Below are 230,686 nucleotides of genomic sequence, written 5' to 3'. Positions count from 1 at the left end.
GTTGATTTTCTGGCTGTAAGTCTGATAACCCAGCTGGTCGTAATCACCTAAGTTAACACAAGGGCGCACGCCGCCGGTGACTTCACAGCTGTAAACCGTATCACCGCTGGCAATTTTGTCTTCAAACTGTGTATTGAAGTAAGTCAGGTTGAAGTTATGGCCTGCATCGCTGTTCCAGTAAACAGCAATTTCACTGTTTACACTGGTTTCAGGTTGTAAGTCAGGGTTACCTGCGAACGGTGAGGTACCCTGGCCACCGAAACCGGTGATACCGTCGTAAAGATCTGTGGTGTTCGGCGTTTTATAACCGGTGCTCACACCACCTTTAACGGTCCAGTTATCATTGAAGGTGTAAACCGCATAAATACGCGGAGAAACCTGACTGCCAAAGACGTCATGCTCGTCATAACGGGCACCGGCCGTCAGTGTCAGATAGTCATTCGGGCTCCAGTTGTCTTCTGCAAACAACGACCACATCTTTTGTTCCTGAACACCACCGGCATTGCTGTCTTCCAGGCCGAATACGCCGTCCAGCAGTTCCCCGTCGATTACCTGACCGCCAAGCACGATATTGTGGTCGCCCATAACATCTGTCACAGGAATATCGACGCGCACATCAAGCGTATACTGGCTGCTTTCCAGCGGACGCTCCGGACGCGGCAGGAAAGTGTCTTCTGCCAGAGCTTTACGCTCTTCTTCCGTCATGCCTTCGTAAGCACCTGTACCGTCATACATTTCCTGCAGTAATAAACGTTCTGCTACGCTCAACGGTAACGTACGGCCATCGTTTGTCGTGTCTACGTGAGACAAGGCCACCATTGATGAGAAGCCGTCAAACTGGCCCTGGTGAGTCACCGACCACCACTCACGGTTGAACTCCTGATCCGCAGCGTAACCGGCGCGGGGATTAACCACACCACGGCGGTCTGCCCAGATAGACTCGATGTTATCTTTGGTACCCAGAGGATAAGAAATTTCACCGGTATCGATGTTGTAAGTCGGGGTGTTGTCGTAGGTTTGATTCGAGTTGTCGTAATCAAACTTGAAGCTCTGGTTTTCAAACGGTGTGAAGAAAAGTGTAAAACCAAACTGTTTGCTGTCGCTGTCTACGGTTTTACCGCCGCTGCCGAAGCCCAGTTCACGAATATGGATATCGCCGTTAGGGTCCACATCAGGTGCAAATTCAGGGTTGGATGCCTGACGCTCGTACATGCTGCCCCGTACACCCAGTGTCAGCAAATCTTTGATTAGCGGGCCTTGTGCAAAAAAGTCAGTGGTGATGTCGTCACCGAACTGATCGTCAGTCTGAATGCTGCGACCAAAGTTGATAGAGCCGGTCCAGTCTTCAGAGCGCTTTTTGGTGATGACGTTGATTACGCCGCCCAGTGCATCGGCACCGTAAAGAGTAGAAGCCGGACCACGGATCACTTCAATCCGCTCAATTGCTTCCATTGGTGGTACGTGACCGAACGCGTTACCGCCAAAGTTATTCGGGTAGATGTCACCGTGGTTGTTCATACGAACGCCGTCAATAAGCAGCAGCGTATATTCGCCGGTAAGACCACGCATACTGACTGTGCCCTGGCCAGTTTTGTCGCGGGTCGTACCGATGTCGATACCTTCCTGAAATTGTACGGCATCCAGCAGTGTAATGAACTGACGGGACTGTAAGTCTTCCTGAGAAATAACTGAAATACTGGCCGGTGCTTCTGTCAGTTTTTGTTCGAAGCCGGTCGCTGAAATAACAATGTGTTCGATATCGCTGCCGTCCGGTGTAGCCGGCGCTTCATCCTGTGCAAAAGAAGCTGTATGAAAAAAAGAGGCAATGATGGCAGAGGCGAGCAGGGTGTAACGTGTTTTCACAGTTCCAGGTTTCATTGAGTCATATCCCGATTGGCGGTAAATAAATAATCCGTAATATAAAAATCGGGACGGAGTCTACCAAAGTGATTATCTAAATGCGAAATATTATTATTCGCCTTTAGTCTAGTGCTTTTACGTATCTTTGCGTTTCTTTGCACTAAGGCCAGCTTTTTCGTACAAAACGTACCAGATAAAAGCTTGCTGATACGATCAAAAATATATGTAAATCAAACGGCTAATGTGAAGTGTGGAGAGTGCGAACTTTTGGCGGCGAAAGATCTTTAGTGAAGGCGTTATCCGGCAAAGATTACCGGCAGGAGGTAGTTAAGCGTGGATTAGGGAAGATAGACAGGCGCTCAGGGTATCACCGTAAGCGCCTGTGATAAGGCCAGGTTATTTTTTAGACGCTTCCCGTGCTGCTTTAAAGTCGGACTCACCGGTCCATTCCGGCCAGTCGCCGTTATTCGCCAGTTGCGCCATGATTTGACCAATCAAATCCAAATCCTGCTCTACGCCACCTAAATCCCATTCCGGCAGGTAATCGTCGGCTGCTTTGTGATAGCGCTGTGCAATAAACGACGGATCAGTGTCTCCCAGACTCATAAACAGGTAAGACGGAATGCCCTGTTTTGCCGCGGCAAAGTGATCTGAACGGAAGAACAAACCATTTTGCGGACGGGGATCCGGTTTCACGAAACGGCCCTGCGATTTGGCTACTTTCGCCACATAATCTTCCAGTTCAGACAACCCTTCGCCGTACTGAAGAATATAGTCGGTGGCTTTATTCACGTTCATGCCGTCAATGTTCAGAAAGGCCACAATATTTTCAGCAGGCACCGGCGGATTCAGTGAAAAGTGCTCAGCCCCAATCAGGCCGGTTTCTTCGGCAGTAAACGCGCCGAACATCATGGTTCTGGCATTAGGACGTTTCTCGCTCATTCCTTTCATTACGCGGGCCAGGCTCAATACACCGGCAACACCTGAAGCATTGTCTACGGCACCGTTTAAGATCACTTCCTTGCCATTTTCAGTGCCTTTTCCTAAACCATCCCAGTGTGCGTGCAGAGCAACCCACTCATCCGGTGTAGTGTGTCCGGGCAGGATACCGGCAACATTCTGCGACTCCGCCATTTCGAATGTGCTGTGCAGTTTGAGCGTGGCTTTAGCATTTAAATCTACGGCTTTGAAACCCGGTGCTGAAGCTTTTGCTTTCATTTCCCGGTAGTTAAGTCCCGCTGCTTCAAATACTTTTTCCGCAGCACGCAGATGCATCCAGCCCATCACACCCACTTTTGACTGGTTATTGTTGTCATCAATTAACGAGTATTTGGTGGTGGTGCCGCCAGCCTGCACAACTCCCCAGCCATAACCCGCCGGCATGGTTTCATGCACTATAAATACGGCTTCAGCACCCTGGCGGGCAGCCTCTTCGTACTTGTATGTCCAGCGGCCATAGTAGGTCATGGCATTACCGTTAAAGAAGTCTTTGCGTTGTGAGGCGAAACCGGGGTCATTAACCAGCACGATAACGGTTTTGCCTTTTACATCAACGTCCGCGTAGTCATTCCAGTGGTATTCCGGCGCGTTAATACCGTATCCCACAAACACAACGTCGTCATTCAGCGTGATATCAGCAGATATGCGCTCGGTACGGGCCACAAATTCAGCCCCGTTTTCGAAAGACTGATCGCCGATGGTCAGTGTCATATCCTGGTCAGCACTGATTTTCGCCAGCGGAACCTTCTGAATATAACTGTCGCCGAATGCCGGAGCCAGCCCGATATTCTTAAACTGTGTGACCAGATAGTCGATGGTTTTTTGCTCACCGGCAGAAAGCGGTGCGCGGCCTTCAAAGGCATCGCTGGCCAGAATTTTTACATCTTCACGATATTTATTCAGATTCACCGCTTCACCCACAGGTGAAACCGGTGTGGCGGCAAAAGCGCCGGTGGCAGTGAGAAGTGCACTGCCGAAAAAAAGCTGTTTTAACATGATTCCCGGAAATATTGTCTTTATAAGAGGAGATGAACACTACGCAAATCCCCTGTTTTGTACAAGCAGGAACAGGCTAACGGAGCAATGGTATAGACAAATGTTTATTTATTCCGATAGCACACTCTCTGCTTCTGCCATCATCAGCGTGGCTTTCACCGCTGCCTGCCAGCGGGCTTTACGTTTTACTCTCAAGGCATTGTCCGCCGCAGGCGTAAATGCAGAATCGCAGGGGTTCATACCTGCAAATGCATGTAAATCTGATTGCCACCCGGCTTGCAGGGCGGCCAGAAATGCGGCACCCAGCGCAGTGGTCTCCATGATTTCAGGCCGGTTCACCGGAATGTCCAGCGTGTCGGCAAGAAACTGACAGAACCAGCTGTTTTGTACCATGCCACCATCCACGTTTATTGCCGTCGTGCATATGCCGTCACTGTGTATCGCGTCAACCAGATCCTGTGTCTGGTAAGCCACGGATTCCAGCGTAGCGCGAACAATATGGGCATCGGTGGAACCACGGGTTAAACCGTAAATCGCGCCCCGCGCCATCGGCTCCCAGTAAGGTGCGCCCAGGCCGGTAAACGCCGGTACCACAACAACCTGATGGTCATCTTCTACCTGACTGGCCAGTGCTTCTGAGTCTGCCGCATGCTCAAGAATACAGAGACTGTCCCGAAGCCATTGCACCGCCGCGCCAGCCACAAAGATTGACCCTTCCATGGCATAACAGGCTTTACCGTTAATGGTGTAGGCTACGGTAGTCAGTAAATTCTGGCCAGAAAATACCGGTGAATCGCCTGAATTCACCAGCGCGAAACATCCGGTGCCGAAGGTTGTTTTTGCTTCACCGGCCTGAAAACAACCCTGACCAATCAGCGCAGCCTGCTGATCGCCCGCCACGCCATAAACCGGCACTGCACAGCCGAACATGCTTTCATCAAGACAGCCAAAATCACCGGCGCAATCTTTTACTTCGGGAAGCATAGAAGCGGGCACACCGAATAAATCCAGTAATTCGTTATCCCAGGTCAGAGTATTGATATTAAAAAGGTTTGTGCGACTGGCGTTGGTAGTATCGGTAAGGTGGTGTTTTCCGCCGGTTAAACGCCAGATAAGGAAGCTGTCTATGGTGCCAAAAGCCAGTTCGCCCTTATCTGCTTTTTGCTGTGCACCCTCCACGTTATCCAGAACCCAGCGGATTTTGGTGGCAGAAAAATAAGGGTCACAGCGAAGGCCCGTGCGCTGATGCAGCCATTCTTCTTTGTCTTTCATTTTATTGCATTGGGATGCTGTGCGCCGGTCCTGCCATACAATGGCCGAATATATCGCTTCTCCGGTTTGTCTGTCCCATACCACGGTGGTTTCCCGCTGATTCACCAGGCCAATACCGGCAACGTGATAGCCTTCCTTGTCACTGAACGTCAGTGCTTCTTTCACAGTACTCAGCGTGGTTTGCCAGATATCTTCCGGATTGTGCTCGACCCAGCCCGGTTTCGGATAATGTTGAGGGTATTCTTCCTGCGCCGTGAAGACCGGTGAAAATTGCCCGTCAAACACGATTGTGCGGGTGGATGTGGTGCCCTGATCAATGGTTAAAATGGCGGGGCGTTGCGGATTAACTGCAGGGGCACTCATGCTACTTTCCTCTTGTTATGTCTGACAGGCTTACGCTGAGCCTTTTCTATAACAATAGCTTACGGATGAGAACGGGAAAGCGATTTTTCTTAACATTTGCGCTTCAGAGAAATGTCGGTATGGTGAGAGACCGGCAGTTTGTTTTTTGGTCTGCAGCCAGTGTGCTTTGCCTCATAATGCCAGTGAATAGATATTCGTTTTTTGTGACATAAAATTATGACGATTTTCATAGCACTGACTTGCAAGACGATTATAATGGCGCTCCAAAATATGACGAATAATCCACAACTCGCCTTGTCCAGTATCTGAGACAGGGCGTTTGATTTTTTAAGGTGAAAACAATTGGCTGAGTGGAGCATCGAAGAAGCGGAAAAATTGTACGGCGTCTCACGTTGGGGCGGCGGTTACTTTACCATTGGTGACAACGGTAACGTGCATGTTACTCCTGTCCCCTCTGATCCCAGTATTCGAATTGATTTTAAAGCGGTAATTGACGAAATCCGTGAAGAAGGCGTGCAGTTTCCTGTGGTTGTGCGATTCCACGATGTGCTGCGTTCGCAGGTTGCGAATTTAAACACTATCTTCCGCAATACCATTGCCGAGGCGGAATATAACGGTGAATACCAGGGCGTTTATCCGGTAAAAGTAAACCAGATGCGTGAAGTGGTAGAAGAAATCGTTGATGCCGGCGAACCGTTCAACTATGGCCTTGAAGCCGGCTCTAAAGCTGAGTTGATCACCGTACTGGCACTGAATACTAACGAAGATTCACTGACCGTACTGAACGGCTATAAAGACGAAGAGTTCATGAAGCTTGCACTGCTTGGCCGCAAGCTGGGTCGCCGCGTTGTTGTGGTGATTGAAAAGTATTCAGAGCTCACTTTGCTGGTTAAAACGGCCAAAGAGCTGAATATCGACCCGATAATCGGTATGCGCTCAAAAATGACCGTCAAAGGCCGGGGCAAGTGGGAAAGCTCCGGTGGTGAAAGAGCCAAATTCGGCCTGACCATCGCTGAAATCTTAAAAGCAGCCCGTTTCCTGCGGGATGAAGGTATGGAGGATTGCTTCAAGTTGCTGCATTTCCATATCGGCAGCCAGTTAACAGACATCCGTTCTGTAAAAGAAGCCATGACCGAAGGCGCACGGATTTATGCTGAACTGCACAAGTTAGGATTCCCGCTGGATTATGTTGATGTGGGTGGTGGCTTAGGTATCGACTACGACGGCAGTGCCTCAACCAATGAATCATCCCGTAACTACAACATGCAGGAATACGTTGCAGATGTTGTTTACGGCATGAAGGAAGTGTGCGACCTGGAAGGCGTGCCGCATCCGAATCTGGTGAGCGAAAGTGGCCGGGCGATTACCGCACATCACAGCTGCGTAATTACTGAAATCGTGGGTGAAATCCGCTCGGATATGGCAGAAGTGGATGTGACTCCGGTAGAAGGTGAGCATGTATTTGTCAGCAATATCCGCGAGCTGTCAGAAACCTTCGATGAACAAAAGAACATGCAGGAAGTCTTCAACGATGCTTCCCAGTGGAAAGAGCAGGCAATGGATGCGTTTAAACTGCGCGTACTGACTCTGGACGAACTGGGTAAAATTGAAACCCTGTACTGGCGCATTATGACCCGTCTGAAAGCTCACTATTCTAATGCGGAGTACGTACCGGAGGAAATTCAGGGTCTGGATTACAGCTTGTCTTCCCAGTATCTGGCTAACTTCTCGGTATTTCAGTCAGCGGCGGATACATGGGCGATCGATCAGCTGTTGCCTGTCGTGCCGGTAACACGCATGGACGAGAAGCCGGAGGTTAATTGTTCGCTGGTGGACATTACCTGTGACAGTGACGGTAAGATTGACCAGTTCACGGCAGGTCGTGAAATCACCGATATTCTGCCTATGCACAAGCTGAAGAAAGACGAGCCTTATTACGTTGGTCTGTTCTTAACCGGTGCGTACCAGGACGTAATGGGTGACATGCACAATTTGTTCGGTCGTCTGAACGAAGTGCACATCTTCAGCTACGACGATGATCCACAAGACTTCTACATCGAGGAAGTGGTGAAAGGATCGTCGGTGCAGGATGTACTGGAAATCATGCAGTACAACCCCCGCGCTATGGCGTCTGATGTGAAGCGTATGATTGACCGTCAGATTTCAAGCGGCAACTTAAACCCCCGTGAAGCGGTGAAATGGACTGACTTCTACGAAAATTGTTTAAGTGGTTACACTTACATGAAAACCCGCTCGTAAACAGCGCGGCATTTTAAGTAGATAAAGAAAAGGCAATGTTCCTGTGAACATTGCCTTTTTTGTGCGTATTTCTTTTTTCTGAGTGTTACTGGCCGGCTGCCGGCTTGGTTTCTTCTGTCTGTGCGAGCGCTCTCTTCTCATCAGCCTGCTCAAAGTACCGGTCCCAGAATTCCGCTGTGGTGGAATTAATCATATTGGACTCGGCGTTCATCAGCATTACATAGCCGGCTTTGTATTCCGGAGAGAACGCCACATCAGCGCGGTAGCCTTTTACCCAGCCACTGTGGTAGTTCAGGCGTTTGCCGTCAAAGTCGTAAATTCGCCAGCCTTTTCCGTACCATGCGCTGTTAAGATGCTCCCGCCAGCCGCGACGGTAAACTTCGCGGGTGGTTTTCACCACCGGCGTGGTTATTTCTTCAATCAGCTCCGGCGGCACAACAGTGGGGAATTCCCCCAGCATAGCCTGCAGATAGATGGTCATGTCTTTAATGCTGGCGTTAACACCTGCTGCCGGTGCGAACCGGTAGTAATTGCTTTCAACCATGCCCTCACGCCACTTATCGCGGGCAATGGCAATGTGCGGTCTGGCCCAGCTTTCTGATGCCATGAGTGCAGCTTTGCCGGCACTGGCCGTTTTCATTCCGAGGGGAATAAACACCTGTTCATCCAACTGACGGTGATAAGACGTATTTTGCATACCGAGATAATAGGCAATCGCTCCGAACATGGCGTTCTGGTAGGTATAACAGGCACCCGGAGCACACAACGGGTCGAGAATGGCAAGCTGTTGCAGCACCCGCTCCAGTGAGTAGTCGGCCTCTATTAAATTATCATAGGCGTTGGGCATAAAGCCGCTGGACTGACTGACAATGTGCTGTAGTTGCAGCGTATCCATGCCCTGACCGGTGAACGGAATATCCGGTACCAGTTCGCTTACCGGCATGTCCCAGCGCATCTTCCCCTGCTGTACCAGCTTTGCAGTGAGCAGGGCGGTAAAAGATTTCGACACAGATGCGAGCCGGAATACCGTATCGCCGTCAATCATCTCACCGTTTTTCTTTGTGCGGCCGAACACGTATACCTTGGGCGTTTCCCCTTGCTGATAATACACAAAGGCATAGCCCGGCACGTTGTATTTAATGGCTTCCCGCTTCACATAGCGGGCATAGTCGTCCAGCCAGGCTTCATTTGCAGCCACGGCGACAACACATGAGCACGCCAGCATCAATGCCATGCATGCGCGGATAACCAATTTTGACAGGCCTGTAGACAAGTAAAACTCCGTCGTTTTATATGACAATTTCGTTCCGTGAAACTGCGCTATTATTTGCGCAGTATTATGCTTACGGGCAAAGATTTTATCAACTTTGACAAAATACCCTGCCACAGTTTGCGCGCTTTGACCCCATGGATTATGTTTAAAAGATAACCCATGCCCTGATGCCCGGTGCCGTGTTTATGCAGTTGAAAACCTTCGCGCTTACCTTAGCCGCTTACCTGCCGTTGATTACCTGCGATGTGCAGGCGAAAAACCTGACCATCGTCGACCCGGCTGGCAAGCCGGTGGTCAATGCCGTAGTCAGTGTGACTTCTGACAGCACTCCTTCAGCCGGGACAGCGATCATGGATCAGGTCGACAAACAGTTCGTGCCTCACGTGCTGGCCGTACCTGCCGGTACGTCTGTTACGTTTCCAAACAGCGACAATATCCGCCACCATGTATACAGCTTTTCGCAGGCGAAACCTTTCGAAATTAAGCTGTATAGCGGGTTGTCAGCGGATCCTGTGGAGTTTGATAAACCTGGTATCGTCGCGCTTGGATGCAATATTCATGACCAGATGATTGGGTACGTCTATGTTTATGAAAATGCCCGGGTATTTATCACTGGAAACGATGGCAGTGTTGTGATCCCCGACGGCGTTCAGTCCGTCACGTTATGGCACCCGGAACTGGATATTGTGCAAAGCCGGCAGGAAACGGTCAGTTTGGATGAGTCTGCCGGAAGTGAAAGCATTACCCTGACGCTTAAAGCTGCCATTCCGGCTGAGCCTGTGAAAAAGTCACGCACTTTCGGTAGTAAGAAGTTCGGAAACTGATGATGAGATCGTTGTCTCTGCGGCACAGCCTGTTTCGCATTCTGCTTGGCAGCACCGTGCTGACCGCAGGGTTAATTCTGCTGTCTGTCTGGAATGCCACTGACGACCTGGTTCAGCAGAATCTGGAAAAAGAACTCGCCATCGACACTAACATTTTGCAGCACATTGTTGAGGAACGCACCAAAGCCCTTTACGCATCAACCAAAGCGTTATCCACGGCCTATGAATTCAGAGCCGCATTTGCCAGTTACGATCCGCCCACCATCAACAGCGCCCTGCAGACTATGGATGCCAGACAGGACTTCGATTTTCTGGTGATGCTGAATCTTCAGGATGAAACGATTACTTCCTTTCCGGACGATATTCTGGTGTCAGGTGACCGCTCCTTTGGCGAACGGTACCGCAATATAGATCCGGGTGAAATAACCCGTGATTACGTGTTTATGAATGACACCTTGTACCACGCCGTGGTAGCGCCGGTGGCGGCACCCAGAGTTATCGGATATCTGGGGGCGGCGTTTGCACTGGACGACAATTTCCTCGCCCTGTTAAGCGAAGTGGTGCAGGCCGAAGTGATCATTACGTCCGGTGACAACAGTGCCCGTGTGCTGAACAGCAGCCTTTCCCATGATTTTGCGGCAAGGCTTATTGTGCGCAGCGACCGGGAAATCAACTGGTTCCGGATCATGGCGCAGGATGAAAGCCTGTATGAAGTCAGAGAACTGGAATTGCCGGGAATTGACCATATCCCGGTCAAAATTCGCATCGCGCTGGATGTCAGTGAACAGTACCTGAGTGTGCTGGATCTGCAGACGGTGGTGATTGTGATTGCTCTGGGCATTATTGTGTTGTCGCTGGCTATTTCTATGGTTTTAGCCAAGCGGGTCAGCACGCCGGTAAACCATCTGGTGACTGCTGTTAATGAGATAGCAGAGGGCCATTATCAGGAGCCGGTAAAGTCGGACGACAGAGTGTCAGAAATCGGCGAACTGGCCCGTGCATTTAACACCATGCAAGCCCGTATCCGCTCACGGGAAGATCACATTCTGTTCCAGGCTCAGCACGACATGTTGTCCGGGCTCTATAACCGGCATTTTGTTGAAGAAAAGCTCAATCTGCGCCTGGATGCAGGCGAGACACTGCAAATCCTTGGTATCAATATTATGGGGATCCGTACCATCAACGATTTGTATGGTTATACCACCGGAGACTTCTGCATAAAAACCATGGCGCAGAGAACCCTGTCATGGCCCGGCATGGCGGCCAGACTCGCTGGCGGTGATTTTCTCTTTGTCCCCGATGTGCCGCTGGATGAAACTGCTATCGATGCCTTTCGTCAGCAACTGGAAGCGCCGGTGGAGTTCGACGGTCTGGTGATCCCCATGAAAGTCTTCTTTGCTCATTTAAGTTGCCCGTCAGACGGAGATACCACCGAAGAAGTCTTCAGGAAAATTAATATCCTGTCGGATGAAAGCAAGCAACATGATCACTGGCTCATTGCATTTAAAGAAGAAATGCAAACCAAGTATCTGCGCCGGCTTACTATTATCACCGAACTGAAAAAAGTGCTTACCGGCGACCAGGCAGAGCTGTCCATGGTTTATCAACCCAAAGTCCACTTACAAACTAACCGGGTGTGCAGCGTGGAAGCACTCATCCGCTGGAACAGTGCAAGTTTGGGATTTGTGCCACCGGATGAATTTATCGGCATTGCCGAACAGGCTGGTCTGATCGAGCAGGTGACCACCTGGGTACTGGACCGCACTTTAGACGACCTTGCGGGATTCCGGCAGCAGGGCTATGTTTTTTCTGTGGCGATTAATTTATCCACTCAGGATATTCAGCGCCCTGAGTTGATGCAGAGTCTGGCTGAAAAGATTGCCGCTAAAGGGCTTACTCCTTCTGATGTGGAACTGGAAATTACAGAAAGTGATTTAGTGGAAGATGCGGCGCTGGCAATCAGGAATCTGAATACACTTAAAGCCATGGGCTTTCATTTTGCTATTGATGATTTCGGCACGGGATATTCGTCACTGGCTTATTTAAAAACCTTACCGGTGCAGACCATCAAAATTGATAAGAGCTTCGTGCTCAAACTGGCCAGCGACGACAGCGATCAGCAAATTGTGCGTACCGTGCTGAATCTGGCAGCGGTTTTTCATCTTTGTGTGGTGGCAGAAGGGGTAGAGGATGAACGCTCATGGCAAATTTTAAAAGACGGTGGCTGTGACATTGCACAGGGCTACTTCATCAGCCGGCCACTGACTGTACCCGCTATGTACGAATGGCTGGGTTCCACGCACTACGGTATACGACGAACGGAGACAACATGACATTGCTGCAACGGGTTTGTGTTTTGTTATTGAGTGTGTCACTGCCGGCGCTGGCCGGTTCCGGCAAACTCACCGGTACTGCCGGTCTGAATCAGGTTGAGGGCAGCGGCGGGGGCGGTATTGTGCCCTGGGCCACCTTGTCCGGCTACGACACCGACAGCGAAGTGTCAGTCAATGCCTTTCTCACCCGCGTGAATCTGGACGATTACCGTTTACAGGTTGCCGGCGCCAGTGTGTCACTGTATGACCGCGCTGAGTTATCTGTTGCCAGACAAACCTTCGACCTGACCACCATCGGCGGAGATATTTCGCAGAACATCTACGGCGCAAAAGTCAGGCTGTGGGGTGATGTGGTGTATTCTGATTTACCGCAAATCAGTGCCGGTGTGCAGTTCAAAGAATTGCAGGATGATGCTATTGCCTACGCCCTCGGCAGTGCTGACAACACTGGTACCGACTTTTATGTGTCGGCTACTAAAGTGCACCTTGGCGCAGTGGCAGGTTATAACCTGGTGTGGAATCTCACCGCCAGAATGACAAATGCGAACCAGATGGGGTTGCTGGGCTTCGGTCACACAGCGGATGATGACTATGAAGTGATGATGGAAGGTTCGGTAGGGGTTCTGCTTAACCGCCATGTTGCTGTGGGGGCCGAATACCGGCAGAAACCAGATAACCTGGGATTGGGAGAAGAAGACTGGTGGGACGTATTCGTTACCTATATTCCTTCTGAATCTTTCAATGTCACCCTGGCGTGGGCAGAACTTGGCAGTATCGCCGGCGCACCGGATCAGAATGGCATTTACTTATCTCTCGGAGGCCAGTTATGGTGAAGTTGCTAACCGGTATTTTTACCCTGCTGCTTTTAAACGGGTGCGCCAGTCACAATCAGACACTGTATTCAGAGCTTGGCGGAAAACAGAAAGTTGAGGAGATTGTAAATAACTTCGTGACAGAGATTGAGTATGACCCCGTTATCCTTCCTTATTTTGAAGGCAGTGATATTGACCGCTTCCGCGCCAAACTGGAGGAGCAGATTTGTATGGTCAGCGGCGGTGGTTGCAGTTACACCGGTGACACCATGGAGCAGGTTCATGCCGGTATGAACATTACCGAAACCCATTTCAATCACACCGTCGATTTGCTGATTAACGCCATGGACAAATCCGGCGTCCCTCACCCCCTGCAAAACCGTCTGCTGGCTGAACTGGCAAAGATGCGGGGTCAGATGCTGTACCGCTGAGTTGTAAACCCGGCGCCACACCGTTTATCAGTGAGTGCCGGTTTCGTCGCACCCGGATGATGAAAATACTATACACTGCCTGCTATTGAAGATAATGGCAGGAGCACCGGCTTTGACCGCCACACCGATACAACCCGAAGATACTGAACGTTTCCGTCAGGCCCGCCTGTCACGGGACAGCCGCTTTGACGGCCAGTTTTTCGTTGCGGTGAAATCCACCGGTATTTTCTGCCGTCCGGTATGTCCCGCGCGGCTGCCTAAAGAAGAAAATGTGGATTACTATTACCACGCCGCACAGGCAATGCACGCCGGATTCCGCCCCTGTTTACGCTGCCGCCCCGACAGTGCGCCTTTATCGGGTGCATGGAATGGTGTGAATACGACCGTAAAACGTGCAGAAACCCTGTTGAGTGCCATTCCCCCGCAACCGGTTACGACAATTGCTGAACGGCTGGGTATTTCAGAGCGTTACCTGCGCAAACTCATCAGTTCACGGCTTGGCATGCCACCGGCACAGTGGCAGAAATATCAGCAACTACTGTTCGCTAAACGGCTGTTACAGCAGTCTGATATGTCTGTGGAGTCTGTTGCCGCTGCCGCCGGTTTTGGTTCTGCCAGACGCTTGCAGGCTGCTATGAAGCAAACCTGGTCTATGTCACCCGGCCAGATACGGGGAAGCAAAGCGTCAGGCCGGGATGTCACGCCGGTAATCAAGGTTATGTTGTATTATCGTCCGCCTTACAACTGGGAGCATGTTCAGCATTTTCTTTCCGGCCGTGCTATAGGCGGTACAGAATCGGTGACTGATAATACTTACCGGCGGGTATTCAGCGGCCCTGATGGCAAAGGAACCGTGGTGGCAGAGCATCAGCCGCAACGCTCTGCCTTTGCAGTTACGCTGGTCACTGATTTTCTGCAGGGAGCCAGAGCCGTTCTGGATAACCTCAGCCGGGTGCTGGATTTACATGCCGACCCGCATTTAATCAATCAGGCACTGATTGCGGCAGGGATCCCTTCCTGCGACATTGTTCAGGGGTTACGGCTGCCCGGCGTGTGGAGTGAGTTCGAAGCAGGTTGCCGTGCGGTTTTAGGGCAGCAGGTATCGGTTAAAGCGGCAGTCAACAACGTGGCGCTACTGGTGAACGAGCTTGGAGAGACTGCCGGAGAAGGCATAGCATTTCCTTTACCGCAAGCGGTAGCCAGTAGCGAGCTTGCTTTTTTGCGGATGCCCGGTGCCCGAAAGCAGGCGCTGCGAAACCTGGCCGGCTTTTATGCTCAGGAGGACCGCTTAACCGGCGCTCAGGGTGACAAGGAAAGTACTTTACTGGCATTGAAAGGGATTGGTCCCTGGACCATTGACTATTTGATGATGCGGGGCGTAAGTGATCCCGACCGGTACCTGAGCGGTGATCTGATTGTCCGTAAGGTGGCAGACAAGCTCAATCCCGAACCGCAAAAAGCAGCGCCCTGGTGCAGCTACCTGACGTTACAACTTTGGCACATGGCCGATCAGCTAAAACAGGAAAAACCGGATGTATAATGAAACCCGCATGTATAACGAAACAACAAACAGCCCTTGCGGAGTGGTAGAGGTTACAGCCTGCGAAAAGGGGATAACCGCTATCCGCTTCACAGAGTCTGACGACATCGCAGAAACACCCTCTGCACTGACATCGCAGGCTTGTGCCCAGTTACAGGAATACTTTGCCGGTAAACGGACAACCTTTGATTTACCCCTTGCCGCAGCCGGTACCACTTTTCAGCAACAAGTCTGGCAGGCATTACTCAACATTCCCTATGGCAAAACCTGCAGCTACGGTGATATTGCCAGAGCAATCGGAAATCCCAAAGGTGTGAGAGCTGTGGGACTGGCCAATGGCAAAAACCCGCTGGCCATCGTTGTGCCCTGCCATCGTGTGATAGGTGCTAACGGTAAACTTACCGGCTATGCCGGCGGACTGAACAGAAAACAACAACTATTAGCTTTAGAAGGAGCGCTGTAACGCATGTCAGCCAGAGATACGTTCGCCCTGGTAATACTGGGGGCGATTTGGGGTGGTTCATTTATCTTTATGCGGGTGGCTGCACCTGAGTTCGGTGTATTTGCGCTGGTGGAAGTCAGAACCGTAATGGCAACGCTGATCATGTTACCGTTTTTGCTGGCCGCAGGAGGATGGCGGGATATCCGGGCTCACGGCTGGAAAATTGCTTTTATCGGCTTAACCAATACGGCAATACCCTTCGTGCTGTTCAACTATAGCAGCCTGTATCTGGAAGCCGGAATCAATGCCATTTTGAATGCCACTGCGCCTATGTTCGGTGCTCTGGTGGCACTGCTGTGGCTGGGAGATAAATTGCGCCTGTCTTCTCTGGCCGGACTGCTCACCGGATTTATCGGCGTGGTGGTATTGAGCGCACATAAAACCGGTAGCGGTGACGTAAGTATTGTGCCAATTCTGGCCGCCTGTTCCGCTACTGCCTGCTACGGTGTGGCAGCCTGCGCCATGAAAAAATGGTTAAGCGGTGTGCGTCCCCTGGTCGTTGCCACCGGCAGTCAGATATGGGCATCCCTCTTCCTGCTTCCGTTTTCCCTGGCAACTCTGCCCGAAGCCATGCCATCTGCCATTGCCTGGGTGAATGCGCTGGCGCTGGCAGCAGGCGGTACCGGCATCGCTTACCTGCTGTATTTCCATCTCATCGCCAGTGCCGGTCCGGCCAAAGCCATATCTGTCGGCTATCTGGTCCCTTTATTCGGCATCATCTGGGGAATATTATTCCTCAACGAAACCCTTTCCCTACAAACGATGACAGGTGGTGTGCTTATACTATTCGGGGTTGCGTTGACTACCGGTGTGGCAGGACGGCTGGTCCGGAACGGGAAAAAGCAGACTGCGGCAGAACGCCCCTGAACGGGGCGTTTCTTATTTAACTGATTAACTGCTTACACACACGGTTACTGCCGTCGCGCCGGGCCTGATACAAGGCATCTTCTGCGTTGGCTGTTAATTCGTTCAGCGGCTTACTGGATGCCGAGAAGGACACGCCAAATGAACCGGTCAGCTGAATTTGCGGTTGCATGTCGCTGGTGTCCATACTGGCAATGCCCGAACGTAAGGATTCAGCAATATCCATGGCTTCGTGGGGACCGGTTTCCGGTAGCAGTATTATAAACTCTTCGCTGCTCCAGCGGCCCAGAATATCTTTTGTGCGGATACTGGTCAGCAGATGGCCTGACACTTTGTCCAGCACCTCATCACCGGTATTACGGCCGTAGGTATCGTTGATTGTCGGGAAGTTATCCACGCCCACTATAATGACGCTGACAGACGAGTGATTGTCGAGGAGGGTACGGTACTCCGCCTCCATTTTCTGGCGATCCGGCAGGCGCTGGGTGTTACGAATGACCATATCCGGCTGCATGTCTTTGCGGAAATAATACAGCAGGTGATAAATCATCAAAAACAGTGAGAACACCACAACCAGCAGAGTCACTACGCTGATGACAAACGCTTGTGAAATATCCGCCTGGCGTTTATTCAGCGGGCTCAGCAGGAACACGGTCCAGTTGAACTGGTTGAGTTTTACCTCTGCAATCAGATACTCTTGCTGATTGATTGTCACCAGCCGGTTATTCAATGCACGCTGATCTTTTACATCAACAGGCAGACTGGCGTACCAGGTCAGTTCATTCAGGTTGGTAAAATCGGAATATTCAGCCATCAGGTTGGCATCTGACGACAACATGATATCGCCTTTTTCATCCACAAACAGAAAGTCGTAGCCATACTGCTGTTTGTAGGAATCGAAGATGCTGACGAAGCTCTTCAGGCTTTTCCCTACACCGAAGAAGCCGAGAAATTCTTTCTTCTCGTTATAAATTTTAATATCGATATAAAAATGGGTGTCTTCCCACTTACCGATATCCGCCACACGGTCTTCCGGACGTTCTTTGTATTTGAAATACCAGCTTACTTCACCTTTCACCAGAGGAATGGTGGAGCCGTCTGAGTTGTACTGCATGCGGGCTTTTTCGCTGGCGATAAAGAAGTACAGGCCGAACTCTTCCTCAAGGCGGGAGAGCGCTGTGAAAATGTCTTCTTCGTTCACCTGATCTTTATCCATCAGTTCTACCAGTTCACGTGAATGGCCCAGAGCCTCAGACACATGAAGGGGTTTAAGTAACTGATTAACGATAAGAGAAATTGCGGGCGACAACGATTGCTGTTGCGCACGGCTTTGTTCCGCCACAATTTTATTTACACTGAAGTGAACGAGCGTCACGATGGCTATCACCACCACTGCAAATAACAGTAAAATACTGCGGTGAAGTGTCCTGAACGTTTTCACAGACTACCTGCTCTCCCTGGCCTGTTTCTGTATAGATAGATGACTAAGATATGAGCGCGCAGTATACCTTTTCACCAATGAAACTACTACCCGGATTCGTCGATTCCGAGCTGCCCGATACTAAAGAATAACGCTTCCCCTGCGAAAATAACTGACGATGTCGCTGACTTGTCACCAGCATGTGGTTACACTAGAGCGTCAATTTTTATGTGCAGCATTGTTTTAAGGATAATCCATGGCTTTTTCTGTAGTCGTCCTCGCCGCCGGTAAAGGCACCCGTATGAAGTCCTCATTACCTAAAGTCCTCCATCCTGTCGGTGGGATCCCGATGGTTCAGCGTATAATCAATACCGTCGAGGCGCTTAATGCCAGTGCTGTGCATCTGGTTTACGGACATGGCGGCGATCAGCTTCAGGCAGCGGTAACGGGAAACAATCTGAACTGGTGCCTGCAGGCAGAACAACTGGGCACAGGACATGCGGTTCAGCAGGCTGTGCCTTATATCAAAGACGACGAAGATGTGCTGGTGCTGGTAGGTGATGCGCCATTAATTCAGAAAGCGACGCTGGAGCGGCTGGCTGCGGTGAAAGCAGAATGCGATCTTGCTTTGCTGACCGTTGAACTCGACGATCCTACTGGTATGGGGCGTATTGTTCGCGAGAACAACAACATCACTGCGATAGTTGAGCACAAAGATGCCACTGATGCCCAGCGTGAAATTAAAGAAATCAATACCGGCATGATGATGATGGCTGGCAGTGATTTAAAACGCTGGCTGGGTAATCTGAGCAACAACAATGCTCAGGGCGAATATTATCTTACAGACGTTATTGCCATGGCGGCAGCGGAAGGCAAACTAATTCAGTCAGCCCAACCGGATGCTGTTGAAGAAGTGGAAGGCGTAAATAACCGTGTACAGCTGGCAGCTCTGGAAAGAGCCTTACAGGCCCGTCAGGCACATGCGCTGATGATGGATGGTGTGACGCTGGCGGATCCTGCCCGTGTCGATATTCGCGGCGAAGTGATTACCGGCAATGATGTGGCGGTAGACGTTAACGTAATTTTCGAAGGCAAGGTAACGCTTGGCAGCAACGTAAAAATCGGTGCGAATTGTATTTTACGGAATTGTTCGGTAGCTGACGGTGCGGTAATTGAAGCCAATTCAATCATTGAAGAAGCGGAAGTAGGCGAGCATTGTACTGTAGGGCCTTTCGGCCGTTTACGCCCGGGCGCAGTGATGAAAGCTAACGCCAAAGTAGGTAACTTTGTGGAAATGAAGAAAGCCGTGTTAGGAGAAGGTGCGAAAGCTAATCACCTGACTTACCTTGGCGATGCTGAAGTGGGGGCCGGTGCGAATATCGGTGCAGGTACGATTACCTGTAACTACGACGGGGTAAATAAATCTAAAACGATCATCGGTGAAAATGCTTTTATCGGGTCTAATTCAGCGCTGGTGGCGCCGGTTACGATTGGCGAGGGAGCAACGGTAGGTGCCGGTTCAACCATCACGTCAAACGTAGAAGACAAAGCGCTGGCAATTGCACGCAGCAAGCAACGTGTGATTGCCAACTGGCCCAGACCGGTCAAAAAGTAAGTGCTTACTTTTTAGCCTGTCCTATTCTGTGGCAGGCTAAATCCAGCCCTGCTCAAGGGCTTTCAGGACAGCGCGGGTACGGTCTGGCACGTTGAGCTTGGACAAAATGGACGACATCTGATTCTTTACCGTGCCCAATGATTTAAATGTCACCTCAGCAATTTCCTGATTAGACAATCCCGCAGCAACCAGCCTCAGTACCTCTGTTTCTTTGTCTGATAACGGTTCGGCATCCTGTGAAAGCTCTGAATTCTGTTTGCCAGCCTGCAACTGAGTAAGTAATGTGTGAGATAACGAGGGCTGAAAGAGGTTGCCGCCTGCAGCCAGCCGTTCAATGGCGTCTACCAGTACATCCAGTGACACATCTTTCAGTAAATAGCCTTTAGCACCATTTTTCAGTGCCCGGATCACGGTTTGATGGTCATCGAATGTGGTCAGCATCAGAACCGGTGGCATGTCCGGCAATCCGGCCATTGCTTCCAGGGTACTCACGCCGTCCATTTTTGGCATTCTGATGTCCATTAAAATAACATCCGGCTTTTCCCCCCGGTTGAGGAGCTCAAGTACTTCTTCGCCGTTGGCGGCGTTTGCAATTACCTTAATGTGGTCGGTAAGGCTAAGAAGACTGTTTATTCCCTGACGAACCAGGATCTGATCATCTGCCAGCATGACACGAATCATTTTGCATCTCCCGGCAATGACAGTTTTACCTCGAAGCCGTGTTCAGAACTGTTAAATGCGATGTTTCCGCCGACAGAGACTGCCCGTTCTTTCATTCCTTTCATCCCGTTTCCGGCAACCGGTGCGCTGCTGCCGGTACCATTGTCACATATGGTCAGCTCCAGCCCTGCCTGTTTTCCGGTGTCAGCTGTCACCGTGATATGTGAGGCTCTGCCATGCCTGAGGCTGTTGGTAACGGCCTCCTGCGCAATTCTGAAAACCGGTTCAATCAGAGGTGCAGGTAACGCCGGTGCATGGCCTGTGTTTACTGTTACCGTGTAGCGTTCTGTAGAGGTTGCCAGCAGTGATAAAGCTGCATGGAGGGACAGAAAGGTGTCTGTGCGGATATCTGAAACCGCCTGGCGTACATCACTCAATAATTCCGCGGCGATGGTTCTGCACTGACCAATCACCGGTTTGAGTTCAGGGCAAGATTTATGCTCTGCAACCTGTAAATGAATTGCCAGTGCCGTCAGGTGATGCCCGGCCACATCGTGTAAGTCGCGGGCAATGCGGGTACGCTCTGCTTCCTTCACCGACAAGGCCAGTAATGATTGAGTTGCCTGCAGCTCGCGGTTCAGTGATTCAGCCTCTTCTTTTGCACGCAGTGCCTGCTTTCTCGAATCCGTCATCAGCATGGCAAACAGATTAAATGACCAGAACAGAATAGCGGTCAGCCAGCCCTGAGATTGTTCCCACACGATGGTCAGACTCAGTGCCTGCGGTACCGCCATGAAAGGGGACAGATACAGTGCCGTTCTGATCGGGAGTATCAATACCAGCAGGGAAGACAGCAGCACCAGATAAATCCCTGAAAAACCAAACGGCGAAACGAGACAAATACATACATAAAGCAGGTACAGGCAAGTGAGCAGTAAACCGAAACGACGGCCGTCAGCTGCATCCGGAACGGTTGCCATGAAAAGGATTGCACCGAAAAGCAGTTGCAGCGTGAGCAACGGCCACTGAATGGCAGCATCGCCGGTGAACACATGAACATGGCTGAGCAAGGTTACCAGTGCCCAGGTTGCCAGTGCGAAAGCCTGTAAAGTGGAAAAAGAAAATATGCGGTTCATTACATTACTATTCCCTTTTTCCACTTCCGGCTCAATAGGCCGGAAGTCACTTTTGACAACGTGACTTCCGGCACTACCGGCAAAACCAGAGAGAAGGAACAATGGTTGTGTCTTCATTAAAGGGAAGGAGAACACCATGACTGAGCTGATGCTAACACTCTACCGGACAATCATTATTTGCCATATTGCGGCCGGTGCCGTATCACTAATATTGTTCTGGGTACCTGTAGTCAGTAAAAAAGGAAGCCGCCTGCACATACAGGCGGGAAAAGGCTATGTATGGTTCCTGTACTTTCTTACCGCCACAGGATTCATTTCATCCTTAATGGTTATTACTGATCCGCAACTATTTAAACCGGGTCACTTTGCCCGTACTGACGATGTAGCAGGGATGACAGAGGCCGTCAGACGGTTCTGGTTGTTTCTGATTTATTTGTGCTTACTGGTACTGACTAACGTGCGTCACGCTGTAATGGTGCTGAAAGCAGGTAAAGAGACACGTAAGTTACTGACCAACGGGCACGTAATACTGCCGGTAACACTGACACTGGCCAGTTTCTGGCTGTTTTACAGTGGTATGGTTGCAGATATGATCCTGTTTAAAATTTTTGCCTGCATCGGCGGGTTCAGCGGGATCAGAACCGTACTTTATTGCCTTTCCCACCAGGCTGAGCGCCGTGACTGGATGAAACAGCATATCAGTCACATGCTGGGTTCAGGTATCGGTATTTACACTGCATTCCTGGCTTTTGGTGGACGGGCATTACTGGACGTGCTGGCTCAATGGCAGGTGGTGTTCTGGGTATTACCGTCCGTGGTGGGAACTTTCGGTATAGTTTACGCCGTACGACGGTTCACCGGGAAATCTGCCCGCCGGTCTGTGCAACAATAGCCGGCGCATCATGCACCGGCAGTCAGCCGTAAAGCGGTTCAGCTTATTCCAAAGTAGCCAACGTATTCGACATTTCCTCGTGAATGTCAGTACGCATTTTGGCAAGACGGATAGCGTAATCCCGCAGATAAATATCCCGTTCCGTTTCCGGTTTCCATTCCGGGACGGGAGCCGGCTTTCCGTTTTCATCGACGGCCACCATAATCACAATACAGTGTGTCGTCTTCGCGTTATCCTGCTCTTTGGGATCTCTGGCACTGACATCAATGGAAAGGTGCATTGACGTGGTGCCGGTATAGATAATCTTCGCTGTCACTTCTACCAGGCTGCCTACAAGGATAGGTTTTACAAACCGGATCCCGCCGACATAAGCAGTAATACAGTATTTTCCACTCCAGCCTGCCGCGCAGGCGTAGGCCGCAAGGTCAATCCAGCGCATAACTGCGCCACCGTGTACTTTTCCGCCAAAATTCTGATCACCCGGTTCTGCCAGAAAACGCAAGGTTACTTCTCTGCTGCTTGCCATCTACTTCTCCTCAGGACGGTATCAATCCGTCTGCCTGTTCTTTTCTATTTATTAGCTTTTTACTATTGCCTTGTTTTTCAACGCTTGTCATCATTTTTTGTTACGTAACTACGGTGTTTATCGATGAAACGCTGTTTACTGTTACCGCCAGCGGGCATTGTGCTTTGTGGCTTCGGGCTGATTAAGGTAAGGTGCTTCCACTGACAGATTCACAGGACTTTTCATGATCCGCACTCTTCTGGTGGGCTTCGGTTTTTCCGCCACTACATTTCATCTCCCTTTTTTAAATCAGTTATCTGAATTTACCGTAAGCGGCGTAGTGTCATCCCGACCTGACGACGTCACTGCCGTGTTACCGGGCGTACCGGTGTATGCCTCAATGGGAAAGGCGTTCGCTGATCAGCGCTTTGACCTGGCTGTTATCACTACTCCGAATACCTATCACGAAGTGCAAAGCCGGCAGGCGCTGATGAACGACTGCCATGTGCTGGTGGAAAAGCCCTTTACCTTATCCGGTGATGAGGCAGAAGCACTGGTTGCACTGGCAGCGCAGAAACAGAAAAAACTCTGCGTATTTCATAACCGCCGTTTTGACGGTGACTTTCTTACGCTGAAAAAACTGATCAGCGACGGCAGTGTGGGCGACGTTAAGCGCCTGGTTTCCCGGTTTGACCGGTTCCGCCCGCAACCACGGGACCGCTGGCGGGAAAACGCCGGTCCGGGTGCAGGCATCTTCTGGGACTTAGGTCCGCATCTTATCGACCAGGCGTTGCAACTGTTCGGTGTGCCGGAACAGATCCACGGTGTTGTTCAGATTGCCCGTGAAGGTGGACAAAGTGACGACAGCTTCGACCTCACTCTGTTTTACAACAATCTGACAGTACAACTGGGCAGTTCGCCATTTCAGGCCAACCGTACCTTGCGCTTTGAATTACAGGGTACGGAAGGAAGTTTCCGGAAATTCGGGCTGGATCCTCAGGAAGATCAGTTAAAGCAAGGGCTCACTTTCGATAACGGGCAATGGGCCCGTGAGCCGGAAGAGGCCTTCGGTGAACTGGCTACGGCGCAGGGAGCGAATATTGTTCCTACACTCGCCGGTGAATATGTCACCTTCTACCGCCAGCTGGGTGAAGCTGTCAGTAACGGTGCCGCATTGCCCGCAGACGGGGAGACGGTCATACCGGTGATCAAACTTATCGAACTGGCCATCGAAAGTGCGGAAACGGGCAAAGTCATGCCTGTATACGTAAATATGAAAGGAAATAACTAAAATATCTTGCAAATCGAAACCTTAACTGCTTTATTAGTTTCAAGTCGTAATTTATAAGTTTCGAAATGCAAAAGCGAAATACCCGCCAACGACGCGATGAAATCGTTGAATGGGTGAATCAGGCCGGCCATGTCCATGTGGATGAGATGGCCACCAGATTCAATACCTCACAGGTGACTATCCGTAAAGATCTTGCCGTGCTTGCCGGCGGGAAGCGAGTGCTGCGTGAATTTGGCGGTGCTGCGCCTTTTCCGTCTTCCGGGGCGGATAAAGGATCTGACAGCGAAACCTCAGCCACACCGGCTTCAGCGAAAACAGCCATTGGTCTTAAAGCTGCGTCGCTCGTGACAGACGGCGCGAAAGTGATCCTCGACAGCGGTAACACCACCGCTTCTGTCGTGCCTTTTCTTAACCACAAAAAGCTGGTTGTCATGACCAATTCTTTGCGTGCTGCCAACGCATTAACGATCGCAGATAACGAACCCACCGTACTCATGACCGGCGGAACGTGGGATGCACACTCGCAGGCGTTTCAGGGCAACATGGCGGAGAAAATGATCAGTGCCTACAGCTTTGATTTGGCCTTCATCGGTGCGTCCGGGCTGGATGTCGAAAGAGGCAGTACCACGTTTAACGAACTGACCGGGCTTTCCAAAGCCATGGCCGGTGTTGCGGCAAAAGTCGTGGTACTGGCTGAGTCAGAGAAATTTACCTTCCGCATGCCTAACCTTGAACTGGCGTGGGAAGACATTGATGTACTCATAACTGATGAACACATCAGCGAACCAATTAAACAACAAATTGAACAGCAGGGCGTCACCGTAATGATTGCCCCGGCAAACGGAGAATAACCATGTGTGGAATAGTCGGCGCTGTAGCAGAGCGTAATGTAGTCGAAATCTTACTGGAAGGCTTAAAGCGCCTTGAGTACCGTGGTTATGATTCCGCCGGTGTGGCGTTATTACAATCAGGCGGTGAACTTACCCGCATCCGTCGTACCGGTAAGGTACAGGAACTGGCAGATGCTGTGGCGAACGGTGAAGCGTTGGGTTCTACCGGTATCGCGCATACCCGCTGGGCAACCCATGGCGGCGTAACTGAACGTAACGCGCACCCCCATTGCTCCGGTGAGCGTATCTCCGTTGTACACAACGGCATCATTGAAAACTACGAAGCCTTGCGTGAATCACTGAGAGCTCAAGGTTATACCTTCACCAGTGACACAGACACAGAAACCATTGCACACACGGTACATGCTGAAATGCAAAAAGGCGTGAGCCTGCTTGAAGCAGTACAAAACAGTGTGAAGCAGTTCCACGGTGCTTACGGTACGGTAATTATGGACAGTGAAGACCCGTCACGGGTAGTTGTGGCACGCTCCGGCAGCCCGCTGGTGATTGGTCTTGGCCTGGGCGAGAACTTTATTGCCTCAGACCAGATGGCGCTGCTGCCGGTGACTCGCCGCTTTATCTTCCTTGAGGAAGGTGATGTCGCTGAAATTACCCGTCGGGAAGTTAGCATTTTTGACGTTAACGGCATTCCGGTTGAGCGTGAAGTCATTGAATCTAACATCGAACACGATGCAGGTGATAAAGCGGGTTACCGTCATTACATGCTCAAAGAGATCCATGAGCAGCCAACGGTTGTGCGTAACACGCTGCAACAGCGGGTGGACGAAAAAGGACTGTTACCGGACATTTTCGGCAACGGTGCCGATGAGATTTTCTCAAAGGTTAAACACGTTCAGATCATCGCCTGTGGTACCAGTTACCATGCCGGTATGACTGCCCGCTACTGGCTGGAACAGTACGCGAATGTATCCTGTGGTATCGAAATCGCTTCTGAATTCCGTTATCGCAAATCAGTAGTACATGAAAACAGCCTGCTGGTGACTATTTCCCAGTCCGGTGAAACAGCAGACACGCTGGCTGCTCTGCGTCTGGCTAAAGATCTCGGCTATATGGCCAGCCTGACCATTTGTAACGTACCCGGCTCATCGCTGGTACGGGAATCCGATCTTGCCTTTATGACCCGCGCAGGCGCAGAAATTGGCGTCGCCTCGACCAAGGCTTTCACGACTCAGCTTACTGCTTTTCTCATGCTCACACTGGCACTGGGTAAGCACAACGGCATGTCAGGCAAAGATCATGGCAGCATCGTAAGTGCCCTTCACAGTTTGCCAGCCAAGCTGGAAGAAACCCTGGCGATCACCAAAGGTATTGAAGATTTAGCGGAAGAGTTTGCCGACAAGAACCATTCATTATTCCTGGGACGTGGCGACCAGTATCCAATCGCAATGGAAGGCGCGTTGAAGCTGAAAGAGATTTCCTACATTCACGCCGAAGCCTACGCCTCAGGTGAACTGAAACACGGCCCGCTGGCACTGATTGACGAGGAAATGCCTGTCATCGTGGTAGCGCCTAACAATGAGCTGCTGGAAAAACTGAAATCCAACGTGGAAGAAGTACGTGCGCGCGGCGGCATCATGTATGTATTCGCTGATAAGGATGCACACTTTGCCAGCGACGAAACCATGCGGGTAATCAACGTTCCGCACTGCGAAGCCCCCATTGCACCTATCGTCTACACCCTGCCTTTGCAGCTGCTTTCTTACTATGTAGCACTGATCAAAGGCACCGACGTGGACCAGCCCCGTAACCTGGCGAAGTCGGTGACAGTGGAGTAGAGGATCAGGAAAATGCAAAAATCTCTAATTTAGACAAATATAGAAAATAGTTTTATATCCGGAAGCAGGTCTTGAATTGAAGACCTGCTTTTTTTACGGAAAAACAAAGTGAAATAGCTAGCTGTCCTCTAATACTAGTGAACTTTGCCGGCGTGAGTTTAGTTTTAGCTGTGTTTCATTGCCTTCCACGTATATACAAAGAGCTGATATTTGATCATTTCATTAACAGGATGTAGTCTAAAATTTAATCTATTTTGATTTGATGACAGTTGTTTATGACAAGGACGTTGATATGAACAAAGAACGATTCAGATATGCGACAACTTCTATTGAAAATAATATAAAAGTAAGGCTCAGAGATGAAGTTCTTACGTCAGAAAAGCCGATTGGCGGTTCGGTGCTCGAGCTACACGGGAATCAGGATAAAGAGCTTTATCAATACTTATTTGATGGCCATTCGAGATTTATTTACGAACAGAAGGGAGAGCGTCCTTCAATCATTGTAGGGCGAAAAGGAGCCGGAAAAACAACTTATTTGAATAATTTATCTTTTAAAAGTGGTGTGACAGCTCTACCTATCAGACAGTGGCAAGCTATTGGCGAAGTCCAGCAAATTATATCAAACCTGTTGGATAACGGCATTGATATAAGAGCTGAAAGAGCATCATATATCTGGCAATGGATCTTTCTCTCCGCCGTCATTCTAAAGTGTGGTGAAACCCTATTTTCCGATAAAACTCTTAAAGACTTCTACCAACTACTCCCAGTTAAAGAATTTAAAGACATTGGTATTTCTGCTGTTACTTCTTTTGCAAAGAATAAGCTTTCGAAGCTTGTAACGAATAATTTGGGCGCGGAACACGCAGAATTGTCGTCTGTAGCATGGTTACTGGAAGATAAAACACAGGCAATTGATGATTTAGAAATGAAGCTCTCGAATACTCTGGGAGAGCATAATCTGACAGCTATTATTCTCTTTGATAATGAAGAAGATGTCTTAGATGACATTAATATTGAGAACGCTCCAAACCTGCAGATTGCTAAGGCAATCGCGATTAAGGGTCTTCTAAATTTAGCTGGAAGGATAAATGAAGGCGCGATAAATGTGCAGCTTAGATACTGCATTCCTGCTGAACAGTTCTTCGCGTTTAAGGAGTTGGCAAAGAACCCCGTCAAAGATTTCGGTCGCTTACATTTACTACATTGGACTGTAGGGGAACTACTTTCTTTAGTTGCGCATCGCTTTTTACTTCACTTGCATGTTTGGAAAGACGAGAAGCCAATTCTGGGTGGTCCATACGACGAGTTAATACAGTTTCCAATTTACACCCGGAAGGGGGCTTTGGAATTTTTCGACAAAATTTTACCTACTAAAATAAAGAACGGCAGGGGTCTTGAAGAAAGTACTAAAGCTTATTTCTTAAGACACTTTCAAGTTCTGCCAAGACAAATTGTCGACGTATTTAACGAAATTCTAGCTATGTCGATAAGAAACAATAAATCTATTACTAACCTGGATGCACAGATTGTTCTCGGAGCGGTAAGACGTAAAGAAGCTCTGATGGCCGAAGAAATTATTGTCGCCTACAGTAAAATGTTTCCTGAAGCCTCCTCTATAAGGAAAAAGGTATTGCCTAATATTCCCCTGCTTTTTACGTATAAGGATTTACGAAAATTTTATGACAGCAGGGAGTTTCTAAACACCGGCAAGTCAGTTCTGCAGGGTATGAAAGGAGAAGTCGAAGTATCTCCTGACAGATTTGAGAGATGTTTATTAGAGACCGGAATTATAGGAAGAGTTATAAGTAAACCTTCAGGAAATGATATCGGCTATATAAACGCAGAGTTTGAGTACTCCATGCCCGGTAGTCTGGATTTGTGCGAGAATGATGAATTAGTCATTCATCCGGTATTTTCCGGGCAGAGGAAAGCAACAGCATGGGACGCTATCGGAAAAAACATCATAGGCGTTTATCCCCACGATGCAGATCCTGATTTATCCGCTGATAGAGAATTATTGCGGTGCTTTTTCGTGTAACTGGTTGCCTGATTAGTGCTTCTTACCCAGAGTATACCACCGACCTTTTCTCAGATTCATCAACCTGCAGGCTGAACACATCTGGTCTGGCGTAATGGCCGTTTACGTCGAAGTCGTAGCGGGCGCGTTTTAAATCTTCAAGGTCAATGTCTGCGGTGATGAGACCTTCTTCGTTTTTAAGTGGCCCTGCAAGAATGTCGCCCATGGGGCTGACAATAACACTGCCGCCGGCAATTAACGGGCGTTGTGCGTCCCAGTTTTCTACCTTGATGCCTAATGCGTCCGGAGACGGTTGCACCTGACAGGCACTGACCAGAAACATTCTGCCTTCGTGAGCGATATGGCGCATGGAACATTGCCAGATCTCCCGCTCGTCCACGGTGGGCGCACACCAGATATCGACACCTTTGCCATAAAGTGCCATACGAAGCAGGGGCATGTGATTTTCCCAGCAGATAGCACCGGATATCCGCCCGGCTGAGGTATTGATGGCGGGCAGGGTGGAGCCGTCTCCCTGTCCCCAAATCAGACGTTCAGTGCCGGTGGGCATGAGTTTGCGGTGCTTTGCTGCCAGGCCATCTTCCGGCGTGAAATACAGGGAGGAACAGTAAAGCGTCGAACCCTGCTTTTCGATAACGCCAATGACCAGGTTCGTATTCAGGCGCGCTGCCAAATCTGCCAGTTCACGGGTTTCCGGTCCCGGGACGGCGATGGCTTCATCAAAATACTGCTTAAAGGATTCTCTGCCTTCCGGTAAACGGTAGCCAAGACGGGTTCCGAAGATTTCTCCTTTAGGATAGCCACCCAGCAAAGCCTCGGGCATCACCACTAAATCGGTTTGTGCTTCTTCAATAGCGTTTTCAAAACTGAGGATGGCCTCCAATGTCGCCTGAGTGCCCTGTGGTTTAGTGCCAATTTGCAAAGCCGATATACGCTTTTTCATAGAATTCCTTTACGGTGTTGAACAGAGTTTCTGCCGGTTTGTGTGATATGAATCATAGTACGCCGCTTATCGGGAAGACATACACAGATGCTCAGCGCCATCGTAGATCAGATGAACTGAATGTGAATTTCCGGTTTTGAAAAGCGGCGGATAAGGTATTCTAGGCCTACGCAGGTTTTTCGCCTGTTGCGTGGCTTGTGAAAACGGCCTTGTTTTAACTATAGACACTATCGAAATATCAGCTTTTGAACGGAAAAAATAAAGTCGTCACACTACTTCGTCAACAACCATACTCGCGGGTAGCGCTGGCGCAGGCTACCGGTTTGGGTAAACCGGCGTTGACTAAAGTAACCAGAATGCTGGCTGAAGAGGGTCTTATTCGTGAGAACCCGGGCGCTGACACTGACTCCTCAGATCGTGCAGGCAGGCCGGCAACAGAGTTGGCACTGAATGAGGGACATTACTTCAGTGCTGCTATGTACGTTTCGATCGAAGGTGTAAGTGCTTACTTGCAAGATGTTTCAGGAAAAGTGCACCGTTCTTTGAATCAGCCATGGCAGGTATCATTCAAACAAGGAAACCTGTTTTCCCCGTCCGTATTCTCCGCAAAGCTGCAGGCGCTGGTTGGTTCACTTTGTGCCGGCCATGATATTGAAGTAAATGTACTTAAATCGGTATGTATTGCTACTCAGGGTAAAATAGCGCAGCACACCGGCATTATTTATCAGTCGCAATTGCTTGATGAACAAAACGTGCCGCTGGCATCCATGTTAAAAAATGCGCTGGGTGTGCCTGTACATTTGTATAACATTGCCTGGTGCTCGACATTCTGTTTCAACGTCTTTAATCAGTTTGAAGACAGCTATATAGCATTGCTTCTGGGTTATGGTCTGGGTACCGGTATTTGCATTGATGGCAGACTAATTGCCGGACCGGATGGTCTTGCTCCGGAAGTGAGCCATCTGACTTACGATAAGCATGGCCCTGTGTGCTATTGCGGCGCCCGCGGTTGTGCTGAGCAGTACGTCACCTACAACGCGATTTTCGGGCAGGCTGAACAGGCTGGTATTACGCTGGAAGGCGCAACGCCAGTTGAAAAGCTGCACCATATCAGTGAACTGCTCAATGTAGGCAATCCGGCCATGCTGGCCATCATTAATCAGGCAGGGGATGTCCTCGGGCACATTGCCGTGCAGCTAATGGCCATGCTTGATGTGCGGCACATCTACTTAAACGGTGAAACGGCCATTCTGCACGAGTACCTGGGGGCCGCCATCAAAGAAGCGCTTGAGCGTCATGGCAGTACCCAGGCCATTGCATCCCGCCTTTCAATTACTTACGAGCCGGATACTGACGTTGCCACGCGGGGCTTACTGGAATTGACCAACCGCAGCTTTTTAGTTTAGCTGCGGCCACGTTGCAGAATTATTATTCTCTGGTTTTAATGATGATTCGCCGGTAGCTGGTCAGTGCCGGTGTGCCGTTATCTGTTACTGCGAGAATAACGTGCGCTTCACCGCCGTTATCACAGGGTACCGGCGTATCGTGCCACATCTCTCTGCATGCTTTAGTCACGGTAACTTCGCTTTTGCTGCCGGTATTTTTCAGTGAAAGTGCCGCCAGCGCCGGGGTGCCCGGCATGCCGCTGTAGCCTGCTTCTTCATAATGGAACCAGTGCCAGGACAGTTTATTTCCGTCAGGATCTTCTGTGGCAGAAGCGTCCAGAACCAGCGTCTCCCCCTGTTTAACATCAGCGTAAATCACCTCTGTGCCTGTGTTTCCGTTAACCGAAACGATGGGATGGTGGTTTGCTTCCTCAAAGGGCTTGATAGTCCAGTCCATGCGGGCTGCAAAATCATGCTGAAACTGCTCACGCCAGCGCCAGATGGTCGCATGATCCGAGACTACAGTTTCACCGTCTTTGCCTGTAACCATATCGGCAGACGTGACACGGGGGAACCAGTCACCGCCCTGAGTCCAGATTGAATGTGTTTCTCCGTAGGGTTGACGGTAAACATAGCGTCCTCCCCAGCCGCCCCAGGACGGGCTGCGGAAACTGTTCAGTCCGTTAGCAGTTAATCCCAGAAAGGCCGGGGTGTCACCTTCCATAATGAATGCATATCTCAGGTAATGCTTGCCCAGCGGGCCTTTTTTACGGATATTTTCTTCCAGCCACTCATTCGATACGGTGGTGAAGTCAGCACCCTTGCCGTTTTGATAATATTCATCACCGGCGATGCCTGTCCAGGTGGCGTAAGCATATTCACCGCCGTCGGGAGACGAAGGCTTTACGATATAGCTGACATCAGGAAAGTGCTTGCGGATCCACGGCCCGGCATCATCCTGATCAGAAATAGAGTACACGCGAAGCTTCTTCTCAAATGCTTTAAGTTCAGCCTCTGAGCGGTTTGCCTTCACATCCATCAGTGCCTGCGCCAGCGTATTTGCGCCACCCCACACTGTTACCCAAACCGGTCGGGGATCGCTTTTATCGACGGCGGCTATCAGCGCTTCAGAACCCGGGGACGATTGGCCTTTGCCTGTACTGGCCATGCCGTAGCCCGGCTGACCCACATTCACCAGACTTTGCAGATATGCTGCTTCCGGCCAGCCGTCAGCATGTTTCATCAGGTTGCTGCGTACTTCGCCGTAAGCGGAAATAATACCGGCTATGGTGTCTGTTTCCCGCTTTTCTTTCTGCCAGGTAGAAGTAGTTGCAATCAGGCCTTCAAGGTCCAGTTCATTGGAATAGGTCAGCAGGCGCACCATGGACATCTGATCGTCCGGCTCGTTGCCCATATCAGTGAAAACAAACACTCTGGGCTTGCCGGTAAATTCATCCACCGGCGGCGGTGTGTTACTGAGTGCATGAGAGCTCGCAAAAACCAGCAGCGCCAGACTGCTTTTCGATACAACAGAAGTAAACCGTTTCAACGACAGGATCCTTATTCATCACAACACTGGAAATGTGATAAATAAGTTAATTTACTTAGTGAATTAATTCAATGAATAATATGAGCTAGTCAGTAAGAGTTGTCCTGAATTAGCTAAATATCCGGTCTCATCATATCTTCATCATTTCGTCACGTGGCAGTCACAGTTCCCGGACAGCATGGACTTTTACACTGACAAAGGAGACGGGTAATGGGATTGAATCTTTGGCAGATTTTACTGGTACTGCTCATCGTAGTACTACTGTTCGGTCGTGGCCGTATTCCTGCCTTGATGGGCGATATTGCCTCCGGTATCCGCAGTTTCAAACAGGGGTTGCAGGAGGAAGAACAAAGGCTGGATGTAACAGCACCTGCCGGTCAGACAGAGTCAGAATCCACGCAATCCAAACGTGGATCAGAGCAACCGGTGAAAGCCGGTCAACCCCATGCTTGATCTTAGCTGGACTGAGCTTTTTTTCGTGGGTGTGCTGGCCCTCATTATCATCGGCCCCAAAGATTTACCTGAGCTGTTTCAAATTATCGGACGCTTTACCGCAAAGCTGAAGCGCATGTACGCTGGCATGCAGGGCAGCATGAACCAGCTTACGAAAGAAGTGAATATTGTGAACGGCAAAGCGCAACCGGGTGACGAAAGCTGGAAAGCGTTTTTGCCTGAAGATATAAGAAATCTGCCGGCAGATTTTACTCCGGGCTCAATGTCTGCAGAGCAACATGCTGAGCGCCGGAACAAAATTGACGAGGCGCGCAAGCAGGCTGATGAAGCGCGTAAGGCGAAGGAGCAGCGCAATGAATGACGAACAGATCAATAAGTCCACTGCGCCTTTACTTACTCACCTTATTGAGCTTCGTACCCGCCTGCTTTACTGCCTGGCGTTTTTTATGGTGATGTTCGGCGCCGGCTACTATTTCTCTGCTGACATATACCATTTCCTGCAACAGCCATTGCTTCAGCAATTCGGTGAAGGCAGTGAACGGCGAATGATTTATACCGGCTTGCAGGAGGCATTCTTTACTTACCTGAAGCTGGCATTTTTTACTGCTCTGTTTTTCTCGGTGCCGCTTATTCTGATCCAGGTCTGGCGCTTTCTTGCTCCGGGTATGTATCAGCACGAAAGAAAAAGTTTTTTGCCGCTGTTTATTATGACCCCGGTTTTGTTTATTACCGGCGCTGCGCTTGCGTTTTATGTAGTGATGCCGATGGCATGGCAGTTTTTTATGAGTTTCGAAACCGCAGGCGGCAATGAGGCCATCAGAGTCGAACTGGAAGCAAAAGTCAGTGAATATCTGTCGCTGGTGATTAAGCTCATTCTGGCATTCGGACTGAGTTTTGAGCTACCTGTATTTCTGCTTATCCTGGCTAAAACCGGCATGGTAACGGCTGAAACACTAAGACACTACCGGCGCCACGCTATTGTGCTGATATTCCTTGTCGCTGCTTTTATTACACCACCTGATTTAATTTCCCAGATAGCACTGGGTACGCCCATCGTGTTGCTTTATGAAGTATCTGTTTACCTTGTTGCTATGACAGAGCGGCGGGCACAGGCGGCGCAGGAAGCTGCTGAAATATAAATTAAAAAAATCTGTCACGAACATGTAGCCTGCTCGTCAAGAAAATGGCGTCTGAGTGTCATTTTTGCTCCGTAGATTGGTTCCCGGCAAGACCGGATGTTGTCCCCTTTCAGAGGTCGGGGTTCCTACTTCTAAAACCAATCGAACAGGTGCAATAAAATGTCTAAAGAAACAACCGGGATGATTCTGTCCGAAGCGACGGTTAACCGTCGTGATTTTGTAAAAGGCGGTTCTGTTGTTGCTGCCAGTACAGCACTGGCATCACTGTCTGCCAAGGCTGCGACTCTGCCATTTTCTTCTTCTTACGGCCCACTGAGCATGAAAGCCTGTAAAGCAACAGGTCTGGAGTTGCTGGCTTTACCGGATGGCTTTGAATATACCTCTTACGGCTGGACAGGTCAGATCCAGTCTGACCGTAACCCGACACCAACCGACCATGACGGTATGGCAGTGGTTGCTGCAAAGCAAAATATCGTATGTCTGGTGCGTAACCATGAGTTAAGCGAGGGCGAAGGCCACAAGTGTGACCCTGTGGGCGGCCGTGGTATCTACAATCCGGCGCAATATGGCGGTACTACCAACCTGATGTTTGATGTAGTAAATGGTAAGTTCCTGTCTTCCTACAACAGCCTTGGCGGCACAATCCGTAACTGTGCTGGTGGCTCCACACCATGGGGTTCGTGGTTATCCTGTGAAGAGACCTTCCAGGTTGCTCAGGGCATTTATCACGGCTACATCTTCGAAGTTCCAGGTTTTGGTGTATCAGACGGTCAGCCAATCCGTGAGATGGGTCGCTTTACCCACGAAGCTGTGGCAGTGGACCCTGCAACAAGCTTTGTCTACATGACAGAAGACACGGGCACTTCGGCATTTTATAAATTCGAACCTGCAGGCCAGTGGGGTGATCTGAAATCAGGCGGTACGCTTTACGCAATGGTGCTGGATAACACACCACGTGTTGATCTGCGTGGCGGACTGGTTGAAGGCTCAACCTACAACGTAAGCTGGCAGGAAATCCCTGATCCGGACGCATTCAGTGAGTCCTGTTTCAGTCAGGCCAGTGACGCGGCCATCATTCTCCGCGGTGAAGGTTGCTGGTATGACGACGGTAAAATCTACTTCGTTTCTACTTCAGGTGGCGCAGCCGGTCTGGGACAAATTTTCTGTTTCGACCCCCGTCGTCAGCAACTCACGGTTGTTTTTGAATCTACCAGCACGTCAGAAGTCGATGGTCCTGACAATATTGCTGTCAGTCCCCGTGGCAGCATCCTGATGTGTGAAGACGGTGGCTCTGATCCCAAGCGTCTGGTGGGCTTAACACAAAGCGGCGAAACCTTCACGTTCTGTGAAAACCGCATGGAGCTGGATCAGGGTGATCTTGCTGTTATTGACAACATTTACCCCGGCGTTTCAGCCAACTTTACCGACAGCGTGGGTACCAGCACAGATGGTTCTGCCCGCCGCAGCTTTACCAGTCGTGAGTGGTGTGGTGCATGTTTCTATGGCCGCTGGTTATTCGTGAATATCCAGTCTCCGGGTGTCACGTTCGCGATTACCGGCCCGTGGGAAAACGGCGCACTGTAAACCGGAATAAGCATAAAAGTTTAATAAAACAACACGGGGCACATTGCTGCCCCTTTTCAGACTTTAAGGAATAAACATGAAAGCACTGGTATTTTTAGCATCAATGTTACTCGCTGTTCAGGCGAATGCAGCCATTATGAACCTGAGCATTCCGGGTACGGCAAGCGGCTCTCTGAGTGACGAAAGCGGTTGGTTAAACGGTGATACTTCAGCAATTGATTTTTACACGTTCGAATTATCTGCTGACACTGAACTGAGCTTCTCACTGGATACACTTCTTACATCAATGGGCATGAGCCTGTATTCCGGCGAACTGGCGACAGATCCCGGTTTCCTGTTTGACAATGCAGGTGACTTCTCTGATTTCTGGGGTAGCAGCTTAACGTATATCACTGGTACCGACGCTTTCGTACCTGCGGCAGGGACTAATGACCTCGATGCGGGATTACTTACAAGTGGCTGGTACACGCTGGCTGTAGGTGGGAATGAAGGTTTCAGCTTTGGTTCATTCAGTTACACGCTGAATGCAGACGCAGTGACCACCACTGTTTCAGAGCCGTCCACGTTTGTGGTTGCACTGATGATGCTGGCAGGATTGTGCTGGACACGCCGTCAAGGTCGCAACTAAACGCGGCTTTCAATAAATTCAATGGGGGCGCCCGGCGCCCTTTGTTTAATTAACACCCTGAAACATCAACAATAATTTCAGGTGGCTGGTAAGTGTTAACGAAAGTTTCGTAGGAAACATAGCAGGCCGTGGCAACCACTTCGTTATGCCCTACACCCTGGTTAATTTTACCGCGAACGGTGATGTAAATTTCACGGGTGAGATCGCCGCTGGCAGACTGGCCGTTGAAATTATCGGCCCAGGTAAAATCATCAGCACCAAAACTCATCAGCTCCATGATTTCCGGAATGCCGTCACTGTCACCGAAAGAAAGCGCCAGCGGATAGCCTTTATCAAAATAAACGCCGTCAAAATCAAAACCATTATTAAATCCGCCATTTCTTTTGGCGATGATGGCTTTAGTGTGAGCAATGTTCGCGGTGGATTTCAGTGCGCCGGCAAGGGTATTAATAACAGCAGCATTGGCTTCAGATGACAGGTTCACAAAGCGCGGCAATGCCGTGACCGATAATACGCCAAGCATAATGATGACGATGATCAGTTCAATAAGCGTGAATCCGGATTGTCTGGATACCTGATAACGCATTGGCCTGCCCGATTTCTTACCTGTTCAGTCGATAATTTAAATACACCGTAATACTACTTGTTTATGGTAGAGCAGAATCCGGCGTATAGGGTTATCTGTAAATATACCTATGCACGTTGCCTTTAAGCCGCTGAGACCAGGTTTTTCCAGCTAAGTGCTTCATGCTTATAACGGCATGCGTGCGGGAAATATAAGGATAACTTTATTTTTTGCACCTGGCGAAATCCGGCAATACAAGGTAGCCGGATTGAATCGTAAGTGGTAAGCGTTTACTTACTCAATCGAGAACTCATCAAATAATGTCACTTCAGAATCCAAATCACTAGGGTCAAACACATAGCTTTTCACTGTGCCCGTGCTGGTATCAAGGACAGAGAATACCGACAGCACATTGCTGGCAACAAAAGGCAAATTCGGATAGCTGTCATTTTCCATGCTCATGGGACTGAACTGCGTAGGGAAGCTCATTACACGCCCCTGTGGATCACCGTTAGGCGGATAATTTGTTTCTGACCAGCGCGGATTGGCTGAATAAACATCTTCCCAGAAATCAGCTGTAGCCGGACGCCGGTTTGCCGTGTAAGTGCCGGTGGTATCATCGTAATATGCACCATAGCTGTTACCCACATTAGAGCTTTCCAGGTAGTGCAGATCTTCTACCTGCGCGCGGTTCCACAAATGAGAATGGCCGATGTGCACCAGGTCTACACCGTTTTCAAGGAGCAGGGGTTCAATATCGTTCAGCCACACATCACCGGTAAGCGGATACTGGTAACGAATTTCCGTCGCGCTTTCCAGTGACGGCGCGATGGTGTCAGTCCATGTGGCCGGCTCAATAGGGAAGGTGTATTCAGCGACAGATTCACCTCCACTGCCATTGTCCTGTACAACCTGCAGCACCGGCTGTGCAAGCACCGGAACGGTGTTGTCACCCAGTCCGAAAACGCCCTGGTGCGCCATCACCACCTTGTACTTAGCATTTTGAAATGCTTCAGTCTGCATAACATCCGTCAGCCAGGTGTATTGCTCTGACTCAGCATCGAAACGCTCAAACAAAAATTCACCAAATCCCCACTGTGTCGGGTCGGTGTAGTTTTCTGCGTTTTCAACAAATTTGGTTTTGTTGTTCGGGGTAACACTCCACGAACGCCAGATACGGGAGACATTCATAGAAATCAGGAACACGTCTCCAAAAGATACCGCGAAGTATTCTTCGCCGCGGGGGCCATCATTGGGGAAGGAAAAGATATCCAGAAAGCTCATCTGGTTGTGAGAGTGATCGGCGATCCACTGTGCTTTAACCGTTTCATCGTCAGACGGGTTAACGTCGGCTTTAACCTGTTCATAGGCGACTTCTGCAAACCATGCCGGTTGAGGATCACCAAAGCCGCCGTTCAGAGAGTAGCTTTCTTCATCTGGCGTATAACGGCCCATGACCTCATGGTTGCCAATAGTACCGAACACCGGTGCATGCTGGAGAATTTCACCGCCATTGTAGGGAAAGCCAGGCATGTATTGCTGGTAGTGTCCCTGCAGGGCTGGGAAGAATGCAGGCGCATTGTCTTTGGCCTGATCGAACCATTCTGAAGCGCGGTCGGGTACATTCACAAAATCACCGGCAAAGAATACTGCGTCTGGCGTGCCAACGGTTTCCACTACCTTCTGATAGTTTGCGACAACGTTCTTTTTCGACTGCAAATCAGAAGTCAGCAGAATCATTAACGGCTGGCCCGCAACTGGTGCCGGAGCCAGGGTAAAGGTGTCACTGGTAAATGCAAAGCCGTCTTCGTCAGTACTGGACACCGAGTAATCTACCCGTTCTCCCTGCGTCAGCCCGGTCGCAGTGGCTTCATGGCGGTAAACGTCACGATACGTCACTGTTTCGAAGGTCTGATTGTCGATAGCAGAGCCAGAGTCTTCCATCATACGTTCCAGCTTCGTGGTGGTAACATCCGTGATGGTCTGGTCAGCATAGGTTAATGCATGTTCACTGCCTTCGAAATTGGTGAACCACACTACATTAACGCTGGAAGCAGTGGGTAATTGTAAAAACGGGTCTGTGAGCATTTTATGCTCAGGGTTCACGGGAACAGGCACTTCTACTTCAACGGGAACTTCAATTTCAACCGTTTCATCGTCATCACAAGCGGTAAGAGTAAGCAGGAGCCCGAGGGTGCCCGCGACGCGTAACTTCCACAACATGGATACATTCCTTTTGAACGAATTGAGAGAAAAATAGATGGAGTACTGCGCAAACCAGCGTTACAGGATTGAGTGACGTTAGTGAGATATTTTTATTACAGTGGCGTGATGTGTTTGGAATTTTTTATTCTTTGTGGCGGAAAATCTCTGATAAGCACGGTTTAAGATGATAGCTCCGTATCATGCAAATTCCGCTGCTTCCATTGAGAAGGTGCGCATCCTACTACACGGGTAAATGCCGCAGAAAATTTACTTGGATTGCTGTAACCAACCATACCTGCAACATGCGTCACACAATATCCCTGCAGCAGATACCTTTTGGCTTCCTGCATCTTATTCAGCAGAATATATTTGTATGGCGTTGTGCCGGTGCTTCTTTCGATTGCACGGGAGAATTGCCTGGTTCCCATTCCTAAAAGGCCGGCCAGTTCGTCTGTCTTAATTTCCTGTTCAATCTGCGTTTGAATGTAATCAGACAGACAGCTCAATTGCCGGCGACTTAGTCTTGATACCGGTTGTTGCTGTGTAAGGTTGTCAGAGAGGGCTGCAATACGTCGCAAGATAACGGATATGCCTTCTTGCAAAAATGATGTGCAAGGATCTTGCTGCTCAGCACATTCCCACATCGCCAGCGCTACCGTAAGGATTAATTCATCTTCAAGTACAGTAGATTGGTAGCAGTTATTTGCGGGCTGGCAAACATTACAAAACTTCTCAGTATCAATGGCAATGCCCAGCATATTGACATCAGGCGATGAGAATTCACCGTTTTCGTGAGGAGCAGTGATCAAAATACTCCTTTTCTTCCAACGCCACGATCGATTTCCATATTTGACGATACCACCATCAGACAAGCAAACCCCGATTTTGAGATGTCTTCCCGCAACCATTTTTCCTGCAGTTGCAGGGAAGTGTGAGCGAACGAGTACAGCGCTCTCACAGGCCAGACTCATTATAGCCGGTTGTGCAGTGCTACTTTTCAGGCTGTCGACAATAGGGTTTCCGTTATCCATCTGTTTCACCTGGTAAAAATAATAAAAATACCAAAATGGAGTGGTGGGACATTTTGGAGCGGTATTCATTCAGCGGGTTTTTAAACTACGTCACTTTGCAATCAGTAAGGGAATATCTTCAGTATGTTTGAAAAGAGACGGTTAACAAAAACGCTATATGTATCTTCTGGTCTCGGGCTGGCTTTCATTTCTGTCGCAGCGATGTCCAGCGAGTATGCAATATCTGCCAGTAAAGATGAACCTGAACGTATAGAAAAACAGCATAAAGACGCGGTGGGTTCTGATGGCGGAGATGCTATTGAGAAAATTGTCGTTAAGGGGACGAAGCGGGGGACGGAGCTGTTAAAAGCCGATGTTTCGGTAACGGTTATCAATTCAAAAATGATTGATGAAGCGAGAATACGTGATTTTACCCGGATAGATGAACTTGTTCCCAACGTGCAATTTAACGAGTCCGGGCAGACTGGCAGTATTTACATAACGATTCGCGGCGTTGAGTCCAATCCGTTTGTTGTTAACAGAGCCGCGGTGTACATAGATGGCATTCCTTTTCGTGAGCTAAGTAACTCAGTACTTAGTCAGGTTGACTCCATCGAGGTGCTTCGCGGTCCGCAAGGAACGCTTTACGGTGCAAATTCAGAGTCAGGTCTCATCTTAGTTACCACAAAAACACCTTCGGAAGTCATGGAGCAGAACTACCGGGTATCGGCTTCAAGTTACGCCTCTGGCCAGGGCTACGTGGGAACCGGATTCGCCGGCGGACCACTGAATCAAAACTCACTTAGTGGCTCCCTGGCGTTCAGTACATCGATGGAGGATGCCTACGTAAAGAATGCGGGAACGTCCACGGGCGAAAGCGGTGAAATTAAGGAGAACTTCGTTCAGGGTAAACTCCAATGGACGCCAACAGACGCACTTACCGTTAACGCTACGTCTTATTGGCTTGATGAAGATGCGCCGGGTCTGTTCGTACAGCAATATGTGCCGCTAAATATCAATCTGTACAATCAGTTGTATGCAGATACGATGAACGGCGGGCGCCAGATTGATAAGTGGACGGCGTTAGAAGATGCGCCCAAATATACCAATTCGGAAGAATTTGTTGCCGGTATGAGTGTGACCTACGAAACTGAAGTTGGCACTATTGATCTGGCGGCTTCTTATCGTACTCTGGAAGAAGACTCCAAAGGGCTGGATTTTGATCTTACTGCCACGCCGTATGTGTCCGGGCGTGAAGAGAAAAGTGAAGACTACAAAAACATAGAACTGCGCTACAGTTCGCCTGAAAATAGCGTGTTCGATTATATTGTTGGTGTTTCCTACTATGCGGAAAGCGAAGAAAACACCAAGTCGACATTTATGGGGAGTGGCGATCTTGATAGCTATCTGGCCGCTCCTCTACAGTACAAAGAAGGTGAAGACAAAAGTCTCTTTGGGTCATTGAACTGGTATGTAACTGATAAGCTTAAATTTGGCGCAGGGTTGCGTTACGAGCATGCAGAAAGATCTGCGGTACAAACCGCCGGCGCGCTGGATTTAGGTCTTGGAGCCATTACCTACTATCAGGATGCGGACCTTTCGAACACCTTTGAAAACTGGCTGCCACGCATCAGCGCTTTATACCAATTTAATCGCAACCTGTCTTTTCATGCGTCAGTTTCAAAGGGCTATATTCCGGGCGGATTCAACCTTACTGCCATACAGGACGATGTGGTAGATGACAGCATATTGTTTTATGACAGTGAAACGCTGCTCAGTAGAGAAGTCGGTTTCAAGTGGATGTCCGCAGACAGAAAGTGGCGCTCTTCCGGCGCACTATTTTTTATAGAATCAGATAACTGGCAGGAGATTCAGGTCGCTACCGACGCGAATGGTCGCCCTGTCAGCTCTGATTATATCGGCTCCGCCGCATCAGTAGAAAGCAAAGGCGCTGAACTAGAACTGGTCTGGCGACCTGCAGACTCGCTCTCTATAAATAGCCACTTCGGAATTGTGGACGCTGAATACACCGATCTTCAGATTAGTGAGTCACTGAATGCTGCAGGACTGGCGGTTCAGTTTGTTCCCGACTATGATGCCGGAGTGGCTGTCCGGTATGAATTGGATGAGAACTTTTATGTCAGAGCTGAAGCTAACTTTACCGGGAAGACCGCGCTGCGGGCAAAAGGCGATGCCGTCCAGCGGGCAGTCTCGACGCTGGGACTACAGCTAGGGTACGACGGTGGACAGACTGCTATCAGAGTGTTTGGCGAAAATCTGACAGACGAGCGAATTGCCAGCGGGCTTGCCATAGAAAATATGGCTTTTGGCACCGACGGATTGTTTTACAGTCCGCTTGACGCGCCGCGTATCATCGGTGTTGAAGTGGAAGTTTGGTTGTAGCGTTCTGTGAATTTACGGGAATAAAAAGCCGGGCAATGCCCGGCTAACAGTTTCAGGGAAGAAACACGCAGTAAACTTAGAAGTTACCCCGCAGGCCGAGAGAGACGCGGCGACCGGAGAACTCATACATGGTCGGGAAGGCCGGGTCCATGGTGTAACCTTTGGTGGCTTCGTCGGTAATGTTGATGCCTTCCAGTGTCACTTTAAACGTTTCGTTGATGCGGTAGCCTAAAGACACATCGTACTGGCCGTAGGCATCGCGGTATACCGGATACATGTCACGCTCGATATATTCCACGTACTTGTCTTTGTAGTTGTAAGACACGCGGGCATCAAATACGTCGTCTTCGTAGTAGAACGTCACGTTATAGGTTTCGTCAGCCAGCCCTTCCGGCGGCGTAGGAATACCTAAATCAGAAGCGCCTGTTAATGAGTTATCCTTTGCATTCACACCAAATCCGTCGAGCACGTCATGGAAACGGGCGAAAGGCACCTGAACGATAAATTCCAGACCCACTTCCCACTGATCGGCATAAGTAGGCTTAAGATCCGGGTTACCGTCGCGGTATTTAAACTCATTTAAGCTCACGGTACGTTTGTAAGCGATGTCAGTCAGTGCAGGGCGGATGAAGGTTTCTGACGCAGCAGCACGGAACAATAACTCATCGGTAATATCCAGCGTGAAGTTCACGCTTGGCAGGGTTTCTTTGTAATTACCGGATTTGGAGACTGGCGCAGAGGTATAGCCGGTTGAGCCATCGGCGTTGATGAAGATTGGAGAATCAGGCCGAAGGTTCGTGGTGAGCCTGGGCCTGATGTTTTAAGCGTGTTGTTTCTGATTACCGGCCGTACTGCTTGTCGAGAATACCTGTTAATTCGCGCAGATCGTTAACCACATAATCGGGCTCCTGAGCCAGAGGATACATGGCTTTACCCGGACGGGTTACAAAAGCGGCCTGCATACCTGCAGCTTTTGCTCCGGCAATATCCCAGCCGTGAGCCGCTACCATCAGGGCATCTTCCGGTTTAACACCCAGTTGCTTCAGTGCCCAGGCATAGGCGCGGAGATCAGGCTTGTAAATCTGAATATCTTCAATGCTGTAACGGGCATCAAAAAAGTCTGTCAGGCCGGCGTTTTCAAACTGGGTTTTCACACCGTAGTTGGACGAGTTGGTTAAACTGACAATCTTATAGCCCCGTGCTTTTAAATCTTTCAGCCCTGATTTTACGTCCGGGTGCGGTGGCAAACTGAGCAGTGGCGTCACAATGCTTGTTTTGGCTTCTTCTTCCGTGATGTCTATGCCATTGGTTTCTGCCACCATCATTAATGCTGCCACGCCAATTTTCCCGAAGTCCTGATATTCCCCTGACACGGTTGATACCAGTGAGTGGTGCAACATGGTTGAGAACCACAGGGGAAGCAATGATTGCTGACCATTGAGGGCTTCGCCTACTGATTCACGCATTGCTTCCATATCCAGAAGGGTTTCGTTAACGTCAAAAATGATCACTTTGGGTTGTGATGGCATGGTGTCAGCCTCCGCATTGTTCATAACCGTTACCAGTAAGGTGACGGTAATAAAAAGAATATGTCTCAATGTATGTTGTTCCTACGATGGTGGTGTACATAACGATTTTATTGTTTTAATTTCTTAAAAGAAGCCCTGTAAATCGAAACCTGTGTTTAAGATATTTAAAGTATGTATAGCCTGAATGAACTTGAAACCTTCATCGCCATTGTGGAAAACAAGGGGATTCACGCTGCTGCGTCTGTACAGCAAGTGTCACCTGCCACGGTGAGCCTGCGGTTGAGTAAACTTGAAAAGGCACTGTCCACGGTGCTGGTCTTTCGTGACAGCAGAAAGTTTGCTTTGTCGCCGGCAGGTGAGGTGTTTTACCAACGTGTGGGAGACATTCTGGAAGCATTGCGGGATGCGGAATATCAGATTGGTGCGAGGGGCTCGTCTGTCAGTGGCATTCTGCGGGTTACCATGCCGCCCTGGGTATTTTCAAAATTTGTGATGCCAAAACTTATGGAATTTGAGCAGGCGTATCCGGATCTTAAGCTGGATTTTCTGATCAACGACCAGTTCGTCAATGTGGTTGAAGATAAGCAGGATGTTGCCATCAGGGTAGGCAAACTGGCTGACTCGGGCTTATTAGCGAGGAAACTGGCAAATAATTCCCGTTTGTTGTGCGCTGCACCTGAATATCTGGCCCGGTCCGGCCATCCCCGCAGTATTGATGATTTGGCGGCGCATCGCTGGGTTGTACTTCCCTGGCAGCGCCAGTTGAAAATACAGGAAGGAGAACACAGCCGGACGCTGAATGTGAACGCGCGGTTTACTGTGTCGAACTCCGACAACATGACGCAGGCTGTGCTGGCCGGTCACGGTTTGGGGATAAAATCTTATATTGCGGTTAAAGATGAATTAGCCCGCGGTCAGCTGGTGGAAGTATTACCGGAAGCACTGGCAGATAACGACGCGCCGGTATGGTTTCTCAAGCCGCAGAACAGCTTAACCACACGCAAAACCGAAGCCTTTTATGATTTTATGAAAGGGCTGTTTGCCTGATAGCGCAGCCTTTTCAACAACTTTGGGTATATACTGTTAACGGATATACAAAACAGCGGATTGTCTGATGACAAAACAACAATATGATTATCTGATCGTCGGTGCGGGCCTGTTCGGTGCCGTGTTTGCCAGAGAAGCGCGCCTTGCCGGAAAGTCCGTTCTGATCATTGATAAGCGTGATCACAAAGGCGGTAATATTTATTGTGAAAACGTGGCAGGCATCAACGTGCACAAGTACGGCGCACATATCTTTCACACCAGTAATCAGCGGGTATGGGATTATGTGAATCAGTTTGTCAGCTTCAACCGCTATGTAAATTCTCCTGTCGCCAATTACCGCAACAAGCTTTATAACCTGCCATTTAATATGAATACCTTTTACCAGTTGTGGGGAGTCACTACCCCTGCAGAGGCAAAGGCAAAAATTGAAGAGCAACGTGCCCCTTACCGTCAAACTGAGCCCCAAAATCTGGAAGAGCAGGCGTTATATCTCGGTGGCAAAGATTTGTACGAAACACTCATTAAAGGCTATACGGAAAAGCAATGGGGGCGACCGGCGACGCAGATCCCGTCCTTCATCATTAAACGTTTGCCATTCCGGTTTACTTTCGACAATAACTACTTTGACGACCTTTATCAGGGGATCCCTCATGGTGGCTACAACGCGCTGATTGACGGGCTGCTCGAAGGCATAGAAGTGAGAACCGGTGTGAACTTCTTTGAAAATCGTGAGGATTGGGAAGCGCTGGCCGGTAAAGTGCTCTACACCGGTAAAATTGATGAATTTTTTGATAAGTGCTTAGGGGAGCTGGAATACCGCAGCCTGCATTTTGAAACCGAAGTACTGGACTGCGAGAATTATCAGGGTAACGCGGTAATTAACTACACCGAAGCTGAAGTGCCCTGGACACGCATTATTGAACATAAGCATTTTGAATTCGGTGAACAGGAAAAAACCGTGATAACGCGGGAGTTCCCACATGAATTCAGCAAAGATAACGAACCTTACTACCCCATCAATGATGCCAGAAATAACGCCATGCTGGCAGAATACAAAGCGCTGGCGGCAAAGCCTGAAAATGCAGCTAAGTACCTCTTCGGCGGGCGGCTGGCAGACTACAGATACTACGATATGGATGATACCGTAGAAGCCGCGCTGGCACTGACTGACCAGATGTTCGGCGGGTAGAAAATAGTTGCCGCAAAAGGTGAAACTGCCCCCGGAGCCGGAAACAAAAAAAGCGGGCCCGGGCCCGCAGTAACAGAGGAATGAAACTATTGTTCAATCCGTGATGAATAATGCACTTAATGCTAGTGGAAGAAGTACCACATAATGCTGTGCTCCGAGCCCATGCTCCACAGAGCAACGGCCACTATCATTAATGCTTCCAGCACCAGCACACCCATGCAGAGCGTCGACGTGGAAAGGATGAAGCCCTCTTTATGGCTGATACCCAGGAAGCTTGGTGTACCTGCATAAAGCAGATAAGCCGTGTACACCAGGCCCGCTGCCACTGCTGTTACGCAAAGCCAGAACACAGGGTAAATAGCAAACACGCCGCTCATGAATAACGGGGTTGCTGTGTAGCCGGCAAATACGATGCATTCTGCCCGTGACGGGCGTTCAGGGAATCGTCTTGCCATCCAGTGAATAATACTGCCAACCGCAGCTACGGCTAATAAAATCAATGCATAGAATGCGGCGCCCAGCACCAGTCCGCTGGCGACAGAAACCTGAAAGACTTCCTCACCGCCAAAAGTCCAGCCAAACTGTGTGGTGCCGATGAAGGAACAAACCACGGGGATAAGCGCGTACCAAAGTACATGGTGGGTATATAAATGGCTAACCGTTTCATGTTCTTCATTAATGGAACGCCATTCTTTATCGGGATGATGAATCAGTCCCCATATGTGATTGCTCATAGTCAACACTCCTGCTGGTCAAAGAACGTACACTCTTAGTATTAACATAAAATAAACATATGGCTATAGTTTTTAACATTTTATCGGAGAGGGTTTTTGTTCGCTTTGGTTATAAAGAAGGCTGACGGGCGGCGTTTTCAGAACAAAAGTGATAAAAAAAGCCGTATCACCTTTCGCTGATACGGCCTTATGACGTTTATTTAATGCTAAATAAGGATGTCAGTCCTCTACGAAGCCTTCATTCGCATGCACCGTCAGCGGGTGATAGCCGGGTTTGGCTTCCTCAAATGCCTTTTTCGCAAACGCTTTCCCTTCCTGTGTTTGCGACAGCGCCCGGTAGAGCGGTTTCACCAGCTTATTCCGGCCTATTTCAACCAGGTAATCATGCAAACGGGGCCAGGCCGGCTTGTATTCATTCTGTACGGCAATCATCAGCCAGCTGTGCGCAATTTCGTTATTGTGGCTGTTGGTAAGGTCAAAGGCAGAATCCAGATCTTTTAACTGCGCAGCAGACAGTGAAGAAGGCATATTATTCAGGAAATACAGCCATTCGTGGGTTGTCCAGTTTGCTGTTTTGATGTCTGCAGCAGGCTTATCGCCATTTAACCAGGCAGTGCGCTGACTGTCCACCTTATCGAAGGCATCAGACGCCGGTACAGGTGCACCATCAGGAATGCCCGGCTTAAACACCCATTCTTCGATGCGTTGCTTGTCGAGCTTGTCCGGATATTGTTTCAGCAGGGTGTCTTCCAGATACGCCATGAAGGTGTCAGTGGTGATACTCCGGAAAGCAAAATGCTTGAAATACTGCATCAGGAAAGCGTCGAAGTTTTCACGGCCCACCTTTTGTTCCAGTTCACGGAGAAACAGCGCACCTTTTTCGTAAGGGATATCTGAAAATACATCGTCAGGATTGCGCCCGCGTAAATCTACGGCAAGTATTTCATCATTGGCCGGCAGCGCAGCGATATCTGCTTCAAGGCTCTGATAGCCCAGTACCGCCTCCATGTTAAAGCGGTCTGTACCGTACAACATTTCCATAATGCGGTAAGTCAGATAGGTGGTAAAACCCTCATTCAGCCACAAATCCCGCCAGGTGGCGTTGGTCACAGTATTACCCGACCAGCTGTGCGCCAGCTCATGGGCAATGAGGGAAACCAGACTTTTATCGCCGGCTATAACCGTAGGGGTGATGAATGACAGACGGGGGTTTTCCATACCACCAAAAGGAAAGGAGGGTGGCAGGATAAGAAGGTCATAACGGTCCCAGCTGTAGGGGCCGTAGGTTTTTTCTGTCAGCTCCAGCATGCTTTCCGTGTCTTCAAACTCGGCGGCGGCTGCATCGAGAATTTCAGGCTCGGCGTACACGCCGGTACGTTCACCCATAGGCTTGAACTCAAGATGACCAATGGCCAGGGCAATCAGGTAAGAAGGTACAGGCTGAGGCATGGTAAAGCTGTAATCGCCGTCACGGGGCGTATCAGGGTCATTCGACGCACTCATGACTGCCAGTAGATCTGCCGGAGTATGAATACGGGCGTCGTAAGTGACTCTGACCTGAGGTGAATCCTGCAGCGGAATGAAACTGCGGGCATGAATGGCCTGAGCCTGAGTGAACAGGAACGGGTGTTCTTTGCCCTGAGTCTGTGCCGGAGTAAGCCACTGCACGCCGGATGCTTCCGGTGAAGTCACATAGTCGATGGTGACAGCGCTGGCCGATGTAGGTAAGGCTATCGACAGGGGAGAACCCAGATTTTCGTCCTCTTCACCCAGTGTAAACTCAACGGCTTTACCATTTGCGGTTACCTGTTTGATATCCAGCGCGCGGGTATCAACGATTAACGTGTCTGCATCCGGTTGAATACGGTCGAAATCCAGCGTCACTGAACCGGTAAGCTCACGGTTGTCGAAGTCTGCGGTTAAATCCAGAGCCAAATGTGTTACCCGCACTGCGTCAGGGTTCGAAAATGAATGATAATCCGTACCTGATGCTATCGTGGATTGGTGTCCAGTGTGTTGTGCACTGGCTGGTTTTGATTCTGTCGTTGTGGTGTTGTCTGCCGGCTGGGAGCAAGCAAATAACAGCGGTGCTGATGCCAGCACCCATGAGAGTTTATTCATTGCTTTCCTTTACTCTTCAAATTAGTCTTATGACTGCAAAAAGACGTTGTCTGATGCAGTGTTGTGATCACAATAACAGGCAGTGGTCGTATGGAAAACCTAAACGCCGTAAACCGTGTAAAGCAGTCGTTCAAACACTGATACAGGGAATACGCGCAAATGCCGTGAACAGTGCGGTATTTAATCTCATTTATGCAGGGAGAAGTAATGAAGAAAGTTCTGGTTATTTTATTGCTGGTTATTGTAGTGATTGCCGGCGGTGTGGTTTATCTGGCCAGTGGGGCCAATGACTTTATCCGCGAACAAATTGAAACACAGGGCACAAAATATCTGGCTACGCCGGTTACCGTGTCAGCTGTGGATTTGTCTTTCAGTGACGGGCGTCTGACTATCACTGACATTGATGTAGAAAATCCTGACGGATTCAGTGAAGAAGATGCATTCAGCCTTGATGGTGTGACATTAGATCTCGCCGGGGCTACCGAAGAGCCTTACCGCATCCAGGAAGTGACTGTAGACGGTCCGGAAATCCTGTACGAAGTAGACGCATCCGGACAGGGCAACCTGATGGTCATTAAAAAGAATTTGATGGCTAACCTGCCTCAGGGCGACAGCCAGCCTGCAGAGCCATCTTCCGCTCCGGCGCCAAAACTGATTGTGGATGCGGTAACGGTGAGTAACGCGAAGCTGAAACTGAATTTTGAAAACCTGGAAACCGGTGATTTCAAAATTGATAAGAAAGCGTATGAAGTCACTCTGCCAACGTTCAGTGCCGGTGCCATTGGTCAGCCTGACGGTTTACCGGCTGATCAGGTCGGTGCGGCTATCGTAAACCAGATGCTGGATAACGCCATCAAGCAGGCAAAAGCCGAAGCGAAAAAAGTACTGGCAGAAAAAGCCAAAGAGAAAGTGCAGGAAAAAATCGATGAAGAAAAAGAGAAGTTAATGGAGAAAGGCAAAGACAAGCTGAAAGATCTGTTTAACTAATCATCGCTTAATATCATCGCAAATACCGGCGGTACGACTTTACTTTACGGGTCGTCAGCCGGTATTTTTGTTTTTCTGGCTGTACAAAAAAAGGAAAAACAATCAATGAGTATGGCGGATGTCTCTACCCATACCGCAGCGGAAGATGCGCGTAATGATGATATTCTCATTTATGTGAACGGTGACATTGTTCACCGCGACGAAGCCAAAGTGTCGGTATACGACAGTGGCTTTATGTTAGGTGATGGCATCTGGGAAGGCTTGCGGTTATACGACGGCAAATGGGCTTTTCTGGATGAGCATATGGACCGGCTTTTTGAAGCGGCAAAAGTGGTCGACATGGATTTAGGCATGACCAGGGCGCAGGTTACAGAGGCGTTGGAAGCCACCCGTAAAGCCAATGATATGCACACCGATGTACATGCAAGGCTGATGTTTACCCGTGGCAAAAAGAAAAAGCCGTTTCAGCATCCGGCGCTTTCTGTGCACGGCCCCACGCTGGTTATCATTTGTGAGCACTCCAAAGCGTCCATTGCGCGGCCTATCAAGCTGGCTACTGTGCCGCATATGCGTGGCCTGCCCATGACGCAGGATCCCAAACTCAACTCTCATTCCAAGCTCAATTGCATTCTGGCCTGTATTGCTGCAGAAAAAGCCGGTGCCGATGAAGCGCTGATGCTGGATGTAAACGGGTTTGTAAACACAACCAACGCCTGTAATTTCTTTATTGTACGAAAAGGCGAGGTCTGGACCTCTACCGGCGATTACTGCATGAACGGTATCACCCGGCAGAAAGTGATCGATGTGTGTGAGCGGATTGGCCTGACGGTGCATCAGCGCAATTACTCGCTGGTTGAAACCTATGGTGCTGACGAGGCCTTTCTTACCGGTACGTTTGGCGCACAGACGCCGGTATCCCACATTGATGGCAGAGCAATTGGCGATGTGCACCCGGGACCGGTCACGCAGCAGATAAGAGAGGCGTATTATCAACTGGTTAAGGAGTCACACTGATGCGAATTGCTATGTGGTCCGGCCCCAGAAACTTATCGACAGCGATGATGTATGCGTTTGCCGCCCGCAGTGACTGCGCGGTAGTTGACGAGCCCTTTTACGCGGCGTATCTGAAGGAAAGCGGGGAAGTGCACCCGATGCAGGAAGCGATACTGGCATCGCAACCACAGCGTGCTTCTGAGGTTATTGCGCAATGCCTGGGTCCGGTCCCTGACGGTAAAGATATTTTCTATCAGAAGCACATGTCACATCACATGTTACCCGCATTTCCGCTGGCCTGGACAGACGATGTGATTAACGTGTTTCTGCTACGTCATCCGGCAAGGGTGATTGCCAGTTACAATGAAAAGCGGGAGAAGCCGGTACTGGATGATATCGGCATCCGTCAGCAGGCGGAGTTATTTAACCGCCAGATGACGCTGAACGGCGAACCGCCGGTGGTGATTGACAGTGACGATTTGCTGACCGATCCGGCAACAGGGCTGCAGGCGCTGTGTGAAGCCATCGGTATACCTTACGATGCGGGCATGCTCAGCTGGCCGGCTGGTGGCAACAAAGCTGACGGCGTCTGGGCAGCGCACTGGTACAATGCGGTGTGGGCGAGTACCGGACTTAAATCTACTACCCGTAAGCCTGTACCGGTACTTTCAGAGGCACTACAGGAAGTTTGTGAGCAAGCGCTTCCTTACTATTATCAGCTTGAGAAATACAAGCTGACGTTTTAATTATCCTGATCTGAGAGTTGCGGCTCCGGCGTGTCGGTATCCGGCACACTTATCCCCAATTTTCGCTCTGCCAGACGGATGAGCTTCTCATCCGGTGGCGGGGGCGTGATGTCGGTGCCTCTTCGCAAAGCCTTAACAACCTTCTTTAAAACTTCCACCCGTGCATACCATTTGTGTTCGGCTTGTATCAGATGCCAGGGAGCAAGGCGGGTATCCGTTTCATCAAACATGTCTTCGGTGGCTGATGCGTAATCAGTCCACTTACTGCGGTTGCGGATATCTTCTTCTGTAAGCTTCCAGCGTTTGTAGGGATTATGCAGCCGCTCTTCGAACCGGCGTAGCTGCTCGTCGGGTGAGATGTGTAAAAACAGCTTAATGATGCGGACACCATCATCAGACAGCATCCGTTCAAATTCATTAATTTCCCGGTAGGCCCGTTGCCAGGCATCATCCGGTGTCAGTTGTTCCACTCTTTCTACCAGTACGCGGCCATACCAGGAACGGTCAAAAATGGCGATACGGCCTGGCTTGGGTAACCTTGCCTGAAACCGGTATAAATAGTGCCTTCCCTGTTCTTCAGCGGTGGGGGCTGCAATGGGGTGCACGGCAAACCCTCTGGGATCCAGATGGCCGGTCAGACGCCTGATGGCGCCGCCTTTACCGGATGCATCCCAGCCCTCGAAAACCACAATTGCCCGTTTTTTCTGGTGATAAATGGCCTGCTGAACATGCAGCAGTTTTTTCTGCCATTTTTTCAGTTCTTCCCGGTAGTGCTGCTTTGAGCCAATCAGTGGCGCATCTTCACCGTGGGGTAAACGCAGAGTTCTGTGTCTTAATTCAATCTCAGAGACGGTTTTATTCATAAATGGTATTGGCTTAGTACAGAATGACCATTGCATTAATCCTACCCTGCGTTAGCATGTTGAACAAATTATGGACAGGGAGGCTGTAATGAACGCGCAAACTACACCGGCTAAGTCTGTGAAGGACATATTGTCGGCCTATTCAATCCCGGCTGAGTTGAAAAGCAAAGCCTGGTCAGATGTATATTTCGAAAAAGACGGTGAAAAGTACTATTTCGTCGACCTTGTGATGGAAGGCGGCGGCATGCTCGGGCTTGGTCTCGTGGGTTATACCTACGTGCTTGAACAGTGTAATATCCGTTTTCGTAAAATAGCCGGCACGTCTGCCGGTGCAATCAATGCGATAGGGCTGAGTGCAGCCGGTACGCCTGATCAGCCTAAAACCATGGCGATTGCAGATGTGCTGGATGAAGTTGCATTTTTCAGTTTTGTCGACGGACCTAAAGCCGTCAGGGATGTGGTGCAGAATCCCGGTGGCGGTAATATGTTCAGTAAAGGCTGGCGCTGGACGAAGGGTGTAATTTCCGGTTACAAACGGCTGAAAGCAAAGCGGGGATTAAACCCCGGTCAAACCTTTTACGACTGGATGGAACGTAAAGTATTGGAGCCTTTCGGCACGGCACATCTCACCGGTCTGGTATCAAAATGGATGCTGCCGGCAACGGTTACCCTGAACCATCCGCCACGGTTCGCATATGATAAATCGGCCCCGTTCGGCGGACTGGCAGTAAAAGCCAGTTGTATGGCTGTCGGTGTTGAGGTGACCTTTCCTAAAGACGCCGACTTATTCTACCGCCCGGAAAACGATGCGCCCGTTGCAGATTTTGCCCGTGCCAGCATGTCTATTCCCATCTTTTTTGATCCCTTCACGCTGACAAACATTCCCCCTTACAGCGATGTGAAAGACCGTCTTCAACGGGATTTTTCAGTGACGCTGAAAGACCCTCAGAAGTATGGCGAGTCGGTCTCCTTCGTCGACGGCGGCCTGTTATCAAATTTTCCCTTTGACGAATTTCACGCGAAACCCAGTAAGGTTCCTTCGATGCCCACGTTCGGTGCCAAGCTGGGCTTTGATGTAGACCGTTTCGATAATTCATCACTGCTGAACTTTATCTCCAATGTGGTGGATATTGCCAAAGGCAACACTGATAAAGAATACCGCCATGAGCATTTTGAAGACTACAACCGGGTGGTGAAGGAAATTGATACAACAGACATTGGCTGGCTCGACTTTGATATGTCGCCGGAAGACAAAGAAAAGCTGATTGTAAATGGCTGTGATGCGGCTGTGGCGTTTCTGAAGTCATTTGACTGGGAAGAGTATCGTGCATTCCGACAGAAAAATGCGGCAGACCTTATTGCCAGCATTACGGGACAGCCTCCTGAACCAGAACCTGAAAGCACCGAACCGGCAATTCCGGCATAAGGTGTGAACCGGCAGAGCCGGCCCGGTGGCGAACTGGTTTACGCGCCGGGATTCAGGCGGGCAACCAGATAGTCCAGTAATAACCGGACTTTGGTTGATACATGACGGGTTTGCGGGTATACCGCCCATATCCCGTCATCATCGATTTGTTGTGCAGGCAGTATCACTTTCAGGCGGCCTGATTCGATATCATCAGCGACGTAATAATCAGGCAGTTGAATGATGCCCAGATGCTTGCGTGCTGCATCGCGGATCCCCACGCCACTGTTGCAACGCAGTCGTGCGTTTGGAAGCCGGTAGGTGACGACTCTGCCATTTACATTAAATTGCCAGTGGGCCGATGTGCCGGCAATGCACTGATGCCTGGCAAGGTCGGCCACCGACTGAGGCAGGCCATACTGTTCAAAATATTCCGGTGAGGCGCAGGTGAATAACGTCCGCGAGCCTAACCGGCGGGCAATCAGCGATGAGCTCTCGAGGTGACCAAGCCGGATAGCCAGATCGTAGTTTTCCTGTACTAAGTCCACAACCTGATTTGTCAGATTCAGGCTGACCTCAATGCGGGGATGCAGCGTAAGAAAGTCATTAACGACCGGTGCGATGATCCGTTCGCCGTAAGTTACGGGGGCTGTAAGCATGAGTTTGCCTGAAGGCGTGAGCTGTTGTTCGGAGACGAAACGTTCTGCGTCATCAAGCTGGTCAAGAATGTGACGGCATTGATGATAGAACTGCTGACCAAGCTCTGTCGGCGTCACTACACGGGTGGTGCGGTTTAACAGCCTTGATGACAGGCGGGTTTCCAGTGCGCTGACCTGGCGGCTTACTTTTGCGGTAGAGATACGCAGTTTTTTCGCTGCCAGCGTAAAGCTGCGCTGCTCAACAACCGCCACAAATTCAACAATACCGTCTCTGTTCATAAAGCCCTGCTGGTAAATGGTTCTATTATTGCATTTATGAAAAAGTGATTTTCATATTGCGTGTATTGTTACATAACTGCGACTGTTTAGAATAGTCCGACACACATCGAATAAAGGATAAAACAACATGGCTGACGTAATTACTTGTAAAGCCGCGGTAGCGTGGGAAGCGAAAGCGCCGCTGTCTATTGAAGAAATTCAGGTTGCACCACCTAAAGCGGGTGAAGTGCGGGTAAAAATTCTTGCCACAGGCGTGTGTCACACCGACGCGTTTACCCTGTCGGGTGAGGATCCTGAAGGGGTATTTCCTGCCATCATGGGCCACGAAGGCGGTGGTATTGTTGAGTCAGTTGGCGAAGGGGTAACCTCTCTGAAAGTGGGCGACCATGTTATCCCGCTTTACACCGCCGAGTGCGGAGAATGTAAATTCTGTACATCAGGTAAAACCAATTTATGCAGCGCGGTACGTGAAACTCAGGGTAAAGGTTTGATGCCTGACGGTACAACCCGTTTCAGTTGTAATGGTAAGCCAATTTATCATTATATGGGTTGCTCCACGTTCTCCGAGTACACGGTTCTGCCTGAAATTTCGCTGGCTAAAGTTAATCCTGATGCGCCACTGGAAGAAGTGTGCCTGCTGGGTTGCGGTGTGACCACAGGTATGGGCGCGGTACTCAATACGGCGAAAGTTCAGGAAGGTGACACCGTTGCTATCTTCGGACTTGGCGGCATTGGCTTATCTGCCATTATCGGTGCAACCATGGCGGGAGCAGGCCGCATTATCGGTATCGACTTGAATGAATCCAAGTTTGAACTGGCTAAGAAATTAGGGGCGACTGACTGCATCAACCCTAAAGACTATGACAAGCCGGTTCAGGAAGTGATTGTTGAACTAACCGACGGCGGCGTTGATTATTCTTTTGAATGTATCGGCAACGTGAATGTGATGCGTTCTGCACTGGAATGCTGTCACAAAGGCTGGGGTGAATCAGTGATCATCGGTGTAGCCGGTGCCGGCCAGGAAATTTCAACCCGCCCGTTCCAGTTAGTGACCGGCCGTGTATGGCGTGGTACTGCATTTGGCGGCGTGAAAGGTCGTTCGCAACTGCCCGGTATTGTTGAAGATTATCTGGCGGGTAAATTCGCTCTTAATGACTTCATCACTCACACTATGCCACTGGAAGAAATAAACGAAGCGTTTGATTTGATGCACGAAGGAAAGAGCATCCGGTCTGTGATCCACATGGCACCATAATTCATCGTAACCATACGGTATGGCGTCCCGAAGTTCGGGGCGTCCTTGCCCCTAGTCGGTTGGACTTACTGGTTCATGATACGGGAAACGTTCTCAGTTACGCTTACCGCACCCTGATATATTTCATCCATCACAGCCTGCACACTGCCGATTTGCTCAGCATTCAGGTCAACTTTGGATTTCACTTCGGTCATTTTCTCACTGGCTTGTTGTGCCAGACCTTTGTTTTCACCTACTACCGATTCAATCTCTACCGTTGAGTCACTGGTACGTTTAGCCAGCTGGCGTACTTCGTCTGCTACCACGGCAAAGCCACGACCCTGATCGCCGGCACGGGCTGCCTCGATAGCCGCATTCAGCGCCAGCAGGTTGGTTTGATCAGCAATGCTGCGGATAGTAGAAACGATGGATTCAATGTTGGCTGACTGGGCAGTCAGTTGCTCAATCAGTACGTTTGCCTGATCAACTTCTTTCAAAGTGGCGTTAAATACATCCACGGAATTGGTCAGTGATTCTGTTCCCCGTAATGCAATTTGTGACGTTTCTTCTGAAATCGACACCGCGTGTTCCGATGCACTGGCGATGTTACTTTGTTCAATCACTTTTTGCGTGATGTCTGAGGCAAACTTGATGATTTTATAGACTCTACCGTCAGCAGAGTAAATGGGGTTGTATGTCGCTTCCAGCCACAGCACTTCGCCTGCTGCATTCTTGCGTTTAAACTGGCCGGACTGGAAATTGCCTGCTGCGAGAATGTCCCAGAAATTAGGATTGTCGATGTAGAAATCATCGTAACAGAACATACGGTGATGCTGACCCTGAATCTGGTTCAGGCTGTAGCCCACGGTGGCCAGAAAATTCCCGTTTGCGTTAAGGATTGTGCCGTCCGGGGTAAATTCAATCACTGCCATTGAACGGTCCAGGGCATCAGAAATCGCTTTGTTGGCTTCTGCTGTTTCTTTTTGCTCAGTGATGTCGCAGCAAATTTTTAGTACTGCAGTTACTCTTCCGTTTTCATCCAGAATGGGTTCATAAGAAGCCTCCAGCCACACACCTTCACCACTGCGGTGTTTACGGTGAAACTGACCGGTTTGGGCATGGCCGTCGCGCAAGTCACGCCATAGCGCTGCATAAGCGGTACTCTTTGTTAGCTCACTAAAACACAGTGCACTGTGGTGCTGGCCAATCAAATCACCGCTTTGAAAACCGAAAATAGACGCAAAAATCTGATTGCATTCAATCACGTTGCCATCCGGCGTGAAAATAACGTAGGCATTGTGACGTTTTACTGCGTCAGAAAAGGCTTTATATTCGTTAATTGCCTGTGTTAATCCGGCGATTTCTTTTTCGTATGTAGACTTAAAAGCTAACATCTCATTTCTCGCGCATTGTTATTAGTATTTATATTTATGGTACTTTTATTCGCCAGCTCTGTGAGTTAGTCAAAAGTTTAGTTTTACTTAATCAACTGAAATAAAATGAAATTTATCTATTTCCATGCTTTTAAAGTGGTTATTATAGGTATAAATATGCATTAAATATCAGACTTTAGTAGCGTGTCTGACCGCCCGGTCCGGTTTAACTCAGACCCCAAATTATAAGGATGGGAAAGCCCATGAGTGCAGATTCGAAATTTCAGTTCAGTAAAATCACCGTGTCTCTTCACTGGATAGTGGCGATATTGATGATCGCTTTATTAGCTGTCGGTATTTACATGACAGAGAATCATGACTACAGCCTGTATCCGTTACACAAATCTTTTGGTGTGGTCGTTCTGGTATTTGCTTTTGCCCGTGCCGTATGGCGGGTGAAAAATGGCTGGCCGGTGCCGGCGGGAAACTATAAAGCGTGGGAGCATATGCTGGCCGGTGTGATTCACTGGGTACTGATCCCCGGTACGCTTATCCTGCCAGTGTCCGGCATCATCATGTCATCGATGGGCGGGCATAACGTTCCGTTTTTCGGGTTTGATTTAATTCCCGCTAACCATGACCCCGTTAATCCTCAGGATGTGCTGCCAAGAAACGAAGGCCTTTCAGAGGTGGCAGGTGAAGTGCACGAGATAGTGGGCTATCTGCTCATCGCAGCCATCATTCTTCATGTGGCGGGTGCGCTTAAACACCACATCATAGATAAAGACGGTACGTTGCAGCGTATGCGCGGAAAGAATATCGGCTAAGGGAATAACAAATACTTAGTGCCCTTCACCGGGCACGCTCTTTTTCCTGTCACACTGCTACCCGTAAACCTGTGCTGACGTAAACCCGTGTTGAACATCGTCTATGGCAGGCTTATTTTCCCCATGTTGGTATTGGGAATACCGAACAGATTGCCTTCAAAGCAAGGGCTGCCGGCCAGCGTTTCATTGGCGAGAATGGCAAATAGCAGGGCTTCTTTCGCATCAGCATCTATGCCCAGTTCAGACAAATTTTTAAGACTGATAAAGTCCGGCAGTTCATCCGCGATAGCTGCCATGAGTGCTTTATTTCGCGCGCCGCCCCCGCTCACGTACACCATTATCGCTGATGTGCTGGTGGCAGTCATGATAATGCCGTGGGCAATCGCTTTAGCAGTAAATGCTGTCAGTGTTGCTACAACGTCTTCGTTAGGAATGTACAGGGTTTGACTGCGTAATCGTGCCTGATTCAGATAATCCAGGTTGAATACCTCGGGTCCGGTGGTTTTCGGCACAGGACAGGAAAAGAAATCATGGCGTAGCAATTCATTAAGCAGATTTTCATTCACGTTTCCTGACAATGCGATGGCACCGTCTTTATCGAAGCGCTGCCGTGCATAGTGCCGGGAGACAAAGGCATCAATGATGGTATTGCCCGGGCCGATATCGGTGCTGAATACTTCAGCGGGATGATTACCGGCGGGCAGCCAGGTGAAATTGGCGATGCCGCCGATGTTCAGTAAAACACGGTTTTCCTGTTCGTGGCTGAACACGAGGAAATCTCCGTAAACCGCCAGTGGCGCGCCTTCACCACCTGCGGCGATGTGTTTCTGACGAAAATCAGAAAGTGTAATAATGCCGGTGCCTGTAGCAATCCGGTCACCATCGCCGATTTGTAATGTGCCGTTGCCGTATTCAGGCAAACCGTGCTGTTCCCGCGGGCAGTGATAAATGGTCTGACCGTGACTGGCAATACAGTCGATTTCTTCTTTATCCACTTGCCACTGGTTCAATGCTTTATTGATTAAAGACGCATGATATTCGCCAACCCACGCATTCAGTAACGTGACTTCCTGCAAGTCTACATCACGCTTTGCAAATACACGTTGAATTGCCTGGCGGAATTTGACGTCATAATCGACAGTCATAAACCGCTCGATACGGGCTTCAGTCTCTTTTCCTGAGCCAGTGATGTTACACAACGCGATATCCAGGCCGTCCAGCGATGTACCGCTCATTAGTCCGAGAATTTTTCGCTGTGGTTTGCTACCAATATGGTACAGGCGTTCAATAAATTTATTCATAATCATCTTTTGCCGGTTAGGTATTTGTGCCGGTACAGGGTGCCGGAAACCGTTTCTTACTGCTTATCCGGAAGCAGGTTTCAGGGCAAATGCACCTGACAAACCTAGCATATAAAAATAAAATATTCTTGATCAAAAATGTAACATGAGATAAAAAATCTCTCAGCCAATTCCTGAATTACGATTACTGACTATCGGGGTACAGATATTCTATGCCACTAATCCGCCACTTGAGCAGACGATATTTTCAAATAGCGGTATGCTTAAGCTGCCTTAACCTGACTCCTGCTAATGCTATGACTGCTGACACTGATACGCAAAGTATACGGCGCGATATTGCGCAAAAACTCATGCCTGACTTCCGCTATTTTTGTGCTGGCAACGAAGAAAAATGCCGCGAGCCGGTTACGGTTTTACCGCAGGAGTTAAAAGACTTCGTCGCTGAGTCCGGCGTGGGCGGCGTCATTTTGTTCAGTGAAAACTTATCCTGGCCAGGCCAGATTGCCTCGTTGACCAGCGATTTGCAGCAGGCTGCGACGGGGGAAAGTGACGGAGAGCCGCTGTTTATTGCCGTTGATCAGGAAGGGGGGCGTGTATTCAGAACTCCGCGGGTCTTCACAACTGACTTTGCCGGCAATATGGCGATTGGCGCAACCATCGGAGAACATGGTACCCGCTTTGCCCGTGAAAGCGCTGAAATCATGGCGCAGGAGCTTAAGCTGTTAGGTATTAATACCAACTTCGCTCCCAATGTGGATGTAAACGCCAATCTGGCGAATCCTGTCATTAACGTGCGTTCTTTCGGGCAGGATCCGAAAGTGGTGGCGCAAGCCGGGGAAGCGCAGGTTGAAGCCATGCAGTCGCAGGGAATTCTGGCCACACTGAAGCACTTTCCCGGCCATGGTGATACTCACACAGACAGCCATCTGGCTTTGCCGGTGGTCGATCACAGCCGCGAAATGATTGATGCGGTGGACTTGTACCCGTTTAAAACGATTATCCGTGAGGCGTCGCCGGCCATGGTAATGACGGCGCATATTCAGTATCCGCAATTAGATGACAGTAAACTCAACGACAAGTCCGGTCAGCCACAAATTAAGCCGGCGACATTGTCGAAAAAAATCCTCTCCGGGATCCTGCGTGATGAGCTGGGTTTTAAAGGGCTCATCGTGTCTGATGCCATGAACATGGCCGGCATCGCAAAATTCTTTGACCAGACTGATGCGGTAGCGGCTTCATTTTCTGCCGGTACGGATATCGTCGTGATGCCACTGCCGGTCCACAGTGACAGGGGTATACGCGCCTTCAATGAATTACTCGATGCCCTTACACAAAAGGTATTGCAGGGTGAGCTCGACAGAGAGTTAATTGCAGAATCTGCCGCAAGGATCCGGAAAACAAAAGCTGACTTCAGGCTGGCTGCACACTTTACCCCGTCACCTGAAAAACTGGCGGCTTCTCTGGCAGACAACAAGCGGCGTGCCCAGTTACTTGCCGATGCTGCCATCGCGGTTGTTAAAGGCAAACCTGCTGACTTTGTCATTCCGGAAACCGGCAACGTACTGGTTCTTATGCCGGAAGAAACCGTATGCCGTGCGGTGTCTTATCACATGTCACTGTACCGTCCGCAGCAGCAGGTTACCTGCATGAGCTTGCAGCAACTTAACAGGCCTTCGCTGGACAGTGCCATGGCGCAGGCAGATACCGTAGTGGTTGGCAGCATGACACCGGCGCCCAGTCTGGTAGAACTGGGCGGTATGGAAGACATGGACGTCAATACAAAGCAGATCATGGGGTTTGATGAGGCGCAGGCTTTATTGCCTTCATTACTCGAACAAGTCAAAGAAACAGGAAAACGCAGTATCCTGGTGTATTTGCGGATGCCTTACGACGCCATGCAACTGAATACCTTCAGCGATGCGGTGCTGGCGACTTATAACGCCAATGTGTATGCCCTGTCTGATGAACCTGACGCGCCCTATACTGGCGGCACGATGGACAGCCTGGTAAGAGTACTTACCGGCATGTTAAAGCCGCAGGGCGGGATCCCGGTATCTCTCGACGAGGTAAGCGCGCCCGGGGCTCATGACTAAACCATTCCGGATGTTTCTGAAAGCCGCTGTTATCGGCATGGCGACCAGTGTGTCAGCCCATGCCGCACAGTTGCAGGGGCAACTGGTATTACAGTCTGAAGCAACCTCAACACCTCTTACCGGTGTATTTTCAGTGCCCGGTGACCACGCCAGATTGCGTATTATGCCGGCTGTTGTCAGCGAGGTGCGCATTGAAGTGAATGACAGGGTGGTCTTCGACGGCATATTGGACCCGGCTGAAAATGAACAATATATACTGACCAGTAAAGATGCGGTGAAAACTGGTGAAAATGCACTGTCAGTACAAGTGAAAACCGGCGATGTAGCGGTGTCTGTAGACTATCCGGAACTGGAATTTGCAAGTCCGGAAGAAGGATTAAACGCCGCGCAAAGAAAGGCATTGCAACAAACGTTGCAGCCATTTATTGGCACTGACCCCGATAAACACCTGTTTCCCGGCGTTGCTCTCCTTGTCGCCAGACAGGGTAAGGTGCTGTATTCCGCGGGTCAGGGTATGGCGCAATATCAGTTAATGAACTCCGGCCGTCTGCATTCTCTGGCATCGCCCCGCAAGGTCACGGCAGACACGGTTTTTGATTTAGCGTCCGTGACGAAGGTGGTCTCCACCACAGCAGCAGTGATGCATCTGGTAAGTGAACACCGGTTGTCACTGGACGATACGTTGGGCGACTTGCTGCCCGGCTTCAGTCAAACAGATAAAGCCGGTATCACTGTGCAGCAACTGCTGACCCACCGCAGCGGCTTATGGGAGTGGCAACCACTCTGGCTGCACAAAAGGCAAAGCCGTGACTCTGTCTTCGCCTGGCTGGCGTCGCTGGAACGACGTTACGGGATTGCTGAAAAACGGGCATATTCTGATATTGGTTTTATGTTACTGGGTAAAATCGTTGAACAGATCAGCAAAATGCCGCTTAACGACTACGTATACACGTTCGTTCATCGGCCTCTGGGCATGAACAGAACCCGCTATTTACCACCGGAAAGCTGGCTGGATAATATCGCCGCCACGTCGCAGGGCAATCCCTACGAGCAACACATGGTAAGTTCATCCACACCATACCCTGTAGTAGAAAATCCGCCTTTTGAGCGCAATTTTGATAGCTACCGCGATTACACGTTAACCGGCGAGGTGAACGACGGCAACGCCTGGTATGCACTGGAAGGTGTGGCAGGTCATGCCGGTCTGTTTTCTGCTCTGCCGGATCTGGCAATCTATTGCCAGACGCTGCTCAACGGTGGTGGTTATGGTAACGCCATGCTAACCGGGCCTGAGACGCTGGCAGCGTTTCTGAATACGCCTTACGATACTGGTCAGGCGCTGGGTTTCTGGCGTTACGAAGACGGGGAGGGACGGGAAAGCTTTGGTCATGCCGGCTTTACCGGTACTCAACTGATGTTCCGGCCTGACGATGGCCTGATTGTCATCATGCTGACAAACCGCCAGCACAACGGTTTACGGCAGGACGGTACCTATCCGTCTGTAAAACCTGCCTGGCAGGCAATTCTGAGTGTGGTGGACAGTTTTCACTAATTTACCGCTTCGTGGCATGCTGAAGCCGGAAAGTACGATAAATGTAATAGCCCGTAATTATCGACACTGCCAGCATGGCAGCACTGAAGGCGATCTGCCATCCGGACTGTACCTCCAGACCGTTTCCCATCAACGCAAACAGCACCATTTGAGGAATATAACCTGCTGCTGATCCGCCAATAAACGGAGCCGGTTTTACCGACGTGACTCCGGCAACAAGGTTAATAATGTAGTTGCTTCCAAGTGGCAGAATACGCAGTGTGAATGCTTTTAAGAACACCTGCTCTGCCAGAAACCGGTTAACTTTTTTAACTTTGCCGGCAAAAAGCTTGTTTACGGTATTTTGCGTCAGAAATCGGGCACTGAAGAAACACACTGAACAGCTGATAGTTGCAGCCAGCGTTGAATACACTGCACCCTCCACGACACCAAAAGCGTAACCCGCCATTAATGCGACGACTTGTCTGGGTAAAGCGCAGGTTAGCAGACAAGTGGCGACAAAAATGAAATACAGCGCCGGTGCCTTTCCGGCAGAGCGGAAATGCGTGTCTATCCATTGTTCGTTGAAATCTGACAAAGAGGGAAAGAGCGTAAAAACTACGGTAATGGATGCACAAAGCACTACGAGAAATATCAGCCTGAGAATGGCATGGTTCATTTTGAACAGGGTGACTGCAGAGTGGGCGTTAGCCATGGACTGAATAAGAAGATGCCCGCAGGCGGATGCCGCGGGCATAAATACGAAATGAAGTTACTTCGCTTTACCTTGTTTGGCAACGGCATCCATCATCGCTTTAATCGCTTCAGGGTCGCCCAGGTATTCTTTAGAAATTGGTTTCAGATCGGCATCCAGTTCATATACAAGAGGTACACCGGTAGGAATGTTCAGTTCCAGCACTTCTTCTTCTGACATACCGTCCAGATACTTAACCAGTGCACGTAAGCTGTTACCGTGAGCGGCAATAACAACGCGTTTGCCATCCTGAATGGTAGGACGGATAACGTCGTGCCAGTAAGGCAGTACGCGGTCGATGGTCAGTGCCAGACTCTCTGCACGAGGCAGAATGCTTGGATCAACGTGGCTGTAACGACGGTCATGGCCGGGGAAGTGTTCGCTGCTTTCTTCAACTGCCGGAGGTGGTACGTCGAAGCTGCGACGCCAGATTTTTACCTGGTCTTCACCGTGTTTTGCTGCAGTTTCTGCTTTATCCAGACCTGTCAGGCCACCGTAATGACGTTCGTTCAGGCGCCAGTGGCGTTGTACAGGCAGGTAATGCTGTCCCATTTCTTCCAGCGCGATGTTCAGCGTTTTGATTGCGCGCAGCAGTACAGAGGTATAAGCGATGTCAAACTCAAAGCCTGCATCTTTCATCAGTTTACCCGCGTTCTGTGCTTGCGCAACGCCGGTTTCAGTCAAATCCACATCGTGCCAGCCAGTGAAGCGGTTTTCCAGATTCCACTGACTTTCGCCGTGACGGATAAGTACCAATTTATACATAGAAGTTCCCTAAGTCCTGGTAATAGAAAAATGGTAAAGGCATACACACTGCTATGCCAATTTTACATTCGAAAGTGCCGCTATCATCCTTTATTCGCGGTTAAAAATCCAGTTTGAGGAAAGATGTTATACCAGATGATTTTGCTCAAAGCTTGACCATACGGGCGTTTCGGGAGAATTAGGCATGTGTCAAAAATCAGTCTGGTCTGAAATGTGCCTTATCAACAGTGAGTATGAATTTCCGGATGCGCCAGTCAGCATAAACTGAGCGACAAACCGGCAGTAAGGATTATCATCCCGGGCTATACAATATGCGCGGTTTAACGACCGCGGGCGAATAGCTCAGGCATGTCTAAGTTAGTCAGGAGTGATAACTATGTGTCTTGATACGATCAAAATTCAACGTAAACGTGGAAAAGCCATTAAAACAGGCGAAAGCCGGGCTGAAAATGAAACCCGTACCGGTAAGCAATATCGCTATAAGGCACGGGGCACACGAACTTCACAACTAGTGAACAAAGCGGTATCTCACCCAGTTTACGCCAATTAAAGAGAAAAGGCCGGTTTAACCGGCCTTTTTTCATTTAGAACAAAGCGTTCTATATCAGTGAAAAAGATTCCTGCAAACACTTAACCGCAGCCAGTGTTTTTACTGGTGTTGCATCATGTTTCGGTGCAACCGCGTAGACATCATATTTCGACGCTTTCCATTCAGGCAGAATGTTCACCAGTTTGCCAGTTTCAATGTACTCTCTGACTTCCGGCTCAGGCAGCACGGCGTAACCGAGGCCATCCAGAGTCAGGCGGATTAAAGCTTGTACCGAGTCCACCATCAGGCGGGGCGGATCAGGCAGAGCTTTATCTTTTCCTTCCTGTGATTCCACATAATCCCGCATTCCCGGATGAGAAATATACGCATGGGGTGCTAAATCAGTACTGTTAACGGTATCCAGATCTGCCAGCGGATGATTTGCTGCCACACAGACAATCAGATCCCAGGTGGCCAGATGACGGCAGTGCAGATTGACGTCGCTTACTTCCTGCAATGAAATCGCAAGATCTGCACCGCTGGCAATGACATCAGTAGTCTGGCTGGTTAATTCCAGTGCCACTTTAATTTTGGGAAATTCAGACAGTAATGCCTGCAAAGGTTTACTCAGCAGACCACCACCGAACCCTTCCGGCGCGACAATACGTAAGCGGCCTGAGGGGGTTTCCTGAAGTTGCTCAATCTGGTGCTGAGCCTCTTCTGCCACACGGATAAGTTCCATGCTGGTTTTATAATAAATGTGACCGGCCTCTGTCAGGCTGATGTGTCTGGTGTTACGGTTAAACAGACTGAGTCCGATTTCCTGTTCCAGTTTGCGCAACTGCTGGCTGATGGCAGACACGGTCATGTGAAGTTTTTTGGCTGCGATACTCATGTTGCTGGTATTAGCAACTTCAACGAAAATTTGCAGCGAACGGAGAAGCTTGGTGTTCATATAGCGAATGATTCCTGTGAAATCTCAGAAGAAATGAGTTGAGAATTCATGCGAGTCAGTTTAGTCTAAATGGAAATAATTCTCATTTCTTGGTAATCCTTACTCAGCCAGAATAAGGGTGCGGGCTGAAAGAGTCGATTCCATCACGTTCAATTTGTAGGACAACGGGATAAACAGCTTGTTCCGGCGGGCTTACCAGGAGAAAGGGGAAGATTCCGACCCGGAATATACCGGGAATATGAATGTGCGCTGACATTAAAATTGTTCATTTAAGGAGTGTCTGTTAATGGGATGTACCGTGGTACGCCAATTGTCATCAGCAAAACGCCGTGGGTTAGCTGGTGCCGTTCTGTCTTTATCTCTCGCTGTTTTTCCTGTTGTGTCTCATGCCAGTGAAGTAAAGGTTACCTTGCCCCGTCTGTCTGTCGCTGAATACCATGCACCTTATGTTGCCGTCTGGCTGGCTGATGCTAAGCAGAAGCGGGTAAAAGACGTTGCCGTATGGTATGACGTGGAAATGGAAAACGGTAAAGGCGAGAAATGGCTGAAAGACTTGCGCCTGTGGTGGCGTCGCAGTGGCCGCAGTGCTGATTTACCTATGGACGGAGTAAGCGGTGCCACCCGTCGTCCCGGTGAGCACACCATCGACTTGTCCGGACAGTTCGATGATATTCCTGCCGGAGAATACACCCTGTACGTTGAAGCTGCCCGGGAACTGGGTGGCCGCGAAGTATTAAGCGTGCCTGTCACATTGCCTGTTTCTGCATCGCAACATCAGGTTGCAGAAGGTGAGCAGGAACTGTCTGAAATTGAATTAACTTTGGAGCCATAAATGAAAATTAAACATCTGATCGGTACCGGCGTTGTTGCTTTGTCTTTAATCGCAACACCGGCACTGGCTCACCGTGCATGGATTAAGCCGACAACCACTGTTGTGTCCGGCGATGACGAGTGGATCAGCTTCGATGCTGCAGTGGCAAATGGCATTTTTACCCCTGATCACTTCGCACTGGGCACAGAAGGTATTACGGTAACTTCGCCTTCCGGTAAAGAAGTGGCGAAGCAGCACGAACAGAAACTGCGCTATCGCAGTGTTTTCGACATCAATGTGAAGGAAGAAGGCACGTACCGTGTTGAAACAGCATCCCAGTCGCTGATGGCATTCTGGAAAGACGCAGACGGTAAGCGCCAGATGTGGCCTGGTCGCGGTAAAACCGGCACGCTGGAAGAATTCAACAAAGCAGTACCGAAAAAAGCAGACGGTCTGGAAGTGGTCGAATCATCACGCCGTATTAATGTATTTGCTACTCTGGGTGAACCTTCAGAAGATGCCATCAAACCTTCAGGTAAAGGCCTGGAGCTGGATGGTAAAACGCATCCGAATGACCTGTATACCGGTGAAGAAATCAGCCTTGGTTTTCTGATGGATGGCGGTGCTGCCACCGGCACGAAAGTGACTATTGTAAAAGACGGTGAAAAGTATCGTGATACTGACGATGCGATGAACCTTACAACCGACGCTGACGGCCAGATTGCAGTTACCTTTGAGGAACCGGGCATGTACTGGCTGGAAGCTGAGTTTGAAGATGACAACGCAAAAGCACCGGCGCAGAAACGCCGTGGTATGTTCGTTCTGGTAATGGAAGTATTACCTCTGTAAACCATTTATTTTTTGCTAAATGGCAGCGCAGTTATCGCTCACTGACGAGGTAACTGCGCATTGTGTTTCTCCAGTATTTCCGCTTAAAATCCTTAATTCTTTTTACACATCCGGATTTTATCTATGACCCCTTCCATCACCGGTGCCCGCTCACTGGTTTTTGCATTATTTTCGTTGCTGATGCTGGGTGGCTGTGCAACGCCCTCCGTAGTAGCCCCCGCAGATAACACGCTTTCAACAGAAGCTTTCGGACCAAAGCAGTTTCAACAGGAAGGTTTTACTGCCGTGGTGGTGGCATACGGGCCTGAAATGAAGGGGATTCTGGGCCGTATCGAGGCTGATCCCGGCGCTCAGATCACGGAGGTCGTGAAGTACAAAGGTGTGACTTACCGTATAGGTAAATACCATGATGAACCCATTCTTGTATTTGCGACGGGCATGAGTATCGCCAATGCTGCACTGACCATGCAGATGGCTTTCGATTATTTTCCTGTGAAACAGGTGGTGTACATGGGGATTGCCGGCGCGGTGAATCCGGACTGGCAGCCCGGCGATGTGATTGTGCCTGAGCGCTGGTACTATCATGATGAAAGCGTGTACACCAATCCGGATAAACAAAACCCGGGCAATTACGTGTTGCCGGAATATTACGCCAGATTTTTGCAGGAGCAGCCGGAGCGCAGACAAGTGGATCCGCACCTGCCGGCATACAAGAACTTTCATTTCATCCAGCCTGACGAAGTGCTGATCATTAAAGACGGCCTGGATGAGCCGGTGGATACGGCTTATTTCTCTGCGACTCCCCGTTTGCTGGATGCAGCAAGAAGTGCCATGCTGGCCTTACCGGACCAGATGATTCTGGGCGAACGCAAAGCAAAATTAACGGTAGGCGGTAACGGCGTGACCGGTTCGGTATTTCTGGATAACCGCGAATACCGCCAGTGGACACGTGATGTATTTAAAGCCGAAGTGACAGAAATGGAATCTGCAGCAGTCGGTCAGGTTTGCACGATAAATGATGTAGATTGGGTTATAATTCGTGCAATCAGCGATCTTGCCGGCGGGCAGGAAGGCGTAAATGTAGAACATATCTACGATCAGGAAGTGTCGCGGGTGGGTGCAAACGTATTGTTTGCTGTACTCGACGCATTAGCCAGGGAAGATTAATGGCTGCGAAGGTTATACATCAGTATAACTTTCGTATTTTGTTAACGCATTATTCTTTTTTATTGGTTATGCTGGTATGACAAGTTGTTCAGGTTGTAGTTATGTTTAAAATTCTCGTTGTCGAAGACAGTCAGATAGTCCGTAAAATTTTAAATAAGCTGGTGGAAGATAACCCCCACTTTCACAGTGTGCTGTGTTCGGATTATGCTGAAGCAAAGCAAAAGCTGGACAGCGGCGAAGAATTTCTGGCAGCGATTGTCGACCTGAACCTGCCCGACGCTCCGCGTGGTGAAATCGTAGAACTGATGCTCTCTCATGACGTACCTACGGCCGTACTGACCGGTAATTTTGATGAGACATTACGTTCCTCTCTCATTGACAAAGGCGTACTGGACTACATCACCAAAGAATCCCGTTATTCCTACATGCAGGTTATCAAGCTGATTGACCGCCTGCGTAAAAATCTGACCACCAAAGTACTGGTGGTTGATGATTCCACTACCAGCAACTCTTACCTGTGTGCTTTTCTGCGTAAATTCCGTTTTCAGGTGTTGTCAGCATTTGACGGAGTGGAAGCGTTGCAGGTACTGGCTGAAAATCCGGATATCAAGCTGGTTATCTCTGACTACATGATGCCGAATATGGACGGCTTTGAACTGGTTAAAGCCGTGCGTCAGGATCGTAACTTCCAGGACCTGGTGTTTATTGGTTTATCTGCCAACGGTAACAGTGTGTTATCTGCCAAGTTCATTAAAAGCGGCGCAAATGACTTCCTGAGTAAGCCGTTTTATCACGAAGAGTTTTTTTGCCGGGTGCTTCAAAACCTCGAAGCCCAGGAGATGCTGGTCACCATCCGTGATTCTGCGAATCTGGATGCACTGACAAAAACTTACAACCGGCGCTACCTCTTTGAACAGGGTGAAGCACTGTTCAAAAATGAAGGGCGTCTGGGCGGGCTTACTGTTGCTATGATCGACGTTGATGACTTCAAACCGGTTAATGATACTTACGGTCACAAAACCGGCGACCATCTGCTGCAGGAATTTGCCAGTCTGATGGGAGATTGTTTCGGTAAAGATCTCTATGCCCGCTATGGTGGTGAGGAATTCACTGTAATTTCCACTCGTGATTACGCTGCTTTGCTGGACGACTTGAATATCTTTCTGACAAAAGTCCGCGAGCATGAGTTCACCGAGCATCGTCTCAATCTTACCTGCAGCATAGGCGTGTGTGCGGAAGAGATGCAGAATCTGGAACAGCTGGTAGAGAAAGCTGATGCGCGGTTATACCGTGCTAAATATTCAGGCAAGGATCAGATTGTCGATATGGATTAATGCTGTTCACTGAGCAGCAAAGATAGCGGTGTCTTTGGTCTGGGACTGGCCAGTAAAAGAATTACAATTTGCAAAAGGATATTTGTATGACCCGTCTTTTCCGTCTGCCGGCGATGTGCTGGCTCGCTTTTATTATGCTTTTCCCTGCTCTCAGTGCTGCCGGTGACAGTGTGCCGGCCTCTGTGGATGAACTCGACGCTGCTATTGAAGAAATCTTAGAAGACAGCCACATTCCCTCAATGGCATGGGCCGTCATTCAACCCGGCCAGGCCGCCCATATTAATACCTTCGGGGTAAAAGCGCCCGGCTCATCTCAGGCGGTAACGCCTTCCACAACTTACCGTATTGCTTCCATCAGTAAAATGTTCGTGGGTATCGCTGCTATGCGACTTATCGAACAGGAACGCATCAATCCAGAAGACAATGTCAGGGACGTTTTGCCTGATCTTCAATTTGAAAACCCCTGGCAAGCGACTCATCCGCTGAAGGTTAAGCATTTACTTGAAAGTACCACCGGCTGGGATGACTTGTCGCTGAAGGAACACGTGTATGACAATGCTGATGTCATGCCTCTCAGTGAAGCGTTCGGGATAAATCCTGACAGCAGGGTATCCCGCTGGGCGCCCGGCACCCGTCATGCGTACTCTAATTCCGCGGCAGTGGCCACCGCTATGCTGATAGAGCAGGTAACCGGTCAGCCTTTTACAGACTATATCCGCGATACCCTCTTTATTCCCCTTGGATTTGAAAATACGTTTTACGCAGAGCCTGAGCAAAACAGCGATGCTGCATCCGGCGTCAGCGGTGGTCAGGTTGTGCCTCATCAACACTTGTTGATGTATCCGTCAGGCGGCGTCTCATCCAGTATCAATGATCAGGCTAAGTTGCTGGCATTCTTTACTGGGCGCGGTTCGCCACTGCTCAGCATAGACAGTGTTAACCGCATGGAGGTAAGTGATACCACGAATGTGTATCACTTCGATGGTGGTTACGGCATCTATAATTTTGCCCGCTACTACGGCGGATATGCCTACCGGGGACATGACGGGGCGTTAACCGGCTGGACATCAGAGCTGGCGTATTCTCCAAAGGGTGGATACGGGTTTGTGATTTTGCAGAATAGCGATGATGCCAGTGTACTGTATAAGGTGGGAAGAAAAATCAGTGACTTCCTGGTTTCGCAGACAGATACTCCTTCAGTGATAAGTCAGCCGGTACCGGATGAATGGAAGCAAAAGTCCGGCTACTACCGGTTTATTAATACCCGTATAGAAAAGCAGTATTTTATCGAGCGTCTGGTCGCTCCCGTTATGATTGATGTGGAGGATGACGGAGCTAAGCTGTCCAGCGTGTTTCCGCCGGGTTGGAACCGGGAATTAACCTACGCCGGTGACAATCGCTGGCAAAACGAAAAGGGTGAGATTGTGATGGCAGCGGCCACGGATCCCCTTGCCGGTGAGGTTATTCATTACGGTGATCGCGTACTGGTGAAAGTCTCAGCTTTAAACGCTGTCGCCGATAAAGTCGTGTTATTTGCCTGGTTAATCTTCTTACTTATCGCTTTGTTGTATACACCTGTCTGGCTGATAAATAACGCCAGGGGGAAAATTACCACGGTACACGGAAAACAACTCCGTAAGTGGATGTCACTGTCAGCGGTCAGTGCATTTGTTTTTCTGCTTTCGCTGGGCATTGGCATGAGCAATCCCTTTGCTTATCTGGCGGCCCCGGGGTTAATTTCGGTTGTCTTGTTCATCAGCTCTGTTGTTCTGCCTTTAGTGACAATATGGGCCTGTATTCAAACGGTAGTTTACAGCCGTTCAGATGCATCCCGCTGGCTGAAGGGCTTTGTGCTGATATTCATTGTGCTGCAGCTGATGGTTGCCGCTTATCTTGCGTATTTCAATGCGGCCGGCATCGTTTCCTGGACATAAACAGTAAGGGCTGACAGCGCAATGCTGTCAGCCAGCCCGCACTCTCAGTGCACGTTACGGGTGTATTCGATGGTTTTGGTAGCAAGCCGCACCTCTACCAGAAATACCAGTAAAGCTGATATCAGTGATGCCATTGCCAGAATAAACAGTGTGATGACCAGCGTATCGAGATTGATGCGCCATAATTCACCGGAAAACAAAGTAACAATCACCGAGCACACCAGCAAACCTGCTGTCACACACAGGCCGATCGCCCAGTTAATCACCCCCACTCTTCGCCACAGCATAATAATTTCACGTTTGTTTTTCTGGATCCGCTCAGCATCAGCAAAGGTTTGGATATTCCGTTCAGCTACCCGTACGCGGTCGGAAATACGACCCAGACGGCCAGACATCACGTTCAGAAAGCCGGCGATACCGGCAAGTAAAAATACCGGCGCAACGGCAATTTTAATGAGTTCAGAAAGGGGGGTGATTAAAGTATCCAATGAATAAAACCTGCTAATTCAACAACCGCGCAAGTTTATCCTATGCCCCTTGCAATTTCACCCGCTCCGGTTCTGACATGGCTCATGTTAAACGGCACAATCCCGGCGTTAACCCGGCCTTAACCCTGCCTGATGTAATGTTGCAGCATACGAGTAAACCGGGTGTAGTAATGAAGAGGAAATTGCCGGTGCTCACAGTGAGCATCGCATTAATACTGTCGGGGTGTGCCAGCACCGGAGACACTACTGATAATGCATTAAGTGAACGGGTGACTGAGGAAATGGGGAAGACGGTTTCCTGGTTGCCTCAGTCAGACTCTGCTATGAGAACAGCCAGTCTTGACCAGTTGTTGCCGGTAGAAGCCGTGCGGGCGCTGGTGGATGAAGCGATAGCGCATAACCCAGGTTTGCAGCAAACACTCATTACACTGAAGCAATCAAAAATACGGGAGACATCTGCCAATGCGTCCCGCCTGCCACAGGCATCGGCCAGCTTGTCCGGTAATAACAGTGAAAATACTGACACCTCCTACAGTGCTTCGGTGAATGTCAGCTGGGAGATTGATATCTGGAACCGTATCGGTGACAGTGTGGATGCCGCGGCTTTTACTACCCGAAGTAATGCGGCGGCGTTGCAGTCGGCAAGGGCCACGCTGGCGGCCAGTGTGATGCAGGGCTACCTCGATATCATCAGCCAGCAGAAAATTCTGGATATTGAAAAGAAGAAACTGGCCGCGCTTGAGAACAGCGAGAGCATCATTTTAAACCGTTACCGCACCGGCCTTGGCACACTGGCAGATTTAGATACAGCCCGTACCAGCAGTGCAACGTCACGGGCTAATATTGCTGAATATGAAAATAATCTGGCCAGTTCAAAACGTGCGCTGGCGGTTTTGCTGGGGCGCAGCGATATGTCACTGGCTGATGTTGCCATCAGCGAGTCGTTCCCTGATGTGGTATTGCCGCTGACTGCATTGCCGGAACAGGACCTGGCGCGGCGTCCTGATCTGATGGCGGCGTATTATCAGATTAAAGCTAACGAATCCTCTGAAAAAGTGGCGTACAAGCAATTACTGCCGTCACTGAATATTACCGCAGCCCTGAGTGACTCTGGTACAACACCCGCGCTGTCGTTGTTCAAAGACCCCGTGTGGAGCTTACTGAACAGTATTACGGCACCGCTGTTTCAGGGCGGTGAGCTGCGGGCAAATATCGCGCTGGCAGAGCTGGATACACTGAACAGCTGGTGGAACTATCAGGACACACTGCTTACCGCGGTACAGGAAGTGCAGGCAACACTGGATCTGGAAAACAGCTATCAGCGCCGGCAACAGCATATCAGTCAGGCTTACAGCAATTCACGGCGTAGTCAGGACAACTACACCAGTCAGTATCGTCAGGGGCTGAGTGATATTCTCGATTTATTGTCAGTTACCCAGACTACCTATTCTCTGGAAGCACAACTGGTTCAGCTTCAGCGCAATCAACTTTCAAACCGTATCGATTTAGGGCTGGCACTCGGCCTTGGAGTATCGTCATGAGTCAGCAACGTAAAACCCTTTTCATCACTCTGGGCGCAGTCTGCGTGGTTATTCTCGCTGTTATGTTAATTGGTGGGAATGGTGCACCACCGGGACCGCCTGGCGCGCCGTCTTCTGCTACTGCGGCAAAGCCTGAGACTGCCGGCACAGAAAATGGTAACGAGAAGACACAACAGGCTGCACCGGCAGGCAGGATGCCGGGCGCAGGGCAACAGCAAACCACTACCATTCCTGAAGTGGGTGTGGTCAGTGTGGCTGCAAAGTCTCATAAGGCCAATGTAGAAGGTTACGGTCAGGTAAACCCCCGTTTTAATCTGACGTTATCTGCGCAGGTATCCGGACAGGTACAGTCGCTGAGCAAACGGTTTGAAACCGGCGCACAGTTTAATAAAGGGGATGTACTGGCCACCATCGACAATACCGATTATGAACAGGCTGTAGCGGCAGCACAGGCTACGCTGGAAGACGCAAAAGTAGCGCTGGAAGAAGAGCGCTTACAGGGCCAGCAGGCACTGTCTGAATGGCAACGCTCCGGACTGGAAGGTGAGCCATCATCTTCTCTGGTTCTGCGCGGACCGCAACTCGCTGCGGCAGAAGCTACAGTTGCCCAGGCAGAAAAAGCGCTGGCGCAAGCGCAGCGTGATCTGGCCTTTACTCAAATTACTTCACCGTTTAACAGTGTGGTGGTAACCCGTAGCATTCAGCCCGGCAGCTTTGTGCAGTCGGGCGCTGAAATTGCTGCATTGTATGCCACGAATGTGGCAGAAATCGCCATACCGCTGTCAGCGACACAGTGGAACAATCTGCCGTCACCGGCGACACTGAAACAAGCGCCCTGGCCGGTCACACTGACCGACATGGACGGTTTAACCCGCTGGGAAGGTGTGGTTGAGCGGGTAGAGCAGCATTTGGACACCACATCCCGACAGCGAAGCGCGATCGTGGTGGTCAACGACCCGCTTGCTCAGGCATCTCCGCTGTATTTTGGTACGTATGTGGTGGCAGAAATTGCCGGCCGTGAATGGCAGGATGTGTGGCAAATTCCGTCTTCTGCGATTTCGCAGAAGCAGGAAGTCTGGTACGTCACGCAAAGCAACACGCTGGATAAATTTACCCCGCAGGTGTTGTTTATGGAAAACGGTCATGCCTACATTACGCCGGTTGCCGGTATGGAGACCGCGAAAGTGGTCGTGCGGCCGCTGAACAGTTACCTGGTCAATATGAAAGTAAATCCGGTAGCGGAGGTCGGCAATGGCGGCGAATAACAGCAGTATCATCGGCTGGTTTGCCCGCAACCCGGTGGCGGCAAATCTGTTAATGCTGGGAATGATCATTGTCGGGCTGGCGTCTTTGGGTGATATCCGTAAAGAGGCTTTCCCCAGTATGGATCCCCGCTTTATCAATGTTTCCATGACCTACGACAGCGGTGACGCGGTTCAGGCCGAAGAGGGCATTGCGATTAACATCGAAAATGCGCTGGAAGGTGTGCCCGGGATTAAGCGCATTACCTCTACGTCTACGGCCAGTGGCAGTAACGTACAGATTGAAAAGGAAAGTGATTACGATCTCGATACGTTGCTTACGGACGTGAAAACCAAGGTAGACAGTATCTTCAATTTTCCGTCTGATGCAGAAAAGCCGGTGATCTCCAAAGGACGGCGTCAGGATCACGTGATTTGGGTGCAGCTCTACGGTGATACTGACCACGACACATTGCAACAACTGGGCGATCAGCTGGAGCGGGATTTACTCGCCAAAGACGAAATTCGTGAGGTCAGTACGCCTAATTTTATTGACCCCATGATGTCCATCGAAATTGATGAGGCTAAGTTACAGGCATACGGACTGACCATGTCTGATATCGCCGATACCATTAATCAGGAGTCGGCTACCGCCCTCACAACCAGCCTGCGGAACAAAGAGAAGGTGATCCGGCTTAAAGCCTCTGAGCAGGCCTATTATGCAGAGGACTTTGCCAACATTCCGCTACTGGCCGACGACAGCGGCACATTCCTGACAATCGGTGATGTGGCTGACGTGACCGATATGTTTGCCGATGATACCTACACGCTGGCCCGGTACAATGGTGTGAACGGCTATGGGATCCAAATCGTGATGGATGAAAACGGCGATGTGGTGAACATGGTGGCACAGGCGAAAAGCGTGGTAGAAGAGTGGTATGAGCGGGGTCTGTTACCGGAAGGCGTAGAGCTGGAAACCTGGTATGACCGCAGCACCATGATTACCGACCGTCTCGCCCTGCTGACTAAAAATGCGCTGTCCGGCATCGTGCTTGTATTTATCACGCTGGCAGTGTTTCTGAATCTTCGCGTGGCATTCTGGGTGGCCGCCGGTCTGCCGTTTATCTTCTTTGGTACCCTGTTTTTCATGACTGACAGCTTCGTTGATATGACCATCAACGAAATGACTACCTTCGGGTTTATTATGGCGCTGGGTATCGTGGTGGACGACGCCGTGGTAGTGGGGGAAAGTGTATACGCCACCAGGCAAAAATACGGAGACACACTGCAAAACACCATCAAAGGCACCATGCGGGTTGCCGTACCCACATTATTCGGGGTATTGACGACTGTTGCGACATTCTTTGCATTGTCTAACGTGGAAGGCGGGCTGGGTAAGCTTTATTCCCAGTTCGGCATGATTGTTACCATCTGTCTGCTGCTGTCGGTGGTGGAATCAAAACTCATTTTACCTTCTCACCTGGCCCATTTACCTACGCACAGAAAACCCCGTAAGGGCATTGCTGATCTGTGGGGCAAAGTGCAGCGGGGTGCTGATCGCGGCTTAAGTTTCTTCAACGAACGGATGTATCAGCCGGCACTGCGCAAAGCCATTCAATATCGCTATGCCGCTGTCATGCTGTTTGTCGCCCTGTTTATTCTGGTGATTGGTATGCCAATGAACGGTGTGGTGCGGGTAGGCTTTTTCCCCAGTATGCCCGGTGACACAGTGGAAGCGTCAATGACGTTGCAGAGTGATGCCAGCTTCGGTCAGAACGAGAAAAACCTGACTCGGCTCGAAAACACGCTTAATCAAGCGGATGATTTTCTGATGAACAATCTGGGCCTTGAAGGTTCAGGCATCGCCAATTTGCAGGTGACGGCGTCCGGTGATCAGAGTGGCAGCATCATTGTTTCACTGGCAGAGGGTCAACCTTACTCGCTGGATGAACTGGCGTCGAAATGGCGTGAGCTTGCCGGTGAACCTGAAGGGGTGAAGCAATTAAAAATTCAGTCCCGCCGGGAAATGGTAAACGCCTTCCAGGTAGAGCTGAAGAGCATCAGTGACAGCACGCTGACAGCAGCAGAAGCTGCGTTCCGTGAAGCGCTGGCAAATATAGACGGTGTGCACAGTGTAGAAAGCTCACTGACGCCCGGGGAAGCCATGTTGCGTTTCGAATTGACGCCGCAGGGCCGCGCACTGGGCATGGACACAAAGAGCTTGTCACAGCAGCTGCTGCGGGCATTTGGTGGTGAAATTGTACAGCGCTATCTGCGCGATAAAAACGAAGTAAAAGTGCGGGTACGTTACCCTGAAGCAGACCGGGCAAACCCTGCCGATATCCTGAACGCCAGAGTGCGTTTGAACGACGGCACTGTGGTGCCGCTGGACGTGGTTGCCCGTATTATCCCTGACAGCCAGCAGAAGCAAATCACCCGGATTGATGGTTTGCGGGCGCTTACTGTCTCTGCATCCGTTGTTAGTGATGAAATCACCTCCACTGAGTTGGTGGAAAAACTGAACAGTGAACTGGTGCCGGTACTTACCCGCCAGTATCCGGATTTGTCAGTGCATTTTGCTGGTGAAGCAGAACAGCAGGAAGAAACACAAAGCTCTATGGAAACGGTGTTTATCCTGGCACTGGTGGCCATTTACGCTTTGCTTGCCATTCCGCTTAAATCTTATGTTCAGCCGGTGATCATTATGATGGCAATCCCCTTTGGTGTGGTAGGCGCTATCCTCGGTCACTGGAGCAACGGTTTGATGATGAGTCTGTTGTCTCTGAACGGTATTCTTGCCCTCAGCGGCGTGGTGGTGAACGATTCGTTGCTGCTGGTTTCCCGTTATAACGAGTTACGCCGTTTTGGTGCCGATGTGCAGGACGCCATTATCGAGTCGTGTAGCAGCCGCCTGCGGGCAGTATTACTGACATCCGTGACGACGTTTGCCGGGCTGTATCCTATTCTCGGGGAAACCTCGAAACAGGCACAGTTTCTGATCCCTGCTGCAGCATCGCTGGGCTATGGTATTCTGTTTGCTACTGTCATCACCCTGTTGTTAATTCCTGCACTGGTGTTAATTAATGAAGATGTGCGAAGCCTGATGGTGCGTGGCCGTGAGCATTTAAAAAAACGTTTCGGAGACCGTGATGACCACATTACTGCTGGTTGAAGACGATTTAGATTTAGCCGGGAACATTGTTGATTATCTGGCACTGGAAGATTTCGACTGCGATCATGCCAGTAACGGTGTGGCGGCGCTGAATTTTCTGGCTGAAAACGAATATGCCGTGGTGATCCTGGATATTAATCTGCCGAGACTGGATGGCCTGTCTGTGTGTGAACGGCTACGTGAAAAGGGTGACGATACGCCGGTTATCATGCTCACCGCACGGGATCAGTTAGATGACAAGCTGGCAGGGTTTGCTAAAGGTGCTGATGATTATCTGGTGAAACCCTTCGCCATGGCCGAGCTGGTGGCACGTTTGCAGGCGCTGTCGCTACGACGAAGCGGGCAGGTAAAGCAACTGAGATGTGGTGAACTGTGTGTGGATGTGAACGGAAAAACGGCCACGCTGGCAGGTGAGCCGGTGAAAATGAGTCCTACAGCGTTTATCGTACTCGAACAGCTGGTGCGGGCGTATCCTGCGCCGGTATCCCGTGAAATGCTGTCCCAGGCCGTGTGGGGAGAAAACCGGCCGGACTCCAATAGCCTGAAAGTACATATTCATCATTTGAGAAAGGCACTGGGGAAAGAAAGCGGTTTGGATGTGCAGTCTGCCACCGGTGTCGGTTTCAAATTAGTTTCCGGAGCGCAATAGTATGGTTCGTGGCTTCAGTCTGAGTTTGAGACGCTATATTCTCATTGCCCTGCTGGTAATGGGAACAGTCGTCATCTCAGGTTTTAGTGTGCTCGCAATGATGAATTTTTTTGCCGGCATGGACGGCGTCATGCGTGGCACCATGATATCAGCCGCCAGAGAAGCACAAGTTGAGCCGGGCAAGCCTCAAAAAGTCTTAAGTTTTGTCATTGTCGCCGACTGGAAGGACTTTCCGGACAGCGTGAAATCAAAATTCAACCCGGACAAACTCCGGCCATTTCATTTACATAAAGCCGTTGAGCGATCGTTTATCTTCTTCAGGCCGTCCAGTGCCGTATTTGTGGTAAAAATTGCCGATCGTGATGGCAGATATCCCGACCGGTACGTAGCTCAGGTGTTTGACTCTCTTAAACTCGATGACGAACCTGAATTCATGATTTCCCATGAAGGCTGGTCCATGCTCCTGGGGCTGGGCGTGCTGGTGTTGTTCGCCGGGGTGCTGATGATCCTGCTGCGCAGCGTATCCAGGCCAGTTGAGCGACTGCGGTTATGGGCACAGGGGCTTAATGAACAAACGCTGGAACAACCTGTGCCGGAATTCAAATATCAGGAGCTTAATGAACTGGCGGGTATTGTCCATTCCAGCCTGCAACATGTGCGGGAAGGACTGGTGAGAGAGCGGGAGTTTGTTTCCCACGCCAGCCACGAACTTCGCACGCCTATTGCGGTAATCCGTTCCAGTGTGGAGTTGTTGCATAAACTGGAAGAAAAAGGGCCGTCAAAAGGCGCAAACGCCATCCGTCGCATTGACCATGCTTCCCATACTATGACAGATCTTACTGAAACCCTGCTTTGGCTTAGCCGTCAGGATCACGATGAACTGGCCGTATCTGACATTCAGCCGGGAGGGATGTTGTCTGCGCTGGTGCAGGATTTACAGTATTTGCTGACCGGAAAACAGGTGAACGTGGAACTCGCCACGGACAATGTCGTTTGCTCTATCCCGCCGACAGCCCTTCGCATTGTATGCGGTAACCTTATCCGTAACGCATTTCAGCATACCCAAAGTGGTACAGTTACCATAAGCCAGTCTGGTCATACCCTGACGATCGTCAACCGTGAAGACAATGCAGAACAGTATAATGACCCGGGAGGAAACGACGAATCAGGTTACGGTCTTGGCCTGGAACTGGTAAAAAGGGTCACAGCCAAGCTTGGCTGGACCTATCAGCATCGCTTTACTGCTGATGGCTGTGAAGTGAGTATTGTGCTTTCCTGATTAAAGTTTGCTGTTTGAGTATCATCTCACTGTCATAAATCTGCATTAATGTTGTCATCTCTCATTTCTTCAGCGAAGGCAACATTGAACGAAAGCAACTCTCCGGCTGACTGGCAGAGTATTACTGACCCGGCAGCCGTTCAGTCCCGCAGCGCGTTAAAAGCGTTTATCCGCGGGCTTACCAATGATCCGGTGGTAGCCGAAGACGTGCTGCAGGAAACCCTGCTGCGCACCAGTAAAAGTGTGCGCTTCGCCGAACTGGAAAATCCACTTGCCTACATGATTACTGTGGCGAAGTCGGTGCTGTATGATTTTCAGCGTAAAGCCGTGCCGAATGCCGTGGACTGGCAGAATGAAGAACTGGAAGCCGCCAACGACAGTCCCGAAACCCATTATCACAATGCAAGCAAACTGGCGTTTATTGAAAGCGTATTGGCGCAAATGTCGCCGTTGCGCCGGGAGGTTTTTGTTATGCGGCGGGTAGACGGTATGAGCCGGGATGACATCGCCGCCGCGCTGGATTTGAGCGTCGAAGCGGTGAAAAAGCACCTTACCCGGGCCATGGTAGAGCTTACGCTCAAACTGGAAGAAGCGGGTTGGACAGAATCTGCAGAATAATCATTCTTTTTGTCCCCGAATGCATAAAATCACCATCTATATAATTGAATGTAAGTAACAGAGGCACAGATGACACACGCAGATCATTTAGATCAGGCCGCAGACTGGTTTGATCGCTTTGATGAACTGGACGAACAGGGCAAGGTTGAATTGTCGCTGTGGCTTGCTGTGCCTGAACATCAACAAGCTTTCACGCGCATTGCAGCGGCGATTGGCCAGCCTGAGGTGGCAGCGGCAGCAATACAGCTAGCCAGTCGACAGCGCCACGATAAAACAACCACCATTGTGCCTGACGTCGTCGAAATACGCCGTACAGCGCGCCCGTGGTTTGCCATTGCAGCCAGTATGGCGGTGGCGGCAGTACTGGTTATTTGGCTGGGGTTACAACACAACAATACCGTGCAAACAGAGTCGCCAGTGACTGTGGCTCAGGCTCAGACACTGTCTGTCGAAACACACGCAGGCTCACCTGAATCGGCCGTGTTGCGAGATGGCTCGGTGGTCTATCTGAGCGGCAATACATCATTGCAGGTGAATCACACGCAGGCGTTGCGTGAAGTGAGTCTTACCCGGGGGCAGGCTTATTTCGATATTGCTCACGCTCCGGAGCGCCCCTTCGTCGTTAATGTCGATACCACCAGGGTGCAGGTCGTCGGTACCGCGTTCGATATCGATAAACTGGCGCATCAAACCGTGATCAGAGTGTACGAAGGTGTTGTTCGTGTGTTTGCTGACAAGTCGCTCACGCTGGTGAAAGGTGAGGGAGTAATCCTGGAAGATGGCAACTGGCACCGTACATTCAGAATCGACGACAGCCTGCTGCCTGAATGGCGTAGTGGCTGGCTGGATGTAGATAATCAGCCGCTTGGCATCGTAACCGAGCAATTGTCCCGCTATCTGAATAAGCCGGTGCACGTGGTAGGGAACGGTAACCAACGCATTAGCGGACGGTTTAATCTTAATGAAGCAGCGAAAAGCCTGCGATTGTTGGCGCAGACAGATGGGCTTTCACTGGAGGAAAAGGATGACGCCTACGTCATAACGGTGTCCGACTAGCAGGGCGGGTTGTGAAAGTGTTTAAGCCGTTAACGCTATCTCGCTTCTCGTTCACTGCCATCGCAGTGGCGACAGGTTTGTGCATTGCCTTACCCACCTGCGCAGCGGTTTCTTCATCGTCTCCTGTTCCTGTTTTTATTGCATCCCAACCGCTTAAAGACAGCTTGCGCGCGCTCTCTGAGCGGTTTGGTCAGTCTTTTGTCACTGACGCGGCTGTGGACATGAGCACTAACGCTCCGGCGGTAAATGGCCAGTTTACCTTGCCGCAAGCCTTAGAGGCACTGCTATACCCCGCTGGCTTGCAATACCGCATTACCGCCGATGGCATCGTGATTAGTCCGGCTGATGAACCGCTCCCCCAAGCGCCTATTGAAGAGGTGGCAGTTACCGGATTACGGGCTTCGCTGGATGTCTCCCGTCAGCGTAAGCGTGAGAATCACGTGATTTCCGATGTGATTGCAGCAAACGATATTGCCAGTTATCCAGACCGTAACCTGGCTGAATCGATGCAGCGTATTCCCGGCATGTCGATTACCCGTGAAGCCGGGGAAGGCCGTCAAATCATGCTGCGGGGGCTCAACCCGGATTTCACCCTGGTTACCCTGAACGGCATGATAGTGTTGGCGAACAACGATTCGCCCATGGATAGCAGACTTCAGAAGCAGCGGGACCGTTCTTTCGATCTGAATTTGTTTGCCACTGATTTGTTCAGTGAAATACAAGTGCTGAAAACCTACGATGCTGAATTACCCACAGGGGGAATGGCAGGCATTGTGGCGCTTAAAACCGCGCACCCTTTCGACCACCCCGGTTTACACTGGAACCTGTCTGCCCAAACCGGTGAGAACCAGTTTACCGACGCATTATCGAAGCGGGTATCTGCCATGGTGTCGAATACCCGTGGTCACTGGGGCGCATTGTTCTCTGTGGCCTACGGCACCCGTTCTTATCAGGAAATGGGCGCAAATACCTTTCGGTGGCGCAGTATTCCGCCTGATGGGGCGGATATCTCCGCCTTACCCACAGCGCTTGCCAATGCATGGCAAAATGGCGAGTTAACCATACCTCGGGGGAATCGCTACTCGGTATGGCAGAGTGACATGGACCGCGCCGGAGTGGGAGCCTCCATTGAATATAAAACCGACTTTGCCCACGTTACCCTGGATTGGTTGCACGGACGTTTGGCTGGTGAGCGTTACGAGTATCACTTGTATCCCCGGGGCTTTAATTCGACTCCGGTGATTGAAGGGGAAACCCGTATCGTTGATGCCGCTGTGAACGACCAGAACGAACTGATTTATGCGGCCTATGAACAGGCTCAGGTGGGAACGGAAAGTCGTTATCAACAAGTGGCCACCATTTACAATCAGTGGGTGATGAATGTTGAGCATCGTTGGGCACAGTCGCTAACCGGTAGCGGTGTGATTGGCCGGGAGCACGCCCGTTACGATATGCCCCGCAGCAACAAGGCCTACATGGAAGGGGAAACCGATATCACGGTGGATTATCGCCACGACGCTCGCTTTGCGGACATCACCTATCAGGACGATCTGACACAACCCACTTTCTGGCAAATGAAGGAACTGGACGCCGAAGCCTATTTCGCCGCCACGGATTTTTTCAATGCCCGCTATACATTAGCCTACAAGCCGACGGATAACACGACCTGGAAGACCGGCCTTGAGCTGGTTCATTTTCGCAATCAGACCGATTTCTATGATATTCAGGATCTCCTGTCTGCAGACTGGGCAAGCGGGCAACGAGACAGCACGGTGCCTGAAAGCTACAGCACCCCTCTCACTGCTCATCCAAAGCTGAACTGGCTGACACTCAATACCAACGCGATATTTGGTTATTTCGGATTGCCCTATGAGATAAGTGCACTGAAGGGCACCCATGCTGCCGCTGAAAGTGAGCATAGCACCGAACAAGACGACATCATCGAGCAGCGCCTGGCGCTGTATTCGTCATTCAGCACAGATTGGGGAAACTGGTTGCTGGATGCAGGCTTACGCATTGAAAGCGAGCAAACACGCATCAGTGATTCTGACAGCGAGTTCGCCCGCAACCGCACACTGCGTCACACCCATTGGCTACCTGCGGTGAATCTTCGTTATCGTTTAGCCACAAACAACACATTGCGCCTGAGTTTGAGTAAAACGCTGGGCCGCCCGCAGTTAGATGATCTGGCCGCGACTGTACGCTATGACAGCGAAGAAAATACGCTTTATGGCTACAACGACAGCCTGAAACCGTACAGTGCTTACAACATCGATGTGGCCTGGGAGCGATATCTTTCCGACACCAACCGGTTTGCAGTGAGCGCCTTTACAAAGTATCTGGATGACTACATCGTTTATGTAAGTGATAACTTACTCATCAGTGAGCTTCCGGAATACGAGGGCTTGTTTTCGCTATCTGCAAGCGACAATGTGACACTGGTCACTGCACAGAATGCCCGGCAAACCTGGCTTTATGGTGTAGAGGCCAGTGCTCAGCTTGAGACGCCCTGGCCATGGTCGCCCCAATACCATCTGGGTGTGGTGGGGAGTGTGAGTTATACCCAGGGCAATCTTACTTACCATAATGCCAATACCGGCGAAGCGCTGTCGGTGAAAAGCTTGCCGTTTCTATCCCCCTGGCTGGCGAACATTACTGCTTACTGGGAAAGCTACGATTTAAGTATTCGTCTTTCAGCCACCTATCGCGACGATTATCTCGCAAGGGTCGATAGCCAGACATTGCAGGATGAAGACGAAACCGGCTTCGAAGAAAGTGTGTATGTTGATGCCGTCGTTGCCTGGTATGTGGCGGATAACTGGGAATTGCGCCTGGAAGCCACAAACCTCACCAATCAACGGGAAATTCAGTATTCCGATTCCTCTCACCGCCCTTACAACACTACCTTAAGCGGACGGGATTACTACGTTGGTGTAACGTATCGTTTTTGAATCACCATTAAAGTATGTGTCAGGGCTAGATAGGTAAAAACAAAACAGATATGAACAAAAAAAGGGCCGTGAAACCGGCCCTTTTGGTTGTTCAGTGAGAACTTACATCACGTAAGTCACGCCCAGATATACAGTACGGCCACTTAGTGTGGTGTTGTACAGGCGGTCATCAGAGTCAGAGTACTGCTCTTCACGCTCATCGCTGAGGTTAATGCCTTCCAGGCTCACTTTCAGTTTCTCGTTAATGTTGTAGAACGCTGAGAAGTCATAGTAAGTGGTGCCGTGGAAACCCGCTTCATCCTGATCATCACTGGAAGTTTCTACCTGTGTCAGGTAGTCATCACGATGAGCAGCAGATATGCGTGCACCCCAGGTTTCTGTTTCATAGTAAACCGTTAAGTTATAGGTGTTTTTCGACAGTCCATAGAACGGACGGGATACCTGCACGTTTTCGCCGTCTACCAGCACATTGTGTACCGACTCGCCATCCGCATAGGTGTAGTTGGCAATCGCGCCTAGCTTATCAAACGGAGCTGGCAGGAAGTCGAAATCGCGCTGGAACGCCACTTCCCAACCGCTGAAATCGCTGTCTTCCAGATTCTGCGGCTGCGACACGTTGTATAGCGTGCTGGCAGACTGCGCCACGCCGTTTTCGTCTACCGCGCCTTCAATCAGGGCTGAAGGATAACCGGTCTCACCGTAAGGTGTAGGAATGGTGGTGGTGGCAATAAAGTTGTCGATATCTTTGCGGAAGTAAGACAGGGCTGCGTAGCCTACATCATCAAAATAGTATTCAACGCCGGTTTCCATGTTCAGGGTTTCGAATGGCTGCAGTGACGGGTTACCAGAGCTGATAGACAAACCACTTGAACCGGCCAGCGGATCGGTGTTGATACTACCGCCCACGGCCAGGTTATTCAGTGTTGGGCGAGTAAGGTTTTTACCTGCACTTGCGCGTAAAACCAGATTGTCGGTGGCATACCACGCCAGGTTCATCGCTGGCAGGAAACCGTCGTAGTCACTCTCAATGGTAACGTAATTGGTGTCGTTAACCAGGCCGGTAGACGCAATTTCTGTTTCGTAATAACGCACACCAAAGTTTGCTCGCAGTTCGGTATCGCCTAACAGCATGTTCACATCGTAAAGCGCGTACGCTGCTTTGGTTTCTTCTTCCACCTTGTTTGGCGTACGGCTCATGGTGCCATTGCGGTCGATATTGAAGTCGGCAAGCACAGCGTTCACATCAGTACTCAGCCACGACTGACGCTCGTGCCCGTTGTTCACGTACACAGTGGCAGGGTCAACTATGTCAGACACTTCACCCGACTGCCATTCACTGCGCAGCAGGTTATTGGTCTGCAGGTAGTTGTCCATGTGTTTGAACTTCTTATACGACAACCCGAACTTCACGCTGCTGATATCATTCAGGAACAAATCGGCATCGATTTTAGCCACGTCGAAACTGTTCTCTACTTCGTTTTCAAGCAGGTCAATTTCATGGTAGCGAAATTCATCGATGTTAGTCGGATCGTAATCGTTGATATAGGTGTTCTGGCCATAGAAACGGTCTGGGCGGAAATCCAGTGTCATGTCGGCGAAGGACTCAAGATACACTTTAGCGCTGTTGTCTTCATATTCGCTTTTCATGTGACCAGCAAGTGCAGATAGCGATAAATCAGAGTTCACTGTCCAGTCTGCATTGAATACAAATTGGGTAATTTCTGTTTTCGCTGTTTGATCGCGGCTTTCTGAATGCAGCGCCGTGTTTTGCCATTCTGAGTACACCACTTCATTGTTACTGTTGTATTCAATGTCAGTTAGTTCAGAGCAGTAGTAGCGCGCGCCGTCATCATAGTCCGGCCCGGTGCAGCCTAATGCGGTTGAGCTGGAACCACGGCTTTGCAGGTGGAATTCAGAGCGCTTGTTATCCAGTTTGCCGTACAGCGCATCTAAGCCGAACGAGAGGTCGCTGGTAGGACGGTATTGCAAAGCAACCGTTGCCCCCAGACGGGTTTGATCGCTGTTAAACAAAGAATAGCGACTACCACGGGAGAAGCGCAAATCACCACTGTTTACCGCGTCTTGATCTTCCGCTGATAACGCAGAAATATCAGAACCTTGAGCATCACGAGGACGCCAGCGATAGGTGTTATAGCCCTGTTCGCTGGTATCGCGGTTGCTGTATGCGATGGAGAACAGTGCGCCGAACTTGTCCCAGGTATTCGAAACCAGAGCCGCGATGCGCGGACTGGTGTCCCCGGTATTTGAGTTTTGACCCGCTTGTGCACTGATAGCACCTTTAAAGCCGTCATAATCAAAAGGTTTGGCAGTATGCAGACCAACAGTACCGCCGATACCGCCTTCATCCATGTCTGCAGAGTATGATTTCTTCACGTCGATTTGGTTAAACAGTTCAGACGCAAAAATGTTGAAGTCGAAAGAACGTGAGTTGTTTGTGGTACCGCGGCTGTCCATGGGTGAAGAAGACGTGCCCAGCGCTTCCATGCCGTTTAGTTGTACTTGCGTAAAGTCAGCATTTAGACCACGTAATGAAATCTGACGGCCTTCGCCGGCTTCACGGGTAATGGTGACACCCGGTACACGCTGCAGGGATTCTGCCAGGTTCAGGCTGGGGAAGTCGGCAATGTCTTCGGCCAGAATGGTATCTTGTGTGCCCAGCGCATCTTTTTTCAGATCTTTTGCTTTAATGAGTGAGCTACGAAAGCCTGACACTTCAATTTTTTCAATTTCGTCGGCACTGGCTTGTTCTTGCGCCACGGCAGCAGAAGAAACGGAGCCTAATACGCTGATGACGGAAGCCGCCAATACGTGTTTTTTAAACGTGGTTGTCATAGTGTGTTCCTATTTTTTAATGTCGAGTGATGTGAATTATTGGGAAACCGGGTTATTCCGGCGCAGGGCGCCATCGGCAAAACTGACAACGTGGCCGTCACGTTTTGCCTGAGGGGAACCCGGATAAAAATCGGTGGAAATCATGTGCGCGCCACTGGTAAACGCCGCCATTTTTTGCGCTGTTTTTTCTTCATTGCTGGCACTAAAGTCAGCATCGGCACGGGTGCGAACCAGAAACCCCTCTGCCACACGCTGTTTAATTTCAGTGTGTTGCGTGATCGGGGCGTTGATGATCATGAAAGCGGCGCCATCATCGCTTGCTGGTAACGAGGCAAACATCACGCGACCTTTCAGTCCTGCATGGTTTTCCATGAAGCGCGCGTTTTGTTCAAAGTTGCCATCGAACACGAAGATAAATGTGCCGCGCAGGCTGTCAGCGTCGGGCCAGCCGCGTTCAAGCACAGCTTCGCGCAGAGAGCTGAAATCACCACGGATATCGTCAGGGGTGATAACGCGCTCTTTTAATACTGTGCGGATGACGTCATTCAATTGGTCATAAGTGGCGGTGGTGAACGGCGCAGGCGCAGGGCTATTTATAAAAGAAGGCTGGTTCTCTTTGGTGTTCATCAGTACCACGATAGGGAAGTGGTCAGCATGGGCCTCAGACCAGCGTTTTAACTTGTTCAGGCAAGCGGCAAAACCGGTGCAGTGAGATTGCACATCAACGTGAGGTATGTGCAGTACCTTAAAACCCGGTCGTGCCAGCTCGTGTTGAGCCTCATTACTTAGCCAGGTTTCGCCAAGGCGAGTGGCCAGTTCCGGTTTGTCATATTGATTGCCTGTGGGGTCATTCACCACGTCAATTTCCAACTGTCGGAGACCTGAATCCAGCTGTGCTTCAAGAGTGCCATGGCCGTAATTAATTTGTTTGGCAGCTCGCGGATTGTTTTTGGCCAAAAACTGATAAACCGACGCTGGTAAACCTTGCTTATAACTGTTGTGCGAGCCAATCCATTGATAGTCCGTCAGCGCATCTGCAAACGTGGGTTGCGTGGCCGCAATGGATAAAAGCAGGGTAGTTAAAAGTCGCATTGGTTTTCTCTCACAGGTCATGTGTGAGGAAGATGCGAAAAACAAAATTTCGGGGACAACAAAAACTTGCTAACCGATTAATATTCATAAAATTGTCACATTGCAGATGAAGTTTTTGTGACATTGGGTAATATTTGTCCCCGTTTTCTCAAAGTGTGCGTCTATGTGAATTGGGACGCAGTTTTTATGTGTTTTTAACTTTGGTTTATCAGCTTTCAGGACTAAAAATGGGAAGTGCATTGTTGATGAGATGGCTGGCTGGCACGGTTGCCATGTTGTTACTTTCTGGCTGCGACGTAGATGTGGCAAAAACGGAATCGCCGGAAACTAATTATCAGGAGAAAGAACAGGAAGTACAAATTGCCTTTCTTGCAGACATTCACTTGCATGATTTCTTCGCTGCAGCTAAAGATTTGGATGCATCTGAACTGCCACTGATAGCAAATACCCCGATCTCAGGTGACAGCTCGCAGGGAGCACAAACGCCGGTGTTGATGCGAAGCATGCAGGCACAGCTCAACAGTACCCGGCTGTTTAATGAAAACTACTTTGTTTTTCGCGCAGCACTGGATGAGATTGCTGCCAAAGGCATTAAGCTGGTGGCGTTACCCGGAGATTTTTCTGATGACGGCCAGCCCGCCAATGTGAAGGCGCTGGCTGACATTCTGGCTGAATACTCAGGCAAATACGGCATGCGCTTTTTTGCAATTACCGGCAACCACGACCCCGTGCGCCCCTTCTCCCGTGCCGGAGGAAAGAAAGACTTCCTGCATCGCAGCGGTAAAGAAGTGGCGGTGATGAGTCCTGATCACCCCGACTGCCTGAACAAATCGGCATGGCAATGCAGCAATGCACTGCGGGAATGGGGCTATGCTGACATCATGGAAACCCTCAAATCACAGGGCTTCAGCCCGTCATCGCAGGATGTGTTGTATGAAACACCCTTTGGGACAGCCGATGTCAGTAAGCGCGGCTGGCGCTGGTGCGACCCCAGCAACGGGAGTGAGGACAGCAATACGGGCGAGGCCAGCAACCCGACCGAAGAGAATGGGGAATCTTGTATTTTCATGCCGGATGCCAGCTATCTGGTTGAACCGGTAGAAGGCCTTTGGCTACTGGCTATCGACGCTAATGTATATACACCCAAAGGAAAGATTTCGTCGCTGGAATTTAATGGTTCAGGAAATGCGGGTTACAACGCGCTGGTGGACTACAAACCGGAACTTATTGACTGGATAGCGGGCGTAGTAAAGCGGGCGGAAGAGCAAAACAAGCGACTGATTGCGTTCAGCCATTTTCCTATGGCGGACTTCTACGATAATACACAAAAGCAACTGGCTGAGCTGTTCGGAGACTCCGGCATGCAACTAAAACGTATGCCGTCAGCACCGACAACGCAGATCCTGTCTGATCTCGGATTGCGGTTGCACATGGCAGGGCACATGCACCTGTACGACATTGCACAACCTGAAGACACCGGCGGGCTGGTGAATGTGCAGGTGCCGTCGCTGGCTGCCTATCAGCCCGGCTACAGCGTGGTTACCCTGAACAATGATGGCAGTGCTCAGGTTGATACCATCATTCAGCAGCAAGTCGACCAATTCGATACCTTGTTCCCTGTGTATGCTAAAGAGTGGCAATACCGCAAGAAGGCGGGGCTGATAAACTGGGATAAAACCATTCTGGATGCACCGGACTATCTGCGTTTTACCGACGCGCATTTAAAAGAAGTGGTGCGACAGCGCTATGTGGGTCGTGAATGGCCGCAGCCTCTGGCTACTTTCATTCAAAGTAAAACGGTTGGTGACGCACTGGAAACGCTGGTATGTGCCAATGTCAGTCGCGTTACAGATGAAGGACTGCTTACAATGCCCGCCATCACACTGGCTAATGATTATTACCGTATCAGGAATGCCGGTCAGTTTGCTGACCTTGGTGGACGGGAAGTCGTGTACGAGCGTCTTAGTGATGCCACGTTACATTGCGAGTTGCCAGAAGCCGCCCCTGTGCAATCGCAACAGGTGAGGCGCTTTGTAAAACTGCTCAGCGACGTGACGGTATCACGGGATGTCACGTCAATTACGGTGAAGGGCGTTTAACAGGGCGCTTATGCGCCCTGTTGTCAGCCTGTTATCGTATTGATCGCTTCTGCCAGCTTCTGCATGTGGGCAACCGGCGTGAAAATTTGCGGTGTCACGCGGATATTGCTGCCGCTGGATAAGTCATTTCTGACAACGGTAAAAATACCGAAATCTTCTTCCAGGCGTTTTTGTAACACCTGATTTTCTTCGGGACTGGTTTTGCCTTTTAAACGAAAGCCACCCATACCTGATGCATTATCTGAGCTGGCTGCGCCAAGTATTTCAACTTCAGGGTTTTCCCTCAGCGGTAGCGTCCAGCTTTCCCACAAATACCGCAACCGCGCTTCTTTATTTTTGCCGCCAATTTTGTGGTGAAATGTCAGTGCATCCGGCACGCTTAAGAAACTGGCGAAGTCAGACGTTGCAAGATGTACGCGGTTAGCCACGTCATTGTCGCCCGGGTCTTCGCCCGGAAAGGGCATTACTGGAGCTAAGGTTTGTTCCCGCATATACAGAGCGCCTACACCCACCGGTGAACCAATCCATTTGTGCAAATTGAAAATTGCCCAGTCGACACCAAGTTCATCCGGCGTGAAGTCGAGTAATCCCCAGGACTGAGCGGTATCACAGATAACATAGATGCCATGTTCCCGCGCGAGTTGTGCAATACGCTTAACCGGCATAACAAGGCCATGCTGATTGCTCACATGAGTAAGCAGCATCAGTTTTATACGTGGATTGCGCTCAAATGCTTTGCGATACACATCAATATAATCATCATCTGTACCGGAGGCCGGAAGTGATAACTCGTGACCTTTAACGTTTCTGCTGTCACTTAACCAGACCATCATGTCCTGGTAGGCGGGGTAATCGATATCTGCCCACAAGATTTCATCACCTGCCTTAAAATCATTGAACTGAGTGAGCAAATTCACAAATGATTCAGTGGCGTTGCGGGTCAGCATGATCTCATGAGCTTTAACTTTTAAAGCGTCAGCAACAGACTTCCGCGCGGTAAGAAAATCGGCTTTATATTGCTTACGCACGTACCAGGACATGGCATGATTGACCTTCTTCGTGTGGTCAAAGAAGGCCTGCTGAACAGGATTGGCCATTTTGCCCCAGTAGCCCTGTTCCAGATTGATGATGTCGTTTTGCACATCAAACTGACTGCGTACGGCTTGCCAAAAGTTCTCATCCCTGGCCACGGTTGAAGCTGAACCAACCGGACTTTCAAATTGCTGAGCAGATAAAGATAAAGCGGTAGATGATGCGGCAAATGCCGCTGAATATTTCAAAAACTGTCTTCTGGATGACATGTGTTCCCCGAACCTTGTTATTTTTAGTAATGTTATAGTGTTGCAATACCTACGCTATAACCTAGGAAAATAAAAGTCCTGGTTTTGAGACGGATGTGCTGAAAATTTAGCCGAAGATATGGTTTGCCGAAAATATGGATTGGGGAAAAGGTGAGAGAGAAGGGGCTTGTCAGCCCCTTGCTGGTTCCGGCACGAACATCGGGTAGCCGGTGCTCTGATGTTTAATATCAGCTAGGTGCCAAGCGCAAAGCTTGTTTTCTTTCTGCTGGCAACTAACACCATGAGTAGCCCCAGTAATGCGGTGCCTGCGCCAGCTAAGGCTACCGCTGGTAATCCAAGACCTGCACTTATAACGCCGCCACCTAAAGCTGCGCCAACCGCATTACCAAGATTAAACGCACCAATGTTCATGGCCGATGCCAGATTCGGCGCTTCGCTGGCCTCCTGAACCACCAATGATTGCAGCGGTGGAACCACAGCGAAGCTGGCAATGCCCCAAAGGAAAATCAGTGGCACAACGACAACGGAAGAAGACATGGTAACGGTAAAGATCACCAGCAGCAGAATCACCGCGATTAATGACACGATTAGCGTGCCGTATAAAGTGCGATCGGCATAGCGCCCGCCCAGCACATTCCCCACCGCAAGCCCCACGCCGTAAAGCACCAGCATAGCCGTGACAAAAGTCGTCGAAGCATGAGTTTCTTGCTGCAGAATTGGCACAATGTAAGTAAATACCGTGAACATAGAGCTGGCACCCACCACCGTTAACAGTAATGCTGCCAACACAGACCCTTTGCTTAACACGGCTAGTTCATTTCGAATGTTCGCTTTTTCCTGATTCACCAACGGAGGCAAGCTAAAGCGCAAGGCTATCATTGCCACCAAACCGATAGCCGCAATGCCCAGAAACGCATTTCGCCAGCCCAGCGTTGTGCCCAAAAAACTTGCCAGCGGCACACCGCCAACGGTTGCAATGGTAAGCCCTGAGAACATTGCAGCAACTGCCCCGGCACGTTGATTCGGCGGCACTAATTGGGTTGCGACGACAGCACCAACACCAAAAAATACGCCGTGATTGAACGAGGTGATAATGCGGCTAATCATCAATGCGCTGTAACTGTCGGCCAGCGCGCTCATTAAATTGCCCAGGGTAAAAATGCCCATGGACAAAACCAGCAGGCGACGGCGCGGCATATTGGCAAACAGTAAAGTCATGACCGGCGCACCCACCAATACCCCGAAAGCATATGCACTAATGAGAATACCCGCTGTAGGTATCGAAACGCCTAAGTCATCTGCTATCACAGGCAGCATTCCCATAGGTGAGAATTCCGTTACACCAATTCCAAAAGCACCAATGGCCAGCGCCATCAGTGGAAAGTTAATCTTCATGTTGAACCCAAGTTTATTTATGATGTTAGGGAATATAACGACATAGAGAATCCCCGAGTAGTGGGATGGCAAAGCTAATCTGTTTTGCATTGGATTCACAAATGAAGCAAGTTAAAGCTGATAAAACGACTGAAATGGAAACCTTTTTAACGGTGGCGAAATTCGGCAGTTTGAGTGGTGCAGCCAGAGAACTGGGCCTGACACCGTCGGCAGTAAGCCGGATGATGACCCGGATAGAAAAGCGTTTAGGTGTACGGCTGCTTGTCCGTTCTACCCGCAAACTTTACTTAACCAGTGAAGGGGAGTCTTATGCCCTGGCTGCCCGGCGGATCTTGAAAGATGTCGAAGAGACCGAGCGCGCTATTGCTGATCGCGCCAGTCCAAGCGGTTTAATTAAAGTGAGTACCGCAACGGCTTACAGTCGTCTAACCATGATTCCCTTGTACAGAGAGTTTTTAGAGCGCTATCCCAATATCAAAATAGAAGTCGAGGTGAGCGATAAAATCAGCAATGTGGCCGACGGACACATCGATGTCGCAATACGCTTTGGTCCTTTACCTGACAGCAATTTAACCGCCAGGCGCTTAGGTGAAACCGGCAGAACTGTGGTCGCATCACCCAATTATTTAGCACAGGCTGGCATTCCCGAAACCCCTGCCGACCTAAAACACTTTAACTGTCTGGATTTCAGTTTTCAGCGCATAGAGCCCGGCTGGCCTTTTCGTGAAAATGGTGAAGACTACATTCTGCCCATAGAAGGGAATATGACGTCGAACAATGGTGAAACGCTGGTTGAACTTACCATGGCTGATATTGGCATTACCCGGGTCGGCAACTTTCATATCGAACAGATGCTCGCATCGGGACAACTTGTTCCACTTCTAGAAGACTTCAATCCACAAGACAAAGAAGTCATCCATGCTGTGTTTATCGGCGGGCGACACATGCCCGCCAGAGTGAGGGTGTTTGTGGATTATCTGGTTGAGAAAATGGCTTCTAATTCCTGAGGATCATTTATCGCTTATATCACTCTGTCTGTGTTCACATGAACTGCAAATAAGGTTTTCTTTTGCAACGGACAGAGAGCGTTTTTGTTAGAATGGCAACCTCTATTGTCAGTGTGCGCTACGCAGGTTGCTCCGGGGTTGCTGATGGTTAACGCTATTTAAGTATTTAAGGTCTGTTGTGAAAAAAACCGGTATTTTTGTCGATGTACAAAACGTCTATTACACCACCCGCAGTGCGTTTAAGCGCAACTTCGACTACAACCGTTTCTGGGCTGAGGTGACTCACGACAGGGAAGTGATGACTGCCAATGCGTATGCCATCAATCGTAACGACGAAAAGCAGAAACAGTTTCAGAATATTCTCAGGGCTATTGGCTTTGAGGTGAAGCTTAAGCCGTTTATCCAACGCGCCGACGGCAGTGCCAAAGGCGATTGGGACGTGGGCTTAACGCTGGACATGATGGAAGCAGCGGAACATTGCGACGTACTTGTACTGGTATCCGGCGACGGTGATTTTGATTTGCTGGTTCAGCGTGCGCGGGAAAAGCACCAATGTGAAGTGGAGGTGTACGGTGTTGAAGCGCTGACTGCCGACAGTCTGAAACGTGCGGCTGACCGCTTTGTGCCGGTAATGGATAATCTGCTACTCTAAGCGCCTTTTTTTGTTCCCAGAATAACGACTACAAACCGGATTAGTTCATGCGCTTCAAACTCCCGTCATCAGCCAAAGCTGTGGCTTTATCATTACTCTCTGTTCTCTCCTTTTGTGTAACGTCTTTCCATGCGGTGGCAGAAACCGCAGCCTGGGCTCAGCCTGAAAAGGAACTGATGGTACCGGTAGAAGGCGGCAAAATTTATGTGCGCTTAAATGGCCTTGAACATAAAAACGCCACACCGGTGATATTTATTCACGGTGGTCCGGGTGGTACGCATAATGGCTTCGCCGGTATGACGGAGCTGGCCAACGACCGTATGGTGATCATGTACGATCAACTCGACAGTGGTAAATCAGAGCAGCCAAACGACCCGGCCAACTGGCGGGTAGAACGCTTCGTTAATGCTCTGGAAACTATCCGCAAAACGCTGGGGCTGAGCAAATGGCATGTTGTAGGCCATAGCTGGGGTTCGGCGCTGGCACTGGAATACTCAGCTAAATATCCGCAGCACACGGTGTCTACGGTTTTAGGAGGTACGTTTATTTCGACGCCACATTGGATCATGGATGCAAACCTGCTGGTAAAAGCCGCCCCGCAAGACGTACAAAAGACGCTGAAACAGTGTGAATCCGCGAAGCCGCCAGAAGGGGATGTTTGTCGTGAAGCTTATACCAAACTTTATTCTGCTTATTACACCCGGGGTATTGGCACCGAAGCGGCCAGAGTTTACTACGAGAACGTAGGCGGCAACGGCTTTAATCCGCTTATCTACAACAAGATGTGGGGACCGAGTGAGTTTTCATCTACCGGCGTGCTGAAAAGCTACGATGCCACCCATTTACTGGCAGACATTGACCCGATGAATACTTTGTTCATGATTGGCCAGTACGATTCAGCTCGTATCGATACCGTACAGGATTATCTGGCTCTGACACCGGGGGCAGAACTGGCCGTGGTACCCGGTGGCGCACACGGTTTCTATAACGACCGGCCACGCATTACGTTTGCATTGTTGAAAAGCTGGTTGGACAGAAAAGATCCTCAAGCTGCTAAGCCTGAATAACAACAAGTGCCCTCGCGGAAATCAGACCGGTGTATAAATTTCTACATCGCCTTTGCGCTGTTTTTCATTGCGCCCCGCTTTCTCCTGCCGCTTTGCTTTCTTAAGCGGTGGGCATAAATCATCGTTGTTGTAATAAACAATACACTCCAGACACTGCACGCACTCGTTGTAATTGATATCACCTTTAGGCGTGATGGCTTTGATGTCGCATTTGTGATGGCAGAGCGTACAGGGGTTGCCACAGGCCTTGCGACGGGTGAGCCATTCACCGGCGTGGAAGTAACCGAGCACCGCTAAACCAGCGCCCAACGGGCAGACATAGCGGCAGTAGAATTTATTGATCCAAAGTCCGGCGACCAGCAGGGCAACCGCATACAGCACAAATGGCCAGGTACGCACAAACTGGAGTGTAATAGCGGTTTTGAACGGTTCCACTTCTGAGGCAATTTCAGCTACCCTCACTGAGGCGAAAGAGGTGATTACCAGGCCAATCAGAATGGCGTACTTAACCCACCAGAGTTTACTGTGAGCGTCGAAAGGCACTTTCTTCTGACGGATGCGCAGCTTTTTCGCCACCCAGCCCACCATTTCCTGCAGTGCGCCAAACGGGCACAGCCAACCACAAAAAATACCGCGACCAACAATAAACAGACTGACGAATACGTAGCTCCAGAGGACGAACAAAATGGGGTCCATCAGGTACATATTGATGTCGAAACCATTGATCACACTTTGCAGGACTGGATAAATATTGACGATAGAAAGCTGTCCCTGCCAAAGCCAGCCAATGAAAATCAGTGTGTAGGTCAGGAAGCTCCAGCGAACCCAGCGGAATAGCTTCTCATTCGCCGATAATCGATGCTGAAAGATAAAAATCAACGTGACCAGCACCAGGCTTACCAGCAATACTGAAATATCGACGATGCGGTTTTCCCAGATGCGTACCCAGGGCGCTTTCGGCGCTTCCTCTACCGCGGCTTCGGCAAAATCAAACAGGTTTTCAGGCAGGCTGTAGTCGTCATGCAGGTGCAATTGATTGCGGATGAGGTGGTTGCGGGCAATATCAATGTTCAGATTCAGCGACATGGTATCGCCGGGGTTGAATCCGGACTGGGTGTTTACCACGAATACCTGTACATCGTCGCTCTCAGGCATGCCTGCGCTCAATTGCTGGTCGGCATAACTGTAGAAGTTTAAATCCCGCATGGGGAAGGGCAAATCATTCTGCGTCAGCGAAATGCGGTTGGCTACCGTGCCGGGTTTGAAGTCGTCTTCCAGGTAGCTGAAGAAACCTTCCGACATCACCAGGAATGCCTGCTCATTGGGTTTAAGAATACCCATTAAGCGTTGATACTCGCTGTCACCCAACAAATTACGCCCGATAGTCGGGGCGTTAAGGTAGGCGTAGTACACGTCGAAGTTATCGTAAGAAAGGTCAAAGGTATCGCCGGGGAATGTATCAAGCTCAATGTTAAAGCCATCGGCCATCGTTTGTTGGCTAATACGCCACTGACGTACCAGGCCTTCTTCTAATAACTGCTGCCATTTCTTTTCTTCAAACGTATCTTTTGGCGTGGCCAGCGGGGAGCTGGCGAACCCGGACAACAACTGACGTGCAACTTTAAGCGAAGACAACAAAATGGTGTCGTTAATGATGATCACCGATACCGTGGCTTTGGTTACCCCATCCACATGTACCGTAGAAGGATCATCAGGGTTGTTCTTTGCAGCGGAATCCACAATCACCCGCTGTCCCACATTCAGACCTTCATACTGGTTTATGAAATTAAGCATGGGTTCCGGGCCGAGCCCGTGCAGGAAAATGGGCTCGTGGTGATTAATTATCCGAATGCCTTTTACATTTCCGGCGGTGTCGATGCCAATTAGCAGGTTGATGCGGGTGCCGGAAAAGCCCGGCAGATTCACCAGGTCGTTACTGGCAAATACATAACCCAGCAATTCCTGTAACTGATAAACCGGTTGCACGGGGACACCGGTTTGCTTTTCGCCAATGAGCGTGGCTTTAGGAAAAATGGATTGAATAAGGGAATCATCGATACTGACTTCTTCAGCCAGAACAGCACATGCGCTAAAGCAGAGTGAAATAAAGAAGAAGGTTCTTAAAAAGGCAGTATGGATGAATCCTGTCATGAGGCGGGTCCTTAAAAAAAGAGCCGGCGTCAGGTCCATACCAGCTCTTTGAAGAAAAACTCGTAACAGGGTTGTGGGACCAAAGCCCTGCTACGATGCCCGCGTTACGAGCGAGGCAACTTGAAGGTCCAGACAGTGCCACCCTGGTTGATGTCTTTTACGCGTTTGGCAACTTCACCACCCCAAAGAGGTACTGCGCCGCCCCAGCCAGACAGGATACTCAGGTACTGCTCACCGTCCATTTCCCATGTAACAGGAGAGCCGACGATGCCTGAACCTGTATTGAACCGGTAAACTTCTTCACCTGTTTTGGCATCGAAGCCCATCAGGTAGCCTTCAGGTGTACCGGTAAAGACCAGATTACCCGCAGTGGCCAGAACACCGCCCCACAGAGGTGCGTTGTTTTTATATTCCCAGACGGTGTTACCGGTCTTAGGATCGATGGCTTTCAGTGAACCGATGTGATCTTCGTAAACAGATTTGATAGTGAAACCAGAACCCAGGTAAGCTGCACCTTTTTTATAGCTTACCGGCTCGTTCCAGATGTCCATGCCCCATTCGTTAGACGGAACGTAGAACAGACCGGTGTCCTGGCTATACGCCATAGGCATCCAGTTCTTACCACCCAGGAATGAAGGTACTGAGAATACCGTTTCACCTTTCTCACCGTTCTCGCTTTCAGCAGGGTTACCCGGGCGACCGCCCTCTTTGTAAATTGGCGCACCATCATCATTCAGGCCTTCAGCCCATGTGATACCGCTTACGAACGGGAAGCCACGGAGGAATTCGCCGTTTTCACGGTTTAGTACATAGAAGAAACCATTACGGTCAGCCGTTGCGGCCGCTTTGACGGTTTTACCTTTTTCTTTGTAGTCAAACGCAATCAATTCGTTTACGCCGTCGAAATCCCAGCCGTCATGTGGTGTGGTCTGGAAGTGCCAAACGATTTTTCCTGTGTCAGGATCGATAGCCAGACGTGAAGAAGAGTAAAGGTTGTCGCCGGGACGTAAGTGAGAGTTCCATGGTGCAGGGTTACCTGTACCCATGAAAATCAGATCCTGGTCAGGGTCGTAGGTGCCGCCAAGCCATGTTGCTGCACCACCGGTTTTCCACAGGTCGCCAGTCCAGGTTTTGTTTGCTTCACCACCGGTGATGCCGTTTTCTTCACCGTTCAGGTAACCCATGTGACCTTCAACAGTCGGACGGGTCCATACCAGTTCACCGGTTTTCGCATCGCGGGCTTCAACTTTACCTACGATACCGAATTCACCACCAGAGATACCTGTTACAACCATGCCTTTAACAATCATAGGCGCAGCAGTGAATGAGTAACCTGCTTTATAGTCACCCATTTTCTTACGCCATTTCACTTTACCGGTTTTCTGGTCAAGGGCGACCAGAATCGCATCCAGCGTACCGAAGATAACCAGGTCGTCATACAGTGCTGCACCACGGTTGATAACGTCACAGCAAGGCATGATGCCGTCTGGCAGACGGGCTTCGTATTGCCACAGCTCATCACCGGTTTTAACGTCAATGGCATAAATACGTGAATAAGAACCTGTTACGAACATCACGCCATCGTGTACCAGAGGCTGTGATTCCTGACCGCGCTGCTTCTCACCGCCTAGCGAGAACGCCCACACAGGGTGCATTTTCTTAACGTTTTTTGTATTCAGTGTGTCCAGCGGGCTGAAGCGCTGTCCGCGCGGGCCCATGCCATAACTTAAAACATCGCCGGTGGTTTTAGCGTCGTTAAGTATGTCTTTATCGGTAACGCCTGCCGCCTGAACACCGCCTAAGGTGCTAAGAGACAAGGCCAGACCGACAGCAGAGCTAATCAGGTGACGTGAAACTGTTCGACTTTTCATCAGGTTTCTCCAGTAGTTCAACAGGTGCTTTGGTGGTCTTTCCACCTTTTTACACAAGCGGCTCGTCTGAAAAACAGTTTTATTAGTTGGGAACGTTCTTCTTACGGCCTTGCATTATTGTTAATCCGTCCTCCGGACCCTAAGCATAGAACATCTTCGGACGACGACATGGTCAGTATTAGCTAATGTTTTTTTAACAACCATTAAACCTTGGATTATCATTTTTACTCCCTTGGTAGTAGTACCCTGAAAAACGGGTCAAAAAGGGAGGGTGAGAAGCACAGGTAAATAACCTCAGGTCAATAGAATATGTGGTCTGCATAACAAATCGTGATGATCGCGGAACAGTGTGTTTGGGGATGAATCAGTACTGAAAAAGACGGGGAATATCTAATATAAAAATGGGAAGCGTGTTGATGCCGGGACCACGCTCCCCGTTATCCCGGTTATTCTCCGGCGTATAATCCGGGTACCGTGTAGGTAATTTTGTAGTCGTCAAAAATGGCCTTCATACGACCGTCTTCGATCATAGGGACGGTGATGTCTTCAATAGAATAAGCCAACTGCCGGTAATCCGTTTTCACCGCCATACCAATATCCCAGGCTTTAATGCTCATTGCTGCAAGACCGGTAGCATTGATAGTAAAAGTATCAGTGGCTGGCTGTGCCCACTCCAGCTGAGATTGCATGCCCGCGACTGCGGCGACTTCCCCTTTTTTGAACAGGTCTATGCCATCGAAGGTGGTTGTTGTGTGTACCATGTTCTTGCGCAAACGGCCGCCAATGGTCGAACCTAAAAAGGTGTCGGGAAGTGAGTCGATTTCCACGGCAATTTTCTCGTACTGGAAAATCGCCAGTGTGTCGATGCCATTAGTTTTTTCAGTGTTCTTCAGAAGGGCCCATTTTTCACGGTGATAAGGGCCGAACATCACCACCATTTCATTACGGGGCAGACCGTATCCGTCAATGCCGTAACTGAATTTACGGTCGTAAGGAACACGCAACATCAAATCCGCTTTCTGGCGGGTAATGATATGGCCTTTCCATACTGCCTGTCGTAAATCATCTTCCAGATTTTCATCGGCATTAATCCACATCCAGCGTGGCTCAACACCTAATCCTGCAGCGATGGCTTTTCCTACTTCAATGTCGACACCGGCAGGAGATTCATCGTCCAGAAAAGAATAAGGGGGGAAATTATTGTAGACCGCAATGGTGATATAGCCTGACTCAATAATATCGTCATAGCTTCGGGCCTGAACAGAAAAAGCGCTGCCTGCCATAAAGGCAGCCAGCGCAAGGCCCGTTATCCAGCAACGTAATAAGCGAGCCATAGCTGTTACTCGGGGGTGCCGCGAGTTTCGATGTAAGATTTGATTGCCCACATTGCTTCCTGACTAAGGATGCCTTCGAATGGCGGCATGTAAACACGGCCGTCGATAACTGCACCGTTACGGATACGCATCATGAACCAGTCGTCAGCTTCTTCCGGACTAAAAAATTCGTTTTCGTCATTCAGTTTACGCAGATCCGGAGTGATACCGCCAGAAATAACTTCCAGGCCGTGGCAGCGGGCGCAGTTCTGGTTGTAGGCAGAGTCACCAATTTTAATTGCCAGCTCATTACCAGTGTAAGGGTTTGTGGCTTTCCATTCCTCGCCCAGTTGAGGTAACGCGCTGGTGTCCACTGCCTGTGGTGTAACATCGCCATGAGCAAGGGCCTGCGCTGAAGATACAGCGATAACCGCTGCCAGCGTACTACGCAATATGGTTGAGAAATTTTTCATTTATACATCTCCAAAAGTTGTCAGATAGTGTCAATGCTGGTTAGAGTTGGCGGACAACTTGAGTAGGTTTTGTTGTGTTTGCGACATAACCAGACACGTTTTAAAAGGTAGGTGATATGCCGGATTCGTCCAATTGTACTAAGGTAGTAAACCTTTCATCCTTTGTGCTCATTCATAATGGACGGGTCATCAACTAGTATTTAGTTCACCTTCGCAAAAGGAGTACCGGTATGTTCGCCCCACTAATAACGATAATGGCGACACCAGGCCTGGCAATACCGCTGAAAGCTGCATCAAGTTATGTGATGCGGTTGCTGGCTATGCCGTGTCTGCTAAGCCTGCTGGTGCCCGTCACACAATCCTTTGCTGACGAATTACCGGTAAATATAGCCTATGTAAAACAAACCGGACTGACGTCTTCTGCTTTACTAGCGCTGTTTAAAACTCCTGCGAACAATGGTGTTGCCGGCGCTTTGCTGGGGACGGATGATTCCAATACCACCGGTCGCTTTCTTAAACATCACTACGCGCTGACGGTACTGGAAGATGCCAGCGGGGAAGCCCTTACCGGCAAAGTACAGGCGTGGCTGACAGCCAATAACGGGCCTCTGATCCTGGATGTGCCCGACAGTACCTTGCAGGCAATTCTGGCCCTGCCCGGTGCGGACGCCGGGCTGATGCTTAATGCAACAAACAAATCTGACAATTGGCGGCTAAATCAATGCCGGGCCGGTTTACTGCACACTTCCCCGAGTTACGCCATGCTGGGCGATGCGCTGGGTCAGTTTCTGATGGCAAAACGCTGGCGGGAATGGTTTTTAGTTTCTGGCAGCGGTGAAGGCGATACAGCCATGGCGCAGGCCTTTGAACGGGCATCAAAGCGCTTTGGCACCAAAATTACCGGGCGTAAAACCTGGACCTTCGACACGGATTTACGCCGTACTTCCCAGCAGGAAGTGCCCGCCCTGACGCAGGGGGAAGATTATGACGTGGTGCTGGTGGCAGATACACAAAACCTGTTTGGTTTTTATTTGCCCTATAACACCTGGTTGCCCCGTCCGGTAGCCGGTACCCACGGACTCAAAGCCGCTTCCTGGCATCGCAGTATTGAGCAGTGGGGAGCTATCCAATTGCAAAACCGCTTTTTTGAGGCGAATCAGCGCCCTATGAATGACGACGACTTTAACGCCTGGCTTGCTGTCAGAGCCGTTGCTGAAGCGGTCACCCGAACAAAATCGAATAACTCTGCTACGCTTTATCAATACCTTATGAGCGATAACTTCGAGCTGGCAGCGTTCAAAGGACGCAAACTGACCTTCCGCCAGTGGAACGGACAACTGCGTCAGCCCATCCCGTTAGTGCAGCCGGAATCTCTGGTTTCCCAATCTCCTCAGGAAGGTTTTCTTCATCCCGTGACGGATTTAGATACGCTGGGGTATGACAAGCCGGAAGTTCGTTGTTCCATGGTCAAGGAGTAAGTATGAAGTCGTTGGTTCTCCCCGCAATGATGCTGTTCGCCACCCCTGCTTTGGCGGGAGTTGCTTATGTGTCGAACGAAAAAGATGACACATTGACCCTCATTGATACCGGTTCACTGGAAGTAATTGAAACCATCGAAGTGGGTATGCGGCCAAGGGGGATTATTTTCAGCAATGACTACAAATATCTGTATATCTGCGCCAGCGATTCCGACGCAGTGCAGGTATTGGATGTGAGTACCAACAGGATCATCCATAACCTGCCTTCCGGCGAAGATCCCGAGCAGTTCGCGCTGCATCCTAATAACCATCATCTGTATATCGCCAATGAAGACGATGCCGTAGTCACCGTTGTTGATACGGAAAAACGGGATGTGATTGCACAAATTGACGTGGGTGTAGAGCCTGAAGGCATGGCCGCCAGTCCCGATGGTAAATGGGTTATTAATACTTCTGAAACCACTAATATGCTGCACTGGATTGACGCCTCAAATCAGCAACTGGTAGACAACACACTGGTCGATCAGCGTCCCCGCCACGTGGAGTTTACCAAAGACGGCAAAACTGTCTGGGCTTCTTCAGAAATTGGCGGAACCGTTTCCATTGTTGATGTGGACAGTAAAGCGATTACGCAGGTGATTAATTTCAAAATTCCGGGTGTACACAGGGATAAAATTCAGCCTGTGGGCGTGAAACTGACTGATAACGGTAAATATGCGTTTGTAGCACTGGGTCCGGCGAATCACGTAGCGGTGGTCGATGCGAAAACCTATGAAGTGCTGGATTATCTGCTGGTGGGACGTCGCGTATGGCAACTGGCCTTCGCCAACGATCAGTCTTTGCTGTTTACCACCAATGGTGTGAGTGGCGATGTATCAGTCATCGATACAGATAAATTAAAAGTAATCAAAACCCTGAAAGTGGGACGTTATCCCTGGGGCGTGGCGGTGAAGCCATGAGTTTAGCGTTATCTGTCGCTGGCTTGCAGTTCGGTTATCAGCAAAAGGCAGTACTGCACAATGTGAACCTGAACCTGGAACAGGGCCGTTTCTACGCGTTACTGGGGCCGAATGGCGCGGGTAAAAGTACGCTGTTTAACCTGCTTTGTCAGTTGCTGCAAAGTGCGGAAGGTGACATTTTTGTCGGCGGTTATGATACAGCCAAAGCCCCGCGCAAGGCGTTAGCGGCATTGGGTATCGTGTTTCAGCAAAGCACGCTGGACTTAGATTTAACCGTTTACCAGAACCTGAATTACCACGCTGGCTTGCACGGCATGTCTGCCTCTGCAACGAAAGACGCCATAGCGCGGGAACTGGCCAGATTTGATTTGACCGGGCGGCAGCATGAGAAAGTGCGCTCATTAAACGGTGGCCACCGCCGCAGAGTAGAAATTGCCCGCGCGTTGCTGCATGAACCCGCCATTTTATTGCTCGACGAGGCCAGTGTGGGGTTGGATATGCCCACCAGAGACAGCATAAACCGCCATATTCGCGACCTGTGCTCTGAGAAGGGCATTACGGTGTTGTCATCTACCCATCTGGTGGATGAAGTCTTGCCTGAAGATAATCTTATCCTGTTACATCAGGGGAGCATTTTACTGGATATGCCCTGTCAGACTGCACTCACTGAATATCAGGCCGGTGACGTAAAAGCCCTGTACCGGCAACTGACTACACAGGATGACGCAGCATGAAGTACTGGATGGCATTCAAAGGCATTGTGGTGCGGGAGATGTGGCGTTTCTGGCATCAGAAGGCGCGGCTGGTCAGTGCCCTTGTGAGGCCGTTATTGTGGCTGATTGTTTTTGCCGCCGGTTTCAGAGCTGCACTGGGTATCGCTATTATCCCGCCATATGACACCTACATTACTTATGACGTGTACATTATGCCGGGTCTGGCGGGCATTATTTTGTTGTTCAACGGCATGCAAAGCTCACTGTCCATGGTGTACGACCGTGAAATGGGAAGTATGAAAGTGCTGCTCACCAGCCCGCTTCCCCGCCCGTTTTTACTGATAAGTAAGCTCATTGCCGGCGCTATTATTTCGTTACTGCAGGCCTATGCCTTCTTTTTGCTGGCGTATCTGCTGGGTATCGAAGTACCGGTTATGGGCTACATATACGCAGCACCGGCATTGCTGGTTGGTGCATTAATGCTTGGCGCTTTGGGGCTTTTGCTGTCATCTTTCATCAAACAACTGGAGAACTTCGCCGGTGTAATGAATTTCGTGGTGTTTCCCATGTTTTTTCTTTCATCTGCGCTGTATCCGTTGTGGAAACTGAAAGAGTCGAACGAGTGGTTATACTGGATTTCGCAATATAATCCTTTTACCCATGCAGTAGAACTAATTCGCTTTGCGTTACATGAGAGCTGGAATCCCACCGCAGGTTGGGTCACCTTTGCAACTACCGTCGTATTCTGCGGGATTGCAATTTGGGGCTACGATCCTAAACGTGGAATGCAACAAAAGAAGAAGCCGGGTAAATAACCCGAGCATAGTGCTCGACAGGCCTGTGCGGAATTTACTACTATCAGTCATGAATTAACAAAAGGTTTACAATTATGGTAGAAATCCTGGTTGCAGATGATCATCCACTGTTTCGCTATGCCATTACCGACTTTGTCGAGCGGAATATAGCAGAAACAAAAACCATTACCTGTACAGACCTTGATGCTGCAATTGAAGTGGCTGAAGAGAATCCTGATATTGATTTGGTGCTGTTAGACCTGAACATGCCGGGTATGGACGGCCTGAACGGCATTGTACGGTTTCGTAATCAATTTCCCGAAATCCCTATTGTGATTGTCTCTGCGGAAGAAGATAAAAATGTGGTGCTGCAAGCATTTACATATGGGGCAGTGGGTTTTATCACCAAGTCATCCAGCTGTGAACAGATTGTCGCTGCGTTAGAGCAGGTGCTTTCCGGCCAGGTTTATCTGCCACCGGATATTATCCGTAAAAGTGGTACCGGCAAGCCGAAAGATGAGAACAGCGCGCAGCAAATTGACCCTAAATTAATTGCAGCACTGACTCGCAGACAACTGCTGGTGTTTGAGTGTATTGCGAAAGGCAAATCGAACAAGCAAATCGCCTACGAGCTGAATATTGCGGAGACCACCGTTAAAGCCCATGTGTCGGCCATCTTAAATAAGCTGAATGTACATAACCGGATTCAGGCTGCATTGTGTGCGGCGAGTATCGACTTCAATCACTATCTGATGCGTTGAAAAAACAGAATAGAATTTACCGGAAGTGGCTGGCCTGGTTCAGCCAGCAGGTGTGTTGTATAGCTGCCAGGCGATGGCACACAGTGCTACAGCTATAATACTGTCGAAAATACGCCAGCGAAGCGGGGATTTCAGTAGCTTTTTCAATGCCGGAGAAAACAGCACCAGACTGCCGAACCACAACACTGAACCGGTTGTTGCACCCAAAGCAAATACCAGTGGTTCAGGTTGCAGGGCGCCGATACTGCCCAGCAGGACAACAGTATCCAGATATACGTGGGGGTTGAGTAAGCTGATTGCCAGCGCGGCAAGGCTGGTTTTCCACCATGCTTTGGCAGCTTTTTCTGCATGAAGAGTCAGGCCCGACGACCCTTCGTAAGCCCGTTTGGCCGCACCAAAAGCAAGATAAAGCAGAAATGCGACACCTGCCCAGGTCAGCCAGGGAATGAGTCCCGGGATCCAGGTTTTGATTTCACTGGCGGTAAAAACGCCGAGAAAAATCAGTACGGCATCACAGAGTATGCAGGTCAGGGCAATTGCCAGTCGGTTAGCACCGGCCATGCTTTGACTGAGCACCCAGATATTTTGTGCACCAATAGCAATGATCAGGCTCATACCTAATCCCATTCCGGATAAAAATGATTGCACAACGGGCTCCCGCTCAGTAATTCAACAGTTGATGACAACACACAGGCGCTAGATTAATGGCATTTTTATTATTAATCTAATGACTATATCTATCTATACATTCCTGAAATTCATGATCGATTATCAGTTACTTGATGCGCTGTCCCATGTGATTGCGGAAAAAGGCTTTGAGAGAGCAGCGAAGAAAATGTTTCTGACCCAGTCAGCGGTCAGTAAACGCATTCATCAGTTAGAAGCACTGTTAGGACAGCCGGTACTGGTGCGGACACAGCCACCTTCTGCAACTGCACTGGGCAAAAGACTGCTGAATCATTTGCAGCAAGTCCGGCAACTTGAAGTGGCTCTGAACGTTCAGGGTATTGCCGGTCACGATGTGCAATCCGGTCCGTTAACAGTAAAGCTTGTGGCCAACGTGGATTCACTGGCCACCTGGTTACCGGCGGCACTGGCGATAACGGAAGAAGAAGCAGGATGTCAGTTTCAGTTTGAAATCATTACGGAAGATCAGTCCATTGCCCTGCAGCGCATGAAAGCAGGAGAGGTCATGGTTTGCATATGCTCATCAGCAGAAGCGGTAAACGGGGGCAAAGTGAGTTCACTGGGCGCACTCCGGTATAAAGTGATTGCGAGCCCTGCGTTTATTCGCCGGTACAACATTACCGGTCCTGAACAGCTCAGCGATGCCCCTTGCCTGGTGTTTAATGAACACGACAGGCTTCAGCACGATTTTTTACAGGAAGTAAACGGCACCACACCCTCACTGGTGCATCTCTGTCCGTCCTCTGAAGGGTTTAAGCAAGCTATGCTGGCGGGTATTGGATACGGCTTGTTACCCGTGCTGCAACTGAATAAAGAGCTGGAAAACGGAGAGTTAGTCGACCTGATGCCGGGTTATCATGTGGATACGCCTCTGTACTGGCATTACTGGCAAACAGAAAGTCCGCAACTTCAAACACTGCGGGAGTTTGCCTTGCGCGAATCTGCAAAGCGGTTGGCTTAGTTCACGTCATGGCGCCTGAAGTTATTCCCCGGCCTTCTTCGACATCAGGTTGCTCAATGCCAGTTTCATTTTATGGGGTTTCACCGGTTTATTAAGTAATGAGTAGCCTTTTGCCCGCACAGACTGGCGTAATTCATTGGTGTAATTCGCCGTAATCATAATGACCGGCGTGCCGGTTCCCAGTTCCCGCTCAACGATTTCAAGGGCGTCGAAACCGGTGTCGCCGTCATCAAGGTGGTAGTCAGCCACTATGATGTCGGGGTGTAAGTCTTTCAGCCAGCCTTCTTTACCCAAATCTTCCAGTGTCTGCACGCTGGTCACCTGAATTCCCCAGCCGCCCAGCAACTCTTCCATACCGGCGCAAATGGCTTCATCGTTATCAATAATAAGCAGGTTTGCGCCTTCAAGATGACTGTTGAATCTGTCCTGTACTGCAGATTTACGGGGCAAGTCAGACGTTAATCGTTGTTTGCCGTAGGGCAGGGTTACGGTAAAGCAGGAGCCTTTGCCTTCAACGGACGTCACATGGATTTTATGGTTCATCACGGTGGAAAGTTTATCCACAATAGCCAGACCTAAGCCCAGTCCCTGGTCATGACGCCGTTTCTTCGCTTCGACGCGGTTAAATTCCTGGAAGATATCACTCAGTTTATCTTCGGGAATACCGATCCCTGTATCGCACACCTGAATTTCCAGGCCATGTGCCCGTCTGCGGGCACCTAAAAGGATTGCGCCTTCATTGGTATACCGGATGGCGTTGCTAAGCAGATTGCGAAGAATACGGGCGAGCAGGTAGCCATCCGAGTTCACTACACGTGAAGAGTTGCGGAAACGGAATTTCAGGCCTCTGGCTTCTGCCTGTTGACGGAATTCATTCTCAAGGTTACTCATGAGATCTTCAACAGCAAAGTCGTCCAGCACCGGCTCTATCAAACCGGCCTCAAGCTTGGAGATATCCACAAGTGCCGTGATCAGCGACTCCAGATTCTCCAGCGAATAGCTCAGTGAACTGGTCAGTTTCTGTGCTTCCGGTTGCAGCGTCTGCTCTGCCAGTGCACTGACAAATAAACGGGCTGAGTTCATTGGCTGCAACAGGTCGTGGCTGGTTGCAGCGAGGAATTTACTTTTTGACTCGTTAGCGTGCTCTGCTTCCCGCTTGGCTTCCAGCAAGTGGATTTGCGCCAGCTGACGGTCTTCAATTTCTTTGCGCAGCTGGGCATTTATCTCAGAAATCTTCTTGGTACGCTGGTTTACACGCTGTTCCATGTAATCGTAAGCGTGCTTAAGCGCCTTGGCGGTGCGCCGCTGCTCGGTAACGTCCTGCTCCAGTGCGAAGAAGCCGACTACGTTGCGTTCGTGGTCGAAATGAGGAATGTAGGTCTTGTTGGATATCCGGCTGTTGCCGTTATCCATTGTGGTTTCAACCTCAAAATTGACTGACTGCCCGAGCATTGCCCGTTCAATATATATTTGCAGGTTACTGAACGTTTGTTCACCCAGTACATTTCGCAGATGGTGGCTGATGATTTCTGAACGGGAGCGGTGATACCACTTTTCAAACTCCCGGTTCACGAATTCATAGCACATGTCTTTATTGACGTAAGAAATCAGTGCCGGCATAGCATCGGTAATCAGACGGATGCGTTGCTCACTTTCCTGCAGCGCGCGTTGATGATGACTGCGTTCAGTGATGTCGGTAAAAGTGTTCAGCATGCCGCCGGAAGGAATAAGATGGCTTTTAAACAACAGCACAATACCGCTTTCCAGCACCACTTCTGTTTCACCAAAGCCATCATCATTCAGGCATTCGTCCATGGGCAAGGCGGGTACTTCACGCAAAGCGCTGTTCGCCAGCAGCTGGTTGTACTTCACACCCCGTTTTACGTCGGCTTCTTTCAGGCCGGCGAACTCCAGGAACTGCTGATTCCAGGTTTCCAGTTCGTTGTTTTCGTTGATCAGGGCCACCGCTTCCGTCATGTTTTCCAGCGTCGACTTCAGCAACTGTGCCTGCTCTGCCATGGCCGTCTGATAACGCAACTCTTCTGTTTTTTTGATGTTGGTGATATCGGTATATACCACCACCAGGCCGTTTTCAGCGGTCTTCCGCTCAGACATCTGGATCCATGTGCCATCTTTCAGTTTGAAAATGGTCTGGGTAATGGACTCAGGAAACGCACTGACTTTTCTTTGTACTTTACAGCTGTGATCAACCAGAGGCAGAGAAGCCGCGGTAATTTGCTGAAAGGTGGTAACGCCAATCTCAAAAACAATCCCAAAGCGGGTCCAGAATTCACGGCAGCGGTTGTTCACCAGTACCATTTTGCGGTCGGCATCAAACAGAACAAAGGATTCGGAGATACTTTCTATGGCATCTGTAAGACGCTGGCGGTCCTGATCAGAAGAAATCCGGCTTAATTCAGCGTCATGGCGGGCCTGGTCTAACTGCTGGTTCGATTCTTCCAGACGGTGCAGCGTTTGCTGCAACTTAAATGTCCGTTCTTTGACTTTGTCAGCAAGCAGAGCGGCATCTTCGAAAGACTGATAAGCATCGCTGTGGTTGCCCCATCCCATTTCAACACGGCGCATCAGCACCGCGTTTATTTTGGTCAGCTTTTCATTTTCGTAACGCAGGCGCTCCAGCTCGTCTGAAGCGACGTCGTTATTGACTGCCGGATAAGGGCTATGTGAGGGTAAGGTCTGGGTTGGCCTGGTCACGTGGATATCCTATAGCAACACCGGTAAAGGTATGGTTCAGATGTAACCCGTTGATTTGTTCACCGTAAGTGCTAAAGCCAATGACATTGTGTTCCATGTACAGTTCAGACATATCTTCTTCAAGCTGATACTCGTCGATTTCCGCCCGGCGGTGAATACAGTCAAAACCGATGAGTAACTGAATTTCACCGACTGATTCTTCCAGCAAATTGAAAATCATTGATGTATGCGACAGCAAGCCCGGCGATGTCATCTGGGTAAGCACAACACCGGCATCGATGGCGCAGAAGAAGGTAAGGCTTAAATCATCATTTACCTGTTGAATGCTGCGGATATACAGATGATCACCAATCTGAACTGCCAGCGGATACATGGCAAAGGTGCGGGAATTCAAATCTTCCAGCTTCAGATTGTTAATACGGCAGTACTCCAGCGCAGCGGGTTCGGCATTAAATTCCTGCACTACCCGTAAATCCGGCGAAACCTGAGTCACAACCAGCTTTTCCTGCATAGGAGCAAGGTGATGCTGACTGAACACTTCAAAATTGCAGGCCGTATTCACCAGCATAAACACCGCAGCGTCGCTGTAAAACTTGCCGTTATAAAACACCTGAGTATCAACAAAATGCTGATCGTCACCGGCGGAACCACCGACTAGCGGGATTTCATGCAGGCTCTCGCTCAATGCATTAATCACCAGTTCCTCACGCACAGATAAACCGTCGAGCAGCGACAGTGCAAAACATTGCTTATCAATGGGTGAAGACGTGACAGCCTTTTTTCGCAGGTTATTCAGCATACCGTCAACCAGCGTATCCGCATCGCTTTTGGTAAACGCAGCAAGATTTTCAATCAGCACAGATTCCACAGCAAACAGGGACTGACTCAGCCCGAATGCACTGATGCTGTGTTTTTTGTAGCCCAGCGGGGTAATTTCACCTGCAGAAGTACAGCCGATCACCGTAATGTCCGGAAAATAACGGGATAACTCCCGCGCTAATAATTCCAGCGGATAGCGGGTGCAGCAGTAAAAAACTACACAGGTTGGCTCACAGGGAGCAAGTGCACGGTAAATCTCCGCGGCAGCTCTCACCGGGTCTTGTTGTTCACTCCCGGCGCGGGCTACACCGCTGACGATGTCCTGCGCGACAGCCAGTTGTGCTTGTTGACGACTCATGTGTCCTCCAGAGGTATGGAGGAATAATATCTGTTTCACAATTGCTTAACAACAATGATGTGTTGGTTTACATGGTTTTGCGTTCATCAGCATTCCCGTACAACAGTCCCGGCCAGGCACGATACAAAGGCTCACAAACATCGCTGACGGCTTTGTCATGTAAACACCTGGGGCGGGGCAAAGTGATAAATTCCTGATGCTTCAATGTCATAGGATTCGCGTCTAAAATCAGTACGCGATCGGCAATAGCAACGGCCTCCTTCAAATCGTGGGTAACATAAATAATGCTGAAAGGCGAAGTTGCCTTCAGCGATAGCACGCACTGGCGCAAACTCTCTGCAGCCGGTGCGTCAAGAGACGAAAAGGGTTCATCCATCAAAAGGACACCGGGTTTGAACATCATCGCCCGTGCCAGCGCCAGTCTTTTGCTCATTCCGCCGGAGAGCTGTGACGGATACTTTTCAGCCTGTGACTCAAGGCCGGTGAGTGTAAGTAAAGACAAGGCTTCGCCGGTGGGATCAGGGTGGTCCGGCGGCGCAACCAGAGTGACGTTTTCCAGCACGGTGAGCCAGGGCATCAGACGGGCTTCCTGAAACATGAGTCCGGGCGGACGTTGATCATCAAAAGTGATGTCGCCGCTAAAGTCCTTATCAATACCTGCAATAATGTTTAACAGGGTGCTTTTCCCCGCTCCGGATGGCCCCACCAGGGCAACAATTTCATTTTCGCCGGTATGAATAGTCAGGTCTGAAATCAGTGTTGTTGCTGCAAATGCCTTGTGGCGGATATGAATGTTCATGATTTGCGCCACCCCGACAGCCGGTTTTCCAGCGGGCGCAGGACAAGGGCTTCAATCCCGTACACCACAGTAACGAAGGCAAGGGTGTAGGCCAGAATGGCTGTGATATCGAATAGCTGAAAATAGCTGGATAACTGAAAGCCGACGCCATCACTGCAGCCAATCAGTTCAACCACCAGCACAATTTTCCACACCAGCGCCAGTCCGCCCCGTGCTGCGGCAATCAGATATGGCGTAATTTGAGGCAGATATACTTTTCTGAAAGTGCGCAGCCGCTCCAGACGGTAAACACGGGCAACATCCATGAGTTTCGGGTCGATGGCCCGGGCGCCTTCCCGCAGCGTGACGGCAACATTGGGGGCTTTATTGAGGATGACTGCAATAATGGCGGCTGTTTCGTTCAGACCGAACCAGATAAAACACAGAATAATAGTAACCAGGGCAGGCACGTTCAGCATCAGCGTGAGCAGGCTGTCAGTCCATGCGTCTACTTTCCGGTTGTGGCCCATCGCCAGACCCAGTGCAGTGCCAAGTATCATTGCAGCAGAGAAAGCGATGGCGACTCTGATCAGTGTCTGTGAGAGATGCAGAGGCATGGTTCCCTGCCACTCTTCCGCCAGTCTTATAAATACCTCTGAGGGAGCCGGAAGCAAAGCGGGAGTAAAAACGGCAACGGCGAGTTGCCAGATGATAAGCAAAAGCGCAACGGATGTGAGCCGTTTGAAAAACGGCAGTTGATACCAGCGTACGGTGTCTTCAGGAAGACAATGCACGTCAGTGTCGCTGCCAGAGAATGTCTGCTGGCAATGCGTCGAGGGGACCGGTGACATCATTCTCTTCCTGATTGCGGGAAAGCATTTCGAACACCGCATTCAGCGATGCCTGTGTGTCCGGTGACGTTGTTGTCATCGCACCGGAGCGGAATCCTTCCATCAGCCATGGCTGCGCCGGAGCCGGATATTTTGTGAAGGCCGGCAGTGTCGCCCACAGACTGTCATCGGTTTGCATGCGTTGCCTGATCTCTGCCGACATGGCGAGAAAGTCATTAATTGCCTTGCTGTGCTGTGAGGCCCATGCTGCAGAAAATACCCAGCCCAGTAACGGTACAGGTGCTTTTATACCACTGTTGTTCAGCAGGGTTTGCATGGTGAGCAGAGTATGCATGCCCTGCGCGTTAAGTTGCGCTGCGAAATGCCAGAAGTTAATCACGCCGTCCAGTTCACCTTGCTGAACCAGCGCGTTTAACATGGGGGGCGCTGCAAATTTTACCTGAATATCCTTACCCAGCTCGAGGCCGGCGGCCTGCTGAATGTATGCCTTGTACAGCACCCAGTTCTTGTTGGTTTTGCCACCCGCAATGCCTAAGGTTTTCCCTTTTAAGTCTTTCAGGGTTTGAATATTACGATCGTTACGCACCACCAGTTGCCCGCCGTTAGTTGACCAGGGCGCGAAACGGTAATCGCGGGAGAGGGCTTTTTGTCGGGCGGCCCATAGCCAGTCATTGAGGATAACGTCGACTTTGCCACCCTGAAGGGCAACCAGTAATGCCTGAGTGGATGCCAGAGGAACAGCCTCTACCTGAATATCATAATTGTTCTGCAAACCGGTGTTGCTGATGGCCTGCATTTCCCAGTTCACCGTTCCGTATTGCAGTACCCCCACGCGCACCGTCTCTTTGGCCACAGTGAGGCCGGAAAACAGCAGAAAGCAGGCGGTGATAAGGATTCTGAACAGTGACGTCATAGAATAGGTTACGTGTCGTAAATGCTTGGAATACCTTACAAAGCGTAGACCAGATTTTGAAAAAGGTACCCGCCAGAGCGACGGGTACCGGACTTACGCCTTTTCAGGCAACGCTTTTAGAAAAAGCCCAGCGGGTTAACGTCGTAGCTAACCAGTAAGTTCTTAGTCTGTTGGTAGTGATCCAGCATCATTTTATGATTCTCACGACCTACACCAGATTTTTTGTAGCCACCGAATGCAGCATGTGCAGGATAGTGGTGGTAACAATTGGTCCAGACCCGGCCAGCTTCAATACCACGACCCATGCGATATGCACGGTTCATGTCACGGGTCCACAAACCGGCACCCAGACCAAACTCAGTATCATTGGCAATGGCCAGAGCTTCGGCTTCATCTTTAAAGGTTGTTACACCAACCACAGGGCCGAAGATTTCTTCCTGGAACACACGCATTTTATTATGACCTTTCAACAACGTAGGCTCGATATAGAAGCCTTTGTTGAAGCCTTCAATGCTGGCAGGGCCGCCACCGATAAGCACTTCTGCGCCTTCTTTCTTACCAATTTCCAGGTAACCCAGGATCTTGTCGTACTGCTCAGCAGATGCCTGTGCACCCACCTGAGTTTCAGTATCCAGCGGGTTGCCACGCTTGATTTGTTGGGTACGGGCGATAACCAGAGAGATAAAGTCATCGTACATATCTTCCTGGATAAGGGCACGTGAAGGACAGGTACATACTTCACCCTGGTTGAAGAAGGCGAGGACCATACCTTCCACACACTTGCTCAGGAATTCGTCTTCGTGCTTCATAACATCGCTGAAATAGATGTTAGGCGACTTTCCACCCAGTTCTACGGTTGAAGGAATGATGTTCTCCGCCGCACACTTCAGGATGTGAGAACCAACCGGGGTGGATCCGGTAAAAGCAATTTTTGCGATCCGCTTACTGGTTGCCAGTGCCTGACCCGCTTCAGCACCGTAACCGTTGACCACGTTAAGTACGCCAGGAGGCAGGAGGTCACCGATTACTTCCATCAGTACCAGAATTGAAGCAGGTGTCTGCTCTGCAGGTTTCAGAACGATACAGTTACCTGCAGCCAGTGCCGGTGCAATTTTCCATGCAGCCATCAGCAGCGGGAAGTTCCACGGAATGATTTGACCTACAACGCCCAGAGGTTCATGGAAGTGATAAGCCACAGTATTGTTGTCGATTTCACCGATTGAACCTTCCTGTGCACGTACACAGCCGGCAAAATAACGGAAGTGATCAGCAGAAAGAGGAATATCGGCATTCAGGGTTTCACGTACAGCCTTGCCGTTATCCCAGGTTTCAGCTACTGCCAGCTTTTCCAGATTCGCTTCGATACGGTCTGCAATTTTCAGGAGCAGGTTAGATCGCTCAGTCGTTGAGGTTGAACCCCAGGCAGCTTTTGCTTTATGAGCGGCGTCAAGCGCCAGTTCAATATCTTCAGCGGTAGAACGCGGGATAGAACAGAATACTTCGTTGTTAACCGGTGAAACGTTATCGAAATACTGGCCTTTTAAAGGCGCGACCCAGTCGCCGCCGATGTAGTTGCCATACTGTTCTTTAAACGTTACAACCGAGTCTTGTTGTCCAGGTGCTGCGTAAATCATAGTTATTACTCCGGTTTTCAATTTTAAAAGCGTTGCCAGATACCGGGATTCAGCCTGCAGACAGAGAATACCCTGTCGCGGCTCCGGTCCCGGTGACCGGAAATACGTGTCCTTTGTTTCTCTGGCATTGAAACTAAGGGCTTAGAAATTCACGATACCGCCGATTGCGATAGTGTCGGCTTCTTCATCACCTAAGATGCCGGTAAATTCGCTGGTGGCGTATTCAACGGCAAATGTCACGTTGCTGTTGTAGTTGTAGAACCACGCAACTTGCATCCCCTCATGTCCAATATAGTCGGCATTTTCGATTTCGTTTTCGCCGTAAGACACAACAAAGCGGTGCGCGTCCATTTTGTAAGAGCCCTGAACGAGGTAACCCGAACTGTCCAGCTCATTCATATTCATGTCGTACATGGTCACAGGGCCAAGGCCAAGCGCTGCTTCGGTTGGGCCAAGCAGGATGCCGATGCCTTCCCCTGTGTAACCTGATGCGTGCAGAGTAAAGTCACCCAGACCTACTTTGACGCCGTAAGAAGTACCTGTAGAGTCGATGTCACCCATGGTGTCTGACTCTGAAGTTTGATTCAGGAAGCCCACCCAGGCTGTCACGTTACCGCCGTCAAAGTCTGTGCTGTACGTTGCCTGAGCTTCAATGCGCGGAGCTGATTCCTGACGGTCGTCAGCGGCATTAACCGGTGAAGGATCGATTGCAGCGATGGCGACTTGCAGGCCACCTGCGAAAGTGGGTGAGGTATAGCGAATTTGAGATGCCGGCATCGGATAGGTATAACCGCTGCCGATGTTGCCGAAAGACACGCCCTGTCCGTCAATCAGGCCCAGTGTGTCATTCACGTTGCCGTAACCAAGCAGGATTTCGTCGAGGAAGATGTTGTTACGGTTAAACAATGTAAAATCTTTACCCAGCAACACTTCACCCCAGTCTGAACCTAAAGTGGCGTAGAACTGACGCACATCGATACCGGTAGAGGTAACACCTGTGTTACTGTCGTTGATTGTGACCCAGAAAGATGAGCGGCCACCGATTTTAAGACCGTTAACTTCTTTGCTGAAGTTCATGCCCAGCCAGTTTGGCAGAAAGCCCATTTTGACCCGTGACTGATCACGTGAAGTACCGGCAGCATCGCTTTCAGAGCTGCTGTTCACGTAAAATGTGTTGAAAGACGCGTCTACTGATACGGTGGCGACTTCTTTGTCGTCGTACAAAGTAACGGCAGCGTTTGCGCTTGAGCAAACCAGTGCGGATACGGCTAAGGCAAGAGGCTTGAGGCTTACGTTCTTGTTGTTCATGTGTTTCACCTATCTTCTGATTGTTTAGTTTTCGTATAGGCGGAGCAACAATTCACATCGATCCCGGGTTACTCATGCCCATTGTCCGCTGATTCGTTGCCAGCGAACTTTTTTTGATGTTTCGAGTATTGTTGTCAGGGGCAAAATTGGAAACTCGTCGATAGGGTGGAATCCGTTACACTTTAGTCCGCCAGCTAAATGCATCCGAAGGAGTAGTTCCAAAGTAGTAGTTATGTCAGTGGCTTCCGGGGGGACTGCAAAGTAGCAGGACAAAATGCCATAAAGTGCCCGTGAGACGGGCTTCTCCGGCTGAATTTTTCCACCTACTATGAGACTGATTCATAGTGTCAGAACACCATGTATGAGAGAGTTATGACCGCAAGATATCCCTTCACATCACGGCTAACCGTGCTTGCTCAGGCCGTACTGCTTGCCGCTACGGCCTCGCAGGTAATGGCGGCGGAGAGTGAGTCTTCCATTGAACGCATTACCACCACGGCAACACGCACAGAGACCTCGGCCTTCAGACAGCCTTTTTCCGTCAGTGCGGTGGATGAGAACGCTCTGACACTTCTTTCTGCCACCCATATTGAAGAAGCCCTGAACCAGATTGCCGGTGCGCAACTACAACGGGGTAACGGACAGGAATATCTGCCGGCATTACGTTCACCGGTATTTTCAGGCGCTGGCGCCTGTGGCGGGTTGCTTACCGCTGAAGACGGTATTCCGTTAAGAGCCGCTGGCTTTTGTAACATTAACGAGCTGTTTGAAGCACACAGCGAAATGGCGCAGCGCATCGAAGTACTAAAAGGGCCCGGTTCTGTATTGTACGGCTCTAACGCCGTACATGGCGTGATTAACATGATCACGCCTGATACTACCCGTGGCGGTGGTATGGCGGGTGTTGATTACGGCTCTTACGGATACAGCCGTTATAAATTACGTTCCGGCTATGATGCCGGAAACACCGGGGCGGGCATCAACGCCAGCGTGACCCGTGATACGGGATACCGGGTTAATGAAGGCGTCGATCAGGAAAAAGTAAACTTACGACATCGCTATGACGGTAAGGCTTTTTCGGTCAATTCCGGTCTCACTTATACTAATCTGGAGCAGGACACCGCCGGCTACATCAGCGGTACAGACAGTTATAAAGACAAGACGCTGGCACAGGGTAACGAAAACCCCGAAGCTTACCGCAATGCACAATCATTAAGACTGTGGTCGAAAGTGTCTTTGACGCTGGACAATGGTGACGACATCATTGTGACCCCGTTTGTGAGAGACCAGGACATGGACTTTCTCATGCACTTCCTGCCGGGGCAGCCGGTTGAACAAAATAGCCAGCGCGGCGCCGGAATACAGTCCCTCTGGCGGCACGGGATTGCTGACAATATAACCCTGCGCACCGGTATTGACGGTGAATTCACCGAAGGTGACTTACTGCAATATCAGGACGGCGCTACAACCGGCTCCGCGTTTCTGATAGAAACCATCCCGTCGGGTAAGCACTACGATTACAGCGTTGATGCTACAGTAGTTGCACCTTTCGCTATGGTGAACTGGGAATATGGCCGGTGGGCATGGTCGGCCGGTGCCCGTTACGAGCACATGCGCTACGATTATACCAACAACATGAACAGCGGCAGGGTGCGTGAAGACGGCACAGCATGCGGGATGGGCGGCTGTCGTTATACCCGCCCTGAAAGCCGTGAAGACACGTTCAGCAATTTCTCACCGAAACTTGGTGCAGCCTATTCGATAGATGACAATACGCTGGTTTACACCAATATATCGCGTGGTTACCGTGCCCCCCAGGCGACTGAATTGTATCGCCTTCAGCGCGCTCAAACCGTTGCAGAGTTAAAGCCTGAAGTGGCTGACAATATTGAGGTTGGCCTGAAAGGAAAGGGCGGGTCGCTGCGCTACAATATTGCCGTATATCATATGGATAAAGACAACTTTATCTATCGCGACAGCGATTACTATTACGTCAATAATGGTAAAAGCCGTCACGTGGGTGCAGAGGCAGAACTGGAATGGCAAATGAACCCCGGGTGGGCGCTGATTGTGGCCGGAACCGTGGCAAAGCACACTTATCGCCATTCAGAACTTTCCGGTGATATTGATATTCGCGGCAATGATATGGATACCGCTCCCCGCCACGTCGCGAATACCCAATTGCGGTACACTCCCACAGAAACCATCACGGCGGAACTGGCATGGCAACACATGGGTAGTTACTACACTGACCCCGAAAACGCACATAAATATGACGGCCATGATGTGGTGGATTTACGGACAAGCTGGGACATTAATCCGGCACTGACGGTTTACGGCCGCATTAATAACCTGTTTGATGAAGCGTATGCAGAGCGGGCAGACTATACGTCGTTCAGCGGCGACCGTTATTTTCCCGGTCGTCCGAGAAACTATATGGTTAGTCTCGTTTATCGTTGGGAATAATCTTTCCAGCCGTATGTAGGGTGGTATCTGGCAATCTTGGTGCATCTGGCGCTTCTGGCCGGGGAGGGCGTTGATTCGAAGTACGTTTGGGGCGCGGATGGGGGGAGCGTTGATTTCTCAGAACCGTCAGCCGCAGGGAAGCGGCTGCCGAGGCCCCATGGATGGGTTTACGCCGTGTTCTGAAAATCAACGCTCCCCTCAGCCAGAAGCGCCATAAGTTTCCGCAGCACAGCCACCTGCAGTTTTTCGAGCTATTGGATGACACCGTCCTCAAGACATTCAATAGCTGGAAAAATTGCTTTAAGGAAACATTATGAAAAAGATCGTCGTTGTAGGCGGTGGTGCAGGAGGCCTGGAGCTGGTTACCCGGTTGAGTAAAAAGCTGGGCCGTAAAGGGTTGGCTGAGGTGATTCTGGTCGATCGCAGTAAAACTCACGTGTGGAAGCCATTACTTCACGAAGTCGCTGCGGGCGTTATCGATAAAAACTCAGACGGTGTTGATTACCGTATGCATGCGGTGCGCAACAAGTATCAATTCCAGCTTGGTAATATGCAACGTCTCGACAAAGAGAACAAACGCATTGTGTTAGACCCTCTCTATGACGAAGACGGGCATCAAATTCTGCCGGAGCGTACCATCGAATACGATTACCTCGTACTTTCCATGGGCAGTGTATGTAACGATTTTGGCACGCCGGGTGTGGCAGACCACTGTTATTTCCTCGACTCCCTGTCGCAGGCCGAGCGCTTTCACAAGGCACTGCTCAATCAATTGCTCAGAGTGAATCAATCCTGTACTGACCAGGAAGTTATTCATGTGGCCATTGTTGGTGGCGGTGCCACAGGCACAGAGCTGGCGGCACAACTTCACCACGTAGCCAATCTTGCCCGTGCTTACGGCATGCCGGAGATGTCTGCTGAACGTTTAAAAGTGTCTATTTTAGAAGCCGGCCCCCGTATTTTACCTGCGTTGCCCGAGCGTATCGCCGGGTCAGCGAAAAAAGCGCTGACAGACTTAGGTATCGACGTACTGGAAGGTGCCATGGTGTCTGAAGCCACAGAAAATGGCTTTAAAACTAAAGACGGTAAAGAAATCGATGCCGATTTGCTGGTGTGGTCAGCAGGGGTAAAAGCGCCGGATTTCCTTGTAGAGATGGATATTTTCGAAACTAACCGTGCCAACCAGATTCTGGTCAATGAACATCTGCAAAGCACCGTCGACAACGATATTTTTGTGATTGGCGACTGCTGTGGCTTTAAACAGAAAGATGGTTCCTGGGTGCCGCCACGTGCGCAGTCAGCCCATCAGATGGCCAGTGTGGCGGCGGCCAATATCATAAATATCTTTAAAGGCGCGCCCCTTAAAAACTATGAATATCGTGACTATGGTTCGCTGGTACACCTCAGTAAATACAGTACTGTGGGCAGTTTGATGGGCGCACTGGTTAACTCCAGTATGTTCATTGAAGGACGTCTGGCAAGGTTGGTGTATATCTCTTTGTACAACATGCACCAGTATTCAGTGCACGGGTGGTTTAAAGGCACAATGACCTTACTGGGCCGCAAAGTGAGTAACTTTGTGGGGCCGAAGTTGAAGCTGCATTGATAGTGAGATATGCCGGGTGAACCACCCGGCATTTTTTTATTATGTTTGAAGTCAGAGCATCCACCTCAAACAGGGATGTGCTAATATTGCGCCGTTCAAACCGGATAGAGCAGAAGTATTGAGTAAGCGCGTTATTTTTCATATTGGTCCTCCGAAAACAGGAAGTTCGGCGATCCAACATTTTCTTCATTCCCGTCGCGATACCCTTTCCCGTCTCGGGGTGGATTATCCGAAACACGACATAGACGGGAATGGTATCAGTTCAGGGAATGCCAGAGTTGTCTGTAGGGTTGATGAGCACGGGAAACTGGCGCTCGATGCGCAAAAACTGAAAGCTGTTATCAATAAATTTCACGCTTCGCCTGAGCATCAAATATTACTGTTCAGTTCAGAGTCCTTTTTCAGAATTGCCACAGACATTGTCGATGCGCTTCCCGATGTTGAGATCCTTTGCTTTATTCGTAATCCCATCGAGTATCAGCTCTCAATTTATAATCAGTCGGTGAAAAGACACGGCAATACGAAGCCCTTTAGCGCCGGCAGGAGATTGAATCTCGGGCAGTGGCAGCGATTGCAGAGTCTTCAGAAGCGGGTCAGTCCGTCCTGTTTTCACTGTTTCGCATTTAAGTTGCCTGAAGACAACGGAAGCATCATTCAGGACTTACTCGGTGTGCTGGATATTGATATGCCGGCAGACACAGGCCGGGGCGCGATTAACACTTCATACTCATATCCGGCACTGGAATTAAAACGCTGGTTAAATCAGTTTCCAATCTCTGCTGTTCAGGCTGAACTGGATGCTTATTTGCAGTCAGTCAGTGATGGCAAATCACGTTACCGTCTCATTGATGACAACCTGCTGGCAGACTATAAAAGCCAGTTGTCTTCGACTGCCTCCGGTTTCAGTTCGCTGCTTAGCGAACATGAGTGGGAATGGTTAGCCGGGGCGCATGAAAAAATTGAAGCTTTACCAGTGCGGGATCAGCAGGAGAACGGTTCTGTTGTCAGTGATATGCTGCAACAACTGAAGCAGGACAAGCCCGGTCTTTTCCGGTCTCTTGCATCTGTTATTTCTTCGGCGGAATCTGTTGAAGGAGACGCGCAGCTTAGAGCGCAGTTTCGCCTTAAAGGTATTCATTATGTGCTGGGAAAAGGAAAGATGCTTGCAGCCGGTACGGTTAAGCGCCTGAAAGACGCACTGTCGGGACGCAGTGCACTGGCCGGAATCAAACCGGTTAAAGGGAAGCTGGCCTGCGTGAAACGGGCAGAGATTATCAGACAAGGCCCGGGATCCAACCCGGGTATTGTCAAAGGCGGGATCCGCTCTGCGCAGGAAGTACCTCAATTCGCCGCCCAGTTCCGGTGTTCCAATGCCCGCTCTGAGGATCCTGTTCCTCAAAACGTGACTGACGGGGAGTTTTTAGCTGCTCAGCCTGAAACACACGCGGTTAAGAAGGGAGAGTTCTTCTACGGCGGTCCGGTTTTCAGTAACTTCGGGCATTTTCTGGCAGAGTCGGTTCATCGTCTGGCACCGCTACAGCAGATAAGACAAAGCTACGGCGACATGCCGGTTATCTTCCTGCCACAAAGGTTCAGACAAAAATCATTTATTAGAAAAGCGGTGTTGCCTCCCCGTTTTTACGAAGTTCTCGAATATCTTGGAGTAAGTAAAAAAAATATCGTCTTACCCGGTAAAAATATTCGTACGGAATCACTGTGGGTCTCACCCCAGCAGAGTTTTTTCCGCGCAAGGAACCCGGTTTCAGCGGAATATTTGTCTTTTTTAACTGCACGTGAAAAAGCATCGGGGGTGGTGGCGGATCCTTCTCTTCCAAAGCGTTTATACGTCAGCCGTGAATCGTTCCTCATGAGAGGGGCATTCGCCGGAGAAGGTTATCTTGCTGCGTTCATGGCGCGGCAGGGATTCACCATTTTTAAGCCTGAGAGCGCTGATATCGTGACTCAGCTGAAATACTACAAAAGCGCAGAAGAAATCGTATTTGCTGAAGGGGCAGCTTTGCATGTGCTCGAGCTGATGGGCGAAATCAATGCAAAAATTACTGTTCTGCAACGGCGTAATCAGACTGATGTGCTGTTCCGGCCATTATTAACTGCACGCTGTCAGGATGTCGCCTTTTTTGGTGAACTGGTTGAATTGCAGTCTTTGTATGTGCCGCCAAAGCAAAACAGTGCCGCACACGGCAGTGCGTTGTCATTTCTGGATGCAGATGCGCTGTCAGATTTTCTTGCGGAACGCCTTAAATGCAAAGCCCTTGATGTGCCTGCTTTAAGGCAGGCCACTGCAGAGGATGTGGTGCGTTACTACGGGCAGTATGCCTCTGCGCTGGCCACAAAGCCTGTGACTAAACAATATCTCAACCGCTTTGAGCAGAAGGTTAACGTGATGATAGGTGAGGGTAAGCTGGACCTTCCCGCTAACTGGAAAAACTGAGCTTGTAAACACTGCCAGTGACACTGGACAGGGATGCCCGGCGGTTTTTCGCCGGACATCTGAATCAACACATACAGGCAATCCCTGCGTTGATTAGGGATTGCCTTTCATGTCGTCATAAAAAGCGCTGATATCTTTCGCCAGCTTTTCCATGTCCGGCTTGTGCAGATACATCATATGGCCCGCTTCGTAGTTGTGTTTGATAACGCGACTGTTATCAATACCGTAACGGCCAAAGGTGTAATCGCCGTCAAACAGTGGTGTAGCGTAGTCATAGTAGCCACTGGCCAGCATCACTTTCATAGACGGATTAACCCGCATTCCCTCAGCCAGATCTGCAGAGGTATTGACTGTATGAGGTTCTCTGCCTGAATCGCGGTAGTAAACCCAGTTGCGGCCTACATCACGGTTGCTGACCAGGTAGTCTCTGTCCCAGGTCACTTTTAAATCATTCATCAGATAGTGTCTGAGTGCCGCATTGTAGGCACCGGAAACACCAGTGCTTGAGGCGTCATACTTGGGCGTGATGTCCAGATCGTCAATTTCATCAATGGTGTAGCGGGAGTCACTGCGGCCCAGTGCGATGCCCTGGTCTGCCAGTAACAATTTGCGCTGACGGGTTGCATCCACACGCAGGTTACCCCGCTTGATCAGCGTCTCATTCAATCCGGTAAAATAGGCAAGTTTTGCTGCGATTTTATCGAATTCTGCAGCAGGCAGGACTGAGCCTTTAAACAGAGCCGGCAGGTATTCGTCAGTGGCAAACGCTTTTGCATCTTCCACCAGTTTTTCCAGTGAAATACTGTTCTTGTCTATTTTCCCGTGATACCAGGCGGTCGCTGCCATTGTTGGCAGGTAGGTCACAAATGAAATCATGTTGTCGGCCTCCGGGGTGCTGCCGGCGTAATCCAGTGCCTGGCTGATAAGAATAAGGCCGTTGATGCGCAGGGGACTTTTTCTGTCGTTAAGATACGGCAGCATGGCGGCGGCACGGGTGGTACCGTAACTCTCACCGGCGATAAACTTAGGTGAATTCCAGCGGTTGTTTTTCGCTATCCACTGCTTTACCACTGCACTGACGCTTTCAGCATCGGCAGCAATGCTCCAGAAATCTTTAGCCGTGCCTTCTCCGGCAAGCTGGCTGAAGCCTGTGCCGATGGGATCAATAAACACTAAATCGGTTTTATCCAGCGGGCTTAACGGGTTGTGAAGAATTTTGTAAGGCGCATTGCCTGCATCCTGCGCATCGCTGGGTACTTCCACATATTTAGGGCCGAAAATACCCATGTGCAGCCATACCGAAGATGAGCCCGGACCACCGTTAAAAACAAAGGTAACCGGCCGGTTTTCATCTGATTCTGCCACATAGGACGTTGTCACTGCATCGCCGGTCACGTCACCCTCTTTGTTAGTCAGGTGCATATTACTCACCGTCGCAGTGTATGAGACAGTTTTGCCGTTAAACTTACCTTTATGTTTGGTGACAAAGGACGTCAGTTCAGGGACTTTCGTCTTCGTGTTCTCAGCAGGTTTGTCTGCGGCGAAGACAGGAGAACACAGGCTTGCAGCCAGCATTCCGGCGAGGAAAAGTATTTTCATTGTTATATTCCGGTTGTTGAACCCGTGCCATACCGGCACAAAACAATAAGATAATCACAGCCGGAAACGGGCGTACAGGGGGAATCTTTATCTTTACCTGTGGGTGCGGCTAATTACAGTTGTGCAGCAGAGCAGGGGATCAGAAGTCCACTTTTTTGCGCATCTGTTTACGCTCACTTTGTTGTTTCTTAGAGGTTTCACGGCGCTGTTTAACGCCTTTGCCGATGCGTGTCGGCCTGCGTTTTTTCTGCACTTTTGTCGCCTGAGCAATCCACTCAATCAGACGTGCCTGTGCGTCCTGCCGGTTTTGCTCCTGAGTGCGGAAGTTTTGCGCCTTAATCACAAACACGCCGTCAGACGTCAGCCGGGTGTCGGCCACCGACAACAAACGGGACTTTATATTGTCCGGCAGCGAGGAGGCGTTCACATCAAAACGTAAATGAATAGCACTGCTCACCTTATTGACGTTCTGTCCCCCCGAACCCTGCGCGCGGATAGCCGTCATCTCCAATTCGGCTTCATCAATACGCAGGGACGGTGTGATTTCCAGCATTGCCATCAGTTCACCGTGAGACACAGACCATCTGAACGGCCCGGAAACACGTCCAGCAGGGTTTTATTCAGCTTATCGTAGTCTGCAGCCATTTTATCCGCCTGCGCCTGGGTGAGTACGCTACCGTGACGGGCAATTCTGGCATCTTCAACACTGGTGTAATAAAAAATATCCATGTCTGTGTTGCCGTCTTTCCAGGCGGTATACATGTTGTCGATATTTTTGCGTGAATCGTCAATGAAAATCACGGCATCGAAATGTCTGCCGGTTTTATCCAGGATCCAGTGCAGCATTTTGCCTTTGTCCATGCCGGTGGTCATCATTACGCCCTGACTGTAAGTCAGCTCCCGGTCCATCTGGTGGCGGTATTCCGGCATGACGCCGTTTTCCAGCGTCAGAGCAGACTGACCAAGTTCGATGCCGTTACTTTTGAGTTCCCGTTCGGTCGCTGAGCGGTAGCGGGGATCCCGCGATGTCAGTGCCATCACCGTATTGCCCGCAAGCTGCCAGCTGGCCACAATTTCGGGTACCAGCGGGTCGGTGACTGTCATCGGGTTGAGTTCATATAACATGCCGATGGTATCTTCAAACAAACACGATACTTTCTGGGCCGGTGTGGGTTTTACATCCAGCTTTCCCCGTTGCCACTGATACCAGATATCGCCACCCAGGTCGGAGGCGCTGGTCAGCAGGGTATTATCAATATCCGACACAATCAGTACATTCGCCGCACCGTAGCGGGCATTCAGAGTTTCTACAGCCAGGTTAACTTCAGCGAAATCTGCTGTTTCCGTAATGGTCGCAGAGCCGGATACCGGGGGCGGTGGAGTGGCACTGCAGGCTGATAAGGTTGCCGCCACGATCAGTGGCATTAATGATGAGTAAATCCGTTGCTTCAACATGAAAAATAACAATTTAAAATGGCAAAGCCCATTACTTTATCAGGTTGTCTTCAGGAGTGAAAAGCCCCGGTAAAACAAATTTACCGGGGCTGTCTGTGTATTGCTTAGTGACAGGTGAGGTCAGAACACCCAACTGGCGAAAGCTGAGAACGTACGGGGCTGTCCGACGCCAACGAATTCTGTGGATTCCACATCGTCATAAATGCCTTCAAGCACTTCATCGGCTTCGCCATAGGTCCCGAAGGTTTCAAACTCTTTATCGAACACGTTGTCTACGCGGAGGCCCAGTTCCAGCGCCTCTGACAACTGCCAGGAAGCTGATACATCAACCAGCGTGTATCCGCCCAGCTTACGGTTTTCGTTAGCTTCATCGCCGCGGAAGTATTGTCCGCCGGTGTAGTTAACGGTAGCACTCAGGGTAAGGTTTTCCATTGCCTGCCAGTCTGCATCAAATCCTGTCTGGAAAGCTGGCTGGCCCGGGATACGGTCACCGGCCTGTACCTGACGATTGCCGCCCAGCGGGTTTTGCGGACTGAAAGAAGTAAACTCAGACTCGAAAGTGGCTTTCAGGTAGCTCGCGCTGGCGCCCAGAGAAAGCGTGTCAAAGTGATAGCGGCCTGCAACTTCGGCACCCTGACGACGGGTATTGTCCACATTCACAAAGTAACCCACGGAAGGGCGGTCACCGGCTTGCTGGAAAATAATATCGTCTTCAGAGTCGCTGTGGTAAACCGCACCGGCCAGTTCCAGGTTATCTTCAGCCCATGCCAGGCGCAGCTCCAGAGTATCTGTGACAACCTGTTCCAGTGGTGGATCGGCCACAAAGCCGTTAGGCAGTTTACAGGGATCGTCTTCGTCCGCGCAGGACAGTTCTGCCGGGCTTGGCGTACGTGATGACTGACTGTAGCTGGCTGTTAGTGTGAGGGCATCCCGGTGGTACTGCACGCCAACGGAAGGATTAAACCGGTTAAACGTATGGTCGCCGTTCAGTGAGCCTTCGCCGGTTTCAATTTGATCCATCATCTTTATTTCAGAGCGGTTGAAGCGGCCAGAAACCCACACTTGCCATTCATCAGTCAGGGTAATGGTATCGCTTAACAGCAAATGATAGTGGGTGACATCAGTTCTCAGGAAAACCTCAGAACCGGCATCATAAACACCGATACCTGTTACGCCACGGGTATCTTCAGCGGTGTCGTTGGCCAGAATGGCAAACTCAGTGCGGCTGTTAAAATCAATGTTTGCTCTGTCTAAACCACCACCAAATACCCAGTTGTGAATGTTATCGCCGGCTTTGGTGCCACTCAGCTCAAAACTGGCACCGTAACTGCGATTTTGAGTGAGAGATGTATTGGCTGTGCCGTCCAGTTCATCAGGGTCTATATCGCTGATGTCTTCCAGAGGCACTTCCGGCAGATAGCCAACGAACTGGACCGGCGTATCACCTTCTTCATCGTCGTCATCGTCATCGTCATCGACGGCGGCCTCTTCTGCCTCGTCATCATCATCGTCGTCTTCGTCACCTTCCTCGCAGAGCGTCTCGCCGAATTCGGTTTCACACTCTTCATAATCACTGTCATCACCGTTGTAGGTTTCAATTTCGTTTTCACGGTAATAAACGTTAACGGCAAGCTCAACGGAATCGCTGAGGTCCCATTCGTGATTCAGACTGACAAAGGTCAGGTTAGTCATTGTCTGGTCAGGGCGGGTGTAAATGGCGTCGCGGCCCTCAAAAGGAATGAGGTCTACCGGGATCGCCCCGTTACCAATCAGATCGTTGTCGGCAAGAGACAATGTTAATTGTGTACGGCTGTCTTTGGTCTGACGGCTCAGCGTACCAAATAATTGCTTTACTTCGCTGGGGGAGAAATCCCGCCAGCCATCTTCTTCATAAAAACTGGCATTGACGTAATAGCCCCACTCACCATTATTGCCGCCACTTTCAACGGTAGCGCCTTTCTGGCCGAAATTACCGCCCTGTACGGTGAGTTTGTTGTCTGTAAAGCTGAAGCCGGTTTTACTTCGCAGGGACAATGCGCCCCCCAGTGTGTTCTGGCCGAACAGCGGATTAGCACCGCTCACAATACTCACGCTGTCCAGCGCAGTCATGGGGACCAGATCCCAGTTTACCGTATCACCAAAAGGCTCGTTAAAGCGGGTACCATTCAGATACACCGACAGACCCTGAGGTAGTCCCAGTAAAGGCGAAGCGGTAAAACCACGGTATTGCACATCGGGCTGAAAAGGGTTGTTCGTCACATCATTAATCGACACTGAAAGCAATTCGCTGTCCAGTAACCTTGCCAGTGACCCACCGTTGCCAAGATTAATATCTTTTGACCCCAGGGTGGCATTCACCTGTGAGTTATCGTCGTTGTAAGCAGATAACGGGGTCTGCCCTGTTACCTCAATTAATTCCTGCTCGTCCCAGTGTACCGCTGCGTGTGCTGTCAGTGGCAAAACTGAGCTTACGGTCAGTGCGATAAAGCTTCTTCTAAATGTTTTTTCAGTCATGGTGAGCATCCGGTTTTTTGTGCTTTCTCACAGGTTAGAGTAGACGCTGTTTACAGAAAATTAACTTATAGTGGTAACCGGAATGGTACTTTGGTAGCGAATACCCGACTAAAAATCAGGGTTATTCACCGGCGTTATGTTTTGCCGAAACGCGATGAGTATCCGATTATTGCGCTGAAGTGTAGTTTGAATTTTTGAAAATCATCGTATGTTTATAGTGTGGGCCGGTAATTTTTTGACTCACATCAATGGAGAACACGATGCGTTTCTGGGCTGTTGCACTATGGTTGCTTACTCTGCTACCCGTTTTGGGTGATAGCAGTGATGTTGCTATGGGCGCAAAATCAGCCGCAGTCATGTCAGCCAGTGACGGGCAGGTGCCTGAAGTTACTAAGAATACCGTCGCCGATGCCGAATCAGACAGTGGTAACGGTATTTTAAGTGCTGTTCGTAACGCCATCGTCATACAGCCGTTCAGCGAATATGCAGATATCCGGTTGATCCCTTTGCGGGGCCTCATTCAGGCCTACAGTATCAGAGGGCCACCGGTATTTTCCTGATGTTTATGTTCCCGCTATTGCGGGCCATCCATGATCAAATAAACAAAGGAAATTATCATGCACGTATTACCCTTATTCAAAACCGAAAATGTCGATAAACTCGCCTGGCCAGCAGCGCAAAACCGATTGACCCTGCAATCGCCTGCGAGTGCTGTTTTTACTGATTTCAAAGAGCACGTTCCGCTGGTAATCGATTACGATGCTAAAGCGACGGAACTGGAGCATCTGATGAAACAGTCCCATGTGAAAATGAAAATTGTGCTGGATAAGAACGACCAGTTCGCGGGTATCGTGACACTGGCTGACCTTACCGAGCAGCGTATCATGCAGAAAGTTGCCCTGGGCACGTCCCGCAGCGATCTTATCGCGGCGGACTTTATGCAGCCAAAGTCAGCCTTGCAGTCATTCGATTACGAACAGATCCAGCAGGCGACAGTGGAAGATATTATCGAAACACTGAAAGACAACGGCCAGCAGCATTGTCTGGTGATTGACCGTAAGGAACACGTGATTCGTGGCATTATAAGTGTGAGTGATATTGCCAGAGAGTTACGTCTTCCCCTTGATATACAAGCACAACCGTCATTCTCGGCGCTTTCCAGCGTCATTGCAGCCTGACACGGACCGGATAAACCGGCTGGCACAGATTACTGTGCCACCGGTTTTCTGGTATAATTCCGCCGTTTTCATCACCCTCAGTAAAAATTATGAAGTTTGTTCACGGTGAGTTCGATATAGCATTATCAGGCAATATCATGCTGACTCAGGCATACGGGCCCTGGAATGCTGAATGCGTGGTGGCATTTGGTGAAGCTTACCGGATTGAACGTCAGCTGTTAAAAGCAGACACATGGTCTGATATTGTGATACTGCGTGGCGAAAGCCTGCTTATTCCCGATGCTGAGCGTGTGCTTGGTGTGCGGATAGCTGCGGTTGTGCCCTTAGGTTTGAAAAAAGTGGCTATCGTAACAGCTGAATCCTCAGTGAGCGTTACCGCGCGCATGCAGCTCACCAGAATGTATGACAGCCTTGACGTTGAGTACGATTTTTTCACAACGTATTCTGAAGCAAAGGACTGGCTCGAAGACGCGGGCTTTTCAACGTCTGCGCAATCAGAACAGGTATTCTGTGCTCATCTTCCCGCTTCTGTGCTGTAATCCTCTCTATTTTCTTTTAAAAGCCCCCTTTACAGTAAAAATTCAAAAACTGGAACGTTTCTCGCAAGTCACTGTTTAATATCAGTGAAAAATGAGGAGTGTCGGGTATGCATGCAATGGGAACGTCACCGGCAGTAGTGATGAAAGCCTATGTAATGGCTTATGAATCTATGGGCATGACACGTCTGGAAGCCGCGAATTTACTGGGTATTTCAGAAGTGGCTCTGGATCAGAGTTTGTATGTGGGGTTTGAGGAAACGTCGCAGGAGTGTGAAGTTCAGGTCGCTTTAATACGCCTGTACCATTTACTTTTTGCGTTGTCAGATGGCGACAGCCGGCTGATTTCTGAGTGGCTGAACCGCTTCAACTTTCATTTGAATGCCGTACCGGTAACAGTGTGTCACAACCTGGCGGGGATTTTATATCTCACCGATTATCTTGAGGATATGCGTGCAGGAGATGCAATGCCCTTCGTGGATATCAAAGGGCATATTCATGCGGCTAACGATACAGAGGAAGAACAGTATCATCGTTAGCCTGGAGGTTGGCTAGGCGCCGGCTTCGTATTCTTCCATATCTTTACGCTTATCCACCTTATGCTGGTCTTCAGACCGGCCTTCACGCCAGTAACTGCTGATATACAGCTGGTCGTGGGGGATACGCCTTTCTTTTGCCAGCAACTGGCGCAGCGCCCGCATATCTGAGAACTCACAGGCTACCCATGCTGCCGGTGTACCCGGAAGCCAGCTCAGTGATGCCACTTCATCTGCAAGACTGTTAGCACCGGTTACCCAAATCACGTTTACGCCGGCAGGTTTCTCCAGAGGCTGGATATCATCTGCGGTGGTAACCTTGATGACGGCATAGCCCTGTGTTTGCGGCCCCAGTTTTTCCAGATAGGTAGAAATGGCCGGGAGGGATGTCATATCGCCGGCGAACAATACCCAGTCGAAGCTGTCTGCCAGACCTTTGGAACTGCCCGGCCCGCCCACACAAATTTGATCACCGGGTGCTGCGCTTTTGGCCCAGTGTGAAGCCGGACCACTTGCCACACCTTCACCATGCAGCGCCATGTCGATATCCATGGTGCCGTTGCTGCGATCCAATTGACGGATGGTATACGTGCGAAGCTGCGCATCTTGTAAAGATGCCGGTGGCACTGACAAAGGATTACCATCAAAATCAAAAAGTAACTTAACGTATGCCGTTGTATCGATATCGGGATAAGCTTTCAGGGCATCGCCGGTCACGGTGATACGGCGCATGTGAGGAGTAATTGCAATGTTGTCTTTTACTGTGAGACAGGCGGGTTGTCTTGGCTGTCTTTTTTCCATACTTATTTTCTCTTCTATTAATTCACCACCATTTTAAATGAGAACAATTCTTAAAGACAACGCATTGTTACGAATGGTGGGTATCTGTATAACCGATAAAATAGAATGAAAAAAAAGCCGGAACACAAAGGTTCCGGCAAAAGACATTTAGGAATACACATGGAAACAAAACAATGAAAGCACTCTGTTGTTTTGTGATTTTAAATATAGGACTGACTGCTGCTTTATTCGACATGAAAAACTATATCTGCGTAGTATTCCCGATACCAAAAAAAGCTCCCGCCAAATGGCGGGAGAAAATCAGAGGTTTTGGTTAGGCCGGGAAAGGCCTGGAGGGGAGGTTAACTGTCAACAGACAGTTCACTTTTAACGTCAACAACGTCATCAGTGTTCTTTGCAATGGCTATGATCAAATCGCGCTCTGTGAGCGATTCAACCTTGCCGGTAAGGGTTACAATCCCTCGTAAAGCATGGACATCAATGTCGTCGCCTGACAGTCCGGATTCCAGCAAAAGTTGTGTGCGTATCAACGACACCATTTGCGCATCCCTGACTCCATGGAGCAAGGTGACAAGGTCACCCTCCAGTAATGCAGGCTTTACAACATCCAACTTGTTTTCAACTGATACTACGCCATCCAGTGACGCCGCAACTTCCTGTGCGAGTTCCCTGTTAACTTCACTGTTAACTTTGCCGGTTAAAATAACCTGTCCCTTGCTCACATCCGTGCGAATATCCATCGTATCGAATTGACCACTAAACAAGAGTGCCGCTTCTACCTTGCCTGCAATTGCATCATCCGTCGCAGATTGCGTTGGCGAGGCTGAAATCCCTTCAGCAAGAAGTGACGTTGAGAACACAGTCATGACTGTCATTGTCAAAGCGGGAATTATCCTTTTCATACTCTGTTCTCCTGTTCGTTGTCTGTTGCAAACAATAATGCCAGTGGCGTGCCAGATTATACTTTTGTACTAAATATGATGTTATTGCACTGGTTTTTAAGGTTTTTTTATGGTGTTTAATCCGGTGTGATAAAAAGGAGGAGAATCCGTGTGGGAAAATTTTACCTGCCAGTGTGTCTATATTTTCATACACAAACTTAGATAACTGACTATGGTTAGAGGGGGAAACAAGTTATTACTTTATCCCTTTCCTGTCATTCAGTAAGCTGTGTTAAACAGTTTGCTGCCACGGAACCGGTTGGTGAAAAAATACGGAATAATACTGACACTTGCTTTAGTCATCCTTGCCGGTGTTGTCTTCTTTTTAAAACCTGATAAACCGGCTAATAACACGGCCCGGCTTCCACAAACAATAGTGATAAACACGCCTGCAGAAGAGCCGCAACCTCCGGTCACAGCAGAACAAGATGAAAGCACTGAAAAGCCGGAGCCTGTATTTGATAGTTTTCCTTCCTGTACGCGGTTGAGTCCCGACGACTACACGCTGATTGAAAAGAAAATAGAAGCCTTTTATGCAGAAAACCTCAGTTCAGAGAGTGAGCAATCACGCCTGACTGCACTCATGATGACCAGCTCTGAGGGTGAGGCTGCGATGAATGCCTGGCAATCATTTTTGTCTGAATATCCCCGTAATACAGATGCACTTCGGGAAACATTGCGACTTTGCAGTATGAACGGTTCCCACTCAGTATGTAACCGTACGCTTGTGCGTCAGGCACAAGAGGATGGCCGTGATGATGGTGAAACCTGGCTGAACCTTGTGTTATTTCATATAAAGCAGAATGATCATGAGGCTGTACTGGCATCCCTTGAAAATATGGTGCAGGCCAAAAGCTATTCTAATCATTATGCACGGTTCGTCTCCCTGGCGCTGGATTCCGTGATAGCTGAGCAGGTGGCATCTCTTGAAGGTGCAGTGATTTATGCGATGGGTAAATGGGCCGCCGGTACGTACAAATATAATCTGCTCAAAACATGGTGCGGGAGCAGGGCTGACGAGCCAGCTGTTGCCAGTGCATGCATTGCGGCTGCAAAAGATATGGTGTCAAGAGCGCCACTAGAGTTAGAAAAATTAATTGGTCATGATATAGAGCTCGATATTTATACGAAGCAGGGCAACATGGCGATGGTTGATGCTGTCAGAGAAGAAATGGAAGCTGATGCAACACCGGAGAATCCGCGTCTTGCGGATGCTCTGGATTTGATGATGCATGACCATGCACTGTTTTATACCTGGCTTAATGCATTGCAGCAATCCAGTGAAGAAGACGCTATTTCAGCCCTGATAAAAGAGGCCGCTGATAAATCTGCTGACCCCTCCTATCAACCTTGTCGCACAGAGTCAGGCCCGCCTTCTGCTTCAGAGTAAAATCATCAACAGTGCGCCGAAAATCATGAACAGATTTTCAGACAAGGATACAAAGCCTAAGGGCACGTTGCTGTCACCGCCAACACAAGCGCATTTCAATTCACGCTTGTCCACGTAAACGGCTTTATAAACTGAAACCGCGCCTACCGACCCTATGAAAAGTGAAATGGGGGCAATCAGCCACACTGGCAACATCGCAATCATGCCTATGCCGGCGAAAGCTTCCAGAAAGGGGTAGAGGTAGGCGTAGCGTAAGTGCTTCATCGCCAGTAAATCATAGGTGATAAACGAGTTAGTAAAGCTGAAGAGGTCCCGTAACTTCTGTACTGCCAGTAAGGTCATGGAAAAGGCAATAAACAGCATAAGTGTACGAACACTGAAAAAGTGTGTCATCAGCAGGCTCTGTACGGCGAAAGCCAGTAATAATGCAACAGCAAAAATCACCAGAACCGGTGTGTAGGTTGTACCGGATTGCGGCGTGTCGCCTTTGCCGAAGTATGCCTGCAAATCATCATAGCCGCCAATACGCTGACCATCGATGAAGGTTTGCGGCGTGGTTTTTACATCATGCTTCTGCTTAAATTTATCGGTTTCTTCCCGCGAGGTCAGTTTGTGGTCTTCAATATGAAACCCTTCCCGCTCAAGTAAATCTTTTGAGCGCAGGCCGAAAGGACAAATATGCTTGTCTGTAACCATGCGATAGAGCTGTGCAACTTTTGCCATGTATCCTCCCTTGTTCAATGAGCAGTTTTCAAAAGGCGATCCGGTCGGGATTCAGTACTGCTACGCAGCATCACCGTATTTTGATCCGTAAAGATGCGTGACAGGTCTTGTCAGTCCGGGATTAAACCAGTGAGCAAGTCTTCGGGTATCAACGAGTGATGTATGCAAATGAGGTATGTGTGCCGGAAACTTATATGTTGAGGATAAATTGATGACAAAAAATCACGGTAGCCAGATTAAAGACGACGAACAGTACGAAGCGCTTAGGGATAAAGGCTTCAGCAAAGAAAAGGCTGCAAGAATTTCTAATGCACAGGCCAATGACAGCCTGCATCCGTCTGAGAAAGGTGGCACAAGCAAAAAATATGAAGACCGGACGAAGAAAGACCTGTACGGGCAGGCTAAAAAAATTGGAATCAGTGGCCGCTCCCGGATGAATAAAGCAGAACTTATAGACGCTCTGCGCAAACATTAGTCCAGAAGCACTTGCTCTCCTGTCTCAGCGGACTCAAATATGGCGTTGATGATCTTCACATCACGCAATGCATCCCCGGCCGTAACCAATGCGGGGCCGGTGCCCAGAATTGCCCTGGCATCATTGTCCATTTGCAGTGTTTGTTGCATGGCACTTATCGGAGGTAAGGTTTCACCATTACTGGCCGTACCCGTTACGCCTGAGTAACTTTGCATAGGTTTGAGCTGATACCAGCCCTCCTTGCAGTTTGCTTTGAAATAATTGAAGCCCCGCACAACACTGGCACCACAGTCAGCTTGGGTACCATCGGCAAATTCCATGGTGAAAATGGTGGTTTCGTCCACTTCTTTGAATATGTCAGGATGAGACTTTTCGTGATACCCGCTCACCGCTACAGGTTCTTTGCCGCTGATGAATCGGGTGCCATTAATGGCATACACCCCCATATCGTATAGCGCACCACCACCCATAGCTTTCTGCATTCGCCAGTTGCTTGCTTCACGGCCGGAACCTGCGTAGCCCGCATAACTTTCAAAACCGGTGAAAGCACCAAACGGCTGTCGTAAATGATACTCCGCAAAATGACGGGTATTCGGTTCATGCTGCATGCGATACCCGATAGAAAGCATCACTTTGTTGCGGCTGCAGGCATCAATCACAGCCTGACATTCGGCCTCATCCATAGCAAAAGGCTTTTCACACCACACATGCTTGCCGGTGTTGGCAGCCATAACGGAGAAATCTTTATGCGTACCCGTGGGGGTGACCACATAAATCACGTCGATGTCATCGTTATTGGCAATGTCATTCATTGTCCCGTAGGTATACGTATTCTTATCAGGGATACCATACTTTGACTGCCACTCTGGTATCTTCTCCGGACTGCCGGTAATAATACCCCGTAGTTCACAGTGGCGGGTGGCCTGCAGCGCCGGGGCAAGCAGACGGGTGCTGTAGTTACCCAATCCCAGCAGGGCAACACCCACTTTGTCTTTCGAAGGGCGGGGTAAAGCAAGCGCAGAGGAAACCGGCACTGCTGATGCGATGAGCAAACCGGAACTGGCGAGCTTGACGAACTGGCGACGGTGGAGTGTAGACATGATTGCCCTGTTGTTTGATTTTTGCCCGTTTTTAGCCTAGCTATTATTAAGTGCTTTTTCAATGTCCTGAAACTGACATATAAAAATGGTTAATTTTATAAATCAAGAAATTAGACCACTCTGCCGATAAAGATCACGTAAATTTATATTTACTGCTAATCACGGGATTAAAGACACGTGCGGCAGTCATAAACTCATTAACGACTGGAAATAAATTTTATGTTTAATCGTCACCTCGTCAAAGAAAACGAAGCGCTTCGGGAAGAACTGAACATGCTTAAACAGGTTCGTGAAAGTCTTCGTGATGAGATGATTTTCGTGAGACTGGATCACGCGGGTCGCATTGAAAAAGTGAACCGCCTGTTCGAAGAAGAGTTAGGCTACCGCGGGTCAGAAGTGGAAGGTAAACATTTTCTCGATTTTGTTCCGTCTATTGCGAAAGGCACAGATTATTACAAGAAACTGCATCAGGCGATGGAAAGTAATCATCATTACAGCGGGGCCATTGAGTATACCCGAAAAAATGGTGAGGAAGCCTGGCTTCGCGGCGTGATGCAGCCCATTTTAGATAATAACGGCAGAGTGCATCACTTCTCCGTTAACCTGAACGATCTCACCAGAACGATTACCATGTCAAAAGAGCATGAAGACTTAGTCGAGGCATTACATAAATCCACGGCGGTAATCGAATTTGACTTAACCGGTCACATCTTAGAGGCGAATGCCGCTTTCCTCGGGGCGGTGAAATACGGCCTTAAAGACATTAAAGGTAAGCATCACCGCATGTTTTGTACTGATGAAGAAGCGAATTCAGAAGGTTACAAACAATTCTGGGCTAAGCTGGCCCGCGGTGAGTTCGTGGCCGGACGTTTTCATCGTGTAGATGCTCACGGCAATACATTGTGGCTGGAAGCAACGTATAACCCGATTCACGATACCCACGGCCGTTTGTATAAAGTGGTGAAGTTTGCCACAGAAATAACAGCTCAGGTTCAGCAGGAACAAGCGGTAGCGAATGCCGCTGATATCGCCTATCACACCTCTAACAATACCGATGCTGTTGCCCGCAAAGGTAAAGACGTAATCAATAAAGTGCTGGAAGAAATGTCCACGCTGTCAGAGCAAATGGACAAGGCGAAAGAGGGGATCCACGCACTGGACTCTCAGTCCCAGCAAATCGCAACTATTATCAGCAGTATCAGTGCTATTGCGGATCAAACTAATCTGCTGGCACTGAACGCTGCTATTGAGGCGGCCCGTGCGGGTGATCAGGGACGTGGCTTCGCCGTTGTTGCTGATGAAGTGCGTCAGTTGGCTTCCCGTACGTCTGAAGCCACGGAAGAAATTGTGAACGTAGTGAAACACAACCAGACACTGGCTGCAGATGCCGTAGAACTGGTGAATAAAGGTGATGAACGTGCACAAACAGGACTGGCTTTCGCAGAAGAGGCCGGTGCGGTCATTGATGAAATCCAGGAAGGTGCCCGTGCCGTTGTGGATGCCGTCGGTCAGTTTGCCAATCACCTGACAAAATAACCTCACTCTGTTTGCTTTACTAAGAGCGCAGCCCGCACATTAGCCGGCTGCTTTTTTTTGTCCCTGTATTACCGGCAGCGTTGTAATCCCGCTGCCTCATTCTCCTGTCTTGTCCAATTATATTCCGACCTGTTCCGGACGTCCGGTGGGCCCTCCGGCCAGCTTCCATATCTGAGTGACCACTTTCCGGCGCAAGCAATAGTTGTAATATAAGAAAATATTTATATAATGAAATTATTATGTTTGTTTTGGTGATCCTGTGAAAAAGCTGTCAGCACGTTTTCTTAATTTTTCTGTCAATCATGCTCTGTGGGTTTATGCGCTTGTCGGGCTGATCACATTAGCGGCTGCTGCCATGATCCCGTACCTTCAGGTCGATACCGATCCTGAAAACATGCTGCCTGCCAGTCATCCTCAAAGAGCTTTTCACAATCAGGTAAAGCAAGATTTCGCGATGCATGATGCCATTGTGGTGGGCGTAGTACCGCAAAATGAAGAGAGTATTTACACACCGAAAACACTGGCAGAAATTAAACAGGTTACCGGCGCAATACTGGCTATTGACGGGGTCATTAATGCGGATCTTATGTCCTTATCCACCGTGGATAACATCACTCAGGCCGGCCCCGGAACAATCCGGTTTGAATGGTTGATGGATAAGGCACCTGAAGATACAGCCGGTGCTGAGCGAATTAAAGAGCATATCGAAAGGTTGCCGTTACTTTACGACACGCTGGTGGCTGAAACTGGCAAGGCTGCGGCGATTTACGTACCCATCGCAGATAAAAATGAAAGCTACCGCATCGCAACGGCTATCCGTACTGAAATTGATAAAACGGGGTCGGAGCAGTCATGGTATATCACCGGCTTACCTGTTGCTGAGGACCAGTTCGGTGTCGAAATGTTTGTGCAGATGGGGATTTCTGCGCCGCTGGCCGGCGCCACAATCTTCTTCCTGCTTTTCCTTTTCTTCCGCAACTTGCCACTAATCATTGCGCCAATGATTGTTGCTATGGTCACGGTCATTGTGACCATGGGCGTGATGATTGGTATGGGATTTACTGTTCATATCATGTCGTCAATGATTGCTATTTTTCTCATGCCCATTGCTGTGGTGGATTCTGTTCATATTTTGTCGGAGTTTTCTGACCGCTATAAGCCCGGCGAGGATGCAGGCGATGTCATTAGCCGGGTTGTGTCCCATTTGTTTACCCCGATGCTATATACCTCCATCACCTCATCTGCCGGCTTCTTCTCGCTGATGTTAACACCAATCCCGCCCGTGCAGATTTTTGGCGCGTTTGTGGGAAGCGGTATCCTGCTGGCGTTTCTGCTGACACTTATTTTTATGCCGGCTTACGTGTCACGGATGAGTGAATCATCCTTAGCCAGGCTTCAGCAGGCCCTGCACGGTGATGGTCAGTCTCAGTCCGGAGTCGCCCGGTTTGCTGCAAATATCGGCAGGGCGGCTATGGCATGGCGTCGTGGTTGGATTTTCTTATTTGGTGTCTTGTTCGTTTTTTCTGTTTGGGGCATGACAAACATTCAGATTAACGATAATCCGGTACGCTGGTTTAAAGAAAATCATGAAATTCGTGTGGCAGATCGCGTACTGAACGAACAGTTTGCCGGTACCTACAATGCTTACCTGGTATTGACAGATAACCGTCCGGTACCGGACGCCGAATCCCTGCTGAGTACTCCTGTACCGGTGTCATTGAGCACCTGGCGCGAAGACACGCTGAAAAAGCTCGCTTCTTCTGATAGCGCCGCTGCTCTTGAAGCGCTGGTCTTTGCTATTGATGATGCGTTGTTTGCCGCAGAAGACGATGAGGCCATTGAATGGCTTGAGGGGGCAATGAGTAAAACTGAACTGGCTCTGTCTGCCAGCAAGACGTTTCAGTCTCCTGACTTATTAAATCAAATCAGTGAACTGCAAGGGTACCTGAGTCAAACCGGTTTGACCGGTAAATCAAATTCACTCGCTGATGTGGTGAAAGTGGTTAACCGTGAACTGAGAAGCGGTGAAGACACAGACTACACTCTGCCTGAATCTGAACAGGCTGTGGCGCAAACATTGTTGCAATATCAGTCGTCACACCGGCCCGGTGATCTCTGGCATTTTGTGACCCCTGATTTCAGACAATCCCTGCTCTGGTTGCAACTCACCAGTGGTGATAACCAGGCAATGACTGCAGTAAAAGAGAAAGTTGCAGCCTGGTTTGCAGACAACCCGTTACCTGAGGGTATTGAATACCACTGGGCAGGCAAAGCTTATCTGAATGTGGTCTGGCAGGACAATATGGTAAAAGGCATGACAGAAAGTCTGACCGGTGCGTTTGTCATGGTGTTCATTATGATGGTGGTGTTGTTCCGCTCTCTGGTATTTGGCATGCTTGCCATGCTGCCGCTTACCATCACCATTTCATTGATTTACGGCATGATTGGTTTTATTGGTAAAGACTATGATATGCCAATCGCCGTTTTATCAGCGCTGACACTTGGTTTGTCTGTTGATTTCGCTATTCACTTTCTGGAACGTGCCCGCGCAATTTATAAAGAAACCGGGAACGTTGATATCACTTTGCAGGCAATGTTTGGCGAACCCGCCAGCGCGATCACTCGCAACGCGCTGGTAATTGCACTTGGATTTACACCGCTTCTGTTTGCACCACTCGTGCCCTACATCACAGTAGGTATTTTCCTGGCGGCTATTATGGCAATTTCAGCACTGGTCACTTTACTGGTGCTGCCTTCCGCCATGAGCCTGCTGCGTCGTTTTGTGTTCCCCTGATAACGGAGAGATTTTATGTTTATTGCTCAACAGTATTTTAAAAAAGTCAGGGTGTTATCGTTCGCTCTTATGTTCACCTTGCCGGCTGCTTTTGCCACCGCTGAGTCTGTGGATGTCACCGCCTTAATAACGGCATCGGAAAAAGCAGCCTATTATGCGGGAGATGACGGACGGTCAGACGCCAGAATGATGATTGTGGACGGGCAGGGACGGAAGCAAATGCGTCAGTTCACTATTTTACGAAAAGATGTTGCCGACAATGGCGATCAGAAAATGATGGTGTTTTTCAGTCGCCCGGCAGATGTGAAAGACACGGTTTTTCGTGTTGAGAAACATGCCAGCCTGCAGCAGGAAGATGACCGGTGGTTATATCTGCCGGCACTGGATCTGGTCAAGCGGATTTCCGCCGGAGACAAGCGAACCTCTTTCACTGGTTCCCATTTCTTCTATGAAGATGTATCCGGACGGGCAGTCAGTGAAGATCACTTCACGCTGCAAAGCGAAACCACTGAGCGTTATATCTTAAAGGCAAGTCCGAAAACACCTGATTCTGTGGAATTCAGCTATTACGTCGTTGAAATTGATAAACAAACTACGTTACCGGTGTTGATTAACTTTTATCGTGAAAACGATGAAAATTATCGCCGCGTTGAAGCTGTGTCTGTGGAGACAATACAGGGTAAGCCCACCGTCACCCGCTCTAAGGTAACGGATCTGGCGTCAGGCGGTTACACCCTGATGGAATTCAGAAATGTGAGTTATGACCTGGGGCTGGATGATGATATTTTCAGCGAACGGAGCCTTCGTACACCACCTGTTCAGTGGCTGAAATAGTATGAACAGGCAAGCTACCGTAGCACTGGCACTGGCACTGTGTCTGATGTCCGGGTTAACCACGACGGGTTACGCCCGGCAGTTCGCGGATGAGCAAAGCGGTCAGGATGATCTGTGGGAAGACATGGGGGATTGGGATGAAACGGTATCGCCATTCAACTGGTCCGGCTTTCTCGATGTTGCCGGCGGTACCCGGTTGCAGAGCGATCCTTACCATCCGGACAATACAACGCTGGCTGATGTGAGAATGCAGTTGCAGGGGGCGTACACGTTTTCTGAATCAAAAATCAGCTTTCGCGGCGATGCGTTGTACAACGGTGCGGAAGATAGCTGGCAGTCTCAAATCAGGGAATTGTACTGGCAGGGTAACTTAGGATTTTTGGGAGAAGCCGGCAAATCTGTCGACGTAAAAGCTGGTCAGCAGATCCTTACCTGGGGAACCGGCGACTATTTGTTTCTCAATGATTTGTTCCCGAAAGATTATCAGTCCTTCTTTGCCGGGCGGGACGATGACTATTTGAAGTATCCCTCGCTGTCCATGAAAGTGAGTGGTTACTTCAATGTTTTGAATGTGGATGTGGTGATAACGCCTGAGTTTGAACCTGACAATGGCATCGACGGTGATATTTTTTCTTACTTTAATCCGCAGACGGGTGGAAACACATCAGACAGACTGTCGGTCAGTAATGAAAATACACCTGATAAACCGGAATATGCACTGCGCCTCTACCGGACCCTTGCCGGTACTGAACTTGCGGTATACGGTTACAAAGGTTTCAGTAAATTGCCGCAAGCTGCTGATGTGGATGGCATGCCCCGTTACAGCGAACTGTCAGTGACAGGGTTCAGTGTAGTACGTGCCGTCGGACCTGGGCTGGGTAAACTGGAATACGCTTTTCACGATGGTGAAGATACATCGGGTAATGATCCCCGTTTGCCCAATGATCAAAGCCGCTTTCTGGTGGGGTATGAGCAGGAGCTGATAGCAAATCTGACAGGGGGTGTTCAGTGGTATACAGAGCTGACTCATGATTATGAAGCACTGATGACCAATTCGATGTGGCCACAATATGAACCGTCACAAAGGCGTCATGTGTTCACTACCCAATTGCGCTATCAGGCCTGGCGGCAAACCTTATCGTTGCAGGCTTTCAACTTCTATTCACCCACTGACGGGGATGGCTATCTGCGTCTGAAAGCAACCTGGTCACTGGTGGATACCTGGCAACTGAGCGGCGGGCTGAACCTGTTTTATGGTGACGAACTACACACGTTTTACAGTCAGTTCAGAGATGCCTCTAACGTCTATGCTTCATTTCGCTACTACTTCGGAGAATAATTGTGTCAGCAGAACGTGCTCTTACGGCTTTCGCAGGCTTTATGGTGTTATTAAGTGTTGCACTCACGTACTTCGTCAGCAGTTACTTTGTGTGGTTTACGGCTTTTATCGGTGCAAACCTGTTTCAGCAGAGCTTTACCGGCTTTTGCCCTGCAACCATTGTGTTAAGGAAATTCTTTGGTTTCAAAACGGAGAAAGAGCTGGCTTTTGCTGCCGGTCATAGTAAGTAGCCGGCCCAGGTTTCCCGCACCTTTAAAGCACCATGCCTTTGCATGGTGTTTTTTGAGTTATCCGCCCTCCTGTCTCTGTTAACCCCCTGTCTGACGAAAATTATCCATCGTGATATTGATTAGCATGCTAACTATATGCTTAAATGATTAGCATGCTAACTAATTGGATGTGCAGTGCAGATGGAAAACAATATCGGATGGTTACTGAGTCGTGCGGCGTTTGCCTGGCGGCACGCCGTAGACCACTACATGGCGGATCTTGGCCTGACTCAGTCCCGCTGGATCGCCATGCTACATCTCGACCGCACCGGTGAAGGATGCAGCCAGAGGGAACTGGCCGGTGATATAGGCATTGAACAGCCTTCGTTGCTACGCACGCTGAATTTGTTAGAAGAGGCCGGGCTCATACTCAGAAAGCCTTGTCCCGATGACGCCAGACGAAAAACCCTCTGGTTTACCGAAAAGGGCAGAGAACTCATGCAGGCCGTTGAGGCCAGAGCATTTGAGGGCCGCCAGCAGATGCTGCGTGGCCTGTCTGATGAAGAACGGTCAGTCTTTTACGTTCTGCTGAGTAAAGTCATCGATAACGCAAACCATATTTCTACTCCGGAGAATTCATGACCGCAGATGCACAATTTAACCGATGGATGCGCGGCGCATTAGTGCTGTTCATTGCCATTTGTGCTTACATTTTTATTGCCGATTTCAATATTCCCATGACACCTCATTCCATGGTGCAGCGTCCTGTTGTGACTGTGGCACCCAGAGTGTCGGGTGAAGTGATCAGCGTTGCTGTGCGAAACAATCAGCCGGTCCGTAAAGGGGACGTGCTGTTTAAAATTGACGGTACTGACTACGAACTGGCGGTGGAAAAAGCCCGCCTGGCATTGCGGGAAGCGCAGCAGACTAACGACAATTTGCACGCCCAGCTGGCCGAAGCTCAGGCAAGTATTATCGAATCACAAGTTACCCTTGCTGAAGACAAACGTGAACATAAGCGTTTAGCCTCATTAGCTGCTAAAAATCTGGTCAGTACCCAACTGGTTGATCAAAAAATGGCTGAAGTTGAAGCCGCCGGGGCAAGACTGCAGGCTGCACAGGAGCGTAAAAAAGCGTTACAGGTTGAGCTTGGTGATGAAGGAGAAGATAACCTGCGCCTTCGTATTGCTACAAATACACTTAAACAGGCTGAACTGGATCTGGCGCGAACAACTGTCGTAGCACCTGAAGACGGTGTCATTTCGAATCTGCAACTTTCGCCTGGCATCCAGGCTCAGGCAAATCAATCTTTGCTCTCGCTGGTGGTTACTGGTGAAGAACGTGTCGTTGCCGATTTTCGCGAAAAGAGCCTGAGTAAAATTGGCAATAGCGCAGATGCTTTGGTGGTATTTGATGCCCTTCCCGGGGAAGTGTTTCACGCTTCGGTTGTCAGTAAAGATTTGGGTGTGGCTACAGGACAACTTTTGCCGGACGGGAAGCTGGCCGAACCGGACGTATCCGACCGTTGGGTACGTGATGCCCAGCGTGTCCGTGTGTATGTTGCATTAACCGACCAGGCTCTGCCCGCCGATATGGTGAGCGGCGCACGGGCGACGGTGTTGCTGCAACGTCATGATGACGGCATCTTTAACTGGATAGGCGCAACGCAGATGAAGGTTGTCAGTCTGTTGCACTATATTTACTAAGATGGGTATCAGTAAGTTGTCCGGTTTTATACTGAAAAAGCAGCGTGACCATCGCTTTATTAATTCGGCCGGGGATTATTCTCCGCAGGATCAGCGTCGGGTGTTGCGCATAGCCCTTGGCAGCTGCGCCGGGTTTCTCATCAGTAAATACATGAACTGGCCGTACGGCGTATTTTTTGCTGTCTATCCCATGTTATTGCTGGGCATGTTGCCTAAGTTCGACCGCCTGATTGCCTGGCAGTTTATGGTAGGTGTGGCGGTGAATGTGGTGGAAATCTATCTGCTGAATGTGTTTTTCAAACATCATCCGGCTTTAATGATAATGGGTGTGTTTGCGGTATTTTTTGTTCATTTCAGGTTGATGGCAAAAGGTTCGCACTTTTTGCTCTGGGCCTCCGGGATAGTCACTCTCTCAGTGTTGCTCCATTTTTCAAGCTATCCGGATGCATCACTAACCGATATGACAATGGCGGCATTCCTCGCCACGCTGATATCCGTTATTTCTGCAGCGGTGCTTTACTGGCTGATTCCTGAGACTGATCCTATCGCACCGCCACCACTGCATAACGTGACGTTTGCACAGATTAATCACCGCACGCTGATGGGGGCGATTCTGGCGACGCTGTCATTCGTTGTCTTTCAAATTTTCGATTTGAAAGATTCCCTGTCTGCGCAGGTAGCAACGGTACTCGTGCTCTTTCCCATGACCTTCCGCGGCTCGCTGGAAAACTCCATGAAGCGGGCGAAAGGCGTAGCCTTAGGGTGTGCGCTGGGTATTACTGTGCAATTATTGATGTACGATCTGATCCGCTATCTTCCCCTGGTTGTGATTGCGATGTTTATCACCGTTATGCTCACGGCACGGCTGCATCTGATTGAACGCACCGGTTCAGGTATGGGCTTTGGTGCCTTAACCACCATCGGCATTTTGTTCGGGCAGTATCTTCAGCCCAATTCAGACATGCTGTACAGCAGTATGTACCGCTTTTCCTCTGTCGTTATCGCACTGTCACTTCTTATGAGCCTGGCGTGGCTGCTGGATGGTTTTTTAAATCGCTTCGCGATTACGCGAAATGTATGATGTAGTGATAATTGATTGAAGGAAAGCAGCAACCTTGGAAGTAGCAAGCTTTACAGATTTATTTACCGGAGGCGGGGCAGTATCCGCTGCTGTGGCGCTGGGACTGATTATTCTTGCAGGCCTTACGTCAATGATAACTGCCTCATTCGGTGTCGGGGGCGGTGTCATGCTGCTGGCGACCATGGCAACGGTTGTGCCGGTCGCCGCGTTGATCCCAGTGCACGGACTTGTTCAGTTAGGTTCTAACGGGAGCCGTTCATGGCTGACCCGTTCGCACATCGACTGGGCCATGGTGAAGTGGTTCAGCGGTGGTGCGCTGGCCGGGGCTGTTGCTGCGTCTTTCATTGTGGTGCAACTACCGCTAATCACCATTCAGTTTACTGTAGCGGGTTTTATCTTGTTTTTAGTGTGGGGACCAAAACCGGCGAAAAGGGAGCTGAGCAAAACCGGCCGTTGCATTGCCGGTGCGCTGACGACGGTTGCGACTATGTTTGTGGGCGCGACAGGGCCGCTGGTCGCCGGGTTTGTGCACCGGAATACCGACAACAAGATGACCCTCACCAGTACGTTTGCTACCTGTATGACATTTCAGCATCTGCTTAAAGCCTTTGTTTTCAGCTTTGCCGGATTTGCTTTTTTTCAGTGGTTGCCACTGGTAGTTGCTATGGTAGTCAGCGGCTTTACCGGCACCTGGCTGGGGTTGAAAGTGCTGAAAAAAGTGTCTGACGCGCGCTTTGCCCTACTGTTTAAAGTTATCGTTACCATACTGGCCCTGCGCCTAATCTGGCAGGCAGTGATGTCGCTCTAACGCCTGCTGAGCGTCAGGCCGTATCGCCGGAGTTTTCTGTAAAGTGTTCTGGTGCTTATGCCAAGCACGTCTGCCAGCGCTTCCGGCGTACCGTCGAAGGCAGAGATGATTTCAGACATGTACGCTTCCTCTGCTTCTTCCAGTGTTTTTAATCTGAGCGGGCCGGACTCCTGTTTGCTTTCCGGTACGGTCAGATGTGAAGGTAAGTCCGCCGGCGTGATGTGCTCATCAACCGATAACAGAGCCGCTTGTTCGGTGACGTTGCGCAATTCTCTGATATTGCCGGGAAATGCATAACGGCTGAGTACGGACAGGGCATCTTTGTTAAAGGCCTTCTTCGTGTGCCCGGCTTGCGTAAGGAATTGCCCGCATAGCGCAGGAATGTCTTCCCTGCGCTGGCGCAGAGAAGGCAGGGCGATGGGAAAGCCGGCAATCCGGTAATAGAGATCTTGTCTGAATTCGCCTTTCTCAACCAGCTGTTTAAGGTTTTTGTGCGTGGCGCAGACCAGCCTGAAATCAGAATGCTTCAGCTTCAGGCTGCCGACAGGACGGTAAGTTCCTGACTCCAGCAATCGCAGCAGCTTGATCTGCATACTCATTGGCACATCGCCAATTTCGTCAAAAAACACCGTACCGCCACTGGCCACGTCAATGAGCCCTTTTTTCGACGATGATGCGCCGGTAAATGCCCCTTTCTCGTGGCCGAACAGCTCTGATTCAAATAATGACTCAGTCAGTCCGGTGCATTCAATGACTACAAACGGTTTGTCTTTCCGCGGGCTGCTTTCGTGAATAGCGTGAGCGACAAGTTCTTTCCCTGTGCCTGTTTCTCCCTGCAATAACACGGCAATGTCTGCCGGTGCTGCGCGGCTGATTTGATGCAGCATATTCCTGAAAGACGGTGCACTGCCAATGAGTTTCGCATTACCGGCACGGGGAGAAGCGAAGGTGATTTGCTCCAGCACCTCCAGGTAGCCAAGCACCATGCCATCTTCGTCCTCCACCGGCTTCATTGTGATCTGGCAATGAGAATCGCCTGTGCGGGTTTTGTGATTGTGTACCACTGAGCTTGGTCTTTGTGTACTTTTGCATTCAGCAAGGGGGCAGTCTTCTCCGGCTTGATCACAGGGAACAGCATTGTTGTGAGACACGCTGAAGCAGGTACTTTTACCGGTGATGATGTGCTCTTCATAAGTGTCGCGGTAGAGCTGGTTAACCGCATGCACCACATAATCCGGCGTGATAAAAATCGCCGGCTTATCAATCGCATTGATCATCGACTGAATAATAGAAATGTTCACGTTTATGCCCCCTCAGTGAGTAATGACAATTATGTCACAAGATTTGTCAAAAATGACTTTGTTTTTCCGGTGAGAAAGCTTGCGTTGGATCAAATAGCGGCCTGTTCGAAGGGTGTAAGGTAGCGGCTATGAAATTTGCGATGTATCCGAAGTCGTCCGGTGGCTCAAACATCCCTGTTGTGTTCGTTATTCACGCTTTCTGCGCACAATAATTGCGGTTTTTGATTTATCTCACGCTTCTGTGATTGCCAACGTTACTCTGTGGCACGACTTCTGCTCTGCCAGTGATATTAAATTCGGCTACATCGTCGACATTTCGCCAAATTACTAATTAATCGGGAGATGTTCCTAATGAGCGATACATTACTGGAGTTATCGCGCTGGCAGTTTGCATTGACTGCTATGTTCCACTTTATCTTTGTACCCCTTACCTTAGGTATGACTTTCCTGCTTGCCATCATGGAATCGGTTTACGTGATGACCGGCAAGGAAATCTACAAACAGATGACCAAATTCTGGGGTAAGTTGTTCGGGATAAACTTTGCGATTGGTGTGGCTACCGGCCTCACCATGGAGTTCCAGTTCGGTATGAACTGGTCTTATTATTCACATTACGTGGGTGACATTTTTGGCGCGCCGCTGGCTATTGAAGGCCTGATGGCGTTTTTCCTTGAATCAACTTTCGTCGGACTGTTCTTCTTTGGCTGGGACCGCATGTCAAAAGTGAAGCACCTTATGGCTACCTGGCTGGTGGCTATCGGTTCTAACTTTTCGGCGCTTTGGATCCTTATCGCCAACGGCTGGATGCAAAACCCTGTGGGCGCTGACTTCAATGTTGAATCTATGCGGATGGAAATGACCAGCTTCGCTGACGTTATTTTTAATCCGGTGGCACAAGTGAAGTTTGTACACACTGTTTCTGCAGGCTATACAACAGGCGCAATGTTCGTGCTGGCTATCTCCAGTTATTACTTACTGAAACACAAGCATGTTGCGTTTGCCCGCCGCTCTTTTGCCATCGCTGCAAGCTTTGGTCTGGCGTCTGTGTTGTCAGTGATTATTCTGGGCGATGAAAGTGGATACGAAATCGGTGACGTGCAGAAAGTGAAACTTGCCGCCGTTGAAGCGGAGTACGAAACCCATCCTGCGCCTGCGCCATTCACCATCTTTGGTATTCCCAATGACGAAGAAGAGCGTATGGACTACGCCATTCAAATCCCTTACGCCATGGGCATCATCGCCACCCGAAGCTTTGATGAAGAAGTTACCGGCATTAAAGATTTGAAAGAGCAGCACCGTGTTCGCATTTTGTCCGGTGTGCAGGCATACAAGCACATGGATGCAGTGCGTGACGGTTCAGCTACGCCGGCTGAGCAGGCCCTGTTTGACGCAAATAAAGAAAACCTCGGTTATGCCATGCTGCTGCAACCCTTTACGCAGGATATTACGCGGCCTACACCTGAAGCGCTTGAGCGTGCCGTGGATTACAGTATTCCGCCTGTTGCACCGCTGTTTTATTCCTTCCGCTTAATGGTACTGGCAGGTTTTTTAATGCTGGCTCTTTTCGCGGCAGCGTTCTGGTACAGCACTAAACACCGCATTACTCAGCCCCGCTGGTTACTGAAATCAGCCCTCTACGGTTTACCTCTGCCCTGGATTGCCTGTGAAGCAGGCTGGTTCGTCGCCGAGTTTGGTCGTCAGCCATGGTCTATTGCAGAAGTACTGCCGGTCCACGTGTCTGTTTCCAATCTGAGTGTGGGCGATGTGGTATTCACCATGGTGGGCTACACCTTGTTCTACACCGTGATGTTCATTATCAGCTTCTACCTGATGAAGAAATTCGCCAAAAAAGGACCGGTTCCTCCCGGCGATGAACAGGATGAAGCAAGCGTAATTGGTTTAACTGAAAAAGGAGCAAACGCATGATCGATTATGAAGTGTTGCGGGTGATCTGGTGGGTCCTTGTCGGCGTGTTACTGATTGGCTTTGCCATTACCGACGGCTTTGATTTAGGTGTAGGTTCGCTGCTGACGATTATCGGGCGTACCGACGAAGAGCGCCGGGTGATGATTAATACCATCGGCCCGCACTGGGACGGCAACCAGGTGTGGTTCATTACGGCCGGCGGCGCTATTTTTGCTGCCTGGCCAATGATTTACGCTACTGCGTTCTCCGGCTTTTACATCGCGTTATTTCTTACGCTTGCTGCGTTATGGATGCGCCCCATCGGCTTCGATTACCGCAGTAAACTGCCCGGTGCGAAATGGCGTCAGCGTTGGGACTGGGCGTTGTTTGCCGGCGGATTTGTTCCGGCACTTATCTTTGGTGTTGCATTCGGAAACCTGCTGCAGGGTGTTCCTTATGAATTTGATAATACGTTGAAATCTACCTATACCGGCTCTTTCTTCGGGTTATTGAATCCCTTTGCCATCCTGACCGGTCTGGTATCCGTTGCATTACTGCTTAATCACGGTGCCACCTGGTTGCAAATGAAAACAGACGGTTTTGTTGAAGTGCGTGCCCGTGCTACCTCAGTGATCCTGTCTTTGGTGACTGTGGCGTTATTTATTCTGGCCGGGGTGTTTGTAGCCTTCGGTATCGACGGCTACGTGATGAGCTCTGTGGCAGACACTTATGCCGTCTCAAATCCGTTGCACAAAACCGTTGTCACTGAAACCGGCGCGTGGATGAACAACTATGGTACTTACCCCTGGATGATCATTGCACCTGTACTGGGTATTGCTGGTGGCCTGGCTTGCGCGGCCTTTTCAAAAGCAGGGCGTGCGGGATGGGCATTTGTGTCCAGTTCTGCCATGATAGCCGGCGTTATTTTAACGGCGGGGTTCTCAATGTTCCCGTTCCTGATGCCAAGCAGCACAATGCCGGATGCAAGTCTGACAATGTGGGATGCTACATCCAGTGAAATGACATTACGTGTGATGTTCTTCGTAGCCTGTGTATTTGTACCCATTGTACTGTCTTACACCATCTACGGGTTCTACGTGATGCGTGGAAGAGTTAAACAATCTGATTTAGATAAATCTCACGCGATTTACTAGGAGGCATTATGTGGTATTTCACCTGGATCCTTGGCATTTTACTGGCTTGTTCATTTGGCATTATCAACGCCATGTGGCTGGAGTCTACCGAGAACATGGACCGCCCTGATACTGAAGAATAAGGGATAATTTGAGTCGTTCCCTCTCACTTACCCGCTGGTTTCAGCAATCTGTCGCCACCGGAAACCCTGCTCCCCGCAGGGCTCTGGTGGCGCTTACCGTCCTCCACGTTTTACGTGATGCTGCGCTCATTGCGGCATACTGGGGTTTTGCTGCCATGGTGTCGCAGTGGATCATTGACGGGGTTGCCGCTTCGTCCTCACTGTTATGGTTTACTGCAATTTGCCTTGCCGGCGTGTGGCTGAGTCAGGGGTGCAGCATCTGGTTGAATCATCATGGCAGACTAAAACTGCTCTTTCGCTTACAGCAACAGCTATTGCGCACATTTGGCCGTCAGCAACATGCTTTAGTGCGTCAGCATTCAACCTTTCACTGGCAAACCTTGTGGCAAATGCACATCCCTGCTGTGGTGAACTGGCATTTTGATTACCGTGTTCAGCAACTGGTGGCGGTGGTAGTGCCGCTTTTTGCTCTTGTGGTCATTTTCAGTGTCAGCATAGTTGTGGGCGGGAGTTTGTTGATCACTTTACCCATTGTACCGCTGTTTATGATACTGGTTGGTAAAGGTGCCGCGGCATTGCACCGCAAGCATTTTATTGCTCTTGAGCGGCTGGGGTGGCTGTTTACAGACCAGATATCCGCGTTGCCGCTGTTGGCCATGTTTAACGCCCATGATGCACAGGCCAAACGGATAGATACTGCTGGCAAAAGCTTAAGAGAGCGCACCATGAAAGTGGTGTCGGTGGCGTTTTTGTCTACTACCGTACTGGATTTTTTCTCCACCCTCGCCGTTGCGTTAATTGCTGTGTATATCGGGTTTACATTGCTTGGCGAGTTTAATTTAGGAGAGACAATAAACCTTCAACAAGGTTTGTGGCTCTTATTAACTGCCCCTTTACTGCTATCTGAGATGAAGAAGCTGGGGCAGTTTTATCATCAAAAAGCGCAGGCTGAGTCTGCCATGGAGGCGATTCAGGATTTATTACATGATTCCCCGCCGGACGAAGCGCCCGCAAGCCATGGCGAAGTGCCAGCAACAAGGGACGAAGCTGCACCAATTACACTAACCGGAGAGCTCACCCGGTCACCTGCGTTAAGCACAAGTACGCTTACCGTCAACCCGGGTGACTGGATCCGTTTAAATGGTGCATCCGGTGCAGGAAAAACCGTGCTGATGGAGTTACTGAGCGGTCAGCGCCCGGGATTAGCAAAGCCGGTATCTGATTACGTTCTGCTTACGCAAACGCCAGTTATACTGCCGGGCACGGTAAGAGAGAACCTGTGTCTGGCTATGACCTGTTCTGACACGCAGTTACTTGCGGTATTGGACAGTGTGGAACTGGGGGCCTGGATCACTATGTTACCTGCGGGACTGGATACGCCAATGGGTGAGCATCCGCCTTTATCCGGTGGTCAGGCGCAGCGGCTGGCCATTGCCCGGTTGTTACTCCGGCAAGCACCGGTGTGGTTTCTGGACGAACCCACCGCCCATTTGCCTCAGTCTCAGCATGAAGCGATTTGTCAGATTATCCATCGTAACTGTCAGCAGGCAACTGTCATCTGGGCATCGCACAAGCCATTGCCATCTCACTGGTTCAGCGCGCACTGGCTGATAAAAGATGGCCATGTCTGCGATACCGCAAGCGCAGAATTATCCGGAACAGAGGGTGAGACAACAGGAGCAGACGAATGAAGCAAATCCCCGTAGTCAGCTTATTGCTTGCCATTGCTCACACCAGTGCCGGACTGCTCATTCTTATATTCTCAAGCTGGTTCATTGCGGCATGCGCACTGATGCCGGTTAACTTAAATTATATGCTGCCGGCAGTCATCATCCGCGCCCTGGCGCTGGTACGTATTGGTGCCGGCTACGGACACATGTGGCTGGCGCATCACGATTTACTGGGACGTACCACGGTGCTTCGCAGTGAACTGTTCAGCAAGCTGAAAGACCATGTATTACATGAAAAAGCAGGCGATGTGGAAAAGCTTGCCGCGCAAACTGAACTGTTGTCCTCGGTATGGGTGGGATGGGTTGCCCATCAGGCAAGCGCGGTTGTGCTGGTTATTCTGGCAACGGGCATTGTCACGCAACTGGCGCTGCCCGGCACGTTGGCGATGCGGGTCATGGCGGGCCTCTGGCTTGTACTTACACTGTGGCTTGTAGTGTACGGACTTAATCAGTCAGCGAAACAAACCGCTGAAGAAAAGCGTTTCCGGTTCGGTTCAGAGCATTTCTTTAACAGTAGCAGTTTGTGGCATTTATCTGTTAATCGTCGCAACCCTCATTTTGCCTCTGCTCCCGGGCTGGATAAAGTGTGGCGTCATCAGTTTGCCACGGACGTAGCCGGACAATGGGCATTATGGTTGCTGCATGGCTGTGCTATCCTGGCGCTGGTGGCCTTGTTTGCTTTCAATCAGGATAAGGGATTTGGCGACCCGGCATCACTGATTGTTCCCATGTTGCTACTGAGTATTACCGACTGGCTCGGACGGTCAGTGACGACTGCCGCACACCTTGGGCGCTACCGCCAGGCGAAAAGTGCGTTGGCTCAATCAGGAGCCATAGCCTTGCCGGCCATTCACGACACCCAACCCCGGGGGCAAATTCAACTGGAAAGCTTTCAGGCTGTAAACGTCTTGTCAGGTATCGATGCAACTTTGCCTGTTAAAGGTCTGGTTGTGTTATCCGGGCCCTCCGGCTGCGGTAAGTCATCGTTACTTAAAGCACTGGCCGGTCTGGTACAGGCGAAAGGTGATTTGCGTTTTGATGGTGATATTGTGCCGGCCGGCAGACGCAAGGGTTGGGTGTATGCTGAGCAGTCGCCGGTATTACTGGAGGCCACATTAAGAATGAATCTGGTGCCGGATGAGTCTGTTCAAAGCGACCGGGCACTGAATAATGCGCTTTCTCAATTCGGTCTGGGGCACTTCTCACAACTGGACGAGTGGCTGGGACAGGGAGGCAGAGTACTCTCCGGTGGCGAGGCAAGACGTGTATCGTTAAGCCGGACTTTGCTCGCTTCGCCAAAGGTCTGGCTGGTTGATGAGCCCTTTGAAGGGCTGGATACCGGCAATCAGCAATATGTCGCCGCCGGACTGACTGCGGCTGCAGAAAATGCGCTGGTAATTATCGCTACCCATGTCACACCGGAAGATATCCGGCGTTCTGCAGACCAATGGATTGAAATGTAACAGGTTTGCCAGCAAACTGGGGGCAGCTTTTAATAAAACTGCCGGAGACGCTTTTGCATTCCCACGATCATCATCACGGACACCACCACGGGCATCATCATGTCAGCGACGGGCAGCGCATCGGCTGGGCGTTCTGGCTAAACTTTATCTTCACGATCATCGAATTTATCGGCGGCTGGCTCACTAACTCCGTGGCAATTATGGCTGATGCCGTTCACGACTTAGGGGATTCGCTATCCATAGGCCTGGCCTGGTATCTCAGCAAAGTAGGGCACAAAAAAGCCGACGAACAATACACTTATGGTTACAAGCGCCTGAGTTTGCTGGGCGCGATGATCAATGGGCTGATTTTGATTGTGGGTTCCGTTTGGGTGTTATCGGAAGCCATTCCCCGTTTGTGGGCACCTGAAATGCCCGTGACTGAAGGCATGATTGCGCTGGCGATTTTAGGGATCGTGGTCAATGGCGTAGCCGCTTACAAGCTGTCTGGCGGAAACACGCTTAATGAAAAGGTACTGAACTGGCACTTACTGGAAGATGTACTCGGGTGGGTTGCCGTACTGATCGTGGGGATTGTGCTTCAATTCGTAAACTGGCCGGTGCTTGACCCTCTACTCTCGGTGCTGTTTACCCTGTTTATTTTGTTCAATGTAGGCCGCTACGTTTATCAGACAGTACGCTTATTTTTACAGGGCAGTCCGGATGCTAAACAACAGCAGGAAATTCACTCTGCATTATTATCTGTTGAACACGTCAGCAACCTTCACCATGTTCATTTCTGGTCTCTTGACGGCGAACAGCATGTGCTGACTGCTCACATTGAGCTCGCCTGCGACGTGGATGCCGCCACAGCCCGGGCCCTTAAAAAGCAAATAGACGACAAGCTCTCCGGATTTAATCTGGCACATACCACCATCGAACTTGAAATGCCCGGCGAGGTCTGCCGCGATACTGATGACCATGACCATGACCATGACCATGACCATAAAGGTTGATTTGCGGAAATAAAACAAAGAAAAGGCGCTGATTAGCGCCTTTGTTAGTTCTGTAGTTACATCAGCTTTTCAAGGGTGATGGGCAATTCCCTGACCCGTTTACCTGTTGCATGATAAACCGCGTTGGCTATTGCGGCAGCGAGGCCGGTGATGCCTATTTCTCCAAGACCCTTTGCGCCCACTTCACTGAAGTTATAGTCGGGCTTATCGAGAAATATTACCTCCAGCTCATCAGGCATATCACCGTGAACAGGCATCAGGTACTCCGCGATATTGTTGTTAACGGGGAGGCCGGTCCGCTCGTCATATTCGGTGTGTTCAAACATCGCCATGCCGATACCCATCACAATGGCACCTTCAACCTGGTTAGCTGCTGTTTTGTGGTTAACAATTTTGCCCACGTCAATGGCACTGACCACACGGGATACCCGTAAGTCGGCGATTTCAGGATCCCAGCGAATTTCCACAAAGTGAGCGCCGAATACGCGGCTGGAGTAGCCTTCTTTCATAGCGCCATCGGTACTGCCTTCGCCTTCCGCGCTTCCTGCCTTAATGGCCTTGAGGATGTCGCTGAACGACCGCGCGGTGCCTGATTGCGAAGAAAGTTGCCCGTTTTTAAATGTAAGGTCTTCTTCACTTTCACCGGCAAAAGGAGACTTGTCCATCACCGCATAGGTTTTCAGTTCGGATATGGCATTCTCACAGGCTTGCTTCACTGCAGGAAGCAAACTGGCTGTTGCCCATGAGCCACCGGAAAGCGGGCCGGCCACTAAGTCAGAATCACCGATTTTAACTTCTACTTTTTCCACCGGTATGCCTGTAGCGGCAGATACGGTTTGAGCCATGACATTGTACGTGCCGGTACCAATGTCCTGCACCGCACATGACACACGTACCTTACCATTAGCTAAAAAGGAAACCCTGGCTTTGCTGGATGACTTCATCGCATCCCAGGCACATGCTGCTACACCCCAGCCAAGGATGTCTTTACCATCGCGCATAGAACCCGGTTCCGGATTGCGTTTATCCCAGCCGAATTTAGCCGCGCCTTTGTCGTAGGCTTCTAAGATGTTGATATCAGACCAGGGTAAGTCTTCTACCTGATTACGATCAGTGAAGTTTTTCCGGCGTAAGGTCAGCGGATCCATATTCATCGCCACAGCCAGTTCATCCATGGCTGATTCCAGCGCAAAGATACCCGGCGCGGCACCCGGCGCCCTCATAGCGGCAGGGCTGCCGGTGTTCATCTGAATTACGCTGTTGGCAATATCCACATTGGGGCATTGATAAAAAATCGGCGCGGTACGGCCGGCGGTTTCCACCCGTATATCAATTTCTGATGTGCTGTTAAGCGTATGCTGAGTCATAGACGTCAGATTACCCTCAGCATCGGCACTGATTTTAAAGGTTTGCTCTGTGGCCGAACGGTGCCCTGTGGTGGTAAACATCTGCGCTCTGGGGACCATGAAATGTACCGGCTTACCCACTTCCCGCGAAATCGCCGCCGTGGCAATACAATGGGGCCAGGTGAACAACTTACCACCGAATCCTGAACCTAAAAACGGCGTACGCACCACGACATTCTCAGGAACCAGACCAAATACCCTTGCGAGGGTGTTACGGCTGAATGTCACGCCTTGTGTGGCTTCGTAAACCACCAGCTTGCCGTCTTCCCACTGCGCCGCTGTGGCATGCATTTCCATAGGGTTGTGGGTTTCAAAAGGTGTGGTGTAAACCGCTTCGTGCTGATAAGCCGATTGGGTGAAGGCTGCTTCAGCGTCTCCACGGCTTTTCTCAGAAGGCTTCTGCTCTATGGGTGATACACCTGCCGCTCTGGCCTGTTTTATAGAGGTCACAGATTGTGCTTCTGAATAGGTGACTTTCACCTTCAATGCGGCTTCGCGGGCTTTCGCAAAGCTGTTCGCCACAACATAAGCGACAAGCTGACCGGCATAATAGATGGTGTCATCTTCAAAGGGCAGACGGCTCTCATCAACTTTAAGCCCCTTGGCCATGTTCGCAGGCACATGGTAAAGCTTGTCTGTAAAGTGGTTGTGGTGAAACACATCTACGACTCCCGGCATTTGTCTGGTCGCCGAGGTATCGAGGGATGTGATTTTTCCCTTAGCGATAGTGCTGTACACACCGTAGCCGTAAAGCATTCCGGGCAGATGGTTATCGGCAGAATATTTTGCCCTTCCGGTCAGCTTATCCGGTCCGTCGACGCGGGGAAGGGCGGCGCCCATGATGTCGCTGGCATTTAAGTCAATAGTCATGGTGTCCTCCTACGCGGTGATGGTTTTAAGGCTGCGGACAATCGCTTGTTGTCCCAGTGGAATTTTAAACCCGTTCTGAGACTGGGGCCTGGCTGCCACAAAAGCGATAGCTGCTGCCTTTTCAAATGCCGCCTGAGACGGTGTTTTACCCTTCAACGATTGCTCTGCCTCAAAGGCACGCCAGGGCCTTGTACCTACTCCGCCCATCGCAATGCGGGCGTCGCTGATGGTTGAGCCCGAGAGGGACACAATTACGGCACTGGAAGCCAGCGCAAACTGATAAGACGCTCTGTCTCTCAGTTTCAGGTAGTGTGACCGGTTGTCCGGCAAGGGCTTGTCTAAAATAACGTGGGTGATGAGTTCGCCCGGGGCCAGATCGTGCTCTTTGTCCGGACTGCTGCCCGGCAGCAAATGAAAGTCGGTAAAAGGAATTTCCCTCTCTCCTTCAGGGCCGGATACTAAAATCGTGGCACCAATGGCGGCCATCGCCACACACATGTCTGACGGATGACTGGCAATGCAGTGTTCGCTGGTGCCCAGCACTGCGTGAACAGAACGGTTATTACCTTTTATGGCAGAGCAACCGCTACCCGGTGCCCTTTTGTTACAGGGCGATACGCCGTCGCGGTAGTACGGGCAGCGTACTTTCTGCATAACATTGCCGCCGGTAGTGGCTTTGTTCCGTAAAGAAGTTGAAGCACCGGAGAGCAAGGCTTCTGATAAAACAGCGTAACGGGCCTTCACTTCAGGATGCCAGGCAAGGTCGTTATTGGTGACCAGCGCGCCAATTTTAAGCCGCCCGTCTTTTAATTTTTCAATGTCGTAAAGTGGCAGGCTGTTGATATCCACCAGGGTATCAGGCTGCATTACATCCAGCTTCACCAGATCAATAAGGGTCGAGCCGCCGGCCAGAAATGCATTGGCTTGTGTCGCTTTTGCTTTTACTGCCTGTGCGGTATCTTCTGCTCTTACGTAGGAAAATTGTCGCATGATGCCTCCTTACACGTGTTTGCTGGCTTGCTGCATAGCAGAAAGAATATTCTTGTACGCACCACACCGGCAGATGTTGCCGCTCATAGCTTCCCGCCAGGCTTCAGGACTGGCCGGAATATCATCACTGCGAATCACATAATCTGCGGTCATCATCTGTCCGGCAGTACAGTAGCCGCACTGAAAGGCATCATTTTCGTGAAAGGCTTTTTGCACCGCACTCATCTCACCATTTTCTGATAATCCTTCGATGGTGGTGATGTCATCGCCATCGTGCATCACCGCCAGACTCAAACAGCTGTTAATGACTTTGCCGTTCACATGCAGGTTGCAGGCACCGCACTGACCGTGGTCACAGCCTTTCTTGGTACCGGTCAGTTGCAGGTCGTCACGAAGTACATCAAGTAACACTGCATTAGGTTGGACTTTCATTTTTCTGGCTTCACCATTGATCTTGAGGGTGATGGCTACTTTCGACAGCGCTTCCGGGTCGTTTGCTTCAATGGCTGATTCCGGTGCTGAGGTACTTCTTGCAGCGCAACCACTTGCCGCAACCGCAACGCCGGATACGCCAACGCCCTTAAGAAAGTTCCGGCGTGAGCGGGACGCCGTGCTGTTTTTAAAAACTTCTCCGTTTTTCTGATATGGCTTCAACTTATCTTGTGCCATGGATCACTCCTGTTCGGTCTGTGGTGAGGGTGGTGCATAAATGCCAGTGAAATTCACAAGAAAAACTCAGTGTGGAATGGTGAACTGATGCATAAACTTTCACTGTAACGGTCCACATGCCTACGGGGACGGTGTATGGCTGAGATCAACCTGTGCGGATGGAAAGGACGGGATAGACCTGCTCGCATTATTTTAGTTTATTAAAATCAATTTGTTAGCGATTGATGAAGAGAACTAATAGGCGAAAGTTTAATGATTCATTGATCTTTATCCGCGTGATAAATCCGCAATTTGTGGTGCTTTTCATTTACAGAAACTAACGGTGCTTGTGTCTGCTGTGATGTACAGATACGAATGGTTTACTGATATTAGTTTTCAGTGTGCTCTTTAGCCGGCAGTGACGAACAGGTATGCTGAGTATGTTTCCTCAATACAACGACAGGACGAATAACGATGACAAAAACCGAACCTATGGAAACGACGTTTGACGTGCGCTTTTATGAAACAGACGGGCTTGGTCACGTGGGTAACACCGTGCATGTGGGATGGCTGGAAGCCGCAAGAGATCCTCTATTCCGGCTGTTTGTACCAGACCTGGACTTAACCGCCTGGCCACTGATTCTGGCCAGCTACAAGGTCGACTTTCTGAAGCAAATTTATTACGGAAAATCCGTCACCGTGAAAACATGGGTAGGGCGCCTGGGGAGCAGTTCTTTTGATGTGTATCAGGAGATCTGGCAGGAGGGTGAGCACTGCGCAACGGGAACGACCACTATGGTGCATTTCAATTACAACACGCAAAAAGCCGAACCTGTTCCTGATGCAGTAAGGGAAAAGATGCAGACTTGGTTGAAGGACTAGTCGATGTACGGAAAAGACACAGATTTTATTACGGTAACAGACGACGTCCTGTCACCGGAGCTATGTAAAGATATCATCGCCGCATTTGATGGCAGCGCTAACCTTGCTCCCGGCAAAACCGGCGGAGGGATTGATACTGACAAAAAGCGCAGCACAGATGTTTCCTTCACTCAGGATCCAGTATTCCAACCCTTTCACAAAGAGGTGATGACGAAAACGGGAAATGAACTGTTAAAGTATATTGATGAGTATTTCTTTGCGCTGGTAGGGCCCATTGGCCTGACAGTGAGACATCCGCAAACCGGGCAACCGGTGAAGCTTACCGGCGACAACTATGCGGAAGTGGGGCGCCCGAATCTGGCTAATATGGTGAATTATTTGTTCAGGATCGGAGATATCAATACCCAGCGTTATAAAGCCGCAGAAGGGGGTTACCCGTACTGGCATTCAGAAGTCTATCCGCAACTTCAACACAATGATGCCCTGCACCGCGTTATGCTGTTTATGTTTTACTTAAATGATGTAGAAGAAGGCGGGGAAACGGATTTCTACTATCAGGGAAAAAGTATCGAGCCTAAAGCAGGCAGAATGGTGATTGCCCCCGCTCATTTTACCCATACTCACCGGGGCAATATTCCGGTGAGTAATGATAAATACATCCTCACTTCATGGATGCTGTTTAACCGCGCTGAACAAATTTATACGCAGTAATTTCTGCGTATTATGCTGGAGGATCAGTACGCGGTGACGGAAACACCGGTCATACGGTAGCCCACTGAGGCGATATCACCTTTCCAGCCTTCGGTAGAAAGGGTGCCGGTTACCCAGATGGCGTCGTATAAATCTTCGATGGCGACGCCTTTTTCAAAGGTCACATGCACGATTTGGTTGGATGCCGGTGGTGGAACGTGAATACATGCGCCGAAATAGGGAACCAGTAAAAATTCTGTGGTCAGTTCGTCAGTACCTTCCAGCGGCACCACAAACCCCGGAATTTTAACCAGCTTATCATTGTACTTTTCAACCACTGGCGCATCAGGCTGCAATTGCGCCATGGTACTTTCGTGGCTGGCAACCGGCGGCGGAGCGAGTTCGTTAAAGCCCGGCGGGACCAAATCTTCCCAGTAAACCTCTTCTGGTTCGTTTGCCAGTGCTGGCATTGCCATGACTGAGATGATCAGGGTTAGCATTGCGGTGATTTTGTGTGATAAAGCCATAGTTCACTCTTGTCGTTATTACTCAGTCGCCGGAGGCAGCATTTCAGGATACAGATACTATTATCGCATGGATCCCTGAAGGGGAAAGTGCCGTTCAGCGATGGCTGATGCCTGATAGACGAAAGATACAAAAAAGCGGCGTGTCCTTAACGGATCACGCCGCTTTTCAGAGAAGCTGTTTTTTACAGCATCGGCTTCAGGAACCGGCCGGTATGAGACTGCTTCGCTTTAGCAATGTCTTCCGGTGTACCTTCTGCGATGATCTGACCGCCCCCTGAACCGCCTTCGGGGCCAAGGTCGACCAGCCAGTCAGCGGTTTTGATAACATCCAGATTGTGCTCAATGACCACGACAGTGTTGCCATGATCTCTCAGGCGGTGCAGTACAGCCAGCAACTGTTTAATATCATGGAAATGCAGACCGGTAGTCGGTTCATCCAGAATGTAAAGTGTCTGGCCGGTGTCCCGCTTCGACAGTTCTTTTGCCAGTTTCACCCGTTGCGCTTCACCACCGGACAGCGTTGTTGCTGCCTGGCCTAAACGCACGTATGACAAGCCTACATCAATCAGTGTTTGCAGCTTACGGGCAATGGCAGGAATGGCGTCAAAGAACTCTCTGGCCTCTTCCACCGTCATTTCCAGCACTTCGTGGATGTTCTTTGCTTTGTACTGAATTTCCAGCGTTTCACGGTTGTACCGTTTACCTTTACACACATCACATGGCACATATACGTCTGGCAGGAAGTGCATTTCTACCTTAATGACACCGTCGCCCTGACAGGCTTCACAGCGGCCACCTTTTACGTTAAAGCTGAAGCGGCCCACTTTGTAACCCCGTGAACGGGCTTCCTGTGTTCCGGCAAACAATTCACGGATGGATGTAAAAATGCCTGCGTAAGTGGCCGGATTCGAGCGGGGCGTACGGCCAATCGGGCTCTGATCGATGTCGACCACTTTATCCATCATTTCCAGCCCTTTCATGGTTTTGTACGGAGCCGGCTCAGATGTAGTGGCTTTATTCAGTTCGCGGTGCGCAATTTTAAAGAAGGTATCGTTAATCAGCGTCGATTTGCCTGAGCCCGATACGCCGGTAACACAAGTCATTACGCCAACCGGAATCTTCAGGGTTACATCTTTCAGGTTGTTGCCTGAGGCACCTGTCAGCGTTAGCCATTTATCATCTTTCGCACTGTTGCGCTTTTCCGGTACTTCAATTTTTTCACGACCAGACAGATATTTGCCGGTAAGTGAGTCTTCACTGTCAAGAATATCTTGCATAGTACCGGCAGCAATGACCTGACCACCGTGAACACCGGCACCGGGACCGATATCAACAATGTAATCCGCCTCGCGGATAGCATCTTCATCGTGCTCAACAACCAATACAGTGTTACCTAAATCCCGCAGGTGCGTGAGCGTCTTCAACAGACGTTCATTATCACGTTGGTGCAGACCGATGGAAGGTTCATCGAGTACGTACATAACGCCGACAAGTCCGGCGCCAATCTGGCTGGCCAGTCGGATACGCTGGGCTTCACCGCCTGAAAGGGTGTCGGCACTGCGGGACATAGACAGATAATTCAGACCTACGTTTACCAGAAACCCCAGGCGGTCGAGAATTTCTTTTAAAATCTTCTCGGCAATCTGCGCTTTCTGCCCGCTCAGGCTCAGTGTTTCAAAGAAATCAAAGGCGTCTGCGATAGACATATCTGCGATTTTCGGCAGATTGGTGCCTTCAATAAATACGTTTCGCGCTTCCGTACGCAGTCGTGTTCCGCCGCAGCTGTTACAGGGTTGCTGACTCAGATTTTTAGCCAGTTCTTCCCTGACTGCATTGGACTCAGTTTCGCGGTAGCGACGTTCCATATTCGGAATGATGCCTTCGAACGGATGCTTGCGCTCCATCACATCGCCGCGCTCGTTGATGTACTTGAAGTTCAGAGACTTACCCTTTGAACCATACAGCACCACATCACGGGCCTCATCAGAAAGCTCGTTGAAAGGCGCTGTAAGGCTGAATTTGTAGGCATCGGCGACAGCTTGCAGCATCTGAAAGTAGTAGTAGCTTCGTTTATCCCAGCCACGGATCGCGCCGCCGGATAAACTCAATTCATCATTCGAGACCACCAGAACCGGATCGAAGAACTGTCTTGTTCCCAGTCCGTCACACGTCGGACAGGCACCGGCAGGGTTGTTAAATGAGAACAGCCGTGGCTCCAGTTCACTTAAACTATAACCACAGTGGGGACAGGCAAAATTTGCGGAGAACATGATTTCGTCCGCGTCCGGCTCATCCATGTAAGCGACTTTGGCATTTCCGCCAGCCAGTTCCAATGCTGTCTCAAAGGACTCTGCCAGACGAAGTTGCAAATCGTCCCGCACTTTAAACCGGTCGACCACCACTTCAATGGTGTGCTTCTTGCGCAAATCCAGTTCGGGTGGATCGGATAAATCACACACTTCGCCGTCGATGCGGGCCCGGATAAAGCCTTGCGCAGCAAGATTCTGCAATGTTTTGACGTGCTCACCTTTCCGCTCCTGAATAACCGGTGCCAGCAGCATCAGCTTGGTACCTTCAGGCATAGACAGCACTTTATCTACCATCTGACTGATAGTCTGGGCGTCCAGCGGTACATCGTGGTCAGGACAACGTGGTGTACCGACCCGCGCAAACATTAAACGTAAGTAATCATAAATTTCTGTAATGGTACCAACGGTTGAGCGGGGGTTGTGCGACGTCGACTTTTGTTCAATGGAAATGGCCGGTGACAACCCTTCGATGTGATCCACGTCCGGTTTTTCCATCATTGATAAAAACTGACGGGCATACGCCGACAATGATTCAACATAACGGCGCTGACCTTCAGCGTACAGTGTGTCGAATGCTAATGAGGATTTACCGGAGCCAGACAGACCCGTAATCACAACAAGTTTGTCTCTGGGAAGGGTTAAATCGATGTTTTTGAGGTTGTGGGTGCGGGCACCGCGAATTTCGATTTTATCCATTGAAGCCTGAGAATTGCCAAAAGAGAAAGTATGCCACAACGGGCACGAAAATTAATCATTAACTACGTTTAAGTTATTAGTGGGATCACACCCGGACCATTATCAGACACTGGGCGAATGTTGGTTTTGTGTTACACTTCGCGGCCTGAGAAAGAGAAGCACGGGAACACACTTGAACGCACTTGAAGTTCGCGCCGCATTAGCACTGGCGCTGGTATATGTATTGCGCATGATGGGGCTGTTTATGGTCATGCCCGTGCTGGCCGTGGCGGCGATGGATTACCCTGATTATTCACCTTTGCTGGTGGGTTTAGCGATAGGTGGTTACGGACTGACTCAGGCAGCGCTGCAAATTCCCATGGGCATGATGTCAGACCGTTGGGGCCGCAAACCGGTTATTCTGCTCGGACTGTGTATTTTTGCCGCCGGCTCTTTCATCGCCGCATCAGCCGACAGCATGGTGATGATGATTGCAGGACGTATCCTGCAGGGGGCGGGTGCTATTGCCGGTGCAATTATGGCGCTGGCCACTGATGTGAGCCGGGAAACCCAGCGTGCCAAAGTCATGGCCGTCATTGGTATTGCCATTGGCTTCTCATTCTATCTTGCGGTGCTTGTAGGTCCCTTAATTGCTCAGAACTGGGGACTGTCCGGCGTATTTGGTGTCACCGGTGTGCTTGCTATTTGTTGTATGCCGCTGGTCAAATGGGTGGTGCCTGATGTCAGTATCAGCGCCAGCGGAGATACCCTTCCCCATGTGTCTGAAATCAAGTCTCTGTTTGTTTCACCCCAGCTCTGGCGACTGAATGTCAGCGTGATGGCGCTGCATATGATGATAACTCTGTTGTTTGTTCAGTTGCCCATTACTCTGACTCAGTTTGATATGACACTGGAGAGCCACTGGACGATTTATTTACCGGTATTAGCCGTGTCGATTATCGGTCTGATAGTGCTGATGGGGATCAGCCGGGGACAAACGCCGAAATCCGTGGTGATTACCGCTGCAGCGTTGATGATGACCGCTTTTCTGATGCTTAATATGCAGGACCACCACATGTGGGTCGTGTTTGCTGCGGTCATCCTGTTTTTTACCGGGTTTAACTATCTGGAAGCCAGCCTGCCTGCACTGGTCTCTACTATTGCTCCGGCCGGACAGAAGGGCAGTGCAATGGGCATTTATGCCAGCTTTCAGTTCTTCGGGGCGTTCCTGGGCGGTGTCTTGTCCGGCGTTGTGACCGACATCTGGACACCTAAAACCGCTTACCTCGCAGGCGCCACCGGTGCATGTGTCTGGATGGTCATACTGTTTGGCTTGAAAGAAGTGATGAAGCTAAAGCGGCTTTCCATGCAGGTATCATTCGATAAGGTTGATCCTGCAGTACTGGAAACTGAACTGCATAAACTGGAAGGTGTCCATGAAGTGGTGGCTTCCCGTGAGGAAAGTGCAGTTTATCTGAAAATCACCAAAGCATTTGATACGTCGGCCGCGCGGGCGCTGCTGGCAAAATACGCCTGAGGTTTCAGGTGTTCCGGTATTCATCCTGATTTCCGTTTCTGCCGTATCCTGATTACTATGCGGCGGCAACGGATTACTGTAATGTATCTTGCTGTAATGTCCCTGATTGTTAAATGAGCGTAGAGTTAAGTGTTCAGATTGGTTCGTAATTTTCTTTTGCTGGCATGTGTCTTTCAGCTTTCGGGCTGTGCTATTGATGTCAGTTCCTCCAGTTTCCTGCATCAGGATGCCTCCGCGTCCGGCCTTGATACCACTGCACTGAGTCAGGCTGTGAATAAAGATGAAGCGGCGATGACCATTACCACGGTAGAAATCGTGAATGGTGAAGAGTTGACACTTAAAGGTGTGGCTGTGGCGTATCCGGACCCTATCGTTAACGTTGTGTTGTTTGCCGATAATGGCATGACCATCAGTAAAAATTCAGCGCTGTTGCACGAGTTCGGAAAGCTGCCGGCGAATGTCTTGTGGGTGGATTATCAGGGCACGGGTGCCAGCGATAAGGCCAAAAGAGCAAGAATGTATAATCTCAAACGGGATTCTCTGCTGGTTTACGATTATGCCAAAGAAGTTTTTGCTAATGATTTACCTACGGTGGTACACGGCATTTCCATGGGGACCATTTTCGCCAGCTATGTAGCGGTGAAGCGGGATATCGACGGTCTGGTACTCGACAGCGCGATTAACAAAGTGAATGATGTTGTACAGAACATGGTGCCGGACTGGACCAAAACATTCACCTTTCTGAAGGTGTCTCCGGAACTGGCGATTATCGAAAACGATGATTTTATCCGTCAGTTTGATAAGCCGCTTTTCCTGGTGGTAGGAGACAAAGACCGGACTACGCCGATCACGTTCAGCCGGGAGTTGTATGAAGTGTCACCCAGCACAGATAAGTGGATTTACGTTGTACCGGGCGGTAAGCACAACAAGTCTATGACATATCCCGATGTGAAAGGGCAGTACCGGATGTTTGTGCGCTCGCTGAAATCCGGCAGATAAAGACTACGCGGCGCAGCAGGAAAAAGAGCGGCATGGCCGCTCTTTTTCGTTTCAGGCTATTTTCTGAAGTTGGTTTCTGAGGTTGCAGCCCAGAATGCGAAGGCGCTGAAGATCCCGGTATTTACCTTCAGTGCTTCCGGCTCAACTTTATCCAGCGTGTCGTTCTCAGTGTGGTGGTAGTCGAAATAATCACTGCCGTCCGGAGAGAAGTTAATCGCCGGCTGACCGGCTTCGCCCAGTGCACTCATGTCTGACTGGCCCTTAGCGTCGTTTTTGTCTGACATTCCCACACCGTAAGGTGCAAGGTATTCAGCAAAGTCGCGCACTTCAGACAGTGCCTGTGTGCCCACGCCCGGAGTCAGTTCGTAAATAGCGCCGTTACCAAAATCCCACTCTGCGCCAATGACGTGCTTATCCATGTCGTTCTTATGCTGTACAACATAATCTTTAGCTCCGTAGAGTCCGATTTCTTCAGCAGCAAACAAAATTACCCGTACAGTGCGTGCCGGACGCTGTGGTAATTCAGCAATGTAATGGCCTGTTGCCAGCGTAATGCCGATGCCGATACCGTCATCAATGGCGCCGGTACCCACATCCCAGCTGTCCAGGTGTGCTCCCAGCGTGACAACTTCTTCCGGGTGTTCACTGCCGGTCACATCGCCGATAACATTGGCGATGGTCGCTACGCGGCCCGTAGGTCCGCTGGCGGACGTATTGAGGGAAAACATGACCGGCTCATCACGGGTCAGCATATTATCCAGTAGATCTGCGTCGGGATTTGAAATCGCCACAGCAGGAATGCGTTTAATGTTTTCTTCGTATTGCATCACCCCGGTGTGAGCAAGACGGTTGTCATCGGTGCCTACTGAGCGTAACAGAAATGCTACAGCGCCTTTTTCAGCAGCAATGGATGCACCGGCTACTCTGGCGCCAACAGCTTTACCGTAGCCGTGTCCGTCTTTGTGACGTTCCATACGATAAGCCACATAGGCTATTTTGCCATCAAGAGAACCGGGTTTAGCGGCTTTCAGTGCGTCCAGCGTAGCAAACCGGACAACTTCAGCTTCAAGGGGGTTTCCGTCTGTTCCCACACTGCCGCCAAGTGCCAGCGCTGTGACTTTATGCGGGTAAGGGGCTGAAATCGACGCGGTTAAATCGCCGCGGGTCCACAGCGGAACCTTGCTTTCTTCTATCCATACTTTATCAAAACCCAGGCGCTTCATGGTGTCCTGAGCCCACGCGACAGCCTTTTCAGAACCGGGTGTCCCGGCAAGCCTGGGGCCGACTTCTGTGGTCAGAGATTCGATGATCTGATAAGACAGATTGTCCTGTCTTGCGTTGGTTTGTAATAAATCCAGAATGACTTTCTGATCGTCAGTGACTGCCTGACTTTGCAGAGGAAGCGCGAAACAGGCACCGGTGAGCAGTGCCAGCAGGGTTTTATTTTTCATTGTTGTTCCTGTGTAGCGGAAGCGGGTTGAGAACCCTACTTTAACGCCTGTTGTGTTCGCAATTCACGGCATTTACGACCGTTACGGCAATGCAAAGGATTAAAGCGCTCCCTTACCCTGCCAGGGAAACACCAGGGGGACAAACCAGTATGTAACTGCGAATACTATCAGAAGGAGCGGGGTGCCCAGCTTAATGAAATCGATGAAACGGTAACGGCCCGGCTCAACCACAAGCGTGACCACCGGGGAGGCCACAGGGGTAAGAAATGCTGCAGAGGCAGCAAACAACACAGTCACTGCAAGCGGATAGGGAGATACTCCTGCCTGCTCTGCAGCGGTGATGGCAATCGGGGCCATCAGTACCGCTGATGCGGTATTAGACAGAAAGTTGGTGAGTACTACGGTAATAAAAAACAGCAGCACCAGTAGTACTTGCGGGTCTTTTCCTCCCGCCAGTGTCATCAACATACCGACAATCATTTTCGTTCCGCCGCTGGTATCCAGGGCTGTGGCAAGGGGAAGCATGCCGGCAATCAGTACCAGTGACTGCCAGTGTATCGCTCTGTAAGCCTCTTCAGCAGATAAGCACCGCCCTGTAACCGCCACCGCTACCAGCATCAGAACGGCGATGACCAGTGGCATGACATCGAACAACGAAATCAACACCATCACGGCAACAATTATGAGTGCCAGCGGCATTTTCTTATAAGCCGGTGCAACGTCATCTCCTTCTGAGGCCCGTTCAAGGACAACGAAGTCGTGGTTCTGATCTTCCAGCGCTTTAATGTTTTTCCAGGCGCCGGTCACCAGCAGGCTGTCAGACGGGGCCAGCCGAACATCTTCTGCAGCAGGTATGGCTTGCTGATTGCGGCGAAGGCCAATGACATCCAGATGATAACGGTCGCGGAACCGCACATCCTTAATTGTTTTCCCTGCCAGCCTGGAATTCGGGTGAATAAGCACTGCTGTTGCACCAAGCTCCCAGTTTTCCTGTTGTTTCTGCGTTGCAGACAGTGTTACCGGCTTTAGCTGAAGTGAAGTACAGGCCGTGTGAAGTTGCTCCGGATCGCCTGAAAGATGAAGAATATCTTTTTCCGATAACACAAAACCGGCGTGAGGCGCCGTGAAATACTGATGTTGTCCGTTTTGATGGCGGGCAATGCCGATAATGCGGATGCCGTAACCGGTATAGAGTTCGCTCATCCCGACAGTCACGCCGTTCAGTGAGCTTCGGGCGCTTATCATCACATCAGTGATCTCACGGTCGCTGCGGTAATCTTCCATCAGATGCGCCAGTTTCCGGTGATAGATATCCGGAACCTGCGCGGCATCGTTCTGTGGCAGTAATTTGCGGCCTGCAAAAACGACAAAAATAATGGTGGCAGCAAGAATGAGCAGGCCGGGTAACGAGAAGGAAAAGAACCCTAAAGGCGCGTAGCCGGACTCACTGAGTCTCGCGCTGATCACCAGATTTGGCGGCGTGGCAATCAGTGTGAGCATTCCAGACACCAGTGCGGCGAATGACATGGGAAGCAACAGTGACGACGCAGGCAGCTGATTGCGTTTTGCAATACCGAGAATGACAGGAATGAAAATCGCCACCACCGCAGTGGAGCTCATGATGGCACTCAGAAAGGCGCTGGCAAGCATAATAATGGCCAGCAGGCCGTGTTTGCTCTTCTTGCCGGCAGACTGAATGATGTCGCCGGTGATACTGGCTACGCCGGTTTTATCCAGCATTTCACCGATGACCAGCAGACCGGCAATCAGTACAACCACGCTGTTGCCGAAGCCGGATACCGCCTCGCGGGCAGACATGATGCCGCTGAGGGTGAGGGCTGAAATGACCCCGATGGCAATAAAATCGTAGCGCACTTTATTGCTGAGCATGGCTGCTGCAGCCAGGGCTATCAGTCCGAATACAAACCAGGCATGAAGGGATGCGTCCAGTGCAAACACAGGCTTATTCCGTGTGAGAATGAAAGAATTCTCAGCTTACTCCGCCCGTGCCTGTCTGAACAGACCCTGATATGCGCAGGATCAATTAAACCCTGAGTTCATCCGGTACACGGCATACACGGGTGCCGGCAATATGATCATGAACACAGCGATGGTCTTTCCTGAAGATGAATGCAATGTTGATAAGGCCAAGTATGCCGCCAATAAAAGGTATGTTGGTGACAACCTGAACCGGCAGGAACCGCATCAGCAGAATACGGCCTAAACCGGCCTGACGGTCCTGTAAATCTTCTATCCGGATATTCAAAAAGCGCTTTCCTACCGTTTGACCGAAGTGAAACAACAGGTATCCGTTAATCACGATATAAATCAGAATGCTGTAAACAAGGCCGGTGACCACTAATGTCATATCGGGGTTTTCGAGGGCTTCAAGGCCTGTGTAGAAGAAAAACGGAAGGGATGCGAGTATCGAAATCACTATATCAATGACAGCCGCAGCAAACCTTTCTCCCCGTGATGCCAGACGTTCTTCTGTTACTGCCTGTGTGACTTCCTCAAATTCTGCCATGAATGCTCCTGATGTTTTCCCGCGTGATGCCAGGAGCACATAATGTCAGGGAATCGGAGAAAAAACAAAAGGCCACAAAAAAAGGGCGCATGAAGCGCCCGAGGTATTCTCGCAAAAGAGAGCAGGAAACCATGAAAACGCTGGTAATGGGGTTACAGGGCTTCAGGTTTTCCCTGACAGCCACAATCCGGTGACTGTCGGAGTTATCATTTCACCCTTTTCAGCAGCCTTCGAGCGACTTTACTTATCTTGACTGATCTTTACCTTGAAGGCGGGCGTCCCACTGATTCCCGTTTAACAATAGTCGGGGTGTACTTGTAAGTGTCTTCTGATGTTGTTGTATTCCCGCTGGCATAGCTCAAAGCCAGTTCGGCGGCGCGGGCTGCCATCATTTCTATCGGGTAGCGCAGAGTGGTAAGTTTCGGGCGACAGTATTTTGCCAGCAGAACGTCATCATATCCGATCACAGACACCTGCCCGGGAATCTCCAGGTTGTGATCCTGCAACATAGACATCGCGCCGGAAGCCATGGCGTCGTTGTAGGCCATTATGCCGGTAAACTCGATCCCCCTTGCCAGCAAATTCTGCACAGCCTGCTCGCCCCCTTCCTGATCCGGCGTACCATATTCAATATGACTGTCGGGAACAGAAAGGCCGAATTCTGCCATCGCATTGCGTATTCCCTGTAACCGCATGGCGGGGTCAGCAATTTGATAACGGCTTGAAATTACTGCTAGTTTGCTATGACCCTGTTTTATCATGTGTTCAGCCATGATCTGCCCGCCGGCTTCGTTATCCAGCCAGACGCAGCGGTTGGCGATTTCAGGAATATACCGGTTTATCAGCATGAACCCCGGGATCTGAGACGCAAAGTGAATAATCTCTTCGTCCGGTAACGCTTTGCTGTGCACCACCATGGCTTCAACCCGGTGCTCCAGCAGAGTTTCAATTGCCCTGCGCTCTGTCGCCTGCTCAATAGAACCGGCGCTGAGCAGGATCTGGACTTCCTGTTTACGGGTAACGGTTTCTATACCATGAGCCAGGGTGGCGAAGAAGGGATCATGAAATTCGGGGAGCACAACGCCCAAAGATGCACTGCGCTTTGTTACCAGTGCGCGGGCATTGGCATTCGGCCGGTAGCCCATTTCTTCCATGATTTTTTTCACACGTTCCCGTGTGGCGTCGCCTACTTTGGGGCCGTTATTGATAACCCGTGACACAGTTGCCAGCGACACGCCCGCGGCGGTAGCGATATCTTTTATAGTTGCCATTGTGTAGCCAGTGCGGCCCTTGTACAGGTTTGCTCAGCGGAATTGTTCTACCAAATCACGCTTAGCTCACCGGATTAAGGGTAAATGTTTTCATTTATTTGCCGTCTATCTTATGAATATTTCAACCGATTGCATTAAAAAAATCCTGACGAATGCTTTCACAAAGGCAAAAATCCTTTAACAGAGCCTTTTCAAAAAGAGGGAAAACGTATACCCTATTTGTTGCGTATGTGTTAATGTTTAACGTAAGCGTTGTGTGAATGACCGGATTTCAGGCACAGTAGGGCTTACAGAAACGATTTTCAGAGAATGTGATTTTGCCAAAGATAACTCAAGCCCCGTTCGGACAAGTAAATGACAAACCCGTCAGCTTGTTTACCCTTACAAATGCCAACGGAATGACCGTGAAGATCACCAACTATGGCGGCATTGTCACGGCTATTCTGGCGCCGGACAGAGACGGTAACTTCGCAAATGTTGTCGCCGGTTTTGAAAGCATTGACGACTACGTTAAAGATGGCGCTTTTTTAGGGGCACTCGTCGGGCCTTACGCTAACCGCATTGCAAACGGCCGTTTTGCTATTGGCGACACGGTGTACGAACTGGAGCAGAATTCAGGCACAAATAATTTACACAGCGCCAGCGCCGGTATTAACAAAAAGTGCTGGCAGGCTGCCACTCACAGCAACGATACGGTTGCTACGTTAACCCTGTCGCTGGATTGCGCTGACGGGGAAGGTGGCTTTCCGGGCACGCGGCACATTGAAGCTGTCTATGCGCTGAATAACGACAACGAAGTGCTGCTGACGATGACAGTAAACAGTACGGCGAAATCGCCGTTAAGTCTTACCAGTCACAGCTACTTCAATCTGGCCGGAAGCGGTGATGTGCTTGCCCATAAAGTGATGATTAATGCCGGCAGATTTACCCCGGTGGGACCTGAATTTGTGCCAACCGGCGAATTGCAGGAAGTCAGCGGTACACCTTTTGATTTCAGGAAATTAAAACCCGTTGGTCAGGATATCGGCGCAGATGATGCGCAAATACGCACAGGCAGCGGGTACGACCATAATTTTGTGCTCGATACTTTTCCTGCGGATGAAGATGAGCCTGCAGCGCAGGTTGTCGATGAAGCCAGTGGCCGTGTGATGACGTTATGGACTAACACGCCGGGCATTCAGTTTTACAGCGCTAATGGATTGAGTGGCGCATCCGGTGATACTGCAACATTTACCGATGACGGTGCCTTGTGTCTGGAACCGCAGGCATTTCCTGATACGCCTAATCAGCCGTCGTTTCCGCTTGGCTGGGTTGAGCCGGGGGAAGCCCATGTAACGCGTATAAAATACGGTTTTTCAACGCAATAATTATCCTCTTTCCTGTGATTACACAGGAAAGATTTATTTTAAAAGGTTAAACGTTTACATTATTTGTGCGGGTTTAGGGCACAAAAGGGGAGCAGAGTAATGAGAGAAGCAATGACAACAGCATTTGACCCGACCGACCATCCTCACCGCCGGTTTAATCCGCTGACGGGAGAGTGGGTGTTAGTGTCTCCCCACCGTGCAAAGCGTCCGTGGCAGGGCCAGAATGAACCGCCTTCAAATGAAGAGCGTCCGCAATACGACGAAACCTGCTATCTGTGTCCCGGCAATACCCGCGTGAACGGTGAATTGAACCCGGCCTATACTGGTACTTATGTATTCACGAACGATTTTGCTGCCTTGCAACAGGATACGCCGGATGCATCATCCGATGATCCCCTTTTCACTTTTCAGGCTGAACAGGGCTGCAGCCGGGTTATTTGTTTCTCACCCGACCACAGCAAAACCCTGCCTGAGCTCAGCGACGCAGAGCGTCTTGACGTGGTGAAATGCTGGGTCAAACAAACTGAAGAACTGGGTGCAGATTACACCTGGGTACAGGTGTTTGAAAACAAAGGTGCTCTGATGGGGTGTTCAAACCCTCATCCCCATGGTCAGGTGTGGGCACAGCATCATTTACCTACGTTGGCGGAAAAGAAACAAGCCCGCTTTACGGCGTATACCGAAAAATACGGCACCAGTTTATTGCTTGATTACGTGAAGCGCGAAACAGAGGCTGATGAACGGGTTGTCTGTAAAAATGATGACTGGGCTGTTGTGGTACCGTACTGGGCAGTATGGCCGTTTGAAACACTGCTGTTACCCCGTTTTGAAGCCAGTTCACTGCTTGCTTTAACCGCCGGCCAGCAACAGAGCCTGGCTGAAATCATTGGCAACATTACCACCCGTTACGACAACCTGTTCGAGACTTCTTTTCCTTACTCTATGGGCTGGCACAGTGCGCCATTCGATAATAAAGCCCATGGCGAATGGGGACTGCATGCGCATTTCTTCCCGCCGCTATTGCGTTCTGCATCGGTACGCAAATTCATGGTGGGATATGAAATGATGGCAGAAGCCCAGCGGGATCTGACCCCGGAGCAGGCAGCGCAACGATTAAAAGACTTAGCGGAAGTTCACTATAAGAAGGCACGAAGCCATGACTGATAACGCACAACTTATTTCCGCTTTTGAAGCGGCTTTCGGCAGCAGCCCAGCGGTCACTGTGCAGGCTCCCGGCCGTGTAAACCTGATAGGCGAACATACCGACTACAATGAAGGCTTTGTATTTCCGGCAGCAATTAACTTTGGTACCTGGATCACCGCATCGCCCAGAAATGACCGTGTTATTGATGTGGTAGCGCTGGATTATGACGGTCAGCGTAATACTTTCTCTCTGGATAACATTGAGCATGTCAAAGAGGCGACCTGGTCGAACTATATTCGCGGTGTGTGTAAGGTGCTGCTGACCCGTTACCCTGATTTAAAAGGGGCTGATGTGGTGGTGACAGGCAACGTACCGCAAGGCGCCGGATTAAGTTCGTCGGCGTCATTTGAAGTCGCGATTGTGAAAATGTTCAAGGCACTTTACAACCTCGACGTAAACGGGATCGAAGCTGCGTTACTCGGCCAGAAGGCGGAAAATACCTTTGTCGGTTGCTCATGCGGCATCATGGACCAGTTAATTTCAGCCATGGGCAAGAAAGATTCTGCCATGTTACTTGATTGCCGTTCTCTGGCTATTCAGCATACGCCAATCCCCGACAAGTACAGCATTGTCATCATTAACTCTAATGTGAAACGCGGTCTGGTAGACAGCGAATACAATGTGCGGCGTCAGCAGTGTGAAGCGGCTGCAGAAGCGCTGGGTGTGAAAAGCCTGCGGGAAGCCGATATGGCCATGCTGGACGCCGCGAAAGATAAAATGACAGAAGTGGTATACCGCCGTGCACGGCATATCATCACAGAAAATATCCGAACTCTGGCGATGTTTGATGCGCTCAATGAAGACCGCACCGCTGACGTCAGTGAGTTGATGGCTGCCTCACATGCCTCCATGCGGGATGACTTTGAAATCACGGTAAAACCGATCGATACGCTGGTAGAAATTGTCGGTGACGTTATTGGGCAGCAGGGCGGTGTGCGGATGACCGGCGGCGGCTTCGGTGGTTGCGTCGTGGCACTGGTGCCAAAAAATCTGCTGAGTCAGGTAGAAGAAGCCGTTAATAAACATTATTATGCGCGGACCGGGTATAAACAAAACATTTACATTTGCTCGGCTGAACAGGGGGCGTTTGCCTGACTGTCATAAGACATTCTGATAAAAATAACATTCTGTTGGGAAATAATATGAACATTGAGACGTTGGATATCACAGTCTTTGTGATATATGTCATCGCGCTTATTGGGATCGCATGGTGGGTCTCCCGCGAGGAGAAAGGCCATGAGAAGGATACCAATGATTACTTCCTTGCTGGCTCAAGCCTGCCCTGGTGGGCGATTGGGGCATCATTGATCGCTGCTAACATTTCCGCTGAACAAATCATCGGAATGTCCGGCTCTGGTTATACCATCGGTTTAGCCATCGCTTCTTATGAGTGGATGGCAGCCATAACGTTGCTGATTGTTGGTAAGTTCTTCCTGCCAATCTTCCTGAAGCATAAAATTTACACCATGCCCCAGTTCCTGGAACAGCGCTATGACCACCGTGTGCGTGTCGTTATGGCGGTATTCTGGCTGGCAGTATACGTATTTGTGAACCTCACGGCTGTATTGTGGCTGGGTGCGCTGGCTATTAATACCATCGCCGGCGTAGACATGATGTACGGTATGTTGTTCCTTGGCGTGTTTTCACTGGCCTATTCACTGTACGGCGGCCTGAAGGCTGTGGCCATGACCGATATCATCCAGGTAGTGTTGTTAGTGCTGGGCGGTCTGTTCCTGTCATACACTGCGCTGAACCTGATCAGTGACGGTAACGGTGTGATTCAGGGATTTGTTGATATCACAAACCGTCTGCCGGAAAAATTCGATATGATTCTTTCTGAAGATAATCCGCACTATAAGAGCCTGCCGGGTATCTCTGTGCTGATTGGCGGTATGTGGATCATGAACCTGTCTTACTGGGGCTTTAACCAGTACATCATTCAGCGTACTCTGGCTGCTAAAAGCGTTAAAGAAGCGCAGAAAGGGATCGCGTTTGCGGCATTCCTTAAACTGCTGATGCCTTTGATTGTGGTGTTACCGGGTATTGCTGCGGTCATACTGGTGCCGGATCTGAACCGTGCTGATGAAGCTTACCCGTCTCTGATGACATTAATGCCGGTTGGTCTGAAAGGTTTGATCTTCGCTGCTCTGGTAGCGGCTATCGTGTCTTCACTGGCGTCAATGACCAACAGTGTTTCTACCATCTTCACCATGGATTTCTACAAGCCTAAAAATCCGGATAAACCGCAAAATCACTATGTGAAAGTGGGCCGTATTGTCAGTCTGGTGTCGTTAATCATCGCTATGCTGGTGGCTAAACCGCTACTGGGTAACTTTGATCAGGCATTCCAGTATATTCAGGAATTCACCGGCTTCTTCACGCCGGGCATTGTTGCCCTGTTTGCCTTGGGTATGTTCTGGAAGAAAACCACTGCAAATGGTGGTCTGGTTGCTGCGCTGGGGTCATTCTTCTTCAGCCTTGCGGGCCGTATGTTCTTCCCTGACGTTCCCTTCATTGACCGTGTAGGCATTGTGTTTTTGATGTGTGTGGGTCTGGCCGTGCTGATTTCTCTGTCTGAGAAAAAGGGCAACCACGACAATGCTATTGAACTGGGTGAAGTCAGCTTTGCTACGTCCTCCGGCTTCAATATCGCAGCCATTGCAATCACACTGGTAACTGCAGCGTTCTACATTACCTGGTGGTAATAAATCGCCGGTGAGTATGAATTGAAAACCGCCTCCGGGCGGTTTTTTGTTTATTTTCTGTGCAAGTTTAATGTGTAAATAACTCTTTCCGCTGGTAGCATAGTCACCGGTACTGTTCGTACGTTCTGTTTTCCCCTGACTATTCTTACTTGCGAGGCAATTATGTGTCGTATCCTGACGTTATGTTTTCTGACCGGCTTTGTGCTGAGTGCCCGCGCCGGTGCTGATGAGCCACTGCCTGAACAACTCACAATCACGCCATTAATAGAATCAGCGGGGATTGAACTGCCCGGTCAGTCCGCAGATGTTGACAATACACTTCGTTTCCGTGAAACCGGCACTACGCAGTGGCTGGATGCTAACCCGCTTTACTTTGACCCTGTTAAGGGGTCGTTATCCGGTGCCGTAGTGTACCTGAAGCCGTCTTCACACTATGACATTGAGCTGAGTGTGACAGATGATGCCGGAACCCGTTTGTATACAGATTCCTTCTATACCCGGGCTGACAAGCCGCCGGTGGACCCTCAGAAGATATATCATCTGAAAGATATTTATCAGGGCGGTACGCTGGATGTAGAAGCGCTGGGTATCGAAGGTGCGCCCGGTGCATGGGCCATGATTAAAGGCGATCTTAATACACCCATCGTAGCCCCGGAGGATGCTCTCTCGGCCATCCGCATCGGTGCGCAAAGTTATGTGTATTTCGAAGACATCACCATAGCGCAGGGCGGTCAGCTCGGTTTCTTTGCAGAAGAAGCACACCATATCTGGGTCAACGGATGTGACATTTCTCAGTGGGGAAGACGCCCGGCAGAGTACCGCAAAGGCATCGCTTATGACGACCGGGGCCGGCAGATTAACTACGATTCCGCTTTCTTTATGCGTCGCAGTGGCGTGATCACAGTAGAGAACTGTTACGTACATGACCCGGTGTTTGGCGCAAACCACTGGGGTAACGGCCACCCCAAAGGTACCAATGCTTTCCTCGCTTTTGCCAACCATCCGCAGGAAGTCTTTCAGGGGCAAATCATATTACGCAACAATACCTTCACCGGTACTGATGAGGTGCGCTTTAATGATGTGGTGGAAAGCCGGTTTAACCTCAACAGCGATGGCGGTTTCATCCGGGACTCGGCGATATATAACAACACGTTTGCTTTCGCCAACGATGACATTATCGAACTGGATGGTGGTCAGCACAACGTACTGGTTTACAACAATGATTTTTCCCACGGTTATGGCGGAATAAGTGTTGCGCCGGTGCGTCGCGGACCGTCTTATATTTTTAATAATACCCTTCACAGCATGGGCGACGAGCGTGGTATGATGTGGGCAGCTATCAAGGCCGGCGGCGTGTCATCTAATCCTGAAGGGCAGGTTAATCTGTTCAACAACTACGTTTATTCTTCAGGAAACGGTATCACCGCATCCTATGTCCAGGGTGATGACGGGTTCTGGGTAAATGCGGTGAACAATGTGATTATCACCGGTCCGGCAACAGACGTATCCGGCTTCAGCATTCTTGATAAGCAGTTCGATACCCGCAGTCTCTTCACAGGTAATTACCTGTTTAATCTGGATACCGCCAGTGAGCGGTTTCAGGCTGACATAACTGTGCCTTTTGCCGACTCAACTAAGCTCAACACCGCCTTTGCTCAGTCGCTGGCTGAACAGGCAGCGCCGAAAACCCTGAACATAGCTGATGGTCTCACCGTTGCTAATTTTTCGAAGTTCGCAAGCGGACTGATCACCGGAAAAACCCGCCCGGTGACCGGCGCGGCTCCTTACCTGTCGTTTAGCCATGTGTTACTTGAGGAAATGCTCAATTTTAATAAGTTTGCACCGGCAAGCTACGATGCGAAACAGGATGACACCGTCAATGGCGGAATGACTATTAGCGATGATGGTTCAACATTAACGTTATCCGGTAACGCATGGAAACAAATCGCAGGGCAGTTCATTGTCGACGCTGGCAGCCGGCTGGTAGCGACAGTTAAAATTGAAGGTCCGGCGGAAATTGCCGCGTTAGGCCTGGATACCAATTTAAAGCAGGGACCCGGCGTGATATTAAGCTTCGGTGGTTCGCAATCATACGGTCATCTTGTTGATGATCTGAGCGAACAGGACGGCTGGCAACGGTTGGTTATACCGGTAGGTCAGTATCTCAAAGCCGGTAATTATCAATTTCTGACATTTATTCTCGACAATGACGCCACGCCGCAAGCCGGTAAAATCCACTTCAGACACATAGCGCTGATACAAAGTGTGGATGAAGTATGACCGCGACTGGTCAGGTAATAAACGGACCGTCAGTACAGCTCGACAGCCTCTCTGCGTGTGATAAATTTTGACTCAACATAGAAACAGGTTGGTGCTGCGGGTGTATAAATCCGGAAAAAACCTTGTGCGACAATTAACTGGCTGCCGCAGCTTTTATTTAACGAAAATATTCCCTTAGCCAGAGAAAAAAATCAGGTATACTGGCCCACTATCACAAAATTTACAGCGACTGCACGGGCAGGGAACAACGTTGAGCAGCAACGTTAAATCCGCCAGAAATCCGCAAAAAGTGTGCGGGGCGGGTGGCTGTGAATTCATAAGTCACAGACAAAGACAGAGTTAACAGGAGACATCGATGGCAACGAAAGGCGTCAACAAAGTCATATTGGTCGGTAACCTCGGGAATGATCCTGAAGTTCGTTACATGCCAAATGGAAACGCCGTAGCAAACCTGAGTCTTGCTACCAGTGAAAGCTGGAAGGATCAACAAGGCCAGATGCAGGAACGTACAGAATGGCATCGGTTAACTATGTACCGTCGTCTGGCGGAAATCGCCGGTGAATACCTGAAGAAAGGCTCACAAATTTACGTTGAAGGTAAATTGCAGACCCGTAAATGGCAGGATCAACAAGGTCAGGACCGTTACACAACGGAGATCATTGTTGACCAGATGCAAATGCTTGGCAGCCGCGATGGCGGTGGTCAGGGTGGCGGTGGCTACCAGCAACGTCCTCAAGGTGGAAATCAGGGCGGCAACCAAGGTGGTTACAGCAACAACCAGGGCGGCGGTTATCAGCAACGTCCACAGGGTAACAATCAGGGCGGCTACGGCGGCGGCAATCAGGGTGGAAACCAGCAAGGCGGCGGTAACAAGCCTCCTATGGCCGAGCCTGATTTTGACTTTGATGACGATATTCCGTTCTAGGAAAGTCATCGCTCTGAACAAGAACACAAAAATATTCATACTCACAAACCCTGCTTTTTGCAGGGTTTGTTATTTTTATTCCCCGGAAAATTCCAGTAATAATTATATCTGATAGGTTTAATGGTAAAAGGTGATTGGATTTATATCTGGCAAAACTTGATGATGTAGTACGTCAACTTATGACTGACTATTTCAGGCGTTTTTATGCACGCAATCAAATGGCCACGGCACTAAGCCAATTTTGCCGCTGCCAGTGGATGTGCCCGGTTTTGCCAAGCATCTTGTGTGGCTCGGGCGTACCCACCACAGCCCTGTGCACGGATGGATCCGGCAAGCTTTCAGGTTGTAGCCTGAAAGAGAGTGTTCCGGGAAGGGTTTTTCCTGTTAGTATTGCCGGCTTACCGTGCCGTGAGAAGAAGCCGGCACCGGAACATTACCTTTGAACGGACACCCTGGATTGCTCATTTGAAACTTTGGCTTAGAAGACTACACCTTGTGCTGGCGCTGATTTCAGGACTGTTTATTACCTGTCTGAGTGTGACCGGAGCGCTGCTGGTTTACGCCAAAGATATCCAGATTCTTTCACAACCTGATAAATGGCAGGTGTCATCACAGGATGAAGTACTTCCTCTTTCACGCCTGATGTCCGCCGTTGAAACGGAAACCGGACAACCCTTTGCCATGTTGATGCCGGAAACGGATCCACAGCTTGCCTGGCAGGGAAAGCTGGCGAACGATGAGTATGTCAGTGTCAATCCTTATACCGGTGGCGTTGTGTACCGGTATGACTACTACACCACTATCTACGGCTTCACGATGGCTTTGCACCGCTGGCTATTGTATGAGGACGGAGAGAAGGGCAAGCCGTTACGTAACTGGGTCTCGATAAGCGCACTGGTACTTATCTTCGAGCTTTTACTGGGTTTTTACCTGTGGGTGAAACCGAAAAACAGGTTAAAGCGGCTGGTAATCAAACGCCGCGCAAAGTTACGCATCCTGATGTATCAGCTTCATACGGTGCTGGGTGTCTACTTGCTGGTACCACTTCTCTTAATTGCGTTTACCGGCATGGCCTTCAACTGGAAAAAGCCAACGCAGCAGGTCGTCGAAACCATCACTTTTTCAGAGGTGGAAATCAGGCCCGTACCCGCGAGGCTAACAGCGTCTGAATCGTTATTGCCTGCCGCCATCGATATCGCTTATGACCGGGCAACAACAATATTCCCTGATGCCCGGTTATTCCGCATCTATTTCCCTCTGAAAGCCGGTGAACATATTGGTTTCAGAATGCAAAATCCCGGCGAGTCTCATGCTTACAGCTGGGTATGGGCTCACCCGGTGACGGGGCAGGAAACCGGACGTTACGATGCCTCTTCGGCAAACGTTGCCACGCAGGTCTGGAATTTCAAATATAAGTTCCATACCGGCGATTTTGCCGGCCCTGTGGTTCAGTTCTTATGGTTCTTTGTTGCTCTGTTGCCTGCTTTTTTTACCGGCTCAGGGATCTGGTTCTGGTACAAGCGACACTACAAATAAGTCATACCCTGTAAAGATAATGAGAATGGTTTTCATTATCTTTACATTGCCTCCCTACACCTTTAGTATAGCGGGCCTTTCTTCTTGTTATATTTCTTAAAAGAGTTTTCATGTCTAAATTTTCCCTTTCTCTCGTGGCGTTGGCTGTCAGCACCTCCTCAATGGCTGTCGAGACACAAACAGACGACATTGAACGTATTATTGTTTCCGGAAGCCGTGTTATCGAAAGTATTGATGAAGTGCCGGCGTCCATTACAGTCATCTCTCAGCGCCAGATTGAAGAACATCTTAAGGTTAATCCCGAACTTCAGAGCTTGCTGGCTCAAATGGTGCCGGGACTTGCTCCTGATACCGGCAGTTCAAGCAATACCGGTCAGTCGTTGCGGGGGCGGGCGCCTCTGGTCATGATTGACGGCGTGCCACAGTCAACGCCGCTGAGGAACGGCTCACTAGGGATTAAAACTATCGATCCCAGTGCTCTTGCACGTATCGAGGTGATTAAAGGTGCCACGTCAGTATACGGAAACGGTGCATCAGGCGGCATCATTAACTACATTACGAAGCAGGCAACAACACAGGACAGCCATAAAGGGCAGATCAGTCTGTCATCACGGTTCAGTGCGGTGAAAACGGAAGAGTCCGCCGGCGCCAGGGTATCCGCAGCGGTTAACGGAAAAACCGGTAACTTTGATTACCTGCTGACTGCCAGTTACGAAGAAAACGGCGTGCAGCGGGATGCTGAGGGCGATATTCTTGGCTTGCAGTACGGGCTTTCAGACGCAGAAACGCAGAACTACTTCACTAAACTGGGTTATGAGTTTGATGACGAAAAGCGTCTGCAATTCAGTTACAACTATTTCAGCTCTCAGCAAAAAACAGATTTAGGGGATGTGGCCGGCGACATTAATCAGGGTGAGAAAACCTACGCTATTCACGTTCCGGAAGCCCTCCAGAAACAGGGTAAGCCCCAGGGGCCTGACGGAAATGAAAACATTACTGTTAAATACACCGACAGCACTATTTTCACCAACACCGAAATGACCCTCGATGTGTATTCGCAGGACATAGAAAATGTATTTTTCTTTTCGCCGAACCTTGCAAACCCTGACGAGGGTTACGACGGGGGCCAGTCGATTATCCGTTCAGAGAAACGTGGTGCCAGAGCCACATTCAACACCATTGCCGACTTCGATGGCGTGGAAGCAACGTTTATCTATGGTGTTGATGCCTTGCAGGACACCACTTCACAGCCTCTGGTGGATGGCCGGGTATGGGTACCTGAAATGGACATGGACAGCATTGCCGGCTTCCTGCAAACCAAGTGGGTAATTCAGGATAATATTATTGTGAAAGCGGGCGTCAGAAGAGAAAGCATTGACTTAACTGTCGATGATTACGAAACACTCAAGCTTTGCCGTACCGCAACACAATGCTCTGTGCCGTTACAGGTAAATGGAGATACCATTGATTATGATGCCACGACGTACAACATTGCTATCAAGTACAACTGGAAGGATGTATTCAGTCCGTTTATTAACTATTCACAGGGTTCAGATATCGCCGATATTGGCCGTTTACTCCGCGCAGCAACAGTAGACGATATCGGTCTGATTCAGACAGAAGCGTCTATTATCGATAACTACGAAGCGGGTTTCACCTCCCTGTTTGATAATGTTCGTATTGAAGTGGCTGCTTACCGCAGCACTTCTGAACTGGGCACCACAAACCAGTTTAATGCGGTTACCGGTGTGTATGAGCCGGTGCGTGCACCACAGGAAATCTGGGGATATGAAGGGCTGGTTGACTACCGTGTTTCTGACACCCTGGGTGTCGTTGCAACATACAGTTACGTTGAAGGAAAGAATACCGAAGCCGATATCTATTTAGGCTCGCGTCAAATCAGTCCGCCGAAGGCCACGGTAAATGTAAACTGGCGCCCCCTTGATAGTATGTCATTAACAGTAAGCTATTTGCATGTTGGCGACCGTAAGCGCTTTGCGCCCGATGCTGACGGGGAATATGTGGGTGATCAGGGCCCAGTCTCCAGCTACAACATTTTCAATGTGAGCGGGAAATATCAGTTTGCAGACAACTGGAATGCGTTTATGGGAATCGAAAACCTGTTCAACAGTGATTACTACCCGGCGAGGGCCCAGTCTTACACCTACGGTGGCTACAATATTAAAGGTCTGGGTACGACAGCAACTCTGGGCGTGACCTGGTCATTTTAAAGCGGGTCTTTTCCGGATGGTGGCCGGCGAACCCGCGACAGTGGTGTTCGCCGGTACATCGTCAAACACCACCGCACCGGCACCGACAATGGCCTGATCGTCAATAGTGACGCCAGGTTGAATAACCGCATTAGCACCAATCCACACATTGTCGCCAATTGTCACCGGCGCATTATTCATATTGACGGGGGGATGAACTTCTCCTGTGTCTAACGGCACGGTACTGATGATTGCGCCCGGCCCGACAAATACCCCTTCGCCAAGACGGATATTTTGTTCAGCAATAAATGTCACGTTGTGATTGAGAAAAACGAACCGGCCCAGTTCCACGGAGGCATTACCTGACAAACAAAATACCGGCTCAATCCAGCAGGGACCGCGGCATGTAAAGAGAGCTTTCATTGCCTGTTTTTTGCTTTTAGCCGGCGCGTCTGCTTTGCTAAGTACATCGAGGTAAGGCCCTTTTACATCGCAGCGGAGAAGTGCCGCGCGTAACGAAGGCAGGCTCCGGTCTGAAAACGGTAACGGGGTCAAAGTGCTTTCTCTTTTGTAAGGGTTTGTTTATTATAGGATTCCGGATTTAAATTGCACATATGAGCACAGGTGTGAAGACTGAAATTGTATTGATCCGGCATGGCAGACCCCGCTCAGCAGATAATATCCGTTGTACAGCATCAGGTTACGCGAACTGGATTCGAAAGTATAATGCCGCCGACCTTGACCCCAAAAGCAAACCCGCTAAATTACTGAGTCTTAACAACTACTTTGTCATGAGCAGCGATTTGTACCGGGCCCGTTTAACGGCCCGATATTGCTGCGGCCATAGTGCCTGTGAGTACAGCAGTTTATTCAGAGAGATGGATATCCCTTATTACCGGTTACCGTTCCGGCTCAGAGCGTGGACCTGGGTTTATTTCAGTCGTGCCCTGTGGATGGCCGGGGCGGGTGGCAGGTTTGAAAGCTATAAAGACGCTAAAGCCCGGGCAGAAATGGCCGTTAACTTATTGGAAGTGCGGGCAAAGACCCATAAAAAAATAGTCATGTTTGGCCATGGAATGATGAACAGGGAAATTCGCAAAAGGTTGCAACAGCGGGGCTGGGCAGTTGCAGAGAAGGATAACGGCTATTGGGGCGTTAATCGTCTACACTTATAACGGCTGACAGTACGCTGACACTTTTTTCTGCCGGCGCTGAATAATAACTAAGCGAATTAATCACTATGTACATTGGTTGGACAACTTATCTCAAACAACGTTTTCAATCGAAGCGTGCCGGCATGGCTGTCGGTGTATCGTTGTCTGCCGAAACTGCTACCTTCACGGCTTTGCGTAGTAAAGGCGGTGAATCCTATGTTGTCTCTGAAGTTTCTGTGCTTTATTCCCAGTGGCAGACGCAACTCAGTAAATGGGTAGCAAAGCAAAAGCTGTCCGGTGCAGAGTGTCACGTTGCGCTGGCGCAAAACTGGTATCAATTGCTGCAGATTGACCGGCCCGACGTTAAAGATGACGAAATCAATGATTCTCTGGTTTGGCCGGTGAAAGAGCTGATGGGATTCGACAAGCCCATGGTGCTGGACTACTTCGATCTGCCTGTGCCACTGGCCGGCAATAAAAAGGTCAATGTCGTTGCTATGCCTGAAGACACCATAAAAGAGATTGTCGCCGGTTGTATTGAAGCGAATGTACGGCTGGAAAGTATTTCTGTTGAAGAGCTGGCACACTGCGCGCTGTTGCCGGTTATGCAGGAACCGGTTATCACGCTGACGCAGGAAGCCGGAGAAGAAATTATTCTGAACGTCGTCAAGGACGGTCACTTGTATCTCAGCCGAAGGCTGAAAGGCTTCGAGAACCTGGGGAGTTTTTCCGAAGAAGAACTGAGAATGGGCGTGCTGGATTCATTATGTATTCAAATTCAGCGTTCCATGGACTTTTTCGAAAGCCAGCTGCGTCAGGCACCGGTACGTAAGGTGATGATTCGCATCAATGCAGCACAAACCGCAATTATTTTAGAACAGATATCACAGGCAGTTTCTGCTGAGGTGACTGAGCTGGATCTTAGCGGGGTGGTCAACGACCCGTCGGAAGTTATCTCTAATCTGAGCAGTCTGGGCATGGCGCTGACGCCGGCACGGAATAAAACGCTGTCTGCAAAACCGATGGTGGCTGATGAAAAGTAATATCAACCTCTACCAGTCCCGCTTCGAACCACGCATTGATTATCTGTCATTGTCCAGCGTCAGTCTTGCCATTGGAGTAGTTGCTCTCATCGTACTGATAACAGGCAGTATTTATCATTATCTGACCAGTAGTGCAGAAGCTGAATACGTGAAGCTGCTGGAACGTAACCGGATCCATCAGAGCCAGATTGATGAATTGCAGGCCGAGGTAACAAACTGGAAAGCAGACCCTGCGCTGATCAAAAAGGTAGAAGACATCAAACTGGATCTCAGTAAGCAACGTCGTGTACTGGAAGAACTTGCTGCCCGCGCCCCGCTGCGGTTCAAAGGTTTCAGTATTCTGCTGGACGACCTGGCTGACAAACATGAGTCTGATCTCTGGATCGAGTCTATGGCGGTGTCTGAAACTAACATGACTTTTAACGGGCAGGTGTCTTCACCCCAGGCTTTTCCCCGCTGGTTGCAGCGGTTAAGTGAAACAAGCAGTTTCAGAGGGCGCAGTTTTGCCGCTGCCAGGGTGTATATGGACGAAGATGACGCACTGAAATTCGAGTTATCCACCCGCAGAACGGCATCAGCAACGGCTGCTGCGCCGGCACAGCAAAGTGCGCCGGGTTTAACGCTGCCGGGAGGTGCTCAATGAGTAAGCCTTCATTACACGTTAAATTTGAAGCGTTATCCCGGCGGGAAAAGGTGATGACACTGGTATCCGGTATCGCACTGGTGCTGCTTACAGGCTTCACCTTCTTTATTGAGCCTGCCATGAATGACTTAAGCGGGTACAGAAAAGAACTGGCTGCCGAAGAAATGAAAAAGCAGACGTTACAGGCGCAACAGGCCCTGTTCGTGGAAGCGCTGTCGGTAGACCCGGATGCGGAAAAGCATGCTGAATATGATGATCTGGTGGCTAAGAAGAATGATTTGTCGGTCAGCTTTTCAACACAACTCGACGAGCTGGTGTCGCCTGATGAAATGGTGTTGCTGGTGGAAGAAGTGTTTTCCCATACCCACGCACTGACGTTGACTGAAATGTCGTCGGCGGAGCCCGTCTCAGTTTTTGCTGATAACGAATCTATGCAGGATGTAGAGCTTTATCAGCATGGCGTGACAATGACATTCAGGGGCAATTATTTCGACGTTAAGAATTTCATCGAAGTGCTGGAAACCCGCTCAAGGCAGCTCTACTGGCGGTCAATTGATTACGAGGTGACGGCATGGCCGGCGGCAGATGTCACTGTGGAAGTGTATACCCTCAGTACAGATAAGGCGTTTATCGGTGTTTAACAGATACGGCAAATATTTGGTGTTTACCGGCATTCTGCTCATGATGAGCCAGCAAGTGCATGCCGGCGACCCGACCAGACCGGGACGGGGCTATAAAGGTCAGTCTTCTGCGGTAAAAACGCAGACCGGTTATCAGGTAACAGCGATTTTTAATCATGGCATGCGTCCTCAGGCCATCATTAACGGCAAGCTGGTGGCTGAGGGATATCAGTTCAGTGACGCAACCGTGAAAACAATTTTAAAAGATAAAGTGATTATCAGTCATCAGCGCGACGGCCGCTGGCAACCGGTGACGCTGTCAGTGAATCCGGCATCATCAGATAAGTTTAGTATCCGCACTGCGGACTCATATTAGGATCAGGCAATGCGTAAAGCCACCATCACCTTACTTGCAGCTTTCGTTTTGAGCGCCTGCCAGTCAGCGCCAAAAGAATCTGTTGTTGAGCGCTCGTTGAAGGACGAGTTGCAGGCACAGCTGGATGCTGAAAAGGCGAATAAGGCTACTTCTGAAAAATTGGATGAAGTACCTGATGCCGTGAATTCTGCGCTGATGACCGCGCCCGGACCTGCAGCTACGCCGGCGGCACTGCTTGGCCCTGAAAAATACGATATTAATGCCCAAAGCGTGGATGTGCGGCAGTTTTTGTCCGGGCTGGTTTATGACACGCCATACAGTGTAGCCGTGCACCCGGATGTGACCGGTTCGGTTACCCTCGATTTGAAGCAGGTGTCACTGGACGGGGTCATGTCATTACTCTCTGATTTATACGGATTCGATATCCAGAGACAGGGAAACGTATTTCGCGTGTTACCCGCGGGTATGCGTACCGAAACTTTCGCCGTGAACTACCTGCTGATGAAGCGTAACGGGGCGACCCAAACCAGTATCATTTCCGGCGGGGTATCGCAAAATGCCAATGGCGGAAACGGCAGTCAGTCCGGCAGCGGTAACTTCAGTAATTTTACCGGTAGTGAAATGGGCGGCAACGGTCAGTACAGCAGTATGTCCGGTAACAATAATGGCACAATGATCAGCACCCGCACAGAAACTAACTTCTGGGAAGATTTACAAACCAGCCTGGCGTCTATGCTTGGCACAGAAGGTGGTCGTGCGGTGTTTGTTACGCCTCAGGCCGGTCTGGTTACCGTCCGTGCTTTACCGTCTGAGATCCGTGCCATAAAACGCTTTTTGCAGGTGTCTGAAACCCACCTGCAACGTCAGGTAGTGCTGGAAGCCCGTATTCTTGAAGTGGTGCTGAGTGACGGCTATCAGCAAGGGATCAACTGGAATGAAATTATTGCCAATGTGGGCAGCACGAATTTCTCATTCGCTACCACCGCAGGTACGTTTGGCAACGCACTGACCCCGGATTTGGGCGGCATCACCAGTTTGTCTTTCCTCAATCAGGATTTCTCAGGTGTGTTGAATCTGTTGTCCACACAGGGGAATGTTCAGGTGCTGTCCAGCCCCCGTGTTACTGCAACAAACAATCAGAAGGCGGTGATTAAAGTGGGTGACGATGAGTATTTTGTTACCGACGTATCCAGCCAGAATACGATTACAGCCACATCGACTTCAGTGGTCCCGGATATTGAACTGACGCCGTTCTTCTCGGGTATTGCGCTGGATGTTACTCCCCAGATTGACGATAAAGGCAGTGTGCTGTTGCACGTGCATCCTTCTGTTATTGAAACCGAAGAGCAGACTAAAGTTGTCACCCTCAACGAAGAAGAAATTGTGCTGCCGCTTGCACAAAGCACTATCCGGGAATCTGACACGGTTATCCGCGCGTCTTCGGGAGAAATTGTTGTAATTGGCGGCCTGATGCAAACCACCATTACCGATAATGAAAGTAAAACGCCGTTGCTGGGAGACATTCCTGTGGTGGGGAACCTGTTCAGAAATAAACGTCAGCAGGAAATCAAAAAAGAACTGATCATACTGCTTAAGCCCACTGTGGTTGAGCCCGGCACGTGGAGTAAGCAAATCGAAATGAGCCGTTCGCAGATGGCTGACTGGCTGTACGTGGAATAAGTCATGTATCTGAGTCACTTTGGCCTTCAGGAGCCGCCCTTCACGTTGACGCCGAATACCCAGTTTTACTTCGGGTTGCCCAGCCATAATGAGGCAATGGAAGTACTGAAAACGGCGCTGGACGCAGGTGAAGGCTTTATCAAAGTGACTGGCGAGGTAGGCACTGGCAAAACCCTGTTGTGCCGGAAATTGCTCAACGAGTTGCCGGATAACTTTCCCTCCGCCTATATTCCTACCCCCATGCTGTCACCGGAAGAGTTTCGTCGTGCGGTAGCCGCTGAAATTGGTGTGGTGCTGGATGTGGGAGGCGATCAGCAGCAATTTACCCGTCAGATTGAAGCCAAACTGATTGAAAAAGCTAAAGTAGGGTTGTCGGTGGTGCTGATCGTGGACGAAGCCCAGGCCATGCCTGAGGAAACGCTGGAAGCGCTCAGACTTATGACCAATCTGGAAACGGAATCCAAAAAGTTACTTCAGGTAGTGCTGTTTGGTCAGCCAGAACTGGATCAGAAGCTGGCTACGCCAAGATTGCGGCAGCTAAAGCAACGTATTACCTTCAGTTACCGGTTGGCGCTGATGAATGTGGATCAGGTTGAGCAGTATGTGCATCATCGTTTGCAGGTCGCCGGATACAAAGGCTCTCCTGTGTTCGGGCGCCGCCCCTGCCAGATGATGGTGTCTGCCTGCCGCGGAACCGCAAGGCTGATTAATGTGGTCTCTCATAAGGCTTTAATGCTGGCTTATGGCGAAGGAAAACATGAGGTAACACTGGCGCATATTAAATATGCTGTAAAAGATACTGAAGCCACACAACGGCGGATAGCCGGTATGCCTCTGCAAGCCATTGGTCTCGTAGCGACGGGAGTGGTTATCGCGGTTACTGTCATCGCAGGTATGTGGTTCAGTGGAGGCGCGGTATGAGTGTAATCAATAAAATGCTCCGCGACCTTGAGGGAGAGAATAATCAGGGCGACAACACAAAAAACTATAAACCGCCCTCATCGGGAGACGCTGGCATAAAGAGCCGGCTGATCATTCTGGGTGTGTTGCTGTTTGCCGCAATTGCATGGAGTGCGTTTACTTTTCTGGTGGATGCCAAAGACAACGGGGACAGAACCGCCCCACCGGTCACAGCCAGGACTTCACCGGATAACCAAACCGGACCTGCGCCGGTAACGTTGAATACCTCGTCATCTCCGGTTTCTGATGAATCTGAGCCGGAGCCGCGCCTTACCGCATCAGGAGATAGCAGTCTTACTGCAATTGCACCGCCTGATAATACATCATTTGCTGTTATAAATAGCTCAGAGCCAGCACCGGTAACGCCGGAGAATATACCGCAGGCCGGAGGCCGGACAGCGTCACAAGCCGGTGACAATGGTCCGGTCATTGTTTTTAATCAGGTTCAAACAGAGCCACAATCCCGGCAGGAAGAGGCTGTACAAAAAACGGCTCCGGAATCTGCAGGCAATCGTGTGCCGGTAATAAAACCGGAAAAAGCACATAGTAAAACCGCTGATACAGGGGTGATGAAAGTCACTAAGTCGCAGCCTGCCGCTGTGGAGGCTACACTGCGCGATCAGATTGCCGGTGAGATGAAAAAAGGCAATATGCGTGAAGCCACCCGTCTGCTGATACTGTTATCGCAACGGGAGCCGGATAACCTTGATGTCCGCAAGAAACTGGCATCGGTGTATTTCGCAGAAGGACAAGTAGAGCAGGCGCAGCAAATACTGGAACAGGCTCTCGTGAAAGCTCCGGCGAATACCAGTATCCGGTTGATGCTTGGGCGTCTTTACACTCAGCAGAACATGGGCGAACTGGCCTGGGAAGTGATCAGTCAGCCGGCTGATACCACCGACATCGACTTTCTGGGTTTCCGTGCCGGATATGCCAATCAACTAAAAAAGTATGACGCAGCGCTAATTGATTATCGTGTGCTGACTGAACTTCAGCCTGCCATAGCACGCTGGTGGCTAGGTTTTGGAGTTGCCTCCGACAAGCTTGGAAAGCCGCATCTGGCGGTGCAGGCATACAAGGAAGCTCTTAACAGACAAGGGTTGGAAGACGCTGTTGAATTATTCGTCCGGAAACGGATTAAGGATCTCTCGGAGTAATTATGAGTCAGACGAAAATCCGTTTAGGAGATCTGCTGGTACAGGATGGTTTAATTACCGGTGAGCAATTAGTACAGGCTCTGGGGGAACAGCGTAAAACTGGCCGTAAGCTGGGTGCCACCCTTATTTCCATGGGGCTGGTGACAGAGCAGGAGTTATTAACATTACTTTCCCGTCACCTTAAGGTCGCGCTTATCGACCTCGACCAGTATCAGGTTAATGCCAGTGCAGTTAAGTTATTACCGGAAATTCAGGCCCGCCGGTACAGAGCACTGGTTATTGAAGACAAAGGTGACAGGTTGCTGGTGGCGATGAGCGACCCGGCTGACCTAAACGCGCAGGATAACCTGTCGGATCTGCTGCCCAAACCATTTGATATGGCTGTGGTAAGCGAAGCGCAACTGTATAACGCCTACGATACCCATTATCGTAAAACCGATGAAATCGCCTCTTTCGCTCATGAGCTGGCAGAGGAATATCAGGAAACAGATAACTTTTCGTTAAGTGCCGGTGTGGAAGAAGAGCAGGACACCGCTGTTTCCCGGTTACTTCAGTCAATCTTCGATGATGCGGTCATTGCCAAAGCCTCAGATATTCACATTGAGCCGGATGAAAGCAAGCTGCGCATACGTCAGCGTGTCGACGGTGTGTTACAGGAAACTGTTATTCCGCAGGGAAACATTGCTGCAGCACTGGTATTACGCCTCAAGCTGATGGCCGGTCTGGATATCTCTGAAAAGCGGTTACCTCAGGATGGCCGTACCCAGGTAAAGGTACGGGGACACCGCATTGACGTGCGTTTATCAACCATGCCGGTTCAGTCCGGTGAAGCGGTGGTAATGCGTTTGCTGGATCAGTCAGCCGGAGTATTAACACTGGAACAGACCGGGATGCCCGCGCCGCTGTTGAAACGTTTCCGCACGCTGTTACAACGCCCGCACGGCATGATTCTGGTTACCGGTCCTACCGGCTCAGGGAAAACAACGACACTATACGGCGCGCTGAGTGAGCTGAATAAACCGGAAAGAAAAATCATTACTGTTGAAGATCCTGTGGAATACCGTTTGCCCAGGGTAAACCAGGTGCAGGTTAACAGCAAAATCGACCTGACTTTCTCCAGTGTACTGCGCACCACATTACGTCAGGATCCTGACATTATCATGGTGGGGGAAATGCGGGACCAGGAAACAGTGGAAATTGGTCTGCGTGGAGCATTAACCGGTCACCTGGTATTGTCAACGTTACACACCAACGACGCTGTTTCCAGTGCAATCCGCCTGCTTGATATGGGAGCGCCGGGTTACCTGGCCGCCAGTGCGTTACGCGGCGTTGTTGCCCAGCGTCTGGTCCGTAAAATTTGTGACAGTTGTGAAAGTGTTTACACCCCCACCCCGGAAGAGGTGTTCTGGCTTAAACACGTGGATGAATCTTTGGGAGAGGTGGTATTTAAAAAAGGTCGCGGTTGCCAGAAATGTAATCAGACCGGCTACAAAGGCCGGATTGGTGTGTTCGAACTGCTGGAACTGAATGACGCCATGATGGATGCGCTGAAGGTAGGGGATACCGTGGGCTTCGCGCAACATGCCAGAGAAAGTAATCGTTACCGGCCGCTTGCTTACGCCGCATTAACCTACGCGAAAATGGGCATGACCACCGTTGAGGAAGTGCTCAAGTTGTCTGAAATGGTCGCCGATACCTCAGATACCGACGTGGACAAAGCAGAGGACACGGGTGATGGCCAGGTTTAGTTATACTGCCCGTGAAAGGACGGGTGAGTTAACCGAAGGAACTATGGATGCCACGGACGAGAGCGCCGTGGCAAAGCTGCTGTTGGCCCGCAATGTCATCCCCATCAAAATTGTTGCGAGCAAAGATGAGGCGGCTTCCGGTGCTGAAAAATCCATGGACGTGCACTGGTACACGCCCAATGTGTCGCTGGACGAACTGGTTATCTTTTGTCGTCAGATGTTTTCACTGACCCGTGCCGGTATTCCTATTTTGCGGGCAGTCAGTGGTTTGGCTGAGTCCAGTAACTCTGCGCGAATGCGTGTTGCTCTGCTTGATGTTATCGCTCAGTTAGAAAGGGGGCGCAGTTTGTCCTCGGCGCTGCATTTGCACAGCGATATTTTCAACCAGCTTTTTGTGAGCATTATTCACGTGGGCGAGAATACCGGTCGTCTGGATGATGCGTTTTTACAGCTGGCTGAGTACCTTGAAAGGGAGCAGGAAACCCGTAAGCAAATTAAAGCCGCCACCCGGTATCCTATATTCGTGCTGATTGCTCTGGCAATGGCCTTTGTAGTGCTCAACGTGTTCGTTATCCCAAAATTTGCCACCATGTTTGCCAAATTCGGAGCCGAACTGCCCACCATGACCAAAGTGCTGCTGGCCATTTCTGATTTCATGCTTAACCGCAGTTATATTCTTATCGGCATTATCGCCTTAATCAGCTACGGCATTTACCGCTATGTGAGTACCGAAAGCGGCCGGTATCAATGGGATCGTCTCAAGCTTCGTCTTCCCGTGGTGGGAGACATCATCCGCCGCTCACTGCTGGCCCGTTTCAGCCGCAGTTTTTCTATGATGCTCCATTCCGGTGTGCCCCTTACCAATGCCCTTAATCTTGTGGCGGATGCGGTCGATAACGCTTATGTGTCAGCTTCTGTTATTGAAATGCGCCAGCGCATCGAGAAGGGCGAGAATTTAACCCGGGTCAGCCATGCCAGCGGACTCTTCACCCCGATGATCATGCAAATGATTAACGTGGGGGAAGAAACCGGGCGGGTAGATGAGCTGCTTGCTGAGGTTGCCGGTTTCTATGAACGGGAAGTGGATTACGACCTGAAAAGCCTGACTGCGAAAATTGAGCCGTTCCTGATTGTGATTGTCGCCGGCATGGTACTGATTTTAGCTCTGGGTATTTTCTCCCCGATGTGGGACATGATGAGTGCGATAAAGGGGGGCCGGTGAGAAAAAGTAACGCCGCCGCAGTGAATGAACAGCGCAAGATGTTCCTTGGCATCATTTCAACCCTGGTGTTTGCCATTTTAATGGGCAGTTTTATCGTCTACTTCTACGAATCGGAGCCGAATTTGAAAGGCCAGATCCTGTTCCGCTTCGGCGATAAACTCGAAGACAGTGCTGTCAGCGCACACTGGCAGTGGCAGGCCGAGGGCCGTCCGGAGCGTATTTTGCTGGTGCACTATAATAGCGAAGGTAAAGAGACTGATCGCCGTCCGGTGGTGATGGGAGTAACTGGCTGGCCCGGCGTTAAACATACAGATGACGGCTGCCGGAAGCTGTGGCAGATGTTGCTGAATCAGCCTATGGAAGTGGATGGTTTCAGAGTCCGCGGCGATTTTTACGAAGGTGATACAGAGTCGGGTGAGCCAGTTAATGCTTATTGCCGGTTCGGACTGAGCAGCGGTGACTATTTTGATTATGCAATTTATCGCGGAGATGTGACCTATGAAGATGAGTGACCCGGTACATCGCCAGCATGCAGAAAAACGGGAGAACAGAAACATGGATATACAGCGTTATCGGGCAATACAGAGTCAGGCCGGCTTTACGCTGATTGAGCTGACCATTGTTGTGGTATTGCTTGGCCTGCTGGCTGCGGTGGCCATTCCCCGGTTTCTGGACGTAACCGAAGATGCGGAAAATGCCACCGTTGAAGGTGTGGCAGGCGGTTTTGCCACCGGCGTGGGGCTGGTACGGGCGCAATGGGAACTTGAGGCCCGTCCGCAGGACAACGACAGCACGAATCAAACCTTTGTCACATTGGATGGCGTGCGTGTAGGGGTCGACAGTGACACCGGCTACCCTACCGGACAGCTGGCGAATGATGGCAGCTCGGAAGATACCAGTATGAGTAATGCAGATTGCCAGAGCATTTTCAGTCTGATCATGCAGAGTGCACCGACCATTACTGCTAACTGGCAAAATATTCCCACGGAACGATTTCGTTACTATACCGCTGTAAGCAGTGGTACAGGATCTGGCGGAAATGACCAGTGCTACTATTATTTAAGTCAAACCATCAAGAACTTAAACACCGCGCCGGTCGATAACACACAGGGAAATGGATTCATATACGACTCAAGGATAGGTCAGGTTATTGTGTTCACTAACAATAGCGATCAATCCATAACTAACTGAGCAAGATTTTGAGCCATAATATATATAGTTAATTTCCTATTTAGAGGTACTGAACATGCAACAACGTGGTTTTACACTTATCGAACTGGTCATTGTGATAGTGATTTTAGGTATTCTTGCCGTAACGGCAGCGCCCCGTTTCATTGACTTACAAGGCGATGCCCGTGCATCTACCCTGCAAGGTGCTAAAGCGGCACTGACCAGCGGCATGCAACTGGTTTATGCAAAATCTGCCATTGCCGGTGAACAGCGCACGGCCTATGCCGGTAACGCTACGACGCGGGTAACTATTGGAGGGAAAAACGTTAATACTGACTTTGGGTACCCAGATGCCGAAGTTGCTTCACTCGCAAACCTGAACTATTGGGTAGAGTTTGCTGATGCAGACTGGGACTTCACGGCGAATGCACCAGCTGCCGGTCAATTTACGATCACTCCAAATGGTGTTACAGCTGTAGCGATCACTTCATCTGATGCGTGTCAGGTGGTATATACAGAAGCTGCAGACGCGAATACAGCTCCATCCGTTGATGTTTACACAGACGGTTGCTAATACTCTGAAATAAAGAAGGATGTGTAATGCGAAAGCGCATTACGTCAAATTATGTTCAGTCGGGCTTTACCCTTGTTGAACTTGTCATCATCATAGTTTTACTGGGTGTGTTATCGGTGGTAGCGATTTCACGCTTCGATGATGGCAAGGGGTACAACGAGTTCCTGCTGCAAAAGCGCCTGCTTAGCGCACTAAGGCATGTTCAGATGCAGGCCATGCAGGACACCCGTGACGGATATTGTTACCGGCTGAACTTCAATTATTCCCCGTCATCGCTCAATTTCGGCCCGCCAGTGGCCACTCTGGCATCTGCCAGTGCATCCGCGTCCTGTCAGAGCGGCATTGATTTCAACGCTGCCAGCCACCTCCGTACGGATAATGGCGAAATGAGTGCCATGGAAGTCACTATGTCGGGCTACGATGGCAATGCCTCCGCGCCGGTCTATATCGGTTTTAACAATGTGGGTAAACCATTGACCCCCGGCGCTCTGTGCGCTTCAGGTTCCGGTTGCCGTATTTCATTTGCCGGCAAATCAACCGCCAGTGTGTGCGTAAACAGCCAGGGTTTCATCTATGAATGCTAACCGGGGGTTTACATTACTGGAAACGGTTATCGGGATGGTGATATTTGCCATCGTGCTGACCACGTCTGTGCAGCTCATTGCTGAACAATCAAAGAAAAGCCTGGAACCCATCTGGCAAACCCGTGCAGCGGAACTCGGACGGTCATTGCTATCGGAAATTAACAGTAAAAAATTTGATGTGCGTTCCAGTTCTAATCCCGACGCCCCCCGGTGTAATGAGGGCAGTCGCTGTTCTTATACCAATGAATTCGGGCCGGGTAGCGGTGAGCTCAGAGCAAACTGGGATGATGTGGATGATTATCACCTGCTCAGCCAGTCGGGTGCCGGTATTACTGACAGCCGTGGTGTAGCGCTAATTGCGTCAGACGGCTCACCGCTTTATCAGGGGTTTTCGCTGTATGTCCGGGTGCACTACGATGATAATATCGATGGTATAGACGATGACGATACCAATCAGGATGGCGTATACGATACCGGTACCTATACCGGCAATATAAAACGCATTGTCGTCTTTATTACCACACCGGGTGGCGATACGGTGGTGTTCTCTGCATACAAGTGGAATATCTGATGGCGAAGTTCAGTGTACAGAAAGGCTTCACCCTGATTGAACTTGTCACAGTGATTGTGATCCTGGGTATTGTGGGGTTGGGAATAAGCAGCTTTATGGGAAATACCATGCTGCTGTTCGCCGGCAGTGTTGAGAGAGAGCAACTGATGAACGAGGGCCGCTTCGCCGTAACGCGGATGCAGCGGGAAATGGCCCGTGCTGTACCAAACAGTTTTCGCATCGCCGGAAACAGTGGTGTGCACTGCGTTGAATTTACCCCGGTCGTCTGGCCTGCCAGCTATGCCACCGCACCTTTTGGTTCGACGTCCAACCGCACGGTTAACATGTTCTGGCCACACGACCCGGATGGGAATTACCATATTGTCGCTAATGATCAGCACATCGTCATTTATCCCCAGCAACCCGCTGACGTATACGATCAGTCACGTAACAGAAAAGCGCGGGTAACAGGATGCTCAGATGACGGAGACGGGCATTGCCTCACCCGTGATGACAGTGATGATGTTATTCAGGTACAGGTAGACCGTGCATTTCAGCAGGCATCACCTCATCACTATGCCTATTTTGTTAACCGGACAATCAGCTACTGTGTGGCGAATGGCAACGTATATCGCAAAGAAGAAAATATGAATACTTCGCAATCTTTGTCGTTGTCTGGTGCTGTAATTGTGGCTGAGCATGTTACAAATTCCTTGTCAGGTAATCCGGCGTCTTCCTATGCCGCTAACGATCCGTTAATGGTATTTGCCGGCCCTGCCGGAAAAAGCAATTTCGTCAGAATAAACCTTCAGTTTAATGATAATGGTGAGCAGGTTAATCATTTTCAGGAGGTGCACGTTGCGTTCAAACCCTGAAACAACTTGCGCTTTACCCGCATCACAACGCGGCAGTATGCTGGTACTGGCGATGTTTGCTATCGTTGTGCTGTCACTCATTGGTATTTCAATGGCGTCAATGGTGCAGTCATCAGAGAAAACCATTGTGTATGAAGTCATGGGCGAGCGGGCAGAGCAGGCCTCTCTGGTGGGAGTAGAAATACTGGTCCACGCGATTAAACCAGTTAACGGTAATCTGCATATTTGCGACAACTCTTTCAACCTGAACAGTCTGGTGGTAAATATGCAGGGGTTTGAAGGCTGTACAATTGTAGTGCGGTGTACCACCCGTTCAATCCCTGTCAGCGGAAACCAGACAGAGTACCATTATGAAATTAAATCCACCAGCACCTGCGCTGCCGGTGAAATGGTGGCGACGAAATCCAACACATACAACATGACTAAACCCTTCAACTATTAGTCTTGCCTGGTATGTTTATCTTTGCCTCCGGATTTTCCTGAACTTTTCCTGAACGGAATGCCGTCTTCTCAGTCTAACGACTGTTCAGAGTGGTGATTGTCACTCTTTTTGCACACTTTTACATGACGAAACAATTCCCTTGCTGGCTGATTTTTGAACTAAAATTCTGCTCAATTATTTAAGCTGACCAGCGAAGCGGTATTTTGTGCGCCTCAGAGGGCTATTTGCTTGCCCAAAGTAGTACCCGTTGTTAAAGTGTGCGGATATATATCTTCATTTCGCAGTCACGCCGCAAGCCATACCCGAAGAAAGGTATGCAGGCGCAATAACAGGAACTGGCATTTCATGTTTAAAAAGCTTCGAGGCATGTTTTCCAACGATTTGTCCATCGACCTCGGAACGGCTAACACGCTCATCTATGTAAAAGATCAGGGCATCGTACTTAACGAACCATCAGTGGTAGCAATCCGTCAGGAACGGGCATCAGGACCAAAAAGTGTTGCCGCGGTGGGTTCTGAAGCTAAGCGTATGCTTGGCCGTACGCCGGGTAATATCCGTGCTATCCGTCCAATGAAAGACGGCGTTATCGCTGACTTCTATGTGACTGAAAAAATGCTGCAGCATTTTATTAAACAGGTTCATGACAACAATTTCCTGCGTCCCAGCCCGCGAGTGCTGGTATGCGTACCTTGTGGTTCTACTCAGGTAGAACGCCGTGCTATTAAAGAATCTGCACTGGGTGCAGGTGCCCGCGAAGTGTATCTGATTGACGAGCCGATGGCGGCTGCTATTGGTGCGGGTTTACCGGTATCAGAAGCTACCGGTTCCATGGTGGTCGATATCGGTGGTGGTACCACAGAAGTCGCAATTATTTCACTGAACGGTGTGGTGTATTCCTCTTCTGTTCGCATTGGTGGTGATAAGTTTGACGAAGCTATCATTAACTATGTGCGTCGTAACTTCGGTTCACTCATCGGTGAAGCTACTGCAGAGCGTATTAAGCACGAAATCGGTGCTGCTTACCCGGGTGATGAAGTACGTGAAATTGAAGTGCGCGGCCGTAATCTGGCTGAAGGTGTTCCCCGTGGCTTCGTGCTGAATTCCAATGAAATTTTAGAAGCCTTACAGGAACCGTTAACCGGTATCGTGTCCGCGGTCATGGTTGCCCTGGAGCAGTCTCCGCCGGAACTGGCTTCAGATATTTCTGAACGCGGCATGGTACTTACCGGTGGTGGTGCGTTACTGAAAGATCTGGACCGCTTACTGATGGAAGAAACCGGTATTCCGGTAGTGGTGGCAGATGATCCGCTTACCTGTGTAGCCCGCGGTGGCGGTAAAGCGTTCGACATGATTGATATACATGGCGGCGACCTGTTCAGCTACGAATAATCAAACCAGAAAGGCTACCGCAAGGTAGCCTTACTGCGTATCACGGGTAATATGGATACGATTTTCACACGCGGACCTTCACTGATTAGCCGCCTCATTCTTGCGCTGGTAATGTCGGTGGCGCTGATAATCGCAGATTCGAAATTTGATGCGTTTCAGTCTTCGCGCGTGTACATGAACTCACTGATGAGTCCATTGCAATATCTTGCGAACCTCCCCAGCGTACTGCTCAGCGCCAGCGCGCAACGTCTCACTTCCCATGAAGATCTCGTTGAAGAAAACCAGCGGCTGACCAATCAGGTTTTGTTGATGAGCGAACGCTTACAGCGATTTGATGTTTTACAGTCTGAAAACGATCAACTCCGTGCCTTACTGGATACGCCGGCAAAGCCGGACGTGCGAAAAAAGGTGGCAGAGCTGATGGCCGTTGAAAACAGTCCTTTCAGCCAGCAAATTGTGATCAACAAAGGAGCCTTGGACGATGTGTTCCTGTCGCAATCGGTGCTGGATGATCGTGGCGTAGTGGGCCAGGTGATGGAAGTGGGTACGACGAATAGCCGGGTGGTGTTGATCACTGATGTGACTCATGCTGTGCCGGTACGCTCAGTACGCAATAATATCCGCTTTATTGCCAGTGGTACCGGCTCTCTCGATGAGCTGCTGCTGGAACATGTCCCTCATAGTGTGGACGTGGAAGTCGGGGATATTCTGGTGACGTCAGGTTTAGGACAGGTATTTCCGGAGGGTTATCCGGTGGCACAGGTCAGCCGGGTGACTCGTGACGAAAGCCGCCCGTTTGCCATTGTTGCCGCTACGCCTCTTGCACGGCTGGACAGGCTGAAGTATTTGCTGTTGTTGTGGCCGGAACATCATGACGGGGAGGCGGAATTTGATGGTGTCAGTACCGCCGGTGATGAAAGCCAGGAGGGTGAGAATGATTAAGACCCGCCACTCTGCCATTATTGCCACTTTACTCATTGCACTGGTTTTACAAATTGTGCCTCTGCCGATCCAGGTCGATATTTACCGGCCGGACTGGGTGCTCATTGTGCTGGCTTACTGGACCATGGCATTACCTCACCGCGTGAATGTAGGCGTGGCCTTCATGGCGGGAATTGCCATGGATATTTTGTTGGGGACGTCGCTGGGGATTCATAGTTTTTCCCTGAGTTTATCGGTATTTACACTGGCGGCTAATTATCAGCGTTTGCGCAACTACTCGGTGTGGCAACAGGCTATTATCATTGGCCTTATCAGTGCGCTCTATCACACCGTTTTATTCTGGCTTCAGCACCTTCTCACCGGCATTCCTTTTCAGCTCAGCTATTTATGGCCTGTCCTCAGCACGATGATCTTATGGCCATGGATATTCTGGCTGCTCCGTAAAGCACGCAGACAACTCAACATTAATTAGGAGGCGTTATGTCAGCGCAACTTATTCTGGCATCAGCTTCTCCCCGCCGCACTGCATTACTTGACCAGATGGGGTTTACCCATCGCCAGTTTCCCGTCGATATCGATGAGTCTCCCCTCGACGGAGAATCTCCCGAAACCATGGTGACGCGGTTGGCGGCTGAAAAGGCAAGGGTTGCCAGTGAGCGTCTGAACGTGGATGCGGATTCGTCTTATGTGGTGCTGGCTTCAGATACGCTCATTGCTTTTCAGGGCCGGCCGTTAGGTAAGCCGGCAGACCGTGATGATTGTTTTGCCACACTCAGAGCTTTGTCTGACAAGGAACACGAAGTGCTGACAGCCGTGAGTATTTATTGCGGCGGTAAATCAAAAACACTGCGCGTATGCACAAAGGTACTTTTCGCCCCTGTCACCGACGACGATATTGCCGCATACTGGGAGACAGGAGAACCTGCAGATAAAGCCGGAAGTTATGCCATTCAGGGCATTGGCGGTCAGTTTGTCAGATCGGTATCCGGCAGTGTGAGTTCAGTGATTGGTCTGCCATTGTACGAGACCCGTTGTTTGTTGAAAGAATTTGGAATTTCATCGTGAGTGCAGAACTACTAATCAACGTAACGCCCTCTGAATCCAGGGTCGCATTAATCGAAAACGGTATCCTTCAGGAAGTGCACGTAGAGCGGCATACCAAGAAAGGGCTGGTGGGGAATATTTACCGCGGGAAAGTGAGCCGTGTGCTGCCTGGCATGCAGGCAGCGTTTGTGGATATCGGTCTGGATAAAGCCGCTTTTTTGCATGCATCAGACATCGTTGTCCACAATGAAATTGTTGATGAGGTATCCAGCAGTCAGCTGCAAAAGCGGGATATCCGCGAGTTGGTGCGTGACGGTCAGGACATTATTGTGCAGGTGGTGAAAGATCCCATCGGTACGAAAGGCGCGCGGCTGACTACCGACATCACAATTCCGTCTCGCTATCTGGTCTTCATGCCGAGCGTCACCCATGTCGGCGTCAGCCAGCGCATTGAAGACGAAGCGGAGCGGGAGCGGCTGAAGAATCTGGTTCAGGAATACTGTGATGATGAAGGCGGCTTTATTTTGCGAACAGCCGCAGAGGGAGTATCGCAACAGGAGCTCTCTTCCGACGCGGCTTTTCTGCGCCGGTTGTGGAACAAAATCAAACAACGGATGGGCCGCAAGAAGCAGCATATCATGTATGAAGATTTGCCCCTCGCACGCCGGGTGCTGCGGGACTTTGTTGGCACCGAGCTGGACCGTATCCGTATTGACTCCAATTTGTCTTTCAGGGAATTAGGGGAATTTACCGCCGAATATGTTCCCGAACTGCAAAGTAAGCTTGAATATTATCGTGGCGACCGGCCCATTTTTGACCTGTATGATGTTGAAAATGAAATACAGCGGGCGTTAGATCGCAGAGTCGATCTTAAATCCGGCGGTTATCTCATTATCGATCAGACAGAAGCGATGACCACCATCGATATTAATACCGGTGCGTTTGTCGGTCACCGCAATCTGGAAGAGACCATCTTCAATACTAACATTGAAGCGACGCTGGCTATCGCAAGGCAACTCAGGCTGCGCAATCTGGGTGGTATGATCCTCATCGACTTTATTGATATGTCGGAACCGGATCATAAACGGCGTGTCTTAAATAGTCTGGAAGCGGCAACGGTGAAAGACCGGGCAAAGATTAATATTCACGGGTTTACCTCGCTGGGTCTGATTGAAATGACCCGTAAACGCACCCGCGAAAGTCTTGAGCATACCCTGTGCGGACTATGCCCGGTATGTAAAGGCCGGGGTTCGGTAAAAACTATCGAGACGATTTGCTTTGAAATTATGCGTGAAGTGGTGCGGGTTAACCGTGCCTATGACGCAGAATTATTTGTTATTTATGCTTCGCCAAATGTGGCCGATGCGCTGCTGGGTGAAGAATCCCATGTTCTGGCTGAGCTGGAAGTGTTTGTGTCTAAGCAGATTAAAGTGCAGACAGAGCCGCTCTACAACCAGGATAAATACGACGTAGTCATGATGTAAGGCGGTGTCCGTTAAGTGAGTAAAGCAGGTAAGGTAGCCACCTGGCTGGTAAAAAAGCTGTGGATGCTGCTGGCAGTCTTTTTAGTGTTGTTTGCTGTCATGCTGAGCGTTATGCGCTACGCATTGCCTCATATCGACCATAAAAAATACCTGCTTGAAGACTATGTCAGTGAAAAATACGGAGTCGATCTCAAAATCGGCAGCGTTCAGGCTGACTGGGAAAAATCAGGCCCAAGCATCGTATTGAATGATGTGGTGCTCGCCAACGGCGACTCTTCTCCGGTGGCGCTTGGCATTAAACAAGTCCACATGGATATCGACTTCTGGGAAAGCCTGCGCTTACGGATGTTGTCTTCCAATGCCTTTACTCTGGACGCACTGACACTCGAAATCGATGCCGACCGTTTTGACGGTGCCGGCGAGAGTGATTTTCCTGTCGTTGATGCCCTTAAAAGCCTTTTCCTTGAGCAGTTACAGCGCTTTTCACTTACTGACGGTGAGGTTGCGATTACCCGCAATAATGAGCGGGAAGTACTGCAACTGGAGTCACTGAGCTGGATCAACAAAGACCGGCGTCACCAGGGCACCGGCGCTGTGCGGGTACAGGAACTGGCAAATAACTCGGCCTCTTTTATTCTCGATCTCACCGGTACCCCTGATTCACTGGATGGCGTGATGTACGCCCGTGCAGAAGATTTGGATATTTCTCCCTGGGTTAGCGGCTTGCTGGCTACCCGGCGTCCGTTGCGTGAGAGCCGGGCGAATTTTGAAGTCTGGGCGGAAGTAAAAGAAAGTCACTTCAGTGCGTTTTATACCGAATTCCACGAAAGTAAACTGGCGTGGGGTGGCGACGATGCGCTGGTGTTTAACTCGGGGATCCGCGGCGGCAGTATTCAGGCGCAACCGGTTAAAGACAAATGGCATTTCCGTGTTGATCAGCTTATTTTTGATGCCAACGATCAGAGTCTGGTAACAGACCTGGTAGGGACCGTATCGGATAATGAATTACTGGTGAATACGGTGAAGCCGGCACCGGTGAACCCTTTTCTGGTGTTATTACCCCTGTTCACAGACGATACCGCCGATGACAATATCCGCGATATTAACCCGGGTGGTCAACTGGCTACACTACAGGTAAAACTGCAGCCGAAAGGGTTCGACCTGGCAGCAAAACTCATTGACGTGAGTTGGGATCAGGATGGCTATGTGCCCGGGCTTTCTCACCTCGACATGGATATTTTCTGGCATAAGAAACAAGGTGTGGTGTTGTTATCTGCAGATGACAGCACCCTGGACATCGATAATTTGCTACCGGAATCAGTGAAGGTAAGCAAGCTGAGAGGGAAAGTGTTTGTTTACCGGCAGTCCCTTGATGACGGCAATCACTGGGTTGTCCAGAGCCACAAACTGGATGTGAAGTCAGATAAATTATCGTTTCAACCTGCATTCCGTTTTGATACCACATCACGGGAGTTGTCGGTGAGTGCTGACATCGCGTCCCGTCCGGTAAAAGATATACAGGACTTGTTGCCTGGTCCGGTAATTGGCAAGAACACAACGGCTTTTCTCAACCGCGCTTTCGTCGGGCCGGGGCAAATAGAAGGGGCCACTATACTCTGGCAGGGTAAACCGGCAGATTTTCCTTTCAGCGGCAATGAAGGGGTTTTTCAGGCCAAAGTACAGGTAGCCGGCAGTACGTTCCGCTTCTCTGATGACTGGCTGCCACTGGAAGGGCTGGACCTTACTTTATTGTTCGAGAACGACAGCTTAACTATGCACAGTCCGGGCGGCACACTTGGTGGTGTTGCCGTTAGTGATATGACTGCTGTGATCCCTGCCTTAAGGGGCGATTCGGAAGTGATTATTGATGCCACGGGTAAAGCAACAGGGGCGGATGTTACTTCACTTATGCTGCAGAGCAGTTTATCCGGTTCGCTGGGACGATTACTGGAAAAAGATGTGCAGATAAAGGGGGACCTGTCTGCCGGCTTACATCTTGAAATTCCTTTCGACAGTAACCAGGTCATTGCCCGGGGGGAAGTGACCCTGCCCGGGAACGATGTTCACGTGAGCAGCGTAAAAATGGATTTTGCCGGCGCTACCGGTAAAGTCATCTTTGAAAATGAAAAGGTACAGCTCACCGATCTAGAGGCGTCGTTGCTCGGGCAGCCGGTGAGTTTATCTTTTGACGGCAAGCAGGAAGACGAAGATTATCTGGTGGATCTGTCGCTGGATGGTACCTGGAACATTAATCCTCTGCTGGCTGAGTTTAACCCTGACTTCGACACTTATTTATCCGGTGATGCCCACTGGCAGGCCGTTGTCGCATTGCGTATTCCGCCGGAAGGATTCAGCTACCGTGCGAATATTACTACGCCGTTAACCGGCCTTAGTTCAAAGTTGCCAGCTCCTTTTGCTAAAACAGCAGACAGTGATTTACTGTTCAATGTGATCAGTGAAGGGAATGAGCAAGCCTCAACGGTGAAAGCCAGCTTAGGTGATGATGTGCGCTTCGAAGGTGTACTGCCTCATCAGGAAATGCAGTTTTCCCGCGCCCACCTGGCTTTGGGGGACAGCGACTTTGTAGGCATGGGCATAGGTTTCAGTATCTCTGCCGCCATGGATGTCGTGAATGTGACGGACTGGTACAAAACCATCGAGTTACTGGTAAACGGCATGGGCAGTGGCGGCGAACCCGGTACGCAGAAAAACGCGTTATTTTCTGTGCCGGAACGTATATTTGTTAATGCCGGTAACCTGGTGATTGCCGGTCAGAATCTGCATAACGCTAAAATTACCACCAAGCAGCAAAACAATAACTGGATGCTGGATATCAACGCCACGGAAGCCAGAGCGACGGTGAATTTGTATGATGACTGGCTGGCGCGGGGCGTTGCCGTTGAAGCTGATTATATCCGTTTTGAAAGTTGGGAATCAGAAGATGAAGGCGTGGCCCATAACTGGGATGCGAATACGTTACCGCCGGTCTACTTCCACTGTAAAAAATGCATATTCCTCGACAAAGATTTAGGCGAGGTAACACTGGATGTGGCGAAAGCGACGTCTGGTCTGGATATCCGGCAACTTAGTGCAGTGAGTAAGCATGGCAAGTTTTCGGCAAAAGGAAAATGGGTCTTTGACGGCGACGACAACAACACTTTACTGGGTGGTTCGCTGGAAAGTGATGATGTGGGCATGATGTTGAAAAACTGGGGCGTCGACAGCGGCATTAAAGACTCAGGCGCCAGAATGAACTTTGATTTAAGCTGGGCAAAATCCCCCATGGATTTTAGTGCAGAAACCCTGACAGGCGATGTAAAGTGGTCTTTGTCAGACGGTTATCTCAGTGAAGTCAGTGATAAAGGTTCCCGTATTTTTACCCTTTTCAGTCTGAATTCACTGGTGCGTAAACTGAGCCTGGATTTCCGTGATGTGTTCGCGAAGGGCTTCTTTTATGATGATATGAGCGGTACCTTGTCCATCGCTGACGGCAAAGCGTATACCGGCGATACTGTAATTGATGGCGGTGCCGGTGAGATCAATATCAAAGGTTATACGGATCTGGTGGAAAACCAGCTGAATTACAATGTGGTGTTTTCGCCTAACGTCACCGGCAACCTGCCTATCCTGGTGTACTTCCTTGCCACGCCGCCAACCGCACTGGCTGCACTGGCACTTGACCAGGTGTTAACATCAGCGAAAGTCATATCAAATGTGAACTACCATGTTACCGGCAGCTTAAGTGAACCGGTATTTGAAGAGGTGGGCAGGGACAGCAAAGAAGTTGCACTGCCTGCGAAAAACCGGCCGGCAACATCGCCGGATGATCCCATCACAGACCAGGACATGGAGCGTATCAAACTGGAGGTAAACAATGGTTAATGTAGTCGCGATACAGATGACATCCGGACCGGATGTCGAAGCGAACTTACAGTTTGTTGAATCTCAACTTGCGTTACTGCCAGACCCGGACGAAGTGACCAGCCTGGTTGTATTGCCTGAGTGTTTCGCCTGTTTCGGCACCCGTGACGGTACATTACTGACGATCGCAGAAGCAAAAGGTGAAGGCAAAATTCAACAGGCACTCAGTGCTATGGCGGCAAAATACCGGTGCTATCTGGCGGGTGGCACTATTCCGCTCAAAACCTCTGAGGAAAACCTGTTTACAGCTTCCTGCCTGTTTTATTCGCCGGATGGCGAACTGATAACCGAATACCAGAAGATTCACCTTTTCGATGTGGCGGTAAATGATCGCACCGGTACCTATCTGGAATCTAAATATACGAAACCCGGCAGCCGGGTGGTAGTTGTGGATACAGAGGTCGGGCGTATTGGTCTGGCAGTATGTTATGATGTGCGCTTTCCCGGCTTATTTACGGCAATGGGAGACATCGATATTCTGGTTTTGCCTGCTGCTTTTACGCAGCGTACCGGCGAAGCACACTGGGAAGTGCTTTTGCGTAGCCGGGCAATTGAAAAACAGTGTTTTGTGGCTGGCGCAAATCAAACCGGCATTCATGCCAACCAGCGCGAAACTTACGGTCACAGTATGGTGATTTCTCCCTGGGGGGATGTTCTGGCCTGCGAGCCTGAACAGACCGGGCTGGTAAGTGCTAAAATAGACATTAACGATCGGGTGAAGTTGAAGGCGAATATGCCTGTCAGCCAACATAACCGGTTCAGGAGCCAACTTGTTTAATAACGTAAAAACGCATCTGCTTACAGACTCAGGCCTTGATTTGTCATCGCTGGAAAAAGCGCTGGGTGAAATTTATCACCATGACAATGACTATGCTGACCTGTATTTTCAGTCCAGCCAGCATGAAAGCTGGGTGCTGGAAGACGGCATCATCAAAGACGGCAGCTACAACATCGAACGCGGTGTGGGTGTGCGTGCAGTCAGTGGTGAAAAAACAGGTTTTGCATACTCTGACGACATCAATGAAACGGCTCTGCTGGACGCCTGCCGCGCAGCCCGCACGATTGCTCCTTCCGGTGGTAAACATCATGTTCAGTCACTGGAAACCGGCAGCTATATCACCCGTTACAAAGACAACAATCCCTTGCTTGCCATGCAGGACGCTGAAAAAATTGCGCTGTTAAAATCGGTGGACGCTTACATCCGTCAAAAAGAGCCCGGTATTAATCAGGTGGTAGTGAGCTTAAGCGGTGTATATGAAGAAGTACTGGTAGCTGCGACTGACGGCACCCTGGCGGCAGATATTCGTCCGCTGGTGCGTCTGAACTGCTCAGTACTGATGGAAAAAGGCGATCGCAGGGAGCGTGGCAGTGCCGGCGCCGGCGGACGCCACTCATATGACTTCTTCACCACAGATAAAGACGGCCGGCCTTATTACGAAACCCTGGCCGATGAAGCACTGCACATGGCGCGGGTGAATATGGAAGCGATCGCCAGCCCTGCCGGGACCATGCCGGTGGTGTTAGGTAACGGCTGGCCGGGTGTGCTTCTGCATGAAGCGGTAGGCCATGGTCTGGAAGGTGACTTCAACCGTAAAGGTGCATCTACTTTCAGCGGCCGTATAGGCGAGCGTGTAGCTGCCAAAGGGGTCACAGTGGTAGATGACGGCACAATGGCTGACCGCCGTGGCTCTCTTTCTATAGATGATGAGGGCACGCCGTCAGCACATAACGTGCTGATTGAAGACGGCATCCTGAAAGGTTACATGCAAGATAAAATGAATGCCCGTTTGATGGGTGTGAGCCCAACCGGAAACGGACGCCGTGAGTCATTCGCGCACTTACCCATGCCACGTATGACCAATACGTACATGATGGCCGGTGAGCACGACCCGCAGGAGATCATTGCGTCAATCGACAAAGGTATTTACGCACCGAACTTCGCCGGTGGTCAGGTAGATATCACGTCCGGTAAGTTTGTATTTTCCAGCGCAGAGGCTTATCTGATTGAGAACGGTAAAATTACTGCACCGGTAAAAGGCGCTACCCTCATTGGCAATGGCCCTGAAGTCATGCAGAAAATTTCCATGATCGGTAATGATGTGGCGCTGGATCGCGGTGTCGGTGTGTGCGGTAAAGACGGCCAGTCCGTGCCGGTTGGCGTTGGTCAGCCAACGCTGAAGGTGGATGAACTCACCGTAGGTGGTACTGCTTAAGCGCTCAACTGCTCTGATGAAAAAAGGCGTGATAAATTTTTTATCGCGCCTTTTTTATATTATCCTTCGTGAATCACTTCTTTTAAGTACTGAAATAACTCGCGGAAGGCTTTTGGCGGTGCGTTGTTTTCCCGCTCTTTCCTGATTTGACGGTGGAACTGCCGCAGTTTCTGGCGATCCAGGGCAGGATGCTCTTCCATCAGGCGTTGTATGGCGTCATCACCCTCATTAATTACCGCTTCTCTGGCTTTTTCCAGCGCGTGAAACGCGGCATTGCTGGCCTGATGTGCGTGCGTCAATTTTGCCAGCGCAGCTTCAATATCGCTGGTATCACGGCTGCGCATTAATTTGCCGATAAACTGAAGCTGACGTCTGAAACCATCTTTTTTGCGGTTAATATTCCGCGCCAGCATCACTGCGTCTTCCAGTTCTTCGTCCATTGGAATGGTGGCAAGGTGGGCCGGCGTTAAGTTAACCAGGTCTTCTCCGAGCTTCTGACGTTCAGCAGACAGACGCTTCAGTTCGGATTTACTGATTAATTCACTCTCATCATCCTGATCAATTTCATTAAATAAGTTTTCTTCATCAGAATGGTGGTTGTTATCGCTCATTTGGCACTCATAAATGTTACACTGCAGTATTCGGTTATTGTGACATACAGACGGAAATAGCGAAACTCACTATGCAAATTGAAAAGCAAATTGCGGAAATTCAGAATGTCGTAGACGACGTTCTTAAAATGGCGCTGAAAAAAGGCGCGACGCAGGCCGAGGCCAGTATGTCGAAAGTGCAGGGGATTGCTGTGTCATCCCGCATGTGCGATGTAGAAAATGTGGAATTTAATAACGACGGTGGTCTGGGGATCAGCGTTTATGTCGGTAAGCATAAGGGCAGTGCGTCTACAGCGGATCTGAGTAAGGAAGCGCTGGCACTGACGGTAGAAAAAGCGGTGGATATTGCCCGTTATACCAGTGAAGACCCGTGCACTGGCCTGGCAGACAAAGAACTGATTGCCACTGAATTTCCTGATTTAGAATTGTATCACCCCATTGAGCTGGACCCGCAAAAAGGCATTGAGATTGCCATTGAAGCTGAGCGGGCCGCCATGGCATACGACAAACGCATTACCAACTCAGACGGCGCATCTTATAACGCAAACCTGGGGATGCGGGTGTACGGTAATACCCATGGTATCAACGCCGGCTATCCGAGCAGTCGTTACAGCGTGAGCTGCATGATGATCGGCTCTGAAAATGGTGATATGCAGCGGGATTACGCCTATACAGTAAACCGTCAGGCGCATTTGCTTAAACCTGCTGCAGAAGTGGGCCGTGAAGCCGCTGAGGCAACTGTCGCCCGTCTGGGAGCCCGTAAAATTGCCACAGGCAAAGTACCGGTCATGTTGCATAAGGACGTTGCCAGTTCATTATTCGGCCATTATGTCAGTGCCATCAGCGGTGGCAGCCTGTACCGCCGTTCTTCATTCCTGCTGGATAAGCTGGGCGAACAGGTTTTCCCTCAATGGCTGAACATTGAAGAAAAGCCTCATTTGAAATCAGGGCTGGCCAGTTCCAGCTTTGATGCTGAAGGGGTGGCAACACAAGACATGACGATTGTGGAGAATGGTTGTTTATCTCACTATCTCTACACGACCTATTCAGCACGCAAATTGGGTGTTATTTCAAACGGTCACGCTGGCGGTATTCACAACTGGATTGTGGGAGACACCGGGCAGTCAGATGCCGAGATGCTCAAAGAGATGGGCACCGGTCTGCTGGTTACAGAGTTAATGGGGCAGGGTGTAAACACCGTAACAGGCGATTATTCCCGTGGTGCTGCCGGCTTCTGGGTTGAAAACGGTATTATCCAGTATCCGGTTCACGAAGTGACCATTGCCGGTAATCTGAAAGATATGTTTATGAACATTGCTGCCATCGGCGCCGAACGCGAGCTTCGCGGCGGTGTTCAAACCGGCTCAGTGCTGATTGGTGAAATGCGTATAGCCGGCAGCTGATTGCCGGCTTCAATCAAATAGCCGTATCAGAAACATCAGACACAAAAAATGCAGCCAGAGGCTGCATTTTTTCATCTGTGGAATGTGAAAGCTAATGCCCGGCGGGCTATCAGCTGTCTACAGAACCGCAGAAACGGTAACCTTCACCGTGGATGGTTACAATCAACTCTTCATCGCTCGGCTCGGATTCGAAGTGTTTACGGATCCGGCGGATGGTTACGTCAACAGTACGGTCGTTCGGGCGCAGTTCACGGCCTGTCATTTCCATAATTAGCTGTTCACGGGTAAGAATTTTGCCAGGGTTGCTCAGGAACAGGTGCAGTGCACGGAATTCAGAGCGTGGCAGACGGAATTCCGTGCTGCTTGGTGAAATCAGAGAGCGGCTGTCGCCATCCAGAATCCAGCCGTTGAAGCTGACGCGGCTTGGTAAGTCGTCGTCTTCTGCAGAACTGGTAGTACGTGCAAGCAGGTTGCGGGCACGAATAGTCAGTTCACGCGGATTGAAAGGTTTAGTCAGATAATCATCTGCACCGATTTCCAGACCCAGAATACGGTCTACATCGTTGTCACGGCCAGTCAGGAAAATCAGACCTACATTCTTACGGTCGCGTACTTCACGCGCCAGAATAAGACCATTTTTGCCCGGCAGGTTAATATCCATGATAACCAGGTTAATAGAGTGATTTTCGAAGAAATCATGCATCTGATCGCCATTCTCGGCCTCAAACACATTGTAGCCTTCAGCTTCGAATAAGCTCTTTAGTGTGGTACGCGTTACCACTTCGTCTTCAACAATTAATATATTTGGCGTCTGCATGGTGTTTTACACTCTTCTACAATCGATTAAGCTAGCTTCTGACAATTCTAATATCCGGGTGACTATTTTAAAAGCGTTTATCGGATAACTTGTCAACGGTATAAGGATTTGTACAAAATTTACAAGGGCTTATTCACCTTTTAACGGTAAATTTCCGGTTTCAGAGCTTTCGACAGGGAAAATGATAATAAATTCCACGCCGTTTCCTTCTTCACTGGTAATTGAGATGGTGCCGTTCAATGCCTGTGTTACCAGGTTGTAGACCAGATGCATACCCAGTCCGGAACCACCTTGCCCCCGCTTAGTTGTAACAAACGGGTCAAAGATACGTTTGCGGATATCATTCGATATGCCTTTTCCGTTATCTTTGTAAATTAATTTCATTTTTGTCGGTGTCATCATTTCCGCAATGATGTCTATTTCACCGTGTTCTATATGCTCAAAGCCGTGTATGACAGAATTCATGATCAGATTTATTATTATCTGATTGATAGGGCCGGCTTTGGTCTCCACTGATAACGTCGGATCGCAGTCTACGCGAATATCATGATGGAGCTTTTTTAATCTGGGACGTAAGGATAACAGTATCTCATTAACCAGCTGTGCAAAGCAAAATCTGCGGTTACTTTCTGAAGACTGGTCTACCGCAACCTGTTTGAAGCTGGAAATCAGCTCTGCTGCACGGTTAAGGTTCCGGTAGATGATATTCAGGTTTTCCTGACTCTCATTTAAGAACCTGGCCATTGTACTGGCTTTTAGCGTTTTACTCTCGAATTCTTTTTGAATGATGTGCAATCTGTCCAGCATCATGGTGGAAGCCGTAACACCAAGACCAATTGGTGTGTTAACTTCGTGGGCCACACCGGCAACCATATCTCCAAGTGACGCCATTTTTTCGTTCTGAACGATTTGTCGTTGAAACTGGTGTAACTTCTCCAGTGTCTGGATTAACTCCTGGTTGGCATCTTTAAGCGCGTTCGTGCGCTGACTCACCATATCTTCCAGGCTGGCATTCAGTTTACGGTGCTGCTCCTCCGCCATTTTTTGTTTTTGCATGTATTCCTGGATACGACTCAGCATTACGTTAATCGATTCAGATAAATACGCCAGCTCTCTGATATTGCCGGGTTCAGCACGGGCGGAGTAATCTCTTTGCCGGGACGTTTTACTGAGAAAATCTCCCAGACGCTGGATAGGCGCAGTAATGAGCTTTTGCATTTTGAGAGAAACAATAAAGCAGATCACCAGCATCAGAATAATGACGGTGACAGACGTCAAAATGGACTGCTGGATTTTTTCATTCAGACGATGTGTGGACACCTGAATATAGATGTACCCCGCCGTTGAGGCATCTTCATTCTCGATGGCACGTGCAATTTCAACGATTTCGTTTGAGTAAACCGGACGAAAATAATTACTGACAGAGGACTCTTTCGAACTGGTGCGGGTTTCGCCTTCTTTGGTGTAGTTTGCCACCATTCTGAGCTGACCGGATATATCCTGCTGGTAAATATGCACGTTGAGCAAATCAGGAGAAACCGCCAGGTTTTTAAGTTTATTACCCAGTAACCGTTTATCTCTGTCTGATTGTACTTTAAGAAGGTCGTCTTTAAACAGGGCGGCGAGTAAGTCAATAAAGATAGTGACATCTTCGCGCTGTGCTTCGCGGTAATGATTCACCTGGTTGTAGCCGGACAGACCCGCAGATACAAGCAAAGACGCTGTGGCGATGGCCATAACCATCCACAAAAACAAACTACGTATTGATAGCTGCACAGCGTGCTGACTCATTAAACAGTGTCTTATTCTAAGCGCGTCCCTTCACTCAATAGTGGCTTATAGTTGCGTAAAAATAAAGCAACATCCGTGATTTATTCCTTTAAATCATCGTCCTGTAGAGTGCGAGGTAAGATTCTGCTGACGCTTCCCAGGTGAAACGGGTTTGCATGCCACGGATTTGCATTTCTCTGAACTGCACCGGGTGTTCATAGTAGAACAACAGGGCACGGCGGATACACGCCAGCAGCGCCTCCGGTGTAGGGGCATCAAAAACAAAGCCTGTTGCGTTTTCTTTATCCTGACACTGATCAATGACAGTGTCTTTCAGGCCACCCACTGAACGCACGATGGGTAATGTTCCGTAGGCAAGGCTGTACATCTGATTCAGGCCACAAGGCTCGAACTGGGATGGCATCAGGAAGAAATCCGCGCCGGCTTCCACAAGGTGGGCGTGGTGGGTACTGAAACCGTTTATAAAGGCAAATTGTTGAGGATGATTCTGGGCAAACTCATCCAGATCCATACAAACTGTGGGATCACCGGTGCCGACAATGACCATCTGTACGTTGTGGTGCATCAAATCCTGCAAAATAGGGACAAGGTAACCGAAGCCTTTCTGTTCTGTTAAACGGCACACCATGCCCAGCAGCGGCACATCGGGATTTTGAGGTAAATGGCTGAGTTCCTGTAACGCCAGTTTGCAGGTTTTCTTATCGTGTAAGGTGTCGGCAGAATAATTTTGCGGCAGATAGGTGTCGTCCTGCGGATTCCATTGCCCGTAATCACAACCGTTCAGAATACCCGACAAATCTTGCTGGCGCATGACCAGGCGGTCGTGCAGGCCGTGTGAGCCCAGGTCTGTAAGCAACTCTTTTGCGTAATTCGGACTGACAGTTGTTACCTTGGTGGCGAATTCGATGCCCGACTGCAACATATTGATGTAGCCGCCGTGGATCTGAGACAAAATCGCAGGGTGATGGCGAAGATAAGGAATGTCGTCCAGTTTGTGCACGCCCTGAAAGGCTGCATTGTGAATAGTAAAAACCGTCTTCGTCTGATTGAAGTAGCCGGACTGATCAAAGCGCAACAGAAATGGCAGCATGGCCGTGTGCCAGTCGTGGCAGTGGATAATATCAGGCTGAATACTCAGAGCCTGCAATGCATTCAACGCTGCTCCACAAAAGAAGCTGAAGCGTTCAGCATTGTCCTGGTAGGCTTCATAGGTACTGCTGTATAAACCGTCGCGGGCGAAATATTCAGGATAGTCAATAAAGTAGATATTGAGTCCCTGCCAGGACAACTGTTTGATGTTGTAGTGGTATACCTTACCTTCGGCAAATAATGTCTGTTGTGCGCAGGCATCGGCGAGTTTATATTCGTCCGCAATCGCCTTGTAATAGGGCATGATGATGCTGATTTGTTCACCGGCATCCAGTAAAGCCAGAGGCAATGCCTTTCCTACGTCGGCAAGTCCTCCTGTTTTGACTAAATCTTCCACTTCTGAAATGGCGAAAACAATATTCACAACAAGACTCCCGACAACCTCAAAGCAATGGCGCTGCTTTGTTTACCAAACAGTTAAATCAACACCGGTTATGTGATGGTAAACGTTACCACACAGTTCAAAATCTGCCTATCCGCAAATACTCAAATACAATGAAAAGCGGGAATCCTGCGCCACCGTGTGGGTTTGCGGAAAAGTATCACCAAGCAGTCCGGGGTAGGGTAAGAACCGGTTGGCAACCATTTGTAATGTGCCTTTTGAGTTCAGGCAGCGGCGGCTGTCTTCAATAAACCGGCGGGTCACTGTGTAATCTGTTTTTACGCCGGTATGAAACGGCGGGTTGGTGACAATGTGTGAGAAAGATTTGTTCACGCCATGCAAGCCGTCTGATGCAATCAGTGTTGCTGACTGCTGATTTGCGGCCAGCGTTCTGGCACTGCAATAAATGGCAAGGGCACTGACATCCAGCAATGTCATATCCAGGTGGGGAAAGCGACGGAGCAAATGTGCACCGATAACACCGGCACCACAGGCAAAATCCAGTACTTTACCCCGTAAACGGTCAGATCCTTTGTCCAGCAGCATACGGGTACCGTCATCCAGTTCACCGTGACTGAACACGCCGGGCATGGAAACGACTTCCCATTGGATCCCCTGAACCTCGAATTCTGATTCGTCAATCCAGTCCCCCGGCTTAAACGCAGTTCCCGCTTTCTCAGGCATCACCGTAACCAGACTACAATGCCTTGCTGAGTCTACTTTCTGTGACGGACCGGTCTTTTCAATCAGCTTGCCGATACTCTTAATGCCACCTTTATTTTCACCCACAATGTGAATGCGGCCGCCTTCCTGCAACGCAGAGACAGCCATGGCCAGCAACATCTGCATGTGCGCTTTTGATTTAGGCATATAAATCAGAATGTCAGAAAAACAGGTTTCTGCCGGAATGAACGGGGCAAACAGATGGCGGTGAGCGCCGGTCTTTTGTTCAATGCAAAAGCCGGTCTCAGAATGACTGACATCGCGGCTGTCGAACTCACAGCAGGGGATCACCCGCACACTTTCACTGAAAATGTCGAAGTACTGGTGAAGAAAGGTCACAGGTCTGTGATCTATCTGATCGGCAAAATACGCGTCGGCAGGGTTGATAATCAACCAGTTACCTTCTTCAAAAAGTGCCAGGTTTCTTTCCATTAACTGGCTTTGCGGGCTGAGCATGTGTGTTTTCCGGTTATTTTATTATTCTGTACGTTGGTATATGAGATCCCACACACCGTGGCCAAGCTTTTGTCCGCGGACTTCAAACTTCGTTATTGGCCGGTAGTCCGGACGGGGCACATAGTCTCCGTCTGTCGCGGTATTCTCATAGCCGGGAGCCGCATTCATCACTTCCGCCATATACTCAGCGTAAGGTTCCCAGTCTGTCGCCATGTGGAATTTACCGCCGACAGCAAGCTTTTCACGCACCATTTGTACAAATTCAGGTTGTACGATACGACGTTTATGGTGACGCTTTTTATGCCATGGATCAGGAAAGTAGAGTTGAACCCGGGCGAGGCTGCCGTCAGGGATCATTTTCTTAAACACTTCTACCGCGTCGTATTCCATGACACGTAAGTTCGTCAGGCCTCGTTCACCGGCTTCCGATAAACATGCGCCTATTCCGGGACGATGTACTTCAATACCAAAAAAGTTTGATTGCGGGTCGTTCTCTGCCATTTCTACCAGAGATTTGCCCATTCCGAAACCTATTTCCAGCACCACCGGCGCATCGCGACCGTAAAGATCCTGTAAAGACAGCATTTCATCTTTAAACTCAATGCCCATGGTTGGCCAGAAAGATTCCAGCGCTTTAGCCTGTCCTTTGGTTAATCTGCCTTCACGTTTAACAAAGCTGCGTACCTTGCTGATGTAAACGCCGGCGGCTTCCGCCTCTTCCTGATTTTTGTATTGACCCATTTTTTCGTGTCCGCACTATTACCGGTTAAACAGGGGCGGCATTATGCCCGCTGCCCGGGTGATTGCAATATAGAGTGGTTAATTTTACTGCAATAACTGTGGTACTGCTGTGAAATCCGCCGGATTAGTCCAGAATCGACTGTAAAATGCGGCTCATAGTGTCCGGTTGCTCTAAAAGACACATGTGGCCGGCGCCGGGAACCGATGTGTATGAGGCTGAAGGAATGGTTTCTGCGGCGTCTTTAAGTACACTGGCTGTGACTACCTGGTCGTCAGCGGCGGCAATGATATGAACAGGGAAGGAGCAGGCTTTCAGTTTGTCTGTCAGCGCTGGTCTTGGCGTGGTCGCTTGTGTGTGAGCCAGTAAGGTGGCCGCACCGAGATCTTTCCCCATGTCCTGCACAACACCGGCTACATCGGGGTTGTTCTGGTGGTCAGGGTGAACAAAGCGGGTAATGTAGGCCGGGCTGTCAGGTTTGAAACTGCCTTTTTTCAACATAGTGACCAGTTGGGCACGGCGTTTTTCTTCTTCTGCAGTTAAACCGTAAGGAGAGCTGGCGATCATCGTCAGTGATGCAACGCTGTCAGGATTATCAATCGCCCAGCGTGCAGCGATATAACCGCCCATGGAAAAGCCGGCAAGGTGCACTTTTTCACCTGCCAGAACACGGTCGGTGGTCAAAGCCAGCATCTCATCCATAGAAGAAGCCCACTGCAAAGGTACGTAGCGACGCTGATGAACCTGCAGTTTCTGCCATACCGGCAACCACACTCTTTCATCACACAATGTGCCCGGAAGGAATAATGTAGGAAGTGACACGCTTAAACCTGCTTAACTTTGGTATTCAGCGCGGCATGTTATCATAGCGGTGTAGCAGAAAGAGTGAATAAATAGCCTAAATGACAAAGCAATTCTCAGAACGTGTACTGGACTGGTTCGATGTGCATGGCCGTAAACATCTTCCCTGGCAGCAGAATATCACGCCCTATGGGGTTTGGGTGTCGGAAATCATGCTCCAGCAAACGCAGGTTTCAACAGTCATCCCTTATTACCAGCGCTTTATGAATAGTTTTCCTACGGTAAATGACCTGGCAGATGCATCGCAGGATGCCGTACTGGATCACTGGACGGGATTGGGGTACTACGCCAGAGCCCGCAATCTTCATAAAGCGGCAGGCATTATCGCCGGGCAATATCATGGCCAGTTTCCGGCTACCCTTGATGAGGTTGTCGCTTTACCCGGCATCGGCCGTTCTACTGCCGGTGCTGTATTGTCTATCGCTTGCGGTCAGAATCATCCAATCCTTGATGGCAATGTTAAACGGGTACTGGCGCGGTTCTATGCCGTGGAAGGTTGGCCGGGACAAAAGCCGGTGGAGAATCAGCTATGGGAATATGCCGCTGCGAATACCCCTGAGCAACGTTGTAATCACTACACTCAGGCCATGATGGACTTAGGGGCCATGATATGTACCCGTTCAAAGCCCCGTTGCGATGCGTGTCCGTTGCAAACAGATTGCCTGGCCTATGCGCAGGGACGGCAAGGCGAGTTTCCTGGTAAAAAGCCAAAGAAAGTCTTGCCTGTTCGGACCACGTCTATGGTGGCAGTGCTTTATCACGGCAGTGTGTTAATGGCGCAGCGTCCTCCGGCCGGCCTCTGGGGCGGATTGTACGGATTTATAGAAACAGATAAAGCGGTCACAGAACTGACAGATGAGTTACCGGTGAGTGTGGGCGAAATGCAAGCGCTTGAGCCTTTCAGGCATACCTTCAGTCATTTTCATCTGGATATTCAGCCCTGGTTGATTTTGGCTGACGGCATTGAGCAGCAGCGGGTTGAGGAAAATAATCAGCGCTGGTTTAATCTTGATGAGCCTTTGGGTGTAGGTACTGCAGCACCCACGCAAAAAATTATCTCGCAAATAAAACAATTCCTTTAGACTATGCCCACATTCGCGGGTTTGTCAGCCCGGCTTAAGGAGACACCATGAGCAGACAAGTATTTTGCCAGCACCTGAATAAAGACGCAGACGGACTGGATTTTCAGCTTTATCCCGGCGAACTGGGAAAGCGTATTTTTGACAATATTTCTAAAGAAGCCTTTGCCGCATGGCAGAAAAAGCAAACCATGCTGATTAACGAACAAAAGCTGAATATGATGGAACCTACAGACAGAAAGTTCCTGGAAGAAAAGATGGAGGCCTTTTTGTTCGAAGGGATTGAGCCTACCATCGAAGGCTACGTCCCCCCGAAGAAGTAGTGTTAAACGGTTGAAAAATGCACGGGTTGCTGTTTTTTTTCTCTGAATTGCGCAACTAATGCGCAGTTGAAAAAAATATGCAGAAAAACGGTTGACTTGAAGCTCGGAAATCCGTTTAATACGCACCCACAGCAGGACAGGCTTTAAAATGTCTCCTCGCTACCAAGTTTCGCCCAGATAGCTCAGTTGGTAGAGCAGCGGATTGAAAATCCGCGTGTCGGTGGTTCGATCCCGCCTCTGGGCACCATTCTTAGAAGCCTCGCGTAAGCGGGGCTTTTTTGATTCCGGAACCTGAAAATACCATCCGTTCCGGTGTCTTACCTAAAAAATGAAAAGTACGGCAATGATCGGAAAAATAACCGCTGTCACTGCCAGAGCCAAAATCCACTCCCGTCTTTCATCAGCTGCCATTTGCTTTTTATGCTCTTCCCAGGTTTTCATTTCCGTCTCCGCCTTTCATTGAACGTTAAGTATAGCTCAGATAATCATCACTATTGCAGCTATCGGCCCGGCAATCAATTCTGGTTGGCCTTCTTTGACCGTCAGCAAATTTTAATGCTTATGGCGCACCGCTAATAGCAGTGCCGGATTGATATTTATCATAGTGGCACCGTGCGGCGGGGGATAGTCTCGGGAGTAAGGTTATTGCTTTTAGTATCTCCGGCTACTCACTTAAGGGTTGTTCATGTCATCTGTATCCGCTTCTGTAAAAAACGCTCAGTCTTCTGCTTCACAAGAATTCAAACAAGGCTACAAAGTGCTGCTGGCTGCGTTGATTGGTGCCGGTTGCGGACTCACATCGGTTTGTTTTTACACGAACAGCGTGTTTGTTGCGGCGATAGATGCAGACATGCCCTGGAGTCGGGGGGAAATTCAGCTCGGAATAAGTATCATGATTTTAGCTGCGGTGATCACAGCACCGCTTACCGGCCTGGTTATCGATCGTTTTGGTGCAAGGGCTGTGGCTTTGGTATCAAAGCCACTTTTTGCACTGAGTCTGATCGGGCTCTCCTTTACAGGCAAACAAATCTGGATGTTTTATACAGGTTGGGTGGTGATGTCTGTGTTGGCCGCCGGCACATTACCCGTAACCTGGACGAAAGTTGTGAACGGGTGGTTTGACCGTGCCAGAGGACTGGCGTTGGGGCTGACTCTGATGGGAACCGGCATCGCAGCGGCTGTCGCACCCGGCTATACAGCCTGGCTGATTACAGAGTTTGGCTGGCGTAATGCCTACGCGCTTTTGGGTATCACTGTCATCGTCATCGCATATGTTCCGCTGCTGCTTTTCTTTCGTGAAGCGGGCAGGGCTAATGTCGTCGGGGCTTCTTCCTCTGAAGCGGAAGACACAAATTTAGTCCCATCCGGACTCAGTCTTAAACAGGCGCTGAAGGGTTACAAACTTTGGGCCCTTTGCATTGCTTTATTATGTGTGGCTGTGGGTATTTCCGGGGTTATTACCAATCTGGTTCCTATCCTGACTGATCGGGGCTTGCCGGTAAGTGATGCCGCGCATTTTGCCGGATATATCGGTATCAGCGTTATCGCCGGCCGGCTGCTGGCAGGTTTTCTTATGGACAAGGTTTGGGCACCTGCGGTTGCAGCGCTCTTTTTAGGTATGCCTCTGGTGTCTGCAATCATTTTGCAGCAACCGCTTCTTAATGAAATGGAAATTATGATTGCTGCTCTGATTGTGGGCCTCGCGGCAGGTGCTGAACTGGATATTATGGCGTATCTCATCAGCCGCTACTTCGGGCTGGCGCATTACGGTTCGCTGTATGGCTTTCTCTATATTTTCTTTTCGGTGGGAGCCGGGCTGGCGCCATTCGTCTTTGGCCGTTCTTTTGATGCCTCTGGCAGCTATGATTTCACGTTACATGCTGTGGCCATACTCTCTGCAACAGGAGCCGGATTAATCATTACACTGGGCCGCTACCCTGAACAGATGAAGCACTGATAAATACAGCCCGTTTTACCTTAAGAGAGTATCGGCTCAAATTTACACCAGAGTCTGTGATATACTTGAATGAACTGCAACACGCATCCCTTCATTTTTTATTTCAAAGGTTCTTCTATTATGATTCATCCCCGTTATGCACCGGTGGTTTTTGCATTATTCATGGCTTTCTTCATGTCCGGCATTATGTCGCTGGTAGTAACCACAATTAATATCGGTTTTACAGACGTGCTGATTGTTAGCTGGCTGAACTCCTGGCCGCTGACGTTTGCCATCGCTTTTCCGGTGATTATGGTGGTGTCGCCGGTGGTAAAGCGTATTGTTATGCGCCTTGTGGCAACAGAGGTGACCGCGCAGAGGTGAAGGGTCAACCCTGCAGTAACGCCAGTGCCGCGAGTAAGGTCATGATGATAACCAGCCAGCGGTAGTGAGCTTCACTGATACGTTTTACCAGCCAGATCCCGCAATATACCCCTGCAATGATGAGTGGCAGAGCGAGCAAATTCAATTTCAGGCTTTCCCAACTGATGGACTCCCACACAAAAACATGAAAAGGGACTTTAAACAGGTTGATGACAAGGAAAAACCAGGCAGCAGTGCCAATAAACACATTTTTGGGTAACCGCATACTCAGCAGGTAAACAGCCATCACAGAGCCGGCCAGATTGCCTACCATAGTGGTGAATCCCCCCATGACACCGGTCAGCACAGCAAACGTTGTATTATCAGGCACGTCGGCCTTTCGCTTTTCCAGCCATAGCATTAACGCCACACTGGCGAAAATAATCACTGCCATGACCCGCATGAACATACCGTCGTCGATGTGGTCGCCCAGCCACGTGCCAAGCAATACTCCGGCAATCGCAGGAGGAAACAGTTTCATCAGAAACTGCCAGTTTGCGTGTCTGTGATAGTGATAGACTGCAAAAACATCAGCGGCAATCAGCATTGGCAGCATGATGCCTGAGGAACCTTTTCCGCCGAACAGTATGGCAAGTAAGGGAACTGACAGCAGAGATGTACCATGGATGCCGGCCTTGGCCAGACCGACCATAAAGCCAATTGCCAGCACGATGCTGATGTCTGTAAACGAAAGTTGTTCGATAAACAAAAAGAAGCTCCTCAGATTGACTTCTCTGACGAAGAATAAAAGCGTCAGCGTTGAGGCGGGGATGAAAAAATAAATTATAAAGCACTTACAACAGGGAACAAACCATGAAACGAATGAAGAGCAAACGACTCACGTGTGGCATAGCAGTGCTGCTTGCCCTCTCCGTATCGCAGGCCATGGCGGCTCCGGGGTATTACCGTGAACCGGTTTTGCATAATGACCAGCTGATATTCAACGCTGAAGGCGATCTCTGGTCTGTAGATTTGAACACTAAGAATGGCGGTCAGTTTGGAGCGACAAGGTTAACTACCCAACGGGCAGAAGAAACCCAGCCGGTTATTTCTCCTGATGGCACACAACTGGCATTTGTTGCTAACTATGAAGGCACGACAGAAGTTTACATAAAACCTGTGAGTGGTGGTGTAGCAAAGCGTGCCACCTTCGAAAATGCGGCAGTTAAACTGCACCAGTGGACGACATCCGGCGCGCTCCTTTACAGCACGAACAGCCATACAGGACCAGCCAATAATTATGTTCTTAAACTGCTGGAGCCGGACTCTGGCAAGGTCTCTACTTTACCTCTCGCTGATGCCGTAGAGGGGGTCATTGATGACAAAGGTGAGTGGCTCTACTTTGTTCGTTTTGGCTTACAGGTTTCTGGCGACAATGCAAACTATTATCAGGGTGGAGCAAAAGGTGAACTCTGGCGATGGAAACTGCATTCCGGGCTGGAGGCTGAGCGGTTAACAGCAGACCATAACGGTTCTGTACGCACCCCAATGCTGGCAGACAACCGCATTTATTTTATCAGTAACCAGGATGGCCCGGACAGCCTCTGGTCGATGACTCCCGACGGTAAATCTTTGCGAAAAGAATCCGGAACAGCAGACTGGACGGTACGCGGTGCCAGTGCCGACAGCAACCGGATTGTGTACCAGCAGGGTGCGGATTTAGTGTTGAAAGACTTGTCATCAGGCAGCAGCGAAATTGTACCGGTTCAGCTGATTTCAGATTTTCCCTACCTGCGGGAACACTGGGACAATGCGCCTCTTGAGTTCCTTACCAATACGGCCTTCGCGCAATCTGGTGATGCTGTTGTGCTGACGGCCAGAGGCCGCATTGCTATTGCCAGAACAGATGGTTCAAGATTGGTTGAAGTGGATACGCCGGAAGATTCACGCAGCCGGAAAGCCCTGCTCAGTCATGACGGGAAGTGGGTTTATGCATTAAACGACGCCAGCGGTGAAACGGAGATCTGGCGTTTTGCAGCAGATGGTTCTGACCAGGCTGAGCAACTCACAAAAAATGGTGATGCGTTTCGCTGGCAGTTATCCCTTTCACCTGACGGTAAGTGGCTTGCCTTCGACGACAATGAGGGAAAGGTTCAGGTTCTCAATACTTCTGATAGCACGGTGTCCACGGTACTGGACGACAGTGACGGATTGTTTGCCACCCCGGACCTGGTGTGGTCTGCGGACAGCAAACTGCTGGCTGTCAGCCGTAATATTTTAGGTAACGAGCGCAACAGTATTTATCTGTATGCCATGGCTGAACAGCGGGGGATGGAAGTAACATCGGATAAATACCAGTCTTACTCTCCGGCGTTCAGTGCAGACAGTCAGTGGCTTTATTTTCTGTCTGACCGGCATTTTGTTGCTTCACCGTCGAATCCCTGGGGCGACCGTGCCATGGGGACTGCCTTTGACAAACCGACACAAATTTTTGCTCTTGATCTTACCGGTAACGGTGATTTCAGTTTTGCCGCGCCAACCGAGCTGAACCGTAAAATTAAAGGCTCAGAAAAAGATGAAACGGGGTCAGAGCAGGAAGGTGAGCAGTCCGGCTCCGTTGTAAAATGGGATGGCCTGACTTCGAGACTCTGGCAGGTGCCAGTCAGTCCGGCTAACTACGGTCATCTGACTATGACTGACTCAACCTTATTTGTAACGGAACAAAGTGGCAGCGCAGCCGTGCTGAAAGGGATGGCAATTAAGCACGACGGTAAGCTGAAGGCGGTGACCTCCGGTGTGGCCGGTTATGCCTTATCCGCAGACGGAAAGTCCCTGTTTGTACACAAACAGGGTAAGGGCAATAAGCACATGTATATCGTGCCTGCCAGTACCAGTTTTCCGAAAGACTTGTCAGGTAAGCAACTCGATACAGCAGGCTGGCAAATGCGCATTACGCCGCAGCAGGAATGGGCGCAGATGTTCCATGATGCCTGGCTGATGCACAGGGAGTCACTGTTCGATCCGGCGATGCGGGGGCTCGACTGGAAACAGGTAGAAAAAAAATACGCTCCGCTGCTTGCACGTGTAACACACCGGAGTGAACTGAATGACGTTTTTGCCCAGATGATGGGAGAGCTCAATGCGTTACACAGTCAGGTGCGGGGCGGTGAAATGCCGGAAGATAAAAATGCAGCCAAAGCGGCCATGTTGGGCGGCATCCTTGACGACACCGCTGATGGTGTACTTCTTTCCCACATTTACCGTTACGACAGTGAAATTCCGGCAGAGGCACCACCTCTGGCAAAGCCTGGTACCGATGCGAAAGAAGGCGACATTGTCCTTGCGGTGAATGGCCATGAAACACAAACCCGTGCAGACGTAGTACGGGCGCTCATGAACACCGCCGGCAAGCAGGTGTTGCTGACACTGAAACGGGATGAGGAAGTAGTGAAAACCGTTGTTACCCCGACAGATGTGAATACAGATTTTGCACAGCGCTACCGTGACTGGGTACTGGCGAACAGCGAAAAAGTGAATCAGGAAGATGCTGATATTGGCTATCTGCACCTCTATGCAATGGGGGGTAATGATGTCGCGTCGTTTGCGCGGGAGTTCTATGCCCAATATAAAAAGGATGGCTTAATCATTGATGTCAGGCGTAATCGTGGTGGTAACGTGGACAGCATGATCCTGGAGAAGCTGCTCCGGCGGGTATGGATGTTCTGGCAGTATCCTACCGGTAGCGTGGGCACAAACATGCAGCAAACATTCCGTGGTCACCTTGTGGTACTGGCCGATCAGTTTACCTATTCAGATGGCGAAACTTTCACTGCCGGAGTAAAAGCAATGCGCCTGGCTCCGGTTATCGGCAAGCAGACCGCAGGTGCCGGTGTGTGGCTTACCGGACGCAACCGCGTTGCCGATAATGGTATGGCGCGGGTGGCTGAGTTTCCTGTATTTGCTGCAGACGGACGCTGGATAACTGAAGGGCGGGGGATCAGTCCGGACAGGGAAGTCGATAATCTTCCGTATGCAACATTTAACGGAAAAGACGCTCAGCTGGACGCTGCAATCCGCTATTTAAAAGAGCAGATAAAACTGAATCCGGTAAACCCGCTGGAAGGGGAGACACTGCCGGATGTCCGCACACCGGCGCATGATATCCGGCCGTAGGACAGAGCAGCAGGTCTATACTTTAGTTTACTTTTTGGCCAGTTAGTGTTGTTATGATTGTCTAAAAAACATGGAGTGTGTCATGAAAACAAATACTTTCGTAGCAACATTTCTGGCCTTACTGACAGGGAGTTTGTCTGCCAATGCTACCGGCAAGGAGCCGGAATTCCTCAAGTATTACCCGACGTGTGATTACGACGTACTCGATACCACTGTAGTGAGTGTGATGTCTTATGTACGCGGTGACAGAATCAGCGACGCTGCGCACAAAGAAATGATGGCTGAGGCCAGGGACGATCTGTTTTACGAAGCCCTTGATGTCGATGCACAGGGTGTTGCGGTATTACGGACAAAATTTCAGCAAACCAGCAATGACCGTGGCATGTTAAGGGTAACGGCCCAGTTGTTATCTGAATGCAAAGATGGCAGTGAATATGTTGATGGCGATCTGACCCCGTTTACTCCGGACGGATTCAAACAATTCGGCATGAATGTCATCCGCGCCAGACAAACGGTCTCAGTGCCGGCGTTTGACGCTTCCGATGATAAAACCCCGCCACTGCCTCAAAGTACTGAAGTCAGTATCGGGCAGGGCATGTATGGCATCAAACCCGGTGATAAGCAGGAAAAAGTAGAAAAACTTTTCGGAACGCCCTCTTTTACGTTCAGGCAGGATGAGCACTGGACAATGCTTGCCTATGGCCGCTCCCACTGGATTACCCTGAAAGACGGCATCGTGGCAGAGGCCCGGTACGGCTCAGCATTTTTTGGTAATGAACTGACCAACTTTTTCTTTTTTGATGATCGCTTCGACTACCGTAAGTGGTCAATTAATGGCATCGGGAAGGGAGAGAGTTATTCAGGCAAACAGCAAATGTCTTTCAGACAGGGAGATATTACCCTTACGCTCACCGGCGAAACCTATCTGGTGAACGATCAGAAAGACGTAGAGCGGGAAGCTACCGGTTTTGTATTGCGCAATGAAAAAGTGATGGCGTCGTTACCTGAATTTACATGGCAGGAAAACAATGAGGCTGTGGCATTTCTGGATGACTTTACAAATCGGGACGACAACGGGGAAAGTCTGGATATCTCCGCACTGCCCGGTGAAAAGATTGGCTGGACGAACCGGCGATTTGGCAAAGGGTATGTGTTAATAAACCCTTGGACGCTGGTAGAAGTCATCGGCCGGAATGTCAGTAAGGTCAATGTCAGCCCTGACTTTATTCAAAATGAATACACCCAAAATCATCACTGGCGCTTTGCGCAGTTCTTTAAAGGGCAATCTAAAAACGATGCCTTATCTGCGGTGGGCGAGGACAGTTTCGTGATGAATGATGTTATCGAAGTGGAAGCGCCTAATTATCTGTATAAAGTCTATATGTCAGAAATAAACGGCAAAGAGCAGGTGTACAGCATGGAAATGCGTATTTTTTAACGTATGCCCTGCTTGACTGGTGTAGTGGTTTTTGAGTTCTTTTTGCAGATCCATTATCGTGCTCAATCGCAAACGATGAAAAAGGTACGCTGATGACACAGAATGAATTTATAGGTTATTGCCGGGAGCAACTTATTCTGAGTTTCCGCAATACCTTATCAGGCAAGCCGGACGATGTGCAAAAGCACCGGACCGAAGGCCTTATTCAGGCAGCAAAACTGCTTGGTATTGCCAGCCATTCTGATATCTCGCAACTCATCGAAGAAGAGCATCTGGCTGTATTTGGTGAAACAGTCAGCGAGCGGACCGCCCGAAAAAAATCCCTCACTGAGCTGAAAGAGCAGTCTCCGGATATTTACTACGACATCCCTGCTATCGAACGCCTGTAAAGTGCGCTGCGTCCTCTACTCAGGACGCAGTTGAATATACGAGCGTGACATCAGCTGGTTGT

Annotated in this window: 193 protein-coding genes and 1 tRNA gene (2 of these 194 running past the window's edge); 125 read left to right on the top strand and 69 right to left on the bottom strand. The window is 50.0% G+C overall.

Features of this window, described 5'->3' with window-relative positions; translation table 11 throughout:
- The 3 genes from ACXAGR_RS05170 to glpK form a co-directional block, all read right to left on the bottom strand.
- Positions 1-1,878: the 5' portion of a TonB-dependent receptor domain-containing protein gene (locus ACXAGR_RS05170; protein WP_474848535.1), read on the bottom strand. The gene continues 522 nt to the left of window position 1, outside the view; only the first 1,878 of its 2,400 coding nucleotides appear in the window; the start codon lies at positions 1,876-1,878; the stop codon falls past the left edge of the window.
- Between the two features lie 378 nt (positions 1,879-2,256).
- Complete coding sequence (locus ACXAGR_RS05165) at positions 2,257-3,855, bottom strand: M28 family metallopeptidase (RefSeq protein ID WP_474848533.1); 1,599 nt, start codon at positions 3,853-3,855, stop codon at positions 2,257-2,259.
- Between the two features lie 108 nt (positions 3,856-3,963).
- Complete coding sequence (gene glpK / locus ACXAGR_RS05160) at positions 3,964-5,490, bottom strand: glycerol kinase GlpK (RefSeq protein ID WP_474848531.1); 1,527 nt, start codon at positions 5,488-5,490, stop codon at positions 3,964-3,966.
- Between the two features lie 342 nt (positions 5,491-5,832).
- On the opposite strand from glpK, the gene speA reads away from it, so the two are divergent.
- On the top strand, positions 5,833-7,749 hold the full coding sequence (gene speA / locus ACXAGR_RS05155) for a biosynthetic arginine decarboxylase (protein WP_474848529.1): 1,917 nt from the start codon (positions 5,833-5,835) through the stop codon (positions 7,747-7,749).
- Positions 7,750-7,834: 85 nt separating this feature from the next.
- On the opposite strand, the gene ACXAGR_RS05150 is transcribed toward speA, so the two are convergent.
- On the bottom strand, positions 7,835-8,983 hold the full coding sequence (locus tag ACXAGR_RS05150; RefSeq protein WP_474848821.1) for a serine hydrolase domain-containing protein: 1,149 nt from the start codon (positions 8,981-8,983) through the stop codon (positions 7,835-7,837).
- Between the two features lie 224 nt (positions 8,984-9,207).
- Between ACXAGR_RS05150 and ACXAGR_RS05145 the strand changes: the two genes are divergently transcribed.
- The 7 genes from ACXAGR_RS05145 (at position 9,208) to ACXAGR_RS05115 (ending at position 16,331) form a co-directional block, all read left to right on the top strand.
- The gene (locus ACXAGR_RS05145; protein ID WP_474848527.1) at positions 9,208-9,846 is read left to right on the top strand and encodes a methylamine utilization protein; all 639 of its coding nucleotides are present in this window, start codon (positions 9,208-9,210) and stop codon (positions 9,844-9,846) included.
- A complete protein-coding gene (locus ACXAGR_RS05140) occupies positions 9,846-12,179 on the top strand; it encodes a putative bifunctional diguanylate cyclase/phosphodiesterase (protein WP_474848525.1) in 2,334 nt (777 codons plus the stop codon). Before ACXAGR_RS05145 ends, ACXAGR_RS05140 begins: the two co-directional genes overlap by 1 nt.
- Complete coding sequence (locus ACXAGR_RS05135; protein ID WP_474848523.1) at positions 12,176-13,012, top strand: DUF3034 family protein; 837 nt, start codon at positions 12,176-12,178, stop codon at positions 13,010-13,012. Before ACXAGR_RS05140 ends, ACXAGR_RS05135 begins: the two co-directional genes overlap by 4 nt.
- Positions 13,006-13,422: a group I truncated hemoglobin gene (locus ACXAGR_RS05130; protein ID WP_349590528.1), complete on the top strand. Its 417-nt coding sequence runs from the start codon at positions 13,006-13,008 to the stop codon at positions 13,420-13,422. Before ACXAGR_RS05135 ends, ACXAGR_RS05130 begins: the two co-directional genes overlap by 7 nt.
- Before the next feature lie 112 nt (positions 13,423-13,534).
- On the top strand, positions 13,535-14,962 hold the full coding sequence (locus tag ACXAGR_RS05125; protein ID WP_474848521.1) for an Ada metal-binding domain-containing protein: 1,428 nt from the start codon (positions 13,535-13,537) through the stop codon (positions 14,960-14,962).
- A complete protein-coding gene (locus ACXAGR_RS05120; RefSeq protein ID WP_474848519.1) occupies positions 14,955-15,425 on the top strand; it encodes a methylated-DNA--[protein]-cysteine S-methyltransferase in 471 nt (156 codons plus the stop codon). Before ACXAGR_RS05125 ends, ACXAGR_RS05120 begins: the two co-directional genes overlap by 8 nt.
- 3 nt (positions 15,426-15,428) lie before the next feature.
- Positions 15,429-16,331: a DMT family transporter gene (locus tag ACXAGR_RS05115; RefSeq protein ID WP_474848517.1), complete on the top strand. Its 903-nt coding sequence runs from the start codon at positions 15,429-15,431 to the stop codon at positions 16,329-16,331.
- A 16-nt stretch (positions 16,332-16,347) separates the two neighbouring features.
- On the opposite strand, the gene ACXAGR_RS05110 is transcribed toward ACXAGR_RS05115, so the two are convergent.
- Entirely contained in the window at positions 16,348-17,769 is a 1,422-nt protein-coding gene (locus tag ACXAGR_RS05110) for a sensor domain-containing diguanylate cyclase (protein WP_474848515.1), read from the bottom strand.
- A gap of 235 nt (positions 17,770-18,004) precedes the next feature.
- Between ACXAGR_RS05110 and glmU the strand changes: the two genes are divergently transcribed.
- Entirely contained in the window at positions 18,005-19,363 is a 1,359-nt protein-coding gene (gene glmU / locus ACXAGR_RS05105; RefSeq protein ID WP_474848513.1) for a bifunctional UDP-N-acetylglucosamine diphosphorylase/glucosamine-1-phosphate N-acetyltransferase GlmU, read from the top strand.
- Between the two features lie 36 nt (positions 19,364-19,399).
- On the opposite strand, the gene ACXAGR_RS05100 is transcribed toward glmU, so the two are convergent.
- Both ACXAGR_RS05100 and ACXAGR_RS05095 read right to left on the bottom strand, forming a co-directional pair.
- On the bottom strand, positions 19,400-20,044 hold the full coding sequence (locus tag ACXAGR_RS05100; RefSeq protein WP_474848511.1) for a response regulator transcription factor: 645 nt from the start codon (positions 20,042-20,044) through the stop codon (positions 19,400-19,402).
- Positions 20,041-21,159, bottom strand: a complete 1,119-nt coding sequence (locus ACXAGR_RS05095; protein WP_474848509.1) for a sensor histidine kinase — start codon at positions 21,157-21,159, stop codon at positions 20,041-20,043. Before ACXAGR_RS05095 ends, ACXAGR_RS05100 begins: the two co-directional genes overlap by 4 nt.
- Positions 21,160-21,295: 136 nt before the next feature.
- On the opposite strand from ACXAGR_RS05095, the gene ACXAGR_RS05090 reads away from it, so the two are divergent.
- A complete protein-coding gene (locus ACXAGR_RS05090) occupies positions 21,296-22,051 on the top strand; it encodes a hypothetical protein (protein WP_474848507.1) in 756 nt (251 codons plus the stop codon).
- A 43-nt stretch (positions 22,052-22,094) separates the two neighbouring features.
- On the opposite strand, the gene ACXAGR_RS05085 is transcribed toward ACXAGR_RS05090, so the two are convergent.
- Positions 22,095-22,577: an acyl-CoA thioesterase gene (locus ACXAGR_RS05085; protein ID WP_119503009.1), complete on the bottom strand. Its 483-nt coding sequence runs from the start codon at positions 22,575-22,577 to the stop codon at positions 22,095-22,097.
- 223 nt (positions 22,578-22,800) lie between these two features.
- On the opposite strand from ACXAGR_RS05085, the gene ACXAGR_RS05080 reads away from it, so the two are divergent.
- The 4 genes from ACXAGR_RS05080 to ACXAGR_RS05065 all read left to right on the top strand — a co-directional run bounded on the left by ACXAGR_RS05080 (position 22,801) and on the right by ACXAGR_RS05065 (position 28,571).
- Entirely contained in the window at positions 22,801-23,847 is a 1,047-nt protein-coding gene (locus ACXAGR_RS05080; RefSeq protein WP_474848506.1) for a Gfo/Idh/MocA family oxidoreductase, read from the top strand.
- 65 nt (positions 23,848-23,912) lie between these two features.
- Positions 23,913-24,698, top strand: a complete 786-nt coding sequence (locus tag ACXAGR_RS05075; RefSeq protein ID WP_474848504.1) for a DeoR/GlpR family DNA-binding transcription regulator — start codon at positions 23,913-23,915, stop codon at positions 24,696-24,698.
- Between the two features lie 2 nt (positions 24,699-24,700).
- Positions 24,701-26,533, top strand: coding sequence for a glutamine--fructose-6-phosphate transaminase (isomerizing) (glmS, locus tag ACXAGR_RS05070; protein WP_474848502.1), 1,833 nt, complete (start codon positions 24,701-24,703; stop codon positions 26,531-26,533).
- A gap of 292 nt (positions 26,534-26,825) precedes the next feature.
- A complete protein-coding gene (locus ACXAGR_RS05065) occupies positions 26,826-28,571 on the top strand; it encodes a P-loop ATPase, Sll1717 family (protein ID WP_349590424.1) in 1,746 nt (581 codons plus the stop codon).
- A gap of 22 nt (positions 28,572-28,593) precedes the next feature.
- Here the strand turns inward: ACXAGR_RS05065 and ACXAGR_RS05060 are convergent, their stop codons facing one another.
- The gene (locus ACXAGR_RS05060) at positions 28,594-29,514 is read right to left on the bottom strand and encodes a carbon-nitrogen hydrolase family protein (protein WP_474848500.1); all 921 of its coding nucleotides are present in this window, start codon (positions 29,512-29,514) and stop codon (positions 28,594-28,596) included.
- Positions 29,515-29,759: 245 nt separating this feature from the next.
- Here ACXAGR_RS05060 and ACXAGR_RS05055 point away from each other — a divergent pair, with 245 nt between their 5' ends.
- Positions 29,760-30,920 carry an ROK family protein gene (locus ACXAGR_RS05055; protein WP_474848498.1) on the top strand — a complete coding sequence of 387 codons (1,161 nt, stop codon included), beginning with the start codon at positions 29,760-29,762 and terminating at the stop codon, positions 30,918-30,920.
- Positions 30,921-30,942: 22 nt separating this feature from the next.
- Here the strand turns inward: ACXAGR_RS05055 and ACXAGR_RS05050 are convergent, their stop codons facing one another.
- The gene (locus ACXAGR_RS05050; protein ID WP_474848496.1) at positions 30,943-32,448 is read right to left on the bottom strand and encodes a DUF1593 domain-containing protein; all 1,506 of its coding nucleotides are present in this window, start codon (positions 32,446-32,448) and stop codon (positions 30,943-30,945) included.
- Positions 32,449-32,658: 210 nt separating this feature from the next.
- Between ACXAGR_RS05050 and tatA the strand changes: the two genes are divergently transcribed.
- The 5 genes from tatA to ACXAGR_RS05025 all read left to right on the top strand — a co-directional run bounded on the left by tatA (position 32,659) and on the right by ACXAGR_RS05025 (position 36,252).
- A complete protein-coding gene (tatA, locus tag ACXAGR_RS05045) occupies positions 32,659-32,901 on the top strand; it encodes a twin-arginine translocase TatA/TatE family subunit (protein WP_474848494.1) in 243 nt (80 codons plus the stop codon).
- Positions 32,894-33,262: a Sec-independent protein translocase subunit TatA/TatB gene (locus ACXAGR_RS05040; RefSeq protein ID WP_474848492.1), complete on the top strand. Its 369-nt coding sequence runs from the start codon at positions 32,894-32,896 to the stop codon at positions 33,260-33,262. Before tatA ends, ACXAGR_RS05040 begins: the two co-directional genes overlap by 8 nt.
- Positions 33,255-34,040 carry a twin-arginine translocase subunit TatC gene (gene tatC / locus ACXAGR_RS05035; RefSeq protein WP_474848490.1) on the top strand — a complete coding sequence of 262 codons (786 nt, stop codon included), beginning with the start codon at positions 33,255-33,257 and terminating at the stop codon, positions 34,038-34,040. Before ACXAGR_RS05040 ends, tatC begins: the two co-directional genes overlap by 8 nt.
- A gap of 159 nt (positions 34,041-34,199) precedes the next feature.
- A complete protein-coding gene (locus tag ACXAGR_RS05030) occupies positions 34,200-35,624 on the top strand; it encodes an alkaline phosphatase PhoX (protein WP_119502999.1) in 1,425 nt (474 codons plus the stop codon).
- A gap of 76 nt (positions 35,625-35,700) precedes the next feature.
- On the top strand, positions 35,701-36,252 hold the full coding sequence (locus ACXAGR_RS05025) for a hypothetical protein (RefSeq protein ID WP_474848488.1): 552 nt from the start codon (positions 35,701-35,703) through the stop codon (positions 36,250-36,252).
- A 49-nt stretch (positions 36,253-36,301) separates the two neighbouring features.
- Here ACXAGR_RS05025 and ACXAGR_RS05020 read toward each other — a convergent pair whose 3' ends face one another.
- From ACXAGR_RS05020 to ACXAGR_RS05010, 3 genes are all read right to left on the bottom strand, one after another.
- The gene (locus tag ACXAGR_RS05020) at positions 36,302-36,838 is read right to left on the bottom strand and encodes a pilus assembly FimT family protein (protein ID WP_474848486.1); all 537 of its coding nucleotides are present in this window, start codon (positions 36,836-36,838) and stop codon (positions 36,302-36,304) included.
- A gap of 273 nt (positions 36,839-37,111) precedes the next feature.
- On the bottom strand, positions 37,112-39,040 hold the full coding sequence (locus tag ACXAGR_RS05015) for a metallophosphoesterase (protein ID WP_474848484.1): 1,929 nt from the start codon (positions 39,038-39,040) through the stop codon (positions 37,112-37,114).
- 161 nt (positions 39,041-39,201) lie between these two features.
- Positions 39,202-40,053, bottom strand: a complete 852-nt coding sequence (locus ACXAGR_RS05010) for a helix-turn-helix domain-containing protein (protein WP_474848482.1) — start codon at positions 40,051-40,053, stop codon at positions 39,202-39,204.
- A gap of 123 nt (positions 40,054-40,176) precedes the next feature.
- On the opposite strand from ACXAGR_RS05010, the gene ACXAGR_RS05005 reads away from it, so the two are divergent.
- Complete coding sequence (locus ACXAGR_RS05005; RefSeq protein ID WP_474848480.1) at positions 40,177-42,435, top strand: TonB-dependent receptor; 2,259 nt, start codon at positions 40,177-40,179, stop codon at positions 42,433-42,435.
- Between the two features lie 76 nt (positions 42,436-42,511).
- On the opposite strand, the gene ACXAGR_RS05000 is transcribed toward ACXAGR_RS05005, so the two are convergent.
- Complete coding sequence (locus tag ACXAGR_RS05000) at positions 42,512-43,204, bottom strand: TonB-dependent receptor domain-containing protein (protein ID WP_474848819.1); 693 nt, start codon at positions 43,202-43,204, stop codon at positions 42,512-42,514.
- A 70-nt stretch (positions 43,205-43,274) separates the two neighbouring features.
- Complete coding sequence (locus ACXAGR_RS04995) at positions 43,275-43,988, bottom strand: haloacid dehalogenase type II (protein WP_474848478.1); 714 nt, start codon at positions 43,986-43,988, stop codon at positions 43,275-43,277.
- Positions 43,989-44,135: 147 nt separating this feature from the next.
- Between ACXAGR_RS04995 and ACXAGR_RS04990 the strand changes: the two genes are divergently transcribed.
- Together ACXAGR_RS04990 and glf are read left to right on the top strand one after the other, a co-directional pair.
- Complete coding sequence (locus tag ACXAGR_RS04990; protein ID WP_474848476.1) at positions 44,136-45,011, top strand: LysR family transcriptional regulator; 876 nt, start codon at positions 44,136-44,138, stop codon at positions 45,009-45,011.
- A 67-nt stretch (positions 45,012-45,078) separates the two neighbouring features.
- Positions 45,079-46,200, top strand: coding sequence for a UDP-galactopyranose mutase (gene glf / locus ACXAGR_RS04985; RefSeq protein WP_474848474.1), 1,122 nt, complete (start codon positions 45,079-45,081; stop codon positions 46,198-46,200).
- 122 nt (positions 46,201-46,322) lie between these two features.
- Here glf and ACXAGR_RS04980 read toward each other — a convergent pair whose 3' ends face one another.
- Together ACXAGR_RS04980 and ACXAGR_RS04975 are read right to left on the bottom strand one after the other, a co-directional pair.
- The gene (locus ACXAGR_RS04980) at positions 46,323-46,934 is read right to left on the bottom strand and encodes a Yip1 family protein (RefSeq protein WP_474841888.1); all 612 of its coding nucleotides are present in this window, start codon (positions 46,932-46,934) and stop codon (positions 46,323-46,325) included.
- A 219-nt stretch (positions 46,935-47,153) separates the two neighbouring features.
- Positions 47,154-49,055, bottom strand: coding sequence for a M1 family metallopeptidase (locus ACXAGR_RS04975; RefSeq protein ID WP_474848472.1), 1,902 nt, complete (start codon positions 49,053-49,055; stop codon positions 47,154-47,156).
- Between the two features lie 207 nt (positions 49,056-49,262).
- On the opposite strand from ACXAGR_RS04975, the gene ACXAGR_RS04970 reads away from it, so the two are divergent.
- The 3 genes from ACXAGR_RS04970 to ACXAGR_RS04960 all read left to right on the top strand — a co-directional run bounded on the left by ACXAGR_RS04970 (position 49,263) and on the right by ACXAGR_RS04960 (position 51,781).
- A complete protein-coding gene (locus ACXAGR_RS04970) occupies positions 49,263-50,042 on the top strand; it encodes an AsmA family protein (protein WP_303572265.1) in 780 nt (259 codons plus the stop codon).
- A 105-nt stretch (positions 50,043-50,147) separates the two neighbouring features.
- Complete coding sequence (locus ACXAGR_RS04965; RefSeq protein ID WP_474848470.1) at positions 50,148-51,056, top strand: D-amino acid aminotransferase; 909 nt, start codon at positions 50,148-50,150, stop codon at positions 51,054-51,056.
- Positions 51,056-51,781, top strand: a complete 726-nt coding sequence (locus ACXAGR_RS04960) for a sulfotransferase-like domain-containing protein (protein WP_474848468.1) — start codon at positions 51,056-51,058, stop codon at positions 51,779-51,781. The genes ACXAGR_RS04965 and ACXAGR_RS04960 overlap by 1 nt, the downstream gene beginning before the upstream one ends.
- Here ACXAGR_RS04960 and ACXAGR_RS04955 read toward each other — a convergent pair.
- A complete protein-coding gene (locus ACXAGR_RS04955) occupies positions 51,778-52,644 on the bottom strand; it encodes a polyphosphate kinase 2 family protein (protein ID WP_474848466.1) in 867 nt (288 codons plus the stop codon). The two genes, ACXAGR_RS04960 and ACXAGR_RS04955, sit on opposite strands and share 4 nt — an antisense overlap.
- 88 nt (positions 52,645-52,732) lie before the next feature.
- Between ACXAGR_RS04955 and ACXAGR_RS04950 the strand changes: the two genes are divergently transcribed.
- Entirely contained in the window at positions 52,733-54,070 is a 1,338-nt protein-coding gene (locus ACXAGR_RS04950; protein WP_474848464.1) for a patatin-like phospholipase family protein, read from the top strand.
- Positions 54,071-54,108: 38 nt separating this feature from the next.
- Here ACXAGR_RS04950 and ACXAGR_RS04945 read toward each other — a convergent pair whose 3' ends face one another.
- Positions 54,109-54,987: a LysR family transcriptional regulator gene (locus tag ACXAGR_RS04945; RefSeq protein WP_474848462.1), complete on the bottom strand. Its 879-nt coding sequence runs from the start codon at positions 54,985-54,987 to the stop codon at positions 54,109-54,111.
- 127 nt (positions 54,988-55,114) lie between these two features.
- Here ACXAGR_RS04945 and ACXAGR_RS04940 point away from each other — a divergent pair, with 127 nt between their 5' ends.
- Positions 55,115-56,242, top strand: a complete 1,128-nt coding sequence (locus tag ACXAGR_RS04940; protein ID WP_303572258.1) for an S-(hydroxymethyl)glutathione dehydrogenase/class III alcohol dehydrogenase — start codon at positions 55,115-55,117, stop codon at positions 56,240-56,242.
- Between the two features lie 65 nt (positions 56,243-56,307).
- Here the strand turns inward: ACXAGR_RS04940 and ACXAGR_RS04935 are convergent, their stop codons facing one another.
- Positions 56,308-57,615, bottom strand: coding sequence for a methyl-accepting chemotaxis protein (locus tag ACXAGR_RS04935; RefSeq protein WP_474848460.1), 1,308 nt, complete (start codon positions 57,613-57,615; stop codon positions 56,308-56,310).
- A gap of 242 nt (positions 57,616-57,857) precedes the next feature.
- Between ACXAGR_RS04935 and ACXAGR_RS04930 the strand changes: the two genes are divergently transcribed.
- Positions 57,858-58,421 carry a cytochrome b gene (locus ACXAGR_RS04930; RefSeq protein WP_474841869.1) on the top strand — a complete coding sequence of 188 codons (564 nt, stop codon included), beginning with the start codon at positions 57,858-57,860 and terminating at the stop codon, positions 58,419-58,421.
- A 101-nt stretch (positions 58,422-58,522) separates the two neighbouring features.
- Here the strand turns inward: ACXAGR_RS04930 and ACXAGR_RS04925 are convergent, their stop codons facing one another.
- Complete coding sequence (locus ACXAGR_RS04925) at positions 58,523-59,722, bottom strand: anhydro-N-acetylmuramic acid kinase (RefSeq protein WP_474841867.1); 1,200 nt, start codon at positions 59,720-59,722, stop codon at positions 58,523-58,525.
- A gap of 296 nt (positions 59,723-60,018) precedes the next feature.
- Between ACXAGR_RS04925 and ACXAGR_RS04920 the strand changes: the two genes are divergently transcribed.
- Together ACXAGR_RS04920 and ACXAGR_RS04915 are read left to right on the top strand one after the other, a co-directional pair.
- Positions 60,019-61,815, top strand: a complete 1,797-nt coding sequence (locus ACXAGR_RS04920) for a glycoside hydrolase family 3 protein (protein ID WP_474848458.1) — start codon at positions 60,019-60,021, stop codon at positions 61,813-61,815.
- Positions 61,808-63,367, top strand: a complete 1,560-nt coding sequence (locus ACXAGR_RS04915) for a serine hydrolase domain-containing protein (RefSeq protein ID WP_474848456.1) — start codon at positions 61,808-61,810, stop codon at positions 63,365-63,367. The genes ACXAGR_RS04920 and ACXAGR_RS04915 overlap by 8 nt, the downstream gene beginning before the upstream one ends.
- 1 nt (position 63,368) lies before the next feature.
- On the opposite strand, the gene ACXAGR_RS04910 is transcribed toward ACXAGR_RS04915, so the two are convergent.
- Together ACXAGR_RS04910 and gpmA are read right to left on the bottom strand one after the other, a co-directional pair.
- Positions 63,369-64,103: a TVP38/TMEM64 family protein gene (locus ACXAGR_RS04910; protein ID WP_474841862.1), complete on the bottom strand. Its 735-nt coding sequence runs from the start codon at positions 64,101-64,103 to the stop codon at positions 63,369-63,371.
- Between the two features lie 15 nt (positions 64,104-64,118).
- Entirely contained in the window at positions 64,119-64,865 is a 747-nt protein-coding gene (gpmA, locus tag ACXAGR_RS04905; protein ID WP_119502966.1) for a 2,3-diphosphoglycerate-dependent phosphoglycerate mutase, read from the bottom strand.
- Between the two features lie 376 nt (positions 64,866-65,241).
- Here gpmA and ACXAGR_RS04900 point away from each other — a divergent pair, with 376 nt between their 5' ends.
- Positions 65,242-65,415, top strand: a complete 174-nt coding sequence (locus ACXAGR_RS04900) for a hypothetical protein (RefSeq protein WP_303572246.1) — start codon at positions 65,242-65,244, stop codon at positions 65,413-65,415.
- A gap of 49 nt (positions 65,416-65,464) precedes the next feature.
- Here the strand turns inward: ACXAGR_RS04900 and ACXAGR_RS04895 are convergent, their stop codons facing one another.
- A complete protein-coding gene (locus ACXAGR_RS04895) occupies positions 65,465-66,349 on the bottom strand; it encodes a LysR family transcriptional regulator (RefSeq protein ID WP_474841859.1) in 885 nt (294 codons plus the stop codon).
- A 286-nt stretch (positions 66,350-66,635) separates the two neighbouring features.
- Between ACXAGR_RS04895 and ACXAGR_RS04890 the strand changes: the two genes are divergently transcribed.
- The 5 genes from ACXAGR_RS04890 (at position 66,636) to ACXAGR_RS04870 (ending at position 72,444) form a co-directional block, all read left to right on the top strand.
- Entirely contained in the window at positions 66,636-67,181 is a 546-nt protein-coding gene (locus ACXAGR_RS04890) for a DUF2271 domain-containing protein (RefSeq protein WP_474841857.1), read from the top strand.
- Complete coding sequence (locus ACXAGR_RS04885) at positions 67,182-68,009, top strand: DUF4198 domain-containing protein (RefSeq protein WP_119502963.1); 828 nt, start codon at positions 67,182-67,184, stop codon at positions 68,007-68,009.
- Between the two features lie 123 nt (positions 68,010-68,132).
- A complete protein-coding gene (locus ACXAGR_RS04880) occupies positions 68,133-69,176 on the top strand; it encodes a 5'-methylthioadenosine/S-adenosylhomocysteine nucleosidase family protein (RefSeq protein ID WP_474841855.1) in 1,044 nt (347 codons plus the stop codon).
- A 101-nt stretch (positions 69,177-69,277) separates the two neighbouring features.
- Entirely contained in the window at positions 69,278-70,510 is a 1,233-nt protein-coding gene (locus ACXAGR_RS04875) for a diguanylate cyclase (RefSeq protein ID WP_474848454.1), read from the top strand.
- Between the two features lie 86 nt (positions 70,511-70,596).
- Positions 70,597-72,444: a serine hydrolase domain-containing protein gene (locus tag ACXAGR_RS04870; protein WP_474848452.1), complete on the top strand. Its 1,848-nt coding sequence runs from the start codon at positions 70,597-70,599 to the stop codon at positions 72,442-72,444.
- A gap of 44 nt (positions 72,445-72,488) precedes the next feature.
- Here the strand turns inward: ACXAGR_RS04870 and ACXAGR_RS04865 are convergent, their stop codons facing one another.
- The gene (locus ACXAGR_RS04865; protein ID WP_119502960.1) at positions 72,489-72,932 is read right to left on the bottom strand and encodes a DUF2721 domain-containing protein; all 444 of its coding nucleotides are present in this window, start codon (positions 72,930-72,932) and stop codon (positions 72,489-72,491) included.
- 77 nt (positions 72,933-73,009) lie between these two features.
- Between ACXAGR_RS04865 and ACXAGR_RS04860 the strand changes: the two genes are divergently transcribed.
- From ACXAGR_RS04860 to ACXAGR_RS04825, 8 genes are all read left to right on the top strand, one after another.
- A complete protein-coding gene (locus tag ACXAGR_RS04860) occupies positions 73,010-74,473 on the top strand; it encodes a TolC family protein (RefSeq protein ID WP_474848450.1) in 1,464 nt (487 codons plus the stop codon).
- The gene (locus tag ACXAGR_RS04855; protein ID WP_474841846.1) at positions 74,470-75,738 is read left to right on the top strand and encodes an efflux RND transporter periplasmic adaptor subunit; all 1,269 of its coding nucleotides are present in this window, start codon (positions 74,470-74,472) and stop codon (positions 75,736-75,738) included. The genes ACXAGR_RS04860 and ACXAGR_RS04855 overlap by 4 nt, the downstream gene beginning before the upstream one ends.
- Positions 75,725-78,886, top strand: coding sequence for an efflux RND transporter permease subunit (locus ACXAGR_RS04850; protein WP_474848448.1), 3,162 nt, complete (start codon positions 75,725-75,727; stop codon positions 78,884-78,886). Before ACXAGR_RS04855 ends, ACXAGR_RS04850 begins: the two co-directional genes overlap by 14 nt.
- Positions 78,864-79,535 carry a response regulator transcription factor gene (locus tag ACXAGR_RS04845; RefSeq protein ID WP_474841842.1) on the top strand — a complete coding sequence of 224 codons (672 nt, stop codon included), beginning with the start codon at positions 78,864-78,866 and terminating at the stop codon, positions 79,533-79,535. The genes ACXAGR_RS04850 and ACXAGR_RS04845 overlap by 23 nt, the downstream gene beginning before the upstream one ends.
- 1 nt (position 79,536) lies before the next feature.
- A complete protein-coding gene (locus tag ACXAGR_RS04840) occupies positions 79,537-80,814 on the top strand; it encodes a sensor histidine kinase (protein WP_474848446.1) in 1,278 nt (425 codons plus the stop codon).
- A gap of 48 nt (positions 80,815-80,862) precedes the next feature.
- On the top strand, positions 80,863-81,432 hold the full coding sequence (locus tag ACXAGR_RS04835; RefSeq protein ID WP_474848444.1) for an RNA polymerase sigma factor: 570 nt from the start codon (positions 80,863-80,865) through the stop codon (positions 81,430-81,432).
- A gap of 69 nt (positions 81,433-81,501) precedes the next feature.
- Positions 81,502-82,488 (top strand): FecR family protein, encoded by a 987-nt coding sequence (locus tag ACXAGR_RS04830; protein ID WP_474848442.1) that lies wholly within the window; start codon positions 81,502-81,504, stop codon positions 82,486-82,488.
- Between the two features lie 11 nt (positions 82,489-82,499).
- Entirely contained in the window at positions 82,500-85,439 is a 2,940-nt protein-coding gene (locus ACXAGR_RS04825) for a TonB-dependent receptor (RefSeq protein WP_474848440.1), read from the top strand.
- 102 nt (positions 85,440-85,541) lie between these two features.
- On the opposite strand, the gene ACXAGR_RS04820 is transcribed toward ACXAGR_RS04825, so the two are convergent.
- Positions 85,542-88,292, bottom strand: coding sequence for a TonB-dependent receptor (locus ACXAGR_RS04820; RefSeq protein WP_474848438.1), 2,751 nt, complete (start codon positions 88,290-88,292; stop codon positions 85,542-85,544).
- 36 nt (positions 88,293-88,328) lie between these two features.
- Positions 88,329-89,384, bottom strand: a complete 1,056-nt coding sequence (locus tag ACXAGR_RS04815) for a Ca2+-dependent phosphoinositide-specific phospholipase C (protein WP_474848436.1) — start codon at positions 89,382-89,384, stop codon at positions 88,329-88,331.
- Positions 89,385-89,611: 227 nt separating this feature from the next.
- On the opposite strand from ACXAGR_RS04815, the gene ACXAGR_RS04810 reads away from it, so the two are divergent.
- The gene (locus tag ACXAGR_RS04810) at positions 89,612-91,483 is read left to right on the top strand and encodes a metallophosphoesterase family protein (protein ID WP_474848433.1); all 1,872 of its coding nucleotides are present in this window, start codon (positions 89,612-89,614) and stop codon (positions 91,481-91,483) included.
- Positions 91,484-91,506: 23 nt separating this feature from the next.
- Here ACXAGR_RS04810 and ACXAGR_RS04805 read toward each other — a convergent pair whose 3' ends face one another.
- Together ACXAGR_RS04805 and ACXAGR_RS04800 are read right to left on the bottom strand one after the other, a co-directional pair.
- Complete coding sequence (locus tag ACXAGR_RS04805; RefSeq protein ID WP_474848432.1) at positions 91,507-92,784, bottom strand: aminotransferase class V-fold PLP-dependent enzyme; 1,278 nt, start codon at positions 92,782-92,784, stop codon at positions 91,507-91,509.
- A gap of 231 nt (positions 92,785-93,015) precedes the next feature.
- Complete coding sequence (locus ACXAGR_RS04800; RefSeq protein ID WP_474848430.1) at positions 93,016-94,179, bottom strand: MFS transporter; 1,164 nt, start codon at positions 94,177-94,179, stop codon at positions 93,016-93,018.
- Between the two features lie 101 nt (positions 94,180-94,280).
- On the opposite strand from ACXAGR_RS04800, the gene ACXAGR_RS04795 reads away from it, so the two are divergent.
- The 3 genes from ACXAGR_RS04795 (at position 94,281) to ACXAGR_RS04785 (ending at position 96,905) form a co-directional block, all read left to right on the top strand.
- On the top strand, positions 94,281-95,186 hold the full coding sequence (locus tag ACXAGR_RS04795; protein ID WP_474848428.1) for a LysR family transcriptional regulator: 906 nt from the start codon (positions 94,281-94,283) through the stop codon (positions 95,184-95,186).
- Positions 95,187-95,364: 178 nt separating this feature from the next.
- Positions 95,365-95,838 (top strand): NYN domain-containing protein, encoded by a 474-nt coding sequence (locus ACXAGR_RS04790; protein WP_474848426.1) that lies wholly within the window; start codon positions 95,365-95,367, stop codon positions 95,836-95,838.
- A gap of 47 nt (positions 95,839-95,885) precedes the next feature.
- Entirely contained in the window at positions 95,886-96,905 is a 1,020-nt protein-coding gene (locus ACXAGR_RS04785) for a proline iminopeptidase-family hydrolase (RefSeq protein WP_474848424.1), read from the top strand.
- 21 nt (positions 96,906-96,926) lie between these two features.
- On the opposite strand, the gene ACXAGR_RS04780 is transcribed toward ACXAGR_RS04785, so the two are convergent.
- From ACXAGR_RS04780 to pedF, 4 genes are all read right to left on the bottom strand, one after another.
- Positions 96,927-99,056 (bottom strand): 4Fe-4S binding protein, encoded by a 2,130-nt coding sequence (locus ACXAGR_RS04780; protein WP_474848422.1) that lies wholly within the window; start codon positions 99,054-99,056, stop codon positions 96,927-96,929.
- Between the two features lie 104 nt (positions 99,057-99,160).
- Positions 99,161-100,927 (bottom strand): methanol/ethanol family PQQ-dependent dehydrogenase, encoded by a 1,767-nt coding sequence (locus ACXAGR_RS04775; RefSeq protein WP_474848420.1) that lies wholly within the window; start codon positions 100,925-100,927, stop codon positions 99,161-99,163.
- 446 nt (positions 100,928-101,373) lie between these two features.
- Positions 101,374-102,261 carry a substrate-binding periplasmic protein gene (locus ACXAGR_RS04770; protein ID WP_474848418.1) on the bottom strand — a complete coding sequence of 296 codons (888 nt, stop codon included), beginning with the start codon at positions 102,259-102,261 and terminating at the stop codon, positions 101,374-101,376.
- 5 nt (positions 102,262-102,266) lie between these two features.
- Positions 102,267-102,713 (bottom strand): cytochrome c-550 PedF, encoded by a 447-nt coding sequence (pedF, locus tag ACXAGR_RS04765; RefSeq protein WP_303572225.1) that lies wholly within the window; start codon positions 102,711-102,713, stop codon positions 102,267-102,269.
- Between the two features lie 230 nt (positions 102,714-102,943).
- On the opposite strand from pedF, the gene ACXAGR_RS04760 reads away from it, so the two are divergent.
- From ACXAGR_RS04760 to ACXAGR_RS04740, 5 genes are all read left to right on the top strand, one after another.
- On the top strand, positions 102,944-104,191 hold the full coding sequence (locus ACXAGR_RS04760) for an ABC transporter substrate-binding protein (protein WP_474848416.1): 1,248 nt from the start codon (positions 102,944-102,946) through the stop codon (positions 104,189-104,191).
- 2 nt (positions 104,192-104,193) lie between these two features.
- Positions 104,194-105,150, top strand: coding sequence for a YVTN family beta-propeller repeat protein (locus tag ACXAGR_RS04755; RefSeq protein ID WP_474841808.1), 957 nt, complete (start codon positions 104,194-104,196; stop codon positions 105,148-105,150).
- On the top strand, positions 105,147-105,884 hold the full coding sequence (locus tag ACXAGR_RS04750) for an ATP-binding cassette domain-containing protein (protein WP_474841806.1): 738 nt from the start codon (positions 105,147-105,149) through the stop codon (positions 105,882-105,884). Before ACXAGR_RS04755 ends, ACXAGR_RS04750 begins: the two co-directional genes overlap by 4 nt.
- Complete coding sequence (locus ACXAGR_RS04745; RefSeq protein ID WP_474848414.1) at positions 105,881-106,678, top strand: ABC transporter permease; 798 nt, start codon at positions 105,881-105,883, stop codon at positions 106,676-106,678. Before ACXAGR_RS04750 ends, ACXAGR_RS04745 begins: the two co-directional genes overlap by 4 nt.
- A gap of 74 nt (positions 106,679-106,752) precedes the next feature.
- Positions 106,753-107,418, top strand: coding sequence for a response regulator (locus ACXAGR_RS04740; RefSeq protein WP_119502941.1), 666 nt, complete (start codon positions 106,753-106,755; stop codon positions 107,416-107,418).
- Positions 107,419-107,457: 39 nt separating this feature from the next.
- On the opposite strand, the gene ACXAGR_RS04735 is transcribed toward ACXAGR_RS04740, so the two are convergent.
- Entirely contained in the window at positions 107,458-108,066 is a 609-nt protein-coding gene (locus ACXAGR_RS04735) for a LysE/ArgO family amino acid transporter (protein WP_232373426.1), read from the bottom strand.
- 112 nt (positions 108,067-108,178) lie between these two features.
- Between ACXAGR_RS04735 and ACXAGR_RS04730 the strand changes: the two genes are divergently transcribed.
- Positions 108,179-109,066, top strand: a complete 888-nt coding sequence (locus ACXAGR_RS04730) for a LysR family transcriptional regulator ArgP (RefSeq protein ID WP_474841801.1) — start codon at positions 108,179-108,181, stop codon at positions 109,064-109,066.
- Positions 109,067-109,087: 21 nt separating this feature from the next.
- Here ACXAGR_RS04730 and ACXAGR_RS04725 read toward each other — a convergent pair whose 3' ends face one another.
- The 7 genes from ACXAGR_RS04725 to ACXAGR_RS04695 all read right to left on the bottom strand — a co-directional run bounded on the left by ACXAGR_RS04725 (position 109,088) and on the right by ACXAGR_RS04695 (position 118,442).
- Positions 109,088-111,781: a hybrid sensor histidine kinase/response regulator gene (locus tag ACXAGR_RS04725; RefSeq protein WP_474848412.1), complete on the bottom strand. Its 2,694-nt coding sequence runs from the start codon at positions 111,779-111,781 to the stop codon at positions 109,088-109,090.
- Complete coding sequence (nosP, locus tag ACXAGR_RS04720; RefSeq protein ID WP_474841797.1) at positions 111,747-112,958, bottom strand: nitric oxide-sensing protein NosP; 1,212 nt, start codon at positions 112,956-112,958, stop codon at positions 111,747-111,749. Before nosP ends, ACXAGR_RS04725 begins: the two co-directional genes overlap by 35 nt.
- A gap of 67 nt (positions 112,959-113,025) precedes the next feature.
- Entirely contained in the window at positions 113,026-113,757 is a 732-nt protein-coding gene (locus ACXAGR_RS04715; RefSeq protein ID WP_474848410.1) for an ABC transporter ATP-binding protein, read from the bottom strand.
- Positions 113,754-114,590, bottom strand: coding sequence for an ABC transporter permease (locus ACXAGR_RS04710; protein ID WP_474848408.1), 837 nt, complete (start codon positions 114,588-114,590; stop codon positions 113,754-113,756). Before ACXAGR_RS04710 ends, ACXAGR_RS04715 begins: the two co-directional genes overlap by 4 nt.
- Positions 114,532-115,500 carry an ABC transporter substrate-binding protein gene (locus tag ACXAGR_RS04705; protein ID WP_474848406.1) on the bottom strand — a complete coding sequence of 323 codons (969 nt, stop codon included), beginning with the start codon at positions 115,498-115,500 and terminating at the stop codon, positions 114,532-114,534. The genes ACXAGR_RS04710 and ACXAGR_RS04705 overlap by 59 nt, the downstream gene beginning before the upstream one ends.
- A gap of 116 nt (positions 115,501-115,616) precedes the next feature.
- Complete coding sequence (exaC, locus tag ACXAGR_RS04700) at positions 115,617-117,134, bottom strand: acetaldehyde dehydrogenase ExaC (protein WP_474841789.1); 1,518 nt, start codon at positions 117,132-117,134, stop codon at positions 115,617-115,619.
- 141 nt (positions 117,135-117,275) lie between these two features.
- Positions 117,276-118,442: a porin gene (locus ACXAGR_RS04695; RefSeq protein WP_119502933.1), complete on the bottom strand. Its 1,167-nt coding sequence runs from the start codon at positions 118,440-118,442 to the stop codon at positions 117,276-117,278.
- 372 nt (positions 118,443-118,814) lie between these two features.
- Between ACXAGR_RS04695 and ACXAGR_RS04690 the strand changes: the two genes are divergently transcribed.
- The 3 genes from ACXAGR_RS04690 (at position 118,815) to ACXAGR_RS04680 (ending at position 124,966) form a co-directional block, all read left to right on the top strand.
- Complete coding sequence (locus ACXAGR_RS04690; RefSeq protein WP_474848404.1) at positions 118,815-120,908, top strand: TonB-dependent receptor; 2,094 nt, start codon at positions 118,815-118,817, stop codon at positions 120,906-120,908.
- Between the two features lie 313 nt (positions 120,909-121,221).
- Entirely contained in the window at positions 121,222-122,514 is a 1,293-nt protein-coding gene (locus tag ACXAGR_RS04685) for an NAD(P)/FAD-dependent oxidoreductase (protein ID WP_474841785.1), read from the top strand.
- Between the two features lie 118 nt (positions 122,515-122,632).
- Positions 122,633-124,966 (top strand): glycosyltransferase family 61 protein, encoded by a 2,334-nt coding sequence (locus ACXAGR_RS04680; RefSeq protein WP_474848402.1) that lies wholly within the window; start codon positions 122,633-122,635, stop codon positions 124,964-124,966.
- Between the two features lie 93 nt (positions 124,967-125,059).
- Here the strand turns inward: ACXAGR_RS04680 and ACXAGR_RS04675 are convergent, their stop codons facing one another.
- From ACXAGR_RS04675 to ACXAGR_RS04660, 4 genes are all read right to left on the bottom strand, one after another.
- On the bottom strand, positions 125,060-126,565 hold the full coding sequence (locus ACXAGR_RS04675) for a S10 family peptidase (RefSeq protein WP_474848400.1): 1,506 nt from the start codon (positions 126,563-126,565) through the stop codon (positions 125,060-125,062).
- 139 nt (positions 126,566-126,704) lie between these two features.
- A complete protein-coding gene (gene arfB / locus ACXAGR_RS04670; protein WP_474842383.1) occupies positions 126,705-127,118 on the bottom strand; it encodes an alternative ribosome rescue aminoacyl-tRNA hydrolase ArfB in 414 nt (137 codons plus the stop codon).
- A gap of 5 nt (positions 127,119-127,123) precedes the next feature.
- Positions 127,124-127,990 carry a DUF2608 domain-containing protein gene (locus tag ACXAGR_RS04665; RefSeq protein WP_474848398.1) on the bottom strand — a complete coding sequence of 289 codons (867 nt, stop codon included), beginning with the start codon at positions 127,988-127,990 and terminating at the stop codon, positions 127,124-127,126.
- Positions 127,991-128,140: 150 nt separating this feature from the next.
- Positions 128,141-130,534, bottom strand: a complete 2,394-nt coding sequence (locus ACXAGR_RS04660) for a TonB-dependent receptor (protein WP_474848396.1) — start codon at positions 130,532-130,534, stop codon at positions 128,141-128,143.
- A gap of 260 nt (positions 130,535-130,794) precedes the next feature.
- On the opposite strand from ACXAGR_RS04660, the gene ACXAGR_RS04655 reads away from it, so the two are divergent.
- From ACXAGR_RS04655 to ACXAGR_RS04640, 4 genes are all read left to right on the top strand, one after another.
- On the top strand, positions 130,795-131,094 hold the full coding sequence (locus ACXAGR_RS04655; RefSeq protein ID WP_474841775.1) for a hypothetical protein: 300 nt from the start codon (positions 130,795-130,797) through the stop codon (positions 131,092-131,094).
- Between the two features lie 57 nt (positions 131,095-131,151).
- Complete coding sequence (locus ACXAGR_RS04650) at positions 131,152-131,712, top strand: CBS domain-containing protein (protein ID WP_119502926.1); 561 nt, start codon at positions 131,152-131,154, stop codon at positions 131,710-131,712.
- Between the two features lie 89 nt (positions 131,713-131,801).
- Positions 131,802-132,251, top strand: a complete 450-nt coding sequence (locus tag ACXAGR_RS04645; RefSeq protein ID WP_474848394.1) for a hypothetical protein — start codon at positions 131,802-131,804, stop codon at positions 132,249-132,251.
- A 107-nt stretch (positions 132,252-132,358) separates the two neighbouring features.
- Entirely contained in the window at positions 132,359-132,787 is a 429-nt protein-coding gene (locus tag ACXAGR_RS04640) for a hypothetical protein (RefSeq protein ID WP_119502924.1), read from the top strand.
- Positions 132,788-132,799: 12 nt separating this feature from the next.
- Here ACXAGR_RS04640 and ACXAGR_RS04635 read toward each other — a convergent pair whose 3' ends face one another.
- Together ACXAGR_RS04635 and ACXAGR_RS04630 are read right to left on the bottom strand one after the other, a co-directional pair.
- Entirely contained in the window at positions 132,800-133,585 is a 786-nt protein-coding gene (locus ACXAGR_RS04635) for a siderophore-interacting protein (protein WP_474848392.1), read from the bottom strand.
- A gap of 341 nt (positions 133,586-133,926) precedes the next feature.
- The gene (locus tag ACXAGR_RS04630) at positions 133,927-134,487 is read right to left on the bottom strand and encodes a BON domain-containing protein (protein WP_303572199.1); all 561 of its coding nucleotides are present in this window, start codon (positions 134,485-134,487) and stop codon (positions 133,927-133,929) included.
- A gap of 301 nt (positions 134,488-134,788) precedes the next feature.
- On the opposite strand from ACXAGR_RS04630, the gene ACXAGR_RS04625 reads away from it, so the two are divergent.
- Complete coding sequence (locus ACXAGR_RS04625; RefSeq protein WP_474848390.1) at positions 134,789-135,916, top strand: hypothetical protein; 1,128 nt, start codon at positions 134,789-134,791, stop codon at positions 135,914-135,916.
- Here the strand turns inward: ACXAGR_RS04625 and ACXAGR_RS04620 are convergent.
- Complete coding sequence (locus ACXAGR_RS04620) at positions 135,908-136,639, bottom strand: MauE/DoxX family redox-associated membrane protein (protein ID WP_474848388.1); 732 nt, start codon at positions 136,637-136,639, stop codon at positions 135,908-135,910. The two genes, ACXAGR_RS04625 and ACXAGR_RS04620, sit on opposite strands and share 9 nt — an antisense overlap.
- A 211-nt stretch (positions 136,640-136,850) precedes the next feature.
- On the opposite strand from ACXAGR_RS04620, the gene ACXAGR_RS04615 reads away from it, so the two are divergent.
- The gene (locus ACXAGR_RS04615; protein WP_474841763.1) at positions 136,851-137,114 is read left to right on the top strand and encodes a Rho termination factor N-terminal domain-containing protein; all 264 of its coding nucleotides are present in this window, start codon (positions 136,851-136,853) and stop codon (positions 137,112-137,114) included.
- Here the strand turns inward: ACXAGR_RS04615 and ACXAGR_RS04610 are convergent.
- Complete coding sequence (locus tag ACXAGR_RS04610; protein WP_474841761.1) at positions 137,111-138,214, bottom strand: Gfo/Idh/MocA family protein; 1,104 nt, start codon at positions 138,212-138,214, stop codon at positions 137,111-137,113. The two genes, ACXAGR_RS04615 and ACXAGR_RS04610, sit on opposite strands and share 4 nt — an antisense overlap.
- Before the next feature lie 219 nt (positions 138,215-138,433).
- Between ACXAGR_RS04610 and ACXAGR_RS04605 the strand changes: the two genes are divergently transcribed.
- The 9 genes from ACXAGR_RS04605 to ACXAGR_RS04565 all read left to right on the top strand — a co-directional run bounded on the left by ACXAGR_RS04605 (position 138,434) and on the right by ACXAGR_RS04565 (position 148,521).
- Positions 138,434-139,750, top strand: coding sequence for a methyl-accepting chemotaxis protein (locus tag ACXAGR_RS04605; RefSeq protein ID WP_474841758.1), 1,317 nt, complete (start codon positions 138,434-138,436; stop codon positions 139,748-139,750).
- A 259-nt stretch (positions 139,751-140,009) separates the two neighbouring features.
- Entirely contained in the window at positions 140,010-142,544 is a 2,535-nt protein-coding gene (locus ACXAGR_RS04600; RefSeq protein ID WP_474848386.1) for an efflux RND transporter permease subunit, read from the top strand.
- A gap of 15 nt (positions 142,545-142,559) precedes the next feature.
- Positions 142,560-143,378, top strand: a complete 819-nt coding sequence (locus ACXAGR_RS04595; RefSeq protein WP_474848384.1) for an outer membrane lipoprotein-sorting protein — start codon at positions 142,560-142,562, stop codon at positions 143,376-143,378.
- Position 143,379: 1 nt separating this feature from the next.
- The gene (locus ACXAGR_RS04590; RefSeq protein WP_474848382.1) at positions 143,380-144,717 is read left to right on the top strand and encodes a hypothetical protein; all 1,338 of its coding nucleotides are present in this window, start codon (positions 143,380-143,382) and stop codon (positions 144,715-144,717) included.
- Positions 144,718-144,719: 2 nt separating this feature from the next.
- Positions 144,720-144,947 (top strand): YgaP family membrane protein, encoded by a 228-nt coding sequence (locus tag ACXAGR_RS04585; RefSeq protein WP_474841750.1) that lies wholly within the window; start codon positions 144,720-144,722, stop codon positions 144,945-144,947.
- 180 nt (positions 144,948-145,127) lie between these two features.
- Positions 145,128-145,568, top strand: coding sequence for a MarR family transcriptional regulator (locus ACXAGR_RS04580; RefSeq protein ID WP_474848380.1), 441 nt, complete (start codon positions 145,128-145,130; stop codon positions 145,566-145,568).
- A complete protein-coding gene (locus ACXAGR_RS04575) occupies positions 145,565-146,632 on the top strand; it encodes an HlyD family secretion protein (protein ID WP_474848378.1) in 1,068 nt (355 codons plus the stop codon). The genes ACXAGR_RS04580 and ACXAGR_RS04575 overlap by 4 nt, the downstream gene beginning before the upstream one ends.
- Before the next feature lies 1 nt (position 146,633).
- On the top strand, positions 146,634-147,713 hold the full coding sequence (locus tag ACXAGR_RS04570; protein WP_474848376.1) for a DUF2955 domain-containing protein: 1,080 nt from the start codon (positions 146,634-146,636) through the stop codon (positions 147,711-147,713).
- Positions 147,714-147,747: 34 nt separating this feature from the next.
- Entirely contained in the window at positions 147,748-148,521 is a 774-nt protein-coding gene (locus tag ACXAGR_RS04565) for a TSUP family transporter (RefSeq protein ID WP_474848374.1), read from the top strand.
- Here the strand turns inward: ACXAGR_RS04565 and ACXAGR_RS04560 are convergent.
- On the bottom strand, positions 148,518-149,798 hold the full coding sequence (locus tag ACXAGR_RS04560) for a sigma-54 interaction domain-containing protein (protein WP_474848817.1): 1,281 nt from the start codon (positions 149,796-149,798) through the stop codon (positions 148,518-148,520). The two genes, ACXAGR_RS04565 and ACXAGR_RS04560, sit on opposite strands and share 4 nt — an antisense overlap.
- 375 nt (positions 149,799-150,173) lie before the next feature.
- On the opposite strand from ACXAGR_RS04560, the gene ACXAGR_RS04555 reads away from it, so the two are divergent.
- From ACXAGR_RS04555 to ACXAGR_RS04530, 6 genes are read left to right on the top strand one after another with little or no spacing between them, the layout of a single operon-like run.
- On the top strand, positions 150,174-151,748 hold the full coding sequence (locus ACXAGR_RS04555) for a cytochrome ubiquinol oxidase subunit I (RefSeq protein ID WP_349590170.1): 1,575 nt from the start codon (positions 150,174-150,176) through the stop codon (positions 151,746-151,748).
- Positions 151,745-152,881 (top strand): cytochrome d ubiquinol oxidase subunit II, encoded by a 1,137-nt coding sequence (gene cydB / locus ACXAGR_RS04550; RefSeq protein ID WP_474848372.1) that lies wholly within the window; start codon positions 151,745-151,747, stop codon positions 152,879-152,881. Before ACXAGR_RS04555 ends, cydB begins: the two co-directional genes overlap by 4 nt.
- Positions 152,882-152,889: 8 nt before the next feature.
- Complete coding sequence (cydX, locus tag ACXAGR_RS04545; RefSeq protein ID WP_119502908.1) at positions 152,890-153,003, top strand: cytochrome bd-I oxidase subunit CydX; 114 nt, start codon at positions 152,890-152,892, stop codon at positions 153,001-153,003.
- An 8-nt stretch (positions 153,004-153,011) separates the two neighbouring features.
- On the top strand, positions 153,012-154,694 hold the full coding sequence (locus ACXAGR_RS04540; RefSeq protein ID WP_474848370.1) for an ABC transporter ATP-binding protein/permease: 1,683 nt from the start codon (positions 153,012-153,014) through the stop codon (positions 154,692-154,694).
- The gene (locus ACXAGR_RS04535; protein WP_474841735.1) at positions 154,691-156,196 is read left to right on the top strand and encodes an ATP-binding cassette domain-containing protein; all 1,506 of its coding nucleotides are present in this window, start codon (positions 154,691-154,693) and stop codon (positions 156,194-156,196) included. Before ACXAGR_RS04540 ends, ACXAGR_RS04535 begins: the two co-directional genes overlap by 4 nt.
- A 53-nt stretch (positions 156,197-156,249) precedes the next feature.
- Entirely contained in the window at positions 156,250-157,191 is a 942-nt protein-coding gene (locus tag ACXAGR_RS04530; protein ID WP_474848368.1) for a cation diffusion facilitator family transporter, read from the top strand.
- A gap of 56 nt (positions 157,192-157,247) precedes the next feature.
- Here the strand turns inward: ACXAGR_RS04530 and ACXAGR_RS04525 are convergent, their stop codons facing one another.
- From ACXAGR_RS04525 to ACXAGR_RS04515, 3 genes are read right to left on the bottom strand one after another with little or no spacing between them, the layout of a single operon-like run.
- A complete protein-coding gene (locus ACXAGR_RS04525; RefSeq protein ID WP_474848366.1) occupies positions 157,248-159,467 on the bottom strand; it encodes a xanthine dehydrogenase family protein molybdopterin-binding subunit in 2,220 nt (739 codons plus the stop codon).
- Positions 159,468-159,476: 9 nt separating this feature from the next.
- Positions 159,477-160,457: an FAD binding domain-containing protein gene (locus tag ACXAGR_RS04520; RefSeq protein ID WP_474848364.1), complete on the bottom strand. Its 981-nt coding sequence runs from the start codon at positions 160,455-160,457 to the stop codon at positions 159,477-159,479.
- Between the two features lie 9 nt (positions 160,458-160,466).
- Positions 160,467-161,126, bottom strand: coding sequence for a 2Fe-2S iron-sulfur cluster-binding protein (locus ACXAGR_RS04515; protein WP_474848362.1), 660 nt, complete (start codon positions 161,124-161,126; stop codon positions 160,467-160,469).
- Positions 161,127-161,579: 453 nt separating this feature from the next.
- On the opposite strand from ACXAGR_RS04515, the gene ACXAGR_RS04510 reads away from it, so the two are divergent.
- Entirely contained in the window at positions 161,580-161,987 is a 408-nt protein-coding gene (locus tag ACXAGR_RS04510; RefSeq protein WP_474841725.1) for an acyl-CoA thioesterase, read from the top strand.
- Between the two features lie 3 nt (positions 161,988-161,990).
- On the top strand, positions 161,991-162,698 hold the full coding sequence (locus tag ACXAGR_RS04505; protein WP_474841723.1) for a 2OG-Fe(II) oxygenase: 708 nt from the start codon (positions 161,991-161,993) through the stop codon (positions 162,696-162,698).
- A 23-nt stretch (positions 162,699-162,721) separates the two neighbouring features.
- Here ACXAGR_RS04505 and ACXAGR_RS04500 read toward each other — a convergent pair whose 3' ends face one another.
- Both ACXAGR_RS04500 and uvrA read right to left on the bottom strand, forming a co-directional pair.
- Positions 162,722-163,177, bottom strand: coding sequence for a DUF3299 domain-containing protein (locus ACXAGR_RS04500; protein ID WP_474842379.1), 456 nt, complete (start codon positions 163,175-163,177; stop codon positions 162,722-162,724).
- Positions 163,178-163,386: 209 nt separating this feature from the next.
- On the bottom strand, positions 163,387-166,209 hold the full coding sequence (uvrA, locus tag ACXAGR_RS04495; RefSeq protein ID WP_474841721.1) for an excinuclease ABC subunit UvrA: 2,823 nt from the start codon (positions 166,207-166,209) through the stop codon (positions 163,387-163,389).
- 172 nt (positions 166,210-166,381) lie between these two features.
- Between uvrA and ACXAGR_RS04490 the strand changes: the two genes are divergently transcribed.
- Together ACXAGR_RS04490 and ACXAGR_RS04485 are read left to right on the top strand one after the other, a co-directional pair.
- Positions 166,382-167,725, top strand: coding sequence for an MFS transporter (locus tag ACXAGR_RS04490; RefSeq protein ID WP_474841718.1), 1,344 nt, complete (start codon positions 166,382-166,384; stop codon positions 167,723-167,725).
- 129 nt (positions 167,726-167,854) lie between these two features.
- Positions 167,855-168,724, top strand: a complete 870-nt coding sequence (locus ACXAGR_RS04485; protein ID WP_474841716.1) for an alpha/beta hydrolase — start codon at positions 167,855-167,857, stop codon at positions 168,722-168,724.
- A 56-nt stretch (positions 168,725-168,780) separates the two neighbouring features.
- Here the strand turns inward: ACXAGR_RS04485 and ACXAGR_RS04480 are convergent, their stop codons facing one another.
- From ACXAGR_RS04480 to ACXAGR_RS04465, 4 genes are all read right to left on the bottom strand, one after another.
- Positions 168,781-170,175, bottom strand: a complete 1,395-nt coding sequence (locus tag ACXAGR_RS04480; protein ID WP_474848360.1) for a M28 family peptidase — start codon at positions 170,173-170,175, stop codon at positions 168,781-168,783.
- Positions 170,176-170,274: 99 nt separating this feature from the next.
- Complete coding sequence (locus ACXAGR_RS04475) at positions 170,275-172,134, bottom strand: SLC13 family permease (protein ID WP_474848358.1); 1,860 nt, start codon at positions 172,132-172,134, stop codon at positions 170,275-170,277.
- An 85-nt stretch (positions 172,135-172,219) separates the two neighbouring features.
- On the bottom strand, positions 172,220-172,702 hold the full coding sequence (locus tag ACXAGR_RS04470) for an RDD family protein (protein ID WP_474841710.1): 483 nt from the start codon (positions 172,700-172,702) through the stop codon (positions 172,220-172,222).
- A 260-nt stretch (positions 172,703-172,962) separates the two neighbouring features.
- Positions 172,963-173,973: a LacI family DNA-binding transcriptional regulator gene (locus ACXAGR_RS04465; protein ID WP_474841708.1), complete on the bottom strand. Its 1,011-nt coding sequence runs from the start codon at positions 173,971-173,973 to the stop codon at positions 172,963-172,965.
- A gap of 311 nt (positions 173,974-174,284) precedes the next feature.
- Between ACXAGR_RS04465 and ACXAGR_RS04460 the strand changes: the two genes are divergently transcribed.
- The 8 genes from ACXAGR_RS04460 (at position 174,285) to ACXAGR_RS04425 (ending at position 186,221) form a co-directional block, all read left to right on the top strand.
- A complete protein-coding gene (locus tag ACXAGR_RS04460; RefSeq protein WP_474841706.1) occupies positions 174,285-175,340 on the top strand; it encodes an aldose epimerase family protein in 1,056 nt (351 codons plus the stop codon).
- Between the two features lie 111 nt (positions 175,341-175,451).
- On the top strand, positions 175,452-176,504 hold the full coding sequence (locus tag ACXAGR_RS04455; RefSeq protein ID WP_474848815.1) for a UDP-glucose--hexose-1-phosphate uridylyltransferase: 1,053 nt from the start codon (positions 175,452-175,454) through the stop codon (positions 176,502-176,504).
- Positions 176,497-177,639: a galactokinase gene (galK, locus tag ACXAGR_RS04450; protein WP_474841702.1), complete on the top strand. Its 1,143-nt coding sequence runs from the start codon at positions 176,497-176,499 to the stop codon at positions 177,637-177,639. The genes ACXAGR_RS04455 and galK overlap by 8 nt, the downstream gene beginning before the upstream one ends.
- A 47-nt stretch (positions 177,640-177,686) precedes the next feature.
- Positions 177,687-179,249 carry a sodium/sugar symporter gene (locus tag ACXAGR_RS04445; protein WP_119502886.1) on the top strand — a complete coding sequence of 521 codons (1,563 nt, stop codon included), beginning with the start codon at positions 177,687-177,689 and terminating at the stop codon, positions 179,247-179,249.
- Positions 179,250-179,411: 162 nt separating this feature from the next.
- The gene (locus ACXAGR_RS04440; RefSeq protein WP_474848356.1) at positions 179,412-181,529 is read left to right on the top strand and encodes a right-handed parallel beta-helix repeat-containing protein; all 2,118 of its coding nucleotides are present in this window, start codon (positions 179,412-179,414) and stop codon (positions 181,527-181,529) included.
- Between the two features lie 355 nt (positions 181,530-181,884).
- Positions 181,885-182,454 carry a single-stranded DNA-binding protein gene (locus tag ACXAGR_RS04435; RefSeq protein WP_474841697.1) on the top strand — a complete coding sequence of 190 codons (570 nt, stop codon included), beginning with the start codon at positions 181,885-181,887 and terminating at the stop codon, positions 182,452-182,454.
- Between the two features lie 465 nt (positions 182,455-182,919).
- On the top strand, positions 182,920-183,990 hold the full coding sequence (locus ACXAGR_RS04430; RefSeq protein WP_474848354.1) for a PepSY-associated TM helix domain-containing protein: 1,071 nt from the start codon (positions 182,920-182,922) through the stop codon (positions 183,988-183,990).
- 110 nt (positions 183,991-184,100) lie between these two features.
- A complete protein-coding gene (locus tag ACXAGR_RS04425) occupies positions 184,101-186,221 on the top strand; it encodes a TonB-dependent receptor (protein WP_474848352.1) in 2,121 nt (706 codons plus the stop codon).
- Here ACXAGR_RS04425 and ACXAGR_RS04420 read toward each other — a convergent pair.
- Positions 186,213-186,755: an acyltransferase gene (locus tag ACXAGR_RS04420; RefSeq protein WP_474848350.1), complete on the bottom strand. Its 543-nt coding sequence runs from the start codon at positions 186,753-186,755 to the stop codon at positions 186,213-186,215. The genes ACXAGR_RS04425 and ACXAGR_RS04420 overlap by 9 nt on opposite strands.
- A 71-nt stretch (positions 186,756-186,826) precedes the next feature.
- Here ACXAGR_RS04420 and ACXAGR_RS04415 point away from each other — a divergent pair, with 71 nt between their 5' ends.
- The 25 genes from ACXAGR_RS04415 (at position 186,827) to tldD (ending at position 211,991) form a co-directional block, all read left to right on the top strand.
- Positions 186,827-187,375: a histidine phosphatase family protein gene (locus ACXAGR_RS04415; protein WP_474848348.1), complete on the top strand. Its 549-nt coding sequence runs from the start codon at positions 186,827-186,829 to the stop codon at positions 187,373-187,375.
- 65 nt (positions 187,376-187,440) lie between these two features.
- The gene (locus ACXAGR_RS04410) at positions 187,441-188,397 is read left to right on the top strand and encodes a biogenesis protein MshI (RefSeq protein ID WP_474848346.1); all 957 of its coding nucleotides are present in this window, start codon (positions 187,441-187,443) and stop codon (positions 188,395-188,397) included.
- Entirely contained in the window at positions 188,387-189,040 is a 654-nt protein-coding gene (locus tag ACXAGR_RS04405) for a hypothetical protein (RefSeq protein ID WP_474848344.1), read from the top strand. The genes ACXAGR_RS04410 and ACXAGR_RS04405 overlap by 11 nt, the downstream gene beginning before the upstream one ends.
- Positions 189,037-189,681, top strand: a complete 645-nt coding sequence (locus ACXAGR_RS04400; protein ID WP_474841683.1) for a hypothetical protein — start codon at positions 189,037-189,039, stop codon at positions 189,679-189,681. The genes ACXAGR_RS04405 and ACXAGR_RS04400 overlap by 4 nt, the downstream gene beginning before the upstream one ends.
- Positions 189,674-190,036 (top strand): hypothetical protein, encoded by a 363-nt coding sequence (locus ACXAGR_RS04395; RefSeq protein ID WP_474848342.1) that lies wholly within the window; start codon positions 189,674-189,676, stop codon positions 190,034-190,036. Before ACXAGR_RS04400 ends, ACXAGR_RS04395 begins: the two co-directional genes overlap by 8 nt.
- A 9-nt stretch (positions 190,037-190,045) precedes the next feature.
- On the top strand, positions 190,046-191,716 hold the full coding sequence (mshL, locus tag ACXAGR_RS04390) for a pilus (MSHA type) biogenesis protein MshL (RefSeq protein ID WP_474841679.1): 1,671 nt from the start codon (positions 190,046-190,048) through the stop codon (positions 191,714-191,716).
- 3 nt (positions 191,717-191,719) lie between these two features.
- Positions 191,720-192,637: an ExeA family protein gene (locus ACXAGR_RS04385; RefSeq protein ID WP_474848340.1), complete on the top strand. Its 918-nt coding sequence runs from the start codon at positions 191,720-191,722 to the stop codon at positions 192,635-192,637.
- A complete protein-coding gene (locus tag ACXAGR_RS04380) occupies positions 192,634-193,833 on the top strand; it encodes a tetratricopeptide repeat protein (protein ID WP_474848338.1) in 1,200 nt (399 codons plus the stop codon). The genes ACXAGR_RS04385 and ACXAGR_RS04380 overlap by 4 nt, the downstream gene beginning before the upstream one ends.
- Positions 193,834-193,835: 2 nt before the next feature.
- Positions 193,836-195,581 carry a GspE/PulE family protein gene (locus tag ACXAGR_RS04375; RefSeq protein ID WP_474848336.1) on the top strand — a complete coding sequence of 582 codons (1,746 nt, stop codon included), beginning with the start codon at positions 193,836-193,838 and terminating at the stop codon, positions 195,579-195,581.
- Positions 195,568-196,803, top strand: coding sequence for a type II secretion system F family protein (locus ACXAGR_RS04370; protein ID WP_474848334.1), 1,236 nt, complete (start codon positions 195,568-195,570; stop codon positions 196,801-196,803). Before ACXAGR_RS04375 ends, ACXAGR_RS04370 begins: the two co-directional genes overlap by 14 nt.
- On the top strand, positions 196,800-197,315 hold the full coding sequence (locus tag ACXAGR_RS04365; RefSeq protein WP_474848332.1) for a hypothetical protein: 516 nt from the start codon (positions 196,800-196,802) through the stop codon (positions 197,313-197,315). The genes ACXAGR_RS04370 and ACXAGR_RS04365 overlap by 4 nt, the downstream gene beginning before the upstream one ends.
- 43 nt (positions 197,316-197,358) lie before the next feature.
- Complete coding sequence (locus ACXAGR_RS04360; RefSeq protein WP_474848813.1) at positions 197,359-197,994, top strand: pilus assembly FimT family protein; 636 nt, start codon at positions 197,359-197,361, stop codon at positions 197,992-197,994.
- Between the two features lie 55 nt (positions 197,995-198,049).
- Entirely contained in the window at positions 198,050-198,547 is a 498-nt protein-coding gene (locus ACXAGR_RS04355; RefSeq protein ID WP_474848330.1) for a type II secretion system protein, read from the top strand.
- Positions 198,548-198,573: 26 nt separating this feature from the next.
- Positions 198,574-199,131: a type II secretion system protein gene (locus tag ACXAGR_RS04350; RefSeq protein ID WP_474848328.1), complete on the top strand. Its 558-nt coding sequence runs from the start codon at positions 198,574-198,576 to the stop codon at positions 199,129-199,131.
- Complete coding sequence (locus tag ACXAGR_RS04345) at positions 199,121-199,702, top strand: type IV pilus modification PilV family protein (protein ID WP_474848325.1); 582 nt, start codon at positions 199,121-199,123, stop codon at positions 199,700-199,702. The genes ACXAGR_RS04350 and ACXAGR_RS04345 overlap by 11 nt, the downstream gene beginning before the upstream one ends.
- Positions 199,702-200,556, top strand: a complete 855-nt coding sequence (locus tag ACXAGR_RS04340; RefSeq protein ID WP_474848323.1) for a PulJ/GspJ family protein — start codon at positions 199,702-199,704, stop codon at positions 200,554-200,556. The genes ACXAGR_RS04345 and ACXAGR_RS04340 overlap by 1 nt, the downstream gene beginning before the upstream one ends.
- Positions 200,540-200,998, top strand: coding sequence for a hypothetical protein (locus ACXAGR_RS04335; RefSeq protein ID WP_474841660.1), 459 nt, complete (start codon positions 200,540-200,542; stop codon positions 200,996-200,998). The genes ACXAGR_RS04340 and ACXAGR_RS04335 overlap by 17 nt, the downstream gene beginning before the upstream one ends.
- A 345-nt stretch (positions 200,999-201,343) precedes the next feature.
- Entirely contained in the window at positions 201,344-202,387 is a 1,044-nt protein-coding gene (locus tag ACXAGR_RS04330; protein ID WP_119502859.1) for a rod shape-determining protein, read from the top strand.
- A 51-nt stretch (positions 202,388-202,438) separates the two neighbouring features.
- On the top strand, positions 202,439-203,329 hold the full coding sequence (mreC, locus tag ACXAGR_RS04325; RefSeq protein ID WP_474848320.1) for a rod shape-determining protein MreC: 891 nt from the start codon (positions 202,439-202,441) through the stop codon (positions 203,327-203,329).
- Complete coding sequence (mreD, locus tag ACXAGR_RS04320) at positions 203,322-203,801, top strand: rod shape-determining protein MreD (RefSeq protein WP_442858433.1); 480 nt, start codon at positions 203,322-203,324, stop codon at positions 203,799-203,801. The genes mreC and mreD overlap by 8 nt, the downstream gene beginning before the upstream one ends.
- Before the next feature lie 8 nt (positions 203,802-203,809).
- Complete coding sequence (locus tag ACXAGR_RS04315; protein WP_474848318.1) at positions 203,810-204,394, top strand: Maf family protein; 585 nt, start codon at positions 203,810-203,812, stop codon at positions 204,392-204,394.
- A complete protein-coding gene (gene rng / locus ACXAGR_RS04310; protein WP_119502856.1) occupies positions 204,391-205,857 on the top strand; it encodes a ribonuclease G in 1,467 nt (488 codons plus the stop codon). Before ACXAGR_RS04315 ends, rng begins: the two co-directional genes overlap by 4 nt.
- A gap of 15 nt (positions 205,858-205,872) precedes the next feature.
- Complete coding sequence (locus ACXAGR_RS04305) at positions 205,873-209,739, top strand: YhdP family protein (RefSeq protein ID WP_474848316.1); 3,867 nt, start codon at positions 205,873-205,875, stop codon at positions 209,737-209,739.
- Positions 209,732-210,556, top strand: a complete 825-nt coding sequence (locus tag ACXAGR_RS04300; protein ID WP_474841650.1) for a carbon-nitrogen hydrolase family protein — start codon at positions 209,732-209,734, stop codon at positions 210,554-210,556. The genes ACXAGR_RS04305 and ACXAGR_RS04300 overlap by 8 nt, the downstream gene beginning before the upstream one ends.
- On the top strand, positions 210,549-211,991 hold the full coding sequence (tldD, locus tag ACXAGR_RS04295) for a metalloprotease TldD (RefSeq protein ID WP_474848314.1): 1,443 nt from the start codon (positions 210,549-210,551) through the stop codon (positions 211,989-211,991). The genes ACXAGR_RS04300 and tldD overlap by 8 nt, the downstream gene beginning before the upstream one ends.
- Positions 211,992-212,050: 59 nt before the next feature.
- Here tldD and yjgA read toward each other — a convergent pair whose 3' ends face one another.
- Positions 212,051-212,602, bottom strand: coding sequence for a ribosome biogenesis factor YjgA (gene yjgA, locus ACXAGR_RS04290; RefSeq protein ID WP_119502851.1), 552 nt, complete (start codon positions 212,600-212,602; stop codon positions 212,051-212,053).
- A gap of 71 nt (positions 212,603-212,673) precedes the next feature.
- On the opposite strand from yjgA, the gene pmbA reads away from it, so the two are divergent.
- Positions 212,674-214,005 carry a metalloprotease PmbA gene (gene pmbA / locus ACXAGR_RS04285; RefSeq protein ID WP_474841646.1) on the top strand — a complete coding sequence of 444 codons (1,332 nt, stop codon included), beginning with the start codon at positions 212,674-212,676 and terminating at the stop codon, positions 214,003-214,005.
- Positions 214,006-214,114: 109 nt separating this feature from the next.
- Here the strand turns inward: pmbA and arcA are convergent, their stop codons facing one another.
- From arcA to ACXAGR_RS04255, 6 genes are all read right to left on the bottom strand, one after another.
- A complete protein-coding gene (gene arcA, locus ACXAGR_RS04280; protein ID WP_119502849.1) occupies positions 214,115-214,822 on the bottom strand; it encodes a two-component system response regulator ArcA in 708 nt (235 codons plus the stop codon).
- Positions 214,823-214,951: 129 nt separating this feature from the next.
- On the bottom strand, positions 214,952-216,613 hold the full coding sequence (locus ACXAGR_RS04275; protein WP_119502848.1) for a sensor histidine kinase: 1,662 nt from the start codon (positions 216,611-216,613) through the stop codon (positions 214,952-214,954).
- An 88-nt stretch (positions 216,614-216,701) separates the two neighbouring features.
- Positions 216,702-218,126, bottom strand: coding sequence for a glycogen synthase GlgA (gene glgA / locus ACXAGR_RS04270; RefSeq protein WP_474841643.1), 1,425 nt, complete (start codon positions 218,124-218,126; stop codon positions 216,702-216,704).
- A 108-nt stretch (positions 218,127-218,234) separates the two neighbouring features.
- Positions 218,235-219,323, bottom strand: coding sequence for a methyltransferase (locus ACXAGR_RS04265; RefSeq protein WP_474848312.1), 1,089 nt, complete (start codon positions 219,321-219,323; stop codon positions 218,235-218,237).
- Between the two features lie 21 nt (positions 219,324-219,344).
- Positions 219,345-220,064, bottom strand: coding sequence for a tRNA (guanosine(46)-N7)-methyltransferase TrmB (trmB, locus tag ACXAGR_RS04260; protein WP_474848310.1), 720 nt, complete (start codon positions 220,062-220,064; stop codon positions 219,345-219,347).
- Positions 220,065-220,188: 124 nt separating this feature from the next.
- Positions 220,189-220,884, bottom strand: coding sequence for an alpha/beta fold hydrolase (locus ACXAGR_RS04255; RefSeq protein WP_474848308.1), 696 nt, complete (start codon positions 220,882-220,884; stop codon positions 220,189-220,191).
- Between the two features lie 80 nt (positions 220,885-220,964).
- Between ACXAGR_RS04255 and mutY the strand changes: the two genes are divergently transcribed.
- The 5 genes from mutY to ACXAGR_RS04230 all read left to right on the top strand — a co-directional run bounded on the left by mutY (position 220,965) and on the right by ACXAGR_RS04230 (position 224,645).
- Positions 220,965-222,005, top strand: a complete 1,041-nt coding sequence (mutY, locus tag ACXAGR_RS04250; RefSeq protein WP_474841635.1) for an A/G-specific adenine glycosylase — start codon at positions 220,965-220,967, stop codon at positions 222,003-222,005.
- Between the two features lie 47 nt (positions 222,006-222,052).
- Complete coding sequence (locus ACXAGR_RS04245) at positions 222,053-222,325, top strand: oxidative damage protection protein (RefSeq protein ID WP_119502842.1); 273 nt, start codon at positions 222,053-222,055, stop codon at positions 222,323-222,325.
- A 171-nt stretch (positions 222,326-222,496) separates the two neighbouring features.
- Positions 222,497-222,572 (top strand) — tRNA-Phe (locus ACXAGR_RS04240).
- Positions 222,573-223,010: 438 nt separating this feature from the next.
- Complete coding sequence (locus ACXAGR_RS04235) at positions 223,011-224,282, top strand: MFS transporter (RefSeq protein WP_474848306.1); 1,272 nt, start codon at positions 223,011-223,013, stop codon at positions 224,280-224,282.
- A 120-nt stretch (positions 224,283-224,402) separates the two neighbouring features.
- Positions 224,403-224,645: a DUF2798 domain-containing protein gene (locus ACXAGR_RS04230; RefSeq protein ID WP_474848304.1), complete on the top strand. Its 243-nt coding sequence runs from the start codon at positions 224,403-224,405 to the stop codon at positions 224,643-224,645.
- A gap of 4 nt (positions 224,646-224,649) precedes the next feature.
- On the opposite strand, the gene ACXAGR_RS04225 is transcribed toward ACXAGR_RS04230, so the two are convergent.
- The gene (locus ACXAGR_RS04225; protein ID WP_474848302.1) at positions 224,650-225,393 is read right to left on the bottom strand and encodes a sulfite exporter TauE/SafE family protein; all 744 of its coding nucleotides are present in this window, start codon (positions 225,391-225,393) and stop codon (positions 224,650-224,652) included.
- A 113-nt stretch (positions 225,394-225,506) separates the two neighbouring features.
- On the opposite strand from ACXAGR_RS04225, the gene ACXAGR_RS04220 reads away from it, so the two are divergent.
- From ACXAGR_RS04220 to ACXAGR_RS04210, 3 genes are all read left to right on the top strand, one after another.
- On the top strand, positions 225,507-228,797 hold the full coding sequence (locus ACXAGR_RS04220; RefSeq protein ID WP_474848811.1) for a S41 family peptidase: 3,291 nt from the start codon (positions 225,507-225,509) through the stop codon (positions 228,795-228,797).
- Positions 228,798-228,879: 82 nt separating this feature from the next.
- The gene (locus ACXAGR_RS04215; RefSeq protein ID WP_474841627.1) at positions 228,880-230,235 is read left to right on the top strand and encodes a hypothetical protein; all 1,356 of its coding nucleotides are present in this window, start codon (positions 228,880-228,882) and stop codon (positions 230,233-230,235) included.
- Between the two features lie 92 nt (positions 230,236-230,327).
- Positions 230,328-230,624: a hypothetical protein gene (locus tag ACXAGR_RS04210; RefSeq protein WP_474841625.1), complete on the top strand. Its 297-nt coding sequence runs from the start codon at positions 230,328-230,330 to the stop codon at positions 230,622-230,624.
- A gap of 15 nt (positions 230,625-230,639) precedes the next feature.
- Here ACXAGR_RS04210 and ACXAGR_RS04205 read toward each other — a convergent pair whose 3' ends face one another.
- Positions 230,640-230,686 carry the 3' end of an MBL fold metallo-hydrolase gene (locus ACXAGR_RS04205; RefSeq protein ID WP_474841623.1) on the bottom strand. Its footprint extends 808 nt past the window's final position, so the window shows 47 of its 855 coding nt (coding positions 809-855); the start codon falls outside the window, past its right edge — the gene reads right to left on this strand; it ends in the stop codon at positions 230,640-230,642.

This window comes from Alteromonas sp. ABH4_457 (assembly GCF_056160625.1).
The sequence above is the reverse complement of the archived record's forward strand: the minus strand, read 5'-3'. Positions and strand labels throughout refer to the sequence as shown.

Excerpts from the sequence above, each read along its gene's own strand:
- ACXAGR_RS04315 (WP_474848318.1), top strand. The coding sequence starts at position 203,810 with ATGTCAGCGCAACTTATTCTGGCATCAGCTTCTCCCCGCCGCACTGCA.
- ACXAGR_RS04690 (WP_474848404.1), top strand. The coding sequence starts at position 118,815 with ATGACCGCAAGATATCCCTTCACATCACGGCTAACCGTGCTTGCTCAG.
- ACXAGR_RS05140 (WP_474848525.1), top strand. The coding sequence starts at position 9,846 with ATGATGAGATCGTTGTCTCTGCGGCACAGCCTGTTTCGCATTCTGCTT.
- ACXAGR_RS05130 (WP_349590528.1), top strand. The coding sequence starts at position 13,006 with ATGGTGAAGTTGCTAACCGGTATTTTTACCCTGCTGCTTTTAAACGGG.
- ACXAGR_RS05025 (WP_474848488.1), top strand. The coding sequence starts at position 35,701 with ATGAAAGCACTGGTATTTTTAGCATCAATGTTACTCGCTGTTCAGGCG.
- ACXAGR_RS04230 (WP_474848304.1), top strand. The coding sequence starts at position 224,403 with ATGATTCATCCCCGTTATGCACCGGTGGTTTTTGCATTATTCATGGCT.
- ACXAGR_RS04925 (WP_474841867.1), bottom strand. The coding sequence starts at position 59,722 with ATGAATAAATTTATTGAACGCCTGTACCATATTGGTAGCAAACCACAG.
- ACXAGR_RS05005 (WP_474848480.1), top strand. The coding sequence starts at position 40,177 with ATGTTTGAAAAGAGACGGTTAACAAAAACGCTATATGTATCTTCTGGT.
- ACXAGR_RS04595 (WP_474848384.1), top strand. The coding sequence starts at position 142,560 with ATGTTTATTGCTCAACAGTATTTTAAAAAAGTCAGGGTGTTATCGTTC.
- tatC (WP_474848490.1), top strand. The coding sequence starts at position 33,255 with ATGAATGACGAACAGATCAATAAGTCCACTGCGCCTTTACTTACTCAC.
- ACXAGR_RS04300 (WP_474841650.1), top strand. The coding sequence starts at position 209,732 with ATGGTTAATGTAGTCGCGATACAGATGACATCCGGACCGGATGTCGAA.
- mreC (WP_474848320.1), top strand. The coding sequence starts at position 202,439 with ATGGATACGATTTTCACACGCGGACCTTCACTGATTAGCCGCCTCATT.
- ACXAGR_RS04660 (WP_474848396.1), bottom strand. The coding sequence starts at position 130,534 with ATGACTGAAAAAACATTTAGAAGAAGCTTTATCGCACTGACCGTAAGC.
- ACXAGR_RS05075 (WP_474848504.1), top strand. The coding sequence starts at position 23,913 with ATGCAAAAGCGAAATACCCGCCAACGACGCGATGAAATCGTTGAATGG.
- ACXAGR_RS04980 (WP_474841888.1), bottom strand. The coding sequence starts at position 46,934 with ATGAGCAATCACATATGGGGACTGATTCATCATCCCGATAAAGAATGG.
- mreD (WP_442858433.1), top strand. The coding sequence starts at position 203,322 with ATGATTAAGACCCGCCACTCTGCCATTATTGCCACTTTACTCATTGCA.
- ACXAGR_RS04815 (WP_474848436.1), bottom strand. The coding sequence starts at position 89,384 with ATGCGACTTTTAACTACCCTGCTTTTATCCATTGCGGCCACGCAACCC.
- ACXAGR_RS04915 (WP_474848456.1), top strand. The coding sequence starts at position 61,808 with ATGACTAAACCATTCCGGATGTTTCTGAAAGCCGCTGTTATCGGCATG.
- ACXAGR_RS04215 (WP_474841627.1), top strand. The coding sequence starts at position 228,880 with ATGAAAACAAATACTTTCGTAGCAACATTTCTGGCCTTACTGACAGGG.
- ACXAGR_RS04705 (WP_474848406.1), bottom strand. The coding sequence starts at position 115,500 with ATGACGTCACTGTTCAGAATCCTTATCACCGCCTGCTTTCTGCTGTTT.
- ACXAGR_RS04750 (WP_474841806.1), top strand. The coding sequence starts at position 105,147 with ATGAGTTTAGCGTTATCTGTCGCTGGCTTGCAGTTCGGTTATCAGCAA.
- ACXAGR_RS04405 (WP_474848344.1), top strand. The coding sequence starts at position 188,387 with ATGAAAAGTAATATCAACCTCTACCAGTCCCGCTTCGAACCACGCATT.
- exaC (WP_474841789.1), bottom strand. The coding sequence starts at position 117,134 with ATGATTTACGCAGCACCTGGACAACAAGACTCGGTTGTAACGTTTAAA.
- ACXAGR_RS04855 (WP_474841846.1), top strand. The coding sequence starts at position 74,470 with ATGAGTCAGCAACGTAAAACCCTTTTCATCACTCTGGGCGCAGTCTGC.
- mutY (WP_474841635.1), top strand. The coding sequence starts at position 220,965 with ATGACAAAGCAATTCTCAGAACGTGTACTGGACTGGTTCGATGTGCAT.
- ACXAGR_RS04965 (WP_474848470.1), top strand. The coding sequence starts at position 50,148 with ATGAGTATGGCGGATGTCTCTACCCATACCGCAGCGGAAGATGCGCGT.
- ACXAGR_RS04535 (WP_474841735.1), top strand. The coding sequence starts at position 154,691 with ATGAAGCAAATCCCCGTAGTCAGCTTATTGCTTGCCATTGCTCACACC.
- ACXAGR_RS05135 (WP_474848523.1), top strand. The coding sequence starts at position 12,176 with ATGACATTGCTGCAACGGGTTTGTGTTTTGTTATTGAGTGTGTCACTG.
- ACXAGR_RS04845 (WP_474841842.1), top strand. The coding sequence starts at position 78,864 with ATGACCACATTACTGCTGGTTGAAGACGATTTAGATTTAGCCGGGAAC.
- glf (WP_474848474.1), top strand. The coding sequence starts at position 45,079 with ATGACAAAACAACAATATGATTATCTGATCGTCGGTGCGGGCCTGTTC.
- ACXAGR_RS04480 (WP_474848360.1), bottom strand. The coding sequence starts at position 170,175 with ATGAAAAATAAAACCCTGCTGGCACTGCTCACCGGTGCCTGTTTCGCG.
- ACXAGR_RS04820 (WP_474848438.1), bottom strand. The coding sequence starts at position 88,292 with ATGACAACCACGTTTAAAAAACACGTATTGGCGGCTTCCGTCATCAGC.
- ACXAGR_RS05085 (WP_119503009.1), bottom strand. The coding sequence starts at position 22,577 with ATGGCAAGCAGCAGAGAAGTAACCTTGCGTTTTCTGGCAGAACCGGGT.
- ACXAGR_RS04730 (WP_474841801.1), top strand. The coding sequence starts at position 108,179 with ATGATCGATTATCAGTTACTTGATGCGCTGTCCCATGTGATTGCGGAA.
- ACXAGR_RS04745 (WP_474848414.1), top strand. The coding sequence starts at position 105,881 with ATGAAGTACTGGATGGCATTCAAAGGCATTGTGGTGCGGGAGATGTGG.
- ACXAGR_RS05020 (WP_474848486.1), bottom strand. The coding sequence starts at position 36,838 with ATGCGTTATCAGGTATCCAGACAATCCGGATTCACGCTTATTGAACTG.
- ACXAGR_RS04465 (WP_474841708.1), bottom strand. The coding sequence starts at position 173,973 with ATGGCAACTATAAAAGATATCGCTACCGCCGCGGGCGTGTCGCTGGCA.
- ACXAGR_RS04570 (WP_474848376.1), top strand. The coding sequence starts at position 146,634 with ATGGGTATCAGTAAGTTGTCCGGTTTTATACTGAAAAAGCAGCGTGAC.
- ACXAGR_RS04685 (WP_474841785.1), top strand. The coding sequence starts at position 121,222 with ATGAAAAAGATCGTCGTTGTAGGCGGTGGTGCAGGAGGCCTGGAGCTG.
- ACXAGR_RS04425 (WP_474848352.1), top strand. The coding sequence starts at position 184,101 with ATGTCTAAATTTTCCCTTTCTCTCGTGGCGTTGGCTGTCAGCACCTCC.
- ACXAGR_RS04940 (WP_303572258.1), top strand. The coding sequence starts at position 55,115 with ATGGCTGACGTAATTACTTGTAAAGCCGCGGTAGCGTGGGAAGCGAAA.
- ACXAGR_RS04695 (WP_119502933.1), bottom strand. The coding sequence starts at position 118,442 with ATGAACAACAAGAACGTAAGCCTCAAGCCTCTTGCCTTAGCCGTATCC.
- mshL (WP_474841679.1), top strand. The coding sequence starts at position 190,046 with ATGCGTAAAGCCACCATCACCTTACTTGCAGCTTTCGTTTTGAGCGCC.
- ACXAGR_RS04795 (WP_474848428.1), top strand. The coding sequence starts at position 94,281 with ATGAAGCAAGTTAAAGCTGATAAAACGACTGAAATGGAAACCTTTTTA.
- ACXAGR_RS04885 (WP_119502963.1), top strand. The coding sequence starts at position 67,182 with ATGAAAATTAAACATCTGATCGGTACCGGCGTTGTTGCTTTGTCTTTA.
- ACXAGR_RS04840 (WP_474848446.1), top strand. The coding sequence starts at position 79,537 with ATGGTTCGTGGCTTCAGTCTGAGTTTGAGACGCTATATTCTCATTGCC.
- cydB (WP_474848372.1), top strand. The coding sequence starts at position 151,745 with ATGATCGATTATGAAGTGTTGCGGGTGATCTGGTGGGTCCTTGTCGGC.
- ACXAGR_RS05115 (WP_474848517.1), top strand. The coding sequence starts at position 15,429 with ATGTCAGCCAGAGATACGTTCGCCCTGGTAATACTGGGGGCGATTTGG.
- ACXAGR_RS04360 (WP_474848813.1), top strand. The coding sequence starts at position 197,359 with ATGGATATACAGCGTTATCGGGCAATACAGAGTCAGGCCGGCTTTACG.
- glpK (WP_474848531.1), bottom strand. The coding sequence starts at position 5,490 with ATGAGTGCCCCTGCAGTTAATCCGCAACGCCCCGCCATTTTAACCATT.
- arcA (WP_119502849.1), bottom strand. The coding sequence starts at position 214,822 with ATGCAGACGCCAAATATATTAATTGTTGAAGACGAAGTGGTAACGCGT.
- ACXAGR_RS04715 (WP_474848410.1), bottom strand. The coding sequence starts at position 113,757 with ATGAACATTCATATCCGCCACAAGGCATTTGCAGCAACAACACTGATT.
- ACXAGR_RS04410 (WP_474848346.1), top strand. The coding sequence starts at position 187,441 with ATGTACATTGGTTGGACAACTTATCTCAAACAACGTTTTCAATCGAAG.
- ACXAGR_RS05145 (WP_474848527.1), top strand. The coding sequence starts at position 9,208 with ATGCAGTTGAAAACCTTCGCGCTTACCTTAGCCGCTTACCTGCCGTTG.
- ACXAGR_RS04955 (WP_474848466.1), bottom strand. The coding sequence starts at position 52,644 with ATGAATAAAACCGTCTCTGAGATTGAATTAAGACACAGAACTCTGCGT.
- ACXAGR_RS04345 (WP_474848325.1), top strand. The coding sequence starts at position 199,121 with ATGAATGCTAACCGGGGGTTTACATTACTGGAAACGGTTATCGGGATG.
- pedF (WP_303572225.1), bottom strand. The coding sequence starts at position 102,713 with ATGAAAAATTTCTCAACCATATTGCGTAGTACGCTGGCAGCGGTTATC.
- ACXAGR_RS04880 (WP_474841855.1), top strand. The coding sequence starts at position 68,133 with ATGACCCCTTCCATCACCGGTGCCCGCTCACTGGTTTTTGCATTATTT.
- ACXAGR_RS05060 (WP_474848500.1), bottom strand. The coding sequence starts at position 29,514 with ATGAAAAAGCGTATATCGGCTTTGCAAATTGGCACTAAACCACAGGGC.
- ACXAGR_RS04890 (WP_474841857.1), top strand. The coding sequence starts at position 66,636 with ATGGGATGTACCGTGGTACGCCAATTGTCATCAGCAAAACGCCGTGGG.
- ACXAGR_RS04800 (WP_474848430.1), bottom strand. The coding sequence starts at position 94,179 with ATGAAGATTAACTTTCCACTGATGGCGCTGGCCATTGGTGCTTTTGGA.
- ACXAGR_RS04665 (WP_474848398.1), bottom strand. The coding sequence starts at position 127,990 with ATGCCACTGATCGTGGCGGCAACCTTATCAGCCTGCAGTGCCACTCCA.
- ACXAGR_RS04930 (WP_474841869.1), top strand. The coding sequence starts at position 57,858 with ATGAGTGCAGATTCGAAATTTCAGTTCAGTAAAATCACCGTGTCTCTT.
- ACXAGR_RS04875 (WP_474848454.1), top strand. The coding sequence starts at position 69,278 with ATGTTTAAAATTCTCGTTGTCGAAGACAGTCAGATAGTCCGTAAAATT.
- ACXAGR_RS04470 (WP_474841710.1), bottom strand. The coding sequence starts at position 172,702 with ATGGCAGAATTTGAGGAAGTCACACAGGCAGTAACAGAAGAACGTCTG.
- ACXAGR_RS04975 (WP_474848472.1), bottom strand. The coding sequence starts at position 49,055 with ATGAATAAACTCTCATGGGTGCTGGCATCAGCACCGCTGTTATTTGCT.
- ACXAGR_RS04920 (WP_474848458.1), top strand. The coding sequence starts at position 60,019 with ATGACTGCTGACACTGATACGCAAAGTATACGGCGCGATATTGCGCAA.
- galK (WP_474841702.1), top strand. The coding sequence starts at position 176,497 with ATGACTGATAACGCACAACTTATTTCCGCTTTTGAAGCGGCTTTCGGC.
- ACXAGR_RS04960 (WP_474848468.1), top strand. The coding sequence starts at position 51,056 with ATGCGAATTGCTATGTGGTCCGGCCCCAGAAACTTATCGACAGCGATG.
- ACXAGR_RS04805 (WP_474848432.1), bottom strand. The coding sequence starts at position 92,784 with ATGTCATCCAGAAGACAGTTTTTGAAATATTCAGCGGCATTTGCCGCA.
- ACXAGR_RS04400 (WP_474841683.1), top strand. The coding sequence starts at position 189,037 with ATGAGTAAGCCTTCATTACACGTTAAATTTGAAGCGTTATCCCGGCGG.
- ACXAGR_RS04265 (WP_474848312.1), bottom strand. The coding sequence starts at position 219,323 with ATGCTCAGCCCGCAAAGCCAGTTAATGGAAAGAAACCTGGCACTTTTT.
- ACXAGR_RS04760 (WP_474848416.1), top strand. The coding sequence starts at position 102,944 with ATGTTCGCCCCACTAATAACGATAATGGCGACACCAGGCCTGGCAATA.
- ACXAGR_RS04710 (WP_474848408.1), bottom strand. The coding sequence starts at position 114,590 with ATGATGTCACCGGTCCCCTCGACGCATTGCCAGCAGACATTCTCTGGC.
- ACXAGR_RS05090 (WP_474848507.1), top strand. The coding sequence starts at position 21,296 with ATGACTGAGCTGATGCTAACACTCTACCGGACAATCATTATTTGCCAT.
- glmU (WP_474848513.1), top strand. The coding sequence starts at position 18,005 with ATGGCTTTTTCTGTAGTCGTCCTCGCCGCCGGTAAAGGCACCCGTATG.
- ACXAGR_RS04785 (WP_474848424.1), top strand. The coding sequence starts at position 95,886 with ATGCGCTTCAAACTCCCGTCATCAGCCAAAGCTGTGGCTTTATCATTA.
- ACXAGR_RS04510 (WP_474841725.1), top strand. The coding sequence starts at position 161,580 with ATGACAAAAACCGAACCTATGGAAACGACGTTTGACGTGCGCTTTTAT.
- ACXAGR_RS04330 (WP_119502859.1), top strand. The coding sequence starts at position 201,344 with ATGTTTAAAAAGCTTCGAGGCATGTTTTCCAACGATTTGTCCATCGAC.
- ACXAGR_RS04210 (WP_474841625.1), top strand. The coding sequence starts at position 230,328 with ATGACACAGAATGAATTTATAGGTTATTGCCGGGAGCAACTTATTCTG.
- ACXAGR_RS04635 (WP_474848392.1), bottom strand. The coding sequence starts at position 133,585 with ATGGAAAAAAGACAGCCAAGACAACCCGCCTGTCTCACAGTAAAAGAC.
- ACXAGR_RS04775 (WP_474848420.1), bottom strand. The coding sequence starts at position 100,927 with ATGAAAAGTCGAACAGTTTCACGTCACCTGATTAGCTCTGCTGTCGGT.
- ACXAGR_RS05120 (WP_474848519.1), top strand. The coding sequence starts at position 14,955 with ATGTATAATGAAACCCGCATGTATAACGAAACAACAAACAGCCCTTGC.
- ACXAGR_RS04950 (WP_474848464.1), top strand. The coding sequence starts at position 52,733 with ATGAACGCGCAAACTACACCGGCTAAGTCTGTGAAGGACATATTGTCG.
- ACXAGR_RS04375 (WP_474848336.1), top strand. The coding sequence starts at position 193,836 with ATGAGTCAGACGAAAATCCGTTTAGGAGATCTGCTGGTACAGGATGGT.
- ACXAGR_RS05100 (WP_474848511.1), bottom strand. The coding sequence starts at position 20,044 with ATGATTCGTGTCATGCTGGCAGATGATCAGATCCTGGTTCGTCAGGGA.
- ACXAGR_RS04220 (WP_474848811.1), top strand. The coding sequence starts at position 225,507 with ATGAAGAGCAAACGACTCACGTGTGGCATAGCAGTGCTGCTTGCCCTC.
- ACXAGR_RS04910 (WP_474841862.1), bottom strand. The coding sequence starts at position 64,103 with ATGCCCGCGGCATCCGCCTGCGGGCATCTTCTTATTCAGTCCATGGCT.
- ACXAGR_RS04770 (WP_474848418.1), bottom strand. The coding sequence starts at position 102,261 with ATGGCTCGCTTATTACGTTGCTGGATAACGGGCCTTGCGCTGGCTGCC.
- ACXAGR_RS04605 (WP_474841758.1), top strand. The coding sequence starts at position 138,434 with ATGTTTAATCGTCACCTCGTCAAAGAAAACGAAGCGCTTCGGGAAGAA.
- ACXAGR_RS04380 (WP_474848338.1), top strand. The coding sequence starts at position 192,634 with ATGAGTGTAATCAATAAAATGCTCCGCGACCTTGAGGGAGAGAATAAT.
- ACXAGR_RS04900 (WP_303572246.1), top strand. The coding sequence starts at position 65,242 with ATGTGTCTTGATACGATCAAAATTCAACGTAAACGTGGAAAAGCCATT.
- yjgA (WP_119502851.1), bottom strand. The coding sequence starts at position 212,602 with ATGAGCGATAACAACCACCATTCTGATGAAGAAAACTTATTTAATGAA.
- ACXAGR_RS04525 (WP_474848366.1), bottom strand. The coding sequence starts at position 159,467 with ATGACTATTGACTTAAATGCCAGCGACATCATGGGCGCCGCCCTTCCC.
- ACXAGR_RS05040 (WP_474848492.1), top strand. The coding sequence starts at position 32,894 with ATGCTTGATCTTAGCTGGACTGAGCTTTTTTTCGTGGGTGTGCTGGCC.
- glmS (WP_474848502.1), top strand. The coding sequence starts at position 24,701 with ATGTGTGGAATAGTCGGCGCTGTAGCAGAGCGTAATGTAGTCGAAATC.
- ACXAGR_RS04935 (WP_474848460.1), bottom strand. The coding sequence starts at position 57,615 with ATGTTAGCTTTTAAGTCTACATACGAAAAAGAAATCGCCGGATTAACA.
- ACXAGR_RS04835 (WP_474848444.1), top strand. The coding sequence starts at position 80,863 with ATGTTGTCATCTCTCATTTCTTCAGCGAAGGCAACATTGAACGAAAGC.
- ACXAGR_RS04655 (WP_474841775.1), top strand. The coding sequence starts at position 130,795 with ATGCGTTTCTGGGCTGTTGCACTATGGTTGCTTACTCTGCTACCCGTT.
- ACXAGR_RS04355 (WP_474848330.1), top strand. The coding sequence starts at position 198,050 with ATGCAACAACGTGGTTTTACACTTATCGAACTGGTCATTGTGATAGTG.
- ACXAGR_RS04615 (WP_474841763.1), top strand. The coding sequence starts at position 136,851 with ATGACAAAAAATCACGGTAGCCAGATTAAAGACGACGAACAGTACGAA.
- ACXAGR_RS04245 (WP_119502842.1), top strand. The coding sequence starts at position 222,053 with ATGAGCAGACAAGTATTTTGCCAGCACCTGAATAAAGACGCAGACGGA.
- ACXAGR_RS04385 (WP_474848340.1), top strand. The coding sequence starts at position 191,720 with ATGTATCTGAGTCACTTTGGCCTTCAGGAGCCGCCCTTCACGTTGACG.
- ACXAGR_RS05165 (WP_474848533.1), bottom strand. The coding sequence starts at position 3,855 with ATGTTAAAACAGCTTTTTTTCGGCAGTGCACTTCTCACTGCCACCGGC.
- ACXAGR_RS04645 (WP_474848394.1), top strand. The coding sequence starts at position 131,802 with ATGAAGTTTGTTCACGGTGAGTTCGATATAGCATTATCAGGCAATATC.
- ACXAGR_RS04620 (WP_474848388.1), bottom strand. The coding sequence starts at position 136,639 with ATGGCAAAAGTTGCACAGCTCTATCGCATGGTTACAGACAAGCATATT.
- ACXAGR_RS04555 (WP_349590170.1), top strand. The coding sequence starts at position 150,174 with ATGAGCGATACATTACTGGAGTTATCGCGCTGGCAGTTTGCATTGACT.
- ACXAGR_RS05030 (WP_119502999.1), top strand. The coding sequence starts at position 34,200 with ATGTCTAAAGAAACAACCGGGATGATTCTGTCCGAAGCGACGGTTAAC.
- uvrA (WP_474841721.1), bottom strand. The coding sequence starts at position 166,209 with ATGGATAAAATCGAAATTCGCGGTGCCCGCACCCACAACCTCAAAAAC.
- ACXAGR_RS05065 (WP_349590424.1), top strand. The coding sequence starts at position 26,826 with ATGAACAAAGAACGATTCAGATATGCGACAACTTCTATTGAAAATAAT.
- tatA (WP_474848494.1), top strand. The coding sequence starts at position 32,659 with ATGGGATTGAATCTTTGGCAGATTTTACTGGTACTGCTCATCGTAGTA.
- ACXAGR_RS05015 (WP_474848484.1), bottom strand. The coding sequence starts at position 39,040 with ATGTTGTGGAAGTTACGCGTCGCGGGCACCCTCGGGCTCCTGCTTACT.
- ACXAGR_RS04675 (WP_474848400.1), bottom strand. The coding sequence starts at position 126,565 with ATGAAAATACTTTTCCTCGCCGGAATGCTGGCTGCAAGCCTGTGTTCT.
- ACXAGR_RS04630 (WP_303572199.1), bottom strand. The coding sequence starts at position 134,487 with ATGAAAAGGATAATTCCCGCTTTGACAATGACAGTCATGACTGTGTTC.
- ACXAGR_RS04275 (WP_119502848.1), bottom strand. The coding sequence starts at position 216,613 with ATGAGTCAGCACGCTGTGCAGCTATCAATACGTAGTTTGTTTTTGTGG.
- ACXAGR_RS04370 (WP_474848334.1), top strand. The coding sequence starts at position 195,568 with ATGGCCAGGTTTAGTTATACTGCCCGTGAAAGGACGGGTGAGTTAACC.
- ACXAGR_RS04340 (WP_474848323.1), top strand. The coding sequence starts at position 199,702 with ATGGCGAAGTTCAGTGTACAGAAAGGCTTCACCCTGATTGAACTTGTC.
- ACXAGR_RS04780 (WP_474848422.1), bottom strand. The coding sequence starts at position 99,056 with ATGACAGGATTCATCCATACTGCCTTTTTAAGAACCTTCTTCTTTATT.
- ACXAGR_RS04895 (WP_474841859.1), bottom strand. The coding sequence starts at position 66,349 with ATGAACACCAAGCTTCTCCGTTCGCTGCAAATTTTCGTTGAAGTTGCT.
- trmB (WP_474848310.1), bottom strand. The coding sequence starts at position 220,064 with ATGGGTCAATACAAAAATCAGGAAGAGGCGGAAGCCGCCGGCGTTTAC.
- arfB (WP_474842383.1), bottom strand. The coding sequence starts at position 127,118 with ATGCTGGAAATCACACCGTCCCTGCGTATTGATGAAGCCGAATTGGAG.
- cydX (WP_119502908.1), top strand. The coding sequence starts at position 152,890 with ATGTGGTATTTCACCTGGATCCTTGGCATTTTACTGGCTTGTTCATTT.
- ACXAGR_RS04990 (WP_474848476.1), top strand. The coding sequence starts at position 44,136 with ATGTATAGCCTGAATGAACTTGAAACCTTCATCGCCATTGTGGAAAAC.
- ACXAGR_RS04440 (WP_474848356.1), top strand. The coding sequence starts at position 179,412 with ATGTGTCGTATCCTGACGTTATGTTTTCTGACCGGCTTTGTGCTGAGT.
- ACXAGR_RS04560 (WP_474848817.1), bottom strand. The coding sequence starts at position 149,798 with ATGATCAATGCGATTGATAAGCCGGCGATTTTTATCACGCCGGATTAT.
- ACXAGR_RS05080 (WP_474848506.1), top strand. The coding sequence starts at position 22,801 with ATGATCCGCACTCTTCTGGTGGGCTTCGGTTTTTCCGCCACTACATTT.
- ACXAGR_RS04235 (WP_474848306.1), top strand. The coding sequence starts at position 223,011 with ATGTCATCTGTATCCGCTTCTGTAAAAAACGCTCAGTCTTCTGCTTCA.
- ACXAGR_RS04740 (WP_119502941.1), top strand. The coding sequence starts at position 106,753 with ATGGTAGAAATCCTGGTTGCAGATGATCATCCACTGTTTCGCTATGCC.
- ACXAGR_RS04755 (WP_474841808.1), top strand. The coding sequence starts at position 104,194 with ATGAAGTCGTTGGTTCTCCCCGCAATGATGCTGTTCGCCACCCCTGCT.
- ACXAGR_RS04445 (WP_119502886.1), top strand. The coding sequence starts at position 177,687 with ATGAACATTGAGACGTTGGATATCACAGTCTTTGTGATATATGTCATC.
- ACXAGR_RS04520 (WP_474848364.1), bottom strand. The coding sequence starts at position 160,457 with ATGCGACAATTTTCCTACGTAAGAGCAGAAGATACCGCACAGGCAGTA.
- ACXAGR_RS04350 (WP_474848328.1), top strand. The coding sequence starts at position 198,574 with ATGCGAAAGCGCATTACGTCAAATTATGTTCAGTCGGGCTTTACCCTT.
- pmbA (WP_474841646.1), top strand. The coding sequence starts at position 212,674 with ATGCAAATTGAAAAGCAAATTGCGGAAATTCAGAATGTCGTAGACGAC.
- ACXAGR_RS04850 (WP_474848448.1), top strand. The coding sequence starts at position 75,725 with ATGGCGGCGAATAACAGCAGTATCATCGGCTGGTTTGCCCGCAACCCG.
- ACXAGR_RS04435 (WP_474841697.1), top strand. The coding sequence starts at position 181,885 with ATGGCAACGAAAGGCGTCAACAAAGTCATATTGGTCGGTAACCTCGGG.
- ACXAGR_RS04650 (WP_119502926.1), top strand. The coding sequence starts at position 131,152 with ATGCACGTATTACCCTTATTCAAAACCGAAAATGTCGATAAACTCGCC.
- ACXAGR_RS04590 (WP_474848382.1), top strand. The coding sequence starts at position 143,380 with ATGAACAGGCAAGCTACCGTAGCACTGGCACTGGCACTGTGTCTGATG.
- ACXAGR_RS05010 (WP_474848482.1), bottom strand. The coding sequence starts at position 40,053 with ATGGATAACGGAAACCCTATTGTCGACAGCCTGAAAAGTAGCACTGCA.
- ACXAGR_RS04610 (WP_474841761.1), bottom strand. The coding sequence starts at position 138,214 with ATGTCTACACTCCACCGTCGCCAGTTCGTCAAGCTCGCCAGTTCCGGT.
- ACXAGR_RS04575 (WP_474848378.1), top strand. The coding sequence starts at position 145,565 with ATGACCGCAGATGCACAATTTAACCGATGGATGCGCGGCGCATTAGTG.
- ACXAGR_RS04580 (WP_474848380.1), top strand. The coding sequence starts at position 145,128 with ATGGAAAACAATATCGGATGGTTACTGAGTCGTGCGGCGTTTGCCTGG.
- ACXAGR_RS05150 (WP_474848821.1), bottom strand. The coding sequence starts at position 8,983 with ATGGCATTGATGCTGGCGTGCTCATGTGTTGTCGCCGTGGCTGCAAAT.
- ACXAGR_RS04500 (WP_474842379.1), bottom strand. The coding sequence starts at position 163,177 with ATGCTAACCCTGATCATCTCAGTCATGGCAATGCCAGCACTGGCAAAC.
- ACXAGR_RS04505 (WP_474841723.1), top strand. The coding sequence starts at position 161,991 with ATGTACGGAAAAGACACAGATTTTATTACGGTAACAGACGACGTCCTG.
- ACXAGR_RS04995 (WP_474848478.1), bottom strand. The coding sequence starts at position 43,988 with ATGAACAATGCGGAGGCTGACACCATGCCATCACAACCCAAAGTGATC.
- ACXAGR_RS04810 (WP_474848433.1), top strand. The coding sequence starts at position 89,612 with ATGGGAAGTGCATTGTTGATGAGATGGCTGGCTGGCACGGTTGCCATG.
- ACXAGR_RS04515 (WP_474848362.1), bottom strand. The coding sequence starts at position 161,126 with ATGGCACAAGATAAGTTGAAGCCATATCAGAAAAACGGAGAAGTTTTT.
- ACXAGR_RS04455 (WP_474848815.1), top strand. The coding sequence starts at position 175,452 with ATGACAACAGCATTTGACCCGACCGACCATCCTCACCGCCGGTTTAAT.
- ACXAGR_RS04830 (WP_474848442.1), top strand. The coding sequence starts at position 81,502 with ATGACACACGCAGATCATTTAGATCAGGCCGCAGACTGGTTTGATCGC.
- ACXAGR_RS05095 (WP_474848509.1), bottom strand. The coding sequence starts at position 21,159 with ATGAACCGCATATTTTCTTTTTCCACTTTACAGGCTTTCGCACTGGCA.
- ACXAGR_RS04945 (WP_474848462.1), bottom strand. The coding sequence starts at position 54,987 with ATGAACAGAGACGGTATTGTTGAATTTGTGGCGGTTGTTGAGCAGCGC.
- ACXAGR_RS04860 (WP_474848450.1), top strand. The coding sequence starts at position 73,010 with ATGGCTCATGTTAAACGGCACAATCCCGGCGTTAACCCGGCCTTAACC.
- gpmA (WP_119502966.1), bottom strand. The coding sequence starts at position 64,865 with ATGTATAAATTGGTACTTATCCGTCACGGCGAAAGTCAGTGGAATCTG.
- ACXAGR_RS04870 (WP_474848452.1), top strand. The coding sequence starts at position 70,597 with ATGACCCGTCTTTTCCGTCTGCCGGCGATGTGCTGGCTCGCTTTTATT.
- ACXAGR_RS04970 (WP_303572265.1), top strand. The coding sequence starts at position 49,263 with ATGAAGAAAGTTCTGGTTATTTTATTGCTGGTTATTGTAGTGATTGCC.
- nosP (WP_474841797.1), bottom strand. The coding sequence starts at position 112,958 with ATGAGTCGTCAACAAGCACAACTGGCTGTCGCGCAGGACATCGTCAGC.
- ACXAGR_RS04640 (WP_119502924.1), top strand. The coding sequence starts at position 132,359 with ATGCATGCAATGGGAACGTCACCGGCAGTAGTGATGAAAGCCTATGTA.